The 230,686-nt window shown below is 49.1% G+C and carries 206 protein-coding genes, 15 tRNA genes and 3 pseudogenes (2 of these 224 only partly in view); 138 read left to right on the top strand and 86 right to left on the bottom strand.

All coding sequences use genetic code 11. From position 1 onward, the window contains the following. Positions 1-111, top strand: partial view of a DNA-directed RNA polymerase subunit omega gene (locus BMY16_RS04215; protein ID WP_091840311.1) — the 3' end only. The gene continues 222 nt to the left of window position 1, outside the view; the window shows 111 of its 333 coding nt (coding positions 223-333); its start codon lies beyond the left edge, outside the window; it ends in the stop codon at positions 109-111. 12 nt (positions 112-123) lie between these two features. Then, entirely contained in the window at positions 124-585 is a 462-nt protein-coding gene (locus tag BMY16_RS04210) for a DUF4293 domain-containing protein (RefSeq protein WP_091840309.1), read from the top strand. Positions 586-657: 72 nt separating this feature from the next. Here BMY16_RS04210 and BMY16_RS04205 read toward each other — a convergent pair whose 3' ends face one another. Then, positions 658-3,387: a valine--tRNA ligase gene (locus BMY16_RS04205; protein ID WP_091840308.1), complete on the bottom strand. Its 2,730-nt coding sequence runs from the start codon at positions 3,385-3,387 to the stop codon at positions 658-660. A gap of 110 nt (positions 3,388-3,497) precedes the next feature. On the opposite strand from BMY16_RS04205, the gene mazG reads away from it, so the two are divergent. The 7 genes from mazG (at position 3,498) to BMY16_RS04170 (ending at position 7,886) form a co-directional block, all read left to right on the top strand. Further along, a complete protein-coding gene (gene mazG / locus BMY16_RS04200; protein WP_091840307.1) occupies positions 3,498-4,373 on the top strand; it encodes a nucleoside triphosphate pyrophosphohydrolase in 876 nt (291 codons plus the stop codon). A gap of 26 nt (positions 4,374-4,399) precedes the next feature. Next, on the top strand, positions 4,400-5,092 hold the full coding sequence (locus BMY16_RS04195) for a lipocalin family protein (RefSeq protein WP_170835994.1): 693 nt from the start codon (positions 4,400-4,402) through the stop codon (positions 5,090-5,092). After that, positions 5,092-6,009, top strand: coding sequence for a ribonuclease Z (locus BMY16_RS04190; protein WP_091840303.1), 918 nt, complete (start codon positions 5,092-5,094; stop codon positions 6,007-6,009). The genes BMY16_RS04195 and BMY16_RS04190 overlap by 1 nt, the downstream gene beginning before the upstream one ends. 87 nt (positions 6,010-6,096) lie before the next feature. Continuing rightward, complete coding sequence (locus BMY16_RS04185) at positions 6,097-6,402, top strand: T9SS type A sorting domain-containing protein (protein WP_091840302.1); 306 nt, start codon at positions 6,097-6,099, stop codon at positions 6,400-6,402. Next, positions 6,402-6,896, top strand: coding sequence for an RNA polymerase sigma factor (locus tag BMY16_RS04180; RefSeq protein WP_091840300.1), 495 nt, complete (start codon positions 6,402-6,404; stop codon positions 6,894-6,896). Before BMY16_RS04185 ends, BMY16_RS04180 begins: the two co-directional genes overlap by 1 nt. Positions 6,897-6,927: 31 nt before the next feature. After that, complete coding sequence (locus tag BMY16_RS04175) at positions 6,928-7,281, top strand: hypothetical protein (protein WP_091840298.1); 354 nt, start codon at positions 6,928-6,930, stop codon at positions 7,279-7,281. A gap of 155 nt (positions 7,282-7,436) precedes the next feature. Then, on the top strand, positions 7,437-7,886 hold the full coding sequence (locus BMY16_RS04170) for a hypothetical protein (RefSeq protein WP_091840543.1): 450 nt from the start codon (positions 7,437-7,439) through the stop codon (positions 7,884-7,886). Between the two features lie 13 nt (positions 7,887-7,899). On the opposite strand, the gene nth is transcribed toward BMY16_RS04170, so the two are convergent. Beyond that, positions 7,900-8,550, bottom strand: coding sequence for an endonuclease III (gene nth, locus BMY16_RS04165; RefSeq protein WP_091840297.1), 651 nt, complete (start codon positions 8,548-8,550; stop codon positions 7,900-7,902). A gap of 104 nt (positions 8,551-8,654) precedes the next feature. Between nth and BMY16_RS04160 the strand changes: the two genes are divergently transcribed. From BMY16_RS04160 to BMY16_RS04135, 6 genes are all read left to right on the top strand, one after another. Next, positions 8,655-11,735: a glycoside hydrolase family 2 TIM barrel-domain containing protein gene (locus tag BMY16_RS04160; RefSeq protein WP_091840295.1), complete on the top strand. Its 3,081-nt coding sequence runs from the start codon at positions 8,655-8,657 to the stop codon at positions 11,733-11,735. Positions 11,736-11,905: 170 nt separating this feature from the next. Continuing rightward, complete coding sequence (locus BMY16_RS04155; RefSeq protein WP_139207119.1) at positions 11,906-12,373, top strand: hypothetical protein; 468 nt, start codon at positions 11,906-11,908, stop codon at positions 12,371-12,373. Between the two features lie 26 nt (positions 12,374-12,399). Beyond that, entirely contained in the window at positions 12,400-12,849 is a 450-nt protein-coding gene (locus tag BMY16_RS04150; RefSeq protein WP_091840292.1) for a GNAT family N-acetyltransferase, read from the top strand. Between the two features lie 33 nt (positions 12,850-12,882). After that, on the top strand, positions 12,883-14,109 hold the full coding sequence (locus BMY16_RS04145; RefSeq protein WP_170835993.1) for a U32 family peptidase: 1,227 nt from the start codon (positions 12,883-12,885) through the stop codon (positions 14,107-14,109). A gap of 21 nt (positions 14,110-14,130) precedes the next feature. Beyond that, complete coding sequence (locus tag BMY16_RS04140) at positions 14,131-15,924, top strand: MATE family efflux transporter (protein WP_091840289.1); 1,794 nt, start codon at positions 14,131-14,133, stop codon at positions 15,922-15,924. Positions 15,925-16,673: 749 nt separating this feature from the next. Beyond that, positions 16,674-17,477, top strand: a complete 804-nt coding sequence (locus BMY16_RS04135) for a hypothetical protein (protein ID WP_091840287.1) — start codon at positions 16,674-16,676, stop codon at positions 17,475-17,477. Positions 17,478-17,682: 205 nt separating this feature from the next. On the opposite strand, the gene BMY16_RS04130 is transcribed toward BMY16_RS04135, so the two are convergent. Beyond that, positions 17,683-18,021, bottom strand: a complete 339-nt coding sequence (locus BMY16_RS04130; protein WP_091840286.1) for a helix-turn-helix domain-containing protein — start codon at positions 18,019-18,021, stop codon at positions 17,683-17,685. Continuing rightward, positions 18,008-18,502 (bottom strand): hypothetical protein, encoded by a 495-nt coding sequence (locus BMY16_RS04125; protein ID WP_091840284.1) that lies wholly within the window; start codon positions 18,500-18,502, stop codon positions 18,008-18,010. Before BMY16_RS04125 ends, BMY16_RS04130 begins: the two co-directional genes overlap by 14 nt. A 222-nt stretch (positions 18,503-18,724) precedes the next feature. On the opposite strand from BMY16_RS04125, the gene ftsZ reads away from it, so the two are divergent. After that, the gene (gene ftsZ / locus BMY16_RS04120; RefSeq protein ID WP_244512874.1) at positions 18,725-19,990 is read left to right on the top strand and encodes a cell division protein FtsZ; all 1,266 of its coding nucleotides are present in this window, start codon (positions 18,725-18,727) and stop codon (positions 19,988-19,990) included. Beyond that, positions 19,987-20,571 carry a hypothetical protein gene (locus BMY16_RS04115; protein ID WP_091840281.1) on the top strand — a complete coding sequence of 195 codons (585 nt, stop codon included), beginning with the start codon at positions 19,987-19,989 and terminating at the stop codon, positions 20,569-20,571. The genes ftsZ and BMY16_RS04115 overlap by 4 nt, the downstream gene beginning before the upstream one ends. Here BMY16_RS04115 and BMY16_RS04110 read toward each other — a convergent pair. Then, positions 20,568-21,461: a glycosyltransferase family 2 protein gene (locus tag BMY16_RS04110; RefSeq protein WP_091840280.1), complete on the bottom strand. Its 894-nt coding sequence runs from the start codon at positions 21,459-21,461 to the stop codon at positions 20,568-20,570. The genes BMY16_RS04115 and BMY16_RS04110 overlap by 4 nt on opposite strands. 229 nt (positions 21,462-21,690) lie before the next feature. Between BMY16_RS04110 and BMY16_RS04105 the strand changes: the two genes are divergently transcribed. Next, entirely contained in the window at positions 21,691-22,242 is a 552-nt protein-coding gene (locus BMY16_RS04105; protein ID WP_091840278.1) for a 30S ribosomal protein S16, read from the top strand. Between the two features lie 80 nt (positions 22,243-22,322). Here BMY16_RS04105 and BMY16_RS04100 read toward each other — a convergent pair whose 3' ends face one another. Genes BMY16_RS04100 through BMY16_RS04090 form a run of 3 tightly spaced genes read right to left on the bottom strand, consistent with a single transcriptional unit; the run spans position 22,323 to position 25,260 of the window. Next, a complete protein-coding gene (locus BMY16_RS04100) occupies positions 22,323-23,417 on the bottom strand; it encodes a glycosyltransferase family protein (protein ID WP_091840277.1) in 1,095 nt (364 codons plus the stop codon). Beyond that, positions 23,414-24,373 (bottom strand): glycosyltransferase family 2 protein, encoded by a 960-nt coding sequence (locus BMY16_RS04095; RefSeq protein ID WP_091840275.1) that lies wholly within the window; start codon positions 24,371-24,373, stop codon positions 23,414-23,416. The genes BMY16_RS04100 and BMY16_RS04095 overlap by 4 nt, the downstream gene beginning before the upstream one ends. After that, positions 24,343-25,260 carry a glycosyltransferase family 2 protein gene (locus BMY16_RS04090; RefSeq protein WP_091840274.1) on the bottom strand — a complete coding sequence of 306 codons (918 nt, stop codon included), beginning with the start codon at positions 25,258-25,260 and terminating at the stop codon, positions 24,343-24,345. Before BMY16_RS04090 ends, BMY16_RS04095 begins: the two co-directional genes overlap by 31 nt. A gap of 71 nt (positions 25,261-25,331) precedes the next feature. Here BMY16_RS04090 and BMY16_RS04085 point away from each other — a divergent pair, with 71 nt between their 5' ends. After that, positions 25,332-26,768, top strand: coding sequence for an oligosaccharide flippase family protein (locus tag BMY16_RS04085; RefSeq protein WP_091840272.1), 1,437 nt, complete (start codon positions 25,332-25,334; stop codon positions 26,766-26,768). Here BMY16_RS04085 and BMY16_RS04080 read toward each other — a convergent pair. Both BMY16_RS04080 and rlmD read right to left on the bottom strand, forming a co-directional pair. Further along, positions 26,765-27,937, bottom strand: a complete 1,173-nt coding sequence (locus tag BMY16_RS04080; RefSeq protein WP_170835992.1) for a porin — start codon at positions 27,935-27,937, stop codon at positions 26,765-26,767. The two genes, BMY16_RS04085 and BMY16_RS04080, sit on opposite strands and share 4 nt — an antisense overlap. Before the next feature lie 93 nt (positions 27,938-28,030). Then, positions 28,031-29,464 (bottom strand): 23S rRNA (uracil(1939)-C(5))-methyltransferase RlmD, encoded by a 1,434-nt coding sequence (gene rlmD / locus BMY16_RS04075; RefSeq protein ID WP_091840271.1) that lies wholly within the window; start codon positions 29,462-29,464, stop codon positions 28,031-28,033. 199 nt (positions 29,465-29,663) lie between these two features. Here rlmD and ppdK point away from each other — a divergent pair, with 199 nt between their 5' ends. The 3 genes from ppdK (at position 29,664) to BMY16_RS04060 (ending at position 35,934) form a co-directional block, all read left to right on the top strand. Continuing rightward, on the top strand, positions 29,664-32,384 hold the full coding sequence (gene ppdK / locus BMY16_RS04070; RefSeq protein WP_091840269.1) for a pyruvate, phosphate dikinase: 2,721 nt from the start codon (positions 29,664-29,666) through the stop codon (positions 32,382-32,384). Positions 32,385-32,551: 167 nt separating this feature from the next. Further along, positions 32,552-34,267, top strand: a complete 1,716-nt coding sequence (locus BMY16_RS04065; protein WP_139207118.1) for a TonB-dependent receptor — start codon at positions 32,552-32,554, stop codon at positions 34,265-34,267. A gap of 35 nt (positions 34,268-34,302) precedes the next feature. Further along, entirely contained in the window at positions 34,303-35,934 is a 1,632-nt protein-coding gene (locus tag BMY16_RS04060) for a Na+/H+ antiporter NhaC family protein (RefSeq protein ID WP_091840266.1), read from the top strand. A gap of 20 nt (positions 35,935-35,954) precedes the next feature. Here BMY16_RS04060 and hisC read toward each other — a convergent pair whose 3' ends face one another. Genes hisC through hisG form a run of 3 tightly spaced genes read right to left on the bottom strand, consistent with a single transcriptional unit; the run spans position 35,955 to position 39,127 of the window. Then, on the bottom strand, positions 35,955-36,989 hold the full coding sequence (gene hisC / locus BMY16_RS04055; RefSeq protein ID WP_091840265.1) for a histidinol-phosphate transaminase: 1,035 nt from the start codon (positions 36,987-36,989) through the stop codon (positions 35,955-35,957). Between the two features lie 6 nt (positions 36,990-36,995). Next, a complete protein-coding gene (gene hisD / locus BMY16_RS04050) occupies positions 36,996-38,279 on the bottom strand; it encodes a histidinol dehydrogenase (RefSeq protein WP_091840263.1) in 1,284 nt (427 codons plus the stop codon). Further along, entirely contained in the window at positions 38,276-39,127 is an 852-nt protein-coding gene (gene hisG / locus BMY16_RS04045; RefSeq protein ID WP_091840261.1) for an ATP phosphoribosyltransferase, read from the bottom strand. The genes hisD and hisG overlap by 4 nt, the downstream gene beginning before the upstream one ends. A gap of 135 nt (positions 39,128-39,262) precedes the next feature. Between hisG and BMY16_RS15795 the strand changes: the two genes are divergently transcribed. Together BMY16_RS15795 and BMY16_RS04035 are read left to right on the top strand one after the other, a co-directional pair. Continuing rightward, positions 39,263-40,381, top strand: coding sequence for a transglycosylase SLT domain-containing protein (locus BMY16_RS15795; RefSeq protein WP_091840540.1), 1,119 nt, complete (start codon positions 39,263-39,265; stop codon positions 40,379-40,381). Positions 40,382-40,917: 536 nt separating this feature from the next. Further along, positions 40,918-41,430, top strand: a complete 513-nt coding sequence (locus BMY16_RS04035; RefSeq protein WP_139207117.1) for a hypothetical protein — start codon at positions 40,918-40,920, stop codon at positions 41,428-41,430. Positions 41,431-41,458: 28 nt separating this feature from the next. Here BMY16_RS04035 and rpiB read toward each other — a convergent pair whose 3' ends face one another. After that, positions 41,459-41,899, bottom strand: coding sequence for a ribose 5-phosphate isomerase B (rpiB, locus tag BMY16_RS04030; RefSeq protein WP_091840258.1), 441 nt, complete (start codon positions 41,897-41,899; stop codon positions 41,459-41,461). Continuing rightward, complete coding sequence (locus BMY16_RS04025; protein ID WP_091840256.1) at positions 41,899-43,911, bottom strand: transketolase family protein; 2,013 nt, start codon at positions 43,909-43,911, stop codon at positions 41,899-41,901. The genes rpiB and BMY16_RS04025 overlap by 1 nt, the downstream gene beginning before the upstream one ends. Before the next feature lie 155 nt (positions 43,912-44,066). On the opposite strand from BMY16_RS04025, the gene BMY16_RS04020 reads away from it, so the two are divergent. Continuing rightward, entirely contained in the window at positions 44,067-45,299 is a 1,233-nt protein-coding gene (locus BMY16_RS04020) for a histidine phosphatase family protein (RefSeq protein WP_091840254.1), read from the top strand. A gap of 56 nt (positions 45,300-45,355) precedes the next feature. On the opposite strand, the gene BMY16_RS04015 is transcribed toward BMY16_RS04020, so the two are convergent. The 16 genes from BMY16_RS04015 to BMY16_RS03940 form a co-directional block, all read right to left on the bottom strand. Continuing rightward, positions 45,356-46,948: an alpha-N-arabinofuranosidase gene (locus BMY16_RS04015; protein WP_091840253.1), complete on the bottom strand. Its 1,593-nt coding sequence runs from the start codon at positions 46,946-46,948 to the stop codon at positions 45,356-45,358. Between the two features lie 17 nt (positions 46,949-46,965). After that, positions 46,966-48,552, bottom strand: coding sequence for a xylulokinase (locus tag BMY16_RS04010; RefSeq protein ID WP_411267764.1), 1,587 nt, complete (start codon positions 48,550-48,552; stop codon positions 46,966-46,968). Between the two features lie 9 nt (positions 48,553-48,561). After that, entirely contained in the window at positions 48,562-50,103 is a 1,542-nt protein-coding gene (araA, locus tag BMY16_RS04005; RefSeq protein ID WP_091840251.1) for an L-arabinose isomerase, read from the bottom strand. A 31-nt stretch (positions 50,104-50,134) separates the two neighbouring features. Then, positions 50,135-50,845, bottom strand: a complete 711-nt coding sequence (locus BMY16_RS04000) for an L-ribulose-5-phosphate 4-epimerase (RefSeq protein ID WP_091840250.1) — start codon at positions 50,843-50,845, stop codon at positions 50,135-50,137. A gap of 5 nt (positions 50,846-50,850) precedes the next feature. Beyond that, a complete protein-coding gene (locus BMY16_RS03995; RefSeq protein ID WP_091840248.1) occupies positions 50,851-51,528 on the bottom strand; it encodes an NUDIX hydrolase in 678 nt (225 codons plus the stop codon). Between the two features lie 24 nt (positions 51,529-51,552). Then, the gene (locus BMY16_RS03990) at positions 51,553-53,298 is read right to left on the bottom strand and encodes a sodium:solute symporter (RefSeq protein ID WP_091840247.1); all 1,746 of its coding nucleotides are present in this window, start codon (positions 53,296-53,298) and stop codon (positions 51,553-51,555) included. Positions 53,299-53,320: 22 nt separating this feature from the next. After that, the gene (locus tag BMY16_RS03985; protein WP_091840245.1) at positions 53,321-54,502 is read right to left on the bottom strand and encodes an aldose epimerase family protein; all 1,182 of its coding nucleotides are present in this window, start codon (positions 54,500-54,502) and stop codon (positions 53,321-53,323) included. A gap of 186 nt (positions 54,503-54,688) precedes the next feature. Further along, positions 54,689-55,852 (bottom strand): galactokinase, encoded by a 1,164-nt coding sequence (gene galK / locus BMY16_RS03980; protein WP_091840536.1) that lies wholly within the window; start codon positions 55,850-55,852, stop codon positions 54,689-54,691. 35 nt (positions 55,853-55,887) lie between these two features. Next, positions 55,888-57,165: an MFS transporter gene (locus BMY16_RS03975; protein WP_091840243.1), complete on the bottom strand. Its 1,278-nt coding sequence runs from the start codon at positions 57,163-57,165 to the stop codon at positions 55,888-55,890. A 28-nt stretch (positions 57,166-57,193) separates the two neighbouring features. Next, entirely contained in the window at positions 57,194-58,285 is a 1,092-nt protein-coding gene (locus BMY16_RS03970; RefSeq protein ID WP_091840242.1) for an aldose epimerase family protein, read from the bottom strand. A 113-nt stretch (positions 58,286-58,398) separates the two neighbouring features. Then, positions 58,399-59,712 carry a bifunctional folylpolyglutamate synthase/dihydrofolate synthase gene (locus tag BMY16_RS03965; protein WP_091840240.1) on the bottom strand — a complete coding sequence of 438 codons (1,314 nt, stop codon included), beginning with the start codon at positions 59,710-59,712 and terminating at the stop codon, positions 58,399-58,401. Between the two features lie 16 nt (positions 59,713-59,728). After that, positions 59,729-60,889: a molecular chaperone DnaJ gene (dnaJ, locus tag BMY16_RS03960; protein WP_091840239.1), complete on the bottom strand. Its 1,161-nt coding sequence runs from the start codon at positions 60,887-60,889 to the stop codon at positions 59,729-59,731. A 36-nt stretch (positions 60,890-60,925) separates the two neighbouring features. Next, positions 60,926-61,489 (bottom strand): nucleotide exchange factor GrpE, encoded by a 564-nt coding sequence (locus BMY16_RS03955; protein WP_091840237.1) that lies wholly within the window; start codon positions 61,487-61,489, stop codon positions 60,926-60,928. Between the two features lie 60 nt (positions 61,490-61,549). Further along, a complete protein-coding gene (locus tag BMY16_RS03950; protein WP_091840235.1) occupies positions 61,550-63,163 on the bottom strand; it encodes an ABC-F family ATP-binding cassette domain-containing protein in 1,614 nt (537 codons plus the stop codon). A gap of 77 nt (positions 63,164-63,240) precedes the next feature. Next, complete coding sequence (gene hisB / locus BMY16_RS03945; RefSeq protein ID WP_091840233.1) at positions 63,241-64,317, bottom strand: bifunctional histidinol-phosphatase/imidazoleglycerol-phosphate dehydratase HisB; 1,077 nt, start codon at positions 64,315-64,317, stop codon at positions 63,241-63,243. Then, the gene (locus tag BMY16_RS03940) at positions 64,314-64,928 is read right to left on the bottom strand and encodes a hypothetical protein (RefSeq protein ID WP_091840231.1); all 615 of its coding nucleotides are present in this window, start codon (positions 64,926-64,928) and stop codon (positions 64,314-64,316) included. Before BMY16_RS03940 ends, hisB begins: the two co-directional genes overlap by 4 nt. Before the next feature lie 98 nt (positions 64,929-65,026). On the opposite strand from BMY16_RS03940, the gene BMY16_RS03935 reads away from it, so the two are divergent. Genes BMY16_RS03935 through BMY16_RS03920 form a run of 4 tightly spaced genes read left to right on the top strand, consistent with a single transcriptional unit; the run spans position 65,027 to position 68,379 of the window. Next, positions 65,027-66,019 carry a Gfo/Idh/MocA family protein gene (locus tag BMY16_RS03935; protein WP_091840230.1) on the top strand — a complete coding sequence of 331 codons (993 nt, stop codon included), beginning with the start codon at positions 65,027-65,029 and terminating at the stop codon, positions 66,017-66,019. 10 nt (positions 66,020-66,029) lie between these two features. Continuing rightward, on the top strand, positions 66,030-67,112 hold the full coding sequence (locus BMY16_RS03930; protein ID WP_244512885.1) for a DUF4421 domain-containing protein: 1,083 nt from the start codon (positions 66,030-66,032) through the stop codon (positions 67,110-67,112). Further along, positions 67,109-67,975: an N-acetylmuramoyl-L-alanine amidase-like domain-containing protein gene (locus tag BMY16_RS03925; RefSeq protein ID WP_244512870.1), complete on the top strand. Its 867-nt coding sequence runs from the start codon at positions 67,109-67,111 to the stop codon at positions 67,973-67,975. Before BMY16_RS03930 ends, BMY16_RS03925 begins: the two co-directional genes overlap by 4 nt. An 11-nt stretch (positions 67,976-67,986) precedes the next feature. Beyond that, on the top strand, positions 67,987-68,379 hold the full coding sequence (locus BMY16_RS03920; RefSeq protein ID WP_091840533.1) for a YkvA family protein: 393 nt from the start codon (positions 67,987-67,989) through the stop codon (positions 68,377-68,379). A 50-nt stretch (positions 68,380-68,429) separates the two neighbouring features. On the opposite strand, the gene BMY16_RS03915 is transcribed toward BMY16_RS03920, so the two are convergent. The 3 genes from BMY16_RS03915 to BMY16_RS03905 form a co-directional block, all read right to left on the bottom strand. Further along, a tRNA-Cys gene (locus BMY16_RS03915) sits at positions 68,430-68,501 on the bottom strand. Between the two features lie 57 nt (positions 68,502-68,558). Beyond that, the gene (locus BMY16_RS03910) at positions 68,559-68,738 is read right to left on the bottom strand and encodes a hypothetical protein (protein ID WP_091840226.1); all 180 of its coding nucleotides are present in this window, start codon (positions 68,736-68,738) and stop codon (positions 68,559-68,561) included. Between the two features lie 15 nt (positions 68,739-68,753). Further along, entirely contained in the window at positions 68,754-69,788 is a 1,035-nt protein-coding gene (locus tag BMY16_RS03905; RefSeq protein ID WP_091840532.1) for a diacylglycerol/lipid kinase family protein, read from the bottom strand. A gap of 161 nt (positions 69,789-69,949) precedes the next feature. Here BMY16_RS03905 and spt point away from each other — a divergent pair, with 161 nt between their 5' ends. Both spt and BMY16_RS03895 read left to right on the top strand, forming a co-directional pair. Continuing rightward, complete coding sequence (spt, locus tag BMY16_RS03900; protein WP_091840224.1) at positions 69,950-71,137, top strand: serine palmitoyltransferase; 1,188 nt, start codon at positions 69,950-69,952, stop codon at positions 71,135-71,137. Positions 71,138-71,251: 114 nt separating this feature from the next. Beyond that, positions 71,252-71,324, top strand: a tRNA-Pro gene (locus tag BMY16_RS03895). Positions 71,325-71,572: 248 nt separating this feature from the next. Here the strand turns inward: BMY16_RS03895 and BMY16_RS03890 are convergent. The 3 genes from BMY16_RS03890 to BMY16_RS03885 are packed head-to-tail and all read right to left on the bottom strand — an operon-like array spanning position 71,573 to position 73,704. Then, positions 71,573-73,084: a glycerophosphodiester phosphodiesterase family protein gene (locus BMY16_RS03890; protein ID WP_091840223.1), complete on the bottom strand. Its 1,512-nt coding sequence runs from the start codon at positions 73,082-73,084 to the stop codon at positions 71,573-71,575. Next, on the bottom strand, positions 73,062-73,190 hold the full coding sequence (locus BMY16_RS15915; RefSeq protein ID WP_262987319.1) for a hypothetical protein: 129 nt from the start codon (positions 73,188-73,190) through the stop codon (positions 73,062-73,064). Before BMY16_RS15915 ends, BMY16_RS03890 begins: the two co-directional genes overlap by 23 nt. A gap of 58 nt (positions 73,191-73,248) precedes the next feature. Beyond that, positions 73,249-73,704, bottom strand: a complete 456-nt coding sequence (locus BMY16_RS03885; RefSeq protein WP_091840221.1) for an STAS domain-containing protein — start codon at positions 73,702-73,704, stop codon at positions 73,249-73,251. Positions 73,705-73,941: 237 nt separating this feature from the next. Here BMY16_RS03885 and BMY16_RS03880 point away from each other — a divergent pair, with 237 nt between their 5' ends. The 3 genes from BMY16_RS03880 to preA are packed head-to-tail and all read left to right on the top strand — an operon-like array spanning position 73,942 to position 77,889. After that, the gene (locus tag BMY16_RS03880) at positions 73,942-76,044 is read left to right on the top strand and encodes a SpoIIE family protein phosphatase (RefSeq protein ID WP_170835991.1); all 2,103 of its coding nucleotides are present in this window, start codon (positions 73,942-73,944) and stop codon (positions 76,042-76,044) included. A 26-nt stretch (positions 76,045-76,070) separates the two neighbouring features. After that, entirely contained in the window at positions 76,071-76,373 is a 303-nt protein-coding gene (locus BMY16_RS03875; protein WP_091840218.1) for an STAS domain-containing protein, read from the top strand. 28 nt (positions 76,374-76,401) lie between these two features. Beyond that, on the top strand, positions 76,402-77,889 hold the full coding sequence (preA, locus tag BMY16_RS03870) for an NAD-dependent dihydropyrimidine dehydrogenase subunit PreA (protein WP_091840216.1): 1,488 nt from the start codon (positions 76,402-76,404) through the stop codon (positions 77,887-77,889). Between the two features lie 90 nt (positions 77,890-77,979). On the opposite strand, the gene BMY16_RS03865 is transcribed toward preA, so the two are convergent. After that, on the bottom strand, positions 77,980-79,236 hold the full coding sequence (locus BMY16_RS03865) for a hypothetical protein (protein WP_139207115.1): 1,257 nt from the start codon (positions 79,234-79,236) through the stop codon (positions 77,980-77,982). Positions 79,237-79,284: 48 nt separating this feature from the next. On the opposite strand from BMY16_RS03865, the gene BMY16_RS15285 reads away from it, so the two are divergent. The 6 genes from BMY16_RS15285 to BMY16_RS03840 all read left to right on the top strand — a co-directional run bounded on the left by BMY16_RS15285 (position 79,285) and on the right by BMY16_RS03840 (position 87,092). Then, positions 79,285-79,509 carry a hypothetical protein gene (locus BMY16_RS15285; protein ID WP_139207114.1) on the top strand — a complete coding sequence of 75 codons (225 nt, stop codon included), beginning with the start codon at positions 79,285-79,287 and terminating at the stop codon, positions 79,507-79,509. A 301-nt stretch (positions 79,510-79,810) separates the two neighbouring features. Continuing rightward, positions 79,811-81,343, top strand: a complete 1,533-nt coding sequence (locus BMY16_RS03860; protein ID WP_091840213.1) for a BACON domain-containing protein — start codon at positions 79,811-79,813, stop codon at positions 81,341-81,343. Between the two features lie 61 nt (positions 81,344-81,404). Continuing rightward, the gene (locus BMY16_RS03855; RefSeq protein WP_091840211.1) at positions 81,405-82,628 is read left to right on the top strand and encodes a BACON domain-containing protein; all 1,224 of its coding nucleotides are present in this window, start codon (positions 81,405-81,407) and stop codon (positions 82,626-82,628) included. 603 nt (positions 82,629-83,231) lie between these two features. Further along, the gene (locus tag BMY16_RS03850; protein WP_091840210.1) at positions 83,232-83,891 is read left to right on the top strand and encodes a hypothetical protein; all 660 of its coding nucleotides are present in this window, start codon (positions 83,232-83,234) and stop codon (positions 83,889-83,891) included. A gap of 30 nt (positions 83,892-83,921) precedes the next feature. Further along, positions 83,922-84,596 carry a hypothetical protein gene (locus BMY16_RS03845; protein ID WP_091840208.1) on the top strand — a complete coding sequence of 225 codons (675 nt, stop codon included), beginning with the start codon at positions 83,922-83,924 and terminating at the stop codon, positions 84,594-84,596. Between the two features lie 237 nt (positions 84,597-84,833). Next, positions 84,834-87,092 carry a BT4734/BF3469 family protein gene (locus BMY16_RS03840; protein WP_091840206.1) on the top strand — a complete coding sequence of 753 codons (2,259 nt, stop codon included), beginning with the start codon at positions 84,834-84,836 and terminating at the stop codon, positions 87,090-87,092. Positions 87,093-87,153: 61 nt separating this feature from the next. On the opposite strand, the gene BMY16_RS03835 is transcribed toward BMY16_RS03840, so the two are convergent. After that, a complete protein-coding gene (locus tag BMY16_RS03835) occupies positions 87,154-87,618 on the bottom strand; it encodes a GNAT family N-acetyltransferase (protein ID WP_091840205.1) in 465 nt (154 codons plus the stop codon). Positions 87,619-87,829: 211 nt separating this feature from the next. Here BMY16_RS03835 and BMY16_RS03830 point away from each other — a divergent pair, with 211 nt between their 5' ends. Further along, positions 87,830-88,444, top strand: coding sequence for a phosphatase PAP2 family protein (locus BMY16_RS03830; protein WP_170835990.1), 615 nt, complete (start codon positions 87,830-87,832; stop codon positions 88,442-88,444). Between the two features lie 11 nt (positions 88,445-88,455). Continuing rightward, the gene (eptA, locus tag BMY16_RS03825) at positions 88,456-90,021 is read left to right on the top strand and encodes a phosphoethanolamine--lipid A transferase EptA (RefSeq protein WP_211839322.1); all 1,566 of its coding nucleotides are present in this window, start codon (positions 88,456-88,458) and stop codon (positions 90,019-90,021) included. Here the strand turns inward: eptA and BMY16_RS03820 are convergent. The 3 genes from BMY16_RS03820 to BMY16_RS03810 are packed head-to-tail and all read right to left on the bottom strand — an operon-like array spanning position 90,003 to position 93,488. Beyond that, positions 90,003-90,926 (bottom strand): bile acid:sodium symporter family protein, encoded by a 924-nt coding sequence (locus BMY16_RS03820; RefSeq protein ID WP_211839321.1) that lies wholly within the window; start codon positions 90,924-90,926, stop codon positions 90,003-90,005. The genes eptA and BMY16_RS03820 overlap by 19 nt on opposite strands. A gap of 25 nt (positions 90,927-90,951) precedes the next feature. Continuing rightward, positions 90,952-91,725 carry an NAD(+) diphosphatase gene (nudC, locus tag BMY16_RS03815; protein WP_091840200.1) on the bottom strand — a complete coding sequence of 258 codons (774 nt, stop codon included), beginning with the start codon at positions 91,723-91,725 and terminating at the stop codon, positions 90,952-90,954. Then, positions 91,722-93,488 (bottom strand): bifunctional metallophosphatase/5'-nucleotidase, encoded by a 1,767-nt coding sequence (locus tag BMY16_RS03810; RefSeq protein ID WP_091840198.1) that lies wholly within the window; start codon positions 93,486-93,488, stop codon positions 91,722-91,724. The genes nudC and BMY16_RS03810 overlap by 4 nt, the downstream gene beginning before the upstream one ends. Before the next feature lie 126 nt (positions 93,489-93,614). On the opposite strand from BMY16_RS03810, the gene BMY16_RS03805 reads away from it, so the two are divergent. Then, entirely contained in the window at positions 93,615-94,316 is a 702-nt protein-coding gene (locus BMY16_RS03805) for a DnaJ domain-containing protein (protein WP_091840197.1), read from the top strand. Positions 94,317-94,331: 15 nt separating this feature from the next. Here the strand turns inward: BMY16_RS03805 and kdsB are convergent, their stop codons facing one another. Next, positions 94,332-95,072, bottom strand: coding sequence for a 3-deoxy-manno-octulosonate cytidylyltransferase (gene kdsB, locus BMY16_RS03800; RefSeq protein WP_091840195.1), 741 nt, complete (start codon positions 95,070-95,072; stop codon positions 94,332-94,334). Positions 95,073-95,199: 127 nt separating this feature from the next. On the opposite strand from kdsB, the gene BMY16_RS03795 reads away from it, so the two are divergent. Genes BMY16_RS03795 through BMY16_RS03780 form a run of 4 tightly spaced genes read left to right on the top strand, consistent with a single transcriptional unit; the run spans position 95,200 to position 100,117 of the window. Continuing rightward, on the top strand, positions 95,200-96,321 hold the full coding sequence (locus tag BMY16_RS03795) for an MORN repeat-containing protein (RefSeq protein WP_091840194.1): 1,122 nt from the start codon (positions 95,200-95,202) through the stop codon (positions 96,319-96,321). A gap of 30 nt (positions 96,322-96,351) precedes the next feature. Continuing rightward, positions 96,352-96,798 carry a NanQ anomerase/TabA/YiaL family protein gene (locus tag BMY16_RS03790; protein WP_091840192.1) on the top strand — a complete coding sequence of 149 codons (447 nt, stop codon included), beginning with the start codon at positions 96,352-96,354 and terminating at the stop codon, positions 96,796-96,798. A 6-nt stretch (positions 96,799-96,804) separates the two neighbouring features. Beyond that, positions 96,805-98,940 (top strand): alpha amylase C-terminal domain-containing protein, encoded by a 2,136-nt coding sequence (locus BMY16_RS03785; RefSeq protein ID WP_170835989.1) that lies wholly within the window; start codon positions 96,805-96,807, stop codon positions 98,938-98,940. Between the two features lie 22 nt (positions 98,941-98,962). Continuing rightward, entirely contained in the window at positions 98,963-100,117 is a 1,155-nt protein-coding gene (locus tag BMY16_RS03780; protein WP_091840190.1) for a DUF6057 family protein, read from the top strand. 27 nt (positions 100,118-100,144) lie between these two features. On the opposite strand, the gene BMY16_RS03775 is transcribed toward BMY16_RS03780, so the two are convergent. The 4 genes from BMY16_RS03775 to BMY16_RS03760 form a co-directional block, all read right to left on the bottom strand. Continuing rightward, positions 100,145-101,806: an AMP-binding protein gene (locus tag BMY16_RS03775; protein ID WP_091840189.1), complete on the bottom strand. Its 1,662-nt coding sequence runs from the start codon at positions 101,804-101,806 to the stop codon at positions 100,145-100,147. 6 nt (positions 101,807-101,812) lie between these two features. Beyond that, the gene (locus tag BMY16_RS03770) at positions 101,813-103,471 is read right to left on the bottom strand and encodes an AMP-binding protein (RefSeq protein WP_091840187.1); all 1,659 of its coding nucleotides are present in this window, start codon (positions 103,469-103,471) and stop codon (positions 101,813-101,815) included. 127 nt (positions 103,472-103,598) lie between these two features. Further along, the gene (locus tag BMY16_RS03765) at positions 103,599-104,846 is read right to left on the bottom strand and encodes an ABC transporter permease (RefSeq protein WP_091840527.1); all 1,248 of its coding nucleotides are present in this window, start codon (positions 104,844-104,846) and stop codon (positions 103,599-103,601) included. A gap of 17 nt (positions 104,847-104,863) precedes the next feature. Beyond that, the gene (locus BMY16_RS03760; protein WP_091840185.1) at positions 104,864-106,066 is read right to left on the bottom strand and encodes a pyridoxal phosphate-dependent aminotransferase; all 1,203 of its coding nucleotides are present in this window, start codon (positions 106,064-106,066) and stop codon (positions 104,864-104,866) included. 176 nt (positions 106,067-106,242) lie between these two features. On the opposite strand from BMY16_RS03760, the gene BMY16_RS03755 reads away from it, so the two are divergent. The 3 genes from BMY16_RS03755 to BMY16_RS03745 are packed head-to-tail and all read left to right on the top strand — an operon-like array spanning position 106,243 to position 108,692. Next, a complete protein-coding gene (locus BMY16_RS03755; RefSeq protein ID WP_091840183.1) occupies positions 106,243-107,562 on the top strand; it encodes a serine/threonine-protein kinase in 1,320 nt (439 codons plus the stop codon). Positions 107,563-107,565: 3 nt separating this feature from the next. Further along, positions 107,566-108,015 (top strand): DUF4494 domain-containing protein, encoded by a 450-nt coding sequence (locus tag BMY16_RS03750; RefSeq protein WP_091840181.1) that lies wholly within the window; start codon positions 107,566-107,568, stop codon positions 108,013-108,015. Positions 108,016-108,020: 5 nt separating this feature from the next. Next, entirely contained in the window at positions 108,021-108,692 is a 672-nt protein-coding gene (locus BMY16_RS03745) for a YggS family pyridoxal phosphate-dependent enzyme (protein ID WP_091840180.1), read from the top strand. Here BMY16_RS03745 and BMY16_RS03740 read toward each other — a convergent pair. Continuing rightward, positions 108,667-109,452: an EFR1 family ferrodoxin gene (locus BMY16_RS03740; RefSeq protein WP_091840178.1), complete on the bottom strand. Its 786-nt coding sequence runs from the start codon at positions 109,450-109,452 to the stop codon at positions 108,667-108,669. The genes BMY16_RS03745 and BMY16_RS03740 overlap by 26 nt on opposite strands. Positions 109,453-109,563: 111 nt before the next feature. Between BMY16_RS03740 and BMY16_RS03735 the strand changes: the two genes are divergently transcribed. Genes BMY16_RS03735 through BMY16_RS03725 form a run of 3 tightly spaced genes read left to right on the top strand, consistent with a single transcriptional unit; the run spans position 109,564 to position 111,556 of the window. Beyond that, the gene (locus tag BMY16_RS03735; protein WP_091840176.1) at positions 109,564-109,881 is read left to right on the top strand and encodes a DUF3467 domain-containing protein; all 318 of its coding nucleotides are present in this window, start codon (positions 109,564-109,566) and stop codon (positions 109,879-109,881) included. A gap of 26 nt (positions 109,882-109,907) precedes the next feature. Continuing rightward, positions 109,908-110,636, top strand: coding sequence for a tRNA pseudouridine(38-40) synthase TruA (gene truA / locus BMY16_RS03730; protein ID WP_091840175.1), 729 nt, complete (start codon positions 109,908-109,910; stop codon positions 110,634-110,636). Between the two features lie 2 nt (positions 110,637-110,638). After that, a complete protein-coding gene (locus BMY16_RS03725; protein WP_091840173.1) occupies positions 110,639-111,556 on the top strand; it encodes a DMT family transporter in 918 nt (305 codons plus the stop codon). 11 nt (positions 111,557-111,567) lie between these two features. Here the strand turns inward: BMY16_RS03725 and BMY16_RS03720 are convergent, their stop codons facing one another. Then, entirely contained in the window at positions 111,568-115,872 is a 4,305-nt protein-coding gene (locus BMY16_RS03720) for a translocation/assembly module TamB domain-containing protein (protein WP_091840172.1), read from the bottom strand. A 121-nt stretch (positions 115,873-115,993) separates the two neighbouring features. On the opposite strand from BMY16_RS03720, the gene BMY16_RS03715 reads away from it, so the two are divergent. The 7 genes from BMY16_RS03715 to BMY16_RS03685 all read left to right on the top strand — a co-directional run bounded on the left by BMY16_RS03715 (position 115,994) and on the right by BMY16_RS03685 (position 122,525). Beyond that, complete coding sequence (locus BMY16_RS03715; protein ID WP_091840170.1) at positions 115,994-117,337, top strand: Na(+)-translocating NADH-quinone reductase subunit A; 1,344 nt, start codon at positions 115,994-115,996, stop codon at positions 117,335-117,337. A 4-nt stretch (positions 117,338-117,341) separates the two neighbouring features. Beyond that, positions 117,342-118,499 carry an NADH:ubiquinone reductase (Na(+)-transporting) subunit B gene (locus BMY16_RS03710; RefSeq protein WP_091840525.1) on the top strand — a complete coding sequence of 386 codons (1,158 nt, stop codon included), beginning with the start codon at positions 117,342-117,344 and terminating at the stop codon, positions 118,497-118,499. A gap of 30 nt (positions 118,500-118,529) precedes the next feature. Then, on the top strand, positions 118,530-119,225 hold the full coding sequence (locus tag BMY16_RS03705; RefSeq protein ID WP_091840169.1) for an FMN-binding protein: 696 nt from the start codon (positions 118,530-118,532) through the stop codon (positions 119,223-119,225). A 3-nt stretch (positions 119,226-119,228) separates the two neighbouring features. Continuing rightward, positions 119,229-119,852, top strand: coding sequence for an NADH:ubiquinone reductase (Na(+)-transporting) subunit D (locus BMY16_RS03700; protein ID WP_091840167.1), 624 nt, complete (start codon positions 119,229-119,231; stop codon positions 119,850-119,852). Between the two features lie 3 nt (positions 119,853-119,855). Beyond that, on the top strand, positions 119,856-120,482 hold the full coding sequence (gene nqrE / locus BMY16_RS03695; protein WP_091840166.1) for an NADH:ubiquinone reductase (Na(+)-transporting) subunit E: 627 nt from the start codon (positions 119,856-119,858) through the stop codon (positions 120,480-120,482). 34 nt (positions 120,483-120,516) lie between these two features. After that, on the top strand, positions 120,517-121,785 hold the full coding sequence (gene nqrF, locus BMY16_RS03690; protein WP_091840164.1) for an NADH:ubiquinone reductase (Na(+)-transporting) subunit F: 1,269 nt from the start codon (positions 120,517-120,519) through the stop codon (positions 121,783-121,785). A gap of 194 nt (positions 121,786-121,979) precedes the next feature. Continuing rightward, the gene (locus BMY16_RS03685) at positions 121,980-122,525 is read left to right on the top strand and encodes a hypothetical protein (RefSeq protein ID WP_139207113.1); all 546 of its coding nucleotides are present in this window, start codon (positions 121,980-121,982) and stop codon (positions 122,523-122,525) included. A 30-nt stretch (positions 122,526-122,555) separates the two neighbouring features. Here BMY16_RS03685 and BMY16_RS15790 read toward each other — a convergent pair whose 3' ends face one another. The 3 genes from BMY16_RS15790 to BMY16_RS03675 all read right to left on the bottom strand — a co-directional run bounded on the left by BMY16_RS15790 (position 122,556) and on the right by BMY16_RS03675 (position 123,959). Next, a complete protein-coding gene (locus BMY16_RS15790; protein WP_244512869.1) occupies positions 122,556-122,804 on the bottom strand; it encodes a M15 family metallopeptidase in 249 nt (82 codons plus the stop codon). A 99-nt stretch (positions 122,805-122,903) separates the two neighbouring features. Further along, positions 122,904-123,029: a hypothetical protein gene (locus BMY16_RS15910; protein WP_262987318.1), complete on the bottom strand. Its 126-nt coding sequence runs from the start codon at positions 123,027-123,029 to the stop codon at positions 122,904-122,906. 36 nt (positions 123,030-123,065) lie between these two features. Then, a complete protein-coding gene (locus tag BMY16_RS03675; RefSeq protein WP_091840161.1) occupies positions 123,066-123,959 on the bottom strand; it encodes a hypothetical protein in 894 nt (297 codons plus the stop codon). 588 nt (positions 123,960-124,547) lie between these two features. Here BMY16_RS03675 and BMY16_RS16025 point away from each other — a divergent pair. From BMY16_RS16025 to BMY16_RS03660, 3 genes are read left to right on the top strand one after another with little or no spacing between them, the layout of a single operon-like run. Beyond that, complete coding sequence (locus BMY16_RS16025) at positions 124,548-125,255, top strand: DUF4417 domain-containing protein (protein WP_091840158.1); 708 nt, start codon at positions 124,548-124,550, stop codon at positions 125,253-125,255. Beyond that, the gene (locus BMY16_RS03665) at positions 125,245-125,715 is read left to right on the top strand and encodes a hypothetical protein (RefSeq protein ID WP_091840156.1); all 471 of its coding nucleotides are present in this window, start codon (positions 125,245-125,247) and stop codon (positions 125,713-125,715) included. Before BMY16_RS16025 ends, BMY16_RS03665 begins: the two co-directional genes overlap by 11 nt. Further along, positions 125,712-126,131: a hypothetical protein gene (locus BMY16_RS03660; protein WP_091840154.1), complete on the top strand. Its 420-nt coding sequence runs from the start codon at positions 125,712-125,714 to the stop codon at positions 126,129-126,131. Before BMY16_RS03665 ends, BMY16_RS03660 begins: the two co-directional genes overlap by 4 nt. 75 nt (positions 126,132-126,206) lie before the next feature. Here BMY16_RS03660 and BMY16_RS03655 read toward each other — a convergent pair whose 3' ends face one another. From BMY16_RS03655 to BMY16_RS03645, 3 genes are read right to left on the bottom strand one after another with little or no spacing between them, the layout of a single operon-like run. Further along, positions 126,207-126,770, bottom strand: coding sequence for a DUF4468 domain-containing protein (locus BMY16_RS03655; protein WP_091840152.1), 564 nt, complete (start codon positions 126,768-126,770; stop codon positions 126,207-126,209). Between the two features lie 18 nt (positions 126,771-126,788). Next, positions 126,789-127,961 carry an HNH endonuclease family protein gene (locus BMY16_RS03650; protein WP_091840150.1) on the bottom strand — a complete coding sequence of 391 codons (1,173 nt, stop codon included), beginning with the start codon at positions 127,959-127,961 and terminating at the stop codon, positions 126,789-126,791. Positions 127,962-127,965: 4 nt separating this feature from the next. Then, a complete protein-coding gene (locus BMY16_RS03645) occupies positions 127,966-129,096 on the bottom strand; it encodes an adenine-specific methyltransferase EcoRI family protein (protein ID WP_091840148.1) in 1,131 nt (376 codons plus the stop codon). Between the two features lie 752 nt (positions 129,097-129,848). On the opposite strand from BMY16_RS03645, the gene BMY16_RS03640 reads away from it, so the two are divergent. From BMY16_RS03640 to BMY16_RS03525, 25 genes are all read left to right on the top strand, one after another. Beyond that, positions 129,849-130,196, top strand: a complete 348-nt coding sequence (locus BMY16_RS03640; protein WP_139207112.1) for a hypothetical protein — start codon at positions 129,849-129,851, stop codon at positions 130,194-130,196. Positions 130,197-130,209: 13 nt separating this feature from the next. Then, positions 130,210-132,405 (top strand): VapE domain-containing protein, encoded by a 2,196-nt coding sequence (locus tag BMY16_RS03635; RefSeq protein WP_091840145.1) that lies wholly within the window; start codon positions 130,210-130,212, stop codon positions 132,403-132,405. Positions 132,406-132,652: 247 nt separating this feature from the next. After that, positions 132,653-132,832, top strand: coding sequence for a hypothetical protein (locus BMY16_RS15275; protein WP_139207111.1), 180 nt, complete (start codon positions 132,653-132,655; stop codon positions 132,830-132,832). Between the two features lie 221 nt (positions 132,833-133,053). Further along, positions 133,054-133,608, top strand: coding sequence for an HU family DNA-binding protein (locus BMY16_RS03630; protein ID WP_091840144.1), 555 nt, complete (start codon positions 133,054-133,056; stop codon positions 133,606-133,608). A 128-nt stretch (positions 133,609-133,736) separates the two neighbouring features. After that, positions 133,737-134,159, top strand: coding sequence for an N-acetylmuramoyl-L-alanine amidase (locus tag BMY16_RS03625; protein ID WP_091840142.1), 423 nt, complete (start codon positions 133,737-133,739; stop codon positions 134,157-134,159). A gap of 296 nt (positions 134,160-134,455) precedes the next feature. Then, positions 134,456-135,316 (top strand): type I methionyl aminopeptidase, encoded by an 861-nt coding sequence (gene map / locus BMY16_RS03620; RefSeq protein ID WP_170835988.1) that lies wholly within the window; start codon positions 134,456-134,458, stop codon positions 135,314-135,316. A gap of 29 nt (positions 135,317-135,345) precedes the next feature. Next, a complete protein-coding gene (gene tsaD / locus BMY16_RS03615) occupies positions 135,346-136,371 on the top strand; it encodes a tRNA (adenosine(37)-N6)-threonylcarbamoyltransferase complex transferase subunit TsaD (protein ID WP_091840141.1) in 1,026 nt (341 codons plus the stop codon). A gap of 41 nt (positions 136,372-136,412) precedes the next feature. Continuing rightward, the gene (locus BMY16_RS03610; RefSeq protein WP_091840139.1) at positions 136,413-136,928 is read left to right on the top strand and encodes a CinA family protein; all 516 of its coding nucleotides are present in this window, start codon (positions 136,413-136,415) and stop codon (positions 136,926-136,928) included. 118 nt (positions 136,929-137,046) lie between these two features. Then, a complete protein-coding gene (rpmB, locus tag BMY16_RS03605; protein WP_091840137.1) occupies positions 137,047-137,310 on the top strand; it encodes a 50S ribosomal protein L28 in 264 nt (87 codons plus the stop codon). Between the two features lie 3 nt (positions 137,311-137,313). Next, positions 137,314-137,505 carry a 50S ribosomal protein L33 gene (gene rpmG, locus BMY16_RS03600; protein WP_028903476.1) on the top strand — a complete coding sequence of 64 codons (192 nt, stop codon included), beginning with the start codon at positions 137,314-137,316 and terminating at the stop codon, positions 137,503-137,505. A 12-nt stretch (positions 137,506-137,517) separates the two neighbouring features. Next, positions 137,518-137,676, top strand: a complete 159-nt coding sequence (locus BMY16_RS03595) for a DUF4295 domain-containing protein (protein WP_091840136.1) — start codon at positions 137,518-137,520, stop codon at positions 137,674-137,676. Between the two features lie 102 nt (positions 137,677-137,778). After that, on the top strand, positions 137,779-138,738 hold the full coding sequence (ftsY, locus tag BMY16_RS03590) for a signal recognition particle-docking protein FtsY (RefSeq protein ID WP_091840134.1): 960 nt from the start codon (positions 137,779-137,781) through the stop codon (positions 138,736-138,738). An 18-nt stretch (positions 138,739-138,756) separates the two neighbouring features. Further along, the gene (gene rimO, locus BMY16_RS03585; RefSeq protein ID WP_091840133.1) at positions 138,757-140,064 is read left to right on the top strand and encodes a 30S ribosomal protein S12 methylthiotransferase RimO; all 1,308 of its coding nucleotides are present in this window, start codon (positions 138,757-138,759) and stop codon (positions 140,062-140,064) included. After that, positions 140,061-140,348 (top strand): HU family DNA-binding protein, encoded by a 288-nt coding sequence (locus BMY16_RS03580; protein WP_091840131.1) that lies wholly within the window; start codon positions 140,061-140,063, stop codon positions 140,346-140,348. The genes rimO and BMY16_RS03580 overlap by 4 nt, the downstream gene beginning before the upstream one ends. Next, a complete protein-coding gene (locus BMY16_RS03575; protein WP_091840129.1) occupies positions 140,348-141,568 on the top strand; it encodes an HU family DNA-binding protein in 1,221 nt (406 codons plus the stop codon). The genes BMY16_RS03580 and BMY16_RS03575 overlap by 1 nt, the downstream gene beginning before the upstream one ends. A 21-nt stretch (positions 141,569-141,589) precedes the next feature. Further along, a complete protein-coding gene (locus BMY16_RS03570; RefSeq protein WP_091840127.1) occupies positions 141,590-142,585 on the top strand; it encodes an AAA family ATPase in 996 nt (331 codons plus the stop codon). A gap of 41 nt (positions 142,586-142,626) precedes the next feature. Continuing rightward, positions 142,627-143,496: a DUF58 domain-containing protein gene (locus BMY16_RS03565; RefSeq protein WP_091840125.1), complete on the top strand. Its 870-nt coding sequence runs from the start codon at positions 142,627-142,629 to the stop codon at positions 143,494-143,496. Continuing rightward, positions 143,496-144,566 carry a BatD family protein gene (locus tag BMY16_RS03560; protein WP_091840123.1) on the top strand — a complete coding sequence of 357 codons (1,071 nt, stop codon included), beginning with the start codon at positions 143,496-143,498 and terminating at the stop codon, positions 144,564-144,566. Before BMY16_RS03565 ends, BMY16_RS03560 begins: the two co-directional genes overlap by 1 nt. 17 nt (positions 144,567-144,583) lie before the next feature. After that, on the top strand, positions 144,584-145,582 hold the full coding sequence (locus tag BMY16_RS03555; protein ID WP_091840121.1) for a vWA domain-containing protein: 999 nt from the start codon (positions 144,584-144,586) through the stop codon (positions 145,580-145,582). 1 nt (position 145,583) lies between these two features. Next, positions 145,584-147,293: a vWA domain-containing protein gene (locus BMY16_RS03550; protein WP_091840120.1), complete on the top strand. Its 1,710-nt coding sequence runs from the start codon at positions 145,584-145,586 to the stop codon at positions 147,291-147,293. Next, on the top strand, positions 147,293-149,890 hold the full coding sequence (locus tag BMY16_RS03545; protein ID WP_244512867.1) for a BatD family protein: 2,598 nt from the start codon (positions 147,293-147,295) through the stop codon (positions 149,888-149,890). Before BMY16_RS03550 ends, BMY16_RS03545 begins: the two co-directional genes overlap by 1 nt. A 3-nt stretch (positions 149,891-149,893) precedes the next feature. Beyond that, positions 149,894-150,619: a phosphatase PAP2 family protein gene (locus BMY16_RS03540; protein ID WP_244512865.1), complete on the top strand. Its 726-nt coding sequence runs from the start codon at positions 149,894-149,896 to the stop codon at positions 150,617-150,619. Next, complete coding sequence (locus BMY16_RS03535) at positions 150,616-151,833, top strand: S-adenosylmethionine:tRNA ribosyltransferase-isomerase (RefSeq protein ID WP_091840118.1); 1,218 nt, start codon at positions 150,616-150,618, stop codon at positions 151,831-151,833. The genes BMY16_RS03540 and BMY16_RS03535 overlap by 4 nt, the downstream gene beginning before the upstream one ends. 135 nt (positions 151,834-151,968) lie before the next feature. After that, positions 151,969-152,055, top strand: a tRNA-Ser gene (locus BMY16_RS03530). A gap of 29 nt (positions 152,056-152,084) precedes the next feature. Beyond that, positions 152,085-152,156: transfer RNA gene (locus BMY16_RS03525), tRNA-Glu, on the top strand. A 33-nt stretch (positions 152,157-152,189) separates the two neighbouring features. Here the strand turns inward: BMY16_RS03525 and BMY16_RS03520 are convergent. After that, complete coding sequence (locus BMY16_RS03520; protein ID WP_170835987.1) at positions 152,190-152,528, bottom strand: hypothetical protein; 339 nt, start codon at positions 152,526-152,528, stop codon at positions 152,190-152,192. A gap of 23 nt (positions 152,529-152,551) precedes the next feature. Beyond that, positions 152,552-154,012 carry an aminoacyl-histidine dipeptidase gene (locus BMY16_RS03515; protein WP_091840115.1) on the bottom strand — a complete coding sequence of 487 codons (1,461 nt, stop codon included), beginning with the start codon at positions 154,010-154,012 and terminating at the stop codon, positions 152,552-152,554. Between the two features lie 78 nt (positions 154,013-154,090). Between BMY16_RS03515 and BMY16_RS03510 the strand changes: the two genes are divergently transcribed. The 3 genes from BMY16_RS03510 (at position 154,091) to BMY16_RS03500 (ending at position 155,990) form a co-directional block, all read left to right on the top strand. Next, the gene (locus BMY16_RS03510; protein WP_091840113.1) at positions 154,091-154,294 is read left to right on the top strand and encodes a hypothetical protein; all 204 of its coding nucleotides are present in this window, start codon (positions 154,091-154,093) and stop codon (positions 154,292-154,294) included. A gap of 24 nt (positions 154,295-154,318) precedes the next feature. Further along, positions 154,319-154,930, top strand: a complete 612-nt coding sequence (locus tag BMY16_RS03505) for an OmpH/Skp family outer membrane protein (RefSeq protein ID WP_091840111.1) — start codon at positions 154,319-154,321, stop codon at positions 154,928-154,930. A gap of 166 nt (positions 154,931-155,096) precedes the next feature. After that, the gene (locus BMY16_RS03500) at positions 155,097-155,990 is read left to right on the top strand and encodes a PDC sensor domain-containing protein (RefSeq protein WP_170835986.1); all 894 of its coding nucleotides are present in this window, start codon (positions 155,097-155,099) and stop codon (positions 155,988-155,990) included. An 81-nt stretch (positions 155,991-156,071) separates the two neighbouring features. On the opposite strand, the gene BMY16_RS03495 is transcribed toward BMY16_RS03500, so the two are convergent. Then, a complete protein-coding gene (locus tag BMY16_RS03495) occupies positions 156,072-157,520 on the bottom strand; it encodes an anaerobic C4-dicarboxylate transporter (protein ID WP_091840108.1) in 1,449 nt (482 codons plus the stop codon). 186 nt (positions 157,521-157,706) lie between these two features. Between BMY16_RS03495 and ileS the strand changes: the two genes are divergently transcribed. From ileS to BMY16_RS03455, 8 genes are read left to right on the top strand one after another with little or no spacing between them, the layout of a single operon-like run. Beyond that, the gene (ileS, locus tag BMY16_RS03490; protein WP_091840106.1) at positions 157,707-161,267 is read left to right on the top strand and encodes an isoleucine--tRNA ligase; all 3,561 of its coding nucleotides are present in this window, start codon (positions 157,707-157,709) and stop codon (positions 161,265-161,267) included. A 25-nt stretch (positions 161,268-161,292) separates the two neighbouring features. After that, positions 161,293-161,673 carry a TraR/DksA family transcriptional regulator gene (locus tag BMY16_RS03485; RefSeq protein WP_091840104.1) on the top strand — a complete coding sequence of 127 codons (381 nt, stop codon included), beginning with the start codon at positions 161,293-161,295 and terminating at the stop codon, positions 161,671-161,673. Beyond that, positions 161,670-162,329, top strand: a complete 660-nt coding sequence (locus tag BMY16_RS03480) for a lipoprotein signal peptidase (RefSeq protein ID WP_170835985.1) — start codon at positions 161,670-161,672, stop codon at positions 162,327-162,329. Before BMY16_RS03485 ends, BMY16_RS03480 begins: the two co-directional genes overlap by 4 nt. Beyond that, positions 162,326-163,225, top strand: coding sequence for a DUF4296 domain-containing protein (locus BMY16_RS03475; protein WP_091840102.1), 900 nt, complete (start codon positions 162,326-162,328; stop codon positions 163,223-163,225). The genes BMY16_RS03480 and BMY16_RS03475 overlap by 4 nt, the downstream gene beginning before the upstream one ends. Before the next feature lie 26 nt (positions 163,226-163,251). Next, positions 163,252-164,568: an MFS transporter gene (locus BMY16_RS03470; RefSeq protein ID WP_091840100.1), complete on the top strand. Its 1,317-nt coding sequence runs from the start codon at positions 163,252-163,254 to the stop codon at positions 164,566-164,568. A gap of 8 nt (positions 164,569-164,576) precedes the next feature. Continuing rightward, positions 164,577-165,296, top strand: coding sequence for a 16S rRNA (uracil(1498)-N(3))-methyltransferase (locus BMY16_RS03465; RefSeq protein WP_091840098.1), 720 nt, complete (start codon positions 164,577-164,579; stop codon positions 165,294-165,296). Positions 165,297-165,343: 47 nt separating this feature from the next. Beyond that, positions 165,344-166,666 carry a phenylacetate--CoA ligase family protein gene (locus BMY16_RS03460; protein ID WP_091840518.1) on the top strand — a complete coding sequence of 441 codons (1,323 nt, stop codon included), beginning with the start codon at positions 165,344-165,346 and terminating at the stop codon, positions 166,664-166,666. After that, on the top strand, positions 166,663-167,160 hold the full coding sequence (locus BMY16_RS03455) for a DUF3256 family protein (RefSeq protein ID WP_091840097.1): 498 nt from the start codon (positions 166,663-166,665) through the stop codon (positions 167,158-167,160). Before BMY16_RS03460 ends, BMY16_RS03455 begins: the two co-directional genes overlap by 4 nt. 239 nt (positions 167,161-167,399) lie before the next feature. On the opposite strand, the gene proS is transcribed toward BMY16_RS03455, so the two are convergent. The 6 genes from proS to BMY16_RS03425 form a co-directional block, all read right to left on the bottom strand. Then, entirely contained in the window at positions 167,400-168,881 is a 1,482-nt protein-coding gene (gene proS / locus BMY16_RS03450; protein WP_091840095.1) for a proline--tRNA ligase, read from the bottom strand. A 96-nt stretch (positions 168,882-168,977) separates the two neighbouring features. Further along, positions 168,978-169,679 carry a monofunctional biosynthetic peptidoglycan transglycosylase gene (gene mtgA, locus BMY16_RS03445; protein ID WP_091840516.1) on the bottom strand — a complete coding sequence of 234 codons (702 nt, stop codon included), beginning with the start codon at positions 169,677-169,679 and terminating at the stop codon, positions 168,978-168,980. A 34-nt stretch (positions 169,680-169,713) separates the two neighbouring features. Next, a complete protein-coding gene (locus BMY16_RS03440; protein ID WP_091840514.1) occupies positions 169,714-170,415 on the bottom strand; it encodes a YiaD family glycine zipper/OmpA-like lipoprotein in 702 nt (233 codons plus the stop codon). A 98-nt stretch (positions 170,416-170,513) separates the two neighbouring features. Next, entirely contained in the window at positions 170,514-171,305 is a 792-nt protein-coding gene (locus BMY16_RS03435) for a TrmH family RNA methyltransferase (RefSeq protein ID WP_091840093.1), read from the bottom strand. After that, positions 171,302-172,537 (bottom strand): M64 family metallopeptidase, encoded by a 1,236-nt coding sequence (locus BMY16_RS03430; RefSeq protein WP_091840092.1) that lies wholly within the window; start codon positions 172,535-172,537, stop codon positions 171,302-171,304. Before BMY16_RS03430 ends, BMY16_RS03435 begins: the two co-directional genes overlap by 4 nt. Further along, positions 172,534-172,899, bottom strand: coding sequence for a 2-amino-4-hydroxy-6-hydroxymethyldihydropteridine diphosphokinase (locus tag BMY16_RS03425; protein WP_091840090.1), 366 nt, complete (start codon positions 172,897-172,899; stop codon positions 172,534-172,536). The genes BMY16_RS03430 and BMY16_RS03425 overlap by 4 nt, the downstream gene beginning before the upstream one ends. A gap of 244 nt (positions 172,900-173,143) precedes the next feature. Here BMY16_RS03425 and serC point away from each other — a divergent pair, with 244 nt between their 5' ends. Next, the gene (gene serC, locus BMY16_RS03420) at positions 173,144-174,211 is read left to right on the top strand and encodes a 3-phosphoserine/phosphohydroxythreonine transaminase (protein ID WP_091840089.1); all 1,068 of its coding nucleotides are present in this window, start codon (positions 173,144-173,146) and stop codon (positions 174,209-174,211) included. A 40-nt stretch (positions 174,212-174,251) separates the two neighbouring features. Continuing rightward, positions 174,252-175,169 carry an NAD(P)-dependent oxidoreductase gene (locus BMY16_RS03415; protein ID WP_091840087.1) on the top strand — a complete coding sequence of 306 codons (918 nt, stop codon included), beginning with the start codon at positions 174,252-174,254 and terminating at the stop codon, positions 175,167-175,169. Positions 175,170-175,223: 54 nt separating this feature from the next. Here the strand turns inward: BMY16_RS03415 and BMY16_RS03410 are convergent, their stop codons facing one another. Then, positions 175,224-176,888: a glycoside hydrolase family 5 protein gene (locus BMY16_RS03410; RefSeq protein WP_091840085.1), complete on the bottom strand. Its 1,665-nt coding sequence runs from the start codon at positions 176,886-176,888 to the stop codon at positions 175,224-175,226. Positions 176,889-177,063: 175 nt separating this feature from the next. Here BMY16_RS03410 and BMY16_RS03405 point away from each other — a divergent pair, with 175 nt between their 5' ends. Then, a complete protein-coding gene (locus BMY16_RS03405) occupies positions 177,064-178,311 on the top strand; it encodes a DUF1015 domain-containing protein (RefSeq protein ID WP_091840084.1) in 1,248 nt (415 codons plus the stop codon). 54 nt (positions 178,312-178,365) lie between these two features. Here the strand turns inward: BMY16_RS03405 and BMY16_RS03400 are convergent. From BMY16_RS03400 to BMY16_RS03385, 4 genes are all read right to left on the bottom strand, one after another. Continuing rightward, positions 178,366-178,453, bottom strand: a tRNA-Ser gene (locus BMY16_RS03400). Between the two features lie 99 nt (positions 178,454-178,552). Then, the gene (locus BMY16_RS03395; protein WP_091840082.1) at positions 178,553-179,137 is read right to left on the bottom strand and encodes an IMPACT family protein; all 585 of its coding nucleotides are present in this window, start codon (positions 179,135-179,137) and stop codon (positions 178,553-178,555) included. A 50-nt stretch (positions 179,138-179,187) separates the two neighbouring features. Then, entirely contained in the window at positions 179,188-182,448 is a 3,261-nt protein-coding gene (gene carB, locus BMY16_RS03390) for a carbamoyl-phosphate synthase (glutamine-hydrolyzing) large subunit (protein WP_091840081.1), read from the bottom strand. Between the two features lie 209 nt (positions 182,449-182,657). Beyond that, positions 182,658-183,167 (bottom strand): hypothetical protein, encoded by a 510-nt coding sequence (locus BMY16_RS03385; RefSeq protein ID WP_091840079.1) that lies wholly within the window; start codon positions 183,165-183,167, stop codon positions 182,658-182,660. Positions 183,168-183,338: 171 nt separating this feature from the next. Between BMY16_RS03385 and BMY16_RS03380 the strand changes: the two genes are divergently transcribed. Beyond that, positions 183,339-185,684 (top strand): ATP-dependent helicase, encoded by a 2,346-nt coding sequence (locus BMY16_RS03380; RefSeq protein ID WP_091840078.1) that lies wholly within the window; start codon positions 183,339-183,341, stop codon positions 185,682-185,684. A gap of 4 nt (positions 185,685-185,688) precedes the next feature. Here the strand turns inward: BMY16_RS03380 and BMY16_RS03375 are convergent, their stop codons facing one another. The 4 genes from BMY16_RS03375 to recQ form a co-directional block, all read right to left on the bottom strand. Further along, positions 185,689-185,817 (bottom strand): dehydrogenase, encoded by a 129-nt coding sequence (locus tag BMY16_RS03375; RefSeq protein WP_091840076.1) that lies wholly within the window; start codon positions 185,815-185,817, stop codon positions 185,689-185,691. A 2-nt stretch (positions 185,818-185,819) separates the two neighbouring features. Continuing rightward, entirely contained in the window at positions 185,820-187,235 is a 1,416-nt protein-coding gene (locus BMY16_RS03370; protein WP_170835984.1) for a DUF4270 domain-containing protein, read from the bottom strand. Positions 187,236-187,292: 57 nt separating this feature from the next. Next, the gene (locus BMY16_RS03365; protein ID WP_091840073.1) at positions 187,293-188,123 is read right to left on the bottom strand and encodes a glycogen/starch synthase; all 831 of its coding nucleotides are present in this window, start codon (positions 188,121-188,123) and stop codon (positions 187,293-187,295) included. A gap of 145 nt (positions 188,124-188,268) precedes the next feature. Beyond that, on the bottom strand, positions 188,269-190,092 hold the full coding sequence (recQ, locus tag BMY16_RS03360; RefSeq protein ID WP_091840070.1) for a DNA helicase RecQ: 1,824 nt from the start codon (positions 190,090-190,092) through the stop codon (positions 188,269-188,271). A 104-nt stretch (positions 190,093-190,196) separates the two neighbouring features. Here recQ and BMY16_RS03355 point away from each other — a divergent pair, with 104 nt between their 5' ends. Genes BMY16_RS03355 through hisS form a run of 6 tightly spaced genes read left to right on the top strand, consistent with a single transcriptional unit; the run spans position 190,197 to position 196,547 of the window. Then, positions 190,197-190,658, top strand: coding sequence for a helix-turn-helix domain-containing protein (locus tag BMY16_RS03355; protein ID WP_091840069.1), 462 nt, complete (start codon positions 190,197-190,199; stop codon positions 190,656-190,658). Positions 190,659-190,677: 19 nt separating this feature from the next. Beyond that, entirely contained in the window at positions 190,678-192,627 is a 1,950-nt protein-coding gene (locus tag BMY16_RS03350) for a dipeptidyl-peptidase 3 family protein (RefSeq protein ID WP_091840067.1), read from the top strand. 40 nt (positions 192,628-192,667) lie between these two features. Continuing rightward, the gene (locus tag BMY16_RS03345; RefSeq protein WP_091840066.1) at positions 192,668-193,294 is read left to right on the top strand and encodes a DNA alkylation repair protein; all 627 of its coding nucleotides are present in this window, start codon (positions 192,668-192,670) and stop codon (positions 193,292-193,294) included. Between the two features lie 59 nt (positions 193,295-193,353). Then, positions 193,354-193,863 (top strand): Fur family transcriptional regulator, encoded by a 510-nt coding sequence (locus tag BMY16_RS03340; RefSeq protein ID WP_091840064.1) that lies wholly within the window; start codon positions 193,354-193,356, stop codon positions 193,861-193,863. 13 nt (positions 193,864-193,876) lie between these two features. Further along, positions 193,877-195,148, top strand: a complete 1,272-nt coding sequence (locus BMY16_RS03335; RefSeq protein WP_091840513.1) for an adenylosuccinate synthase — start codon at positions 193,877-193,879, stop codon at positions 195,146-195,148. Positions 195,149-195,182: 34 nt separating this feature from the next. Further along, on the top strand, positions 195,183-196,547 hold the full coding sequence (gene hisS / locus BMY16_RS03330) for a histidine--tRNA ligase (protein WP_091840062.1): 1,365 nt from the start codon (positions 195,183-195,185) through the stop codon (positions 196,545-196,547). Positions 196,548-196,555: 8 nt separating this feature from the next. Here the strand turns inward: hisS and BMY16_RS03325 are convergent, their stop codons facing one another. After that, a complete protein-coding gene (locus BMY16_RS03325) occupies positions 196,556-198,472 on the bottom strand; it encodes an ATP-binding protein (RefSeq protein ID WP_091840060.1) in 1,917 nt (638 codons plus the stop codon). A 19-nt stretch (positions 198,473-198,491) separates the two neighbouring features. Beyond that, on the bottom strand, positions 198,492-199,850 hold the full coding sequence (locus BMY16_RS03320; protein WP_170835983.1) for a PDC sensor domain-containing protein: 1,359 nt from the start codon (positions 199,848-199,850) through the stop codon (positions 198,492-198,494). Between the two features lie 132 nt (positions 199,851-199,982). Between BMY16_RS03320 and BMY16_RS03315 the strand changes: the two genes are divergently transcribed. Together BMY16_RS03315 and BMY16_RS03310 are read left to right on the top strand one after the other, a co-directional pair. Next, complete coding sequence (locus BMY16_RS03315; RefSeq protein ID WP_091840056.1) at positions 199,983-200,540, top strand: NADH peroxidase; 558 nt, start codon at positions 199,983-199,985, stop codon at positions 200,538-200,540. 40 nt (positions 200,541-200,580) lie between these two features. Then, positions 200,581-201,906: a right-handed parallel beta-helix repeat-containing protein gene (locus BMY16_RS03310; RefSeq protein ID WP_091840055.1), complete on the top strand. Its 1,326-nt coding sequence runs from the start codon at positions 200,581-200,583 to the stop codon at positions 201,904-201,906. Here the strand turns inward: BMY16_RS03310 and BMY16_RS03305 are convergent. After that, entirely contained in the window at positions 201,903-202,376 is a 474-nt protein-coding gene (locus BMY16_RS03305; RefSeq protein ID WP_091840053.1) for a cytidine deaminase, read from the bottom strand. The genes BMY16_RS03310 and BMY16_RS03305 overlap by 4 nt on opposite strands. A gap of 74 nt (positions 202,377-202,450) precedes the next feature. Between BMY16_RS03305 and BMY16_RS03300 the strand changes: the two genes are divergently transcribed. Continuing rightward, complete coding sequence (locus BMY16_RS03300) at positions 202,451-203,362, top strand: glucosaminidase domain-containing protein (RefSeq protein WP_091840051.1); 912 nt, start codon at positions 202,451-202,453, stop codon at positions 203,360-203,362. 36 nt (positions 203,363-203,398) lie between these two features. Here BMY16_RS03300 and BMY16_RS03295 read toward each other — a convergent pair. From BMY16_RS03295 to BMY16_RS03265, 7 genes are all read right to left on the bottom strand, one after another. After that, positions 203,399-203,469, bottom strand: a tRNA-Gly gene (locus BMY16_RS03295). Between the two features lie 29 nt (positions 203,470-203,498). Then, positions 203,499-203,571: transfer RNA gene (locus BMY16_RS03290), tRNA-Thr, on the bottom strand. A 14-nt stretch (positions 203,572-203,585) separates the two neighbouring features. Then, a tRNA-Lys gene (locus tag BMY16_RS03285) sits at positions 203,586-203,658 on the bottom strand. Positions 203,659-203,704: 46 nt separating this feature from the next. After that, positions 203,705-203,777 (bottom strand) — tRNA-Lys (locus BMY16_RS03280). A gap of 79 nt (positions 203,778-203,856) precedes the next feature. Next, positions 203,857-205,335, bottom strand: a complete 1,479-nt coding sequence (locus BMY16_RS03275; RefSeq protein ID WP_091840050.1) for a DUF5687 family protein — start codon at positions 205,333-205,335, stop codon at positions 203,857-203,859. Beyond that, on the bottom strand, positions 205,332-205,928 hold the full coding sequence (locus BMY16_RS03270) for an outer membrane lipoprotein periplasmic chaperone LolA1 (RefSeq protein WP_091840048.1): 597 nt from the start codon (positions 205,926-205,928) through the stop codon (positions 205,332-205,334). The genes BMY16_RS03275 and BMY16_RS03270 overlap by 4 nt, the downstream gene beginning before the upstream one ends. Positions 205,929-206,047: 119 nt before the next feature. Next, positions 206,048-208,543 carry an FtsK/SpoIIIE family DNA translocase gene (locus tag BMY16_RS03265; protein WP_091840047.1) on the bottom strand — a complete coding sequence of 832 codons (2,496 nt, stop codon included), beginning with the start codon at positions 208,541-208,543 and terminating at the stop codon, positions 206,048-206,050. A gap of 95 nt (positions 208,544-208,638) precedes the next feature. Between BMY16_RS03265 and BMY16_RS03260 the strand changes: the two genes are divergently transcribed. The 8 genes from BMY16_RS03260 to BMY16_RS03225 all read left to right on the top strand — a co-directional run bounded on the left by BMY16_RS03260 (position 208,639) and on the right by BMY16_RS03225 (position 216,291). Next, positions 208,639-209,289, top strand: a complete 651-nt coding sequence (locus tag BMY16_RS03260) for a 3'-5' exonuclease (RefSeq protein WP_091840045.1) — start codon at positions 208,639-208,641, stop codon at positions 209,287-209,289. Then, the gene (locus tag BMY16_RS03255; RefSeq protein WP_091840044.1) at positions 209,261-210,433 is read left to right on the top strand and encodes a class I SAM-dependent rRNA methyltransferase; all 1,173 of its coding nucleotides are present in this window, start codon (positions 209,261-209,263) and stop codon (positions 210,431-210,433) included. Before BMY16_RS03260 ends, BMY16_RS03255 begins: the two co-directional genes overlap by 29 nt. After that, on the top strand, positions 210,423-211,748 hold the full coding sequence (tilS, locus tag BMY16_RS03250) for a tRNA lysidine(34) synthetase TilS (RefSeq protein WP_091840042.1): 1,326 nt from the start codon (positions 210,423-210,425) through the stop codon (positions 211,746-211,748). The genes BMY16_RS03255 and tilS overlap by 11 nt, the downstream gene beginning before the upstream one ends. Before the next feature lie 221 nt (positions 211,749-211,969). Beyond that, on the top strand, positions 211,970-212,110 hold the full coding sequence (locus BMY16_RS03245) for an ArsR family transcriptional regulator (protein WP_091840040.1): 141 nt from the start codon (positions 211,970-211,972) through the stop codon (positions 212,108-212,110). Between the two features lie 11 nt (positions 212,111-212,121). Next, entirely contained in the window at positions 212,122-212,439 is a 318-nt protein-coding gene (locus tag BMY16_RS03240) for a DUF5053 domain-containing protein (RefSeq protein WP_091840039.1), read from the top strand. A 93-nt stretch (positions 212,440-212,532) separates the two neighbouring features. Next, on the top strand, positions 212,533-212,826 hold the full coding sequence (locus BMY16_RS03235) for a nucleotidyltransferase family protein (RefSeq protein WP_091840037.1): 294 nt from the start codon (positions 212,533-212,535) through the stop codon (positions 212,824-212,826). 1,068 nt (positions 212,827-213,894) lie between these two features. Further along, positions 213,895-215,565 (top strand): BACON domain-containing protein, encoded by a 1,671-nt coding sequence (locus tag BMY16_RS03230; RefSeq protein ID WP_091840035.1) that lies wholly within the window; start codon positions 213,895-213,897, stop codon positions 215,563-215,565. Between the two features lie 351 nt (positions 215,566-215,916). Further along, complete coding sequence (locus tag BMY16_RS03225) at positions 215,917-216,291, top strand: A1S_2505 family phage non-structural protein (protein ID WP_091840033.1); 375 nt, start codon at positions 215,917-215,919, stop codon at positions 216,289-216,291. 54 nt (positions 216,292-216,345) lie between these two features. Here BMY16_RS03225 and rho read toward each other — a convergent pair whose 3' ends face one another. Further along, entirely contained in the window at positions 216,346-218,274 is a 1,929-nt protein-coding gene (rho, locus tag BMY16_RS03220; protein WP_091840031.1) for a transcription termination factor Rho, read from the bottom strand. Between the two features lie 165 nt (positions 218,275-218,439). Here rho and yihA point away from each other — a divergent pair, with 165 nt between their 5' ends. The 17 genes and pseudogenes from yihA (at position 218,440) to gldE (ending at position 227,797) form a co-directional block, all read left to right on the top strand. After that, complete coding sequence (gene yihA, locus BMY16_RS03215) at positions 218,440-219,042, top strand: ribosome biogenesis GTP-binding protein YihA/YsxC (RefSeq protein ID WP_091840029.1); 603 nt, start codon at positions 218,440-218,442, stop codon at positions 219,040-219,042. After that, complete coding sequence (gene abc-f, locus BMY16_RS03210) at positions 219,043-220,830, top strand: ribosomal protection-like ABC-F family protein (protein ID WP_091840028.1); 1,788 nt, start codon at positions 219,043-219,045, stop codon at positions 220,828-220,830. 24 nt (positions 220,831-220,854) lie between these two features. Then, positions 220,855-221,475, top strand: coding sequence for a recombination mediator RecR (gene recR, locus BMY16_RS03205; RefSeq protein ID WP_091840026.1), 621 nt, complete (start codon positions 220,855-220,857; stop codon positions 221,473-221,475). Positions 221,476-221,478: 3 nt separating this feature from the next. Next, positions 221,479-221,910: a hypothetical protein gene (locus BMY16_RS03200; protein WP_091840025.1), complete on the top strand. Its 432-nt coding sequence runs from the start codon at positions 221,479-221,481 to the stop codon at positions 221,908-221,910. Continuing rightward, positions 221,907-222,731 (top strand): annotated as a pseudogene (locus tag BMY16_RS03195) (glycosyltransferase family 2 protein); the annotation flags it as partial. The gene BMY16_RS03200 and the pseudogene BMY16_RS03195, both read left to right, overlap by 4 nt. An 8-nt stretch (positions 222,732-222,739) precedes the next feature. Beyond that, complete coding sequence (locus BMY16_RS03190) at positions 222,740-223,255, top strand: GNAT family N-acetyltransferase (RefSeq protein WP_091840020.1); 516 nt, start codon at positions 222,740-222,742, stop codon at positions 223,253-223,255. 99 nt (positions 223,256-223,354) lie between these two features. Further along, positions 223,355-223,428: transfer RNA gene (locus BMY16_RS03185), tRNA-Asp, on the top strand. Between the two features lie 30 nt (positions 223,429-223,458). After that, positions 223,459-223,532, top strand: a tRNA-Asp gene (locus BMY16_RS03180). Positions 223,533-223,682: 150 nt separating this feature from the next. After that, positions 223,683-224,111: pseudogene (locus BMY16_RS03175) on the top strand (class II glutamine amidotransferase); the annotation flags it as partial. A 2-nt stretch (positions 224,112-224,113) separates the two neighbouring features. Further along, positions 224,114-224,956 (top strand): annotated as a pseudogene (locus BMY16_RS03170) (carboxynorspermidine decarboxylase); the annotation flags it as partial. Positions 224,957-225,092: 136 nt separating this feature from the next. Further along, a tRNA-Gly gene (locus tag BMY16_RS03165) sits at positions 225,093-225,165 on the top strand. 49 nt (positions 225,166-225,214) lie between these two features. Further along, positions 225,215-225,296: transfer RNA gene (locus BMY16_RS03160), tRNA-Leu, on the top strand. A gap of 22 nt (positions 225,297-225,318) precedes the next feature. Beyond that, positions 225,319-225,402 (top strand) — tRNA-Leu (locus BMY16_RS03155). A 9-nt stretch (positions 225,403-225,411) separates the two neighbouring features. Further along, a tRNA-Gly gene (locus BMY16_RS03150) sits at positions 225,412-225,484 on the top strand. Positions 225,485-225,519: 35 nt separating this feature from the next. Continuing rightward, the gene (locus BMY16_RS03145) at positions 225,520-226,059 is read left to right on the top strand and encodes a hypothetical protein (RefSeq protein WP_091840018.1); all 540 of its coding nucleotides are present in this window, start codon (positions 225,520-225,522) and stop codon (positions 226,057-226,059) included. Between the two features lie 8 nt (positions 226,060-226,067). Continuing rightward, on the top strand, positions 226,068-226,481 hold the full coding sequence (locus tag BMY16_RS03140; RefSeq protein ID WP_091840016.1) for a single-stranded DNA-binding protein: 414 nt from the start codon (positions 226,068-226,070) through the stop codon (positions 226,479-226,481). Positions 226,482-226,483: 2 nt separating this feature from the next. Next, on the top strand, positions 226,484-227,797 hold the full coding sequence (gldE, locus tag BMY16_RS03135) for a gliding motility-associated protein GldE (RefSeq protein WP_091840014.1): 1,314 nt from the start codon (positions 226,484-226,486) through the stop codon (positions 227,795-227,797). Here the strand turns inward: gldE and BMY16_RS03130 are convergent, their stop codons facing one another. After that, entirely contained in the window at positions 227,798-229,063 is a 1,266-nt protein-coding gene (locus BMY16_RS03130; RefSeq protein ID WP_091840012.1) for a clostripain-related cysteine peptidase, read from the bottom strand. A 127-nt stretch (positions 229,064-229,190) separates the two neighbouring features. Between BMY16_RS03130 and BMY16_RS03125 the strand changes: the two genes are divergently transcribed. After that, positions 229,191-230,081 carry a glycoside hydrolase family 25 protein gene (locus BMY16_RS03125; protein ID WP_091840511.1) on the top strand — a complete coding sequence of 297 codons (891 nt, stop codon included), beginning with the start codon at positions 229,191-229,193 and terminating at the stop codon, positions 230,079-230,081. Here BMY16_RS03125 and BMY16_RS03120 read toward each other — a convergent pair. Beyond that, a protein-coding gene (locus BMY16_RS03120; RefSeq protein ID WP_091840011.1) for a hypothetical protein crosses the window boundary here: on the bottom strand, positions 230,029-230,686 show its 3' portion. 164 nt of this gene lie beyond the right edge of the window; the window shows 658 of its 822 coding nt (coding positions 165-822); its start codon lies beyond the right edge, outside the window; its stop codon occupies positions 230,029-230,031. The genes BMY16_RS03125 and BMY16_RS03120 overlap by 53 nt on opposite strands.

Here is a 230,686-nt window from a genome sequence, read left to right as displayed (position 1 = left end):
ATCTCTCGCTACTACGAGAAGCTGCCGAAGCCCACACTCCTCGCTACCCAGGAGTTTATAGAGAATAAGGTCTACTGGCGCGACCCTTCTCGCGAGAATCAGGAGAACTAATTCCCTGCGATTATGATTCAGCGTAAACAGACACTTTATCTTTTGGCGGCCATCGTGATGACCGTCATTTGTCTTTGTATGCAGATAGGTTCCTTCAAGGCTGCTGGTCTTGAGGTGGCTCGTGTCTTCAACCTGTGGTACACCGATCCCCTCGGCAAGCACCACTTCGACACTTGGCCCCTTATGGCTGTATTGCTGCCAACCGCAGTCATCGGCACCTATGCCATCTTCCTCTACCACAACCGTAAGGTGCAGGCACTCTTCTGTCTCTTCAACGCCTTGCTCATCGTGGGTTGGTACGTATGCTATTTCGTGGTGGGACAGACCGTTGGCGACAAGTCGTGGGGCACGGTATCCTTCCGTCCTACATGGCCAGCCGTTCTGCCGGCCATCGCCCTCATCCTCTACCTGATGGCCCGTCGCGCTATCAATGCCGACGAGAAACTCGTCCGGTCTATGGATAGAATAAGATAACATAAAGAAAGCCCCACCGATTGGTGAGGCTTTTTTCGTATCAGGAAGCATCCTGCCCGATGGGCAGGGTGCTTATTTATTCTTCAGTGCTGCGATGCTCTCCTTGAGGGCGGCGATCTTCTCTTCGGAATCGCTCTGCTTCTTACGCTCGAGGGCAACCACCTGTTCGGGGGCGTTGGCCACGAAACGCTCGTTGGAGAGCTTCTTCTTCACACCGGCGAGGAATCCTTCAAGGTGCTGCAGCTGAGCCTCCATCTTCTGAATCTCAGCCTCGACGTCGATCATGTTACCCAGGGGTACGGCATACTCATCGGTACCAACCATGAAGGCGGCAGCGGTGGGATCCTTCTCAACGACAATGTTGATGGCACTCAGGTTGGCCATCTTCTGGATGCTGGAGGCATAGGTCATGATGAACTGGTCATTGATAGAAGCCTTACCAACCACCTGCAGCTCTACCTGCTCCTTCGGGGCGATGTTCTTCGAAGAACGGACCATGCGGACACCAGAGACAATCTGCTTGACACTCTCTACCTGGGCAGCCACAAAGTTGTCGGCCTCGGTGGGAGCGGGGAGTGAGAGACTGTCGTTCATGATCGACTCACCATCCTTGCGGTCATAGAGGTGCTGCCAGAGCTCCTCAGTGATGAACGGCATGAAGGGATGGAGCATCTTCAGAAGGGTCTCGAAGAACTCAAGGGTCTTGTTGTAGGTCTCGCGGTCGATGGGCTGGGCCTCACCATTGATGTAGGCGGGCTTCACCATCTCCAGATACCAGCTTGAGAACTCATCCCAGAAGAGCTTGTAGACAGCCATCAAGGCCTCGGAGATACGGTATTTCTTGAAGAGGTCTTCCACCTCGGCATTGGTCTGGCGCAATTTTGCCTCAAACCATGTGGTGGCTACCTTTCCAGCCTCAGACTGCTCGATGTCGGCCACCTTCCAACCCTTCACAAGACGGAAGGCGTTCCAGATCTTATTGTTGAAGTTACGACCCTGTTCACAGAGTGCCTCGTCGAAGAGGATGTCGTTTCCTGCAGGGGCTGAGAGCATCATACCCATACGCACGCCGTCGGCACCGAACTTATCGATGAGCTCGATGGGGTCGGGGCTGTTGCCGAGACTCTTGGACATCTTACGACCGAGCTTGTCGCGGACGATACCGGTGAAGTAGACACTTCTGAACGGCATGTCGCCAATATACTCATAACCTGCCATAATCATGCGGGCCACCCAGAAGAAGATGATATCCGGACCTGTGACGAGGACAGATGTGGGATAGTAGTACTTGATCTCTTCGTTGCCGGGATTATTGATGGCGTCGAAGAGGCTGATGGGCCAGAGCCACGACGAGAACCAGGTGTCGAGGGCGTCCTCTTCCTGACGCAGGTCGGAGGCCTGGAGGTTGGCGTTGCCGCTCTTCTCGCGGGCCATCTCAAGGGCCTTCTCTGCCGTCTCGGCCACTACATAATCATCCTGATCGTTGTAGTAGTAGGCTGGAATACGGTGTCCCCACCACAGCTGACGGGAGATACACCAGTCCTGGATATTCTCCAACCAGTTCTTATAGGTGTTGACGTATTTCTGGGGATAGAACTTCAGTTCGCCGTTGAGTACGGGGGGCAGGGCGATGTCGGCAAAGTGCTTCATCTTGAGGAACCACTGCAGCGAGAGTCGTGGCTCGATGGCGGTGTCGGGGTTACGCTCCGAGTAGCCCACCTTATTAATATAGTCCTCAATCTTCTCCATCAGTCCGGCTTCCTGCAGGTCCTTGCTGATCTGCTTACGGCAGTCCATACGGTCCATGCCTACATAGAGCGGACTCTGCTCAGAGATGGTGCCGTCGGGATTGAAGATGTCGATGGTCTCGAGGTTGTGGGTCTTACCCAGCATGTAGTCGTTGGTGTCGTGGGCGGGGGTGACCTTCAGACAACCCGTACCGAACTCGATGTCTACATAACGGTCCTCGATGACGGGAATGACGCGGTTCACCAGCGGTACGATGACCTTGTGGCCCTTGAGCCACTGGTTCTTCGGGTCCTTGGGGTTGATACACATGGCGGTATCACCCATGATGGTCTCTGGACGGGTGGTAGCCACCACAGCGTAGTAGCCTTTCTCGTCCTTGTGGACTACATTGCCTTCGGCCTGAAGTTGTTCAATGTTCAATGTTCCATCTTCAATATCTGCCACGTAGTACTTCAGGTGGAACAGATGACTCTGCTCCTCTTTATAGATCACCTCCTCAGTAGAGAGGGCAGTGAGGGCTTTCGGATCCCAGTTCACCATGCGCAGTCCACGATAGATGAGGCCCTTGTTATAGAGGTCGACGAAGACCTTGATAACACTCTCTGAGCGCTTCTCGTCCATCGTGAAGGCGGTGCGGTCCCAGTCGCAGCTGGCACCCAGGCGGCGCAACTGCTTCAGGATGATGCCTCCGTGCTCGTGGGTCCAGTCCCAGGCATGCTCGAGGAACTGTTCACGGGTGAGGTCGCGCTTCTTGATGCCCTGTTCGGCAAGTTTCTTCACCACCTTGGCCTCGGTAGCGATCGAAGCGTGGTCGGTGCCGGGTACCCAGAGTGCATTCTTACCCTCCATACGGGCACGGCGCACCAGGATATCCTGGATGGTATTGTTCAGCATGTGACCCATGTGGAGCACACCGGTCACGTTGGGTGGCGGAATCACAATTGTGTAGGGTTGACGTTCGTCGGGTTTACTGGCGAAAAGTTTGTGGTCCGTCCAGTACTGATACCATTTCGATTCGACCTCTTTTGGGTCATATTTGCTTGCTAATTCCATATAATAATGTTGTTGTTCGCTAAAATTCGGTGCAAAATTATAAAAAATTCTCAATTCTCAATTCTCAATTCTCAATTATTTTGTATCTTTGCCCCAATAATTTACGTTTTATGCATACAAAAGAGGAAAAAATGCAGGCTTTCGGTCGTTTTCTTGACGTCTTGGATGCGTTAAGGGCGAATTGTCCGTGGGACAAGAAGCAGACGAACGAGAGCCTCCGTCCCAATACCATCGAAGAGACTTATGAGCTCTGCGATGCACTCATCAAGAATGATGTTCATGACATCTGCAAAGAGCTGGGCGATGTGCTGCTCCACATCTGCTTCTATGCGAAGATTGCGGAGGAGAAGGAGCAGTTTGACATGGCCGATGTGTGTGATGCTCTGACAAGGAAGATGATCACCCGCCATCCGCATGTGTATCATCCCTCGCAGATCGATGCCAAGGATCCCAAGCCGCTTCCCTATGTGCCTAGTGACCTGGACAAACCTCGGGATACCCTGGATAATCCTAGCAATCCTAAAGTGACCACCGTGTCTCAGGTCCTCGAGAACTGGGAGCAGATCAAACTGAAGGAGAAGGACGGCAACGAGAGTGTACTCTCCGGAGTGCCCGAGGCACTGCCGTCGATGATCAAGGCGTATCGTATTCAGGACAAGGCCCGCAACGTGGGTTTCGACTGGGAAGATCGTCGTGATGTATGGAAGAAAGTGCGCGAGGAAATCGATGAGCTGGAGGCCGAGTTGAACAAGGACGACAAGGAGCGTTCGACGGAGGAGTTGGGTGATTTCCTCTTTGCCGTGATCAATGCCGCCCGCCTCTATAAGCTGAATCCCGACAACGCGCTGGAGAAGACCAACCGTAAGTTTATCGACCGTTTCAACTATATCGAGGCGCATAGTATCAAGATTGGTAAGCCTCTGACATCCATGACGTTGGAAGAAATGGATAAACTATGGGAAGAGGCGAAGCGGAACGAAAAGTAATCATGTATCAACGTAAACTAAAGGATATGAAAAAGACTGTGTTATTTGGAATGATGGTTGCCGGCTTGATGATGCTGGGCAGCTGTGGTGGTAAACAACAACAGAGTGGCGGCGGGGAAAATAATACCTCTTCCCAGGGGGAATTCATGCCATTGGACCGTACGATTTATGGCTTGTGTGGTGAAGGTACGGCAATGAACACGCTGGAGCTGCTTACTGATAACGGCGACACGCTGGTGCTGTCAATGGTCAATGCCCAGGAAGCCGGACAGGTGTTTGGCGGACTGCAGACAGGCGACCGCCTGGCTGTGATGGCTAATGACAAGAAGACTGAGGCTACGGAGGTGATCAACCTGAACACCCTCTTGGGCGACTGGGTGATGCCTGACCCCATCGACGGCAGTTCGGAGATCGGTATCCGTATTAAAGAAGGTGGTGTGGCCGAGAGTATCGAGATGACCAACATCATCTATCGTACCTGGAAGATCGTGAACGGCAAATTGGAGATTATCTCCATCCGTGAGGGCGGTGGCGACCAGGAGGAGACCAACCTCTACGATATTCTGTCTCTGGGTGCCGACACTTTGTGCTATAAGACCATCGGCAAGCCCCGTGATGAGGAGGAGACCTTCGAATACAACCGTTTCAAGGAGAAACCAAAGGTCGACCTGCGCGGTCTGCAGCTGGAAGATACACAGGATGAGTTCAATAAGATTTAATGGCAGAACCGTTTAAAGTACATATCTTAGGGTGTGGAAGTGCGCTTCCCACCCTTCGTCATCATGCCTCCTCTCAAGTGGTGGAGTTGCGCGACCATGTGCTGATGCTCGACTGCTCGGAGGGTACGCAGATGCAGCTCCGGAGGAGTAGGGTGAGGTTCACGAAACTGAGTCATGTGTTTATCACCCACCTGCACGGTGACCACTGCTTCGGACTGATTGGTATGATTTCCACCTTCGGACTCTTGGGACGTACGGCAAAGCTGCATGTCCACGGACCAGAGGCTCTGGGACCGGAACTCGACAGGCAGATCAAGTTCTTCACCCACGACCTGGGCTTCGAGGTGGTCTACTACCCGGTAGACACCAAAGTGAGGCAGGTGGTCTATGAAGACCGCAGCATGACGGTGGAGAGCATTCCCTTAGAGCACCGTGTGCCCTGTTGCGGTTATCTGATCCGTGAGAAGGCGTCGCTGCCCCATATCCGTCGGGAGATGATGGACTGCTATGGTATTCCCAACAGTCAGGTGAACAACATCAAGAACGGAGCCGACTGGACCACTGCCGACGGGGAGGTGATTCCCAACGAACGGCTGGTGAAGGCTGCCGACCCTGTCAGGAGCTATGCCTACATCTCCGATACGAAATATCTGCCCGGGTTGCATGAGCAGCTGAAAGGGGTGACCACGCTCTATCATGAGAGCACCTATGGCGAGGACCGGATGAACAATGCAGAGAAATACTGTCATTCCACGGCGCGTCAGGCGGCGATGGTGGCCCGTGATGCCGGGGTGGGGAAGCTGCTGTTGGGGCATTACAGTTCAAGATATGAAGACGAACAGGTGCTGCTCGATGAGGCGAAAAGTGTGTTCGACAACTGCTTTCTGACGAACGAAATGGACGTTTTCGACGTCTGAAGGCCGTAAAAAGCGACTTTTTCCTCAAAAAATTTTGATTATTCAAAAGAATATCCTACCTTTGCACAGACGAATCAGGTATTGCGTATGAGGAAAATTATACTCACAATGACATTGACGCTCATGCTGTCTGCTCCGGTGCTGGCAGTTCCCGTGATGATGGAACTGATGGCTGTTGAGCAGATAGATAGTGAGGTGACGATGGTCGTGGAGGGCAATACCGTAACCGTCAACGGTGCTGAGGGCTTGGTTCTGGAGATTATTTCGCTCACAGGGCGCAAGGTGGCTCAGTACGAGATCAACAGTCCTTCGCAGCGCATCGAGTTGAACCTGACCAAGGGCTGTTATGTGTTCAAGATCGGTAAGGTTGTTCGAAAGGTAGCTATACGCTGATGGAGCGAAAAGCCTTTGAACAGATAGTACGCCAGTATAGTGAACCCCTCTACTGGCAGATTCGTCGTATCGTGCTGAATCATGAAGATGCGAACGATGTGCTGCAGAATACCTTCATCAAGGCATGGACAGCTATCGACACGTTCCAGGGTGATGCCAAGATAGGCACCTGGCTCTCGAGGATTGCCATCAACGAGAGCATTGACTTCCTGCGACGTAACGAACGTGTGGTGTCGAGTGCCGATGAAGACCTCTCAGTGGCCAACTCACTGATGGCCGACTCCTATTTCGACGGTACGGAGACCGAGGCGTTGCTGCAGGAGGCCATCGCCACGCTGCCCGATGTACAGCGCACCGTATTCCAGTTGCGCTATTTCGAAGACATGAAGTATAGTGAGATCAGTGAGATTCTCCACACCACTGAAGGGGCCCTGAAGGCATCCTATCATATCGCCGTGAAAAAAATCTATGAATTTTTTAAGGCTCATAATTAAACCATTTGAATAATAATACGTCAAATTTACGATGGAAGAAGAAAAGTACATAGAAGAAAAGGTGGGAAAGCGGAATCCGTTCCGTGTTCCAGAGGGTTATTTCGATAACCTGACGGCCCAGATTATGGAGAGCCTGCCAGAACAGAAGCCCAAGGCGAAGACGGTGTGGCTGCGTAAGCCCATGTATTATGCTGCGGCTTGTGTCTGTGCCCTGCTGATCTCGGCCACGGCCTGGCTGTTGATGTCGGAACCTACGTCCCAGACGACGGACCCCATGCAGGCGCATGCTGTACAGCAGGATGTGACTGATGAGGATTTCGACAAGGCTGCCGACTACATGATGCTCGACAATCACGAGATCTATGCGCTGCTTTCGGAGAATTGAAGATTGAAGATTGAAAATTGAAGATTGAAGGTCGCGATTAAGTGAGAACAGAGCCAAGCTTGCTTGAGCTATGTCGAACGTGAGCGAGCTCGATGTGAAACATCAAGATTGAAAATATAATGAGAGGCTGTTTATTTCAGAAGGTACAAAGGTTGGTGAAACGGGTTTTACCCTTTTGCCTGCTTACCTTTTTACCTTTAACTGCTTCCGCTACTGAGCCCCAGCAGTTCTCACCCGAGAAGTTCCAGGCCGACATGGAGCAGTTTATTACCAAAGAGGCCCAGCTCACCTCCGAGGAGGTCACCAAGTTCTTCCCCCTCTACAGGGAGATGCAACAGAAGCAGCGTGCCGTCTGGAATCAGATGAAGGACCTGGGCAGAAACAAACCGGCTGAAGAGGCCGCCATCAAGCAGGCCGTACAGAAGCGCGACGAACTGGAGTTGGAACAGCGACGTATCATTCAGACTTACCACAACAAGTTCTTTAAAGTGCTTCCCGCCTCGAAGGTGTACGACGTCATCATCGCAGAGACCAAGTTCCACCGGGCCGCCATCAGGAACTGGAGAGGACATCAAGCTAACAAAAAGCATCAGCCGCAGAAATAGGCTGATGCTTTTTTTATGTCAGTTTAGAGCCCTCGATGAGCTTAGGGCACAGATCCGATAATTCACATTTCTCGCAGTGGGGTTTCCGCGACGTACAGACATAGCGTCCATGGAGCAGCAGCCAGTGGTGGGCATCGGGGATATCTTCCGCAGGGATATGTTTGATAAGCGCCTGTTCCACCTTATAAGGGGTGTTGTCGCGTTTCGATACGAGTCCCAGTCGGTGGGCCACGCGATAGACATGGGTGTCGACGGCAAGGGCCGACTTCCCGAACGCCACACTCTGGATCACGTTGGCGGTCTTCCGTCCCACGCCTGGCAGGTCGAGTAGGGCGTTCATGTCCGAGGGCACCTCACCATCGTGGTTCTCAACGAGCGCCCGGGCCATCTTCACCAGATGTTCGGCCTTGGCGTTGGGGTAGGAGACGCTGCTGATGTAAGCCAGCACATCCTCGGGTTCGGCCTGCGCCATCGTCTTGGCGTCAGGGAAATGACGGAACAGCTCTGGGGTCACCTGGTTGATGCGCTTGTCGGTACACTGCGCACTCAGGATGACGGCCACCAACAACTGAAACACACTGCCAAACTCCAGTTCGGTGGTCACATGGGGCATCTGGTCACGGAAATGGGCCAGAATCTTCTCGAAACGTTCTTCTTTTCTCATCTTGTCTGCAAAAGTACAAAATATTCTTTAAATTTCAATTTCCAATGTTCAATTTTCAATAAAAATATGTAACTTTGCGGTCAAATTACTTAAAACCATATGATATGAAGAAAATTCTATTAGCAATTGCTTGCTTGACTTCTGTGGCAGCCTATGCCCAGAAGACACCACAATGGATGGACCCAACCGTGAACCAGCAGAACCGTGAGGCGCGCCGTGCCCACTTCTTTGCTTTCGAGAGTGTGGAGAAGGCGAAAGGCGACAAGGCCCAGTCTGCCCGTTTCCTCTCGATGGAGGGTATGTGGAAGTTTCATTTCGTGAAGAACCATCAGGATGCCCCGAAGGACTTCTTCTCGCTGAAGTACGACGATGCCCAGTGGGTGGACTTCCCCGTGCCCGGACTCTTTGAGTTGAATGGCTATGGCGACAAGACCTATAAGAACATAGGTTATGCCTGGTGTACCACCTTCGAGAGCAATCCCCCTTATATCGGCGAGACCAACAACTATACCGGTTCCTATCGCCGTACCTTCAACCTGCCTGCCGACTGGAAAGGTCAGGAGGTCTATTTCCACGTGGGTTCTGCCACGAGCAACCTCTCTGTATGGGTGAACGGCAAATACGTGGGCTACTCTGAGGATTCGAAGGTGGCTGCCGAGTTTAACATCACGAAATACTTGAAGCCGGGCAAAAACCTGATTGCCATGCAGATCATGCGCTGGTGCGACGGCTCCTATCTGGAGGATCAGGACTTCTGGCGCTTCACGGGTATTGCCCGTGAGGTGTATCTCTACGCCACTCCGAAGACGCATATCCAGGATATCACCATCGGTCAGGACTATGTCGGTGGCAAGGGCCTGCTCGCTGTCGATGTGAAGGTGGCTGGCAAGGCCGAGGTCGAGGCTACGCTCTACGATGCTGAGGGCAAGGAGGTGGCCAAGGACCTGAATGCGACGGTGGAGAATGCGAAGCCTTGGACGGCTGAGACACCTTATTTATATATACTGGAACTCCAGCTCCGTCAAGGTGGCAAAGTGTTGGAGGTTGTCCGCAAGAAGGTGGGCTTCCGCCATATCGAGATCAAGGGTGGTCAGCTGCTGGTCAACGGTCAGCCCATCCTCATCAAGGGTGCCGACCGTCACGAACTGGATCCCGATGGCGGCTACATCGTTCCTGTGGAGCGTATGATTCAGGATATCAAGATCATGAAGCAGCTCAATATCAATGCCGTACGTACTTGCCACTATCCCGACGATCCCCGTTGGTATGACCTCTGCGACGAGTATGGTATCTATCTGACGGCTGAGTCCAACCTCGAGAGTCATGGCATGGGCTATCGTGAGAAGACCCTTGCCAAGAACGAGGCGTTTGCCAAGGCACATATCGAGCGCCAGGAGGGTAACGTGATCACCTACAAGAACCATCCGAGCATCATCGTGTGGTCGTTGGGTAATGAGGCTGGCTACGGTCCTAACTTCGAGAAAGCCTACGACTGGGTGAAGGCCTACGACAAGACCCGCCCCTGTCAGTTTGAACAGGCCCGTCAGGATGGAAAGACCGATATCTACTGTCCGATGTATGCCGACTACAACCACAGTGAGAAATACTCCCAAGGCGACAACCCCCGTCCGCTGATCCAGTGCGAGTATGCCCACGCCATGGGTAACTCGATGGGTGGCTTCAAGGAGTACTGGGATCTCATCCGCAAATACCCCAAATATCAGGGTGGTTATATCTGGGACTTCGTAGACCAGGGCCTGCGCGACAAGAATCCTCTGACGGGTAAAGAAATCTTTACCTATGGTGGCGACTACGGCCGCTATCCTGCCAGCGACCATAACTTCAACTGCAACGGTATCATCGCCCCCGACCGCCGACTGAATCCCCATGCCCATGAGGTGGGTTACTACTATCAGAACATCTGGGTCACCGACAAGGGACTGAAGGACGGTACGTTTGAGGTATACAACGAGAACTTCTTCAAGTCGCTCGACGATGTGGAACTGGCATGGTTTGTTGGCGGCGCCAGCGGAGGAAAGCACCATGATGGTGAACGTCCTGAGGGTATGACCTTCGGTCATGGTGGTAAGATAGACCTCAGCGGTATTGCCCCCCAGCAGCGCAAGGTCATCACCGATGAGGCCATGAAAAAGACCATCGCCCGTGTGCTGGGTCATCATGCCGATCAGGAGATCTTTGTGACATTCCAGTTCAAGGCCAAGGACGCCCAGCCTCTCATCGAGAAAGGTCAGGTGTTGGCCCGTCAGCAGTTTGTACTCAATCCCTATAAGTTCCCTGAATTGTCAACTGTCAATTGTCAATTGTCAACTGAGGAAACCACGAGCTATGTCAAGCTCGAGGCCGCAGCCACCACGCTCACCATCGGTAAGCAGACAGGCTGGATCGACTACCTCGACGTCAAGGGCGAGCCCATGCTTCTCGACCGCCGCTCCATCCTGCCTGAATTCTGGCGTGCACCTACCGACAACGATTATGGTGCCCAGTTCCAGAACAGGTTCTCCGTCTGGAAGGCTCCGCAGATGAAGCTCCAGAGCTGTCAGGTGAATGGCAATACGGTGGTCTCTACCTTCGACATGCCTGAGGTAAAGGCCAGCCTGACCATGACCTACACACTGACCGCCGAAGGTGAGGTGATCGTCCGTGAACACTTCGTTCCTACGGCTACCGACATCGCCCCCATGTTCCGCTACGGTGTGCAGCTTCAGATGCCAAAGCAGTTTGATAAGGTGCAGTACTATGGTCGTGGCCCCGTCGAGAACTATATTGACCGCAACTCCTCAGAGTTCCTCGGCGTCTATGAGAATAGCGTCGCCGACGAGTACTTCCCCTATGTCCGTCCGCAGGAGTCTGGCAACCATACCGATGTGCGCTGGTTCCGTGTGCTCAACGGGCAGGGTAGGGGTCTTGAGTTCTACAGCAACGCCCCGATGGAAGCCAGTGCGCTGAACTATCTGGTAGAAGATCTCGACGATGGTGTGACGAAAGACAAGCTGATAGGCAGCCACAGTGGCGACCTGGTGGAGCGTCCGCTGACTCAGGTGCATATCCAGCAGCGTCAGATGGGTCTCGGATGTGTCAACTCCTGGGGTGCCTGGCCTCGTCAGGAATACATGGTTCCCTGCAAGGAATACGACTTCACTTTCGTGATTCGCCCCGTTGAATAAAAAGACCGGTAATTGTTCGGTTTTTGAGCAAAATGACACCCTTACGGCTTGACTTTGGTCAAAAAGGCAGCCGTAAGGGTCTTTTTTATGAATAATTTGCAAAAAAGAATTGGTACATAATTGATTATTTGCTAACTTTGCACCCGTAAAGAGATGAAAAGATGAAGATTATGAAGAAGCAGATTACAATTTTGATGTTTGCCCTCTTACTGGGCGCTCCCATGATGTACGCAGAGGAGAACAATGTCACCAACGAGTGTGACACCACTTATATCAAGCTCGACGAGAACCGCGAGCCCATTAACTATGTCAACTGGTCGAAGGAAGACCTGGAGGCCAAGGTGGGTGAGCTGGAGACCATCCTCGAGACCGATGCCTTCCAGCTCTATGCTGCTGGCGACTACACCTATAAGATTGAAAACGGCTACGTCACCTCTATGGCAATCCAGATTGAGGACGAGAAAAACGACAAGGTCATCTATAACCAGATCCTCAACGCCCTCGCCAAGAGCAACTCCATCAAGGACACCCACAACTCTGGTGGTAACTACTACCAGTATGAGACCTTCCAGGTGCAGTTCGACGACTTCGAAGGCTACGAGAAGCTCACCTTCTCCGTCCTCCCCCTCGACATGTAATCCCCGCCCGTCGGTCCTGTCATCTGATGATTAGAAAAGCTACAGAGGCCGATCTGGTGCGAATTGCAGAGATTGCCGTATTTGTGAAACGAGTGAATTATCGGCGCATTTTTTGCGACGATGACTTCTCGTTCAATAAACTGACTGTCGTTGATACCATCAAAGCCCAACGGGATTTTCTCGATGACATATGGGTTTACGAATCGGATCATATCGTCAAGGCTTACATCCATATATGCGATGGTGAAATCAAGGAACTTTATACCGACCATTTCTTCCAGGGCGAGGGCATTGGCGCAGAATTGATCCGTTATGCAGTATGTCAGGAATCAGCCGACCATCTATGGGTTCTTGAGAAGAACATCCGTGCCATCTCATTCTATGAGAAAAACGGGTTTAAGATGGCTGGTGAGCGTCTGCTATGGAACGATACCGGACAATATCTCGTCAAGATGGTGAGGGTTTGTCTTAAATGATGTTGAACTTAAATGGCAAATATAATAGAAGTTATGAACAATGTCAAAGATTCACAAGTCAAGGTTTGCGCACCTTATATCAACGATGATGGGTATATCGACTATCTGATAGAGTTGGAGCAAACGGTTGCAACAGCTGAGCGGAGAATATATGAGGTCTATGGATGTCTTCCTCTGGGCCCCGTGGGTAACCTGCGTCCGCCCGAAAGCATCCGTTCCGTCACCCCCGAGCAGTTGGGCGCACATATCAAGAAACTGAGCGATCACGGCATCCGTTTCAACTATGTGCTCAACTCCGAACTGCTGCCGATGCCTATCACTGAGGCGTACAGAGACGAAGTGCTGGAGTTCCTTCAGACCCTCCACGATATCGGCGTCAGAACAGCTACGGTGACCATCCCCTGGCTTATCACCCTGATTCACCTTCACTTCCCTGATATCCAGGTGCGTGTATCCATCGTCAACGAGATATCTACGGTCAGAGAGTCACTCGAATACGAGGAACTGGGCGCTACGGGCATCGTGCTCGATCGCGACGTGAACCGCGACATGGCCCTGCTCAAAGATATCCGCAAGCAGTTCAAGGGCGAAATCGAACTGCTGTGCAACTCAGCCTGCGTGTTCCACTGTATCAATGTCCACTATCATGGCATCTATACATCTGTGGTCACCAACTCGCTGATCAAGAAGAAGTACGACACGAAGAATGCATCGATGTCAACACCATATTGTAACTTCTACTGCCGTCGCCGCTTCTTCGAGAATCCCAACGAGCTCATCAAAATCCACTGGATACGTCCTGAAGACCTGAAACAGTATGCCGATATGGGTATCAACCTGTTCAAGATCGATGGCCGCGACAAGGAGCCCCGATACATCAAGACCGTGGTCAAGGCTTATCTCCTTGGCCATTACGACGGCAATCTCTTCCACCTCCTGCAGCCAGAGTTTTGTGAGGATGTCAAGCAGATTGGCCATGTGGTGTGCGACCCCGACCATGCTACCGAAGAGCAGCTCGAGGAGTGGACAGGTGAATTCCTGAGCGAATCTGCCGACTGGCACGTAGGCATCGACAATCGCGATCTCGACAGTTTCAGCGATGCCTTCTTCAGTGGCAAGATCAGCTGTAAAGGCAATTGCGCCAGCTGCCGCTACTGCGAGAAGTTCGCCAAGAAGGTGGTCATCGATCCTACCTGGCAGCGCAAGATTGTCAAAGTGATGAACTATAATCTTGAAAAGTATTACGGTAAGAATCTATAAGTTTTTCAAATACCAAAAGATATGAAAGTGAAGCATATCAGGACCCCGTATCTCACATACGCAGAGTTGAAAACCTTTATCATTGCCAGCGTTTGCAATTCGATCATTCTGCAGGCCAATGTCTTCATCGACGCGGTGATTGTAGGCAATTACGTCAGCACCGATGCGATGGCAGTCATCAACCTGTTTGCTCCGCTGCTCATCTTGGTAACGATGGTCCCCATGCTGCTGGCAGAGGGATCGATGGTGGCAGGTTCACGCGCTTTTGGAGAGCAAGACTACCCCCAGGTGAATCGCACGTTCATGGTTAACCTGGCAGGCGGTCTGATCTTCTCGCTGGCTGCAGCCCTGCCCATCTCGCTGTTTGCCCCGTCGCTGGTAGGGCTTTATACCGACAATGCGCGCCTCTATCCGCTGGCCCTCGATTATCTGCCCGTAGCAGCGTTTATCGGTGTGGCGTTCGCCATCCAGAACAGCTATACCGTGTTCCTGCAACTGGTAGGCAAGGCCAGTCTGGTGATCAGAGTCACCATCGTCCAGATGATGATTAATCTGGTGTTCGACATGCTGTTCATCGTCGTTTTCGGCTGGGGCATTCAGGGCGCCGTCTATGCCACTATCTGCAGTTATCTGCTGTCGTTGGTGATGGTCGTTCCCGAGGTGCGTCGCCAGTGGCGCGTGTTCGCCCTGACGTCAGTGCTCCGTTCCTGGTTCCCTTCGCTTACCTGGCATTGCGGCAAACTTGGACTTTCCGACGCCACAGGCTCGTTCGTCTCAGTCATCATCTTCTCGGGCGTCAATGCAGCCGCCCAGCGCCTCTATGGAGCCGACGGTCTCGTCGTGGTCAGCGTGTTCATGCAGATGCTGTCTGTCGGTTCACTGGTTACGATGGGTGTCATCTTCTCCATGCAGTCGCTCGGCATGACCTACCTGGGCGAGGACGACCTTCGTGGTTACCGCATGGTCATCAATCGCAGCCTGCTCATCGTTATTGTCTGCATGGCCATCATCAGTCTGGTTATGGGACTGTCGCCCGAGTTGCTGCTCAGCTGTTTCGGAGCCGATGCGCGCCTGATAGCCTTTGCCCGTCAGCCCATTATGATTCTCAGCACCGCGCTGCTGCCCTATTCCCTTCTGTTCTACTACTGCTCGGTCTATGTCACCCAGAATCGGGTTCGGCTGTCGATAAGTGTCATCCTCTCCGAGCCGCTGTTCATCCTGGCCACGCAGTGGGTGATGGAGCACTACTTCCCCGGGCTGTTCTGGTGGTTCTTCCCCGTGGGTGTCGTCATCGCCCTTGCCGCCTGCCTCGCAACAGCCTGGTTCATCTCTCGCCGCAATCCCATGATCGATCGTTTCACACTCGCTCCCCGGAACATCTCTGCGCCTTATCTCGACTACTCCCTGAACTACGATGAGGGTGATGTACGTTCTGCTTTACGCGACATCCTGATGTATATCGATATCTGCGAACTGTCGAAAAGGGAGTCTAATCATATTGCCGCCTGTGCCGAAGAGATGATGAACTGTATCGTAAGCATGGAAGGCAGCGAGCGTAAGTCCGACCATCATTTCTTCGATATCCGCATCATGGAGACGATGGTTGATGAGGAGTTGCAGGCACATGGCGTCCAGATCTTCATTAAGTGGCGCGGCAAGTCAGTCAATCCCATCTGCGATCCCGCTACCAATCCCGATGTGATGATGGCAGGCAACAACCTCAGTCTCCTCCTCGTCAACAAGTTATGCGATGATATCGACTACAACTACCGCAATGGTGTCAACTGCGTCACCATGAAGTTCTATAAATCGTAAGTCCCTCCGTTACGCAATAGTCATGGGGAGTCATGGGGCTTTCCTGAGGATCGAACAGGAATGATATACCAAACTCATAGGCTCCACTTGGAATAATCGCATCGTTTCCCTGAAGGCACCGCCGCGAAAAGTCACAAAAAATGGCTTAAGCCGTCACCACACGACCTTTCTTCCTGACTATCAATATATTAAGTGGTGACGGCTGCTCTTTTGAGCCGTCACCCTGCCATCACCACAAACCGTTTTTCACCCAAAACTACCTATTTCGTGCATCGTTTTAGACACTGCTTTCCCAGAGTTCCCACCTTGGGAATAGTTTGTTCCCACGTTGGGAACTAGTATATTCCCACCTTGGGAACAAGTTGTTTCCCCTATGGAAACAAACTGTTTCCCTTATCTTTGCTGTTAGGGAACTACTTGATAACCAATGTTTTAAGCCTTATTAAAGCCCATTTTTGTCCGTATCTCTTACCAAAAAGCCGCTTCGGTGACGGCTGGGTGACGGCTCAAAAGAGCAGCCGTCACCACTTAAACCTCTATATACCAACAAGTTAACTACCATGGTGACGGCTTTTGCCATTTTTAATGAAATCTGTCAGAAAGAATTTTTTTGATTAACACAACTTATCTCTCCGCAAGCCTTCTTTGCAAGCAAAGCGGCAAAGCCGAGCGGTAAGAAATATATTTTTCCTCTAAATCATTATTCTTTCCGAAAAAAGTTGTATATTTGCACCTAAAGAGCAAACGATATGGGCGTAACATTCGACGATGCGGAGAAAGAGTTCGTGTTTGATTTCGAGCACGATGGTGCAGAGGACATTGTCAGTCTGACTGGTGATGACTATCAAGTAGAGGCATTCGGTAAGTGCTTCTATTATGGTTATGAGTTCTCTGATCAGGTAGATGGCCCAGTAAGAAGTGCATTCATCAAATACGTTAATTTTACTCAGGATTTGCAGGAGACTCCAGACCTTACACATTTTATAAAGAAAGCTATTGATAATCTCGATAAGCAAATTAACTTGTACGATTATGACTTGGTCGTGATGCCAGAATCATCGAGTAAGGTCAATCAGTATATGCTTCGTTACATCTATAGGTTTGCTCAGCCTACTTTGAGGAAGATGGAACTTGTAAAATCGTTGCCAGCAAGTATCTCTTTTGATATGGATGCTTATGAGCAATCATATTTGAATGATGTTTTAGAGAATGGCCGTCCTCGCTATACTGAGGCACAAAAGGAGGAAGCTAAGAAGTCCATTAACGACATGCTCGACTTGATTCATCAGAAGGATTACTTCACCATAGCCAAGGATGTTAAGAAGAGTCGCTTCCGTCCTTATATGATGAACTTCCTCAGATATGCAACTAATGAAGATAAGGAGCTATGTTCAAAGATTCGCCAGCAGAATGTATTGGTGATAGATGATGTGACCACCAGCGGCTCTACGCTCAATGAGGTTCTCCGTACTCTCAGAATTCTGAACGAAGACAATGATATCCGTATCTTCAGCCTCATAGGTCGTAAAGATTTGATGGCTGATTCGTATTAATCCTTCGTCTGTATATCCCTTTATATCACCATTACTCCCTCCGAGTAGTGGTGATTTTCTCTCCACAAGCCTTCTTTGCAAGCAAAGCGGCAAAGCCGAGCGGTGAGAAAAATGCAAAACTTGCTTTAATTTATAGATGGACTGCGTGGTGAAGCAAAGAAGATTTCTCTGCCCCGTGAATTGGTGGTCTGGGAATAAATATGAGTTATGGCTCAGGGGGCAATAAGGGTTCGCTGGCCATCATGGACTCAAACTCATAGGCAGGAGCCTTTTCTTCCTGAGTTACCACCTGAAGGATAGGGGCGCCAAGTGCCTGCTCAATGGATACTATCGTATCTATCGTGAAATTGTGAGTACCACGCATCCACTTGCTGATTTCTGCCTCCTTTTTACCAAGTAGCAGAGCCAGATCTTTCTGTTTGAGTCCTTTTGCCACAAGGATGTCATGAATGCGATCCACTATCTGAAACGAAAGATCAACTCTCTGGCGGACTAATGGATTAACATGCTCACGCCTTGCTTCAATAATACTACTTCTCTTCATCTCGCGAAAAGTTTAAGTTACCAATGATTTCCTTGTCAATCAAAACCAACGAGCCGTCGTTTATACGTGAGGATACAAAACGGCTCGTATCAATCAGAAGCTTTACATAAGGAGCAAGTGACTCGCTTTCCTGCCATGAAGCAGAATCCTTGACTCCTCCGTTACCAAATACCAATATCTTGTCGGATAATCGAAGACAATATAGACGGACTTTGTTGCCAACATCTATAGGTATGACTCCAACACCATCACCATACCGACCTTCTGGACGAAAGTATCTTTCGAGAGCTCCAGTCTCGGCTATCCTATCCATCCACGCAATGATGACGTCTATATCTTCGTCATAATCGCAACCGATGGGGAATTTCTCAAAGAAAGCCTCGAGTTCTGTCAGTTCTTTGCCATCAAGGTGTATGCTGTAGAAATTGACGTTTTCGTACTCTTCTACAAGTTCAATAGAGTAATGCTGTTTCGTATTCATACAGATATCAGTTCTTAACTTATAAGTTATTTCGCTGCAAAGATAAGAACTATTCCTGAAACATCCAAATAATTAACTTAAAAATTAAGTATTGGTTATAAAAAAGTGGTTTATACTATGCCTCTTTGAAGGAAAATCCCTGTCGCAAGCCTTGCGGAGATTTTGAAATGTGAAAAATAGTTTGTAATTTTGCAGCAAATTCGTGAATGTATGGGAATGGATATGAATACGTTGTTGGAGTTTGACGACATTAAGGACCAGATGCAGGGCATCATCAAGGTGGTTGGCGTTGGAGGCGGAGGCTGCAATGCTGTGAGGAATATGTATAACGAGGGCGTGGAGGGCGTGACGTATGCTGTTTGTAATACGGATAGTCAGTCGCTCTCACGTTCGCCTGTGCCAGTGAAGATCCAGATAGGTGAGGGTCTAGGCGCTGGAGGCAATCCTGAAAAGGGGCGTGAGGAGGCAGAGAATAATCTCAATGATTTTGAGAGACTGTTTTCGGACGGTACGAAGATGGCGTTTGTGACAGCTGGCATGGGGGGCGGCACTGGTACTGGTGCAGCGCCTGTGGTTGCTGGCGTGGCTAAGAGGATGGGCATCCTGACGGTGGGCGTGGTGACCATTCCTTTCTATTTCGAGAAGAAACGTAAGATTATCAAGGCCCTGAAGGGTGTGGAGGAGTTGCGGAAGAATGTGGATGCCCTGCTGATTGTGAATAATGAGCGGTTGTGTGACGTATACGCTGATTCGGAGATATCTGTAAAGGAGGCTTTCGTGAAGGCGGATAATATCCTGATGGATGCTGTGAAGGGTATCTCGGAACTGATTACACTGCCCAGCGATGGGGGTATTAAGAGTGACTTCCGCGATGTGGAGACGACGATGAAGAATGGCGGTGGGGCCATCATGGCGATGGGACGCGCCAGTGGTGATCATCGTGTGGAGAAGGCAATCATGAACGCACTGGATTCTCCGCTGATCTATGGCAATGATATTGGCAAGGCGAAGCGTATCCTCTTTAATATCTATGCCAGCGACGCGCATCCTATCTTTGTGAGGGAGTTGCAGGAGATTGATGATTTCTTCGACGAGCTGGATCCAAACATCGACGTGATATGGGGTACGGCGACAGACGATACGCTGGGCGAGGATGCCAAGGTGACCATCCTGGCCACAGGTATGGAGGATCATCTGGAAGAGGAGGTGAAGATGGACGTTCACAGGAATGAGGATGATTATTTTGAGGATATCATCAAGAAACTGTATAAGCCTGTGGTGAAGCAAACGATGGGCGTGGTGATTACACAGCAGGAACTGCCTTTTGAGGTGGAGACGCCTCCAGAACCAGAGCCTGCCGTGGTGGCAGAGCCTGAGCCCGAACCAGAACCCGAACCAGAAAAGGAAGAGGTGGAGGAGAAGGTGCCTACGACTCTGGACAAGTGGAAGGGCTGGATGAACAAGATGATGAATGTGGTAACGGAATGAATGAGTTGCTGACACCTGAGGAGCGGGCACAAGAGCTGAGAAGGCTTGTGGCTCAACTGGAGGCAGAGGGTAGGAGAGACCTGCTGCTGAAGGCTATTGGCGTGCCCTTGTTGGAGGAGCTGCGCATAGAGGCTGCCAAGGGTAAACTGAGCAGGTTGGTGATCACGAAGGATTATCGATTCATTCTGGCTGATTATAATCATCAAGAGGTGGAGCTGCAGCCAGTGCATAAGGCCGTGTATCTGTTGTTCCTGGCTCACCCGGAGGGCATCGAGTTCAAACAGCTGGCGGATTATCGGGAAGAACTGACGCATTATTATATGGCGACAGCCAAGTTGATGGATAAGGAGAAGATTCTGGAGGGTGTGGACCATCTGGTGAACCCGCTGGATAATGCCATCAACGAGAAGTGCTCGAGAATCAAGAAGGTGTTTCTGGATATGATGGATGAGTATACTGCGAGCTACTACATCATCAGCAGCCATACACAAAAACATATCGTTGGCTCCAGTCGTATCTGGTATCAGCGACTGAAACTGATTACCCTGCCAAGGGAGTTGGTGGTGTCGGAGAGGGGTTAGGATGATAGCCTCAGGAAGTAGCCCAGGCGGTAGAGTTTGAAGACGAGTAGAGAGGGGTGCGAACTGCAGAGATTGCGCCTTTCTGCTTTTCCGAAGAGACGATGCCAGAGACGGATGAGGCTCAGGATGAGGGGGATGTGGATGCCTGAGACCAACGTGAGCAGGCGGGAGTAACCCCGGAGGTCGTTTCGGAACTGATGGAGCGTTTGAAGACCTTCTTCGGTTTTGAGCATGAATTGAGAGTTGCTTTCGAAGATGCTGAAACTGACGGGGTTATGGATGTGCATGATAGGTATGTGGTGCTGACGGAGCGTCTTGCCCAGGAGCACATCTTCGTAACCATAATGGCGGAAACGCTCATCGAAGGGGTGGGCGAGCATGAGAGAGCGATGGATGAAGAGATTGGCCGTGTGGAGGTGCTGATAGGGCGACTGCTGGCGACAGGCTGCGGTATGATGAGGCTCTTCGGCTTTCTCGTAGAGATAACGGAGACAACCTTTGAGTGCGTCAGGATCGCCATCGATGGATACGCCACCGTTGATGACTTCGGCATCGGTGACGGCAAGGTATCTGGAGATGAAGTCGGACGAGGTGATGGTCATGTCGCTGTCGATGAAGAGCAGATAGTCGTATTGAGCCTGCTGGGCAAGAAAGTTGCGGATGGCAGCCCGACCGCTGTTCTGGGTACGGACGATGTAACGGCAATGCTCCCACTGGTTGATACGACTGTTGTCTTCGACAATACTCAAGTCGGTGGATCCATCGTCAGCCACCAGGATCTCATAGGCGATGCCTGCTGTCTCAGACTGGCGCCTGAGTGCATCCACCAAGGAGACACATTGGTCGTTGTAAGTGGGGATGAGGATGGACAACGATTGAATGTTGGGCATTGAAGATTGAAAATTGAAGATTGAATATTGATATTTTTGGGGGCAAAGATACAAATTTTTGAGGATTATCATCAAGAAAACGCCCAAATTTAGTTAAAAATATGTATGTAGGGGCAATTTTTCAATTTTCAATGTTCAATTTTCAATAAAATATAGTACCTTTGCACCCGCTTTTACGAGTTAAGAGCTTGAAATTCAAATTTAACAATTAAAAAACAAACAAAAGATTATGGCAACAAAAATCAGATTGCAGCGCGGCGGCCGTAAGGGCTATGCCTTCTACAGCATCGTAATCGCTGACGCTCGTGCACCACGTGATGGTCGTTTTACTGAAAAGATTGGTACTTACAATCCTAACACCAATCCTGCCACAGTAGACTTGAATTTCGACCGTGCACTGTATTGGGTTGAGACTGGTGCCCAGCCCACAGACACCGTACGTAACATCCTGAGCCGTGAGGGCGTGTACCTGATGAAGCACCTGCGTGGTGGCGTGAAGAAGGGCGCTTTCGACGAGGCTGCTGCCCAGAAGAAGTTCGACGCCTGGAAGGCTGACAAGCAGAATGGCCTGAACAAGATCGCTGAGGCTGAGGCTAAGGCTAAGAAGGATGCTGCTGCCAATGCATTGAAGGCAGAGAAGGCCGTTAACGAGGCCATCGCCAAGAAGGTAGCTGACAAGAAGGCTGCTGAGGCTGCTGCTAAGGCTGAGGCCGAGGCCGCTAAGGCTGCTGAGGAAGCTGCTGCAGAGGCTCCCGCAGAGGAGGCTCCTGCTGAGGCTTAATTCAATTGAAGATTGAAGATTGAAAATTGAAAATTGAAGATTGAAAATTGAATGTTAAGGGCTGCGCTTAGGCGCGGCCCTTATTTTTTGTGCCAAGCGTCGAGATATTGACGGGCTACTTTCAGATAGTCGTGATGCTTTCTTACGTATTCCACACTTTGGCGTTTTAGGTCTGGGATGCGTTCGGGATGACATACCAGTTGTTCCAACTCGTGATAGACACTGTCGTAGGTAGGCTCGACGTTGATGATGGGGCGAAGCTCTGTTTCGTTGATGATCTCGTAGTTCTCAGGTTCGCCACCGCCAATACAGATGATGCCTTTCGACATGGCGAGCAGGGGGTTCATGGACGGGGTGTAGGCGTAGAGCTGGTCGAGAATGGCATCGCTGCCTTCCATCAGTTTCTGGTATTGGGCAAATGGAGCCGATTCTACCTTTACCAACTGCATCTTGTCGGGATGCTTAAGCAGAACATCTTGAGCTGCACGCAACATGATGTCGGTTCCCTTGTAGGCAGAGCGTTGGCGATTGATGCCGATAAAAATGACCACTTTTGATGGCTGAGCCCTGTCGGTATGATAGCTTTCTGGCATTTTGATGGGAAAGGGAATGAAGCGGGTTTTATCGGCAAACACGGGATGATAGCATGCCCAATATTCGTAGAGGCCGGCTATGATGCCGTCACAATCCTCTGCGATGAGTTTGTTCAGCCGTTCTTTGGCGGTCCCCAACCAGTCGCGCTGATAATTGACGGCTTCGGCATCAGTACGAAGGGTGTTGCCAATGTTGAAGTCGCTATAGCGCAGGGGCTTGTCGAAGGTGCATGTATGAACCCAGTACCAATCCATGCCGAAGGCCCCAAGGAACACCCGTTTGTTGTGCTTGCGTAGGTAGCGGTAGAACCAAAAGAGCCGTTCGGCCTTCAGTTCGAAGAACATGGGGTTGATGAGCTGTACGATATCGTAGCCTCGTAACTTGGGCAATAGGGTATATAGTCGTGCTATCAGCCGTATGCCGCCGAGTTTGCCAGGACGGCGCGTCACATCGATATCACGAGGGTAGTCCTTAAAGAAGTCGCCATTGGATATAACCGTGACCTGATGGCCCAGCTCTTTTAGTCCTAAAGCCAGAGTGGCGTGTACATTACTATATTCACCAACCAGTAGTATCTTCATCGTTCTTTATGGGTTAGGGGGATGATGCGCATCAGCAGGATACGGCCAACGGATGTTGCCGAAAGGTGGCGGAACCATGTGTATTTGGTGGTGTACGACTGGTTGGGTAGGGGGAACAGGCTCAGGAGGGTGAGGTCTTGGATCTCGTTTTCCAATTGCCGACGTGAGTGCGTCTGGAGGATCACCTGGTAGATGAAGTCCATCGTCAGTTGTGCCACACGTCGTTGCAGGGCTGTCTTGTCGTCGATGGGCATGCGGTCGGCAGTGATGTGGAGTCTATGAAGGATCATCTTAAGATCGTTGAGCCGTTTCTGCTGGTTGTTGGTGTTGCTGAGATTGGTGATGGAATCTGGGCGTTCCTGATAGCAATAGGCCTGTGCGCTGGTAACGATAATGTTCTCAGCCCTCAACAGCAGCATGGGGGTAAACTCTTCGTCCTCATGATATATGCCAGGTGTGAAGCGCATGTCGCCCAGCACAGAGCGCTTGAACAGATAACCGCATGCCATACCATGAATATTGTTGTGGCGCATGTAGTGGCTACCGCTTTGGGAGGGTTGGTCTTTATAGTCGAGGGCGGTTGTGGGTGTACTGCTGAAGTCGAATACCACCATCTCGGGGTTCTGTGTCTTTGCTATCTGCAAACAGTGTTCGTAGGCATCCTTGTTCAGCAGATCGTCACCGTCGACAAACTGAAGATACTGGCCTGCAGCCATCTGAATGCCTGTATTGCGAGCCTCGCTCAATCCCTGGTTACGCTGGCGGATATAGGTGATGTCATCGCCATATTTCATCAGACTGTTAACGGGACTGTCTTTCGAGCCGTCATCAACCACAATAATCTCACGCTCTTCAGGTGTGAGCGAGAGTGCCATCACGCTGTCGATACATTGGCAGAGCATATTGACTGGCAGGTTATAGTAGGTCAGAATGAAACTGATGAGTGGTTTCTCCATATCTTGTGAAGGATTTTATTTGTGATACACAAATTTTTGAGACCAAGTATATTTAATGCTATCCCCTTTAGCTTTTGTCTCCCTTTTAGCATGCCAACACTAACCCTGCGGTTTCTGAGCATGATAGGGCTCGCAGACAGTTCGTAGATATCCATCTGGATGTTTACAAGGTCCATATAGCAGACATCGTCGATAGGAAGTCCATGATTGAGGTGTGACGCAAGCAGCAGTTGCAGTTGACGGCCATCGGCATTCGCACTCAGACTTTTTGGATTGTCGCAGTAATAATAGAGTCCGCAGCTTGAGGTGGCAACCGTCTTGCACCGTTTGAGTACGCGGGGAAATGTGTTGGCATCGTCGAACACATGTCCGATGGGGAATTGAATACCATCAAACAGGTGGCGCTTGAATATCTTATTCCATACGTAACAGTGCCTATGTGAATGTAGGGACGTCCAGTAGTCGTTGATGTTGCTGAATACCTGATCCTTGAAAGTGAGCATGCTTTGATGTTTGCCACCGAAATGTACTGCAACAGGATATTCTACGAAGTCGTAGTCTGTGTTGCTATTTAACAATTGTATCAGTGGCAGGTAAGTGTCAGGTTGAATATAGTCGTCGCTATCTGCAAAGGTGATGTAGTCTCCTGTAGCTGCACTCACCCCTGCATTGCGTGCATCGCCTAATCCGCCATTGTTTTTGTGGACAACGTGGATGTGAGCATCTTTCTTTGCCCAGTCGTCGCACATCTGTGGACATTTGTCAGGCGATCCGTCGTCAACGAGTATCACCTCAAAATCTTCAAGATTCTGATTAAGCACACTCTCAACGCATCTGTCGAGCGTGGCTTCTACGCGATATACTGGAATGATGATACTCAGTTTCATGCTGCAAAAATACCAATTTTATTTGGATAAACGTAATTTTTTGTTTACTTTTGCGTTTGTTTTTATAGATAATGGCGAAAGAGAACGACGAACTATATAGCCACGTTCTGAAATTTACGGGGCTTTTTGGCGGGGTGCAGGGCTTGAATGTGGTGATAGGTCTTGTACGTAATAAGTTCGTGGCCTTGTTGTTGGGTCCTGGAGGTATGGGACTCGTGTCGCTCTTTAATACCACCGTTCAGCTTATATCGCAGGCCACCCATCTGGGAATCTCTTTCAGTGCGGTTCGACATATTTCGGAATATTACGATGCGGAGAATACCGAGAAGGTGGCTCACTATGTGAAGGTGGTGCGTGGTTGGTGTCTGCTGACGGCACTGGTGGGCATGCTTGTATGTGTTGTGCTGGGACCGTTTCTGAGTAGTGCGACCTTCTCATGGGGCGACCATACGCTGCACTTTGTTTTGCTGGCTCCTGCCATTGGTATGATCGCGATTACGGGTGGAGAAACAGCCATACTTAAAGGTCAGCGTAAACTGGGGGCTTTGGCATTGGTGCAGATAGTGGCAGCCTTGGCTTCGCTGGTGATATCGATCCCTATCTATTATTTCTTCTGGCAGGCAGGTATAGTGCCTGTCATCGTGCTGATGGCCTTTGTAACGATGTGTGCCACCTTGTGGTTCTCTTTACGTTTGTTCCCGTTACAGTTTGGTGGCACCTACGGTATACTGGGTGAGGGGATGGAGATGGTACGTCTGGGTGTTGCCTATACCTTGGCAGCCGTGATAGGAACAGCCTCGGAGATGCTTATCCGTTCGTATCTCAATGTGGTGGGCGACCTCGACGTGTTGGGACTTTATAATGCGGGTTATATGCTGACCATCACCTATGCCGGGATGGTGTTCTCGGCTATGGAGACCGACTACTATCCACGGCTCTCTGCCGTCCAGCATGACATCCGGGCCACCAATGAGACCGTCAACCGTCAGATGGAGGTGTCACTCCTCTTGGTGTCACCGATGCTGGCCGCCCTGATCATTGCATTGCCTGTCGTGGTGCCCTTGCTGTTCAGTCAGGAATTCCTGCCTGTTGTCGGTATGGCTCAGGTGGCTGCCCTGGCCATGTATATGAAAGTGCTCACGCTCCCTGTTGCCTATATCACTCTGGCGAGGGGTTATTCACTCTCTTACCTCTTCCTTGAGACCTCCTATTTTGTGGCCTTCGTCATTCTGATTTTCTTTGGCTATCGTTACTGGGGGCTCTTCGGTACGGGTGTCGCCATTACGTTGGCCCATGTCTTTGAGTTTCTTCTGGTGAATGCCTATGCGTATAAAAAATACGGTTACCGGAGTTCGGCAACCGTATATGGTTATGCGATCGTGCAAGGGGCACTGGGGCTGTTGGCCTATATCCTGACGCTTGTGGCTGATGGATATCCGTATTGGGCTGTTGGAACCTTGATAGTGACGCTCAGTGGCTTGCTATCGCTGAAAGCGCTACGACATTAGAAGCGGAAGGCCAGCTCGACATCAACCAGGTTGTAGTTGTGCTTGTCGTCTGCGAGGTTACGATCATTTACACGAGAGTACTCTGCATGCAGCTCGAGATTCTTGGTGAAGAAGTAGTTGAGACCAACCTCCACCTGATTGACTGATGAGCCCCATTCCTTCATGTTGCGATAGGTCTCGTAACGAGCCTTAGCGTGGAGCTTGCCCTTGATGAGGGGTACGATACCAAACACATACCAACCATCAGCCTTGTCGCCCTTGGAATAGTCAATCTCACGTACGTTGTTGCCAGGAGAGGCTGCACCCCAACCTTGGCTGTGGATATACTCTGCACGGAAGGTGTATTCGTTCAGGTCGTATTCGGCAGAAAGACAGTAACGGTTCTTCTCAATGCTGATCTTCTCGCCTGTAACAGGGTCTAACATGCCACCGCGGCTACCAGTCCATCCGAAGGCACCGATGCGTAAGCCCTTGATGGGCATCACCCAGACGCCACCGATGATATCCTTGCGGTTATCCATATCCTTCTGGTTCACACCTTCACCGTTGTAAACACCAACCTGATAGTGGAACAGCTTGCGTCCATTGGCATTGGGGAAGAGATCGCCCGAGATCTGAATACCGATATCACGACCACCTGAAGACTTCTCACCTGTACGGTCGCCAAAGGCAGAGAGCTTGTTGATGACATCGGCATAGCCGCGCCAACCTTGAGTGATGGGGTTGGTGGGGTTCTCAAAGGTGAAGGCACGTTTGAACTGACCAGCACGAATCTTGAACTCGGGGTATTTGCGCCACTCGGCATAGAGGTCGACGAGCTGTACGGTAGGCTGTCCAGGACCAGTGGCATTGGTGCCCTGAATCTGGGCACGCCAGTCGAAGTCGCCAATCTTACCATCGAGAATGAAACGGGCCAGACGCAGGTTGAACGAGTTGGAGTGGTTGCCCTCAGGATCCTGTCCCTGGTATTGCAGAATACCATATCCGCTGAACTTAATGTTTTTCACCCAGGCGGGAAGTTCAATGATGGCCTTCTTGTCCTGTTGGGTGCCCTGTACTTCCTGAACCTCCTGTATTTCGGTGGTCAGAACTTCTGGCTCTTCAGCCATGGCTGTACCGATGAATCCGAACATCAGCACTGCGAGTAATGATAATGATTTCTTCAACATAATATTTCTGTTTTAGTTTGTATGGGGACAAAGATATGAAAAAAAAACGATTTTTCCAAATTTTGTCCCCATTATTTTATGTTTATCTTTGTTTTAACGCCGTTCCAGTAATACCACATTCTCCACATGAGGTGTATGTGGGAACATGTCTACGGGCTGAACTGCCACCACTTTATACTGTGTGTCAAGGTCCTGAAGATCACGTGCCTGTGTGGCGGGATTACAGCTTACATACACGATGCGTTGGGGTGCAGCGTTCAGAATGGTTTTCACCACATCCGGATGCATGCCGGCTCTTGGCGGATCGGTGATGATGACGTCCGGACGACCATGCTCGGCAATAAAATCATCGGTGAGGATGTCCTTCATGTCACCAGCATAGAAAAGGGTGTTGCTGATGCCGTTGATTTCGGAATTTACCTTGGCGTCCTCAATGGCCTCAGGCACATATTCGATGCCAATCACCTGACGGGCCTGGCGCGCCACAAAATTGGCAATGGTGCCAGTACCGGTATAAAGGTCGTACACCATTTCGTTGCCCGTGAGTCCTGCAAACTCCCTTGCTACACTATAAAGATGATAGGCCTGTTCGGTATTCGTCTGATAGAAACTCTTCGGACCGACCTTGAATTTCAGGTCTTCCATTGTCTCGAAAATATGGTCTTTGCCTTTGAATACCAGTATCTCTTGGTCGCCAATCGTATCGTTACATTTCTGATTGTCGAGATACATTAATGAACTGATACTCTGAAATTTATCCGCAATATGTTGCATTAAAGAAAGAGCCTCCTTTTCGTCGCCAGTCTCATCGTAGTGGAACTGGAAAATAACAAGCCACTCGCCCGTAGCCGAGTTACGGATAATCACATCGCGCAATAGTCCTTTCTGGGCACGAAGGTCAAAGAACGACAGGCCGTGTTCCGTGGCATAATCGTATACTTCGTTACGAATCTGGTTGTGCAAGTCGTCCATCAGCCAACACTTCTTAATGGGAAGGATCTTATCAAAGGCGCCCGTAATATGGAAGCCGATGGCTGGCACATCCTTCAGACTCTGACTCTCATCGTTGGGCAGGGTCTGGATTTCCTCTTTTGTCAGATATCGCTTATTGGCACAACCGAAGTCCAGTTTGTTGCGATACTCCTGTGTCTTCACGCTTCCGAGGATGGGACGGAATTCCGGCAACTCAATCTTTCCGATACGCGTCAGCTGGTCGTGAACCTGTTTCTGTTTGAACTTCAATTGTTCCTCATAGGGCAGGTTCTGCCACTTGCAACCGCCACATACACCAAAGTGCTGACAGAAAGGGGTCGCGCGTACATTACTATATTTTATAAAGCGCACCACCTCTCCCTCGGCAAAGGAGTGTTTTTTACGTCGGATTTGTACGTCACACACATCGCCAGGCACGCAGAAAGGTACAAATACCACCAGCTCTTCCCAGTGGAACAGACACTTGCCCTCTGCAGCCACAGCCTCTATCGTTACGCCCTCAAGGAGCGGTAGGGGTTTCTTGTTTCTTGCCATATCTTTTCCTGTTTTCGCGACAAAGGTACGAATTTTCCGTGTAGTTTCCTTGTTCAAAAGCAAAGAAATGTGCCAAAAAAGTGAAAATGTAAGGTCTACATTGCAAATTTCCCTTCAATTTCTTGGTAATTTAAAGATTTCATAGTATCTTTGCAGAATTAAAATAAAAACAATTTATCATCAACAAATAATTTAAAGTATGAGTCAAAAAAGAGTTTACCTCTTCGGTAATGGTAAGGCCGAAGGTAATGCAAAGATGCGTGAGGAACTTGGCGGTAAGGGTGCAAACCTTGCTGAAATGAACCTGCTTGGTGTTCCCGTTCCTCCAGGTTTCACAATCACAACCGACTGCTGTAACGAGTACTATCAGGTTGGTCAGCAGAAGATTATGGAGCTGTTGAACGACGATGTGATGGCTGCTGTGAAGCACATCGAGGTACTGATGAACTCTAAGTTCGGCGACAAGGAGAATCCGCTGCTTGTCTCTGTTCGTTCTGGTGCCCGTGCTTCTATGCCTGGTATGATGGATACTATCCTGAACCTCGGTCTGAATGACGAGGTTGCTGAGGGTATGGTAAAGAAGACCCAGAATCCTCACTTCGTATATGACTCTTACCGTCGTTTCGTACAGATGTACGGTGACGTGGTGCTCGAGATGAAGCCCGTCAACAAGACTGACATCGATCCGTTCGAGGAGATCATTGAGAAGGTGAAGGCAGAGCGTGGCGTGAAGCTGGATAAGGACCTGAATGTTGACGAGCTGAAGAAGCTGGTTCAGCTGTTCAAGGCTGCCATCAAGGAGCGCACCGGTAAGGACTTCCCCAACGATCCTATCGAGCAGTTGTGGGGCGCTATCTGCGCTGTGTTCCGTTCTTGGATGAACGAGCGCGCTATCCTCTATCGTAAGATGGAAGGCATCCCCGACGAGTGGGGTACAGCCGTATCAGTGATGGCCATGGTATTCGGTAACATGGGTGACACCTCTGCTACTGGTGTATGCTTCAGCCGTGATGCCGCTAATGGTGAGAACCTCTTCAACGGTGAGTACCTCGTAAACGCACAGGGTGAGGACGTTGTGGCTGGTATCCGTACCCCGCAGCAGATCACAAAGATCGGTTCTCAGCGCTGGGCAGAGCGTGCCGGTATCTCTGAGGAGGAGCGTGTAGCCAAGTATCCTTCTATGGAGGAGGCCATGCCTGAGACCTATGCACAGCTGAATCAGATTCAGGAGAACCTGGAGAACCACTACCACGATATGCAGGATATGGAGTTCACCGTTCAGGAGGGCAAGCTCTGGTTCCTCCAGACACGTAACGGTAAGCGCACAGGTGCCGCCATGGTGAAGATCGCCATCGATCTGCTCCACGAGGGTATGATCGACGAGAAGACCGCCATCATGCGCTGCGAGCCTCAGAAGCTCGACGAGCTGCTGCACCCTGTATTCGATAAGAAGGCCCTTTCTCAGGCTAAGGTCATCGCTCAGGGTCTGCCCGCATCTCCTGGTGCTGCCTGTGGTCAGATTGTATTCCACGCTGACGACGCTGAGGCTTGGCACAAGGATGGTCACAAGGTGGTGCTCGTACGTATCGAGACCTCTCCTGAGGACCTCGCAGGTATGGCTTCTGCCGAGGGTATCCTGACCGCTCGTGGTGGTATGACCTCTCACGCTGCCGTTGTGGCTCGTGGTATGGGTAAGTGCTGCGTATCGGGTGTAGGTTCACTGAATGTTAGCTATAAGGACAAGACCGTTGAGATCGACGGCGTTGTATATAAGGAGGGTGACTACATCTCTCTGAATGGTACCACTGGTCAGGTTTACGCTGGCGAGGTGCCCACCAAGGCTGCTGAGCTCTCTGGTGACTTCAAGGAGCTGATGGACCTCTGCGACAAGTACACCAAGCTGCAGGTTCGTACCAATGCCGACACACCACGCGACGCTCAGCTGGCTCGTGAATTCGGTGCCAAGGGTATCGGTCTGACCCGTACTGAGCACATGTTCTTCGAGGATAAGAAGATCATCGCTATGCGTGAGATGATCCTCGCCGACAGCGTTGCCGGACGTGAGAAGGCGCTCGCTAAGCTGCTGCCTTATCAGAAGGCTGACTTCAAGGGTATCCTCGAGGCTATGGACGGTCTGCCCGTGAACATCCGTCTGCTCGATCCTCCTCTCCATGAGTTCGTTCCCCACGATCTGGCTGGTCAGGAGACCATGGCTAAGGAGATGGGCGTCAGCGTAGAGGACATCAAGCGTCGTGTTGACTCTCTCGCAGAGAACAACCCAATGCTGGGTCACCGTGGTTGCCGTCTGGGTATCACCTTCCCTGAGATCACCGCTATGCAGACCAAGGCTATCCTGGGTGCTGCCTGCGAGCTGAAGAAGGAAGGTAAGAACCCACGTCCTGAGATCATGGTTCCGCTGATTGGTACACTCTACGAGCTGAAGCAGCAGAAGGAAGTGATCCAGTACGCCGCTAAGGAGGTATTCCAGGAGTATGGCATCGAGGTAGAGTTCGAGATCGGTACAATGATCGAGATTCCTCGTGCTGCCCTGACCGCTGACCGCATCGCTACAGAGGCTCAGTACTTCTCATTCGGTACCAACGACCTGACTCAGATGACCTTCGGTTACAGCCGCGACGATATCGCATCGTTCCTGCCTGTATACCTCGACAAGAAGATCCTGAAGGTTGACCCGTTCCAGGTACTCGACCAGAAGGGTGTTGGCCGTCTCATCAAGTTTGCTGTGAAGGAAGGCCGTGAGGTACGTCCTGACCTCCGTTGCGGTATCTGTGGTGAGCATGGTGGTGAGCCCAGCTCTGTGAAGTTCTGCGCTAAGATTGGCATGAACTACGCATCTTGCTCTCCGTTCCGTGTGCCCATCGCACGCCTCGCCGCCGCCCAGGCAGCTGTTGAGGAGTAATCAGATTATTCATCTTATATATTTGGGTGTAACCTCCATCGGGAAGTTACACCCATTTTATATGGTTCATGGCTTACGGCATAATCGGTAGACAAAAAAAGTGCATAAATGTTGTATACATCCGAAACTTTTTGTATCTTTGCAGTTGTATGAAGTTTACTTGCATTATGATATGTGTGCTGTGCATGAGTGCCTTGATGGCTCATGCCGCAGCTGATGATGACATCATCGAGTTCCGGGGCGACCGCTATGTTATCCATGTAGATAAAATGGCGCCCGACAGCGAAATGACATTGTTGGATGTGCTGAACACTTGCCCGGAGTTCATTTCTCTCAACGGTAAAACGATAGATCTGAATTATTCGTTGCGTATTGATAATATTGATGTCGCTGTGGATAGAGAATCATTCTTGGCTAACGTGAAAGCTTGTGAAATAGAGAGTATCCAGATTTGTAGCAATACCTCTGTAGCAAAGGCTGTGAGTGGTACGAAAGGCGTTATAGATGTCCATTATCGTACCGATGTGAAGACTGATGCCAAGATAGCACTATCGGGTAGTACCTATGGCAATGGGATGCTTTATGGCGATGTGACCAATCGTTCAGAGAAACTTACCATGCAAACGTATGCCATGGCTCGTACTTCCTACGGTAAGGCTTATCCAACCGATGTCTATCGCATGACAGATCGGGCATTGGCTGAGAATGTGCATCTTAACTTGGACTGGAATATCAGCGATAAGGATAGGCTCATCACTAAGGTTTTCCAAAAGTTTGATAACCAAAAGCAGGAGTTGTTCAATCCCGATTTCTTAAGTGCTATTCCTAACTACGGTCGTTATCTTGGGCTTGTGCTCTCTTATTCGCATACCTATCATAATGATGCCATCCTCTTTGTTGAGGCGGGGTGCGACTATACCAGCTCTTCCAACAACCATAAAAAGGTGGGTGACAACTATTCCTATGGTTTTGTTGAATTCAATACCCCGGTTTTCACACCCGACCTTTGGTTGATGATCGGTTCTGAGATGGATTACGAGAATACCTGGAATATCAGTCAGAACCGTGAGCAATACTTGAAGACCGATTTTTATGCACAGGTGGACTATACCCATGGTCCTTGGCTGGTGACGCTTGGCGATCGCTTCCGCATCATGAATTTCTGGAACCGACAGTATGACTCTACAGATCGCAGTATGTGGACCCATGTGCGCCACAACCATTCCTATCTGGCCAGTGTGGGCTACAAAGCCGGGCGACATTTCTTACAAGCGTTGTTTACCAGACGTTATTTCATGCCCGAAATAAGCGACTTCCTAGTTGACGAGTTTGCTCCAACCACTTCACAACAGTACGTTGCCGGCGACTATAGCACTAACCTCGTTCATCAGGCCGTGTTGCATTATGCTTATCAGCAGAAGAACTTCTTTTTGCATACTAGCTTGGAAAACAGTTGGTACAGTAATCTTGCCACTCCCAACAAAATGCAACTGGGTTTCAGAAACTCCATCTTCTGGCGAACCGGTCCTTGGGATCTGACGGTGGGGGCCAACTTCTATCATCAGCACCAGAACGCAGGTGACAACACGCCTTCAGAAAACGATAACTTCGTAACACTCAAGTTGGCGCCGGTGCTCAATCTTTCTCACGGCTTCCGTATTTCTTCTACGCTCCTCTATAGTAGTCGACGTGCTATAGAAGATAAGTCGGCCCATCTCTTTGCTACTGTCAAGGCCAACAAACAATTGGGCAAGAAGTGCAATGTCTTTGCCGAATTCCATGACCTTGGTGGATACACTACAGGTGAGTGGCAGATGCTTACTGGTCTCTATCAGAACCGGGCACTGAGTATTGGGGCTACCATCTATCCTTTTCGCAAGTAATAACCAACACTAATGGTAACTAAAGTAGTAAAAAGATGACATCATTAGAAAGTATAAAACCAGGAACGCCTAAACGGTTGACAATTCTGTCGCAGATAGCTGTCGTATTGTTTTTAGTTTGGCTGGGGTATGCCGTGGGCATTAATCACATGCCTGTTAAGAATACGATATGGGCATTAACCCCTCCCATCATAGCCATCTCACTGGCACTGATTACGAAGGAGGTGTATAGTTCGCTGTTCCTGGGTATATTGACAGGAGCGATGCTCAATGCCGACTTCCATCCAGTGGAAGGACTCAACCAACTTTTTCCGAACGGTATCATGGCTGTGTTGGCCGACAAGTGGAACGTAGGCATACTCGTATTTCTTGTGATACTGGGTACGATGGTGCAACTGATGAACCGTGCAGGAGGGTCGGCAGCGTTCGGTGAGTGGGCTTCCGGCCGTATCAAGGGCCGTTCTGGTGCACAATTGTCGACCATGCTGTTGGGCTGTCTGATTTTTATTGATGATTACTTCAACTGTCTCACCGTTGGCTCCGTCATGCGTCCTGTCACCGACAAGCACAAGATAAGTAGGGCTAAACTGGCATACCTCATCGATTCTACTGCGGCCCCCATCTGCATTATTGCCCCCATATCGTCGTGGGCTGCAGCTGTATCGGGGTTCGTAAAAGGGGAGAATGGCATCAGCATCTTTGTGCAGTCTATACCATTCAACTTTTATGCGCTGCTCACCTTGCTGATGATGGTCTTCCTCATTTTCTTAAAAGTAGACTTCGGGCCAATGTTGCTGCACGAGAACAATGCTCGTCAGGGCGATCTCTTTACTACAGGCAAGAGTAAACAGACTATTAGTGAGGGGCAGGGACAGGATGTGAGGAGAGTAGGCCGGGTGTCAGATCTGGTAATCCCTGTTGTGTTTCTTATTGTTGGGTGTGTTGTAGGTATGATATACACAGGCGGTTTCTTTGCGGGTAAGAGTTTTGTCGATGCCTTTGCAGCCAGCGATGCCTCTGTGGGTTTGGTGATGGGCTCTTCCGTTGCGCTCGTCATGACGATTGCCTACTATCTGATGCGTCAATCGTTGTCGTTTAGCGAATGTATGGATTGTTTGCCTGAAGGTTTCAAGCAGATGGTTCCTGCCATGCTGATTCTGGCATTTGCCTGGACGCTGAAGAGCATGACCGACAGCCTGGGAGCAGCCACTTATGTGGGGAGTCTGATGGCTAACTCTGCCGACGGGCTCATGGCTTTCCTACCTGCCATCATCTTTGTCGTTGCCATTGGCCTGGCTTTTGCTTCAGGCACATCGTGGGGCACGTTTGGTATACTCATTCCCATTGTGGTGTCTTGTCTGCAATCGGTTGATCTGCAGCTCATGATTATCTCTATCTCAGCCTGTATGGCTGGTGCGGTGTGTGGTGACCATTGCTCGCCCATCTCCGATACTACCATCATGTCGTCGGCAGGCGCACAGTGCGAACACTTAAACCACGTCACCACTCAGTTGCCTTATGCGCTGACGGTTGCCTCTGTGTCGTTCTTGACATTCCTTGTCGCTGGCTTCACAAAGAGTGCATTGATATCACTTGTATTCGGTATTGTGGCGTTGTTCTTGCTTCTTATAGTTATTCGCCACAGAGTAAAGAATAAGAAGTCATAAAAAGACTGCAGCACTTAGACTTAAAACTGTCTAAGTGCTGCAATCAGTTCGCTATTCTCTGTCTTGGTGCCTATGGTGATGCGTAGGCAGTTCTGACAGAGTTGCACGCGATGGCGGTTACGGACGATGATTCCTTTATCCACCAAGTAGTTGTAGATCTTCGTTGCGTCCGTCATCTTAGCCAAGAAGAAGTTGGCGTCCGTGGGATACACCTTATGACAGATGGGCAACATCTCAAAGGCATCCATCATCCGGGTACGCTCCTGCAACAGAATCTTCACCCAATTGTCCACCTCAAACGGATCCTTCAGTGCCTCCAGCGCCTGCTGCTGTGTCAGCTGGTTCACGTTGTAGGGATACTTCACCTTGTTAAATATAGTGATGATTTCCTCTGAGGCAAAAGCCATACCCAAGCGGATGGCCGCACAGCCCCAGGCCTTTGACATCGTGTTCAGTACAATCAGATTCGGATACTTAGCCAGCTCCGTGCGAAGAGGCTTCTGCGTAGAGAAGTCGCTGTAGGCCTCATCGACGATGACCAGCCCCTCGAAGCCCTCAATCACCTTGATCACCTCGTCGCGGTTCAGACAGTTACCCGTGGGGTTGTTGGGTGTGCAGAGCCAGATGATCTTTGTATGCTCATCGGTAGCTGCCAGCAGCTTCTCGGCTGTGGTCTGGTACTGTTCGTCGAGTAATACCGTACGATATTCCGTGTCGTTGATGTCTGCACACACCTTATACATGCCGTAGGTTGGCTCTATGGCAACCACGTTGTCTACGCCGGGGTTACAGAAACAGCGGTAGGGTAGGTCGATGGCCTCGTCGCTGCCGTTACCTAAGAAGATGTTCTCTGCGGGAACGCCCTTCACCTTCGACAGCGCAGCCTTCAGTTCCAGCTGAAGTGGGTCAGGATAGCGGTTGAATGGCTGATTGTATGGATTCTCGTTTGCATCGAGAAACACCCGTGCCTCTCTGCCAGCATACTCATTCCTTGCAGATGAATATGGCGCCAGGTCCCATATGTTCTTGCGAGTCAGTTCTTGTAAAGTCTTCATAAACTATTATTTTACTTTAGCTATGCGGACACGCATGGCGTTGGCATGTGCCTCGAGTTGTTCGGCTTCTGCCATCAGCTCCACGGCGTGACCGATACTGCGGATACCGTCCTCCGAGAGATGCTGGAACGTCACCTTACGGCAGTAGCTGTCCAGATTCACACCGCTATATGCCGTGGCATAGCCGTGCGTTGGCAATGTGTGGTTCGTTCCACTCGCATAGTCGCCCGCACTTTCACAGGCAAACTCACCCAGGAACACGCTTCCTGCATTCACCACCTTCTGTGCCAGTTTCTCGTAGTCCGTAGTCTGGATGATCAGATGCTCTGGAGCATAGGCATTCGAGAGGTCGATGGCCTCTTTCTTATCCTTGACCAGCACCAGACGGCTGTTCTCCAGTGCCTTCTGGGCTATCTCTTTTCTTGGCAACAACTCCAACTGACGGTTCACCTCTGCCTGAACATCGAGGATCACCTGCTCCGAGGTGGTAATCAGGAACACTTGAGAGTCGACGCCGTGCTCAGCCTGAGACAGAAGGTCGGCTGCAATAAACTCTATGTTCGCCTTCTCGTCGGCAATCACACACACCTCCGAAGGACCAGCGGGCATATCGATGGCTACGTCGTGCAGACTTACCTGCTGCTTGGCAGCCATCACATACTGGTTGCCAGGACCGAATATCTTGTACACCTTGGGCACGCTCTCCGTACCGTAGGCCATAGCGCCGATAGCCTGTACGCCACCAGCCTTGAAGATCTTACTCACCCCTGCAATACGGGCAGCCACCAGAATGGCCGGGTTTACCTTACCCTTGCGGTCGGGGGGCGTACAGAGTACTATCTCATCGCAGCCCGCAATCTTTGCCGGAGTGGCCAGCATCAATACGGTAGAGAAGAGTGGGGCAGTGCCGCCCGGGATATAGAGGCCCACCTTCTGGATGGCCACACTCTTCTGCCAGCACACCACGCCCGGCTGTGTCTCCACTTTCTTGCCCTTAAACTTCTGAGCCTCGTGGAAAGCCTGGATATTGTAGTGGGCCACCTGAATGGCAGCCTTCAGCTCGGCAGTCACCAAACCCTCAGCCTCGTCCATCTCCTCGGCAGTCACCTCAAGCGTGTCCAGGTCTACATGGTCGAACTTCAGTTCGTAGCCTTTCACGGCAATGTCGCCACGCTTCTTAACATCGGCCAGAACCGAGGCAACCGTCTCGTTCAGCTCCGATGTGTCCAAGTGTGGTCGCTCCACGATCTTGGCCCACTCACTTCTCTCAGGATATCTGATTATATTCATAGGATCATTTTTTCAATTGGCGTCACCAGGATACCCTGTGCGCCCATTTCCTTCAGTTTGCCGATTATCTCCCAGAACTGCTTCTGGTCGAGCACCGTGTGAACAGAGCACCACTCCTTGTCGGCCAGTGGGATGATGGTAGGGCTTTTCAGACCCGGCAATACGTTGATGATCTCCTGCAGTCGGGCCTTCGGTGCGTTCATGCGTACATATTTCTTATCTTCGGCATCTTTCACGGCCTTGAAGCGGAACAGCATCTGCTCCAGGATCTCCCGCTTCTCTGCGCTCAGCTGCTTGTTGCCGATGAGCAGAGCCTCACTCTTCATCACCACCTCCACTTCACGGAGATTGTTGCTTACCAGCGTCGAACCACTGCTGACGATATCGAAGATACCGTCGGCCAGTCCGATGCCCGGGCTGATCTCTACCGAGCCCGTGATGACATGAATCTCTGCCTTGATACCTTTCTCATCGAGGAAATGCTTCAGAATGCCGGGGTAGCTGGTGGCAATCTTCTTGCCGTTAAACCACTCCACGCCCTGATAGTCTATCTCTTTGGGGATGGCCAGCGACAGGCGGCACTTCGAGAATCCGAGGCGCGAGATGATGTCGGCATCCTCACCGCGCTCCACAAACTCGTTTTCGCCCACCACGCCGATGTCGGCCACACCACTGGCTACACTCTGGGGGATATCATCATCGCGGAGGTAAAGTACCTCCAGCGGGAAGTTTGACGACTGTACCAACAGTGTACGCTTCGACGCGCTCACCTTGATGTCAGCCTCGCTGAGAAGGTTCATCGTGTCGTCGAAAAGTCGTCCTTTTGATTGTACTGCAATACGTAACATAACGTTAAAGTCTATATTTCACTGTAATTCGGCTGCAAAATTACAAATTATTTTTCAATTTTCAATTCTCAATATTCATTTTATTTGTATCTTTGCACCGAATTTTGATGTTACGACTCATAAATCGTGCAGATTCTGAATAAATACTTGTACTTCTTGGTGGCTATCCTGCTGCTTTCATCTTGTTCTCAGAAGAAACAGGAACCACTCGTAGTACCTTGGGGCGTCATCAACGATACGGTGCCAGAGCGTGCTGAAAACTTCGACCTCCGCGACATACAAACCAGTGGTGAACTCATTCTGGCTACCGTCAGCGGCCCCGATACCTACTACGACTACCACGGCAAGTCGCTCGGCACCCAGTATCTGATCTGTCAGCGCTTCGCCGACTCTCTGGGCTGTCACCTTCGTGTCGATGTCTGCCGCGATAGTCTTGAGCTCGTCCATCGCCTCGACTCCTGCGAGGCCGATCTCATCGCCTGGCCTACACCCGGCCATATAGAGGCTGATCGCCAGAAGCCCGACCTTGCCGCCACCCTCGAGTCCTGGTATCGTCCTCATCTCATCGCCGAAGTCAAGGCGGAAGAGACTGCCATGCTTACCACGAAGAAAGTGCGTCGCCGTATCTTCTCTCCTATGCTCGACGCCAAGGGCGGCATCATCTCCCATTACGACCAACTCTTTATGACCTATAGCCGTGAAATCCGTTGGGACTGGCGCCTGCTTGCTGCCCAGTGCTATCAGGAGTCCACTTTCGACCCCAAGGCTGTTTCCTTTGCCGGTGCCAAAGGCCTTATGCAGATCATGCCAGGTACGGCCGATCACCTCGGCCTCGCCCGCAGCAAGCTCTATGAGCCAGAGGCTAACATTGCTGCTGCCGTCAAGTACATCGCTGAACTCGAGCGTTCCTTCTCTGATATCCGTGAACACTTTGAGCGCACAAACTTCGTGCTTGCCAGCTATAACGGCGGTGCCCACCATATCCGTGACGCGATGGCTCTGGCCCGTCGTGACGGAAAGAATCCCCACCGCTGGGCCGACGTGTCGCCTTATGTGCTGAAGCTCGCCTCGCCCCAGTATTACAACGACCCCATTGTGAAGCACGGCTATATGCGTGGTTCCGAGACTGTCGACTATGTATCCCGTATCCGTCAGCGCCATGCCGGTTATCAAGGAGTCAAGTCCCCCCACATGGGCTTCCATTCCTCGAAGCCCCGTAAGGCTGACAAACGCAAGAATAAGTACGACATCTAAAATCGCGATTCTGACGGATTGTAAATAAAATATGCCAAAATTTAACACTTTCAGCTTGCTCCTTTTAGGGAAACGGGAAGTCTGTTTAGAGGTGATTGGGACTTACATTACGACTAACTAGTAGTTATATTACGATAAACTACCAGTTAGGATAGTCCTTTCGGGTGGTTAGGATAGTCTTTACGAGTCAAAGGAATATCTCCTATATAGTGAAAGATAACGTTTGGATGAGCGAAAGATGCCGTTTCGACGGGTGAAAGACCCTATTTGGACGACCCAAAGATGACCCCTCCTTGATGCATAATACGTAACAGTCACAGTATCAGATGTTTACCAAAACGGTTCAAAACTCGCGTCGTTTCGGCCTTGCGATGGCTTGGGCTCTAGGATGCGATTCTCATGAGTCGGTTTGTCAATAATAATCAAGATAAAGATAGATTATTAAAAATTTCTTAATAAATTTTGCGGTTCGCTTATTAATGATTAACTTTGCCCCCGCAATAGAGAGTAACTTAAACCAAACCAACTATCTGGAGATGAGATTTAAAGTGGGTTTTGTGGTCGGAATATGCCTGTGGCTGGCGGCTTGCGGTAGTAGCGAACAGCAGCCAAAAGGGTATGTGTCGGAGCTGACAAGCGACGACAGCCTGACTATCAGTCTGGGTCAGTGGGAGCTGACAAGGTTCCACAGCGACAAGCTGGGCATGGAGATCAACTATCCCTCGTTTCTCTACCATCAGGCATTGCCGGGGGAGACGTGTCAAGAGGTGTTTATACGCGACGACATCTCTATCTCGGTAATTGTGGACTCGCTGATGGGCATGAACTACAGCGCCGGACAGCAGATGATGGGCATGGGGGCCGACCTGGTGGAGGTGGGCGATGACTACAGCATCCTGACAGGTGCCGACGAGAACTGGGACTACTATGGGAAGGTGATCGACGATGACTCGACGAGGGTGGTGACCATCATGCTGAGGTATTCGCCCGATCACGATGAGGCAGTGGATCCCTTGAGGGAATGGGTGGATAACTTTAAGATAAAATAAATAATCCCCGCCGGATGGCGGGGATTATTTATTTGCAAGGAATTTTGTCAATACGTTTCTGATGGCGGCCACCTTCGAACTCAGTAGTGAAGTACTCGTCCATAATCTGGCGGGCGGTATCTTCAGAGATGAAGCGGCCGGGCATAACCAGCACGTTGGCATTGTTGTGCTGACGGATGAGGTGGGCAATCTCAGGAATCCAGCAGAGGCCGGCGCGGATCGACTGGTGCTTGTTGAGCGTCATGTTGATGCCCTCACCACTGCCGCAGATGGCGATGCCGGGGAATACCTCGCCCTTCTCGATACCCTCGGCCAGCGCATGACCGAAGTCGGAGTAGTCGCAAGAGTCCTCAGTATAGGTGCCGTAGTCCTTATACTCGTAGCCCTTCTCTTCCAGGTACTTCTTAACGAACTGTTTTAAGGCAAAGCCAGCGTGGTCGCTGGCTATGCCTACTGTCTTGACTTCCATTATGCAAGGAGTTTCTTAACCTGTTCGTAAACATTCTGACCGGTGAAGCCGAGCTTCTCGTCGAGCACCTTGTAAGGAGCAGAGAAACCGAAGCTCTCGAGACCCCATACGCAACCGTCGGCACCTACGAGACCCTCGAGGTTGACGGGCAGACCAGCGGTCAAACCGAACTTCTTCTTGCCTGCGGGCAGTACGCTCTGCTGGTACTCCTTCGGCTGTGAGCGGAAGAGACCCTCAGAAGGAACGCTGACCACGCGGGTCTTGATGCCGTCGGCAGCGAGCAGCTTGGCACCTGCCTCAAGGGTAGAAACCTCTGAACCGGAGGCGAGCAGGATGACATCGTAGTCCTCATCAGAGCCAGCTACAACGTAGGCACCCTTCGTGGCCTGAGTATAGTCGTTGCCCTCGGGCAGCATCTCGATGTTCTGACGAGAGAAGATGAGAGCCGTCGGGGTGTCGATGTTCTCCATAGCCATGCGCCAGCAGACGGTCGTCTCCTCGGCGTCGGCAGGACGAACCACGAGTACGGAGTTCTTGCCGTGATGGTTCTTCAGCTTCTCCATCAGACGGATCTGTGCCTCCTGCTCTACAGGCTCGTGGGTAGGACCATCCTCACCAACACGGAAGGCATCGTGCGTCCAGATGAACTTCACGGGGAGCTCCATCAGGGCAGCCATACGAACGGCGGGCTTCATATAGTCAGAGAATACGAAGAAGGTACCGCATGCGGGGATGACACCACCGTGCAGAGCCATACCGATACAGCAGCAAGCCATGGTGAGCTCAGCCACACCAGCCTCGAAGAAGGCACCAGAGAAGTCACCACGAACGAGGTCGTGAGTCTTCTTCAGGAACCCGTTGGTGTTATCAGAGTTAGACAGGTCGGCAGATGCGCAGATCATGTTGGGCACCTGCTCAGCCAGCTGACCCAGAACAGCTGCAGAGGCGCTACGGGTAGCGCTGCCAGCCTTCTGCTCAACCTTGCTCCAGTCGATCTTCGGAGCCTTGCCGCTGAACCACTCCTCGAGCTGGGCAGCCTTCTCAGGATTAGCCTTGGCCCACTCTGCTTTGGCTGCATAGCGCTCAGCGCAGATCTTCTTCAGCTCCTCGGCACGCTTAGCATAGAGAGCCTGTACCTCGGGGAAAATCTGGAACGGATTCTCGGGGTCGGCACCCAGATTCTTCATGGTGTTGATGTAAGCATCGCCACCGAGAGGAGCACCGTGGGTAGCGCAGTTGCTCTCGTAAGAGCTGTTGTCGGCCTTGCGGGCACCCTTACCCATCACACAGTGACCGATAATCAGGCTTGGACGATCCTTCTCGGCCTGAGCCTTCTTGATGGCCTCACGGATCTGGTCGACATCGTTACCGTCGATCTTCTGGACGAACCAGCCCCATGCCTCGTACTTCTTGGCGGTGTCCTCGCAAGTAACCACCTCTGTGCGGGTAGAGAGCTGAATATCGTTGGCGTCGTAGAACATAATCAGGTTGTCGAGACCAAGGTTACCGGCGATACGGCCTGCGCCCTGAGAGATCTCCTCCTGTACACCACCGTCAGAGATATAAGCGTAGATGGTCTGGTTCATCACGTCGCCCAGACGAGCCTTCAGGAACTTGGCGGCGATGGCGGCACCAACGGCGAAGCAATGACCCTGACCGAGAGGACCAGAGGTGTTCTCGATGCCGCGTGCAATCTCACGCTCGGGGTGACCGGGAGTCACTGAGCCCCACTGGCGCAGGTTCTTCAGATCCTCGAGGGTGTACTTGCCGATAAGGGCCAGCTGGCTGTAGAGCATCGGAGCCATGTGACCGGGATCGAGGAAGAAACGGTCGCGACCCTCCCATGCGGGATTCTCGGGGTCATACACCAGAAACTCGCTGTACAGCGTGTTGATGAAATCAGCACCACCCATAGCACCGCCGGGGTGACCCGACTTTGCCTTTTCAACCATTGAAGCAGCCAGGATACGGATATTATCCGCTGCCATGTTCATAACTTTGTTGTCGTTCATAATGAATAATTAATTTGGTAAAATGTTAATTTGCTTGCAAAGTTACAAAAAATATCGGAAACTATCATGAGTTTCATAAATATTTTGTATTTTTGCATCGTAAAAACCATTAAAATAACTAACTTATGAGGAAATTGCTATTATTGTTGTCTTTTATGGCTTTAGCCATAAATGTGAGTGCACAGAACGGAAACGCTCTTGACCAGCTGAAGGCTGATCCGAGAAAGGCGTATGGTAATGATTATCCTTATCCGCATTACATCGTTGACTTGACAAAGGCACCGGATGGATATAGGCCCTTCTATATCAGCCATTATGCGCGTCATGGCTCACGCTATTATTGGAACGCCTTCCTTTATCAGGAACTGGACAGCCTACTCTCGAAAGCACACAAGATGCAGGTGCTGACCCCTGAGGGTGAGGGATTCTATGAAAAGTTCATGGCTGCAAAGGATGAGTTGAAGACGGGTGTGAGTGAACTGACGCAGTTAGGCTGGGAACAGCATCAGAAGATAGCCCGTACGATGTATAATAACTTCCCCGAGGTGTTTGAGAAGGGCGGCAATGTATTGGCCATTTCGTCGCTGACGGGCCGTTGCGTGCTCAGCATGTCGGCCTTTTGTCAGGAGCTGGTGCAGTGTAACCCTGCCATCGAGGTACGTGAGCAGTCATCGCGCTTCACATTGGACGGTGTCGTGCCTACCGACCGTCAGAACCCGAAGCGTCGTGACTATCCGAAGTCGACTCCGAAGTGGGAGAGTCATCGCGACCAGTTCCACTATGAAGACCATCTGGGGGAGAAAGTATTGGCAAGAGTCTTTAAGACGACAGAGGGACTTCCCGGCAACATGCATCATGTGGCCAGCAACCTGATCAACCTCTACACTTCACTGCCCAGCATCGGCCACGACGGTATGATGGGTAACATTATTACTGATCAGGAGATTGCCGACCGTTGGGAGATGACCAACTTAGGCAGCTATAGCTGGGTGTTCGGTCCGAGGTATGACATGATTCCTATTCTGAGAGATATCCTTGCTAAGGCCGATGCTGTCATCAACGGCACAAGCGACCATATTGCCGACCTGCGCTTTGGTCACGATACCTGTATAGGACCGCTGACGGTGCTGATGGGTATCAACGGTGCCGATACCGATCCGGAGGATCCTAACGAGGTGAAGAACATCTACCAGAATTGGCAGACTTGTAAGGCCTCAAACATCCAATTGGTGTTCTATCGTGGTGAGAAGGGTGCCGACGACGTGTTGGTGAAGATGCTCTTCAATGGTCTGGAGGCCAAACTTCCAGTACCGACGGATTGCTATCCTTATTATAAATGGTCGGACTTCAAACAGTTCTATCAGAATCGTTGTGATGAGATCAAGTAATAATAAAACAAAAGTCCCGCCAATCGGCGGGACATTTTGTTTTGAGGAATGACTGATTATTTGAGAGTCAGTACGATGATTGACTTGGCGGGCACCTTGACGGTGAGCACGCCTTTCTTCAGCGTAGCGTCTTTGTATGCCTTAGGAGACACGACGTCGGGATGCTGGAAGTCATTGTAGTCGGCCACGTTCTTCGAGGTGAGGATGCGGCCTGACACCTGCTTGGCATTGAAACCGGCGAAGTTGAAGTCGATGGTCTGATCCTTGTCGAGAGCAACATTGGTGATAGCCAGGACGATGCTGCCATCCTGAGTCTTTGCTGCAGAGGCAGAGAGCATCGGGCAGGGACGATAGCCTTCGTCCTTGGCTTCCTTCTTCTCCTTGTAATAGCCCTTGCTAACGGCCATTACTTCGCTCTCGAGATCTACGGGCAGATAGGTTGCCTCCTGGAACGGAGTGTACATCTCGAACACATGATAGGTCGGGGTGAGCACCATGTGGCCCGTGCCTTCCTGATCGGTGAGGATCATGGACTGGAGCACGTTGACAATCTGTGCGATGTTGGCCATCTTCACACGGTCAGTGTATTTGTGGAACACGTTGAGGCTGAGTGAGGCTACGAAAGCATCGCGGAGCGCGTTCTGCTGATAGAGGTGTCCGGGAATGGTTCCGGGCTCTTCGTCCCACCAGGTTCCCCATTCATCAACGAGCAGACCAATCTTGTTCTGAGGATCTTTCTCGTCCATGATGGCCTTATGCTTCTTGATCACCTCCTCAATCTCCAGGCACTTGCCCAAAGCCCAGTAGTACTGGTCGTTGTCGAAGTTGATGGCAGAGCCCTTAGGCCCGTTCCAACCGGAGCAGGTGTAGTAGTGGAGGGAGATACCCTGCATCTGGCGTCCGATGTTCTCCATCAGCACCTTGGTCCAGTTGTAATCATAGTCAGAGGCACCAGAGGCAATACGATAGAGGCGGTTCTTGCCCTGATCACGAAGGTAGGTGTTGAACTTACGGTACTCGTTGGAGTAGTATTCGGGAGTCATGTTTCCACCACATCCCCATGCCTCATTGCCGATACCGAAGTACTTTACCTTCCATGCCTTGTCACGGCCATTGGCCCGACGCAGACGGGCCATAGGGGTATCGCCGTCGCTGGTCATATACTCCACCCACTGGGCCATCTCCTTCACCGTACCAGAACCAACGTTTCCACTGATGTAAGGCTCGCAGCCCAGCATCTCACAGAGATTCAGGAACTCGTGGGTACCGAAAGAGTTGTCCTCGATGGTGCCGCCCCAGTTATTGTTGCGCAGAGAGGGACGCTGATCCTTAGGACCGATACCGTCCATCCAGTGATAGTCGTCGGCGAAGCAGCCACCAGGCCAGCGGAGCACGGGTACCTTCAAGGCCTTGAGGGCCTCGAAGACATCCTTGCGGTAACCGTTGATATTAGGAATCTGGGAATTCTCGCCCACCCAAAGACCACCGTAGATACAGCTGCCGAGGTGCTCAGAGAACTGTCCGTAAATCTCTTTGTTGATCTTGGCTCCAGCCTGATCGGTATGAACCGTTGCCTTCACTACGTCAGCGGCTGATGCCGATGCGGCAAAGGCCAATGCGATAGTTGCGGAAAGAATTACTTTTTTCATGTCTTAGTCTGTTTGTGTTACTTATTGTCCACAGCAGCCTGCTCGACGGGGAGGCAGCGCTTGTAGTTCTCGATATACTTCTCGAAACCTGCCACGTCCTCAGCAGTAGGAGCGATGGAGATACCTGTGTTGCCAGCGAAGACCACATCCTCAAGATAGTCGGCCAAGTTCTTACCATTATTATTAATAAGGTATCCGGCCAGAAGGGCGATACCCCAAGCGCCACCTTCACCAGCGGTCTCCATGACAGAGATAGGTGAGTTAAGGGCAGCAGCCAGCATGCGCTGACCAACACCGGGGGTCTTGAAGTAACCACCGTGGCCGGTGATGCGGTCAACGCTGATCTTCTCCTCCTTGAACAGGATATCGTTACCAATCTTCAGCACGCCGATGGCACCATAGAGGTGGGCACGCATGAAGTTGGCGAGGTTGAACTTGTCGTTGGCAGAGCGAATGAACAACGGACGACCCTCGGCAAGACCGGTCACAGGCTCACCCGACACGTAATTGTAGGCCATCAGTCCACCGCAGTCAGTGTCGCCTTCGAGGGCTTTGTTGAAGAGCTTGCCATAGAGTTCGTTCATATCAACCTTGATACCCAACAACTGCTGATACTCCTTGAACAGACCTACCCAGGCGTTGATGTCGCTGGTGCAGTTGTTGCAGTGAACCATCGCTACCAGTGAGCCGTCGGGTGTGGTCACCATGTCAATCATCTCATAAGGCTTCGACAGCGGCTTCTCGAGCACAATCATTGAGAATGAAGATGTGCCGGCGCTGACGTTACCTGTGCGCTGCTTGACAGCGTTGGTTGCCACCATGCCGGTACCTGCGTCGCCCTCAGGAGGACATACGGGAATGCCTGCCTTCAGGTGACCGCTGACATCGAGCTTCTTGGCACCCTCAGGTGTCAGGAAACCTGCATTCTCACCTGCGTTCAGAGACTTAGGCAGAATGTCGAGCAACTTCCATGAGAATCCCTTCGGAGCGATGAGCTCGTCGAACTTCTTGACCATCGTTGCATCGTAGGTCTTGGTGGCGGGGTCAACAGGGATCATACCTGATGCATCGCCTACACCTAATACGAACTGACCAGTTACCTGCCAGTGAACATAGCCTGCCAGTGTGGTGAGATACTTGATATCGCTGACGTGCTCCTCGTTGTCGAGGATAGCCTCGTAGAGGTGAGAGATACTCCAGCGCAGGGGGATATTGTAGTTGAAGAGCTTAGAAAGCTCGGCTGCTGCCTTGCCTGTGTTGGTGTTACGCCAGGTGCGGAAAGGCACGAGGATCTCCTGCTTCTCGTTGAAGGCCATATAGCCATGCATCATAGCACTGAAGCCGATGGCAGCGAGGGCTTCGATCTCGCAGTCGTACTGCTTTTGTACATCCTTGCGCAGTTCGGCGTAGCAGTCCTGAAGTCCGTACCAGATAGCCTCGGTAGAGTAGGTCCATAGACCATCTACCAACTGATTTTCCCACTCGTGTGAGCCCTGTGCAATGGGCTTATTGTCCTCGTCGATGAGGACAGCCTTGATGCGGGTAGAGCCAAACTCGATACCGAGAATGGCCTTACCTGCTTCTATAGTTTGCTTAGCATTCATAATTATCAATTATTTAAGTGCTTTGTTCAACATGAAGTAAACCTCGTTGTTACGGAGGGTCTGCTTGAAGTCGGCGATGTTGGTCTGCTTGTTAATCTTCACATACTCGATACCCAGCATCTCAGCAAAGTCCTCCCAGTATTCCTCATTGATGTCGTAAGAGAAAGCGCTATGGTGAGTACCGCCAGCCAGGATCCAGGCTGCAGCGCCAATCTCGAAGGTTGGCTGTGGAATCCACAGGGCAGAAGCAACAGGAAGATTTGGCATGGGCTTCGGCTCGATGCACTCAACCTCCTGAGAAATCAGGCGGAAGCGATTGCCAAGGTCAACGACTGTAGCCTTGATACCACGACCAGTCTTAGAGGTGAATACCAGACGGGCCGTCTGCTGCTTGCGGATACCGATGCCGAGGAAGTGAACCTCGAGTTTGGGCTTGTCGACAGCAATGAGCGGACAAACCTCGAGCATGTGGCTCTGCAGGCAAGATGAGCGGTCGCCGGCGAAGTTCAGCGTGTAGTCCTCGAGGAATGAACAGCCAGTAGGCATACCTTGCTGGATAACCCACAGTGTGCGATACAGACAGGCTGTCTTCCAGTCGCCTTCGGCACCGAAGCCATATCCCTCTTCCATCAGGCGCTGTGAAGCGAGACCCGGAATCTGGTCGAAACCACAGAAGTCGGGAGCATCGATATCGGCATCGCCCAGGTCGTCGAAGTTGGTGGTAAAGGCTGTTGCACCCTCATCCTTCAGTACGCGACGGAGGGCAATCTCTGCCTTGGCAGCATTCTTCACCTTCTCCCAGTAAACCTCTTCGCCACTCTCATCGATCTTGATGGTGTAGAGTTTCTTGTATTCCTCTACGAGTTCGTCGGCCTCCTTATCGGTCACCTTCTTGAAGTATTCCATCAGGGAAGATACGGGGTAATAGTCAACATGATAGCCCAGACGCAGCTCGAACTCTACGCGGTCGCCATCAGTAACGGCTACGTTGTTCATGTTCATACCGAACATCAGACAGCGCACGTTGTGAGCATCAGCAACACCAGCAGCTACGCGGGCCCAAACGGCAATCTGCTTCTGGGCTGCCTCATCCTTCCAGTAGCCGCAAACCACCTTGCGGGCCACACGCATACGAGTGCAGATGTGTCCGAACTCGATGTCACCGTGAGCACTCTGATTCAGGTTCATGAAGTCCATGTCCATCGTTGCCCAGGGAATCTCTGCGTTATACTGTGTGTGGAAGTGAAGCATAGGCTTCTGCAACTGCTGCAGACCCTTGATCCACATCTTGGCAGGTGAGAAGGTGTGCATCCAAGTGATGATACCTACGCACTTCTCATCGTTGTTGGCTGCCAACATGATCTGCTCTACTTCCTTAGAACTGTTGGCTGTGCCCTTGTATACAATCTTCACGGGGATATTGCCGCTCTCGTTAAGTCCGGCTACCATCTCCTTTGAGTGTCCGTCAACTGCAACCACTGCATCTCCTCCATACAGGAGCTGTGCACCAGTTACCCACCAAATCTCGAAATTATCAAATGCTTTAATCATATTTGTAAGTTTATTAATGATATGTTTTTAATTAATGTTTCTGTCCTTTCTGTCCATAATAGGCGTTTGGCCCATGCTTGCGCATGTAGTGCTTTTCGACAAGCAGCGGATTCATGGTGAGGTTCGGATTCACCGAGAAAGCTACGAACGCCATCTTGGCACACTGCTCCATCACCTTGGCATTATAGACGGCATTGTCGGGAGAGGTTCCCCAAGAGAATGGACCGTGATTCTTGACCAACACGGCAGGCGTATGGTCAGGGTTGATCTTACGGATGTTCAGAATCTCGTCGACGATGACATTGCCAGTCTCCAACTCGTAGTTGCCCTTTACTTCTGCTTCTGTCATATCACGGGTACAAGGGATGTCCTTGTAGAAGTAGTCTGCATGAGTGGTTCCGATATTAGGGATGTCACGACCAGCTTGAGCGAATGCTGTGGCATAAGTAGAGTGGGTGTGTACCACCCCCTGAATATTGGGGAAGGCTTTATATAATACAAGGTGTGTGGGGGTGTCGGATGAAGGATTCAAGTCACCTTCGACAACTTTTCCGGTATTGAGGTCAACAACCACCATATCGGATGCTTTCATCACATCGTAGTCTACGCCGGAGGGTTTGATGACTACCAATCCGCGTTCACGGTCAATACCGCTGACATTACCCCATGTGAAGATGACCAGATTCTGCTTCACGAGATCGAGGTTTGCTTTGAATACTTTTTCTTTGAGTTCTTCTAACATTGCTTTTACAGTTTAAAGTTGGGGTCTTCGTTATATGCTCGTTTGTTAAAACGATAGAGATAGGCACCGCGCTTGGAACCGGTTTTATCAATAAGATCTGTCTTTTCGATGAAATCCATGTCCTTGATGCGCTTGCGGAAGTTACGCTTGTCGAGCTCTTCGCCGTTTACAGCCTCATAGAGTCGCTGGAGCTGAGTGAGGGTAAACAGACTGGGAAGCAGACGGAAACCTACAGGCTCCTGTGACAGCTTTTGCTTCATCATCTTGCGGGCCTTTCGGACCATCTCGTTGTGGTCGGAGTAGAGTTGTGGAATATCGTTGATGTCCATCCATTCAACACCGTGCTTGATGCGAAGGTCATCGTCGTAGTCCTTGACATTGATAAGGGCATAGTAGGCGATAGAGACTACGCGCTCACCAGGGTCACGGTCAACATTGCCAAATGCCCCTACCTGGCGCATAAATAGATTCCGAAGTCCGGTAAGCTCGTATAGGGTACGGGTAGCGGCGTCATCGACGCTTTCGTCGCTGGCGACGAAGCCTCCGTAGAGGCTCCATTCGCCACGACCAGGATCCATCTTACGTCTACCGATAAGGATCTTCAGCTTTCCTTCATCAAAACCGAAGATGATACAGTCTACCGACAACCAGACTTTGGAATGTTCACCATAAAATTTTGTCATCTTTGTATCTTAATTTGATGATTCTTACCAGAAATAAGCATAGAAGCAGCTGACAAGACCTACAACCACTAACGTGCCGATGATATCCCATACACCCCAGCTCTCACGAATGCTCTTCTTGAATTCTGGTGTAAAGGTGATAGCGTCAACTTGTTCTTTCGAAGGTGCGGGGGTAAAGCAGCTGACAACAACCATAAGGATGATGATGAATACAAGGAGCCAGCACTCGAAGATGAGCCAGTTGGTCTGCCAGAACCATGAGGTGGCATCCCAGAAGGCACCATCCATAGTAGCCTTACCTGAGTCAGTGATAACATTTGTAACGAGGCGAATCATACCGATGAGGAATCCACCGATGAGTCCCCATTCACCAGCCTTTGGTGTAATCTTCTTGGAGAAGATACCCAGCGTGAATACTGCCACCATAGCCGGAGCAATCAGCGACTGTATATCCTGCAGATAGCTGTAGAGGTTGCCCATGTTCATCATGATTGGCATCCAAGCCAGGCCGAGGAGTACAACGACAACTGTAGCCATACGGCCTACAAATACATAATGAGCCTCGCTCATGCCTTTCTTCATCGGCTTGTAGAAGTCTTCAGTGAAAAGAGTAGCGCAAGAGTTGAAGAATGCTGCCAGAGAAGCCACCAGAGCGCAAACGAAACCAATCGTCACGATACCTTTGATACCGGCAGGCAGGATGTTCTTCACCATCATAGCGAAAGCACCATCGGTAGACTCATGGTTATAGATGTCCATCTCGATACCGCTGCCGGTCTTCAGTGAGAGGGCATATGCAATCATACCGGGAATCAGGAACATGAAGCAGGGGAGTAGTTTGAAGAAACCTGCAGCAATGGTACCACGGCGTGCGCGAGCCATCACCACCTTATTGTCTTCACCAGGAACCTGTCCGAGTACACGCTGAACGATATGCTGGTCAGTACACCAGTACCAGAAACCAATGATCGAGGCTCCGAGGAACACTACGTAGCCAGGGAACTGAGGATACATCGGGTCGCCTGGATCTGTATGGAACATATGTGTGGTTCCAAATCCATCATGTGCGGCGTTACATGCTGCCATCATATTTGACCAACCTTGAGTGATGCTGCCGTCACCGAGGGCAGAGAGACCAAGAAATAGTACGAGGAACGAACCTATAATAAGAATAGGTGTCTGAATGGATGACAGTGTCATCACACCCTTCATGCCACCGAATACGGTGAAAACGGCTGTAATGGCAATCAGTCCAATAGCGCCATACCAGAATGGAATACCGAGGAGATACTTGAAGAAAATACCACCCGTAAAAGCTGTTACTGATACCTTAGTCAGTACATAGGCAACCAAAGTGATGATGGAGAGCCAGGAACCTGTACGCTGTGTGTAACGGAACTTTAGGAAATCGGGCATTGTGATAATCTTACCCATTTTGTTGATAAGCAACTGATAGAAAGGTACGAAGAGCCATCCAAGAATCAGAATCATCCATCCCTGCATCTCCCAGTGGGCCATACCCACACCATCCTTGGCGCCTGTACCGGCAAGACCTACGAGGTGCTCAGATCCGATGTTGGCAGCGAAGATAGCCATACCGATTACATACCAAGGCTCACCCTTACCAAAAAGATAAGCCGAAGAGTCTTCACCCTTCTGGGCTTTTTTGTCTTTCCAGATGGCATACCATACTGCAGCCACCACTCCTAACAGGCCAACGACAAGGACTACCCAGTCGAGCCAGATAAATTCATTTGAACTCCAATTCATTGATTTAGTCTTTAATTAGTAATTATTTGATTGAGAATTTATATGCTGCGTGGCTATAGTATTTCTCGCCTGGATTTAGCGTAGGCAGTATCCAGTCGGGATGGTTGGGAGAGTCTGGATACTTCTGGCTCTCAAGACATACGCTCACGTGTTTGGGATACGTAATGCCATGCTTACGGGCGATGTCCTTGTCAGCACCAACACCCTGGAAGTTTCCACTATATACCTGAACACCAGGTTCGTTGGTGAACATCTCCATGAAAATACCTGTCTTGGGAGAGTAGAGACTTGCGCAAACCTGTGTGTCGTCACCCTTCCCGTCCTTAAACGTATTCAGGCAGAAATTATGATCGTAGCCTGTAGCATTCTGAATCTGATCGAACTCAGACTGGATACTGTCGCCGATGGCGTGTGGTGTACGGAAGTCCATAGGGGTGCCCTCAACAGACTTGATTTCACCTGTCGGAATATAAAGCTTGTCACTGGGGGTGAAATTGTCTGCATTTACATAGAGAACCTGATCATAGCCTGGCTGTGTGAAGTCGCCGCTCAGGTTATAGTAGTTGTGATTGGTTTGATTGATGATGGTTGGTTTGTCAGTCTCTGCCTCCCAAGTCATATCGAGGATATTATCGGCAGTTACCTTATAGGTAGTGATGGCCATCACCTTTCCGGGGAAACCGTTCTCACCTTCTGCAGCCACGATGGTCAGCTTTAAGATGGAGTCACCAATTTGCTCTGCATCGTATACCTGATGCATCCAACCGGTGTTGCCACCGCCATGCAGACAGTTAGGACCGTCATTTTTCTTCAGCTGGATGGTGTCACCATTAAGAATAAACATACCATCCTTGATACGGTTGGCATAACGGCCTACGCTGGAACCATAGTCCGAGGGGGTGTTGATTGTGTCGGCATATTGGGCAATGTTGTCAAAGCCAAGTACAACATCTGTAGGGTTACCATCCTTGTCAGGCACGCAGAGCGATACGATGCGGCCGCCATAGTTCGTAATACACACTTCCATGCCGTTGGCATTCTTTAGTGTGTAGAGCTTTACGGGCTTTGCCTGAATGGTGGTGTCAAACTTGGCAGGGTCGAGACCCGATACCGTGAGTTGTGGAGCCTGCTGGCTACCAGCACAAGCAGAGAGCATCAGCGTAGCCACGCCAATACCCATCAATGTTGCTTTGAATGTTCTCATTTTAAATCGGTTTTAAGTTTGTATATAATTATGTTATCTTTTCTTTTTGGGTGTAAAATTACAATTATTTTTTGAACTGACAATGAAAAAGGATATAAAAATGTGCGGTAAAGTGTAATATTTACACCTTACCGCACAAATTTAACCTTTATAAACACAAAATAGTGTGTTTATAGCATTTCGGAGTTAGCAAATCCTACGTGAACCATCACCGATGACAACATCGTATACCTTTGGCTCGTGACCATATTTGGCTGCGAATTTAGTCTTGGCGTCTTCGATGAAATGCTTGTAGAGATCATTACGTACAAGGTTGATGGTGCAACCACCGAAACCACCGCCCATAATACGGCTGCCCGTTACACCATTCTCCTTGGCAAGATCATTCAGATAGTCAAGTTCTTCACAACTAACCTCATAATCTTTTGACAGTCCTTCGTGGGTCTTGTACATCATTTCACCAACTTTCTCGTAATCGCCTTCGTTTAGGGCATCACATACGGCCAATACGCGATCCTTTTCACCAAGCACGAACTTAGCACGCTTGTAATCTTCTTCACCCACTTCAGCGCGAACCTCGTCGAGTTGTTCCCATGTGCAGTCACGAAGGGTCTCAAACTTACCTTCCGGATGCTTGGCGGCAATGTGCTTAACAACATTCTCGCATGAATTGCGACGGTCGTTATAAGGTGAACCCGCCAGTTGGTGCTTAACCACGGAATCAAGCAGTACGAGACGATAACCGTCTGGCTTAAAGGGGAAATACTCGAACTCACGACTGCGGCAGTCAAGACGCATCAGGCAGCCAGCCTTTCCAAAGACAGAAGCGAACTGGTCCATGATGCCACAGTTAACACCACAATAATTGTGCTCGGTGGCTTGACCTGCCAGGACCATATCCCATTGAGATACTTTATTCTCACCGAAGATGTCGTTCAGGCCACAGGCGAAGCAGCTCTCCATAGCAGCAGAAGAAGACATGCCTGCACCAAGGGGAACATCACCAGCAAAGGCGATGTTAAAACCTTTAACAGGTATGCCCAACTTCTTCATCTCCAAAGAGATACCATAGATGTATCGTGCCCAAGAAGCACGAGGACCATTAGGGTCGGAGAGCTTGAAGTCTACGCGGTCTTTCAGGTCGATGGCATAGGCCATAACGGTATCTTCTGTACCATTGGCACGCATCTCAGCCATGATACCCTTGTCTACTGCGCCAGGGAATACAAAGCCTCCATTATAATCAGTGTGCTCACCGATGAGGTTGATACGTCCAGGAGAAGCATATACATTGCCGGTCTTGCCATCAAAGTGCTTGATGAAACGGCTTCTTACAAATTCGATATCCATCATATTAATAATCGTTTATGAAATTGATTAGTGATTTAGTCTACTTTGATGTCGGTGTTCACATTCTTACAGCCGATGAGGGCATAGAAGAGAATGTAGGCCAACATGGCGATAACAAGCCAATAGCTGAAGATGGGGCCAGCCGACTTGGCCATAGCCTCCTGAATAAGCGGCATGATGCCACCGCCAACCACCATTGTCATGAAGATGCCAGATGCTGCCTCTGTATATTTGCCGAGACCCTCAACAGAGAGGTTGAAGATTCCTCCCCACATGATAGAGGTGCAAAGTCCGCAAGCAGGAATCAGGAATGCCTTGGCAGGAACGTCATGGCCGCTGAAACTGATGGTGACACTCTCGGGCATGAAGATTGCAATAAGCAACAGGATGATAGCCACAGCACTAACCGTAGACAGCTGGAGCTTGGTTGATACCTTGCCTGAGATAGCGCTCGAACAAGCACGCCCAATCATCATCAGAAGCCAATAAGCAGCGGCAAGTGTACCGCCGACGGCTGCAGCACCCTCAAAGCCAAGATCGGTTACATAGAAATTCAACTCCATGGGAATGCCAATCTCGATACCTACATAGAAGAAGATGGCAACAACGCCAAGCAGACAGTGGCGGAAGGCCAGTGGACTGCGTTCATACTTCGGCTGAACCTTACCTAGTGTGGGCTCGGGAATGGTGACTCGGCTGATAATAACGAAAGAGATGGCGAATACGGCCATGCCGATGAACAGCAGGGGAGCAACGTCACTCATACTGGTGTCCTTAGTCACGGTGCCTACGAGAATACCTGCCAGCAGCGGGGTAAGTGTGCCAGTCAGAGAGTTCAGTGTACCACCCACCTGAATCAGCTGGTTACCCTTGTTGCCACCGCCTCCGAGGAGGTTCAGCATCGGGTTCACCACCGTGTTGAGCATGCAGACACAGAATCCGCAGATGAAGGCACCCAAAAGATAGATAATGAGGTTGAGGGCTACGGGGATACTATCATATGTGAACACATAAGTACCTGCACCTACCAGACTTGAGAGATACTGGAAAACCAAACCGACAATACCCACAATCAGAGCGATGAGGGCGGTCTTCTTGTATCCAAACTTGACGAGCATCTTACCTGCTGGGATTCCCATAAAGAGGTAGGCAGCGAAGTTCATCAGGTTACCCCAAGCCTTGGCAAAGGGATACTCGAAGCCCCAAATGTTTCCAAATGGGGCTCCCATATTCGTCACAAAGCTAATCATCGCGAAGATGAAACACATCGTGATGATGGCAATCAGTTTGCCATTGTTCTTTGTCTCAGTCATAAAAGAGTTTGCGTTATAAGTTTACGGTTTACTCAACAACACCGAAGCGGTAGATGGTCTTGTGCTTATAAGTCTGACCGGGACGCAGTACAACGCTGGGGAAGTACGGGCGATTCGGTGTGTCGGGGAAGTGCTGGGTCTCCAGACATACGGCAGAACGGAATGGGAATGTACAACCATTAGCACCCTTGTATCCGCTAGCGTAGTTAGCTGTATAGAGCTGCATTCCTGGCTCTGTGGTATAGCACTCCAGTGTACGTCCACTCTTAGGTTCGGTGATTCTGGCAGCAAAGCTCAGTTCACCTTCCTCGCGCTTGTTGAGTACGTAGTTATGATCGAAGCCTTTACCAAATTTAATCTGCTCATGGTCAGCATTGATGTCCTGTCCGAAGGTTTTCGGAGTACGGAAATCGAATGGAGTCCCCTCAACCTTTAGAATCTCACCAGTTGGGATGGCAGTAGCGTCGGTTGGCAGATAGAAGTCGGCATTGATTTCGCAGATTTGATCCTCGATGGTTGGGGTGGGATCAGCAGTACCAGCCAGTGAGAAGAAAGCGTGATGTGTCAGGTTGACAATCGTCTTCTTGTTGGTGGTGGCCAAATACTCAATCACTAGTTCATTGAGGTCGGTGAATGTGAATTCTACTGTAACGTCGAGCTCACCGGTATAACCTTCCTCACCATATGATGAAATACGATGCAAGGCCAGTGAGCGAGGTCCCATCTGACGAGCATCCCATACCTTGGCATTGAAGCCTACAGCACCGCCATGAAGGTGGTTGGGACCGTCGTTGAGAGCCAACTGGTATTCTTTGCCATTAAGCGTAAACTGTCCCTTGCAGATACGGTTGCCCCATCGGCCAATAAGGGTCGAGAGGTAGGGCTCGTTACCGCTGGTGAGCTGCTTAATGCTGTCATGTCCTTGAATGACGTTAGCTACTTTGCCATCCTTATCGGGGACCATAATTGCACAAATGGCACCTCCATAATTTGAGATTGCCACTTCATAACCCTTACGATTCCTGAGGATGTACAGGTCTGTTTTCTTACCATTGATGGTGGCCTGGAAGTTCTCCCGCTTCAGACCACACAGATTCGCTGTTTCTGTTGTGTTCGCCATATTGAAAATATGTTTTTAGTTACAATTACTAATATTTTCTGCAAAGTAACACAAAAAATCTCAAAATGACGAAGGATTCAACGAAAAAAATGTTTTTGTTGTATTAAAAAAGCCTAAATGCAGTTTTTGAGGAAGTCTGCAACCAAATAACTGCTACCTCCAATAAACACAAAGTCATTATTTGCCGTCTGTTTCTTGGCTGCCTCCCAGGCATTCATAACATCTGGATAGCTCTCGCCTTTAAGGCCTGCACCCTGAGCATAGAGTTTCAGAATATTCTCCGACAAGGCCCGCTTATTATCAGCTTTTGTGAAGTAGTATGTGGCATCTTTCGGCAGCAGGGAGATCACACCCTCCACGTCCTTATCCTCTACCATGCCGAAGATAATATGCTTGTGTTCACAAGGGACTTCGCTAATCTGTTTGCTCAGATATTCCCATCCGGCTACATTGTGTCCTGTATCACAGACAGTCAAGGGTGCCTCACTGATGACCTGCCAACGGCCTTTCAATCCTGTGAGTGAACAAACGTTCTTAAAACCTTCCCTGACTTCTCTGTTGGTGCAGACGGTATTTGCTGGACAATTGACTTTGTTCATATATCCAAGCTTTTCCAGTTGTTTTACAGCACAAAGAATGGTATTGGTATTTTTCTCCTGATAATTGCCTTTCAACTCACCAGCCAGAATACCAAAGCTCTTCGTGTTGTATTCAATCCGATTGTGTTTCTGGCTGACGGATATAATCTCCTGCTGTTCTTCTGCAAATGTGATGGGAGCTTTCAGTGATGAAGCCATTGCCTCAAAAACAGGACGTGTCTCTGGCGCGGTCTCTCCAACGACTACAGGGATGCCCTGCTTGATGATTCCAGATTTTTCTATGGCAATGAGTTCGAGTGAATTGCCAAGGAATTGCGTGTGGTCCATACTGATGTTGGTGATGACCGATAAGATTGGCATGATGATGTTCGTACAGTCTAGACGGCCGCCCATGCCAACCTCTATAACGGCAATATCCACTTGCTTGTCCGCAAAGTATTTGAAGGCCATGGCTGTAGTGACCTCAAAAAAAGATGGCTGCAGAGGAGCAAAGAATGGTTTCTCCTGTTCCACGAAGTTTACAACATATTCTTCTTCAATCGGTCGTCCGTTGATACGGATACGTTCGCTAAAGTCTACAAGATGGGGCGATGTATAAAGTCCCACTTTATATCCACAAGACTGAAGGATGGCGGAAAGCGTGTGAGCACATGATCCTTTGCCGTTAGTGCCGGCAACATGTATGGTGCGATATTTGCTGTGGGGGCGGCCGAAATGCTGATCGAGGGTGATGCTATTGCTTAGCCCTTCTTTATAACCGTCAGCCCCTTGACGCTCAAACATCGGCATCTGGTGGTAGAGATATTCACACGTTTCCTGATATGTCATACCTTATTTATATATATTAATTAAAGTAATTCTTGAATTTCTGGAAAATGGAATCGCGTGTCTGCTTGTCCCCCTTGAAGTTGTCGCTGTTGCGGAATTGCTCAATGGTCTGCTTTTCCTCACGGCTGAGGGTCTTGGGGATATAGACGCTGATGTTAACTACCAAATCGCCCTTGCCGCTGCCATATCCCTGTACGACGGGCAAGCCTTTACCTCTGAGACGAAGGGTCTTTCCTGGCTGGGTACCATTGTCAAGCTTTACCTTCAACTTGGTGCCCTCGATAGTAGGAATCTCAATATCACCTCCTAAAGCCGCTGTGGGGAAGTCAAGAAGCAGGTTGTAAATCAGATCATTGCCGTCGCGTACGAAGGTCTCGTGGGGCTCTTCATCAATAAATACCTGAATATCGCCATTCACGCCGTTGTTCTTGCCGGCATTACCTTTGCCAGGCACATTGACCACCATACCTGCAGCTACACCGGCGGGAATCGTAATTTCTACAACCTCTTCGCCTTTTTCGATGCCTGTGCCACCACAGTGGGTACACTTATTCTTGATCACCTCGCCCGATCCTCCGCAGACAGGACAAACGCTCTGTTGCTGCATCATACCGAAGATGCTCTGAGTGGTGTGGGTGATGACACCGCTACCATGACAAGTCTGGCAGGTCTCCTTACCACTGCCTTTCTCTGCACCAGAACCGCTGCAATGTGGACATGGAACATCTTTTCTTACCTTGAACTTCTTGGTGACTCCCGTATTGATTTCCTCCAATGTCAACTTTACCTTTAAGCGCAGGTCGGTACCACGGTGTTGCTGCTGACGGCGTGAACCGCCACCGAAGCCTCCAAAGCCGTGGCCTCCGAAGATGTCGCCGAACATCGAGAAGATGTCGTCCATGTTCATGGATGCCCCGCCAAAGCCGCTGAAATCGAAACCGCCACCCATGCCTGGTCCGTCGAAGCCAAACTGGTCATATTGCTGACGGGTTTTCGGGTCGTGGAGAACATTATAGGCTTCGGCAGCCTCTTTGAACTTCTCCTCTGCCTCTTTGTCACCAGGGTTGCGGTCGGGGTGATATTTGATGGCAATCTTACGATACGCCTTCTTGATCTCGTCTTCTGTTGCGCCTTTTGCGACGCCTAATACCTCATAGTAGTCTCTTTTCTGTGCCATTCGGATTATATGCGTTTTTTTGAAAATACGATTTGATTACTGCCCGACAGCAACCTTTGCATGGCGGATGACCTTGTCGTTTAGTTTGTAACCTTGCTGGAGACAATCGATGACCTTGCCTTTCTTGTCGTCGCCCATACCAGGAACCATGGCTACGGCCTCATGCAGATCGGTGTCAAAGTCGGCATTGTTGGCCTCAATCTTTGTCACACCTTGGCTCTCCAGTGTCTTCATAAACTTCTGGTGAATGAGTGTCATACCCTCACGGAGCACCTCGGGATCATCGGTTTTCTCACCGTTCTCGATGGCGCGCTCCATATCGTCAAGGATAGGCAGGATGGCAGTGATGACCTTCTCGCCGCCGTTTAGGATAAGTTCTGCACGCTCCTTCAAAGTGCGCTTGCGGTAGTTATCAAACTCGGCCGCTTTGTAGAGCAGTTGTGTCTTCAGCTCTTCAATCTCTGCCTGAGCTTTCTCCAGTGGGTCTTTTTCTTCAGCGGGCTCTTCTGCCTTTGCCTCTTCACTCTCTACTGCTGCTTCTTCTACCGGAGCCTCTTCCAAAGTCTCCTCGTCTTCAATGTTGATATCTTTTTCTGTCATAATAGCATGGTTTTAAATGTTTCTGCAAACGTCTATGCAAATTCCGTGCCGAAATCTTTTTTAATTATACATCTCTGCCTTTTTGGCTTTGATAGTCTCATCATAGATGTAATCGTCATAAGTCATCAGTTTGTCGATGGTACCTTTTGGCGTCAGTTCGATGATGCGGTCGGCCACAGTGTTGATAAACTCATGGTCGTGCGAGGCGAAGAGGATGTTACCTTTGAATTGGATGAGGTTGTTGTTGAATGCCTGGATTGACTCGAGGTCGAGGTGGTTCGTTGGGGTATCGAGGATGAGGCAGTTGGCATTCTTCAATTGCATGCGGGCAATCATACAGCGCATTTTCTCTCCACCAGAGAGCACGCACACCTTCTTCAAGATGTCTTCTTCCTTGAAAAGCATGCGGCCGAGGAACGACTTCATGGTCACCTCATTGCCGGGTCCCCACTGTGAAAGCCAGTCTACGAGGTTCATCTCACTCTGGAAGAATTCTGTATTGTCGAGTGGAAGATAGGCCGTTGTGATGGTCACACCCCACTTATAGGTACCGGCATCTGCCTCGCGATTACCATTGATAATCTCAAAGAGAGCTGTCATGGCTTTCGGATTGTGTGAAAGGAATACGGTCTTCTGTCCTTTCTCAATGGTGAACGACACGTTGTCGAAGAGTACTGTTCCATCCGGATCGGTAGCCTTGAGTCCTTCCACCTCCAGAATCTGTGTACCTGGCTCACGCTCCATCTGGAAGATGATACCAGGGTATTTGCGGGTAGAAGGTGTAATCTCCTCTACGTTCAATTTCTCAAGCATCTTCTTGCGCGAGGTGGTCTGCTTTGATTTGGCCACGTTGGCTGAGAATCTGCGGATAAACTCCTCCAGCTGTTTCTTCTTCTCCTCAGCCTTCATCTTCTGGTTCTGAGCTTGACGCAAAGCGAGCTGACTTGATTCGTACCAGAAGGAGTAGTTACCTGAGAAGAGCGTTACTTTTCCGAAGTCGATATCCACGGTTTGGGTAGACACGGCATCAAGGAAGTGACGGTCGTGGCTCACCACGAGCACACACTGTTCCAGATTCGACAGATATTCCTCCAACCATTGTACGGTGTCGAGGTCGAGATCGTTAGTCGGCTCGTCAAGCAACAGGTTGTCGGGGTGCCCAAAGAGGGCCTTGGCCAGCATAACGCGCACTTTCTCATTATTGGATATCTCGGCCATCTGCTTATAGTGCTGTCCTTCTGCCACACCGAGGTTCTGTAATAACTGGGCTGCCTCGCTCTCTGCCTCATAGCCGTTCATTTCGGCAAAAGCCATTTCAAGTTCTGCGGCGCGGTTGCCGTCTTCCTCACTCATCTCTGGCTTTGAATAAAGGGCCTCGCGCTCCTTCATATTGTCCCACATGGGCTTGTGCCCCATGAGTACAGTGTCCATCACGGAGAATTGGTCGTATTTGAAGTGATCCTGTTCGAGCACACTCATTCTTTCGCCGGGCAACATCTCTACCGAACCCTTGTTAGGCTCCAGCTCACCGCTGATGGCACGGAGTAGGGTGGACTTACCGGCACCGTTGGCACCGATGATGCCATAGATATTACCGCTCGTAAACTTCAGGTTCACGTCCTTATAGAGGACTTTCTTTCCAAACTGTATTTGCAGGTTTGTAACTGTTATCATCTCTTTCTATACCTTATTTATAATAATTGGGCTGCAAAGGTACGAAAATTAATTGAAACTTCCAAATTTTCGTCCGATTAAAGCATCCCCTTGGTCGAAGGTAGCTCATAATGGTAGATGTCGCGCTTGACTGCCATTTTCAAACTGCGGGCCAGTGCCTTGAAGATTCCTTCTATCTTGTGGTGCTCGTTCTGCCCCTCTGCCTTGATGTTCAGATTCATCTTTGCCGCATCGCTGAGGCTTTTGAAGAAATGTAAGAACATTTCGGTTGGCATCTCGCCGATTTTCTCACGTTTGAACTCGGCATCCCATACTAGCCATGGACGGCCTCCGAAGTCGAGGGCAACGCTGCACAGACAATCGTCCATGGGCAATGAATATCCATAGCGCTCGATTCCGCGTTTTGAGCCGAGAGCATTCAGTATACACTCTCCAAGAGCGATGGCCGTGTCCTCAATCGTGTGGTGTTCGTCAACCTCCAAATCGCCCTTCGTGTGGATTGTCAGGTCTATCATGCCGTGCTTGCCAATCTGCTCCAGCATGTGGTCAAAGAACCCCAGTCCGGTAGAAATGTCGCACTTGCCAGTACCATCGAGATTCACCTTGATATGGATGTCGGTCTCCTTGGTGGTACGCTTTACTTCTGCGATTCTCTCTCCTGCAAACAGGATCTCAGAGATCTTTTCCCAAGACATATTTTCGTCGCTCAGAATCAGAGATTTACAACCGATGTTTTGAGCAAAGGTTCGGTCTGTCTCGCGGTCGCCGATGACGAATGAATTTTCGATGTCATAGTGCTCGGTATCTTGGATATATTTCTCTACCAGTCCCGTGTTAGGCTTGCGTGTTGGGGCATTGTCTTCAGGAAAGTGAGGGTCGATCAGTATTTCATCGAAGGTGATGCCTTCGCCTGCGAGCGTCTGGAGAATGAAGTTGTGGACAGGCCAGAAAGTGTCCTCTGGAAAGGCATCGGTACCGAGGCCATCCTGATTGCTGACCATCACAAAATCAAAGTCAAGTTTCTCACGGATGAAAGCGAGGTTGCGGAACATGCCCTTGACAAACTTCAGCTTCTCAAAGCTGTCGATCTGCTCGTCTGCAGGCTCCTCAATCAGGGTGCCGTCGCGGTCGATGAATAGTATTCGTTTCTTCATATTTTTTCAATGTTTAGTTCTTTCCTTTCCTTCTCTCTGAGGGCGATGGTAATGTTGGCCATGTAGAGGGGTGCTATGATGGTCATCCAGACATAGGCCTGCAAGAAACCTGCTATGAGAAAGGCGCCGATAGAGAGCCATTTCACGTAATCGGGCATGCCTGCAGGGTCGCCCATCAGCACACCAATCTGCGACTCCCAGTTGGCTGCCATCATAATAACCATGGGCAACGATGTGATGAGCGTCAGCACGATGACGGCTATCAGACAGACGATCGTTACCAGCACGGTCAGTCCCAGATGGCGCATGCGGGCACTAAAGGGAATGGGGCCTGTTGGTTCGAGCAGATGTTTTCGGAGCCTTCTGGAAGTATAGGCTAGGAATAAGATGACTGCCACAATCCAAAGTCCGATGGCTGGCCATACAAAGGCAGGGGATACCAATACTGGCAGTGCTGAGGCTACTGCGCTGATGACTGCAAATACGAGTGCTGCGGGCCATGTAAGGCGGAAGATACGACGGAATCGGGCACTGAACCACTGGTAGCCGTCGCTGATGCAAGCGCGGCCGCTACGTATCTTCTGAAGGGTATTTTCGTTGTTTTTTTCCATTGTCTGACTTGATTTTCGGTGCAAAGTTACAAAATAAATCATAAATATTAATGCATAATGCATAATATTTCGTATCTTTGCAGCCAAAACATATCATAATGAAACGATTGAAGTGGGGATTCATCGGCTGCGGTGAAGTGACAGAGAAGAAAAGCGGACCTGCCTTTAGCGAGGTTGAGGGCTCCAGCGTGGTGGCTGTGATGAGCCGTACGGAACAGCATGCGCGCACCTATGCTGTGACCCACGGCATCCGTAAATGGTATACCGATGCCCAGGAGCTGATCGATGATCCTGACGTGAATGCTGTCTATGTAGCCACGCCGCCATCGAGCCACGCCACTTATGCCATCATGGCCATGAAGGCTGGTAAACCGGTCTATGTGGAGAAGCCTTTGGCAGCCAGCTATGAAGACTGTGCCCGCATCAATCGTATCTCCGAGCAGACGGGCATCCCTTGCTTTGTGGCCTACTACCGCCGCTATCTGCCTTATTTCCAAAAGGTGAAGGATATTGTGTCGAGTGGCCGCATCGGTAAGATTCTCAATGTACAGATACGCTATACCGAGCCGCTGCGCCAGACTGATGCCGATGCCATCAGCAACCATACACCGCTGCCTTGGCGTCTGCAACCCGAGATTGCGGGTGGCGGCTATTTCTACGATATGGCTCCCCATCAGCTCGACTTGCTTCAGGATATGTTTGGCGTGATCCTTGAAGCCCGTGGCATCTGCGCCAATCGTGGTGGCTTCTATGATGCTGAAGACTCGGTGAGCGCCTGCTTCCGGTTTGAGAATGGGCTGCCGGGAAGCGGCTCATGGTGCTATGTGGCTCACGAGAGTGCCCGTGAAGACTGTATTGAAATCATTGGAACAGAGGGGCAGGTGAGCTTCTCGGTGTTTGATTATAACCCTATCCGCCTGCAGACCAGCGAGGGCGATGAGAGCATCACGGTGCCCAACCCGCCTTATGTGCAGTATCCGCTCATTAAGAATGTGATAGAGCATCTGCAGGGGTTGGCGGTCTGTACATGTACCAGTATATCGGCAACGCCTGTGAACTGGGTGATGGATCGTATCTTGGGTAAATTCTGATGTCTGGGTGATGAAGTGGGTGGTGATAATACTGACGGCGATGCTGGGTTTTGCAACTGCGGTTGCTCAGGATTCGCTGCACACGGATAAATCCCACGACATGGGTGTCATCCGCCAGACCATCCGAGGCTTTGACCGCTTGGAAGACGAGTACATCGAACCGCAGCACTATGAGTTTACCGTGATGGGACAGGTGACCCGCACCTACGAGAGCTTTGAGTTGAGCAGCAACGGCCAGTCTATCCGGCTCGCACCCGATGGCCTTACCAAGGTAGGTCCCTATTTCGGCTGGCGATGGTTCTTCTTAGGCTACACCTTTGATATTAAGAACATCGGTTTTGGCCACAACGGCCTGAAGAATCAGCTCGATCTGAGCATCTATTCCTCGCAGGTAGGTATCGATATCTTTTATAGGCGTTCGGGCGATGATTATAAGATACGCGATGTGAAGTTGGGCTATGGCGTCGATGGCGAATTGTTTGAGGGAATGCCGTTCGGTGGCATCGATGTGGGGATAACGGGTGTCAGTGCCTACTATATCTTCAACCATGGTCGCTTCTCCTATCCGGCAGCCTTCAGCCAGTCCACCTGCCAGAAGATAAGCTGTGGCTCGTGGCTCGCAGGGGCGGGCTATACGCACAACACGCTCGATATGGACTACGATGAGCTCGAGCAGGCGCTGCAAAACCGTATGGGCACGCAGGAGCTGGAACTTGACAGCGGCATGATGTTCAAGGATATCCAGTACAACGATTTCATGATCTCTGGCGGCTATGCCTACAACTGGGTGTTTGCCAAGAACTGGCTTTTCTGTGCCAGCGCTCAGTTGGCATTGTCTTACAAGACGAGCTACGGTAAGGTGGCTGATGAGAAGCAGGGATTCGATTTCTCGAAGGTGAACCTTGATGGTATCTGGCGCTTCGGACTGGTCTATAATAACACCCGCTGGTATGTGGGTGCTAGTGCCATCCTCCGGTCAAACAACTACCGGACATCGCGCTTTAAGGCTAACAATATCTTCGGCTCGTTCAATGCATATATAGGTTACAATTTTGTGCTGAAGTCAAAATATAAGAAGAAAAAGAAAGTATGATGAGACGTTTATCGATATACCCGATATTGATCCTGCTGCTTTGGCCGATGGCTGTATCGGCAAGGAAACAGGTCAAGGAATTGACCACCGACAGTATCACGGTGTGCCAGCTGTTGCACGAAGCCAGCCAGTTGCCGGCATCCGCCAACCTGCCGCTCTTCTTTGCCAAGAAGTTTATCGGGCGTCCATACGTGGCAGCTACCCTCGAGGGCAACGACCCTGAATGCCTGGTGGTCAACACGCGTCAGCTCGACTGCACTACGTTGGTGGAGAATGTGATGGCCCTCACGCTCTGTGTCCAGCGGCATAATCTCAGCTACTATGCCTTCAAGCATGCCCTCGTGGATATGCGTTATCGTGGGGGGCTCATCCGGGGCTATACCAGCCGCATCCATTATTTCACCGAGTGGATCACCGAGAACACCAAGGCGGGCATCGTCCATGAGATACAGGCTCCGAATCCGCCCTTTACCGCCCTTCAGCAAGTCAGTGTCAACTATATGAGCCAGCACCCGAAGAGCTACGAGGCTTTGAAGAAGCATCCGGAGTTTGTTGGCGATATCCGCAAGATGGAACAAAAGGTGTCTGGCCAGCAGTTTCGCTATATTCCCAAATCGGCCGTTGGCAACAGCCAGCAGCTGCGCAAGGCCGTCAACGACGGCGACATCATCGCCATCACCTGCAAAAAGCCTGGGCTCGACATCGCGCACCTCGGCTTTGCGGTATGGAAAAACGATGGGCTTCACCTGTTGAATGCCTCGCAACTGCATAAGAAGGTGGTGCTCGAGCCCATGACGCTCTATCAGTATCTGCAGAAGCACCCCTCTCACACCGGTATCAGAATCATTAGAATCAACAAATAAACAGTAACATGATGGAATTACCCGATTTTATGAGTTATGCCAACAAATTCTCCCAGTCAGAATTTGCTGAGAAGATCTCCCGCATCGCCAAGCGAGCCGGAGCCAAGTTAGTGTATGCTGCCCTCATCCTCTATTACACGCTGCAGAGCGACAAGGTGAGCAAGAGCGACAAGGCCATTATCATCGGAGCGCTCGGCTACATGATCAGTCCGCTCGACGTGATTCCCGATGCTATTCCCATTGCCGGACTCACCGACGACCTCGCCGTGCTGCTCTTTGTGCTCAAGAAGGTATGGACGGGCATCGACCCCGAGATTGTGGAGCAGGCCCGTGCAAAGCTCTCGAAGTGGTTTGATGAAGAAGAGATCAGTGAAATCCAGAATCTCTTCGACTCTGAAGAATAAAAAACAAACAATCCCCGCCAGAATCATCTGACGGGGATTACTTTGCTTCGAGGTGCGTGGCGGATTCGAACCGCCGTGGACGGTTTTGCAGACCGTAGACTAAGCCACTCATCCAACGCACCGTTTGCAAATGCGGGTGCAAAGGTAGCCATTTTTATTGATACTGCCAAATTTTTCGGCTACTTTTTATGGCCGTAATGCCCTTTTTCGCAATTTTTCTTGTCTTTTATGTCTTTCAAGGCGCATCCGGTGCAGCCGTAACAAGGATCATTGGCCTTCTTGAAGCTGATATAGACGCGGCGTGCAGCATAGCCCACGGCCCCTGTCAATACGATTCCGACAACCACAATCTGCCACATCGCGCCCACTTACCACTATAGTTTCGTAAGCTTACGAAGCAACACCTTGTTCACGCGCTGGATCCGCTTGCCGCGCTTCTCGATGTCCTCACGTACATTATTTATATTATTAAAGAGGTCGCTGAAAGCGTTGAGCACGGGGTTGGGCTGCCCATTATCCTCTTCCACCTTCGGATTGGCCAGGATGCGTATGCCGCCCGGCTCCATGTGAACGTCGATGTCGGCATCGGTCATGATGGGGTCGCCGTCATAATGGATGGCACCCGGTTCGTTGCGGTGTATATGGAGGCTCTTGGTGCGGAAAGTCTTGATCTTTGAGTTGTTGCCGAGGGTCTTCATAAAGAGGTCGGCGGCTATCTGTGGTGCATCGAGGGCTGTAAAGGGCTCCATGATGATCACGTCCATCTCACCGTCCTTCATCGTGGCACCTGGTGCGATGTAGGCATTATTGCCGTATTGCGAGGCGTTGGCACAGGCAATGAGGAAAGCCTTATAGCGCTTGGCCCCTGTCTCGTCCTCCACCTCATAAGTCTCGGGCTTGTAGTTCAGTCCTTCCTTCAGCACATTCTCTGCGTAGGTGATGGGGCCGCGCTTGCCTGCCTCGGCAAACTTCAGCGAGATAAACGCATCGAAGCCCATACCACAGGTGCAGAAGAAAGGCATACCGTTGATCACGCCGTAGTCGAACGTCTCCACATTATAGCTGTTGATGATGCCGATGGCCTTCTTCACATCGAGGGGCAGGCAGAGGTGGCGCGCCAGTCCGTTGCCCGAGCCGCAGGGGATGATGGCCAGCGCCGTCTGGGTGTGTACGAGCGAGCGGGCCACCTCATTCACGGTGCCGTCGCCGCCCACGGCCACTACCACATCTTCCTCCAGCTCCACACACTCCTTGGCTATCTCTGCGGCATGTCCCGCATACTCCGTGAATCGGATGGTATAGTCATAGAGCTCCTGATCGAGCGTCTGTTCAATCAGATTCGGTATCTCCTCTTTTGAGTGGGTGCCGGAAATGGGGTTCAGTATAAATGTGATTTTCTTCTTTTCCATCATAATCTGAGTGCAAAAATACAAAAATTGCCTGAAAAATCAGTTATAAATGAAATAAAAATACCAAAAAGCGACATTTATTAATAAAAACTTGCACGATTTGCCAAAAAATGTGTAACTTTGCAGCCTGAAAATAAAAATAAAGAACATACCTATAAGGAATGGGACAGTTACAAGAGAAATATTCGCATTATCGTGAGCCGCAGAAATTCATGGAGGCTGACGTATATCCCTATTTCCGTGCTATTGAAGGAAAGCAGGGAACGGAAGTGGAAATGGGCGGTCACAAAGTGCTCATGTTCGGTTCTAACGCCTATACAGGCTTAACGGGCGACCAGCGCATCATCGATGCCGCAAAGGCTGCACTCGACAAGTATGGCTCCGGATGTGCCGGCAGCCGCTTCCTCAACGGAACGCTCGACCTGCACGTGCAGCTTGAAAAGGAGATCTCAGAGTTTATCGGCAAGGAAGACTGCCTCTGCTTCTCTACGGGATTCTCCGTCAACCAGGGCGTATTGGCCATGGTAGTAGGCAAGGACGACTATATCATCTGCGACGATCGCGACCACGCCAGTATTGTGGACGGTCGTCGTCTTTCGTTTGCCAAGCAGCTCCACTACAAGCACAACGATATGGAAGATCTTGAGCGCGTGCTCCAGAAGCTTCCTTACGAGGCCATCAAGCTTATCGTCGTCGATGGTGTCTTCTCCATGGAAGGCGATTTGGCCAAGCTTCCCGAGATCGTAGAGCTCAAGCACAAGTACAACTGCTCCATCATGGTCGACGAGGCCCATGGTATCGGTGTCTTCGGTAAGCAGGGTAGGGGCGTCTGCGATCACTTCGGACTCACCGACGAGATCGACCTCATCATGGGAACCTTCTCCAAGTCGCTGGCCTCCATCGGTGGTTTCATTGCCTCCGACTGGGATACCATCAACTTCCTGCGTCACACCTGCCGCACCTATATCTTCTCGGCATCCAACACGCCCGCTGCCACTGCGGCAGCCATGGAGGCTCTCCATATCATCCAGAAAGAGCCCGAGCGCATTGCTGCCCTTTGGGATGTCACCAACTATGCCCTGAAGCGTTTCCGTGAAGAAGGCTTCGAGATTGGCGACACCGAGAGTCCCATCATTCCGCTCTATGTGCGCGATGTGGACAAGACGTTCCTTGTGACCTCCCTCGCCTTCAAGGCCGGTGTGTTCATCAACCCCGTCATCCCGCCTGCATGTGCTCCTCAGGATACCCTCGTGCGTTACGCTCTCATGGCCACCCATACCCATGAGCAGGTAGACCGCTCGGTGGTTGCTCTGAAGAAGATTTTCGTAGAACAGGGTATCATTAAGTAATTGAATATTGAAGATTGAAGATTGAGATGTGTTAATAAATATAAAGAATTGCACTTTTTTCAATTTTCAATCTTCAATCTTCAATAATTATTAGTACCTTTGCACCCGCAAAAACGGGGCGTAGCGCAGTTGGTAGCGTTCCTGGTTTGGGACCAGGCTGTCGCAGGTTCGAGTCCTGTCGCCCCGACTTCAAAGAAAAAGACCGCTGATTCGTTAAGAGTCAGCGGTCTTTACGTAAAAACGTGTAACTATGGAAAAGGGATGTCATCTAAGGCTCGTCCAGACGTCTTGAACCACTCATTCAGACTATCTCTATACCCTATAAGGGATTATCTGAACACGAGTAAGAGACTATCTGGATGGCGCGTAGAGACTATCTGAACAACCCAAGTAAAGAATTTCCCCGGGACCGTTGGTGGTTTCGGGGATTTTCTTCTATCTCGTGTAGCCCAGTCGCTGTATGGTCTTGACGGCATCGGGGACGGTGCGGGGAGCCTGGGAGTTGTCGTAGGTGTTTCCGGGATGGAAGGGGTTGGGGATGTCGGAACGGCCACGTAACCCCTTGTCAATCATATACTTCAGCGTCAGATCGGAACGGTTGGTGAAACATCCGTCGGCAGCGATGCTCCCCTCGGCTGTGTCCACGTATTTCTCCATCTGCATCTGGGTATCGAAAGAGTAGGGGTGGTTGAGCATGCCACTACGGCGCGTCAGCTGTGCCTGCCACGGGGCGTTGAGCTCGTCGTAGTTGTTTGGCTCTCCGGCAATGGACGGTCCTATGATATGCGCCCCGTGGTCGAGCCCATATTTGATGGCCTGTGCAAACCCTTCAGGCGTGGTCAGCTCAAAGTCGCCGGGCAGTGGCGGAACGTTGATCCACAGCAGGTAGCACATCGGCACGCGTCCCTTGAAGATGGCATAGGCACGGTTCAGGGCCTCGTTCGAGAAGGTCTGAAGGATCACCTTGCCGTTCGTGCGCCCTACGTTCACCTTTCCATTGACATAGAAAGCCGTTTCCGTGGCGGGCTTGGTGATGATGTTCCACCCCTCAAGGTCCAGAATGTCGTAGACACGCTGCTCCATATTCTCAGGGTTCACTTCCGGTTCCTTAAACTCGATATAGATGCCCGGGCGGTGGCCGCTGTCCTGTGGGTCGTCCACATAAGCTTTGGTGAAGTCATAGTCCAGGAAATCCATGTAGACATCCTTATAGGTGCCTTTGGCAGCAATGGTCTGCCAAATCTCGTGCAGCGTCTTTCCCTGATATTCGGGTTTGATGCTGTAGGGCAGTTGCCGTTCGCCGTCATCCTTACGCTGCAGCATCCTGCCATTGGCATAGGCTATCTGGTCTCGCAGGGCCGACACATATTGTCCTGTGCAATAGTGCAGCCTGCCGTCGGCAAAATAGCCGTTGCGCGAGGCGGCAAAGGATTCGCCAAACCACTTTCCTGCATCCAGCATCAACAGCTCTGCATAGTAATACGATTGCATGTAGTAGGGACGGAAGGAGGCTTCGTCGCGCTGATATTGCTCCAGGGCGTCCTCGTGCGAAAACCCCAGGGATTCATAAAACTGCATGCGGGTGGCTGGAATGGCTGCCCCGAAGAGCTCCTCCACATTGGTGGTGCGCTTCAGGTTGTCATCATGGTTGGCAATGATCACACCGTCCTTGCTGCATTGGAGGTCGGACTCCAGATAGTCGGCACCCATCTCGCGTGCCCACCTCCAAGCACTCTCGGTCTCTTCAGGCGCCCAATAGGTGGAGCCACGATGGGCCATCACGGCATAGAGCGGCACATAGTCGCGTATGGCTGCCATCTCGTTGCTGATGGTCTGGACACCCACCTCCGCAGGCTGGTCAGAGTTGTCTGTGCAGGCAGATAAACCAAGAACGATTGCCACCAGCCACAGCCTCGTCAGTGCTTTACCTAAAACGACGTCCGACATACGACAGCTTCTCCAAATTGAACTTGCTGTTGTTTAACTCCTGCTCTTCCTGGAAACGGTATTCATAGCCATCTATCGTTAGTACATATTTATTATTTGTTGCCATAGGTTTTTGTTTTTGGTGTCTGTTTAACTTTTTTTGTGTAGCTTCGAAAAGTCAGGGTTTAGTCGTCGTCTTCCTGCCCCAATTTCATCTGGTACATCACCACATCATTGTTGGCTGCAAAATAGTCTATTTGCTGTTGGTGAAGTTGATTAAGCTTTCTCTGCAATTTGATATCCGTGACGCCCGACTGCTCCTTTCTGGCCTTGTCCTCCACGAAATTAATGAGGTTGGTAAAGCCGGTGATTTCAAAGATTTCGTGGATCTTTTTGTCGCAGTTCACGAACTCAATCTTAGGAGAATTGCCAAATTTCCGATACGTATAAGTGACAACACGGAGACCAAGACTGGAGATATACACGAGGTCGGTGGCATCGAACACCATTTTCGTGATATTCTGACTCCTATATTGTTGCAGAGCCTCTTGCAGCTCTGGGGCATTTTGAGACGTCAGTTCATAACCTAAATAGATATAGAGGGTAGTCCCTTCCAGTCTGATAGTAAAATCATTTTCCATTATTATTCTAATTAGTTATTGATGGACTTGTGTGCAAAGATACAAAAAAGTCGCTTCATAAGGGTTGCTAAATCGTTAATTAACATAAAATAATAGTTGTTTTGAATCTTTTTTTGTACTTTTGCTCCGTCAAGGTGTTGAATGCGCCTTGTGTTGCTTAAAACAATACAAAAGATTCTTGTGAAGAAAAAGTCTGTTTGGAATCGGATAAGTGAGGTCATAAGGCACAATATACCCTTGTCCCTTATTATTGGTGCAGCTCTTTTGTTGGAGCTGACATCGGCTGTCTTGTACTACTCAGCGCAGAATATTATCCACAATACGGTAGACAGATTGGTAGAGCGCGAGATGAATGCCCTCTTTCTCTGTATCCGTAACCAACTGGCTAAGGTGGAAGTGACTGTTGACAATATGTCGTGGGTGGTAAGCGATGGACTGGATGAGCCTGAGTGGATGTTCTCGATTACACACCGACTGGTGGAGAACAACCCTGCCGTTCTGGGCGCTACGGTCACCTTCATTCCTAACTACTTTCCGAAGATAGGCCGCTTGTATGAGCCCTATTCCGTCAGAAGGGCTGACGGGAGCATTGAGACCATGCAGTTGAGTTCGGAAGAGCATGACTATACGCAGATGGAATTCTTTACCGCCCCGATAGCCAAAAACGGCGGTCATTGGTGCGAGCCTTATTTTGACAATAAGGGCGCCAGGGAGATGGTGACCACCTATGGTGTGCCTGTCCGTGACAATAAAGGTAAGATTGTGGCTGTGGTGGATGCGGATATAGCGCTTGACTGGCTTGAGGAAGTGGTGGAAGAAGGGAAGCTCTATAAGGCCACTCAGCGTTTTGTCGTGACTGGCAAGGGGCATTTGTTGGCAGGCAAGGATAACGCTATGTTCCATAAAGCACTCCAACAGGTTAGGGCCGATGTGGACAGTACGGGTTATGTAGCCATCGAAGATGAGCAAGGTGAGAAGTATCACATGTTTTACCACCCTGTGGGTGGCCATACAAACTGGATTCTGATTAATATCCTGAACGACAACGAGGTGTTCAGTAAACTGAGCATCATACGCAGAACCCTCCTGCTGCCCGTTCTGGCTGGTCTGATACTGATGGGATTTATTGTGTGGCGTAGCTCACGTAACTTAGAACGTTTACGCAAGGCAAATGCCGAAAAGGAACGTATTGGCAGCGAGTTGCACGTGGCCAGCCAGATACAACAGAGCATGCTGCCACCCAGCCATCTGCAGCACGACGATGTGAATATCTATGGTTCGCTGGTGCCTGCCCGTGAGGTGGGTGGTGACCTGTATGATTTTTACATCCGAGATGAGAAGCTGTTCTTCTGCATTGGCGATGTCAGTGGCAAGGGAGCACCAGCGGCGATGGTGATGAGCGTGATCCATTCGTTGTTCCGTGCCTTCTCGGCTCATGAGAACAATCCCGCCCATATCATGCAATCCGTCAATGAGGTCTCCTGCGAGGGCAACGACGCCTGCATTTTCGTCACCTTCTTTATCGGTGTGCTCGACCTGCCAACAGGTCGTCTGCGCTATTGCGATGCTGGCCACGATGCGCCAATCATCCTGAAGGATGGGAAATTGTCGAATGTCGATGCCTTGCCCCACATCCCTGTCGGATTGTTCGACGACGTGAAGTATGGTGTTCAGGAAACGCAGCTGGAGCCTGACTCCACTTTGTTCCTTTATACTGACGGACTGACAGAGGCGAAGGACATCAAGCACAAGCTGTATGGTCTTGAGCGCATACAAAAGACGCTTGCGGCCAACAGCCAGCTTCAGCCCCAGCAATTGCTCGAAGCCGTAACCGCCAGCGTGCATGCGTTTGTTGGCGAAGCCCAGCAGAGCGATGACCTGACGATGCTGGTGATCCACTATACGCCGAAGCGCTACGAGAGTACGCTGACAGAGACGCTCGTGCTCAAGAACGATGTACACGAAGTGGCGAAGTTCAGCATATTCATCAAGTCGGTGCTGGAGAAAATGAATGTAGAGAAATCGCTAGCCCGTAGGCTCCGTCTGGCCATAGAGGAGGCTGTGGTGAATGTCATCGACTATGCCTATCCTGCAGGACAGACGGGTGAAGTCGAGGTGCGCGTCATGTCCGATGGTGAGACTATGAAGACGGTCATCACCGACTCTGGCGTGGCTTTCGACCCCACTGCGAAAGAGAAGGCCGATACATCGCTCTCTGCCGAAGACCGTCAGATAGGTGGACTGGGCATCCTGCTGGTTCGCGAGCTGATGGACACCATCAACTATGAGCGTATAGACGGGCAGAACGTATTGACGCTGATTAAGAAGTTAAAAGGATAAAAGTTAATTTACAAAATAGAAAGATTATGAATACGAAATTGGAAGAAATCGACGGCAAGTATGTCGCCACATTGGAAGGAGAAATGGATACGATGGCAGCTACGGAGGCTGAAGAGGTGCTGAAACCGCTTTATCACTCCGACGGCAAAGATGTCATTATCGACTGCACTGACCTGGAATATATCGCTTCCAGTGGCCTGCGCATCCTGCTGGTCATCCTGAAAGGCGCTAAGGCTACTGGCAGTAAGGTGATTATGCACGGCGTGAACGACGACATCAAGAACGTGTTCAAGCTGACGGGCTTTATCACCCTCTTCGAGTTTGATTAAAACAAGAGTTACCTACTAAACAACAATCATGAAACAACTAAACATCTACGAAGAAGCGAGCCGCTGTCTGCTTTGTCAGGATGCACCCTGCAGCAAGGCCTGTAAGACGGGTGATCCTGCACGTGCCATACGCGCCATCCGCTTTGATAACCGCAAGCCAGCCCTGCGCTGGGTGAAGGATTGCAGCGACGCAGATCTGGAGGCTGCCGAGAAGGCATGTATACACTATGGTATGCCTATTCGCATCAAGGATATGCTGCATGCCGTTCCTAACGACGAGGTGGATGCCAGCAACTATCCGTCGCTGGACATCGACTTCTGTGGCATTCACTGTGAGAACCCCTTCTTCCTGGCTTCTTCGGCCGTATGCACCAACTATGAGATGGTGGCTCGTGCCTTCGATGCGGGATGGGGTGGTGTGTTCTACAAGACCATCTGTCTGCAGGAAATCAAGGAGGTGTCGCCCCGATTCGATGCGCTCCACTACAATGGTACCCACGGCGACTTCTATGGCTTCCGCAACATGGAGCAGTTGAGCGAGAACCCTGTGGATATGGACTTCGACATCCTCAGGAGGCTGAAGCAGAACTATCCCAACAAGGTGGTCATAGCCTCCATCATGGGTCAGACCGAAGAGCAGTGGGTGGAACTGGCCAAGATGGCTGAGGCGGCTCATGTGGATGCCGTTGAGCTGAACTTCTCGTGTCCGCAGATGCGACTGGCTGGTATGGGCAGCGATGTGGGACAGAACCCGGAGCTGGTGCTCTTCTACACAGCCTACGTGAAGCGCAACGTCTCCATTCCCGTCATCCCGAAGATGACACCCAATATCACCCAGATCAGTCAACCCGCTATGGCGGCCTATTTCGGTAATGCCGATGCCATCTCGGCCATCAACACCATCAAGAGCGTGACGATGAGCAGCGACGGAGAGGTAAGCGGAAGGAAGACCATCTCGGGACTCTCTGGACGTGCCGTCAAGCCTATCGCCCTGCGTCATATCATGGAGATTGCTCAGAATCCTATCATGAGCGGCTTGCGCAAAGCAGGCAATAAGCGTGTGGAGCTGAGTGGTATCGGAGGTATTGAGACTTGGCGCGACGCTCTGGAGTTTATCCAGCTGGGTTGTAACAATGTACAGGTATGTACGGCCGTCATGCAGTATGGCTATCGTACCATCGACGATCTGATATTAGGTCTGCAGCGTTATATGGCCAAGCGTGGCGTCGCTCATCTGGCCGAGCTGGTGGGTGAGGAGTTGCCCAATTTCGTGACGCCTACCGACCTCGACCGCAGCACCATCATCTATCCGAAGATAGATCGTGAGGTTTGTATCGGCTGTGGCCGCTGTCATGTGTCGTGTATGGATGGTGGTCATCAGGCCATCGAGTTCGATGCCGCCACCCGTCAGCCTCGTATCGTTGGCACGAAGTGCGTGGGTTGTCACCTCTGCCGTCTGGTATGTCCCACAGGCGCCATCACCGCCACGAAGCGCATCCCCAAGAAAAATTCATAGCGTGAAAGCACTCCTATCGAAAACAAGGCTCACAACCGAAATTGTGAGCCTTGTCCTTTATTTATAATACTTCAATTATTATCAGCCTACTTAGTTCTCGTACCATTTAGGTGCATTCCATTCTCCTGTAGCGTCTTCAACGTAATCTTTGAAGTGGCTGTATTTACTCTTGATGTTCTGCTTCTCTGAAGGCCATACGAAACCGTTCAAAACGGCAATCTTCTCAGGAGCCTGACCCTTGGTAGCTTCCAGTGTCTTTGTTGATCCATCCTTATAGGTAACGACCACAGGAATGTTATTGATGAAATTGTTCGTCACACCAGCAGGGAAATCGTAAGTGAATACTGCTGGAGCTGCTGTCACACCAGCACCAGTGTTGATCATAGGATAGGAACCGTTCTCATAGGTCTTGCCATCCTTGAGCAATTCTTCGTGAATCTCATGATTACCAACGGTCAATTTCAGCGTACCACCGGCAGCTTTAAGGGTAATCTTTGCGTGATTGCCATCCTCATCCGAATAGATAGTAACATCGAAAACAGCATCATTATAGTCGAAGTCACCAATGCTACCCAGATCTTCGCAGATGATGGTACGGGAAACATCGGTCAGGATACCGTCAACGTGGATGACATTGTCATTACCTTGTTGCCACTTGGCAACGTACCAGATAACATCCTTAAAATTCTTGCAAACTTCCCGGATTTCCTCATATTCTTTTACACTAGCGGTACCGCCCTGACCAATCCAGGAAATAACCGTCTCGAAGGAAGGAACCTGACGGAGGACTTCATTATTCACGCCGAGGTCGTTAAAAATAAAATTCTTGCCGGTTAACTCATAAATCTTGGCCATATCTACCTTACCTTCATTACTGTCCGCATTATACTGAGGGGTCTTTGGCCAATACTCATTAGCAGGCATGCCAATCCAAGCACTTGGGTTACTATTGGCTTTATTTCTCTCTTTCTCAATGATTGTATTGTCGATACGAATGAAGTAGTATGCTGTAGCATCAGTCTTTTTCTGCAATTCATTCCAATCGGTATATTTTACAGGAACCTGACTACCTCTTGTCAAAGCTCTGGCAGCTGAGTTCTCATCTGTGAAAAGAGGGGAGGAAGTAGACATGTCGATAGTAGGATACTTAAGATCCTCACCGAAACCCCAATCCTGATTACCACTAATCTCTCCGAAAGTTTTTGTAAATGCTTCCTGGAAAGCAGTCTTCTTTGCTGCGATTTCATTCTCCTGAATAGCAGCTCGCTCATCGTCTAAGCTATTGTGGCATGCCGTAAATGTTACTCCTACAGCAGCAATAGCCATTAAAGAAAAAATCTTTTTCATTGTTGAATTTAATTTAGTTTAAAGATGTGATAATTCACGTGCAAAGGTATGAAAAAAGGAGCACATGGGCATTATTTTATACCATTTTATAGATATAACCCCCAAATAATTGATTCAAATCAAGCCCTTTACGTTGTCCGTAGTAAAGTCTGGTTTTATTTGCCTGACCGCCACGAAGCGCATCCCCAAGAAAGAATAGTGTGGGAGATTATGGGTGTAAATCATCGAGAGAAAAATACTTTTATTGCAAAACATTTGGAAGTTTCAGAATAAGTTTGTATATTTGCATTCTATTACAATAATGTATAACCCTCAAAACGGAATTGCCTATGGGCTGAGATAACTTTTAAAAAGGACATATAGGATGAACATCCACTTTTGATTCTTGTTCCTGAAAATCGCCAAAATTTCAAGGAAATGTACAAGAACTGAAGTAGATAGTTCGCGCCGCATGGCGTGGGCATTTACCAGTTTAAGTACATTAGGTGTTTGGCGATACCTCAGGAACGTAGACGAAGTAAATTGTCCACGTTTTCTTTTGGTATACTAAAAACTAAAACATCTATTAACAATTATGATAAGGAACATAAAAACAATAAACTATTCCCTATTATCACTATTCCTTGTGGTGATAAGTATAACATGTACCGTTTCTTGTGGAGAAGATTATTCCAGCCCATTAAAGGGTATTGTTATTGATAAACAAACATTTGAGACTGGTACGAATAATAAGACAGTCAGTATTGGTACTAAAGATATAAGTAAGTGTACCATAACTAGTAGCGCTGTATGGTGTAGTGCATCCATTCAAGGATCATCAGTTGTTATTAATGTACAACCAAATGAGACCTATGAAGAAAGACAGGCTACGATTACATTAACCGATCCTGAAGATGCAACAACTCTTTCATTTAGTGTGGTTCAAAAACAGAATGATGCGATTCTGATAGATAATAAGTCCTATACAATCCCAGAAGATGGAGGCGAAGTTAAAATTGACGTTCAGAGCAATGTTGCTTATGAAGTTGAGATACCATCTGATGCAGATTGGCTTAAAAAGGTAAGTACTAGATCCTTAACTAGTTCATCTGTAGTCCTAAGAGCGTCGAAGAATGAAAGTGGAGATGAGAGAGAAGCTAAAGTTACTTTTGTTTATAAAGATACAGGTGTTAAAACTCAAGTGACAATATCGCAAGGATTCACACCATATCTTGAGATAGATAAAGACGAAATTTTACTTGATGTGAATGGAGGTAAATTTAGTATTGCAGTTTCGACCAATACTGATATCGATATTGTTCGAGATGATTCCTGGGTATATATTCAAGACAGAACTGATGAAAAAGGATTCAGCTTTGTACAGAATTTCTATGTAGAACCAATTTCGAGCAGTAGATCTACAACCATCACATTTAGATGTAGCAATACGAAATGGGGCTTATCAAAGAAGGTCGTCTTGAAACAAACAGTACGTTTCTATATTGATGACAAAAATGTAACTTTAGGAGTAGGTGAGAAGAAAAATCTAAAATTAGTGAATGAAACAGGAAAGGATGTAACATGGATGTCATGGAACCCAACTGTAGCAACAGTTGATAGTAAAGGAAAACTAACTGGTATAAGCGAAGGAAGTGCAAGGATATCCGTTATGACAAAAGATGGTTCCCATAGTGATGAAATATCAGTAAAAGTAGAGCTAAGAAAAGAAGTTGATATGAATAATATCTCAAAAGAAATAACTTTATACGAAATAGGAACAGGTGTTGTATATGGAGATCGTTTTGCATCTTATATTGATTTTTCTATTACGAATAATTCTAAATGTAATATAGAAATAAAGAATATGAATGCATACTCGAGTTCTGGAAATAGTTTCCATAATAAAAGTGAAAGTATCAATTTACCTAGTGGAAGTTCTGTAGATTACGAAGTTGTAAAGATTCAAGATCATACAGATTATTTGGAGAATTATTTCTTGGATAACACTTTCTATCTTAAAATTATTTATATAAACAAATCAAATATGCAATACTATACAAAGAAAGTAAGGTTCTATAAAAGTAGCTGGGCAGAAACCAGATATACAATTCAAGATATAAGCGACTGAATAAATAACGTTTATCATTTTATTATAGTAAGCCCTACGCATCACGGTTAAGCGATAAGATATGAAAGATATAAGAATAATATTATTATTTGTACTTTTGGCTTTAATGTCGGCTTGCAGTAAAGATGAGTATGAAAGCCGCTTGCCACAGTTGGTAATAAATGATCTTGAATTCTCTTCAGATAATGCTGAACAGTCAATGTCATTCCCTGGAGAGGATTTCAAGAACTATAGTGTTTCTGCAAATGAGTCTTGGTGCGATGCAAGAATTGATTTTGATGCGTCAAAGATATTAATTAAAGTGTATGCAAATGACACCTATGATGATCGCTCTTGTATTGTAACAATTAGTGATATTAAAGATGAATTAGCTACACGTTCGTTCAAGGTCGTTCAGAAGCAAAAAGATGCAATTATAATAAAAGGTAACTCCTTCACAGTCCCAGAAGAAGGGGGCGAAGTAAGTGTTGAAGTGCAAAGCAACGTTAGTTATAAAGTTGAAATACCCGAGAGTGCTTCATGGATCACTCAATCAGTATCAACGACAAGAGGCTTGACAAGTTCTACAATAGTATTAAAAGCGGAAAAGAATAATAGTGGTGATGAAAGAAATGCCGAAGTCCTCATAATTAATAATAAGACTGGTGACTCATCAAAAATTACAATACGACAAAGTTTGACTCCTTGGTGTACTTTAGACAAGAACTATGTGGAGCTATATGAAGATGGGGGGATAATTGCAGTGAAGGTTAATTCGAATGTAAGACTTTATACCGATTACGATGACTATTGGGTGGAAAGTGAAGGTCGAGAAGATACTCAAGATTGGTCTTTCGTTCAGAAAATCAAAGTGGCACCTTTTACCGAAAAGGGTGAAGCTAGAACAACAACTGTTACTTTTTGGAATTTGAAATGGAATATCTATGAGAAAGTAACGATTGTCCAGACAAATAGAGAAGAACCTGATATTGAATCGTTAATAAGTGCAGATACTAACAGCGGTTATGCAACTGTTATAGGTCCAAGTGGAGCCTTCTCTGGTTATTTTGTAAGTAGTACTCTTAAAAATGGCAGTAAACGAAGTGTTACAGTAAACAAATGTACTATATATGAAGGTGGTTCTTTATTAGGGACTGAGACTGGTTTTGGAACAATGGAAGCAGGGGGGACGAAGTCCGTATCTGTAAGAAATTCGTATATTGATATTACTTCCAGATCCTATACATTTGTTTGGGAATATTCATATAACGGAAGGACTTATACTTATACTTCAAATTATAGATAATTCAGAGTTATACCAATTACTATAGGGGGAGTAGGCACAAAAATGTGTCTACTCCTTGCTTGAAACAACATAGAAATAAATGGAAATGAAAAACTATAGTTGAATAATAAGACAGACTTGTTGCGTGCTGTAAAAATATTTCCAAAAAGTCAATGACTATTTGGATTTCTTCAAATCCGCTAAAATCACCCATTTGTTTTTGCCCGTCATAAAGTTTGACTTTATAATAAGTAAAGTCTGGGTTTACTCGGAGTAAGGGATTGGTTTACTGGGAGGGGATTTTTGAGCGTGTTTTGAGGGGTATTGATTGTAAAATATTATCCGATTAGGGCGGAGGAGGGTGAATCACAAATCACAATATCACAGTTTCTCTGGCGATGGTTGAGGGTGCTTGAATCCTTGATATTTAATTTATATATACATATATTTATATTTATTAACACTTATAAAAGCTTTAAGAGGGGGTAGGGTGGCAGAAAAAAAACTGTGATACTGTGAACTGTGATAATGTGATGGAAAACGAGGGGCGAGAAAACACGGATTTAATTTGGTCGTCTACTAATTATTGTGTACCTTTGCACTCGAAAAGAAAATCAGGTGACAATGATACAAACACATCTCTTAAAAATTGAACCACCTTATAATGTGCTCAATATTGAAGGTGACCTGGTAAGGCACATAGCCACGCTGATAGAAGTGCGTGAGGTGTTTGATTCCAGATCACGTGAGGAGCGCATCAAGACCATAAGTCACCCCGTAGTGGATTATGGTAATAACAACTATGCAGGCGTTGTGATGGAAGACGTGACGTTGGAGGATTGCGAGATTCTGAGTAATCCACTAAGCCCTGTAGCCTTCTATATGCTATCCAGCGATGTCAAGCGCAAGTACGACTTTAGTTCCTTTGCCAGCGATCCCGAAAGGTTGGTTAAACGTTTGAAGGCACTAGGCATTACCATCGAATGGCCCATGAAGAAGGATGCCGAAGGCTTTGACACTAACGAACCCGAAGACTGGTTCAAGATACCCATATCCATATTCCATTCCGAGAATGGTAGCTGGGGGGTGGAGAGCGGCGATAACTTCTTCTGTTTCGACCATAAAGGCTGTGTCTCAGAACAGGCTTTACTGAATAAAATCCGCGAGACTCGCAGTAGCTACTACAAGGCGTTTTCTGAACATCAGTTCGACATCGTGTTCCACAGCAACATGCCCGAGGCCCAGCATATCATCGCAGAATTGAATGCTAACCCGCATCTCTAATATTATAAATAAGGTACGCACGCGTAAGGAATGACTCCAAAGATTGAGTTGTCATATCTGGTGGAACACTGCTTGCAGTTACCCACTTACAAGGACGCGCTGCCCCTCATTACCCTTATTCAGGAGTGGGGAGCGGTTCATGGCGCTGTAGCTCAGGCTATGGAGGCCATCAACCAGATACGCGACCATTTCCGCCAGCTGATGCCCAAGGCTCCCGAAAGCGAGCCCAAGAGCCTGCCCATGATAGACACACCCGAGTTGCCCGAGCTGAAGTTCTTCTATCAGGTAAGCCCTCAACAGCTCTTGGATTTTAAGGAGGCATTGCGCAATTGTCTCTCAAAGATTGACATGTATGGCAAGAAGGAGTGGTTTTGTATTTACGCTGCTTGGCGATTTGTTTGCAAGGAGCGCGAAAGGGCAGGTGGCTACGTGGATTTCTTCGTGGATATCAATACGCTCTTCCCCGGACTGCTGAAGGACCTCAAGCGCGACGAGCCTGGCAATCGTATCTACAAGCCCTATACCGATATGCTGTCGTATGAATACAAGAAGTGGGCTGTCGACGGCGACCACTTGCCCTCCATGCAGATCTGGGCTCATAGCGACATGCTGGAGAGGTATGGCAACAATAGGCAAACCGTGAAAAACATGCAGCAGCTGGTGAGGGATTTCTACAAGGTTTTTGCCCCTTTTATCACCAGATAGCCCCTCAGTCTATTCGGCTCCATTCGGCTCGTTCGGCCGAATATTATCCATTCGTTCGGCTGACTCCCAACAGCCCCCGATTATATCAAAAAAAGCTTGCATTCCCTTGGAAAATTTAGTAATTTTGTAGTGGTTTTCGAGGCCAAAGGAGCTTCGAGGCACCAGCTGATGTCGCCAAGCGGCCGTAGGTTACAGAAGCCGGTTAACATTAAGTTTAATTACTAAATTCAAAAAACAATGACAGGTTATTCAACCAACAACTTCAGCAAGGTTCAGACTTGCACTTCCACTCTGCTGAACGAAGCACTCGATTCAGCTACAACCAAGAATGTGTGCGACCGTATTGCCCAGGCACTCCAGAAGGTGAAGCAGGGCGAGATGACACGCACCGAGTTTGAAGACTACAAGAAGGCTCAGAAGAAGTTACTTCCGGTACTTACTCCTCACGCCATCTTTAAGAATGGTGAACGCAAGAATGCAGAAGCCATTCCCTCTGGGCTCTCGATGTATGACATCGACCACATCGAGAATCCTCGCGGCTACTATCATTCGATGATAGAAGACCGAATCAGTGAACTGGGCATCGTCATGGCCCACGAGACACCTTCTACCGAGGGCCTGCGACTCATTTTCGAGATGCCTGCCGGCATGACTCTGGCAGAGGCTCAGAAATGGATGTCGGAGCAGCTGGGCGATGAGAACTATGATGGTTCTGTGAAGGACTATGCACGCTGTTCTTACCTCGTGCCTCGCGCGTACCTTCTTTATCTTGATGAAGAGGAGCTGCTGAAGGATCGTGAGGTGAAGGTAGTGGAGCCAAAGAAGGAAGCCGTTCAGGCATCGGAAAAGACCCCGCTGGCAACCATCACTCCCGAGCAGCATGCCCGCAATCTGCGCATCTTCGACCTCTGCCTGAAAGAGGCAGGCCTGAAGCCAGAGAGTATCGATGTGGTGGGTGTCTACAACTGGCACAACTCGCTGGTGGCTGTGCTCTCCGTTGGCATCTGCCGACTGATGACCCAGTCCGAACTGATGCAGGTTTTGAAAGACCGTATGCCCAACTACTCACAGGAATCGGATTGCCAGCGACTGGTGGCCGATTTCTACGAGCAGTACACCAAGACCAATGCACCTATGACTCAGGCTCTGCGCCGTATCTATGCAGAGAGTATGGCTGAGGTAAAGCCCAAGACTCCTGTGAAGGATGTGATGGGGTCTCTGCCTCCTCAGTTGCCTGAGAAGCTGCCCAAGCTCATCAGACTGCTGGTGAGCAAGGAGCCCGAGAATCTCTGGCCTTCAATTGCCTTGGGCGTGTTTCCCCCATTGGGGGCACATCTCTATGATGTGCATTTCCTCTATGCCGACAACACTTATCGTGAGGCCACCTTCATGCACCACACGATGGCCAAGACATCAACGGGTAAGGCTTGTATTCCTCGTGTCTGTGAATGCATCATGAAGGATATTGCAGAGCGTGATGCCGTGAACCGTCAGCGTGAGCAGGAGTATAAGGATGAGATTGCCAAGAAGGGAGCCAACAAGCAGTCGCCTGACCGTCCTGACGACCTGATTGTGCAGGAACTGATGTCTGACATCACCACTGCTGCCCTTGCACAGAAAGGGAAGGATGCCAATGGGCACTTCATCTACTCACTGCTCAACGAGGTGGAGCTTTTCAATCAGCTCGACCCCTCACGGGATAAGATGCGATTGCGTAACATCATCCAGACAGCTTTCGACTGCGACTGGTTTGGTCAGGAGCGAGTAGGAGAGAAGTCGGTCACTGCCCGATTCCGATTGCACTGGAACTGGAATGCCTCAAGCACCATCAATCGTGCTCAGAAATTCTATGAACCGATGCTTGTCGATGGCTCGTTCAATCGCCTCTCGTTCTCTACCATCATCCCCACGAACGATGGAAAGATACCCAAGCATGGGTTCTACGATGAGAAGTTCATGGCGAAGCTGAAGCCTTACATCGACCGTCTGAATGCCGCCAAGGGCAACTATGACCTGAAGAAGGCACAGCAGCTGATAGAACGCTTGAACGATGAGGCTGTAGATACAGCCCGTTTGTGTGACGATGAGGCCTACGAGGATACCAGCCATCGCGCCGTAGTTGTCGCTTGGTTGCGCGCTATGGTGCTCTATGTGGCTGAAGGCCGTTGGAGTAAGGAGATTGAGGACTTTGCCCTCTGGGCTTTCCGCTACGACATGTGGTGCAAGATGGAGTTTTTCGGCGAGGAGATGCGCAAGCAGTTGGCTGGCGAGGTAGTAGGTTCAAGCCGAGGCCCCAGAAACATGCTCGACATGCTGCCCACGGAGTTTTCCAATGTTGATGCAGAGTCGGTGCGCCTGAAGCAGGGCAAGAAGGACCACGATCCCTATAAGATGCTCTGGACATGGGAGAGCCGAGGCTATATCCAGCAGGACCCGCTAACAGGAGTCTACCGCAAGACGGAGTTGTATCTGGCTAAACATGCAAAGACGGCTTAGCAGAAGAGAGAGGGGGAGGCGCATGCGTCTCCCTCTCATCCCTTTATCACAGTTCACAATATCACAGTTTTATTTCCATGGTGGTTTTCTGAACTTTCATGCCCATGTTTTTGTAAAAAGATATGGCACTGTTGTTCCCCTCCCAGACGTTAAGGGTGATGTTGTTGCAGCCTATCGACTTGGCATAATCGCGCACATGTTCGTATAATGCTTTTCCCACGTGGTGGCCACGCGCTTTTTCATCCACGCAGATGTCATCAATGTAGAGCGTCTTGATGTCCTGAAGCAGTTTGTCATCCCTGACCTCTGTTATCAAACAAAATGCATGACCCAGCACTTCTCCGTCTTCGAAGACGAATACAGGCTTGGAGTCGTCGCCTAAGAGGGCTTCCAGCTCTTGCTCATTATACTTGGTGGTGTTGGGCTTGAAAAGGTCTGGGCGGATGACGTGATGAACCATGTCTACCTGATGCAGTAATTCTATGATACGCCTAATGTCGTTTTTGTTTGCTCTTCTTATTGCCATATACTTGTTATGCTATAGTTAATTGTCTGAATGGTTTGCAAAGTTAATGAAAAGAGAGCGATTATGGCTAACTTTGTGGCCAATATTAACATTATTTCTCATGATTATGGGCTACAAATTTGGTTATTCGCCCAATAAGCACTATCTTTGCAGCATGAAACAGATGTTGAAAGGACTTTCAGTTTATATCATAGCATATCTCGTACTGCTTATGATTGTATTAGGATTGCTGTTTGCATATCCCAAGGTGGAACTCCACCTGATGCTAAATTCTTGTCATACAGAGTTTTGTGATACGTTCTTGAAATATTATTCCATGTTGGCGGAGTGGCCATTCTATCTGTTGGCGCTGCTTCCTTTGATTTGGAAGAGGAAAGAATTCACGCTCTTCTATCTTGTGTGCGAGTTGTCTGGCGCTGTAATCATACAGATATTAAAACACCTTTTCCATGCCCCACGACCCATCATCGTGTTTGAGAATTATCCTGATCTGGTATTGCCTTTGGTTGACGGCGTCAGTTTGCATCATAGCAATTCTTTCCCATCCGGACATACCTCTACATTCTTCATGTTTTTTACCTGTTGCGTTGTTCTGGGTTACTGGTATTATCAAAGGGCTAAGCAGGATAATTGTCGTTCATGGATGGTGTTTCAGTTGGCGACATTGTTGCTGCTGGCACTTGCTGCATTGGGCGGCTACTCGCGTATCTACCTTTCCCAGCATTTCTTGTCGGATGTCTGTGTGGGCAGCATGATAGGCTTTATCATCCCGTTCGTGGTTTTCTATTTTGGTAGGAACAGAATCCTGAAACTCAAAAATGAATGAGATTACATAATATGATGAAACTATTACGCAAGCCCATTTCGCTTTTTGCTTTTTCATGTATTGTCAGCATAGCAACATTGTTGTTATACAACATACCATTCTTTGATTATGTCATCAACAATACGAATGAAAATTTAGGTGGCAAGATATTCCTGATGGCATCGCTGGTTGTTATCATGTTAGTGGTCAACTTCATGATGACTTATCTTGTGATGTTCTTGTTGAGGAAGGGTGGGCGTATCCTCCTTGCCATCCTTTCTGTCATCAATGCGACGGCTGTTTATTTCATCCTGACCTATAGTGTCATCATAGATGAGGTGACCATTAAGAACGTATTCAATACCAGATACTCGGAAGCTTCAGGATTCTTTAGTTGGTCGTTGTGGCTTTTCATCATTGCCTTGTGCGTGCTTCCTGCCTTGTATTGCCTATTGCAGCCTGTGGTTTTCGGTAAGGCGAAGAAAATGGCAGTCTATTGTGGAAGCTCTCTGGCTATTATCTTGGCCGTATTATTGGCCAATATCAACCAGGTGCTGTGGATAGGTCAGCATGATACCGAATTGGGCGGATTATTGCAGCCTTGGTCATATCTGGTGAATACGATTCGTGTGACGAGCATGAACCTTGCCAAACAGGCAGAGGAAATCAAGTTGCCCGATGGCAGGATTACAGACAACGAGAAAACCGTGGTTGTACTCGTCATCGGAGAGTCGGCACGAAAAGCTAATTTCCAGCTCTACGGCTATCAGCGTGACACCAATCCGCTATTGTCGAAACAACCAGAGCTGAAGGTGTATCAGGCTGTCTCGTGCGGAACTTACACCACAGCAGGTGTCAAAGCCATTCTTGAACCCCAGGAAAGTGGCGACTTGTATGAGTTGTTGCCTAACTATGCTTTCAGAACCGGGGTTGACGTGTCGTGGCGCACCTATAACTGGGGAGAACCACCTATACATATTGATGAATACCTCAATGAGAAAGACCTTGCCAAGAAATATCCAGACGTGGACAAAGCCTATGATGGCCTTCTATTTGCAGGACTCCGTGAGCGTATAGAATCAAGTCAAAAGAACAAGGTGCTGATTGTATTACATACCAGAACAAGTCATGGGCCTAATTATGCCGAAAAATATCCTAAGGAGTTTGAGGTGTATAAGCCTGTGGCAGAAAACGTAGAGGAAGGTGAAAAGAACGTTGAGCGCTTGGTTAATGCCTACGACAACACCATACGTTACACCGACTTCCTGCTGAATGGGCTTATCAATACCCTGCGCTCTATGACGGATTGGAAGAGTGCTATGATATTTATTTCCGACCATGGTGAGTCTCTCGGCGAGAACAAGGTGTTTATGCATGGACTTCCGATGAAATTGGCACCCAAGGTACAATATGAAATACCTTTCCTCGTATGGACCTCAGAAGGATTCAGAAACTACAAACCCACATCTGGCAAACAGGATGCCCAGGAAGGTGAACTGCCCGCAGTTCTTGAGCAGCATTACATCTTCCATTCCGTGCTAAACCTGCTGTCCATACAGTCGCCGGCTTACAACAAAGACTACGATATCTTCTTATAGAGATAAGCCACAGCCGCTCCAGAGAGATTGTGCCATACGCTGAAGATGGCTCCAGGGATGGTGGCCAAAGGATAAACCGCAAAATGGATGGTTGCCAAACTGCTGGCCAACCCTGAGTTCTGCATGCCGACCTCGATGGATATGGCTCTCTTCTTGGGCTCAGACAATCTAAGCGTCCGTCCGATAAGATAACCAAGACTCAGGCCAAAGATGTTGTGTAGAATGACTACCAAAACGATGATGAATCCACCTGCTATTAATTTGTCGGCATTGGCTCCGATGATGATGGCAACAATCAGTGCAATGGCTATTGAAGAAAAGGCTGGCAGATAATCGGTTGCTTTTTCAGTAAACTTAGGCCAAAGCCCCTTTACGATGAGCCCCATGATGATAGGTAGGATCACCACCCAGAGAATACTCAGGAACATGCTGGCAACATCCACATTGATGCTTTTTCCTGCCAAAGCCCATGTCAGCAGAGGCGTCAGGAACGGGGCGAGTAGGGTAGAAACACCAGTCATTCCAACAGATAGGGCTAAATCGCCTTTTGCCAGATAGGTTATTACATTGGAAGCTGTGCCACCAGGGCAACAGCCTACCAGCACTACACCTAGAGCCAGTGCCTCATCGAGTGAGAAGATTCGGGCTAGTGACCAAGCCAATAAAGGCATAATGGTGAATTGTGCCAGACAGCCAATAAGAATATCCTTAGGACGACTGAACACAATCTTGAAATCTTGGAGGTTAAGGGTTAAACCCATACCAAACATGACCACTCCCAGCAAGTAATTGATTACCGTTGGACGAATCTCTTTCAGTACATCGGGAAATGCCAGAGCTAGTAAAGCAGCCACCAACACCAGTATGCCCATGTACTCAGATATGTAATGACAGAGCCTCTTCAATGTTACTTAATTTTATCGATAAGTATTATTCTTCTTCAAGCCAAGCATCGAGGAGCATGCGGGCAATGGAGAGCTTCTCGGGGATGTTGGGGAGGTTGTCCTTGCGAAACCAGCCTCCCTTGGCAATCTCGCTCTTTTGGAGATGAATCTCGCCAGAAACATAGTCGGCATTGAAGCCCACCATAAGGCCACAGGGGTAGGGCCAGGGCTGAGAGGCGAAATAGCGGATATTGGTGATGGTGACACCCGTTTCTTCGAGCGCCTCACGGGCTACGGCTTCCTCAAGTGTCTCACCAGTTTCCACAAAACCTGCCACAAGGCCGAAGAAGTCGCGTTTGAAGTTCTTGGCGCGTACCAGCAGCACCTCGTCACCCTTATGGATGAGTACGATGACAGCGGTGGCAAGTTGGGGCCATATCTCTTTGCCACACTGGGTGCATTTCTTGGAGATGTCTGTATCCATGCGCATGGGGGCGCCGCAGATGCCACAGAACTTGGTGTTGTGGTCCCAATAGAGCAATTCTTGGCACTTGCCAGCCTTGAGGTAGAGGGCGCGTGAGAGTTTGTAATAGCTTTGACGCAGTCCGCACATCTCAAAGCGCTCATGTCCGACGACAGGGGCATCAATGCTGTAGGTGATGACGGGGATGCCATCATGCATCGGGGTGATGTTCATCTGGTGAGTCCAAGGCTTAACTTCCGTGGGAGGCTCTTCCTGAAGGGGTATGGTGTAGATGCCGTCAGCGGTACGCTCTAATAGCAGGTCTTCTTTGCAGAATACGAAATAATAAGTCTTCATTTTCCAAATAATTGCTTGCGGTCTCGGGCAAGGGCAGGCTTGGCCCATTCCTCAGGAATGAAGCGCCAGTTGTGGTTGGGTTGTGGATCGATGCTTCCCATCTTATGAATCTCTTCCGTAAGATAGTGGCGCTGATCCATCTCTGTATGGAAGATTACACGACTCTCAAGGGAGTCCTGAGGAATGCCCGCACCACGGGTAAGCAACTCTCCGCCACCATTGGCACGATAACTGTTCATGACCACCTTATACCATTTCTTCTCATCGAAAGGCTGTCCGTTGGACATCTTCAGGATGTGCACCTTCTGACCATTAGGTTTGGTAAGATCTACTTCATAGTCGATACCTGCTGCAGAATCGAAATTGAAGGTATAGTTCATGAATCCTGTACGCTGCTGATCGTCTTTCGATTCGTCGTTGAGTAATAAGGCGTGATCTTCAGGTGAAGTCATGGTGTTGGTCCACATGTCGTAGGAAAATTCGAGATGCTTGCGGATCTCTTCACCTGTCATACGTAGAACAAACATGAGGTTTTCGAAACGGTAGAGTTTGAACATATCGGCCTGTGTGACTTCTCCAGCCTTAATGACATTATTGAACGCCAGTGGGGCGTTGAACGAAATGTCAGCACCAGAAATCTGGAGTTGCAGGTTGTGGATGAGGTCGGTGAAGGCTGAGTTCCCGAAGAACCCATCGCTGGAGTAAACGGAATGCTCAAAGCGGCCAATCTTACGACTGACATAAGCTTTCACTTCATCAATTTTGGGCTGGAAATGATTGAGCATCTGTTCGTCGATGGGCTCATTGTCAACATTGACAATGGTCCCCTTGATATCCTTGCCGACAAGCTTGCCTTTTTTGTATCTGAGGGTAATCTCTGCCTCGGCAATGTTGCGGACATAGCAACTGGGATCGATGCAGAGAACCTGTCCACCAGCATTGTTGGTGACCCACTGATTGTGGATCATGTGGTCATGACCAAAGAAAATGATGTCGAAGCCTGGAACCTCCTTCGCAACGGACTCGGTAGCATCCTCCTCATAGTCTGCAGTCTTAATTCCACCATTTAATCCTGAGTGGAAAAGACCGAAGAGCAGATCAGGCTTTTCGTTTTCCTGAATGTACTTCACCCATTTCTTAGCGCAGCTGACCATCTCTTCGAACTCGATACCTTTCCATATGGACCTATTAAGCCAGTTAGGAATGGCGGGCGTGATCATGCCGAGGACAACAATCTTCGCACCTTCTATATAATGGACGGAGTAAGGGTGCAAACCGCTATAAACGTTTTTGGGATTAGCTTCACCGTTCTTATATTCTTCTTTGACGATATTGGCGCCTAACAGCGGACAACGTACCTCACGAATCCATTTGTCGTAGACCTTATGGCCAGGCTCAATGTCGTGGTTCCCCACCGTTTCAGCGTCATACTTCATATAGTTGATGACCTGTGCAGCTAGGTTCTCATCCTCTGGCATCACGTAATTCGACCAATAGACACAGGGCTGACCTTGCAAAATGTCTCCATTGTCGATGAGTAGCAGATGATCATTGCCATAAGCCTCGCGTTGGCGGGTGATATAGCTGTTTGCTCGAACAAGGGTTCCTTTGATGGGACGACCTTCCATAAAATCCCAAGGGAAGAAATGCCCATGAACGTCGCTTGTCTCAATCACTTTCAGGCGTATGGTTTTGTTACCCTTGCCTGAAGCTGGAAGAGCGGTTATTATCATGGTGATAAATATGATAAAAAGATGTCTCATTGTCTGTTTGCATTGATTTTTGACTGCAAAGGTACAAAAAAAAATGTTTTATCCAAAAATTCGGCATACTTTTTGCAGTAGGATTCGTGGAAAAAATGTATTCATAAGAAAAGGAGGATAAAAGATATGGCATTCATTGACTATTACAAGATTTTAGGCGTTGAAAAGACAATACCGCAGAAGGATGTTAAAAAAGCATACCTGAAGCGGGCAAAGCAGTTTCATCCTGACTTGCATCCCGATGATCCTAAGGCTCAGGCAAAATTCCAAGCTTTGCAGGAGGCCTATGACGTGATTGGCGACCCTGAGAAACGTAAGAAGTACGACCAATATGGTGAACAGTGGAAACAGGCTGATGCTTTTGGCGGCTTTGGTGGCGGCCAGGCTGGTGGTAATCCCTTTGGCGGTTTTGACTTCTCTGGTTTTGGTGGCGGTAATGGCGGCTTTAGCGACTTCTTCGAGAGCTTGTTTGGCCGTAAAGGTCGCCAAGGGGGCGGATTCGGAGGCTTCCAAGGCTTTTCTTCGGGTGGCTCAGGCTTCGGTCGTCAAGCGCGTACCAGTACGGGTGAGATGAACGCCAACGTCAGCATTGACCTTTATACTGCAATGCTGGGCGGTGAAGTTATGATAACGCTCTCAAATGGCCAGAAGGTGAAGATGAAAATCAAGCCTGAAACACAGCCAGGTACCAAGGTCCGCCTGAGGGGTAAGGGCTATGATAGAGGCGATGGTACTTTTGGCGACCTGATTATTACCTATCAGGTGAAGTTGCCAACCAATCTGACAGAACGTCAGAAGGAGCTGTTAAGACAAATGAAGGGAGCGTAAGTGCTCCCTTCATTATTATATGGATTTCAGAAATTGCTCTGCCCGTTTGAGATCCTCTGGGGTGTCGATGCCGACGGTCTCCACATCAGTAAGGCCTACGCGGATGCGATAACCATTTTCTAGCCAGCGAAGCTGCTCAAGACTCTCGGCTTTCTCGAGTCGGCCCTGAGGCAGTTGGGTCACCTCACGGAGTACTTCACGACGATAGGCATAGATGCCGAGGTGTTTAAGGAAGGGATAGGAGGCGAGCCATTCGTTGCGCTCCTTGCCTCTGACATAGGGGATTGGACTGCGACTGAAATAGAGCGCGAAACCACGATTGTCAGTAACTATCTTGGGCGAATTAGGGTTCTCGATGGCATCGATGGATTCAAATGGTTTCCCGAGTGTACCAATCTGAGTTTCAGGTACATCAAACAACTGCATTAATGTCCTGATTTGAGATGGTTGGATGAAAGGCTCGTCTCCCTGGACGTTGATAATGACATCGGCCTCGGCCCCGATTTTCTCTGCAGCCTCCTCGATACGATCGGTGCCGCTCTTGTGGTCGCTGCGCGTCATAATCGCACGCCCTCCAAATGCCACAACAGCCTGGAAGATATGCTCATCGTCGGTGGCTACATATACTTCGTCGAGCAGGCTCGATACCTGTTCGTACACTCTTTGGATGACAGTCTTTCCGCCGAGAACTGCCAGCGGCTTGCCTGGGAAACGCGTCGATGCGTATCGGGCAGGGATAATGGCCATAAACTTCATAACGGCTGCAAAGGTAGTCAAAAAAATCGATTAAACGTGAAAACTATTAAAATTGTTGCGTATTATTTTGCTTACCTCGGAAAAAAGCACTACATTTGCAGTTGTAATTACTAAAATACAGACTATCATGCAATTTAAAAGAAATACGATTATAATCCTCATGTCACTCATGGTTCCGCTGGCGGCGGGAGCCCAGAAGATGACTTTGGGCTCGACTACAACGAAGGACGGTGGACAATATCAGGGTGAGATGATGCAGGGGAAACCCCACGGCAAAGGAAAGGTAACCTATAAGAATGGTAACGTCTATGAGGGCGAGTACCAGAAGGGTAAGCGTCAGGGCTATGGCATCTATACATTCTTTGACGGCGAGAAATATGAAGGTGAGTGGTTCCAAGATCAGCAGCATGGTAAGGGTACCTATTATTTCTCTAACAACAATCGCTATGAGGGCCTTTGGTTCCGTGACTTTCAGCAGGGGCACGGCATCATGTATTATTTCAACGGTGATAAGTACGACGGTGAGTGGAAGCAGGATAAACGCTCGGGCAAAGGTATATACACTTTCTCTAGCGGTGCTTTCTATCGTGGTGACTGGCTGAATGACAAGAAGAACGGTAAGGGCTTTTTCGATTGGGGAGACGGCTCTACATACGATGGTGATTGGAAAGACAATATGTGCTCAGGCAAAGGCACATTCAAATATGCCAACGGTGATGTGTATACTGGTCAGTGGCTCGATGACGAGATGAATGGGCGTGGAATTTATAAGTTCCAAAATGGCGATGTCTATGAAGGCGATTATGTGCGTGGTGCTCGTACGGGCTCTGGTATCTTCCGCTATGCCAATGGTGACAAATATACTGGGCAATTCCAGAATGGCGATAAGCATGGTCAGGGTACTTTTGTATGGAAAAGCGGCGACAGCTATATAGGACAGTGGAAACAGGACAAACAGGACGGTCGTGGTAAGCTTACCAAAAAAAGTGGAGACACCGTAGAAGGTATGTTCAAGAACGGCCATCCTCATGGCGAATGTGTCGTACGTTTTGCTGATGGCTCAAAGTTCAAAGGTGAGTATAAGAACGGCAAGCGAAATGGCCCGGCTATCGAAGAAGATAAGGATGGTAATCGCTTTGAAGGCACCTATGTTGACGATGTGCGTGACGGCCGTTTTGTGGAGAAGGATCGCAATGGTAATATCAAGGCCCAGGGAAACTACACCCGTGGACATAGACAAACAAGATAAAAAGAACAACAACTTAAAAATTATATCATTATGATTATTGACACTATCGACAACTTTGGCAAATACGTGACACTGAACCCGTTGTTTGCTGATGTATTAGAGTTTTTGAAGACTAACGACCTCCAGACGATGGAGGCTGGTAAGTATCCCATCAAGGACAAGGATCTGTTCCTGAATCTTCAGGTGGCCAAACAGCGCACCAAGGACACTGCTTTCTTGGAGACTCACATTGAGATGATCGACATCCAGATTCCAGTCAGTTGCGCAGAGACCTTCGGCTATACGCCTCTTTGCGACCTGCCTGCATTTGATTACAACGCCGAGAAAGATATTACAAAGTATGGTGACACAAAGGCTCAGACTTATGTCACTGTAAATCCTGGACAATTTGCTATATTCTTCCCGCAGGATGGACATGCGCCATGTATTATCGATGAGCCCGAGATTAAGAAAGCAATTTTTAAAGTTAAGAAATAAAAGCTTATGGCAACGAAAAAAGAAACGACAAAGAAGCCTGCATCCAAGAAGCCTGCAGCCCCAAAGAAAACGAGTGCGAAAAAGACTGCTGCCAAAAAGGTGGCTGCTCAGAAGATTGTTGAACAGCAAGTTCCTGAGCATATTGGACTTGTGAGAAATGACTCATGGCTGGAGCCTTTTGAAGGTGCCATCCGTGGACGTCATGACCATGCTGTGTGGAAGATTAACCAGTTGACACAGAATGGTAAAAAGACACTCTCAGATTTTGCAACGGGACATCTGTACTTCGGACTTCACAAGCTTGCCAAGGGTTGGGTGTTCCGCGAGTGGGCACCGAACGCTACAGACATCTATCTGATTGGTGATTTCAATAACTGGCAGGAAGATGAGAAGTATCGCTGCAATCGCATTGAGGGCACAGGTAACTGGGAGCTAAAACTCAGTGACAAGGCCTTAAAACACGGCCAGCTCTACAAGATGAAGGTGAAGTGGAACGGTGGTGAGGGTGAGCGTATTCCCGCCTGGTGCCAGCGTGTGGTTCAGGATGACAACACGAAGATATTCTCAGCTCAGGTGTGGAATCCCGAGAAACCTTATGTCTGGAAGAAGAAAAGCTTCAAGCCCAAGAAGAACCCGCTGCTCATCTATGAGTGTCATGTAGGTATGGGCCAGGATGCAGAAAAAGTAGGCACATACACTGAATTTAAGGATAACGTACTGCCACGTATCGTTAAGGACGGCTACAACTGTATTCAGGTAATGGCCATTCAGGAGCATCCCTATTATGGATCATTCGGTTACCACGTATCATCTTTCTTTGCCCCCAGCTCGCGCTTCGGTACCCCTGAGGAACTGAAGGCTCTCATCGACGAGGCTCACAAAAACGGTGTGGCTGTGATTATGGATATCGTACACTCTCACGCTGTGAAGAATGAAGTGGAAGGTCTGGGTAACCTCGCTGGTGATCCTAACCAGTTCTTCTATCCTGGTGATCGCCATGAGCACCCCGCATGGGATTCGCTCTGCTTCGACTATGGTAAGGATGATGTGCTCCACTTCCTGCTCTCAAACTGCAAGTACTGGCTTGAGGAGTTCAAGTTCGATGGCTTCCGCTTTGACGGTGTAACTTCGATGTTATATTATTCTCACGGTCTGGGTGAAGCCTTTGGTGGTTATGGAGACTACTTCAACGGTCATGAGGACGATAACGCCATCTGCTATCTCACGCTGGCCAACAAACTCATCCACGAGGTGAATCCGGAAGCTATTACCATTGCCGAAGAGGTGTCAGGTATGCCTGGACTCGCAGCAAAATTTGAAGATGGTGGCTACGGCTTCGACTACCGTATGGCAATGAACATCCCTGACTATTGGATCAAGACCATTAAGGAGGTTCGCGATGAGGATATAAATGTGTGCTCAATCTTCTGGGAGGTCAAGAATCGTCGTCCAGACGAGAAGACCATCTCATATTGTGAGAGTCACGACCAAGCATTGGTGGGCGATAAGACCATCATCTTCCGCCTGATTGATGCTGATATGTACTGGCACTTCGCCAAGAAGGATGTGAACGATATCGCTCAGCGCGGCATCGCCTTGCACAAGATGATCCGTCTGGTGACTGCTGCAGCTATCAACGGTGGTTACCTGAACTTCATGGGAAATGAGTTCGGTCATCCGGAGTGGATTGATTTCCCACGTGAGGGTAACGGCTGGAGCTATAAGTACGCTCGTCGTCAGTGGAATCTCGTCGACAATAAGGACCTGTGCTATCACTGGTTGGGCGATTTCGACCGTGAGATGCTGAAAACCATCAAGAGTGTACGCAACTTCCAGGATAAGCCTGTGGTGGAGATATGGCATGACGATGGCGATCAGGTGCTGTGCTTTATGCGTGGTGATCTCGTCTTCGTGTTCAACTTCTCGCCGACACGTAGCTATACCGATTACGGCTTCCTTGTACCAACGGGTAGCTATAAGGTGATGCTCAATACTGATTCGAAAGATTTTGGTGGTAATGGTTTTGCTGATGATACGATGACGCACCTCACGAACTACGATCCACTTTATGTACAGGATCATAAAGAATGGCTGAAGCTTTACATCCCTGCACGCTCAGCCGTTGTCTTAAAGAAAATATAATTGATAAACTGTTCAAGTTTTAATGAATTATAATCGTTCGAATAAAAACAATAGCACCACAGGCATTCGTCTGATGTGTGCTATTGTTTTTGTCGTCTTCTCTTTTTGCTGGCTCTTCTTTTTCCAGCCCGATCTGCTCATAATGGCACAGCATGTGCTCAGTGGCGGTCTGACTCACTATAACCGTTGGGTGGGAGCCATCCTCATCACTTTTGCGCTCATGTTGCTCCAGATGGCCATTTACCGTTTGACAAAACTGAATCGTCGTGCCTATTCGTTGACATTTGGTCCTTCGTTATTGCTATTGGGCCTGCTTACGGATGTCACGCAGGATGGCGGAGGCGATATCTCTTGTGCCTCTTCTTGGTGGCTGGCTCTGATTTTGCTGATAATATGGCTGTTTTATGTGTTTATAGCCCGTCTTTTGCAGCAGGTGGAGGATGCCGATGATGCGCATATCTTCTCGAGTACGATGTGGCACAATATGCTTACTCTGGCTTTGCTGATGATATGTACCGCATGGATAGGTAATACGAATGCTGTGTTCCATTATCGTTTGAAAGTCGAGCAGTGTCTGATGGATGGAGATCTGGAAGGAGCACTAAAGACTGGCCGCAAATCACTCGAGAGCGATGAACATCTTCTGATGCTGCGCATGTATGCCCTTGCGCGACAGGGAGCTCTCGGTGAGCGTCTTTTTGAATATCCGATCACGGGCAACAGTAGTCAGATGCTTCCCACCGACAGCCTCTCATACCTAACAATCTATCCAGCTGACAGCCTCTATAAGTTCATTGGTGCGCGTCCGGTAGGTCGAATGGCGCCCATGCGATATCTACAACTTGTAGAACGAAAGGATTCTGTGTATCATCAGGTCGTTAGCGACTATCAACTTTGTGGTTATCTTATTGATCGTCAGATTGATACTTTTGCAAAGGAGATATGTCGTTACTATACCATCAACGACAGCCTACCTAAGCACTATCGGGAGGCACTCACCCTCTATACCCATCTGCGTTCACACCCTGTGATTGTCTATCATAACAGCGTGATGGATGAGGACTACGAGAACTTGTCCCAGCTAGAGCGTCAGTATCCTCACAAAACCGAGCGTAAGGTGAAAGTAGAGGAACACTACCGAGGCACCTATTGGTATTATTACAGATATGACAAATAAAAAAGCCTCCCACGGGAGGCTCTATTTTTATTGATAGAGATAACGCTTGATTGACTTCTTTGGGGTCTTCTCGAACTCATCTTTATGAATCACAATCTCGCTTATTTTCTCGTAGGCAGGTAGCATCTCGTTTAGACCGTTGCGGTTTTGCTCCATGATGTTGGTCAGATCATCCTCCGAGAATCCCAAGTTCTTTGCTTCGTCCATATCGGGATGCACGAGTGCTACGAGCTTCGTATCTCTTTGAACCACGATACTCTCCATTACCATCGTCATCGAGTTTAGCTTGTCTTCAATCTCCTCTGGATAGATGTTCTGACCGTTAGGACCTAACAGCATGTTCTTTGAGCGGCCGTTGATGTAGACGTTACCGTCAACGTCCATAGTTCCAAGGTCGCCCGTATGATACCAGCCGTTGCGGTCGATGGTCTCTGCTGTAGCCTCCGGATTCTTATAGTAACCAAGCATCACATTCGGACCCTTTGTCAGAATCTCACCAGGGATACGTCTGGGATCGGGCGAATCAATCTCTACCTCCTGATGCAAGGCAGCACGTCCGCAGGAACCTGGAGCGAAAGTCTGCCAGTCGCGGTAACAGATGATAGGTGCACACTCAGTGGCGCCATAACCGACTGTATAGGGGAAGTCGATGCGCTTGAGGAACTGCTCCACTTCCTGGTTCAGGGCAGCACCGCCTATAATCACCTCGTACATCCTGCCACCAAAGGCATTGAGCACTTCCTGACAGATCATCTCTCTTACTTTCTTCGAGATGACAGGCATCTGTAACAACAGGCGCATGCGGTTGTTCTGAATCTTGGGGAACACCTTCTTGCGAATGATCTTCTCGATGATCAGGGGTACTGCAATCACGATGACTGGGCGGACCTCCTGTAAAGCTGCTGCGATGATGGCAGGAGAGGGGATGCGGCTCAGGTAGTAAACGTGACAACCATGCAGGAACTCAAAGATGAACTCGAAGGCCATTCCATACATGTGAGCCATCGGTAGCATCGAGATAACAGGATCGCCAGCCTTGATTCGCTGCCCCAATACGTCGCACGCAAAATCGTAGTTCGACCATAGCGCACGGTATGGCAACATCACACCCTTTGAGAATCCCGTTGTACCACTGGTATAGTTGATAACTGCCAGTTCGTCAGGATTCTGCTCGATATAGTAGTTTACGTGCTCCTTGCGGAAATACTTCGGAAACTTCTTGCCGTAGAGCTCGTTCAGGTGCTCGCGGGCATAGGTCAGTTTATCAGTACGTGACACCATCAGTGAGTAGTCGGGGTTGTTGATGATACCCTCGAGTGTTGGCATAGCCTGAGGGTCGATGATGGTAGCCACATGATCCCCAACAAAGAGCAGTCGTGCCTCAGAGTGGTTTACGATATTGTGTATTTGTTCCGTATTAAACTCATGGAGTATAGGCACAGCAATGGCCCCATAGGTAAGAGTAGCGAGAAAGGCTACAGCCCACTGAGAGGAGTTGCGGCCACAGAGGGCAATTTTGTCACCTTTCTGGATACCACTATTCTCAAAGAGAATGTGTAGTTTCTCTATCTTTCTAGCTACATCATGGAACTGCAGGGTCTGGCCCTTGAAATCGGTCAGCGCATCGCGGTCCCAATTGTCAATAATGCTTTTTTGGATAAGCGTATTAAAACTTCCTATTTGTCCCATAATCGATTAGATATTCTGATATAAGTAGCGTTTGATACTTTTTTTAGGCGTCTTGGCAAACTCCTCTTTGTGGAGGATAATCGCCGAGATGCGACTGTAGACAGGCAATTGCTCGTTCAGTTCTTTGCGGTTCTGTTCCATGATGTTCTCCAACTCTTGTTGACTGAAGCTTACAACCTCGTCCTTGTCGGGATAAACGAGTGCCACGAGCTTGTCGTCCTTCTGTACCACGATGCTTTCCGATACCATTGCCATCGTGTTAAGCTTGTCCTCAATTTCCTCTGGATACACGTTCTGACCGTTGGCTCCCAATAACATATTCTTCAGGCGTCCACGGATGAAGATATGTCCATCCTCCGACATCGTGCCAAGGTCGCCGGTGTGATACCAGCCTTCCTCGTCAATAGCCTCGCGGGTAGCCTCCTCGTTCAGGTAATACCCCGTCATCATATTTGTCCCCTTGGTTACAATCTCACCAGCAATGTTCTGAGGGTCGCGACTCAGAATCTTCACTTCCATACGGTCGACGGGTTGGCCACAAGAACCACTGACGAAATCGTGATAGTCGCAGAAAGAGATGAGCGGTGCACACTCGGTGGTACCATAACCCACGGTAATGGGAAAGTTGATGGAGAGCAGGAACTCTTCTACTTCTTTCGACAAGGCTGCACCACCCACAATAACCTCGTACATCTTGCCACCGAAAGCATTGATGACCTCCTGACAGATGCGTTCCTTGACCTTCTTGTTCACAATAGGCATCTGCAAGAGCAGGCGCATACGGTTGTTCTGAATCTTGGGGAATACTTTCTTACGGATAATCTTTTCGATAATCAGTGGTACAGTGATGATTACAGCGGGTTTCACTTCGGCAAAGGCTTTCGCGATAATCGCAGGACTCGGCAGTCGCGTCAGGAAGAATAGGTGACAGCCATTGCAGAAGCCAAAGAGGAACTCAACGGCCATTCCATACATATGGGCCATCGGCAGAATGCTCAACATATTATCCCCAGCCTTAACCTGACGGCCCAGGATGCGGATGATAAACTCCACATTACTCCACAACGTACGGTAGGGTAGCATCACACCCTTTGAGTGGCCAGTTGTACCGCTAGTATAGTTGATAAGTGCTAACTCCTCGGGGTCGTCGATATGATAGCTGACGTGTTCTGCACGGAAAGCTTTCGGGTACTTGCTGCCAAACATCATATTAAGATGTTCGCGTGCGTACGTAACCTTATCTGAACGTGAGAGCATCAGCGAAAAATCGGGAATGTTGATAATGGCCTCGAGATCAGGCATAGCCTCTGGATCGATGGTCTTCACAGCAAAGTCACCAATAAAGAGCAATTTTGAACCAGAGTGGTTCACAATGTTCTGGATTTGCTCGCCGTTGAACTCATGCAGGATGGGTACAGCCACCGCACCATAGGTCAGCGTAGCCAGAAAGGCAACGGCCCAGTGGGCAGAGTTACGACCGCAGATGGCAATCTTGTCACCCTTCAATACACCGCTGTTCTCGAATAATATATGTACTTTCTCGATTTTGCGTGCTACATCATGGAACTGAAGTGTGATGCCCTGATAGTCGGTAAGCGCATCTTCATTCCAGTTCTCCACGATGGCATTCTGGATTAAAGCATTAAAACTGCTAATAGTTTCCATCTAAAATTGCACAAATTTTTAAATTTTGTGCAAAGGTATATCATTTTCTGCACATTTCAAAAAAAAATGTGCAATTTTTTATCTTTATTAGCGAAAAATATAAGAATAGTGGATAAATAGAACAAATTTATTCGTATCTCATCGATTTTGCTGGGTGGATATGTGAAATGAGATAACTCGGTGCGATAAGCACGAAGACACAGATCAGTAGTGTTGTCACATTAATGAGTGCAATGAGTGTTAGGTTTAACTCCATTGGAGCCTCACTTACATAGTAAGTGCGAGGGTCAAGATGGATGATGCCTGTATACTGCTGGATAAGTACTATGCCGATACCCACAATGTTACCCCAAAGTAGTCCTTGGCTGATGATAAATACAGAAAACCAGAGAAATGTCTTGCGGATAGTTTTGTTCCGTGCACCCAGTGCTTTTAATGTGCCAATCATTTGTGTGCGCTCGAGGATGATGATGAGCAGACCGCTGATCATCGTAAACCCCGCCACACAGACCATTAGCACAAGGATTATCCATACGTTGATATCAAGCAACTCCAACCAGGAGAATACTTGCGGATAGAGCTCGTAGATGGTTTCAGTCGTCATGATGTTGCCCTCGCTGTCGGAGGTGCGGTTAATGCGGATGATAAACCTTTCCTCAATATCCGCCAGGTGCTCGAAGTCCTTGACGTTAACCTCCACGCCTGTTGCCTGTTTCTTTTGCCAGCCATTCAGCTTGTTAGCTGTATAAAGGTCGGTTATGCAGAGATTCTCATCAAAGCGTGTCATGTTTGTTTGGTAAATGCCGCAAATAGTATATCGGCGCGTCCTGACATCACCCTCGTCAATGAAATAGGCATATACTTTGTCTCCGGCCTTCAATCTTAATTTGTCGGCAATCATTTGTGAAATAAGCAGCTGGTAATGGCTTGTCGAATCACTGAACTGGGGTATTTCACCCTCTATAAGGTGCGTTTTAAGAAAGCTTGTATTGTATTCCGGACCTATGCCTTTGAACATCACACCAAGGAAATCGTCATCAGTCTTGAGAATGCCCTGTGTCATCGTGAATCGTTGTGCATTAGCCACTCCCTCGATGCCGTTGATGGCCTTCGTCAGACTGTCATCCACGCAGATGGGATGCTGTGTGCCACCACTATAGGTCATCACGTTATGTATCTGGATATGACTGCCGAAGCCCACCACCTTGTCACGGATGCTGTGCTTGAAACCTAGTACCACGCTTACGGTGACAATCATCACCGCTAATCCAATGGCAACACCAACGGTGGCTATACGTATGGCAGGGCGACTCACCTTTCGCTTGTCGCCTTGATCACTATAGATTTTTCTTGCTATGAAAAGAGGTAGATTCAATTTCCAATATTGATAAATCAATCATCCACTCTACCCGGATAAGCTTCTAATGCCTTACGCAGAACCACGAGTGCCCTCTCAAGGTCCTCTTTCTTCAAGACGTAAGCGATACGCACCTGATTAATGCCTGCACCCGGCGTGGTGTAGAATCCTGCAGCTGGTGCCATCATTACTGTTTCGCCCTCATACTCGAACTCGGAGAGACACCAGCGGCAGAACTCCTCCGCATTGTCTACGGGTAACTTGGCAACGGTATAGAAGGCACCCATCGGAATTGGCGAATACACACCAGGGATGCGGTTCAGTCCATCGATCAGACACTTTCGACGCTCCACATATTCATCGTACACATCACGATAATATTCCTCTGGGGCATCCAGTGAAGCCTCGGCCACAATTTGTCCGATGAGTGGAGGGGAAAGGCGGGCTTGGCAAAACTTCATCACAGCCTTTCTCACCTCGGTGTTCTTCGTAATCAGCGCACCAATACGGATTCCGCATTCCGAGTAGCGCTTCGACACCGAGTCAATCAAAATCACGTTCTGCTCGATACCTTCCAAATGGCATGCTGAGATATATGGCGACCCTGTGTAGATGTACTCACGATATACCTCGTCGGAGAAGAGATACAAATCGTACTTTTTTACCAAGTCGCGTATCTGGTTCATCTCGCGGCGAGTGTAGAGGTAGCCTGTCGGGTTGTTGGGGTTGCATATCATGATGGCCCTTGTGCGCTCGTTGATGAGTTCTTCAAACTTCTCTACTTTTGGCAGCGAGAACCCCTCCTCGATAGTGGTAGCGATGGTACGTATCTTAGCACCTGCCGAGATGGCAAAGGCCATATAATTGGCATAGGCAGGCTCGGGCACGATAATTTCGTCGCCAGGATTCAGACAGCTCAGGAATGCAAACAATACTGCCTCCGAACCGCCACTGGTAATGATGATATCCTCAGCCGTCACATTGATGTTATACTTAGCATAATAGTCCACCAATTTCTCGCGGTAGCTAAGATAACCTTGTGAGGGTGAATACTCCAGGATTTCACGGTCAATCTGCTTTAGAGCGTCAAGTCCTACTTGAGGTGTTGGAAGGTCGGGTTGGCCGATGTTCAGATGATACACCTTTGTGCCCCGTTTCTTGGCGGCTGCAGCCAATGGGGCCAGCTTTCGTATAGGTGATTCGGGCATCTCAAGGCCGCGGACAGATATTTCTGGCATCGTTTTGATTTACAATTTGACGATTTACAATTTACTATTTCCTAATTTGCGTGCAAAAGTACACATAAAATCTGAAAAAACGTACGAATTAAAAAAAAATGTGTACCTTTGCATCGATTTTGTTCCCTCAAAGGGGAAAATCATAAATGGTAAATAAGTAAATCGTAGTTTATAAGGTGAATTTCGAGGAATTATTGGAAACCCGTGACAAACGGCAGACCACGAAGATGCGCATGCCTTACGGCTTTTTCTATAAAAGGCTTATTGATGGCAAGTATTCTAACTTTGTCGAGTTCCACGATGAGGTTGCCGATCATATCTCCTTCGGCAAATTCGTCAGAAGTGAGGCAGAAGCGATGGAGAACATCCGCGACCGCCACCAACTGCATTTCAAACCTAACGAGGGTGATGATGGCGTCTATGCTATTGCTGTTGAAGTGGGACACTTTATCTCATTCGCACAACTCATCAATGAGAATCCTGCTGTTGTGGCAAAGAAGAATTTTATCGATGATACTATCCGGGATCTCTGTACGCTTACTGAGGAACTTAATAGCCACGACATCTTCCATGTCTGCTTTGCCCCTGACAATGTGTTGGCGCGCAAGGTCGACAATACTGTGCGACTGCTTTGTCACGGATCTTATTACCAGAAACTCGAGCAAGATGTGCTATGGGAAGGCGACGAAAAGTTTGTTGCCCCCGAAGTGCTCAATGGCGGTAAGATCGACGCCCGTTGCGATGTCTACTCTTTAGGTCGCTTTCTGGCCTGGCTTTATGAGTCGGCAGGTTTGCCTCTTGAACTGAAAAGCGTTGTTGCCAAAGCCACCGACGAAGATCCTTCCAAACGCTATCCCTCGGTGACAGACTTCTACAAGGCCATTGTCACCCGTCAAGTACTGCGTCGTTCGGTCATCACGGGCATCGCTGCAGTCATCATCGCTCTCTCCATCGTGGGCGCCTATTTCTACATGTTACCCAGCCCCGACGATGTAGAGTTCGTAAAACCTGTAGAGGAACCCATCCCCGACGACCTTATGGACGATGATCCTACACTCTTTGGTCTTGGTGCCGATCTTGACTCAGCTGCCATCGACTCCATTGTCCGTATGCGTACCCAGCAGAACGACTCTGTAAGGGTTGATGATCGCAAGATGCGTGAATATCAGGCTAAGGCAGAACAGATTTTCCGTAAACAGTTCCAACGCGAGGCTGATGCTATCCTTTCAAAGATTTACAATAAGGATAAAATGAACCTTTCTGAGAAGGATTTCATGGTGCGTAGTAAGTCGGTGACCGAAGAACTCGCCAAGAAAGAGGCCGAACTGGCCAAAGCTGCTAACCTCGGTAACGAGAAGTCACAACGTATTGCTTCGGAGATTATCGACCAACTTACCACCAAGAAGATGAAGGAACTTGATAAGGACTATCTTGGCATTCGCAAGAAGCAGGCTGAAGAAGATAAGAAGACAACAAATACAACAGAAAAGAAATAAACAATGAGAAGCAAAACAGCAATTTGGTTTGAGTGCAAAATCCGTTATGAAAAAGTTATGGAAGACGGTTTGCAGAAGAAAGTAACAGAAGCATATGTCGTCGATGCCCTCAGCTTCAGCGAGGCCGAGGAGCGCATCATAGAGGAAATGTCATCCTATATCAGTGGCGAATTCGATGTAACCGACATCAAGAAGGCCGCCTACAAGGAGATCTTCTTTTCCGATGACGAAATGGCTGATCGTTGGTTTAAGGCCAAACTTCAGTTCATTACCATCGACGAGAAAACTGAGAAAGAGAAACGTTCCGCTGTTACATACCTCGTGCAAGCAGGCACTTTTAATGGCGCAGTCAAGAACATAGAAGAAGTGATGGGCGGCACTATGATTGACTATGTCATCGCCTCCGTTGCTGAGACGACCATTATGGATGTCTATGAACATGAAAAGAAATGATAATTATGTACGACGTTAAAGGGCATTTGCACCAAATACTCGACACATTGCCACAGGGTACACGCCTTGTGGCAATTTCCAAGTATCACCCCAACGAGTATATTATGGCCGCCTATGAGGAAGGTCAGCGTGTCTTTGGTGAGAGCCACGAACAGGAACTCCGTCAGAAACATAATTCACTACCTTCGGATATTGAGTGGCATTTTATTGGCCACCTGCAGACTAACAAGGTGAAGTATATCGTTCCATATGTGTCTATGATAGAGGCTGTTGACTCTCTAAAGCTCCTAAAAGAGATTAATCGCCAGGCTGAACGTTGTGGTCGGGTTGTCAAGGTGCTTCTTGAGCTCCATATCGCTGAAGAAGCCACCAAATATGGTCTTACCCTTGATGCATGTCGTGAGCTTCTCGCAGACGGTGAATGGAAAGAGATGCAACACGTACAGATTTGTGGTCTTATGATGATGGCCTCGCTCACTGATAACCGCGACCAGATCCGTCGCGAGATGCAGACTGCTGCCGATTTCTTCGTAGAAATTAAGGAGAAATATTTTAACGATGATGATGCTTTCTGTGAACGCTCGTGGGGTATGAGCGACGACTATCTCATCGCCATCGATACCCACTCCACAATGGTGCGCATTGGCACCTCTATCTTTGGTCCACGCGTTTATTGAAATAGTACTGTCCTCGTTTCCTTGTGATTTTTCCGTAATTAATCGCATGGGTTGGACAATAGTGATAGCACGCCAGACAACAGGTACACCTCCCGTTATGAATCCATTTCGGCGGTGTACCTTTTATGTTGTCCACAGGGCATATTTTCGCGCACTTGCCGCACTGGATACATACATCCGGATCTACCATGAATTTCTTGTCTGTAACCATTCGTGCATTGAAGTAAGCACCAATAACGTATGAGTAGAGTCGGGGAGTGGCCCCTTTCTCCAGCTCCTCGATGCCTCTCTTGCAGTCCTTGATGATACTGATGATGTGGTACAACTGCCGTTCCGCATTCTCAATCTTCCAACGCTCGCGGTCCTCAGGATCCGTCTTCATAAACGGCAGACATACGTAACTCTCAGGCATCACCACAGAGAAAACCGTTTCCGCCTGTAGTCCTATTGCTTGTAATTCTTTATTCAGAATAGTCATTGTCTCACCTGTATTGTCTCCACAGGTGGTAAGTCCCCAGCAGAATGTCGTACTTGTTTTATTCTTCAGTGACAGCTGGCGGATAAAGTTCCTACATATCCTTGGCACTTGCCACCCATGCGTGGGAAAACAAAAACCGATTCTTTCCCCTTCGCGCAACTCAAATTCATTGCGTCCTTCCCTGATCATGTCGGGGATGGATAGCAACGCCTCGCCGATGCCCTTGGCTATCTGCTCAGCTACCCAGCGCGTATTGCCTGTACCTGAAAAATAGAATATCATATTGCAAAGGTAGTGCAATTCTGTCGAAATACAAAATTATACACGTTTTATTTTGGATAATAAAAACTTTTCCCTAATTTTGCACCCAAATTATGAATAAATAGAGTAGGTATGAAAGAACAAAACGACCAGCAGCAAGGGCTGCAACTGGAACTTCCACAGGATGTGGCGCAGGGAGAATATGCCAACTTCGCCATTATTACCCATTCAAGTAGTGACTTCATCATCGACTTTGCCCGCGTCCTCCCAGGCGTCGCCAAGGCCCAGGTTAAGAGTCGGGTCATCCTTGCTCCTGAGCACGCTAAACGTCTTCTTGGTGCTCTTCAAGAGAATATCATGCGCTATGAAAATGCATTTGGTCCCATCCGCATTCCTGAACAACAACCCCAAGGCATCGCGCCTTTCGAACTCCCTAAAGGTGAAGCATAGAAAGGGGAGATTCTTTGTAGCTGGAAATGAGATATTTTGTTACTTTTAGCTATGATGGGACACGCTACCATGGGTGGCAGATACAGCCCAACGGCGATTCGGTGCAGGCGAGACTGCAAGGGGCGTTGTCGACATTGTTGCGCCAAGAGATAGGTGTGACAGGTGCAGGTCGTACGGACGCTGGGGTACATGCGCGTATGATGGTGGCGCACTTCGACTATGACGGAGCCTTGGATTGCACACAGCTGACATATAAGCTGAACCGATTGCTGCCTTATGACATTGCGGTAGAGAAAGTGGAACCTGTCAGCGAGGAGATGCATGCGAGATTCTCGGCCACCTCGCGCACGTATCACTATTATATTCATACGACGAAAGATCCGTTTTGTAGGGCATACTCGTGTGAGCTACATTATCCACTCGACTTCCAGAAGATGAACGAGGCAGGGCTGCTGCTGACGGGTTATGACGACTTCGGGGCTTTTTGCAAGGCGGGAGCTGATGTGAAGACCACGCTCTGCCACGTTACAGAAGCGCGCTGGGTTCAGACATCCCCAACAACATGGTATTTCCGTATTACAGCAAACCGTTTTCTGAGGAATATGGTACGGGCCGTAGTGGGTACGATGATCGATGTGGGTCGTGGACGACTCTCACTCGTAGATTTTTGTAAAGTGATAGAAGGTAAGCGGCGCACGGAGGCTGGCGAGAGCATGCCCGGTAATGCGCTGTTCCTTGAAAAAATAGAATATTAGTGATGTGGCTGATACTAGCTTTTATGTCTGCAGCTCTGTTGGGCTGCTATGATTCTCTGAAGAAACAAGCGTTGAAGGGCAATGCGGTGATTCCTGTTTTGTTTTTGAATACGCTATTCTCGAGTCTGATTTTTCTGCCGTTTATCGTTCTGAGCGGTACGACGACTGTGCTCGACGGCACCATTTTGTATACAGCGAGTGGTGGCTGGGAAATGCACAAATATATCTTGCTGAAAGCGTTCATCGTGCTGTCGAGTTGGATTTTGGGTTACTTTGGCATGAAGCATCTGCCTCTGACGATTGTGGGGCCTATCAACGCTACGCGGCCTGTGATGGTGTTGGTGGGTGCTCTCTTGTTTTTTGGTGAGCGACTGAACGTGTGGCAATGGATTGGTGTGTTGATGGCTGTGATGTCGTTTCTGATGCTGAGCCGTAGTGGCAAGAAGGAGGGTATCGACTTCAAGCACGACCACTGGATCTATATGATTGTGGGAGCGGCGCTGCTGGGAGCCGTGAGTGGGCTCTATGACAAGTATCTGATGGCGCCCGTGGAGAACGGGGGTGTTGGACTGGATCGTATGATGGTGCAGTCGTGGTATAACATCTACCAGTGCGCGATGATGGGCGTTATGCTGTGGCTGCTGTGGTGGCCGAAGCATGAGCAGACGACACCGTACCACTGGTCGTGGTCGATCTTAGGGGTGAGTGTTTTCCTCTCTATGGCTGATTTTATGTATTTCTATTCCCTGAGTCTGCCCGAGGCGATGATCTCGATTGTGTCGATGATTCGACGAGGTAGCGTGATTGTGAGCTTCCTCTTCGGGGCATGGTTCTTCCATGAGCGTAACCTGAAGGCGAAGGTCGTCGATTTGGCGCTGGTGTTGTTGGGAATGGTGTTCCTCTATATAGGAAGCAGTTGAGGAGAGAAGGACTATTTCTTCTCTCTTTTTTTCTTCTTTTTCTTTGAAGAGAATAAATCACCGAAACCATCGAAGTCTTTCTTCATGATGAGACCGATGCCCTGTGTGTTGAGGCTCGACTTCGTGAAGTAACGGTCGTTGGTCTGGTTGTAGACTTTCAGTGCAAGATTACCGTTGGGCAACAGCAGGTACTGTACATCGAAGTCGCCAATAAATGAAGGATTGGCCTGGGTGGCATTGTCACGATAGCCGAACTGTCCGTTGAAGAGTAGCCGGTTATGAAGCATACGACCATTGATGATGCCTTCATACTCGGCATTGTGCCAGCCTTCATTGCCTGTGGAGATGTTGGCGCCAAAGCTCCAGTTGTCGTTCTTGATAAACTGGCTCAGCAGGGTGTTGATCTGCGTGGAGAGCGTGCCAGAGAGGAAGCTCTGCATGGCCAGTGATGTCTGATCTGGGCGCTCACTATTGCTGTTGTTGTTACCTTGATTATAGAATCGTCCGATGCCGAGAAGGTAGAGCACCTGCTGGTTCATCTCTTGCTGACCGTTGATGACAGAACGCACCATCTGCTGCTCGTCGGCATTGACGGTGGGCATTTCCAGGTCAAAATCTACTTGTGGGGCATTTGGCTGGCCGCCAATATTCATCAGACAGTTCACGCGAATAGTATTGTTGGTGAACGAGTTGCCGATATTGAGGTCGGAAAGGCTTACACCGTTGACGGTATAGACGGCCTGCAGGTTGAGGGCCGCGTCGTAAGGATCGCCACCAAAGATGATTGTACCGCCTGGGTTAAAGGTGAAATTCTTCTTGATGATGTTCTGGATGGTGATACCATAGGTTCCATGGTCAATGGTATAGGTGCCAAACATGTTGAATGCACCCTTGTTGTGGAATGAAGCGCGGATGGTGCCATCGCCGTAAAGGGTGATGTAATCGTTGGTGGCTGCATCCATCAGCAGGCGCACGGTGGCCTCTGGCGTGGCGTTGATGAGGAAGTTAATGTAGATATCGGTATCCGAGGCACGGGCGGGAGCTGTCTTCGTAATAGTGCCTGAGGCAGTGGTGCTCGATTCCCACTCGATGAACTCCTGCTTGGAGATGGCGTCAGGACTCGCAGCATTGTAGACGAAGACAGAGCCGGGTTGGGGTGTGACGTTGCAGTTGATGGTGACATCGTTGTCACGTCCGTGGATATCGACATTGCCCGAGGCATAGACTGTGCCATAGAACGAGCTGTCACCGAAGTCACCGAAATCATAGCCCAGCAAGTTCTCGGCTTCAACTTCGAGGTCGAAAGTGAGGCTTGTAAGATGTTCGTGATGGATGCCGCCAGAGAGGAATGCCTCGTGACCATCGCGGTCGTAGAGGGCCATATGGCGCAGTTGGATATCATCAGGAATCATCACGACAGTATCGTTTTTCAGCGTGTAGGTGGTGTTGAGTGGCGTCACGGTAGCTTCGCCATCGGTAACGATGATCTGGCCTGTGAGGTTGATGTTGTCAAGCGGACCCGCTACACGGGCATTGCCAATGGCGTGGCCATCGATGCTGGTGAGGAAGCTGCTGGTGAAGTTGTGCATGAAGGCGATGGCAGTGCCTTGAGCCTCAATGGCGAGGTCAATGTTCTCATGGATGGGTGACACATGGCCGTTGATGAGGGTCTTGGCGTCTGGACCGTCATCAGCAACGGCGTTGATGTCTATCTGCTCGAGCTCCTGGTTCCAATTGGCTTTCGCATGTAGCACACCCATGTGGCCGCGCTCGAACTTGAAGTCGTCGACGCGGAGGTCGGCATTGGCAGCAAACTTACCCAGTAGCGACGAGGCATGGGCGCGCCCTGTGGCCTTCCCGCTGAACTCAACGCTATGGAAGTTGACAAGGTCGAGGATATAGCCTACTTCCACCTCGTTGAGGTCGACGGTGAGTGAGTCGTTCTCATGTTTCGAGGCGATGCCGTCAATGATGATATGCTGCTGGTTGTGGTGCAGTGAGAAATGGTCGACGAGTAGGTAGCTGTCGTGGTAGATGATGTCGGAGGGCTCTACGTTCCAGGTGCTGTTATTAAGGATGATGTGTGAGGGTTGTACGCGCACATGAGCCTCGGGCTTGTCAGCGAGGTTACGGTAGAGCTGCATGATGGCGTTGAACTCACCGCTCATCTGCTTTTCCGGGAAGTGGTTGTCCCAGCGCAGGGTGGTGGTGAGATTGTTCTGACTGGCGTTTGCGAGCAGTTTAAGACCAAGGTTATGACCATTGTCCGTGAAAGTGGTGATGCTGGCCTCGCACTTCATGGTGTCGACGGGTGAGGTGATACGGATGATACCATCGGCATAGCGTGTGCCGTTGTAGGTGAAGGCGGGCATGTGGCCGTCGAGGTAGAGTTCGTGGGTCTTGTCGTTCACGCGTGCTTCGAGCAAGACGGGCTTAGGCAAGTCGAGATCGATGTTGAGGAAGCGATGCAGCCAGTCGGTCTTAGTGACGAGAAGGTGTAGGGCGAAGTTGTTGTTGCTCTGTCGGCTGTATTTCGGTAGTCCTGGCAGGGTGGGAAGCTTCGAGCCTAAAGCACTGACGATGCTCTGCAGCAACGTGGCATAGTCGAACTGTCCGCTCACCTCGGCTTCGGCAAAGTCACTATTCAGCTTGAGGAAGTGGATGCCTTCATCAAAATTGGAGGAGAGGTCGAGGTGGTCGAGGTAATAGGCGGGTTTCTTTTCGGTGGCACTAAGGCTGAAGTTGCTGATGTGCACCTCGCCTTGGAGGTCGTTGAGGTTGTGGCCAGTGAAATCGGCCAAGAGATAGCCTCCCATCGTAACGCCGTCCCATTGGTCGGAGAGCTTGATATTTGCTGCTTCAGCAGCGATATGGCCTGTGAGGGCTCCTTGGGCATACTGACCGCCAAGTGCGATGTCATTGAAGGCGTAGCCGTCGTAGTCGAGATGGTGGATGGTGCCGTCGATGGCAACATCGGGCTTCTGCTTGTCGTGAAGTTGTCCGCTGACGGTCAGTTTCGTGGCTAAGTTGCCTAACTTGGAATTGTCGAGCAATTGGCGCAGGTTGATACCCTCTGTCTCTACCTGTCCGCTGAAAGCCTGACTGTCATTCATATCCAACTGTATGTCGACATTGCCAATACCTGAGCGGATGGATGTCTTCAAGGTTCCAGAGCCTTGAGGCGAACGGTCACAGATACCGCTCATCTGGAGGCTGCCGATGCGGGTAAGTTCTTTCGGTAACTGGGGGATAGCCTTCGTGAGGAAGTCGAGACTGGTGTCGGCAAAGGTTAGGTTGTCGAGCTGCAGATGCCAAGAGGCTTGTGGACTGAAGTTCTGAATCCATCCGTTGGCACGGATGTCGATATCACGCTGTTCTGTGCTGACGATGAGCTGTTTAAGACTGAGCCCTGAGTCTGTACCGCTGAAGTCGGCAGTAAGGACGATAGGTCTCTGCGAATTCTTTAGCGATGGCTCAAAACATCTTAGGTCTGAGGGAGTTACGCTTGTGTTGTTAATAATCCCATGATAGGTAAGTGAACCTTTCTTCAGGCCATTCTTGTCGAGCAAGTAGGTAGCCTGCAGGGTGTCGATGTGAAGCTGGCTGCTGGGCATCTCGAGGTCGAATTGTGAGAGTCGTGCCTGCTGACGGCCTGCCTCGAGATGAAAGCCGAGGCGCGAGAGGGTGAAGCCTGATTGCTCGATGAAACCGAGACGTTTGACGCTGACGTTGAGTGAATCGTCTGTTAAGGTGCGTAGGCTGATGTTGGCACTGAGGTCGCTGATGCCTAAATGGGCAGGATTGAACTTACCGTCTGTACGAGCCACGTCTAACTGGTCATATTTGACATTGGTATGTCGCATGATCAGGGTGTTTATGCGTAGGTCGAGTGGGGTATGGCTCGTAGTATCCTTCGAGGCGAGAGAGTCGAGTACAAACTGAAAGTTGGGCTTCGCCTGGGCGTTTCGGCGATAAAGTGAGAGGTGGGCACCAAAGAGTTGTGCCGATGAAATGGAGATTTTTCCGTCAGTTACCAATGGCCCGATGTCGATCTTTGCGGAAAGACGGGCCACGCGAACCATCTCTTTCTCATTCTGATCCCAGATGGTGAGGTCTTCGATAATGATACGGTTGAGGAAGCCTGGGTCAACGCGCCCCACTTTGACGCGTGTACCCAATTCACGTTCTACCATACTGGCCACAAAGGAGCCTATATGGCGTTGCGCTGCGGGGATGTGGGAGATTCCCATGAGCATCAGATTAAGACCGATGATGCCCCAAATCGTCCAGCTGACGAACCGTTTGAATAGCTTCACGAGGCAAAAATACTACAAATTATTGGTATTTCGGCATTTTTTTCCGAAATTTTGGTTTTGTCTACTAATTTTTTATTAATTTTGCCATCGATTTGCGCAACTATTCTTAATATCTCAATAAATGGCAAATGTAATTAAGTTACACAAAGGTTTAGACATTAACCTTCAGGGCAAAGCCGAGGAGAAGAAGATCCAGTTGAAGTCAAATGGCAAGTATGCACTGGTGCCGGATGACTTCGAGGGTGTTACTCCGAAGGTCGTTGTCAAAGAAGGCGATGCTGTCAAGGCCGGGGATGCGCTGTTTGTCAACAAACAGTATCCCGAAGTGAAGTTTGCCTCGCCTGTCAGCGGTACAGTAAGTGCCGTGGTGCGTGGTGAACGTAGGAAAGTACTCTGTGTGAAGGTTGATGCCGATGCCCAGCAGAGTTATGTGGATTTCGGCAAAAAGGATGTTTCCAAACTCGACGGTAAGGCTGTCATTGACGCGCTTCTCGAGGCTGGCATCTTCGGCTACATCAACCAGCTGCCCTATGCTGTGTCGACGAATCCGACGGTGATGCCTAAGGCCATCTTTGTTTCCGCCCTGAGAGACAAACCGCTGGCTTGTGACTTCGAGTACGAGGTGACGGGTCAGGAGCAGGACTTCCAGACGGGTCTGACGGCACTCTCTAAGATTGCAAAGACCTATCTGGGTGTAGGCGTTGGTTCCAAACTCGAAGGCGCGAAGGATGTTGAGGTGACCGTTTTCGAAGGCAAGTGCCCTGCTGGCAATGTGGGTGTGCAGGTGAACCATCTTGATCCGGTCAACAAGGGTGAGGTGGTATGGACTGTCGGCGACCCAACGGTGGTGCTTTTCATCGGACGCCTCTTTAATACCGGTAAGGTTGACCTGAAGCGTACGGTAGCCCTTTGTGGTAGTGAGATCAAGAGCCCTGCCCATGTTGATATGCTTGTTGGCGAAGAGCTCTCTACATTGCTCTCCAACAGCTACGACGCGCAGAAGAGTGTCCGCATTATCAATGGTAATGTGCTGACAGGCAAGCCCACCACCAAGGAAGGCTTCCTGGGAGCCCACACCTCTGAGATTACCGTGATCCCTGAGGGTGACGATGCCGACGAGACGCTGGGCTGGATTCTGCCTCGTTTCAAGCAGTTCTCTGTCAGTCGCAGCTACTTCTCTTGGCTCTGTGGCAAGAAATCGTATGCCCTCGATGCCCGTGTAAAGGGTGGTGAGCGCCACATGATCATGAGCGGTGAGTACGACAAGGTGCTGCCGATGGATATCTACGGTGAATACCTCATCAAGGCGATCATCTCTGGCGATATCGACCGTCAGGAGGCGCTGGGCATTTATGAGGTGAGTCCTGAGGACTTTGCGTTGGCCGAGTTTGTGGATAGCTCTAAATTAGAGTTGCAGCGCATTGTGCGTGAAGGACTGAACATTTTACGTAAAGAAAATGCATAAAGACATGAGTGCTATAAGAAACTTATTTAACAAGATGAGGCCAAGCTTCGAAGAGGGCGGCAAACTGCATGCTTTCCGCAGTGTCTTCGACGGTTTTGAGACGTTTGCGCTTGTGCCTAACGATACTTCCAAGTCGGGTGTCAATATTCACGACGCCATCGACTCGAAGCGCATTATGAGTATGGTGGTCATCGCCCTGATGCCTGCCATGCTGTTCGGTATGTACAATATCGGATATCAGAACTATCTCGCTGCAGGAACGCTGGCTTCTGCCTCATTCTGCGAGATCTTCTGCTATGGTTTCCTCGCTGTACTGCCAAAGATTCTGGTGAGCTACATTGTAGGTCTGGGTATTGAGTTTGCCTGGGCCCAGTGGAAGGGTGAGGAGATCCAGGAGGGTTACCTCGTTTCAGGTATCATTATCCCGTTGATTATTCCTATCGGCTGTCCGCTGTGGATGCTGGCTCTGGCTTGCGCCTTCAGCGTCATCTTCTGTAAGGAGATCTTCGGTGGCACGGGTATGAACATCTTCAATCCTGCCATTGCCGCACGTATGTTCCTCTTCTTCGCCTATCCGTCGAAGATGACGGGTGATACCGTTTGGGTGGCCCAGAGCTCTATCTTCGGACTGGGTAACGACCTGCCCGACGGATTCACCGCAGCCACACCGCTCGGACAGATGGCTCAGGGTGTCAACCCCGACGCTTCTATATGCGACATGATTTGTGGTTTTATCCCTGGCTCTATCGGTGAGACCTCCGTCATAGCCATCGCCATCGGTGCCGTTCTCCTGCTGTGGATGGGCATTGCCTCTTGGCGCACCATGCTCAGCGTATTCGTGGGTGGTACCTTGATGGCTATCATCTTTGAGCAGACGGGCCAGTCGATGACCTGGTGGCATCACTTTGTGCTGGGTGGTTTTGCCTTCGGTGCCGTGTTCATGGCTACCGACCCTGTCACCTCATGCCGCACAACCACCGGACAGTTTATCTATGGATTCCTGATTGGTGCGATGGCCATCATCATCCGTGTGATGAATGCCGGCTATCCTGAGGGTATGATGCTCGCCATCTTCTTTGGTAACATGTTCGCGCCTACGATCGACCACTTCATCGTTGAGCGCAATATCTCGAAACGTTTAAAGAGAAGAGGCAACTCTTAATTGAAAATTGATAATTGAAAATTGAAAATTATGAGCAAGCTAAATACAAATTCTAACGCGTACATTATTATATATAGCGCGATACTCGTGGTCATTGTGGCCTTCCTGTTAGCATTCGTCTATCAGGCCTTAAAGCCTATGCAGGATGCTAATGTGGCCCTCGATGTGAAGAAACAGATACTCTACTCGCTGAACATCCGCGACCTCGATGGTGCTGAGGCAGAAGCCAAATACGCTGAGGTAGTGAAGGAAGAAGGCGAGAAGGACGGACAGAAATACTACCTGTGCGAGATCGACGGTGAGGATATCCTCGTGGTTGCTCTGAAGGGTATGGGACTCTGGGGCGGCATCAGTGGTTACATGTCTATCCATGGCGATGAGACACCTACCGTCTATGGTGCTTACTTCAACCATGAAAGTGAGACTGCCGGTTTGGGAGCCGAGATCAAGGACTCTCAGGAATGGCAGGAGAAATTCATCGGCAAGAAGGTCTTCGTCGATGGCACTCAGGATGTGGCTATCTCTATTGTGAAGAAAGTGGAGGATCCTACGACTCAGGTTGATGTCGTGACGGGTGCCACGCTGACTTCTAATGGTGTGAATGATATGATCAAGGCTGGTCTGAAGGACGCAGGAAAGAATGCCGTCGAACTCTTTGTGAAGATGATGTGCACCAAAGAGCCTGCCGATTCTACAGTCGTTGAACCAAAAGCAGAGGAGGAGTAAACTATGGCATTATTCAGTAAACAAAATAAGGAGGTTTTTACCAATCCGTTGAACCTCGACCATCCCATCCTGGGCCAGGTACTGGGTATCTGCTCGGCATTGGCTGTGACTTCGCAGTTGAAGCCTGCCATCGTGATGGGTCTCGCTGTGACGGTCATCACCGCCTTTGCGAATGTGATTATCTCTATCATCCGCAACACCATTCCTAACCGCATCCGTATCGTGGTGCAGCTGGTGGTTGTGGCTGCTCTCGTAACCATCGTGTCTCAGATTCTGAAAGCTTTCGCCTACGACGTGAGCGTTCAGCTCTCTGTGTATGTAGGTCTGATCATTACCAACTGTATCCTGATGGGCCGCCTCGAGGCGTTTGCCATGCAGAACAAGCCCTGGCCCTCGTTCCTCGACGGTGTGGGCAATGGTCTTGGCTATGCTATGATCCTGGTTATCGTAGGTGCTGTTCGTGAACTGCTGGGCCGCGGCTCACTGCTGGGCTTCCAGATCATTCCTGATGCCTGCTATGACTTCGGCTATGTGAACAACGGTATGATGACGATGCCAGCCATGGCGCTGATTCTCGTGGGTTGTGTGATTTGGGTACATCGTGCATATTTTTATAAGGAGAAGTAAGTTATGGAACACGCAATATCATTACTGTTTAGGTCGATTTTTGTCGACAATATGATTTTCGCCTTCTTCCTCGGCATGTGTTCCTACCTTGCTGTGTCGAAGACGGTGAAGACCTCATTGGGCCTCGGACTTGCTGTGACCTTCGTGCTCACGGTGACCGTTCCCGTTAACTATCTGTTGCAGACCAAGGTGCTGGGTCCTGATTGCCTTGTAGAGGGTGTCGACCTCAGCTACCTGTCGTTTATCCTCTTTATCGCTGTGATTGCCGGTATGGTGCAGCTGGTGGAGATGACGGTCGAGAAGTACTCGCCCTCGCTCTATGCCGCCCTCGGTATCTTCCTGCCGCTGATTGCCGTTAACTGCGCCATCATGGGTGCTTCGCTCTTCATGCAGCAGCGCATCCTCATGGATCCCAGCAACTCGCAGGCCATCACCTCTATCTTCGATGCCGTCGTCTATGGCTTCGGCTCTGGTATCGGTTGGGCACTGGCCATCGTGGCTATGGGTGCCATCCGCGAGAAGATGCAGTATTCGGATGTACCCAAGCCCCTGCAGGGCCTCGGTATCGTGTTTATCACTGTAGGCCTCATGGCTATGGCGATGATGTGTTTCTCTGGACTGAACATATAAAGGTAAAAAAGTAAAAAGGTAAAAAAGTAAAAATATGGCTCAGTTTATAGCATATAGCATAGGAGTTTTCCTCCTGGTAATCATCTTGCTGGTGATTATCCTGTTGGTGGCAAAGAAATACCTGTCGCCCTCAGGAAACGTGAATATTACAGTTAATGGTGACAGGGTGCTCAACGTGCCTCAGGGTAACAACCTGATGGCTACGCTCAACCAGAATGGCATTTTCCTGCCTTCTGCCTGTGGTGGTAAGGCCAGCTGCGGACAGTGTAAGGTACAGGTACTTGAGGGTGGGGGCGAGATCCTCGACTCTGAGAAGCCTCACTTCACCCGTAAGCAGATCAAAGACCACTGGCGTCTGGGTTGTCAGTGCAAGGTGAAGGGCGACCTCAAGATCCATGTCGACGAGTCAATCCTCGGCGTGAAGGAGTACGAGTGTACCGTCATCTCCAACAAGAACGTGGCAACCTTCATCAAGGAGTTCAAGGTGCAGCTGCCTGCTGGCGAGCACATGGACTTCCTGCCCGGATCGTATGCACAGATCAAGATTCCTGCCTTCGACTGCATCGACTACGACAAGGACTTCGACAAGTCGCTCATTGGTGACGAGTATCTGCCTTCATGGGAGAAGTTCGGACTCTTCCCGTTGAAGTGTAAGAACCCCGAACCCACCATTCGTGCTTACTCGATGGCCAACTATCCTGCCGAGGGTGATGTGTTCATGCTCACCGTTCGTATCGCCACCCCGCCGTTCAAGGCCGACAAGAGTGGCTTCATGGAGGTCAACCCCGGTATCGCCTCGTCTTACATCTTCTCGCTGAAACCTGGCGACAAGGTGATCATGAGTGGTCCTTTCGGCGACTTCCACCCACACTTCGACTCGAAGAAGGAGATGATCTGGGTTGGTGGTGGTGCCGGTATGGCTCCGCTCCGCGCACAGATCATGCACATGACCAAGACGCTGCACACCAAGGATCGCGAGATGCACTACTTCTATGGTGCCCGCGCGCTCAACGAGGTGTTCTATCTCGACGACTTCCTGGGCTTGGAGAAGGAGTATCCCAACTTCCACTTCCACCTGGCCCTCGACCGTCCAGACCCCGCAGCCGATGCTGCTGGCGTGAAGTACACTCCGGGCTTCGTCCATCAGGTGATGCTCAACACCTATCTGAAGGACCACGATGCTCCCGAGGATATCGAATACTACATGTGTGGTCCTGGCCCCATGTCGAAGGCCGTCGTCTCCATGCTCGACTCTCTCGGCGTCGATCCGGAGAGCATCATGTACGACAACTTCGGAGGATAAAAGCGTTTCGAACTTATCCAAGAAGAGGGTATGCCCAACCATAGGCATATCCTCTTCTTGTATGATAGAGGTTTAGGGAAAACCCCACCCATGTTTAGGGTTTTTCACTTGTGCGTATGGGAAAATCTTCTTACCTTTGCACCAGAAATAATAAATGAATGTCGAACCAATTAAATGATAGAAAGGGTAAAGTTATGAAGAAGCTGTACACAATGATGATGATGGCCGTGATGGGACTGATGACCATATCTCTCACTTCTTGCGAGGACGAGAGAATCGCAAACACCCTCGAAGGCACCTGGAAGGGTAATATGTATATCGCCTGCAAGTGGGACGGCCGTGAATACGATGCCACCTATACCGAGATCACATTCCTCAAGGATCCCAGCCGTTACTCAAGCGGTAGCGGATACTGGGTGGACTACTACAGCGATGCCCCTTGGGACTATGTAGCCAATCACATCAACTGGAGAGTGGACTATGGTACCATCTATGTCAACTTTGTTGAGGAAGGCTCATCGCTGGCCATCCGCGACTACCATCTCACCAGCAGCCGTTTCTGGGGCTATATCAGCGATGGCGGTAATGATGTGGAGTTTGAGCTTTACTGCGTAGACCGTCCAAACTACTACAATTACCGTTGGGGCTTCGACTATAATGGATATCGCAGCTACACCCGTGGCAACGGTGCTGACAGCACCAAGACCGTCGAAATGCCCAAGCGCTTCGTCCGGCCATGACCTTCTGTCATCCCGGCAAAAGCCTGTCGCTTATTCTATGAGCTCAAAGTGCTGGTAGTCCTTACGTGTAGTCCAGTCACCGCCCCACTCGAAGCCTGCCTCAGTAAAGAGACGGAAACAGAGGTCTTCGTGATCAATCTTATAGGGGAAATCCCAGGAGCGGTCGCAATATGCCTTGGCGGTGGCTGGCTGGATGAGGAGCGTGCCGTCACATGCCAGGAACAAAAGTCCGCAGCAAACCAAGGTGGCGGCCATTCCCCATTTTCCCAGTATTCTCATAATAATCATATTTATTAGCCTATTGGATAGTCCTCAGACTGTTTAACACTGCAAAGATAAGAACTTAATTTGTAACTTGCAAGTTATTGGCCAACTATTTTATTTCGTGAGTTGCTGGTAGAGCTTGAAGAGTTCGGCCACGCACTGGCTCTCGGTCATGGTCTTGATGGGGAAGCCGTAGGCTGCCATTACAGAGCATGGTTTGTCATCTCGACAGAACCTCATCCTGTCATCTCGAGCGCAGTCGAGAGATCTCTTCCCTCAGTTAGCTAATGGAGAATCATCATCTTCTTCCTCGTTATCTAATTCATCCAACTTCTTAACAACGTCTTCTGGCAACAGAGCACCAGAGTGACCTTTCGACCAATCAAATCCAGGAATCTCCTTTTTAAGTTTTTCAAGCGAGATGCGCGGTATTTCTCTTGGGTCAGTCGGATCCATACAGATTATATCCACATACATCCTTCGTTTGGTTGATCCAGCCCAGTCTTCAGAAGGGTAGGGGTCAGAGATAAACTGTCCGCTAAACACAATGCCAGCCTTATAGTCACCAGTGCGCAACATATAGAAGTAGTCACCCCTTCGAGCCTCTTCCCACTCGTAGATGCTCCAGTTCATGCGGAACATGCCATGTTCCAGATTTGCTACGCATTCCTTATAATCCTTCTCTTTGAAGGAACTGATAGAAGGATTCCACCGCATCAGATAATGTCGAGGTTCTGTAGGCATAGGCAACACTTCAAAACTCACTTCCCATATACAGCTGTCGCCGTTGGAATCTTCCACGATGGGTTTGCCATTCCCTTGAAAATTGAAACGGGTACCAGGTTCTGTGTCAACGCTGATAATGCGTGTTAGGCAATCGTCTTCACCGCCATCAAGGACTAAGAAACTTAATGAGCTCTTTATAGCGTATGGAAACACACCATTATTATATAGATAGCAGCCGTGAAATGTTGTTGGCATATCATCAACAACCAACACCAGATGACCATCAATATTCTCAAGGATCATGTTCTGATTATTTTCGTTAATCTGTAATGCAATGTGTGTAACCTCACCACTGCGAACCTTGTCAATCACATCACCAGCCACCTCTAAAGTGATAGCCACCTCGTTAATATCAATCTCTTTGTTCTTATCTTCCGATTTCATAGGCGTATTGTTATTGGAAATTCCTGTTTGCGAGGGCAAAGATACAAATAATAACTCAAATATGTATATAATATTATTAGACATTGTAGTTTTTTTCTTTTTAACATGGCGAAATTACTAAAAATAGTTTGAAGACTAATACTTTTGTTGTTTTGATTTGGTTACAAACCCAAAAAATGTTATCTTTGCAGATGATATAAGGTCACCTATTCTGAAATATGAAAGTGGCATGTTATTAACAATAAACAATGAGGCGCTTATGAAGCGAAAAAAAATATAACCGAGTAAGGTAACGAAAAAGGTCTCATGCTATGGCAGTAGCACGAGACCCATAGGTTCTCTCTTCTGGTAGGGAGATCTGAGTTACCCCAAATCTCTACTTATAGTTCCCGTGCAAAGATAAGAAGAATTTCCGATATTTGCACAGTATGAGTTCTCATACCAGAGTTTTTTAGTATTAATTAGCAATTGAAGGAAATAGCCGAATGAATGTCATCTTTATCGATGTAACATATGCTTGTAGATGATAACGACATCAACACTATTACTTCATGAGCTATAGTAAAAATCATTAAAACGATATTGAGTATGACATACCCGTATCAAAAGATACTCCCTCTGGAGTTCGAGAACCCAGACAGTACCCCATTACTGACAGAGAGCTATAAGACCTTAGGAGCCTTGCATTCTGTCATATGTAAGGGAATTGAATTCACTTCCAAGAATCAATTCCCGATAGTAGAACCATATTCTGGTAAGATACCAGAAATATTGTGTTCAGTTCACCGACTTCGTAAGAAGCCAGAATCTCTTCTGCGTAACCTCTGTGGTCACTTCTTTACGTCCGATTCTAACATTGAGCCTTATTGGAATAATCCTTTTAGATACCTTCTGTGGCTCAGGCAATTTGGTTATGTGATTTCTACAGATTTCTCTATATATACTAATATGGTGTTGATACAGAAGTTGTGGAACTCTTTCAGAAATAAACTAATGTCTGCCTTTTATCAGCGAAATGACATCAATCTTATCCCTGCCCCCTCATGGGGTGATCTGGAAAATATTGAATTATATATGGAAGGCTGGCCGAAGAATAGTCTGATTGCCATCAACAGCACCGGTGTCGGTAGTGACAAACGCTGTCGATACATCTGGCTTGAAGGGTACAATGCCATGCTCAATATCTTGAGACCTACACATATAATAAGGTATGGCGCTTACATAGAAGGAGAGCGTAAAGATATAAGTACTTTTTTTCCTAATAACAATAAACCAGGTTACAGATATGGGAGCTAACGGATCATACGACAAAAACTTAGGTGGAGTGCCTAAAGACAAACGCACCCATACAGAAACTGGCTATACAATAGAGGGACACAAAGTGTTGCTTCAAACAGGGAAAGAAAGCCAAACAAAGAACATTATGAATTCAAATACAGACAATTCTATTTATCTTATGGCTAAGCAGAATGAAGATGGAACACTGACCATTCTAAATATCAATGCAAATAAAGGCCATAAAATAGGTACTGAGATTAATTTGGTATTTGATTCTCATGGTAATCTCGTTCCTTTCAATGGGAAGAAAAGTGGCTCTCATTCTCACCTATGGGAAGAACAATCTGATGGAAATATGGGAAGGAAGCCTGTTCCGAAAGGTGGGAATAGCCATTTACCAATTCCTGATGAATATAAACCGCTCATTGATAAAATAGTCCATTTTAATAAACAGAAAAATAAGATAAAGAAGAAATGACAAACCAGATTCAAAGAAAGATTGCCATTAAAGACTTTTATGGCAAGGGTAAGCACATCTACGAGGATCAAATGGGATTTGACGAGCAGCATAAATCCGAAGCTCGTTCATTAGTGGCACGTGAGGTCTTTCGCTATCATGTAGAGAAATTAGGTCTTAACTTAGGGTTCTATTATCCCCCCACCGACACATTCTATGCAATCTATAATGATGCCCGACCTGTAGAGGTCTATACAATGCCTCGTGACAGACGTCGTTCTGATTTCATTGGTTGGCAGTGTGAATGCGATCCTCACGATCAAGACCAGCTCATTGCCACTTTCGATGACATTACTGAGGTTTGGGATGGTTTGAAGATTGATGGTAAAGACTTCGAGGAAGTTATCAACCATTCATACATCGTCGCTCTGAACTAAAACAACGATGCAGGACTTTCATCGTTCCTGCATCGTTTGATTAATAATGCGTGTCTATGTACCCAACTGAAAACATTAGAAGTCGTCATCAGGTTGTAGTTTTAACTTATCTGCAAGTGATGTGACGATTTTGTCGAACATAGATGGTGTAAGAGGGGCGAACTCTTTTGCGGCCTTTTTGATTTTTAAACTTGACTTATAGTTGTATTCTGGATAAATGGCTGAGATGGGAACCGTTTCTGTTGCTGGATACTGTTTAGCACTCCAGTCGAATGTCAAACTTGGAACATTTGCAGATACTTGGGCGCGTCCATCTTTACATTTAATTTTGATAGTGAAGTCGGCATACACTTCCCAGCCTGCCATGAAGTTTACTTTATGAAATCCCATATTAAGACGTCCTTTGTAAACCACAAGTCCTTCATCCTTGTCTTGCACGTCTATTCCTATTTTCGACTTACCTTGTGATCCTGCCCAATCACTTAATGCTTCCAAAGCACGTACATAAAGTTTATCTGAGGAAACTCCCTCCACCATTACAACATGTTTCTTTTCCAACATTCCGTTGACCAGTTCTTCTTGTGCGCTAATTGTTGCTGTCATTAACAGCATGATTGCGATTGATAATAATTTCTTCATAATTTTTTTTGTTTAAAGTTATCTATTTCCTTTTGCTCTGTTATGTGTCTTGCAGAGCATTTGGCAGTTTTCAATCGTAGTTTCGCCACCTTTGCTCCAGGCCGTTACGTGGTCGGCATCCATTTCTTCCAGCTTCCAGATACGATGCGCGTTCTGATCGTGACTGATTGCGCAGTAAGGACAGTTGCTGATACCCTCAGCCTTGGCCTTATCCGTCTGCTGCTGATACACCTTTCGCATGGTGGGCTTATCGAACAGACGGACGTTCAGCAGGCGTGTATCCTTACAACCGCCCAGCACAAATTCAAAGATGCCCTTATGGTCTGACACGTAGTCATCAGCATACAGCTCCGCTACCTTTGCCGATATCTCATTGTGGTTATAGGCATTTGAATGGAACCGCTCATAAAGGTCGCCCCAGTTCAATCCCTGCATCTCAGGATAGATGTCGTTGAAGAGATTGTCAGCCCAGTCGATGACGGTATTGAAATAGGTCTTTATCTCTTTGATGTTATCGTCCTTGCGATGGGCACTCATATACACATCTACATTTCCCTTGCTCACCCATTTCAGGGCTGTAGCTAAGAATTGCTGACGGTTAGCTGGTCCCTTCACAAAACTCTCCCAGCGTTGTATGTTGGCGTTCTGTGAATTGCTGAATTCCTCCTTGCAGGCTGTCACGAACTTACCGCTGTAGATGGCATTCAGCTCCTCCTGCTCGTTCAGTGGAATACCCGCTATGTTGATGGTCTTAAACCACTCCTTGATCTCCTCCTCTGCATGTTGACCTTCGCCTTCACAGATATACACCAGCAACTCTGTCTTCAGAATCTTCTGTTGCAGACCTTCGTTCAGGCTATCAAAGATCTGTTCCAGACCATTCACCTTCACGGCAAACTTATTCTTCACGAAACGACCTAATGAGGTGATGCGCTGCTGACCATCGAGCACTTCATATTTCCCTGTCTCTACATTATTATTAAAATATATAAGGCCGAGAGGATAGCCTTTCAATACCGATTCTATCACAGCCACATCTTTCTTGCCGTCGGCATAGATATAGTTACGCTGATACTCTGGCTGAATCACCAGTTGACCAGCCATACCATATACGCCCTTGCCTTCGAATTCGTTGTAGTCAAAGCCGTCGCATATCTGTTCTACGGTATAGATCTTTAGTTCTGTCTTCATAAGCTTATTGTTTTTTGCGGATTAGTATTCTTCTATATGGTAGTTCTGGGATTCCGTCTTTGATATAGTAGAGATCTCCATCTCGAAGTCCTTTATTTAGTTTCTTTAGTTCACGAGGATAGGGCTTTAATCCCAATTCCAAACCATAGTCACCATGTGGGTGTCCAATAATCTCAAATTGCTCTGGGCAATATTTGTCTAAGAACGTAATAGGCACTCCCATTGTTCCTTCATAATCTGATGGGATCGCATCTGTAAATGGAATGTCTATTGCATCGTAATTTGCATAATGAATATATTCCTTCTGCCCGCGGATTTCCTTATGTTTACTATGCTTGAAGTTCTCAACCATTGTCATTAACTGCAGAGGTTCATGGCGACGACCATGATCAATGTTAGTAAACCAACGTACCCCTTTTACACGAATATATCTGTTCCCATTTTCATCAACTCGCCATCCGGAAGCCTCAAGTGGGTAAGTGCTTGGAACACCAAACTCTCTATCGCCACTACTGATACTTATGCCCATCCACATTTTGTTATCCTTGATTAAAGGAAAAACCTCTTTATAAGAGATTGCATTAACGTTCCCGATTATCACAAATAGTTTCCCCGAATTCATCAGCCACGCTACGAACTCACGGAACAGCGAGAACGGCGGGTTTGTGATGATGATATCTGCTTCGTCTCTAAGCTTTGTTACTTCTTTACTGCGGAAGTCACCATCGCCCTCCAGGTACTGCCATTCCAAATCGTTGATGTCGATACGATTGTCGCCTGTGATGTCTCGCTCCAACACGAAAATTTTGCCGTTCGTTTTAGTCTTGTCTGCATTGAAATGGGGCTGAGAGGTTTCGAATAGGGTAGGCTGATACGGCATTTTATATTTCTTACTCTCAGGAGCGTAACTTGTAGAAATCAGCTTCTTCAATCCGAACAACTGAAAGTTCTGGGCGAAGAACTTGGTAAAGTTGCTCCACTCAGGATCATCGCAAGGCAGTAGCACCGTCTTGTCGCGAAACACGTCTGGGTTGTAATCCAGATAAGCGTTGATCTCTTTCTGTATGTCAGCATACTGCGTATAGAACTCATCGTTCTTCGCAGTCTTTGCATTTGCAAGGTTTGTATTTGCCATACGCTATGCATTAAGGCGTATTGCTTATCTTCGGAGGTAGGCTGAGATAGAGCACAAAAAACATGGACGGTATTCCAATCCATGCTCTAAAGGCTCTACCAAAACCTACCAAAACCGGATAAGTCACGTCCATGCATATCGCACAGACGTTTGCGACTTATTCATTCGGTTTCGGTTTCTTTTTGAATTTGGTAGATTCTTAGAGCAATTCCGAATAACAGCAAACGCTTGTTATATTTTACCCACAAAAGTCACACCGGCGTTCACACTTGAACATCGTGCCGGTGATCGTTTGCAAAGGTACGAATAAGTGAGCACAATACAAAACAAAAATCGATTTTTTTTCTTTTATTGTCGAACGGGAGTACCTAAGAGCGGAAGCTCAGAGGTACGAATAAGTGAGGAGAATACCAAACAAAAACGGAATAAATCATGAAAATAGCCTTGAAAATAGGGTAAAAAACGTAGGGTGGTACATAAATCTTGCATTTTAGACGTTATTTTGGGTCAAAAATTCGATGAATTTTTGCATATATGCGTTATTATAGTTATCTTTGTAGCCAAGAAAAAGTTTATGTCAACATTTTATGAGAACTAACAATCACCTTAACTCCATCTGTTGGGCAGCATTTCTTGAAATGGGTGCCCGTCTCGAAAACTCACCGAACCTGGCTATCTGACTTGTGAGATAGTTATGGTATGTCCCTATGAGCATACCGAATATTAACCCTCAAATAAAAAGGAAAAGAAATATGAGGCAAAATATTAAAAGGGAGAAATCCCTTTTAGGGTTGTTCTATCCTGCTTATCGTCGTAACATTAAGGAGATGATAAAAGAATGTCCCTATATGAAAGATTATCTGAAGGTTATGTGTCCCGAAGAGATTGTTGAGGTTGAGTTCGACTTGGCAAGAGGTGACAAGTTAAGAGTATACCGTGAGATTTCGTATATGATCAAGAACGGATGGCTGATGATTAGTGTGAAAGGACTATCCAGATACCTGGCGGAACATAGCAATCTGGCAGACAACGAAAACTATGATACACGAACGGAGACAATTCGTGGTTACATCAGACGATGCATAGTAATGTTTAAATAATTCGCGTACTCTTATGACAGATATTTTGAAATTAAGTGTGTTCAACACTTTACAGTCTTATGAGAGTAAGCCCCTGACGTTGGAGAGCATCCTCTGGTGGATCAGTCACGACAAGAGTGTGGCCCAGAAAACCGAGCTCTATCGGAATATGGCCCTCGCCATCAGCCCCGAAGAGGCCAAAAAGAAGGTGAAGGAGGCCATGATGCCGGCCTTCTCGGTGGCTGTCGTCTTCCAGGATCGTGGCCGGCAGACACAGCACGTGGCCAGCGTAACGGGGCTCTCACTCTGCGACATCGACCACATAGACCAAGTGGATGAAGTCTTCCAGAAGATTGCAGCCGATCCGCATACACTCCTGCTTTACCGTACTATCAGCGGCAAGGGCCTCAGGTGTATCTACCGTTATGTCGACGAGAACGGCAAGCCGCCACAAAACGCATTGCTTTACCGGGCGGCCTACCGCAAAGGTAACACCTATTTCGCCGGTCTGGCAGGGATGGATTACGATGGCAAGTGTGGCGACCTGACACGACTCTCTGGCATGGCCCACGATGCAGAGGCCTACTATAACCCCGATGCAGAACCCTTTGCCGTCAGCGATGCCGAGGCGGCAGAGGCCAACCTCGACCCGAGTACGGAGTCGGGCAAGCCGCGCAAGAATGAAGCTCCCGGTACGTATCACACCGCTGCCAACGAGACATGGAGCGTGGTGGAGAAGATGCTCGCCAAGCGCGATGTGGTTTATGGACCTGGCACCCACCATGCCTTCGTGATGCATGCCGTCCACCTCTTCAACCGTTTTGGCACCTCGGAGGAGAGCCTGACAGAGTGGGCAGAACAGGCCTGGGCCGACTACGGACAGAAGGACCGCAACGCCATCATCAGGTGGGTCTATGCCCACCGTCAGTCACAGCACGGCATCTGGCGTCTTAACAAGTCGGGGCGCAACAAGAAAGGCGAAAATCTCAGCCTGCACGACCAGATACAGTGGCTCAGCGACCAGGGCATAGAGATCATCTATAATCAGATCACCGACCAGTCGTACTTCCGCCGCGGGCCCGACAGGGTGTGGGAACAGCTCGACGAACGGGCTGTGTGTTCCCTGCGCAAGGACATGAACATAGAGACCCGTCGCTGGGTGGCCAAGGGCGATGTGAATGATATTGTGAAAAGCGATGTGGCCAAGCTCATACACCCTGTACGCGACTACATACAGAGACTGCCTAAGTGGGACGGCACCGACCGTGTGGCTGAGCTGGCCGACCACGTGGTGGTTGATCCCGTGCAGACAGGGCAGAGCCTGCGTCAGGCCCATCAGCTCTTCCGCTGGGCACTCCACAAGTGGCTCGTAGCCTCGATGGCCACCTGGCTCAGCGATGACAATGCCAACCAGACCATCCTCACCCTCATCGGCGACCAGGGCATCTATAAGACCACCTTCTTCCGGTATCTGCTTCCTGTGGAGCTGCAGCCCTATTACCATGAGAACTCCACCAACTCGTTCAGTAATAAAGACGAGCAGATAGCCCTCACCGAGAACTGTCTGGTGGAGATAGAAGAGGTGGACGCTTTCCGCGACCAGCACAATGCCGACCTGAAGTCGCTGTCCACGAAGGTGAGGCTGAAGATACGCCGGCCTTACGACAGGTTCATGGTAAACAAGCACCGACTGGCATCGCTCTGCGCCACGGGCAATCAGGAGCGGTTCCTCGTCGACGAGACCGGTAACCGCCGCTGGCTCTGTTTCCGGGTGGCCAGCATCGACGATCCCAGACAATGGGCACTCGACTACACCCAGCTCTATGCCCAGCTTCGCGATGAGTATCTGGACGGATTTCCCTATTTCTTTAATAAGAAGGAAGAGGAGCAGATGAAGCAGCAGAACGAGTACTTCCGTATCGTGAGCGACGAGGAGCAGCTGATCATGGAGCGCTTCCGCAAGCCCCTGCCCACCGATATCGACATCAAGACCTATAGTGCCGCCACCATCGCCCAGCGCATCTCCTACGGGCGCATGCCCATCTCGTCGCGCAAGGTTAGTCTGGCGATGAAGAATCTGGGCTATACACCACTGCACAGCAGAAGTGGCAACATCTACCGCATATATGAATTGAAGCCAGATGAACAACAGTCAAACATGCTGGCGATGCAGGATGCGTATATGATTGATAATCAGCACGGTGCTATGGAACAGGGACTCCCGTTCTGACCCTAGTGTGAAGCGAGTGAAGCAACTTTTCATAACTTCCTCTATAGAAATACATTCATCTCGAGATGAATCAATTTCCTTATATAAAGTTTGTATTTCTTCCTTCACTCGCTTCACACTTAATAGTTAACTTATTAATTATCAATAGATTATGTTATAATCAAACTTATTGTCACTCAGTTATAGTTACATTACGACTAACTGGTAGTTATATTACGACTAAGTATCATTTATATTACGAGTAAATATGAAAGCAATGTCAAAACAGCAGCTGGCCGATGCGGCTGGCGTGAGCGTTACTACGCTGATGAACTGGTGTAAGGCCTATCGGAACGAACTGGATGCCCTGGGCATGAGACTGAACATGCGGGTGCTGCCACCGCATATCGTGAAGTTCATCGCCGAGAAGTTCTGCATCGAACTGTAGGAAACAGTAGGGTAGGGGGAGCGCCTGGAGTCCTCCTTATCTCCACGAGCTCCCTTTATCTCCGCGAGCCCCGCCTAACCCCAAAATCGCTCTTTGAAATGTTGTACCTTTGTCGTTGCAATGAAGATGCAACGGACGGCTTTGCGCGCAGCCTCCTAAATCTCTAAATTTATTTTCAATATTCAATTTTAAATTTTCAATTTTCAATTAAAAAAAAGACTATGGCAGTAAAGAACCCCCAGTTCGGAATCAATCTCCGAAAGAACGACAACCAGTACAATGCCGGTTACGGCCAGTACTACCCTAAGGCGCAGGAGCGCGAGACCATCTCACTCGACGGTCTGACGAAACACATGGCCGACCACAACTCCATCTACGGCGACGACGTGATCGGCGGCGTGCTCAAGAAGATGTCGAGCTGTATCATCGAGCTCCTCTCGCAGGGCAACCCCGTGAAGATCGACGGCCTCGGCACGTTCATGCCCACCGTGGAGGCCACGAAGAACGGCATCTCGAAGGACGAGCTCATCGCAGGCAAGTGGAACGCCAGCACCTACATCCGAGGCATCCACATCCGATTCCTGCCCGAAGGCGCAGGCGACAAGGACATCACCTCGCGTGTGTTCAAGGGCAAGTGCGCCCTGGCCACCTACGGTGTAGAGGAGAAGATCGTGATCAGCGGCACCGGCACCACGCAGGATCCCTATATCTACGGTAAGCGCGTGACACCGCTGTCTGACTGGATTGCCCAGCAGAACACCACCACTAATCCCTAACCCCTAAAGGCAGAACAAGATGTTTAAGTTGAAGAGAACCCAGATTGGGAAGATCCTGAAGTTCGTGGGATCGTTGATCACCTTGGTAATCACCACTTTCTTCGTGCAGAGCTGCATGAGATAGGCGTATGAGAACGATCACACTGTTAGTCATCCATTGTTCGGCAGTGAGGCCCGACCAGAACAGCTCGGCTGCTCAGATCGATACCTGGCATCGCCAGCGGGGCTTCCACCTCGGCATCGGCTACCATTACGTGGTCCGTCGTAACGGACAGATAGAGCCCGGCCGTCCGGAGTTCATGATCGGTGCCCACTGCCTGAACCACAATGCCCACTCGATAGGCATCTGCTACGAGGGCGGGCTCGACATCCGCGGTCAACCCGCCGACACCCGCACACCCGAGCAGAAGGCTGCCCTCCGGGCACTCCTCAAGGATCTGCACCGCCGCTACCCGCAGGCCCTCATCGTAGGCCATCACGACCTAAATCCGCAGAAGGCCTGCCCCTGCATCGAGAACGTCGCCCGTGAGTACGCCGACCTGCAGCCATGAACAGCCTAAGTAAAGAAAATCCCCGAAACCGTTGGTGGTTTCGGGGATTTTCTTTTATTTCTTGACGAAGAAGTCTTTCGGGCCGGTGGTGTAGAGGTTGCCGAAGTAGGTGTAGTTTTATTTGAATATAGCAAGAAATTCCCCCAGAAAAGTGTGTTTTTCTGTCTTGAGATGACAAAAGGAAGAAGGGGCTCATAAGTGAATAATGATGCAAATTTTTGGTAATTTGCATCATTATTTGTACCTTTGCAGCCGGATTCGTAAGAGTCTGGCTGCTATTATATATAATAAGGTACATGAACAATAAGAAGAGAAGATGGCATTGTCTGTCGGGGCAGGAGCCTACGGAGATGGACAAAACCATTATGTATTGGGAGAATAAGGGAAAGTTAGTGCCCACGCGCGAACTGATCAAGACACCTGAGCAGATAGAAGGTATCCGTAAGGCGGGTGTTGTTAATACTGGTGTGCTCGACGAGGTGGCCAAGCAGATTCATGCTGGTATGAATACGCTGGAGATAGACCAGATATGCCGCAAGTATTGCGAGGACCACGGGGCCATTCCCGCCTGTCTGAACTATGAGGGTTTCCCCATGTCGGTATGCACGAGTATCAACGAGGTGGTCTGCCACGGCATCCCCAAGGAAGAGGATGTGCTCGAGGAGGGCGATATCATCAACGTGGACTTCACGACCATCCTCGACGGCTATTATGCGGACGCCAGCCGTATGTTTATCATCGGTAAGACTTCGCCTGAGAAGGAACAGCTGGTTCGTGTGGCGAAGGAATGTCTGGAGATAGGCATGGAGGCTGCGAAGCCTTACAGTTTTGTGGGTGACATCGGGCATGCCATCGAGAAGCATTGTAAGAAGTACGGCTATGGTATCGTGCGCGATCTGGCTGGTCATGGGGTAGGGCTGCAGTTCCATGAGGAGCCCGACGTGAACCATTACGGCCATCGCGGCACAGGTATGCTGCTGGTGCCAGGTATGGTGTTTACCATCGAGCCGATGATTAATATGGGCACCTGGCGGGTATTTATCGATGCCGACGATCCGTATGGGTGGGAGGTGATCACTGAGGATGAGAAACCGAGTGCCCAGTGGGAGCATACGCTCGTGATGACGGAGCATGGCGTGGAAGTGCTGACGTATTGAAGATTGAAAATTGAAGATTGAAGATTGAAATGGGTGATATATATATATTAGGTATAGAGAGTTCGTGTGACGATACGTCGGCGGCGGTGCTCAGGAATGGGGAGCTGTTGTCGAACGTGACTGCGTCGCAGGCTGTCCATGAGGCTTATGGCGGTGTGGTGCCTGAACTGGCTTCGCGCGCCCATCAGCAGAATGTGGTGCCCGTGGTGGATCAGGCCATCAAACGGGCCGGTATTACGAAGGAACAGTTGTCGGCCATCGCGTTTACACGCGGGCCTGGACTGATGGGGTCGCTGTTGGTGGGTGTCAGCTTTGCCAAGGGATTTGCACGCAGTCTGGGCATCCCCCTGATAGATGTCAACCATCTGCAGGGGCATGTGATGGCACACTTTATCAAGGAGCCGGATCAGCCTTCTAAGTTGCCGCCCCTGCCTTTCCTCTGTCTGCTGGTCTCTGGCGGTAATTCGCAGATTGTGAAGGTGAATGCCTACAACGATATGGAGGTGTTGGGACAGACCATCGACGATGCGGCTGGCGAGGCCATCGACAAGTGCTCGAAGGTGATGGGATTGGGTTATCCCGGAGGTCCGATTATCGACAGGTTGGCGCGTCAGGGCAATCCGAAGGCGTATCAGTTTGCCGAGCCCAATATCCCCAATCTCGACTATAGCTTCTCGGGATTGAAGACCTCGTTCCTCTATTCGATGCAGAAGTGGGTGAAGGAAGATCCCGATTTCATCGAGCATCATAAGGAGGATATCGCGGCTTCGTTGGAATGGACGATTGTGGATATTCTGATGAAGAAGTTGAAGAAGGCCGTGAAGCAGACGGGCATCAAACATGTGGCTGTGGCTGGTGGCGTGAGTGCCAACAACGGCTTGCGTAATGCGTTCTATGACGCAGAGAAGCGCTATGGCTGGACGATTTATATCCCGAAGTTCAGTTATACCACTGATAATGCGGCGATGATCGGTGTGGTGGGGTATTTTAAGTATCTTGATAAGGAGTTTTGTCCCATCGATGCACCGGCATTTAGCAAAGTGACGTTTGAGTAAAGGTAAAAGGGTAAAAAGGTAAAAAAGTAAAAAGGTAAGATATGGATTTTGAGAGTAAGATAACGAGTAGGGAGGTGAGTGAGATTCTCTGGGAGACGGAGAAGACGGTAGGTACGGCTGAGAGTTGTACGGGTGGACGTATTGCCGAGGCCATCATCGCAGTGCCTGGTGCCTCGAAGTATTTCAAGGGTGGTATCATCTCGTATGTCAACGAAATCAAGGAGCGCCTGCTGGGTGTGGACCCTCAGGTGCTGGAAGAGAAAACGGCTGTGTGTGAGGAAGTTGCCATTGCCATGGTGAAAGGAGCGTGCAAGGCGCTGAATACCGATTATGCCATCTCGGCAACAGGCTTTGCGGGACCTACCGGCGGTACGAAGGATATCCCTGTTGGAACCATCTGGCTGGCCTGCGGAAGTCTGGATCATGTGGTAACGTTGAAGGTGGAGGAAGATCATGGTCGTGACATCAATCTGGCCATCGCTACGAACAAGGCTATGGAGCTGTTTTTGAACTTCTTGAAGGAGGAAAACGACCCTCGACCCGTGCGTGAAGGTTAAAAAACATTAATTCTTCGTTTTTCCGAACCAGCAATGGATTGAATATCAATAAAAATGTGTACCTTTGCACCCTGTTTGGAATAAGTAAGTGTAAATCACAAGTAAAAAGTAGATAGAAATGTCTAAGATTTGTCAAATTACAGGAAAGAAGGCACAGATAGGTTGCAATGTGTCTCACTCAAAGCACCGTACTAAGAGAAGCTTTGACGTCAACCTCTTCAGCAAGAAATTCTACTATGTAGAGGAGGGTTGCTGGATTCAGTTGAAGATCAGTGCTGCTGGCCTTCGTATGATTAACAAAGTAGGTCTGGACGCTGCATTGAAGCAGGCTGTTGCCAAGGGATATGTAGAGTGGAAGGACATTAAAGTGATAGGAGATTAAGAGATGGCAAGCAAGAAAGCAAAGGGTAATCGCGTTCAGGTGATCCTGGAGTGCACTGAGCACAAGAACAGTGGCATGCCCGGCACAAGCCGCTACGTGACTACAAAGAATCGTAAGAATACGCCTGAGCGTATGGAACTGATGAAGTATAACCCCATCCTGAAGAAGATGACTCTTCACAAGGAAATTAAATAATACGACTGAAGTATGGCAAAGAAAACCGTTGCTACCCTCCACGAAGGCTCAAAGGATGGTCGCGCTTACACAAAGGTTATCAAGATGGTGAAGAGCCCCAAGACTGGTGCTTACATCTTCGATGAGCAGATGGTTCCCAATGAGGACGTTAAGGACTTCTTCAAGAATTAATTTTAATTTTACATAAAAAGAGAGGTTGCAAGTTAAATTGCAACCTCTTTTTTTTGCGGTTTCATCGAAATTATGTAATTTTGCAGTGCAAAATAGGTTTTTATGGGAATATTTGGATTTTTCAACAAGAATAAGAAGGAGACGCTTGACAAGGGTCTGGAGAAAACCAAGACGAGCGTGTTTGATAAGCTGGCGCGTGCCGTAGCCGGAAAGTCAAAGGTTGACGACGATGTGCTTGACAATCTGGAAGAGGTGCTGATAACGAGTGATGTCGGTGTGGACACCACCCTGAAAATCATCGAGCGCATCGAGGAGCGTGTGGCTAGAGACAAGTATGTGAGCACCTCGGAGCTGAACGGCATCCTCCGCGATGAGATCGCCAATTTGCTGGCTGAGAATAATACGGAAGATAATGACAACTGGGATCTGCCCAGCGACCATAAGCCCTACGTGATTTTGGTGGTAGGTGTGAATGGCGTGGGCAAGACAACGACCATAGGAAAGCTTGCCTGGCAGTTTAAGCAGGCTGGCAAGAAGGTTTATCTGGGTGCTGCCGATACGTTCCGTGCCGCTGCCGTAGAGCAGCTTTGTATCTGGGGCGAGCGCGTGGGCGTGCCCGTCGTGAAGCAGCAGATGGGCAGCGACCCGGCCAGTGTGGCATTCGATACGCTCTCGAGTGCAAAGGCTAATGGTGCCGACGTGGTGCTGATTGATACAGCTGGTCGTCTGCATAATAAGGTTGGCTTGATGAACGAGCTGAAGAAGATCAAGGAGGTGATGAAGAAGGTGCTGCCTGAGGCTCCTGATGAGGTGATGCTCGTGCTGGATGGCTCTACAGGACAGAATGCCTTCGAGCAGGCGAAGCAGTTTGCCGCTGTGACCCAGATCACTTCGCTGGCCATTACCAAACTTGATGGAACCGCCAAGGGTGGTGTGGTGATAGGTATCTCCGACCAGCTGAAGGTGCCTGTGAAGTATATCGGACTTGGTGAGGGCATGGAAGATTTGCAGCTTTTCAACAAACGACAGTTCGTTGACTCGCTGTTTGACGTTAAAGATTGAAGATTGAAAGATTGAAAATTGAAGAAGACGATCGATATCATATCACTTGGGTGCTCTAAGAACCTCGTCGACAGCGAGGTGCTGATGGGCTTGATGGAGGCCAACGGCTATCTGTGTACGCACGATAGCGAAGACCCTCAGGGTGACATTGTTGTGGTGAATACCTGCGGCTTCATCAACGACGCCAAAGAGGAGAGCATCAATACCATTCTCGAATTTGCACAGGCAAAGACGGAAGGCAGAATTGAGAAACTCTTCGTGATGGGCTGTCTCTCAGAGCGCTATCTGGCTGATTTAGAGAAAGAAATACCCGAAGTCGATGGCTGGTACGGCAAGTTCAACTATAAGCAGCTGTTGAAGGATCTGGAGGGTGCAGAGACGCAAGTCTGTGAGGGGAAAAGACATGTTACCACCCCTCGCCATTATGCCTATCTGAAGATTAGCGAGGGCTGCGACCGCCATTGTGCCTATTGTGCCATTCCCTTGATTACAGGCCGCCACCAGAGTCGTCCGATGGATGAGATCCTCGATGAGGTACGTCAGTTGGTGGCCGATGGTACGAAAGAGTTTAATGTGATTGCCCAGGAGTTGACTTACTATGGTGTTGACATCGACGGCAAACAGCATATTGCAGAGCTCATCGAGAAGATGGCGGATATCCCAGGTGTAGAGTGGATCCGCCTGCACTATGCCTATCCAGCCCATTTCCCTTGGGATCTGCTGAGGGTGATGCGTGAGAAGCAGAATGTATGCAAGTATCTGGATATTGCCCTCCAGCATATTTCTGACAATATGCTCTCCCGCATGCAGCGTCATGTGACAAAGGAGGAGACCTACGAACTGATCCGCAAGATGCGTGAAGAGGTGCCTGGAATCCATATCCGTACTACCCTGATGGTGGGATTCCCTGGCGAGACGGAGGAGGATTTTGAGGAGCTGAAGGCTTTTGTGAAGTGGGCTCGCTTTGAACGTATGGGTGCTTTTGCCTACTCAGAGGAAGAGGGCACCTATTCGGAACAGCACTATGACGACGATGTGGCTGAGGAGGTGAAGCAGGCAAGGCTCGATAAGATCATGAGGATCCAGCAGAATATCAGTGCTGAACTCGAAGCAGAAAAGGTGGGCCATACCTTGAAGGTCATCATCGACCGTCAGGAGGGTGACTATTATGTAGGGCGCACGGAGTTTTGTTCTCCAGAGGTGGATCCTGAGGTGCTGATACCCGCTGAGGAGAAGAAACTGAAGATAGGTGAGTTCTATGATGTCCGCATCACCGACTCAGAAGAATTTGATTTGTATGGAACAACAATTATCAACATGATATGAACAATAAAGACTTTATCGCAGAACTAGCACAACGGACGGGTTACTCGGCAGAGGACACCCAGCGGTTTGTCAACAGCATTGTGGAGGCTATGGGTGACCATTTCCAGGAAAGTGACAATGTGGTGATTCCTTCGTTTGGATCCTTCGAGGTAAAGAAGAAGCTGGAACGTGTGATGGTGAACCCGTCAACGGGACAGCGGATGCTCGTACCACCGAAGTTGGTACTGAACTTCAAGCCGCATGTCAGTTGGAAAGAACGCTTAAAGAGTGGAGGAGAGGAATAATGGGAAAGATTTCTTTGATAGAGCTGGCCGCTGTGCTCTCTAAACGTTATGGCGTGAACAAGAAAGACGCAACGGGTTTCGTCACTCAGATGTTCGATATCATCCAGCAGTCGCTGGAGCAGGATAAACTTGTCAAGATCAAGGGATTGGGCACGTTTAAGATCATTGATGTCGACGACCGTGAGAGCGTGAATGTGAATACGGGTGAGCGTGTGCTGATAGAAGGTCATCCGAAGATTACCTTCGCCCCAGATGCCCTGATGAAAGAGTTGGTGAATAAGCCTTTCTCACAGTTTGAGACCGTGGTGTTGAATGACGGTGTGGACTTTGAGGATGCTGCCAGCGAACCATCAGTCGCTGAACCCGAGATTGTGGAAACGGAGCCTGTGGCTTTGGAGTCAGAATCCGAACCAGCAGCCATGCCTTTGGTGGATTTTGAGCCGGAACCCGAGCCAGAACTTATTCCTGTATCTGAGTCCGAGCCTGCTCCCAAGTCCGAGGCTGCTCCCAAGTCCGAGGCCGCTCCCGAGTCCGAGCCAGTTCAAGAGCCGGCTATGGAGGCTGAACCAGAGGCTGAACCCGAGCAGGAAGCTGATCCAGAGACTGAGACCGAGGAGGAATCTGAGAGTCAGGAGGAAGAGTATGAAGAAGAGGCTTCAGATGGTAAGAAATGGTGGCTGGCATTGTTGGCTTTGCTGATTGGTCTGGCAGGAGGATATATCCTCGGCAACTATTTCCCGTTCTCAACCACCCAGACACCCCAGCAGGAAGTGGTAAAGCCTGTTGTTCCTGACAGTGCGTTGATAGCTACAAAGGCTGCAGTGGATTCCATCGACTCAGTGACTGTAGCAGAGCCCGAGGTTGAGGAAGTTAAGGCGGAAGCGCCTAAGGTTGCTGAGCCAAAGGTGGAGGCTCCTAAGGCAGAGGCTCCTAAGGCAGAGGCCCCCAAGGCCGCTGAGCCGGATAAGAAAGCTGTAGATCAGTTGGATCAGTATCAGAAGAAAGATTCGAGAGTGCGTACAGGTGCTTGGCGCATTGTAGGAACGGCACAGGTGGTGAAGGTGAAGGAGGGCGAGACCCTCTCCAGGATCTCTCGCCGTTATCTGGGACCGGATATGGAATGCTATATTGAGGTTTATAATAACATCACAGCCTCCACGCCTTTGAAAGCAGGGCAGGAGATCAAGATTCCACAACTGAAACATAAGAAATCAAAATAAGTAAAATAATAATAGAATATTATGGCAGAAGCTATTGATATCCGTGAGTTGAATATCCGGATAGAACAACAAAGTGCATTTGTGACGAACCTTGTGTCCGGAATGGACCGCGTCATTGTAGGACAGAAACATTTGGTAGACTCGCTCCTGATCGGATTGCTGAGTGATGGTCATATTCTGTTGGAAGGTGTGCCTGGATTGGCTAAGACACTGGCTATCAAGACCCTCTCGCAGTTGATTGATTCTGATTATAGCCGTATTCAGTTCACCCCCGACCTTCTCCCTGCAGATGTCATCGGAACCATGATCTATTCGCAGAAAGACGAGAAGTTCCAAGTGAAGAAAGGTCCTGTATTCGCCAACTTCGTATTGGCAGATGAAATCAACCGAGCTCCAGCCAAGGTGCAGAGTGCCTTGCTCGAAGCCATGCAGGAGAAGCAGGTGACCATTGGCAGCCAGACATTCCAGTTGCCGAATCCTTTCCTCGTGATGGCTACCCAGAACCCCATCGAGCAGGAGGGTACCTATCCACTGCCCGAGGCACAGGTAGACCGTTTTATGTTGAAGGTTATCATTGACTATCCCTCGCTCGAGGAAGAGAAGAAGATTATCCGTGAGAATATTGCAGGCGAGATGCCAGTAGTGACACCTGTGACGACGGCTGATGAGATTCTGAAGGCCCGCAGTGTGGTTCGTGAGGTGTATATCGACGAGAAGATTGAGCAGTATATTGCTGACATCGTGTTTGCTACACGCTATCCTGACCGTTATGGTCTGAAGGACCTGAAGGATATGATCTCCTTCGGTGGAAGTCCGCGTGCCAGCATCAACCTCGCCAAGGCAGCCCGTGCTTATGCTTTCATCAAGCGTCGCGGTTATGTGGTGCCTGAGGATGTGCGTGCTGTTGCCCATGACGTACTCCGTCATCGTATCGGTCTGACCTACGAGGCTGAGGCCAGCAATATCAACAGCGAGGAAATTGTATCGAAGATTATCAATAAGGTTGAAGTACCCTGAAAAGTAAAAAAGTAAAAAGGTAAAGAGGTAAAAAATTGAAGATGGAAACTTCTGAGATCATCAAGAAAGTAAGAAAGATAGAGATCAAGACCCGTGGATTGAGCTCTAACATCTTTGCAGGTCAGTACCATTCTGCTTTCAAGGGTAGGGGTATGGCCTTCAGCGAGGTGCGCGAGTATCAGTTCGGTGATGATGTGCGCGATATCGACTGGAATGTGACGGCTCGTTTCCATCGTCCTTATGTGAAGGTGTTCGAAGAAGAGCGTGAACTGACGGTGATGTTGCTCATCGACGTCAGCGGATCGCTCGATTTCGGTACGCAGAAGCAGATGAAACGCGACATGGTGACTGAGATTGCCGCCACCATAGCCTTCTCTGCTATCCAGAATAATGATAAGATCGGTGTCGTCTTCTTCTCCGACAAGATCGAGAAGTATATCCCGCCCAAGAAAGGTCGTAAGCACATCCTATATATCATCCGTGAGATGCTGGACTTCCAACCCGAGTCGAAGCGTACGGATGTGAAGCAGGCTGTTGAGTTCCTTTCGAGTGTGCAGAAGCGCCGTACCACAGCCTTCATCCTCAGCGACTTCTATGTGCGCAATGATTTCCAACAATCGTTGCAGATTGCAAGTAGGAAGCATGACGTGGTGGCAATTCAGGTGTACGACCAGCGCGCCAAGGAGTTGCCTGACGTAGGACTGATGAAGGTGGTAGATGCCGAGACAGGCTTTGAACAGTATGTGGATACCAGCTCTAAGCGGTTGCGCGATGCCTATCGTAAGTATTGGATGAATCGCCAGGCACAGTTGCTGGAGACGTTCAACAAGAGCCAAGTTGATAATGTCAGCATCGCCACAAACGAAGACTTCGTCAAGGCGTTGATGCTGTTGTTTAAACAAAGAAGCTGATGAAAAGGACTATTTTTCTTATAGCATTAGTTACGAGCGTGTTACGGTCTACTGCGCAAGTATCTGTGGAGGCAGTGATTGACTCCATTCAGATATTCGTTGGTCAGCAGGCCCATGTTACATTGACAGCCAATGCCAAGGAAAATGCGAAGGTGGAATTCCCGCAGTTCAAGCCTACGGAATATATCACCCCTGGTGTCGAAGTGTTGGCGAGCCAGGAACTGGAGAAGAAAGAAGAGGATAATGGCTTTGTCGCCAGATCGGTAGTCTATACGCTGACTTCGTTTGATGACACCTTATATTATCTGCCGCCTATGACGGTGAAAATCGACGGAAAACCCTATAAGAGTAAGAGTCTTGCTCTGAAGGTGCTCACCATCGAGGTAGATACCACGAATGTGGAACAGTTCTTTGGCCCGAAGGATGTGCAGGACAACCCGTTCCAATGGAGCGATTGGAGCCTGTCGTTCTGGTTGAGTGTGTTGATGCTCGTCCTGTTGGCTCTCTGCTACTACCTCTACCTCCGTCTGCGTGATAACAAACCTATCATCACCCATATTCGCATTGTGAAGCGTCTGCTGCCTCATCAGAAAGCCATGCAGGAGATCGAGCAGATCAAGGCCGACAAGATGGTGTCGTCGGAGAATTCGAAGGAGTACTATACCAAGCTGACGGACACCCTGCGTAAGTATATTGAGGAGCGCTATGGTTTCAATGCCATGGAGATGACGAGCAGTGAGATCATAGAGAAGCTGACGGCTACCCAGGACGAGAGTGCGCTGAGTGAACTGCGCCACCTGTTCCTTACGGCCGACCTCGTGAAGTTCGCCAAATACTCGACCCTCATCAATGAGAACGATATGAATCTTGTGAACGCCATCGACTTCATCAATCAAACGAAACTGGAGAATGAGCCTGTGGAGGAGACCGTGAAGCCGGAACTCTCGGAGGAAGACCTGCGTTCACAGAAGGCCCGCCGCGTGCTGAAGACCATTATCATAGGTATCTCTGTGGTGTGTCTGATGCTGTTCACGTATGTGGTGTATACCCTGTATCAGTTATTGAACTAACGGTAAAATAGAAAAAGATGGAATTTGCCAATAAAGAATATCTGCTGTTGCTCCTGCTGCTCATACCCTATATATTGTGGTATGTGATGTACAGGAAGAAGACAGAGCCTACCATGCGGATGAGCGACACCTTCGCTTTCCGCTATGCCCCCAGAAGCTGGAAGGTGATGCTGATGCCGTTGTCGCTGTTGCTGCGCCTGTTGGTTTTCGTGATGGTGGTGCTGGTGCTGGCCCGTCCGCAGACGCAGAATTCATGGAAGAGTGAGACTGTAGAAGGTATTGACATCATGATGGCGATGGACGTCTCGACGAGTATGCTGGCTGAAGACCTGCGCCCGAATCGTATTGAGGCAGCCAAGCAGGTAGCGTCAGAGTTTATCATCGGCCGTCCGAACGATAACATCGGCCTTTGTATCTTTGCAGGAGAGTCGTTTACCCAGTGTCCGATGACCACCGATCATACCTCGCTGCTGAATCTGCTTCAGAATGTTCGTACTGATATCGCTGCCCGAGGATTGATAGAGGATGGCACGGCCATCGGTATGGGACTGGCCAATGCCGTTTCGCGCCTTAGGGACTCGAAGGCCAAGAGTAAGGTTGTGATTCTGCTTACAGACGGTAGTAACAACCGTGGTGACATCTCGCCCATGACTGCCGCCGAAATTGCCAAGAGCCTGGGCATTCGTGTCTATACCATTGGCGTGGGTACCAATAAGGTGGCACCTTACCCTATGCCTGTAGCAGGAGGTGTACAGTATGTAAACATCCCTGTAGAGATTGATACGAAGACCCTGAGCGAGATTGCCAGTGTGACGGAAGGTGACTTCTATCGCGCCACCAATACCAAGGAACTTCGTCAGATTTATAATGAAATCGACAAGTTGGAGAAGAGTAAACTCAACGTCAAGAAGTTTAGTAAGCGCTATGAGGCCTACCAACCTTTTGCGATTATTGCCATTTTGGCATTGTTGCTCGAGCTTCTGCTGCGCATAACCATATTTAGGAGGATACCGTAAGATGTTTAGATTTGAAGATCCCATATATCTCTATTTACTAGTGCTGATACCCATATTGGCACTCATTAGGTTCATATCCTATAGAAACCAGAAAAAGCGTCTACGTAAGTTCGGCGAGCCTTCGTTGCTGAAGGCCTTGATGCCCGATGTGTCGCGCTTTCGCCCCTTGGTGAAGTTCTGGATTCTTCAGGCCGCTCTGGCGTTGCTCATCGTGATGCTTGCCCGTCCGCAGATGGGCACGAAAATCAGTCAGGAGAAGCGCGTAGGCATCGAGACTATCATCGCCATGGACATCAGTAATTCTATGCGCGCAGAAGATATTGTGCCGAGTAGACTTGATCGTAGCAAGATGATGATAGAAAATCTTGTCGACCATTTCTCAAATGATAAGATCGGACTTATTGTCTTTGCAGGTGATGCTTTCGTGCAGCTGCCCATCACCAGTGACTATGTCTCGGCCAAGATGTTCCTCTCGAGCATCGATCCAGAGATGATAGCCACACAGGGTACCGATATCGCCAAGGCCATTGAGATGGCTACCCACAGTTTTACGCAGGAAGAGGGTATTGGCAAGGCTATCATCGTGATTACCGATGGTGAGGACCACGAGGGTGGGGCCCTGCAGGCTGCCGAGGCCGCGAAGGACGCTGGCATGCGTGTCTATGTCTTGGGTGTAGGCTCTGCCAAGGGCGCACCTATTCCTATTCCTGGCACCAATGACTTTATGAAGGATAATGCAGGTAACACTGTGATGTCGGCCCTTAACGAGGAGATGTGTAAGCAGGTGGCTCAGGCTGGCGGCGGTGCATATATCCACGTAGAGAACAACAGTGCGGCACAGGAGCAGCTTGATAACGAACTCGACAAATTGTCGAAGAAAGAGACCTCTGCAACCGTGTTTAGCGAGTTTGACGAACAGTTCCAGGCTTTTGGCCTTTTGGCTTTGTTCCTCCTCGTACTCGAGATATGCATCCTCGATCGTCGCAATCCGCTGTTGAAGAATATCTCGCTCTTTAAGCGAAAGAAACAAGTTGCCATGATTGCCCTCCTGATGATGACTCTCACTGCGGCGGCGCAAACAACGGATCGCCAGTATATCCGTCAGGGAAATAAACAATTCCATGCCGGTAATTATGCCAATGCCGAAGTGTCCTACCGTAAGGCTGTAGAGAAGAATGGCAAGAATCCTCAGGCCGCCTTCAACTTGGGAAATGCCCTGATGGCGCAGAAGAAAGACTCTGCCGCTGTGGAGCAGTTCCAGAATGCTGCTCGTCTTGAAAGTAATCCCTTGAGAAAGTCGCAGGCTTTCCATAACATCGGTGTCATCTGTCAGACCCATAAACAGTATGGTGAGGCTATCGAGGCCTATAAGAATGCGCTCCGTCTGAATCCCAATGATGATGAGACCCGTTATAACCTCGTTCTCTGCAAACACCAAAAACAAAAACAGGACAAGAACCAGCAGAACCAGGGTGGCGGTGACAACAAGAACGATGACAATAAAGACAAGAATAAAGACCAGCAGAAGCCTGATCAGAATAAGGATAAACAAGACGACAAAAAGCAGCAGGAGCAACAGAAGCCCCAGATGAGCAAAGAAAATGCCGAGCAGCTGCTGAATGCCGCTATCCAGAATGAGAAGCAAACGCAGGATAAAATGAAGAAGGCGCAGCAACAGCCTCAACGCCGTAATATTCAGAAGAATTGGTAATGAAGAGACTATTAACGATAGGATGTATGATGCTGGCTGTGGTAGCAGCCATTGCTCAGACCCTTACGGGATCTGCACCCTCCCATGTTGCCGTGGGTGAGCAGTTTCGCTTGAGCTATACTGTAAACACACAGGACGTCAGCGATTTCCGTGCAGGCAACATCCCCGATGAACTCGAAGTGCTCATAGGGCCTAATCGTTCCATGCAGTCGAGTTATCAGATGATAAACGGACACACCAGTTCTACATCATCTATTACCTATACTTATATTGTCGCTGCCACGAAAAATGGTAACTATACCATCTCGCCCGCACATGTGGTGGTTGGCGGGAAGACAATTGCCTCCAATGCCATTAAGATCCAGGTGTCAGGCTCTCCACAGAGTAACAGCGGCTCAGCCCGTCAGCGCCAGAACGATGATGACGGGGGAGAGATGCGCGATGCCGGTAGTCATATCTCGGGCTCCGATCTCTTTATTAAAGTTACCGCTAACAAAAAGCGCGTCCACGAACAGGAGCCCGTATTGTTGACTTATAAGGTCTATACCCTTGTGTCGCTCACTCAGTTGCGTGGTGATATGCCCGATCTGAAGAGCTTCTATACTCAGGAGGTGGATCTTCCACAGCAGAAGAGCTTTACGATTGAGCATGTCAACGGTCGTCCGTATCGTACCTGTACCTGGAGCCAGTATGTGATGTTCCCTCAGATGACGGGTAAGTTACAGATACCGAGTATCACCTTTGAAGGCATCGTGGTTCAACAGAATCGTAACGTTGATCCTTTCGAGGCTTTCTTCAATGGAGGTTCCGGCTATATCGAGGTGAAGAAGAAGATTGTGGCCCCAGGCATCGATATCCAGGTTGATCCGTTGCCTGCACGACCTGCCAACTTCTCGGGTGGCGTGGGACAGTTTAATATCTCTGCCCAGCTTAATAAAACTGAGACCAAGGCCAACGACCCAATCTCGATGCGTATAATCGTCAGTGGTACAGGAAACCTGAAGCTCATCAAACAGCCTGTTGTTACCATCCCTAAGGACTTCGACAAGTATGAGCCAAAGATCACTGATCAGACCAAACTTACATCCAATGGTCTTGAAGGATCAAAGATCTATGATATACTTATCGTGCCCCGCCATCAGGGCAAATACGAGATACCTCCTGTGGAGTTTACCTATTTCGATACTGCTACCAACAGTTATAAGACTGCCAAGAGTGAGGGCTTTACGCTCGATGTGGCAAAGGGCTCAGGCGCAGGTAAGGTCAGCGACTTCTCTGGTCAGGAAGACCTCAGAGAACTCAACAAGGACATCCGGTATATCAAGACTGGTGATGCTAGCGTTCAAGGCTTCGACAATTTCTTCTTCGGTTCTATGGCCTATTGGATCTCGTTGGTTGTCCTTGCCCTCATCTTCATCTCGCTGTTTGTCATCTTCCGTCAGCGTGCCATCGACAATGCCAATGTCACAAAGATGCGTGGAAAGAAAGCCAACAAGGTGGCCACCAAACGTTTGAAGAAAGCTTCGAGACTGATGGCAGACAACAAACCTGGCGAGTTCTATGATGAAGTACTCCGTGCCCTTTGGGGGTATGTGGGTGATAAACTCAGTATGCCAGTTGAACAACTCTCCCACGACAATATCAGTCAACGGCTTGCTGAGCGTCAGGTGGATGAAACCACCATCGCCCAGTTCATGGAGGCTCTCGACGAGTGTGAGTTCGAACGATATGCTCCAGGTGATCCTAAGGGTAATATGAATAAGGTATACGAAAAAGCAATGACAGCCATAGAGAAGATTGAAGAAACGATGAAGAAAGGAAATAAGGTGAGAAGTAGCAAGGGGATGAAGAGTCTCTTATTGCTGATAGCTATGCTCCTTTTTCCACAATTCTTTACTTCTGCAAATGCTGTCACAAAGGCCGAGGCTGATAGCGCCTATGCCCGTGGAGAATACCAGCAATCCATCAACGACTACGAAGAACTGTTGAAGGGTGGAGCTTCTGCCGACCTCTATTACAATCTCGGCAATGCCTACTATCGTACGGAGAATATCACGCGGGCTGTACTCAACTATGAGCGTGCCCTGCTGTTCTCGCCTGGCGATCGTGACATCCGCTTTAACCTCCGATTGGCCCAAAGTAAGACCATCGATAAGATTGTACCTGAATCCGAGATGTTCTTCGTTACCTGGTATCATTCGCTCGTTAATATGATGAGTGTCGACGGATGGGCGCGCATGGCTATCCTTTCGTTGGCATTAGTCATCGTTCTTTCACTGCTCTACCTTTTCTCAGAACGTATATGGCTCAGGAAGGTGGGTTTCTTCGGCGGTTTCTTGATGCTTGCAGTCTTTGTGTTAAGTAATGTATTGGCTTGGCAGCAGAAGCAGAACCTCCTGTTCCGTAAAGGCGCCATCGTCACAGCTCCTTCAGTAGCAGTCAAAAGTACCCCCGCTAAGAATGGCACGGATCTCTTCATCCTCCATGAGGGTACGAAGGTCGTCATCACTGATGGCTCAATGAAGGGTTGGAAGGAGATCCGTCTGGCTGATGGTAAGGAAGGCTGGATAGAAAGTCAAAAGATAGAAACGATTTAAGTGATGATGTGGGTTGACATATTATTGGTTGCTCAAAGCTTCGGCCAGATGGTCGAGTCCTTCGATAAGCAGTTGCTGCTGAGCGTCAACGGAAGCGACTCGCTGTTTCTCGACCGTGTGGTGCGTACACTGACCCATGGGGCCACGTGGATTCCCCTGTATCTGTCACTTTTCTATCTCGTACTTAACAACAATAGTACCGTCCGTAAGGTGCTATACGTCGTTGGTGCTGCTGCTCTGTGTTATCTGCTTGCAGGAGCTGTCGATGACGGTATTGTGAAACCCACCGTTGCCCGTTGGCGTCCTACCCATGACCCTGAGATCGGTCTGCTTGTGGATATCGTCGATGGCTATCGTGGTGGTAAGTATGGCTTCTTCTCTGCTCATGCTGCCAACACATTCAGTATCGCCATCCTCTTTAGTTGGATTGTACGCAGCCGTCTGCTCTCAGCCACCCTGGTCATCTGGTCATTGGTTAATTGTTGGACACGATTGTATCTCGGTGTTCATTACCCTGGCGATATCCTTGTGGGCCTTACCTGGGGATTCCTCGTGGCCTGTGGCGTTTATTATCTCTATTATCGTCTGACGCGCGACATGGATTTCGGCCGTAAACTGTCTTCTACACAAAGTACTGTGACAGGCTATCATCGTATAGATTGCAACATCCCCGTGAGCGTCTTTACTTTCACCCTTTTATTCGCACTTTTAAAAGCTTGTCTCATATGATTTCTGATCCACGCCATATCCACATCAGTGATTATAACTACCCGCTCCCCGACGAGCGTATTGCTAAGTTCCCCATTGCCCAGCGCGACCACTCCAAATTGCTTATTTATCGCAAGGGTGAGGTAGGGGAGGATGTGTTCTATCATCTGCCCGACTATTTGCCGAAGGGAGCGCTAATGGTGTTTAATAATACCAAGGTGATCCAGGCCCGCATGCACTTTCGCAAAGAGACGGGTGCTTTGATCGAGGTGTTCCTGCTGGAGCCCGCTGAACCTTCTGATTATGAACTGATGTTCCAGACCTCAGGTCGCTGCGCCTGGTATTGTCTGGTGGGAAACCTTAAAAAGTGGAAAGAAGGCACATTGCGTCGTGAGATTGAAATTAACGGTCAGACCGTTGTCGTCACTGCTACCCGTGGTCCTATTCATGGAACTTCTCACCGCATCGATTTCGAGTGGACGGGTGAAGCCAGCTTCGCTGAGATCATTGACGTTATGGGTGAATTGCCCATCCCGCCTTATCTTAACCGTGAGACTCAGGAGAGTGACAAGACAACCTATCAGACCGTTTATTCGAAGATCAAGGGCTCGGTGGCAGCTCCCACGGCAGGTCTCCACTTCACGCCAGAGGTCTTAGCCGATCTTGATGCCCACGGTATCCAGCGCGAGGAACTTACCCTTCATGTTGGTGCTGGCACTTTCAAACCCGTGAAGAGCGAGGAGATCGAGGGGCATGAGATGCACACCGAATATGTCAGTGTGCGTCGTGATACCATCCAGAAGCTCATCGATCACGAAGGTAGCGCCATCGCTGTCGGCACCACCAGTGTGCGTACCTTGGAGAGTCTCTATTACATGGGACTGAAGGTGATGCGTAACCCTTCGCTCAATGAAGAACAGCTGCATGTCGCCCAATGGGAACCGTATGAACAAGAAACGAAGGTGGGGACCAAGGAAGCTTTGCAGGCTCTCGCTGCGTGGATGGATGCCCATTCACTCACCGTGCTCCATAGCAGCACGCAGATCATCATCGCCCCAGGATACGATTATCACATCGTAAAGATGCTCGTTACCAACTTCCATCAGCCCCAGTCTACGCTGCTTCTGCTGGTGAGTGCCTTTGTGAAAGGTGATTGGCATCGGATTTACGACTATGCGTTGAGTCACGACTTCCGCTTCCTCAGCTATGGTGATTCCTCATTGTTAATCCCATGAAATGGGGGATTTTGGGGTTTTTCCAAGTTTTTTTGAAAAAAGTTGCTCAAAAATTTGCAGGAACCAAAAAATAGTCGTACCTTTGCACCCGCATTTGAGGAGATAACCCCTCGGTTTTAAGCGCAAGCAGTCCTTGGAAGGATGGGTGAGTGGCTGAAACCAGCAGTTTGCTAAACTGCCGTACGGGTTCCCGTACCGGGGGTTCGAATCCCCCTCCTTCCGCAGGGGTGATACTCCAGAAGATGCAGCGCGGTCGATTCATCTAATGGTTAGGATACAAGATTCTCAATCTTGGCATAGGGGTTCGATTCCCCTATCGACTACAAAAAATCCTCGCAATTGCGAGGATTTTTTTGTTATTTGAACGCTATGATTTCCTGTGCTTCTTGGTCCATATAGAATGTGTTCTGCAGCGTATCGCCCTTGAATACATACTTCATCCGCAGATAGAGCAGGTCGCCCGTTGGAATCTGTCCGTAACTGATGTCCTTTTTGAATCCCGGTGCACCTCGACGACGCATCATCTCGATCAGCGAGTCACTGATATGGCGCGTTGTTCCAATATCGGCAAAATCGCGCCCGCTAATTTCGTCTGCCACTTCCATGTTCTCCTCCACGAAGGCTTTTACCTTTTGCTCTGCCTTATACTGCTGTCCGCACGAGGCGAACAGCAGTCCGGAGGTGAGTATACACATAATAATAGGTATGCGCGAGAGTCTCATTTCTGTGGTATGTTTTGGAGTACATCGAGCAGATGGTCCCACACCATCTGAACTGTGGGAATATGCAGCCGCTCGTCGGGTGTGTGTACGAATCTGAGGGTAGGACCGAAGCTCACCATGTCGAGCTGTGGGTAGCGCTCAGAGAAGAGACCGCACTCCAATCCGGCGTGAATGCCGCGCACGATGGGCTTCTTGCCAAAGAGCTTCACATAAGAATTTACCACAATCTCCTGTAGCTTCGAATCGGCCTTCATCTTCCAAGCAGGATAGCCGTCGCTGCTCTTCGCCTCAGCACCAGCGAGTTCAAATACAGCCTGGATGGTGGCACACATATTGTCGAGGTTAGACATGACGTTAGAACGCTGACTGCTTAGGATGTCGATCGTGGTCTCAGAGGTGTGGATGCTGGCAATGTTACTCGAAGTCTCCACCATACCGCCTAAAGCCTCGTCCTGGCAAATGGCATAGATGCCATTGTCCACGGCCTGAATGGCCCACACAAATTTCTTTGCTACTTCGGGGGCGATGACCAGTTCTGCATCTGTACTCTCCATTGAGAACACCATCTGCGTATCCGTCACATGGAATTCGTCCTCAACTTCTGCAGCAAACACGTTCCAATCAGCTCGTACATTTTCTTTCAGTTCGTTGGGGACGGCGATGACAAACTGTCCGTCTCGGGGAATGGCATTGTGTAGTTTTCCGCTATGGAACTGTGCCAGCTGTGTTCCCTCATAGCGCTTCATGGTCTGGAAAAGGAAACGGGCAAGGATCTTAATGGCATTGGCGCGCTTCTTGTTGATATCGTCGCCAGAATGTCCTCCAACGAGTCCTTTCAGGGAACCTTTTAGGAAGAAACTGCCTGCAGGCGCCTCTGTGCGGGTGAAAGTAAACTTGGCCTGGGTGTTTCGACCTCCTGCGCAGGAAACAAAAATCTCACCCTCGTCCTCAGAGTCGAGGTTGATGAGATAATCGCCAGTCATAAAACCTGCTTTCATGCCCTCCGCACCTGTAAGACCAGTCTCCTCGTCTCGGGTGAAGACGCACTCAATAGGCCCATGCTTCACATCTTCGGAAGCCAAGATGGCGAGTTCGATGGCACAGCCAATACCATCGTCGGCACCAAGTGTGGTTCCCTCTGCGGTAAGCCATTCTCCGTCGACGTAGGTCTTGATGGCATCCTTGTCAAAGTCGAACTCTACATCCACGAGTTTGTCGCACACCATATCCATATGGCTCTGTAGAATCACCGTCTTGCAGTTCTCCATGCCTTTGGTGGCCGGCTTACGGATAATTACATTGCCAGTCTCGTCGACATTTGTGTCGAGTCCGCGGCTCACGCCCCAGTTCTTCAAGTAGTCAATCATCTTCTCTTCGTGTTTCGAAGGACGGGGAATTTTGTTAATCTTCGCAAATTCTTCGAAGACAATAGCCGGTTTTAAATCGTTTTTATTCATTATTAATTTATTTTTTAATGTTTAATTATACATGTTTAATCTTTTATTTGTAACTTTGCACCCGCAAAAGTACAAAAAATGATTGAAACTCTGCTCATCAGCACGTTAATAATTGCTATCGCGATGTTATTTTTCCTCGTGAGGGTGCTTTTTGTAAAGCAGGGCGAGTTCAAGTCGCAGCATATCCACGATTCAGAGGCCATGCGCGAAAGAGGCATCCATTGTGTGATGGATCAGGATCGTGAGATGAGAGAACAGAAGAGATTAAACATTAATGAATAAACAATAAACATTAAATAATTCAAGATGAAAAAGTACATTTTCTCAGCACTTGCCATCGCTGCCATGATGGTATCGTGCAACAATGCCACTCCAAAGATGGACGAACAGCCCGCAGCCGCTTCTGGTGATGGTCTGAAGGTTGCCTTCGTAGAGGTTGACTCATTGATGACCCAGTATGATTTTGCTAAGGACTACAGCGTCACTCTGCAAAAAAAATCGAACAATGCCCGCAATACGCTTACCCAGAAGGGTAATGCCCTTCAGGCAGCTGTCAACAACTTCCAACAGAAACTGAATAACAACGGTTTCCAAAGCCGTGAGCAGGCCGCCAGCGTACAGAATGCCATCCAGCGCCAGCAGAACGATCTTCAGGAGCTTCAGGCACGTCTGGAGAATGAACTTGCTACAGAGACCGCTAAGTTCAACGAGGCCCTGCGTGACTCTTTGCAGAATTTCCTTAAGGACTATAATGCTGATAAGCACTTCGACCTGATTCTTTCCAAGGCTGGTGACAACATTCTGCTCGGTAGCAGTAAACTTGACATTACGCAGGACGTTATCAACGGCCTGAACAAACGATACAAACCCGCTGCCAAGAATGCAGCTGAGACCAAGAAGACTGAGGATAAAAAGTAAGTTTTTGGGTTAACACACGCGTGAGAGGCACCGTTGTTGGTGCCTCTCCATCTTTGAAAATTTATCCCTAATTTCTATGAAACGTCAAAACTGGCAACTATTCCTTACCATAACCCTTGCAATCCTCCTTGTTATTAGTTTGTCCTATTGGGCATTCTGGACGGCTATGCGCGCAGAGACAAACTTACGCTATACAGGCCTGCAGACTGCAATTGCCACCCATCTTGAGAATACGATTAAAGGCATGGAGATGAGTGCTGTTAATGTATTCAACGCTGTAGAAAAAAATCTCGATTCACCCGACGCCGTCATCGCTGCCCTTCAGAGCGAGGCTCCGTTGAATCCTAATGTGTTAGGCTATTTCGCTGCTTTCGAACCTTACTATTTTAAGTCGGAAGGCCATTGGTTTGAACCTTATGTCCACCATATAGGTAATGACCCTTATCAAACCTCTCTCGTAGGTAGCGATACCCATGACTACATCAATTCACCCTGGTATGTCAGCGCCAAGAAGACGAAACAGACTTTCTGGTCAGACCCCTATTATTACTACGATGGCACCGATATCAGCGGTCATTATATTACGTTTGTTAAGCCTATCTACGACAAGAAAGGTCAACTTGTCTGTGTTTGTGGTGCTGATGTCACCTTCGACTGGCTCGATAAAGAACTGGAGCGTATCAACGAATCCTGTCGTCAGGCTCCCCAGGTCAACAAATATATGATGGGTCGCAATCTCGATTTCTATTCTGTTGTTATGAACAAAGAAGGCGTTTGCATCCTTCATCCCAGTGAGAAGTATGTACCCCTCGATGATGTCCATGTGCTTGATGATGTAAAAAATGGTCAGACAGGTATGACTCAGATGAAGATTGAAGGTGAACCGTGTACACTCTATTATGGCCCCATCGAAAGTCTTGAGTGGTCCGTATTCCTCGCCATACCTACCTTTGATGTTCAGAAACCCTTCCTCTATGTGGGGGCCGCCTTAGCCCTGTTGGCGGCTATCGCGATTCTGATGGCTTACGTCATCTGCCGTCGCCTTAGGCTTCAGGCATAAATTATTGTACAATATACCTACCGAAATAATGAGGCCTTCCCGTTGCAGGGAAGGCCTCTCGGTTGTTTGTGGTTATCGCAGTCAGTAGATAATCATTGAAAGGATGTAGGCCACGATGGTGGATGTAATCACACAGATCAAGCCTGGCATCATGAACGAGTGATTGAGAAGATATTTTCCAATCACCGTAGTACCTGAGCGGTCGAAGTTCACCGTCGCAATATCGGAAGGATAATTCGGGATGAAGAAGTAACCGTAGACAGAGGGCAACACGCCGAGGAGCACGGGGCCTGCAATACCCAGCGAATATGCTAATGGCAGCATCGCTACCACAACGGCACCTTGGGAATTGATCAGTACGGACACCAGGAAGAACACCAAGGCGATGCTCCAAGGATACTGCGCTACAACACCGGCCAACATAGTCTTCATCTCGCCCATGTAGTTAGAGAAATAAGTATCGGCAAGCCATGCAATACCGTAAATTGCAACAACGGCTACCATACCAGACTGCCATACCGGACCTGCGACGGCCTTTTTCGGAGCAGCCTTACATAAAATAATCATCAAAGCAGCAGCGGAGATCATAACAATCTGGATGACGATGTTCATAGGCAGCGTCTTGTTATACCATTCGGTAGTACCTTTAAGGTAAACGTTTGCCTTCACCAACTGATCGCCCGTAACGGCCATATCTTTGCTAATATAGAGCGCATTGGCATCATGAACAGCACGCAACGTTTTGTAGGAAGGCAGTGCTTCCTGGAAAATGGCGAAGAAAACGATGACGGCGAGGGCACCCAAGAAGATGAATACGGCACGCTTGGCTTCCTTCGGGATCTCCATATCAAGTGTGGTAGCATTCGAACCATAGATATATTTGTACTGCTCAGGGTCTTTAATCTTCTTTTGGAACACAGGGTCCTTGTCGAGGTCCAGACCACGACGGTATGATGCGGCAGCGGCTGCCATCAGTCCACAGATACAGGCTGGAATGGAAATCATGAGTACCTGTGGGATCGTAATGTCAAACCCGTTGGTATTGGATATACTAACGAAAGCTACTACAGCAGCGGCGATGGGCGAACAAGTGATACCTACCTGTGAGGCTATAGAGGCCACACCGCATGGGCGCTCAGGACGGATACCTTTCTTCAGGGCAATATCGCAGATAATGGGCATCAAAGTATAAACCACGTGACCAGTACCTACCAAGACGGTAAGGAAGAAAGTGCACAACGGGGCAAGGAATGTGATACGGTCAGGATGCTTACGCAGCAGCTTCTCTGCTATTTGTATCAGCCAGTCCATACCTCCTGATGCCTGCATGATACCTGCACATGTGACTGCTGCAATGATGATGTAGATAACATCGGTAGGAGGTGTGCCCGGCTTGAGTCCAAATCCGAATACAAGGATGGCGAGACCAATACCAGAAATTGCTCCCAAGGCGAGGCTTCCGTAACGAGAACCTACCCATAAAGCTCCGAGTACAATACAGAGCTGAAGAATCATTGTAAATGTAACCATAAATAAAGCTTAAGTTTTTAAATTATTGATTTTACTGCTGCAAAAATAAACAAAAAAATTGAAATAACGTACTTTTTTAGCAGAAATATTAAAAATAATTATTTCATTTGGTTAGATGAGAGAAAATTAGTACCTTTGCACCCCAAATATAAAAAGTAAAAAAGGTAAAAAAGAAAATAGAATAATATGGCTAAGAAATTTGCCGAGCACAATGGTTTGAACCTGACACAGGTGAACAGTGACATCCTTGAGATGTGGAGAGAGAAAAATGTGTTCTGGCGCTCTGTCGAAGAGCGTGAGGGCTGTCCCCAGTTTGTATTCTTCGAGGGTCCTCCCTCTGCCAATGGACATCCTGGTATTCACCACGTGTTGGCTCGTACCATTAAGGATACTTTCAATCGTTATAAGACGATGAAGGGCTATCAGGTGAAGCGTAAGGCCGGATGGGATACCCACGGACTGCCCGTAGAGCTGGGCGTGGAGAAGGAACTCGGTATCACGAAGGCTGATATCGACAACAAAGCTTCGGAGAAATACATCTCGACGGAAGACTACAACAAGAAATGTCGCGAGAATGTGATGATGTTCACCCAGGAGTGGCGCGACCTCACAGAGAAGATGGGCTACTTCGTGGACCTCGACAATCCCTATATCACTTACGATAACAAGTATATCGAGACGCTGTGGTGGCTGCTGAAGCAGTTCTACGAGAGAGGTCTGCTCTACAAGGGCTACACCATCCAGCCGTATTCACCCGCTGCAGGAACGGGCCTGAGCTCTCACGAGCTGAACCAGCCCGGCTGCTATCGTGATGTGAAGGATACGACGGTGACGGCGCTCTTCAAGGCCCTCAATCCGAAGGAAGAGTGGACAAAATGGGGCGAGCCTTATTTCGTGGCTTGGACCACTACGCCTTGGACTCTGCCTTCGAACACAGCCCTCTGCGTAGGTCCGAAGATCGACTATGTGGCTGTGGAGACCTATAATGCCTATAACGGCGAGAAGATCACCATCATCCTGGCAGAGAGCCGTCTGAATGCCTATCTGGCTCCAGAGGGCAACATCACCGACGGTGAGGAGATGCCTGAATATAATAAAGGTGAGAAGTTCGTACCTTACCGTATCGTTGGCCACTATACTGGCGAGGAGTTGGTTGGTATGAAATACCAGCAGTTGATGCCTTGGGTAAAGCCTTCGGCAAAGCTTGATCAGAATGCTGCCGACTATGTAAAGGCTTATGCAGAGGCCCATCCTGAGAAAGTCTTTGCCAGCGAGAACGGCAAGGATCAGTTCGTCGAGATGGAGAGCGAGGCCTTCCGCGTGATTCCTGGCGATTATGTAACAACAGAGGATGGTGCCGGTATCGTGCATATTGCTCCTACCTTCGGTGCCGACGATGCCAAGGTGGCTAAGGACGCTCATATCCCAAGCCTCTTCCTTATTAATAAGAAAGGTGAGACTCGCCCGATGGTCGACCTTCAGGGTAAGTACTACGTGATGGACGAGCTCGATAATAACTTCGTCGAGAAGTGCGTCAACGTAGAGGGCTATAGCCGTCATGCCGGCGACTATGTGAAGAACGCCTATGCGCCTGAGTTCAACAAGGACGGTAAGTACGACGAGCAGGCTGCCTCGAAGGCTGAAGACCTGAACATCGTCATCTGTATGGAGATGAAGCAGGAGGGAACAGCGCTCAAGATCGAGAAACACGTTCACAACTATCCTCACTGCTGGCGTACTGACAAGCCCGTGCTCTACTATCCGCTCGACTCTTGGTTTATCCGCTCTACAGCGAAGAAAGACCGTATGTTCGAACTGAACAAGACCATCAACTGGCAGCCCGAATCAACAGGTACAGGCCGTTTCGGCAACTGGCTTGAGAATCTGAACGACTGGAACCTCTCTCGTTCACGTTTCTGGGGAACACCGCTTCCCATCTGGCGTGACGAGGATGGCAAGGAGATCTGCATCGGCTCAGTAGAGGAACTCTATAACGAGATAGAGAAGGCCGTCAAGGCTGGTTTTATGACCTCTAACCCGTTGAAGGACAATGGTTTCGTGCCTTGTGACTGGAGTAAGGAGAATTATGATAAGATTGACCTTCATCGTCCATATGTTGATAATATCGTGCTTGTTTCAGAGAGCGGTAAGCCTATGAAGCGCGAGACCGATCTTATTGATGTTTGGTTCGATTCCGGTTCTATGCCATACGCTCAGATCCACTATCCGTTCGAGAATAAGGATCTGATTGATAAGGGTATAGCCTTCCCATGTGACTTCATCAATGAGGGTGTAGACCAGACGCGTGGCTGGTTCTTCACCCTGCACGCTATTGCTACTATGATCTTCGACTCAGTAGCCTTCAAGAATGTCATTTCTTCAGGCTTGGTGCTCGATGCCAAGGGCAATAAGATGTCGAAGCACGTAGGTAATGTGGTGAACCCATTCGATATGATTGGTAAGTACGGAAGTGATGCTGTGCGTCTGTATATGATGACCAACTCGGAGCCTTGGGACAATCTGAAGTTCGACCCAGAGGGTGTTGACGAGGTGCGCCGTAAGTTCTTCGGCACATTGTATAACACCTATAGCTTCTTCGCCCTCTACGCCAATGTGGATGGCTTCGACCCTGCTGCAGCTCAGGTGGCATTCGACAAGCGTCCTGAGATTGACCGTTGGATTCTCTCTTGCCTGAATACCCTCATCAAGGGTGTGGAGACAGAGCTTGACGGATATGATCCAACACGTGCAGGCCGACTGATTGACACTTTCGTTAACGATGACCTCTCCAACTGGTTCGTGCGCCTGAACCGCAAACGTTTCTGGGGTAAGGAGATGAGCGAGGACAAGCTCTCGGCTTATCAGACACTCTATACCTGCTTGATGACGGTAGCCAAACTGCTGGCTCCATTTGCGCCGTTCTATGCCGATCAGCTGTATAAGGATCTGGGCGGTGAGTTCGATTCTGTACACCTCGATAAGTTCCCTGTTGCTGATGAATCCCAGATTGATAAGGATCTCGAGGCCCGCATGCAGATGGCACAGAAGATCACGTCTATGGTTCTGGCTCTTCGTCGTAAAGTGAATATCAAGGTGCGCCAGCCGCTGCAGGCCATCATGATTCCTGCCGTCGACGCTGATCAGAAGAAGCACATCGAAGCTGTGAAGGACCTGATTATGAACGAGGTGAACGTGAAGGAACTCCGTTTCGTTGAGGGTGCCGGCGTGCTGGTTAAGAAGGTGAAGTGTAACTTCCGCACGATGGGTAAGAAGTTCGGCAAGCTCATGAAGAGTGTGGCTGCCGCTATGGACGCCCTCTCGCAGGAGCAGATTGCTGAACTCGAGCAGCAGGGCACCATTGCCATCAATGTCGAGGGGCAGGATCTCACCGTCGAGGCTGCCGATGTGGATATCATCAGCGAGGATATCCCGGGCTGGCTGGTGGCTAACGAGGGTAACCTGACGGTGGCTCTAGAGGTGGAACTTACCGAGGAGCTGAAGAACGAGGGTATGGCCCGCGAGCTGATCAACCGCATCCAGAACATCCGTAAAGAGAGTGGTCTGGAGATTACTGATCGTATCAACGTAACACTGGCTCCCAATGATGATGTGAAGAAAGCTGTAGACAACTTCGGCGACTATATCAAGACTCAGGTATTGGCTGATGCTCTGATGGTGGAAGTCAATGATGGCCAGGAAGTTGACTTTGATGACTTCAAGCTGAACATTAAGGTGGAAAAGAAATAAATTATTATAAATCAATAACTGAATTATGGCAGAGAAAACGCGTTACACTGATGAAGAGCTCGAGGAGTTCCGTCAGATTATCAACGAGAAGATGGCTTTGGCTAAGCGTGACTACGACCAGATGATGCGAGTACTGACGAATCAGGACTCAAACGACGTGGATGATACATCACCCACCTACAAAGCTTTGGAGGAGGGTAGTGCTACTCAGTCGAAAGAGGAACTGATCTCGATGGCTGCCCGTCAGCAGAAGTTCATTCAGGGACTGAAGGCTGCATTGGTTCGCATCGAAAATAAGACTTACGGTATCGACCGTATCACGGGCAAGCTCATTCCTAAGGAGCGTCTCCGTGCCGTACCTCATGCTACGCTGAGTGTGGAGTCAAAGATGAATCAGAAGAAGTGACCCGCAACCGTCCTCTTATCACTAAAGGCAGACTGGCGATTTTGATTGTGGTCGCCATTCTGCTTATTGACCAGGCCATCAAAATCTGGGTTAAGACATCGATGTCGCTCCATGAGAGCATCCATGTGTTTGACTGGTTCTACATCGCGTTTATTGAGAACAACGGTATGGCTTTCGGCATGCAGTTGGGTAGCAAGATTGTCTTGTCGCTTTTCCGTGTGGTGGCTATTGGTGCACTCGGCTATTATATCTGGAAACAGGTCAATAAGGGCGCTCGTACTGGCTATATCGTTTGTCTGTCGATGGTATTGGCAGGTGCTGTGGGTAATTTGATAGACTGTATGTTTTATGGGCTCATGTTCAATGAGTCATCGCCTTACTACGTGTCATATTTCGTGCCCTTCGGTACTGGTTATGCGCCTTTCCTGATGGGTAAGGTGGTAGACATGTTCTACTTTCCCTTGATAGAGACTGAATGGCCGATGTGGGTGCCTTTGGTGGGAGGCGATCACTTCGTATTCTTCAGTCCTGTATTTAACTTCGCCGATGCGAGCATCAGCGTAAGTGTGGTGTTGTTGATACTCTTCTATCGTGAGGAAATCAGCAAGATCTCGATGCAGGAGGATAAACAAAAAACTGAGGAACAGGCATCATGAAGCAGGGTAGGATACATCTAGTGTGGCTGGCATTGGGGCTGTGGTTGTTTGCAGCCTGTAAACCCAGTGTGCCCGAAGATGTGATCCAACCTGACGATATGGAGGACATTCTTTACGACTATCATGTGTCACAGGGCATTGCCTCAAGGGAAGGCGAGAGCACTGACTACACTCGTAACTACTTCTTCGAGGCGTTGCTGAAGAAACACAACGTGACGAGGGCAGAGTTTGACTCCTCATTAGTCTATTATTATACGCGTGCGGACCGCTTTATAGAGATTTATAAGAATGTGCAGGAACGGTTGGGCGAAGAGGCACTCGTCAGAGGTGCTTCCGCTGGTGAGGTGGAGCGTTACAGTATGTTGTCGCTCTCGGGTGATACGGCCGATGTGTGGGAGGGTCCACGAAGGCTGATCCTGATGCCACGGCGTCCTTATCACCTGATGCAGTTCTACCAGAAGTGCGACACCTCGTATCATGCTGGTGACCATTTCCTGATGACCTTCAACAATGAGTTACTGACGCAAGCGGGTTATTCTCAGGCATTGGCCTATCTGGCCATGACTTATGAGAACGATAGTACGGTATCCCAGAATACCATCGTCTCTGGCAAAGGCTCGACGTCATTGAGAATCGCGATGTGCAGGGAACGCGTGAAAGAAATCAAGGGTTACATCCTGATGGGACAGCGCATGGAGGAAAAACCATCAAATGATATGTGCCTCATGTTCATTGACGGCATCCGGCTTATTCGCTTCCACAATAAATTGCCCGAGGAGACGGAAGCTTCGAAGACCGACACTGTAAAGGCAGAGAAAGCCGACTCGCTGAAACCACATGTACGCCGCTTAGGTGAACGCCCCGTGCTGAGGACCGTTGAGAAAGAGAGAAACTAAGTTAAAACCAATAACTCGATAAGATTATGAATTTGAAATTCCGTTTGTCATTGATGAACTTCCTGGAGTTTGCCGTCTGGGGGGCTTATCTTACATGTATGGGAAACTACCTTGGAATAGCAGGATTAGGCGACAAGATCTCTTGGTTCTATGCCATCCAGGGTATCGTGAGTATCTTTATGCCTACACTGATGGGTATTGTAGCTGATAAGTACATGCAACCTCAGCGTGCGTTAGGTCTCTGCCATCTGTTGGCAGGAGGCTTCATGCTGGGCTGCTGGTGGCTCGGCATTCAGGCAGGCTTTGGTAACGAACTGGAAAACAAGGCATTGTTCATTGCGCTCTATACGCTCAGCGTCGCATTCTACATGCCTACCATTGCTCTGACCAATACCACGGCATTCACCATTCTGAAGAAAAACGGTCTTGACACAGTGAAGGATTTCCCGCCCATCCGAGTACTTGGCACCGTAGGATTTATCGTTATGATGTGGTTTGTCAATTGCGCAGTATGGGAAGACGGCGGTTTCTCAATGACACTTTCAGACAATGCCCATAAATTCCAGTATACTTATATGCAGTTCTTTGTCTCAGGTGTTCTGAGCATTGTGCTGTTCCTCTATTGTTTCACGCTGCCCGAGTGCAAACTGGAGAAGAAGGAAACCAACGTGTCTCTGGCAGAGAGTCTGGGGCTCAATGCCTTCAAACTCTTCAAGAGTCAGAAGATGGCCCTGTTCTTTATCTTCTCAGCATTACTGGGTATGTGTCTGCAAGTTACCAACGGCTATGCCGGACCCTTTATCACGAGTTTCAAGGGAAGTGCGGATGCAGCCATAGCAACATCCTTTGCCGCCAATAATGCAACACTGCTCACTTCTATCTCACAGATCAGTGAGGCGCTCTGTATCCTGATGATACCTTTCTTCCTGAAGCGTTTTGGTATCAAGGTAGTGATGCTGATGTCCATGTTCGCATGGGTGTTCCGTTTCGGATTCTTCGGTGTGGGCAACCCAGCGATGCCGGGCGTGATTATGTTCATCCTCTCATGTATCGTCTACGGTGTCGCCTTCGACTTCTTTAACGTCTCAGGTGGTATCTTCGTAGACCAGGAGTGCGAACCAAGTGTCAAGGCCTCGGCCCAGGGACTCTTCATGATGATGACCAATGGTGTCGGAGCCACGTTTGGCACATTGGTGGCAGGAGAGATCGTAAACCATTATTGTCATTGGGAGAACGGATTTTTGCAGGGTGATTGGACCACCTGTTGGTTCATCTTCGCCACCTTTGCCCTCGTTGTGGGTATATCGTTCGCTCTGGTGTTCCATCCAGAAAAGACCAAGTAAAGAAAACAATGAAAGAAGCTAGATATTTCTATGTACCCGATGCTGCCCAGCAGACTGAGTTGCCTGCCGAGGAGGCGATGCATGCCCTCAGGGTGCTCAGGCTGAAGAGTGGTGACGAGATGTTTCTGATGGACGGTGCGGGTAACTATTTCAAGGCACAGGTTACGATAGCTGCCACTCACCATTGCTACTATGAGATTCTGGAGTCCATGCCTCAAGAGCCACAGTGGCAGGGTAGGGTTCAGCTCGCCATCGCACCCACGAAGATGATGGATCGTATCGAGTGGATGATGGAGAAAGTCACAGAAGTGGGACTCGACGAGGTGTCGTTCCTCAATTGTCAGTTCTCTGAGCGCCGCCTGGTGAAGACCACCCGTCTGGACAAGATCGTGGTTTCGGCCATGAAGCAGAGTCACAAAGCCTGGAAGCCCGTCATCAACGAGATTGTCTCCTTCAAGTCGTTCGTACAACAGCCTCGCGAGGGTAGAAAGTATATTGCCCATTGCTATGAGGAGATACCGCGCAGCTATCTTTTTGAAGAACTGCAGAAACCCTCTGACAGTGAGGATGCAACGGTGATGATCGGTCCCGAGGGGGATTTCTCCATCGACGAGGTGAAGCTGGCTATGGAGGCTGGCTGGCAGTCGGTGCATCTGGGTAAAAGTCGTTTGCGCACAGAAACGGCAGGCTTGAGTGCCGTGATGATGATGCAACTGGCGAAAAAGTAAGAAAATAAAGAAGTAAAAACGAAAATATTATGACTGACGAGAAAATCATGGCTACTATTAAGCCTGACGGAGAGTGTTGGCAGCCGGAAATCGAAAAGATGCCAAGAGAGCAGCTCCAGCAGCTGCAGGTGAAAAAACTGAAGGATACAATCAACGTATGCCTGAAATCCCCTTTCTATAAGCAGCGTTTAGGTGAGCTGGGTATCACGGCTGATTCTATCAATAGCCTGGACGATCTGCGTAAGATTCCTTTTACCACAAAGCAGGATCTTCGTGATAACTATCCTTATGGTTTGGTAGGAGGCCATCTGGATGATGCTGTTCGTATCCACTCTACCAGTGGAACTACAGGTAACCCCTGTGTAGTTGTTTATTCCGAGCATGACATTTGTTCGTGGGCCAATATGATTGCCCGTAACCTCTATATGGTTGGCTGTCGTAAGAGCGATGTGTTCCAGAATTCTTCTGGTTATGGCATGTTTACAGGTGGTCTGGGTTTCCAGTATGGTGCAGAGTGGCTGGGTGCCATGACGGTTCCTGCTGCAGCTGGTAACTCCAAGCGTCAGATCAAATTTATCAAGGACTTTGGCACGACCTGCCTGCATGCCATTCCCTCTTATGCTATCCGTCTGGCTGAGGTGTTCAAGGAGGAAGGTGTCGATCCCGCATCAACTAAGCTCCGTACCCTTTGTATTGGTGCCGAGCCTCATACTGAGGAACAGCGTCGCCGTATTGAGCGTATGCTGGGTGTGAAGGCCTTTAACTCTTTCGGTATGACCGAGATGAATGGTCCTGGTGTAGCTTTCGAGTGTAAGTATCAGGAAGGTATGCACCTTTGGGAGGATAACTATATCGTTGAGATCGTTGATCCTGACACCCTGGAGCCAGTGCCCGATGGTGAGATGGGTGAGATGGTGCTGACCACGCTCGACCGTACGATGATGCCTATCCTTAGATATCGTACTCGCGATCTTACCCGCATCATTCCTGGTGAGTGTAAGTGTGGTCGTACCCATCGTCGTATCGACCGTATCAAGGGTCGTACCGATGATATGTTCATCATCAAGGGTGTAAACGTATTCCCGATGCAGGTGGAGAAGATTCTCGTGCAGTATCCTGGTCTGGGTTCTAACTATCTGATCACGCTGGAGACTATCGATGACAACGATGTGATGACAGTTGAAGTAGAGCTCGATAGTCTGGAGACCGAGATCTATCCCGAGATGCAGAAGATGATGAAGGACATCCAGCGCGCGCTGAAGGACGAGATACTGCTGACGCCTCAGGTCAAGCTCGTGAAGAAAGGCTCGCTGCCTCAGAGCGAGGGTAAGGCTGTCCGCGTGAAGGACTTAAGACCCAGCAGAGGATGAGGAAATGGATTGTGGCGGCATTGTTCGCCTCTATAACAGGTCAGGTGTCTGCCCAGGATGTCACTATACGCGACATCTTCAAGCAGATGCCCGACTCCTTGATGCCCTATCTTTCTCAGAACAATCGTCTTGACTTCATCGATTTTCTCGACTCCCACATGAAGGCGGAGGTGAGGAATACGCTTGGAGGAACCAGTGAGATGACGGCTTTGGCTGACGATAGTCTCACCATCCGGATGAGTGAGTCGTTGAAGACCGACCTGTTACTGTTGCCTTTGGCGCAGCCCATAGACAGTGTTTCGCAGGTTGTGGCAATGGTGGAAACCTTCCTTGTTGACTCCATATATGGTGAGTCCCGTGTCAGTTATTTTACACCAGATTGGCAGCGTTTTCCTTCAGAACCAGTGCTGAGTGCCGCAGAGAAGAAGAGGATCAAGGGACATATATTGCAAAATATCCTAAAAAAAGACGAAGAGGTATTAAACAAACGTTAAATATTAACCAATTTTGTTCTTTTTTTAACGATGGTATTAAGAAATAATTGTATCTTTGCCATGTGTTTTTCATGGTATTAGATTATTAAGGTTAATTAAGAACTCTATTTATCGTGATGGTAAGTGGCGGTTCGCCCTCCATTAAAACAATATAAGACATTTTCTATATTGTTTTATGGTTAAAAAAAAGGGAACATGAGAATGTTCCCTTTTTCCTTTGTGTATATCCTTGAGCCCTATTAATAGCTGCGGGCAATGATCACGCGGGCCTTGGCAGGCTTGCCTGTCACCATATCCACACCAGGTGTCTGCTCTACGCCGAAGGGCACGCAGCGGATGGTGGCCTGAGTCTCTTCCTTGATGCGGGCCTCGGTCTCGGCAGTGCCGTCCCAGTGGCAGAGGAAGAAACCGCCGTCCTTTACCTTCTCCTTGAACTCCTCGTAGTTCTCACACTCATAGATGTGGGCGTCACGGAAGGCCTTGGCCTTCTCGAAGATGTTCTTCTGGATATCCTCCAGCAGCTGCTCTACGTATTCCACGATACCGTCGATAGGACGTGTCTCCTTCTCGAGTGTATCACGACGCATTACCTCGATAGTACCATTCTCCAAGTCGCGGGCACCCAGAACCAGACGTACGGGAACACCCTTCAGCTCGTAATCAGCAAACTTAAAGCCAGGACGCTTGTTGTCGGCATCATCAAACTTCACGGTGATTCCTTTCTGGCGCAGGGCCTCGATGATAGGCGTCACCTCCTTGTTCACCTGCTCCATCTGCTCGGGCTTCGTGGCAATAGGGATAATCACCACCTGGATAGGAGCAAGACGCGGAGGCAGCACGAGTCCGTTGTCATCAGAGTGCGTCATAATCAGGGCACCAATCAGACGGGTGGAAACACCCCATGAGGTAGCCCACACATACTCGGGCTTGTTCTCCTTATTCAGATACTGCACCTCGAAGGCCTTGGCGAAGTTCTGTCCGAGGAAGTGGGAGGTACCACTCTGCAGGGCCTTACCATCCTGCATCATCGCCTCGATGGTATAGGTGTCGAGGGCTCCAGCGAATCGCTCGGTCTCGCTCTTCACGCCCTGAACCACGGGCACTGCCATCCACTCTTCAGCAAACTTGGCATACACCTTCAGCATCTTCTGTGCTTCCTCTTCAGCCTCCTCACGGGTGGCGTGGGCCGTATGACCCTCCTGCCAGAGGAACTCTGAAGTACGGAGGAACGGACGGGTGCGCATCTCCCAGCGCATCACGTTACACCACTGGTTGCACATCAGGGGCAGGTCGCGCCAGGAGTGGATCCAGTTCTTATAGGTGTTCCAGATGATGGTCTCTGAGGTAGGGCGCACAATCAGCTCCTCTTCGAGCTTGGCTGCAGGATCCACCTCCACGCCACTCTTATCGTCCTTGGCGCGCAGACGGTAGTGTGTCACCACGGCACACTCCTTGGCGAATCCCTCTACGTGCTCGGCCTCACGACTCAGAAACGACTTAGGAATCAGCAAGGGGAAATAAGCGTTCTGGGCACCTGTCTCCTTGAACATCTTATCCAACTGCTGCTGCATCTTCTCCCAGATGGCGTAGCCATAAGGCTTGATGACCATACAACCACGCACGGCACTCTGTTCAGCGAGGTCGGCCTTTACCACGAGGTCATTGAACCACTGACTGTAATTATCAGCCCTTTTCGTTAATTCTTTTAATTCTTTTGCCATTGTAATTTTCTCTATTATTCTAATTTGCCTGCAAAATTACACAAAAAATACGAAACTCGCGTACATTATTTAAATAAAATGCGTGTTTCATCATGATTATTTGTCTTCACCCTCTTTGGGCAATTCCTTGACAAATTTCATTTCGCGTAGGATGCGAGCCTGGCGTTTCAGCATATAGGCTGAGGGATGGAGGCTGGAGAATTTCCGGGGATTAGGTAGTGTGGCTGCTATCAGGGCACACTGAGCCTTTGTGAGATGGAGGGCATCGGTACGGAAGTGCTCTTTTGCTACGGCATCGGCACCATAGATACCATCACCCGTCTCTATGGAGTTCAGATAGACTTCCATAATGCGCTGTTTCGACCACATCAGCTCTATCAAGGTGGTGAAATATACTTCGAACCCTTTACGTATCCAAGAACGACCAGGCCAAAGAAACACATTCTTTGCTGTCTGCTGAGAGATGGTCGATGCACCGAGTTTGCGTTTTTCAGGATGTTCCCGATTCCGTTTGGCTGCATGTTCGATGGCCTCATAGTCGAAACCATGATGACTCAGGTAGTTGGCGTCCTCACTGGCCATCACAGCCAAAGGCAGTGATGGGGAAATCTTTTCAAGCGGCACCCAGTGATGCGACAGCTTCAGGTCCTTGCCTTCAGAAACCTGTTCATAGCAGCGTATGAACATCAGCGGCGTGAAATAAACGGGCAGGAACCGTAGTGCCACAACTGAAAGAATAGTGGAAGCAAAGAATGCCACCACTATCCATTTCAGAGTCTTCTTAATGAATTTAAGAATAATCAATTCTTGTTTTTTTTGATAAACGTATATTTTACTGAGCCTGCTGCTGAGCGTCCTGAATCATCTTCTGTGAAGCATACATGTAAACCTCCACACGACGATTCTGAGCCTGACCGTCCTTCGTGGCATTAGAAGCTACAGGGTTGGCCTCGCCAAAGCCTTCAACGCTCTTAATCTGAGTAGCGGGGACGCTCAGGGCCTGCAGATAAGAAGAGACACTTGTGGCACGATCCAGACTCAGGGCCTGATTCTTCTGGGCACTCTGCTCAGCTGTAGAACCCTTCCAACCCTGATTGTCGGTATAACCCTGAATGGCCACATCGCAATCTGCATTATTCTTCAGAACGGTAGCCAACTGCTGGAGAGAGGTCTTCGATGCAGCTGTCAGATCGCTCTTACCTGTCTGGAAGAGAATACCGGAGTCGAAGGTCATCTTTACAGCCTCCAGACCATTGTTATCTGTCACTTCCTCTACCTGGGCATTCTGAATAGCCTCAGCCTCTTTCTTGGCCTTATCCATCTTCTTACCGATGATAGCACCAGCACCAGCACCTACCGCACCACCGATGGCTGTACCAATACCCACATTACCTGCCAGGGCACCAATCACTGCACCCAGGGCAGCACCACCACCAGCACCAATAGCTGCACCTTTAGTGGTGTTGTTCATGTTACATCCCATGAGCACCACAGCGGCGCACAAAGCTACTACAATTGATTTTAAACTTTTCATTTCTGTTCGTTTTTGATTGTTAAACATCTAATTTTCGGGTGCAAAGTTAGCAATTAATTTATAATAATGTACGTGAGTTTCGTTTTTTTTATCTATTTTCACTTTCTGAGTTCCCAGAATGCTACGGCTGCGGCCGCTGCCACATTCAGCGAATCCACCTGATGGAACATGGGGATGCGAACGGTGAAATCGGCTTGGTCGATGGTTGCCTGCGGTAGTCCTTCACCTTCTGTTCCCATGATCACAGCCAGACGGTCTTGCGCTTTCAGTACAGGATCATCCAATGATATCGATTTGTCGGACAGAGCCATCGCTGCCGTCTTGAATCCCAGATCGTGAAGGGTGGGGTAAGCGTCGAGCCATGTCCAGGGAACCAGGAATATGGTTCCCATCGATACGCGAATAGCCCTTCGGTTCAGTGGGTCGCAACTGCTACGCGTCAGTAGTACAGCGTCAATCCCCAAGGCTGCGGCACTACGGAAGATGGCTCCGATATTGGTGGTGTCGCATACGGAGTCGATGACACAGACACGATGCGCATCCTTCAGAATCTCATCCAGCGCAGGCTCTGTCTTGCGACGCATGGCACAAAGTACACCTCGAGTCAACGTGTAACCTGTCAACTCGGAGAGCAATTCCCTGTTTCCTGTATAGACGGGCATCTCAGGATGACTCTGTATGATATCCGCTGCATCTCCGTCAATATGCTTCCTTTCACAGAGCAGAGCCAGAGGTTCATAACCAGCCTGTAATGCCACACGTATCACCTTCGGACTCTCTGCAATGAAGATGCCTTGTTCTGCGTTCAGACGATTTCTCAGCTGGGCTTCCGTCATCACACTGAACATCGCGATGCGCTCATCCTGCAAGGAAGTAATCTCGAAGATCATTCGGTATAGAATTTGATAAGTTGTACAAGCGCCTGCTGACAGACAGGGCAGAATTCGGGTTCTTCGTTGGTACGCATACGACAGTTCTCGCAACCTCTCCATACACCCTTCTCCAGATAACCTCCGCCTTCATAGAGTCCGGCCTTGCCTTCCTTTATCAGGTTATCCCACTTGATGAAGGCTGTGGCCTGGGTGGTGAGATTTGGCTCCCAAGGTTCGGTGTCAGGAAAGTACATCGGGTCGTCGTTGCCATAAGTGTACTCATCGCCCAGGCCTCCGAAGGAATGGCCAAACTCATGCACTACCACGGGCAGGAAGTACTTACCTCCTGTATAGCTGAGATTATAGGAATTATAGATGCCGCCTCCACCGTAATGCTCAGTATTCACAAGGATGATGATATGTTCGTAAGGTGTGCCAGCCAACACATCGTGGAGACGCTTCAGGTGGAGTGTGGTGAGATAGCGGTCGCTGTAGAATGTGTCGAAGTGCGAGCCCAGAGCCGTATGTTTCCAGATTCCCTTGGAAGGTTCACTGGTGCCTGACTCCTCAGAAGTTGGTTTGACGGCAATGATGTTAAAGCGGTCCTGCATGGACTTGAAGGGTTCATGACGGAAGAGCGAACCAATGGCAGCTTTACAGTCTGCAAGGTAATGGTCCATCTCATCGTTAGTATATCCCTCTGCCACAAAAGCGATATGGATGCAGCGGGAGGTATCGCGAGCCTGATGCAGTACTTCAAACGGTGTGATGTTTCGCTCACCTGCCTTGCGAATCAGAATATCCTTGGGATCAACGGTATGGGTCAACGAGTTGGTTACTTCATTGTGGTAGTCGAACAGCTCCACCTTTATTTCCACAGGGGCTTTCGGGTAAGGCACAAGAAACACATTCTCAAACGACTTCTGCGTGTGCTTGGCCTCATCGGTGGCGAGCCATTCCTGAAAGAGGGTAGAGAAGGAGTGGCGATAGATGACCACATCGTCAGCTTTTGAACGCATTGTAATCTGTCCGTTACCTCTCAGTGGCAGTTCTTCCAATCGCTCCCTGCGACCATACCAATGGGGCAAGCTGACGAGCTCGTCGACATATATCTGTTGGAGGATGTCGTCGCCAGCAAAGGTGTAGTCGAGTCTCAGGGTGCGATCCTCGAAGTAATCCTCAAACTTCTGGGCATTGGCCGAGAGGGTTGTACTTAACGTTAATCCAATGATTATCAAATACTTTTTCATAATTCATTTAATAAGTTCTTTACATAATCGCGGCTCCAGTCGCGAAGGTGATGTCGCTGGTCATCATACTGCAGCAGGTCGAGGTCGATGGCCACGATGCCATCTTCATTGCGTGTTCTGCCTAAACGTTTTTCCGTCTCTTTCAAAACCTCACACAACAGTCCTTCACCAAAGGTGGTCGTACCCTTGCAGAGCTGGTTCAGATAGGGTTCCTTACGGCTTGTGTTCACAGGTTCCGTCCAGATGGCGGAAGTGAAATGTACCTCCACCATCAATTGGGTTAATTGCTCCCTGGCTTTAGCCATGTTTGCTTCTTGGTTCTCGTTCGACGCGAGAGAGATAATCACTTCGTGCACCTTCATATCTTCACGTTTTGGGTGCAAAGATAATAAATAATCCCGAAAAAGGCTTGCGTATGTCGGGGAATCTTTGTAAATTTGCAACGAAGTGGACAGAAAAGTGTCAAGCCGAGTTGACAAAATGAAAGAAAAACGGGAAATATTGTGAATTTCTGCTTAAATATTTGGTGGAATGAAATAAAAAGTGTAATTTCGCAGCGTTTTTCGGAAACATAGAGTTTAAACCATTTTAATAAATAATAATCAAATGAAGAAGTACAACTTTAATGCAGGTCCCTCAATGCTTCCCCGCGAAGTGATTGAGAAGACTGCTCAGCAGTGTCTTGATTTCAACGGTTCGGGTCTCTCTCTGATGGAGATCAGCCATCGTGCAAAGGACTTTCAGCCTGTAGTAGACGAGGCTGTGGCTCTCGTGAAGGAATTGCTTGATATTCCCGAGGGTTACTCAGTGATTTTCCTTGGTGGTGGTGCCAGTTTGGAGTTCTGTATGATTCCTTATAACTTCCTGATTAAGAAGGCTGCCTACCTGAACACCGGTGTTTGGGCTAAGAAGGCTATGAAGGAAGCAAAGCTTTTCGGTGAGGTAGTAGAGGTGGCTTCTTCTGCAGATGCCAACTATACCTTCATCCCCAAGGATTGGACAGTACCTGCTGATGCAGACTATCTGCACATTACAACCAATAACACCATCTATGGTACAGAGATCCGTAAGGACCTGGATGTTCCCGTTCGTCTGATTGCCGATATGTCATCAGATATCTTCAGCCGTCCTATCGATGTTGCTAAGTATGATGCCATCTACGCTGGTGCTCAGAAGAATCTGGCTATGGCTGGTGTGACCATCGTGATTGTGAAGGACGATGCTCTGGGTAAGGCTCCTCGTGAGATTCCTACCATGCTCGACTATCGCACACACGTAGACAAGGGTTCTATGTTTAATACGCCTCCTGTAGTACCTATCTACTCAGCTCTTGAGAACCTCCGCTGGATCAAGAAGCAGGGTGGTGTACAGGCTATGGATAAGCTGGCTCAGCAGCGTGCAGAGATTGTCTATGGTGAGATCGACCGCAACAAGTGCTTCGTAGGTACTGCTAAGGAAGAGGATCGTTCACTCATGAACCTCTGCTTCGTGATGGCTCCTGAATATAAGGAGTTGGAGAAGGACTTCCTTGACTTCGCTGTTTCTAAGGGTATGGTTGGTGTGAAGGGTCACCGTTCTGTTGGTGGTTTCCGTGCTTCTTGCTACAACGCCCAGACCATCGAGGGTTGCAATGCACTCGTGGCTTGCATGAAGGAATTTGAGAGTAATCATTGAAAATTGAAGATTGAAGATTGACAATTGATAATTGAAGATTATGAAGGTTCTTGTAGCTACAGAAAAGCCATTCGCAGCAGCTGCTGTGAATGGTATTAAAGCAGAAGTTGAAGCAGCAGGCAATGAGCTGGTGCTGCTGGAGAAATATACAGAGAAAGCCCAGTTGCTGGATGCAGTGAAGGATGCCGACGCCATGATCATCCGTTCGGATAAGGTGGATGCCGAGGTGCTCGATGCTGCCAAGCAGTTGAAGATTGTGGTTCGTGCAGGTGCTGGTTACGATAACATCGACCTCGCTGCAGCCACAGCCCACAACGTGGTTGCTGAGAATACACCAGGTCAGAATGCCAATGCCGTAGCAGAGCTCGTATTCGGTCTGCTCGTGATGGCTGTACGTGGTTTCTATAATGGCAAGAGCGGCTCCGAGCTGCTGGGTAAGAAGTTGGGTATCCTGGCTTTCGGTAATGTAGGTCGCAATGTGGCCCGTATTGCCAAGGGCTTTGGTATGGACGTTTATGCTTACGATGCTTTCTGCCCTGCAGAGGTCATCGAGAAGGCTGGCGTTCACGCTGTCGCTAATCAGGATGCTCTCTTCGAGACTTGCGACGTGGTTTCACTCCACATCCCTGCTACCCCTGAGACCAAGCAGAGCATCAACTATGCACTTGTTGGTAAGCTGAAGAAGGGTGGTATCCTCGTGAACACTGCTCGTAAGGAGGTCATCGACGAGGCTGGTCTGATCAAGCTGATGGCTGAGCGTGAAGACTTGAAGTTCGTTACCGACATCATGCCCGATGCCAACGACGAGTTCGTTAAGTTTGAGGGTCGTTACTTCTCAACTCCTAAAAAGATGGGTGCCCAGACTGCTGAGGCTAACATCAACGCAGGTATCGCTGCTGCCAAGCAGATCAACGCTTTCTTCAAGGATGGCGACACGAAGTTCCAGGTGAACAAGTAAACAATACTCTATAAAAGAAGAATCCCTCGCCAATTGGCGAGGGATTCTTCTTTTTTATTTGGCAATAAACTTTTTGCCGTTCTGAATATAGATACCTTTATGAGGCTTGGCAATGCGCTGGCCCTGAAGGTTATAGATGGCATCATCAGCATCAGACTCATTGATTTGGATGCTTTGGATGGCTGTGGTCTTGGGTGTTGACTCGGAAGTAACGGTACATCCCCAACCCACAGAGATGGCCCCTGAAACCTCAGTCCCATCACTCTTAATCAGCTTTGCTTCGTTCACCTTGGCAGTCAGTGCTGTTCCTTCAAGCACCTGGAGTGTGATACGCATGACTGATGATCCCAGTACGGAGGCGTCAAAGTCGAGCGTCGATGTGTTAGAACCAGCAGTCAGGGGGATATATTGTTCCTTGAATTTATCACTGCCGTCGGTATTCTTTCCGTCTTTGTCACCATAGACCTTGATCTGTAACTTTCCGGAATAATCATTGTCCAGGTCTACACGAACACCTTTATACTCAGTTAATTTGAGTGCGGTTGTGTTATTCCAGTCGCCATAGAGAAACAACTCTCCCCACTGACTATTGTAGTTCACCGTATATACCGTCTGAAAGTCGTCGGGAGTGGGAAACTTATACCCATCGATACTACCATAGTAGGCCTTGATAAGTGTCTGGGCTAGGTCAGCCTGGTGGAAGGCGGGTAACGTACGGTTCACACCATCCGAGAGTCCCATCCAGTAGAAAGTGCCGATACCATTCTCCTTCGTCTTCTTAATGAAATAGTCCATGGCGTAGAGGGCTACCTTACGATCTGTAGTGTAATAATCGAGGTCGGCAGGCCATGTGGTAAAGGTGGCATATTCTCCAACGATCACAGGCGCCCTGTTCAGCAGGTTCGATTTGATATTATTGATCAGGTTGTCTATTTCACTCTTGGCGTTACTCTCACTCTTCCAGTTAGGATAGCTGTGCAGCTGGAAGATGATGTGCCCTGTCTCTTCGGGCAGATCCAGATTCTTCATGGCGTTGGGAGTGCTGCTGGCAGAGTAGGTGTTAACCACCAGATTACGATCCTTATTATTGCCTCCTGTATTACGAACGGTGGTTACAAAACTCTTGGCATAGCTGTTGATGGCCTTATATCCGTCGTCGCTAGCAGGCTCGTTCCATTTGTTATTGTCATCGAGCATCTCGTTGTAAGCCTCAAAGAGCAGTTTCTGACCGTAGTCCTTGAACTTCTCAGCTATCTGTTTCCACAAGTATTCGTATTTTGCCTTGTTCGTATCGTAGTTGGTGGTGCTGGCATGCAGCCACTGTTTGCCATCACCTGTATCGTGATGCACGTTAATGATACAATACATACCATTGTCTATCACGTAGTCCACCACTTCTTTCACACGATTCATCCACGCATCGTTCACCTTGCCGTCCTTGTCCATCTCCTGATACCAGGTCACTGGTACTCGAATGGCGCCAAAACCAGCATCCTTCATCATCTTCATGAGCTCTGGCTTCGTAACAGGCTGTCCCCAGCAAGTCTCATGCTGTGCTGTGGTGGTCCATGTCTTGCTGGCATCAGCAGCATCGAGGGTGTTTCCCAGGTTCCAGCCCACGCCCATGTTCTTAACTGCATCTTTTGCTGTCTCAAAATCAGCTGCCTGCATACTGAACGACATCAGCATACCACAGAATAAAAGTAGAGTTTTCTTCATAAATTCTTAGTTCTATTTTGATTTTTAAGTTTATTCCTGTGCAAAATTACAATTTATTTATGAAGTAGGCAAATATATTTTGGAAAGATTTTGAGAATCGGAAGATTTTGCGTACTTTTGCACCACTAAAATCAAGATTGAGTAACAGATACAAATTCATCAAATAATAATCATCATGGCTATTATCAAACCATTCAAAGGAATCCGCCCTCCCAAGGAGCTGGTGGAGAAAGTAGAGAGCCGTCCTTACGACGTGCTCGACAGTGAAGAGGCTAGGGCAGAGGCTGGCGACAACGAGATGAGCCTTTACCACATCATCAAACCGGAAATCGATTTCCCCGTTGGTACTTCAGAGTACGATCCACGTGTCTATGAGAAGGCTGCCGAGAATTTCCAGAAGTTCCAGGATAAGGGCTGGCTGGTTCAGGACTCGCGCGAACATTATTATATTTATGCTCAGACGATGAACGGGAAGACGCAGTATGGCCTGGTGGTATGTGCCCATACCGACGACTATATGGCAGGCCGTATCAAGAAGCATGAGCTCACCCGTCGCGATAAGGAAGAAGACCGCATGAAGCATGTTCGCGTGAACAATGCCAACATCGAGCCCGTATTCTTTGCCTATCCCGACAATGCTGTGCTCAACACTCTGATTATGCGCTATGCTGCCACCGAACCTGAGTACGACTTCGTTGCCCCCATCGATGGCTTCCGCCACCAGTTCTGGGTGATCAACGACGATAAGGATATGCAGACCATTACGGAAGAGTTTGCCAAAATGCCTTCGCTCTATATTGCCGATGGTCATCACCGTAGTGCTGCCGCCGCCTTGGTAGGTGCAGAGAAACAGAAGCAGAATCCCAACCACAATGGTACTGAGGAGTACAACTTCTTCATGGCTGTCTGCTTCCAGGCTTCACAGCTCACCATTCTCGACTACAACCGCGTGGTGAAGGATCTCAACGGTATGTCTTCGGAGGAGTTCCTGGCTGCGCTGCAGGTGAACTTCATCGTCGAGGACAAGGGCACTGAGCTCTATAAGCCCCAGCAGCTCCACGAGTTCTCGCTCTATCTTGATGGCCGTTGGTACAGCCTGAAGGCCAAAGAGGGAACTTACGACAACAATGATCCTATCGGTGTGCTCGATGTGGATATCTCCAGTCGTCTGATTCTCGACGAGATCCTGAATATCGGTGATCTCCGTTCTTCTCAGCGTATCGACTTTGTGGGAGGCCTTCGTGGACTTGGTGAGTTGAAGCGCCGTGTTGACTCTGGTGAGATGCGTGCCGCTCTAGCCCTCTATCCAGTATCTATGCAGCAGATTATGGACATTGCCGACAGCGGTAAGATCATGCCGCCAAAGGCCACGTGGTTTGAACCAAAGCTTCGCTCTGGTCTCGTCATCCATAAACTCAGTTAGATTTGTGAAGACAAATAAATAAAGGCCCGTCATTATGACGAGCCTTTTTCTTTGCGGAAGGTGAGGGATTCAAACCCCCGATACCCGAAAGGGGTATACCGGATTTCGAGTCCAGCGCGATCGATCACTCTGCCAACCTTCCAATGTGTCAAATGCTTATCGGACCCTCGTTTGGGTTAAGCGGTTGCAAAGGTAGTGCAAAAATCTGAAACTACCAAAAGATTTGCAAGGAAACTTCACGTCAGTCGAAAGAAAGTTTGGCCAGACGGCTCTTTAACTGCTCTGCCTCGCTCTTGCGGATGCTGAGTTTAATCTCGCATGTGTTATCGTAGGTCTGCGAAACAATGCGCGGATTCATCTCCTTGACAATACGCATCACGTCGTTCATCATGGGGTAGGCGAAAGAGTAGGTGACGACCTCCTCCACCTGACGCGTCTCTATCTCACAATGGGCGATGGCATCTGCAGCTGCCTCGCGATAAGCCACGATCAGTCCACTGGTGCCAAGATTCACACCGCCATAGTAGCGCACCACCACAATCAGGATGTCCGTCAGCTCGTTGCTGTTGATCTGTCCGAGAATAGGCTTGCCAGCTGTAGACGAAGGCTCCCCGTCGTCGTTGGCTCTGAATTCCGTACGTTCCGGCCCCAGCATATAGGCATAGCACACATGACGGGCATCATAGTATTTCTTACGGTAGCCAGCCACGAGGTCCTTGATCTCGTCTACCGATGATACATGATGAGCGAAGGCGAGAAACTTACTACGTTTCTCGGTGTAGTAGCCCTCGCCTCCGCTTTTTATTGTACGAAATTCGTCAGTCATTCTAAGTTATTCTAGGTTCCCCTAGGATTTCCTAGGCTATCCAAGGTTTCCTAGGAATTATACTCCTGCCAGCTCTTGATCTTCACATCCTCGAGGTTCATGGCGGTGAAGGCCTCGATGAAAGCCTTAGCCAGACGCACGTTCGTCATCAGAGGAATGTTGTGATCGATGGCACCACGACGGATCTTGTAACCGTTGGTCAGCTCACGTGAAGAGTGGTTCTTTGGCACGTTGATCACCAAGCCCACCTTATGCTGCGAGATGAGATCCATCACGTTGTTGTCGCCATCTTCATCAGGCCATGCAACGGTTACGGCCTTCACACCGTTGTCGTTGAAGAACTTGGCTGTTCCTGCTGTTGCATAGATGGTGTAACCCTTCTTGGCCAGCTGCTGTGCGGGCTCAAGCAGACTTACCTTACCCTTGGCACCACCTGAAGAGATCAGCACGGCATCCTTTGGAATCGAATAGCCTGTGGCGATCAGCGCGTTCAGCATAGCCTCGTTGAGGTCATCGCCCAGACAGCCAACCTCACCCGTAGAGCTCATGTCTACACCCAGCACAGGGTCGGCATTCTGCAGACGGGCAAAAGAGAACTGCGAAGCCTTCACACCGATGCGGTCGATGTCAAACTCACTGCGCTCGGGCTTCTGGTAAGGTGCATCGAGCATGATCTTCGTAGCTGTCTCGATGAAGTTACGCTTCAGGATCTTCGAAACGAAGGGGAACGAACGCGAGGCGCGGAGGTTACACTCAATCACCTTCACCTCACGGTTCTTTGCCAGGAACTGGATATTGAACGGACCGCTGATGTTCAGCTCGGCAGCGATCTTACGGGCAATCTTCTTAATCTGACGGATGGTAGAGAAATAGATGTGCTGGGCGGGGAACACCATCGTGGCGTCACCAGAGTGCACACCAGCGTACTCCACGTGCTCAGAGATGGCATACTCAATCACCTCACCCTTATCTGCTACGGCGTCGAACTCAATCTCCTTAGTCTCCGTCATGAACTTCGATACCACTACGGGGAATTCCTTTGATACCTCGGTAGCCATGTTCAGGAAGCGATGCAGCTCCTCCTCATCGTAGCACACGTTCATCGCAGCACCTGAGAGCACATACGACGGGCGCACCAGAACGGGATAGCCTACCTTGGCCACGAACTCCTTCACATCGTCGAACGAGGTCAGTGCCTGCCAAGCGGGCTGGTCGATGCAGAGCTTATCGAGCATAGCCGAGAACTTGTCGCGGTTCTCTGCACGGTCGATATTCACAGGCGAAGTACCCAGCACAGGCACACCCTGACGATACAACTTCATGGCGAGGTTGTTAGGAATCTGACCACCCACAGAGACGATCACACCGCGAGGCGACTCCAGGTCGATCACGTCGAGCACGCGCTCCAGAGAGAGCTCGTCGAAGTAGAGACGGTCGCACATATCGTAGTCGGTAGATACGGTCTCGGGGTTGTAGTTGATCATGATACTCTTATAACCCAGCTTGCGGGCTGTGTTGATGGCATTCACCGAACACCAGTCGAACTCTACTGAAGAACCGATGCGGTAGGCACCAGAACCGAGCACCACCACGCTCTTCTCATGGCTATAGTAGTTCACGTCGTGGGCAGCCTCATACTTCTCTCCCTCAGGATTGCCGAAGGCGGGCGTGTGGGTATAGGTGAAGTAGAGGTAGTTGGTCAGCTCGGGATTCTCCGAAGCCACCGTGGGGATACGCTTCACTGAAGGCAGGATACCCTTCTGCTTACGATACTTGCGCACCTCCAGGTTCTCCTTCTCCATGTTCGAACCCTTCGACTTCAGCACGAAGCGTGCAATCTGGAAGTCGCTGAATCCGCAGCGCTTCACCTCGAGCAGCAGCTCGTCGGGCAGCTCCTCAAGGGTGTTGTACTTCAGCAGTTCGTGCTTCAGGTCAACGATGTGCTTCAGGCGCTCCAGGAACCATACGTCGATCTTGGTCAGCTGCTCGATGCGCTCGATGGTATAACCCTCCTCGAGAGCCTGGGCGATGGCGAAGATACGAAGGTCGGTGGGGTTAGCCAGCTCCTCGTCGAGGTTGTCGAACTTCGTGTGGTCGTTGCCCACGAAGCCGTGCATGCCCTGACCAATCATGCGCAGGCCCTTCTGGATCATCTCCTCAAACGAACGTCCGATACTCATGATCTCACCCACCGACTTCATCGAAGAACCGATCTGACGGCTTACGCCAGCAAACTTCGTGAGGTCCCAACGAGGAATCTTACAGATCATATAGTCGAGGCTTGGAGCCACATATGCACTTGAGGTGGTACCCATCTCACCAATCTGGTCGAGCGTGTAACCGAGAGCGATCTTGGCGGCTACGAAGGCGAGGGGATAACCTGTGGCCTTGGAAGCCAGCGCTGAAGAGCGGCTCAGACGGGCGTTGATCTCGATGATACGATAGTCGTTGGTCTCTGCGTTGAAAGCGAACTGAATGTTGCACTCGCCCACGATGCCCAGGTGCTTCACACACTTGATGGTAATCTCCTGCAGCATCTTAACCTGCTCCTCTTTCAGCGAGCAAGTTGGAGCAACAACGATCGACTCACCGGTGTGAATACCCAGGGGATCAAAGTTCTCCATCGAGGCCACGGTGAAGCAGCGATCGTTAGCATCGCGGATGCACTCGAACTCAATTTCCTTCCATCCCTTCAGGCTCTCTTCTACGAGAATCTGAGGTGCGAAGGTGAATGCTGACTCTGCCAGCTCGATGAACTTCTTCTCATCGGGGCAGATACCTGAGCCAAGACCTCCGAGGGCATAAGCCGAACGGATCATGATGGGGAAACCAATCTCGTGAGCAGCCTTCAGTGCATCTTCCATCGACTCAACAGCGTGAGATACAGGCACCTTCAGCTGAACCTCGGCCAGCTTTTTAACAAAAAGGTCGCGGTCCTCAGTATTCATGATGGCCTCGACACTTGTTCCTAAAACTTCAACTCCGTATTCTTTCAATGTACCGTTCAGATAAAGCTCCGTACCGCAATTCAATGCGGTCTGACCTCCGAACGCCAGAAGAATACCATCGGGCCGTTCTTTCTTGATGATTTCCGTTACGAAATGTGTATTAACCGGCTGGAAATACACCTTGTCTGCAATACCTTCACTTGTCTGGATGGTTGCGATGTTAGGGTTAACGAGTACGCTCTTAATGCCTTCTTCGCGGAGCGCCTTTAAAGCTTGTGAACCAGAGTAGTCAAACTCTCCTGCTTGTCCGATTTTCAAGGCACCCGATCCGAGTACCAACACCTTTTTCAGTTCTTTTTTCATTTTGGGTTGATTTTGATATCCTTGTTCTTAAATCGCGTGCAAAGGTACAAAGATTTTGCGAAACCACCAAAAAGTTTTTGTGCTGATTATGTTAAAATCCACATACTTTTTTTCGTAACCTCATAAACTGCGTAAGAAACGGTATGTTTATGCAAGAACGCGAAAAAAGAAATCCCTGCTGTCTTAGCAGGGATTTCAATTTTATTTGTTTATTCGTAATAGGTGAATGAGCGGGTAACTGTTACTTCCTGACCCATCATCGAGGTCTTGCGGCTGATCCAGTTGCCGTGGTCATCGAACTTATAATCGGTGTATGGGGTTTCCATTGCCTGACCGCCAAAGTCGATGGAAGAGGAGGTGATGATGCCTTTGTCGTCATAGTTAAAGGTGCTCTTGACTTCCTGTCCCATCATCTCGAAGTTCTGGCCCTTCAGACGTCCATTCTCCCAAACGTACTTAAAGAGAATGCTCTGACCCTGCATGCTTCTTTTTACAGACTGCAGGTAGCCGTTGCTGTCGTACACAGCGTCTGAGATTTCAGAGGAAGACATCTTACCGTCTTCGCTAAAGTTAATGGTAGTCGACATGCCCATAACATCCTGGGTAATGGATTTGACAGCACCTTTGGCCTCGTTGGCCTCCACATCGTGGAACTTTGACTGTGCCTGCATGGCCACTGTCATAGCCAGTGCGGCAATCATCATCATAATCTTTTTCATATCAAATAATTAATTAGTGGTTGATAATAACGGGGCAAAGATACGAAGTTTATCTGAAACAACCAAGAATATGTCGACGATATTCTGTTAAAAATAATAATTACTGGCTGTACGTCGTCAGAATTTCGTTTTTTATTCGTATCTTTGCATCTGCATTTTTGAAAAGTAGAGATGAACAACGAGTTTTTAAAGCAACTGAATGAGAGTCAGCAGGAGGCTGTGCTGTATAACGACGGGGCGTCGCTGGTGATTGCGGGAGCAGGATCGGGGAAGACCCGCGTGCTGACGTATAAGATAGCCTGGCTGCTGGAGCAGGGGATGAGGCCCTGGCAGATTCTCGCGCTGACGTTTACCAACAAGGCTGCCCGTGAGATGAAGGAGCGCATAGGCCGGCTGGTGGGCGAGGAGCAGGCGAGGTATCTGCAGATGGGTACCTTCCACAGCGTGTTCGCCCGTATCCTGAGGGCCGAGGCCGAGCATATAGGCTATAACTCGAATTTCACCATCTACGACCAGACGGATGCCCGTTCGCTGGTGAAGGCCATCATCAAGGAGATGGGGCTCGACGATAAGGTGTATAAGCCCTCGTCGGTGGCCGACCGTATCTCGATGGCGAAGAACCATCTGATACTTCCGCAGGCTTATGCGCAGAGTGCCTGGGCCAGTGACGACGCTCAGCAGAAGCGCCCTCAGGTGTCGCATATATATATAAGGTACGCGGAGAGGTGCCGTCAGGCGAATGCGATGGATTTCGATGATCTGCTGGTTCAGACGTGGGTGTTGTTTCAGAACCATGAGGATATCCGACGGAAGTATGTGGATAAGTTCCACTTCGTGCTCGTGGATGAGTATCAGGACACGAATTTCGCGCAACAGTCGATTGTGTATCAGTTGACGAAGGAGCGCCAGATGGTATGCGTGGTGGGCGACGATGCACAGAGCATCTATTCCTTCCGTGGCGCTAATATCGATAATATCCTTAATTTCCGCAGTCAGTATGAGGGGGCGAGGCTCTTCAAACTGGAACAGAACTACCGCAGTACGCAGCTGATTGTGCAGGCGGCAAACTCACTGATACGCAGGAATGAGCGGCAGATACCGAAGAATGTGTATTCGAAGAACGAGCACGGCGAGAAGCTGCAGCTGAAGCCTGCCTATTCGGATAAGGAGGAGGCGATGATCGTGGCGCAGGATATCAAGAGGCTGAAGCGGCAGGATCATTGCAACTGGAGCGACTTTGCCATCCTGTATCGCACGAACTCGCAGAGCCGAAGCTTTGAGGAGCAGTTGCGTAAGGATAATATTCCGTATCGCATCTATGGCGGGTTGAGCTTCTATCAGCGTAAGGAGATCAAGGACGTGATTGCCTATTTCCGACTGATTGCCAACCCTTACGATGAGGAGGCTTTCAAGCGTATCATCAATTATCCTGCGCGTGGCATCGGTGATACAACCGTGGGAAAGATCGTCCAGACGGCACAGGCTTATGGTGTGAGTCTGTGGCAGGTGATCACGGAGCCCATATTGTTCCCCATGGACGTGAGCAAGGCGACGATGACGAAGATACAGGCTTTCCGAGGACTGATAGAGAGTTGGGTGAGCCGCCTCAATACCGAGGATGTGTATACCCTCGGCCATGATATCATCATGACCTCCGGCATCAGCAAGGATATCTATTCCGGGCGCAACCCAGAGGATATCTCGCGGCAGGAGAACCTGGAGGAGTTCCTGAGCGGACTGCAGGATTTCGTGGAGAGCCGACGTGAGGAGGATATGGGCGATCAGGTGTATCTGCCCGACTTCCTGCAGGAGGTGGCGTTGCTGACGGATCTTGACAGCGATAATGGCGACGAGAATGACAAGGTGACGCTGATGACCATCCACTCGGCCAAGGGACTGGAGTTCCCGACGGTGTTCGTGGTGGGACTCGAAGAAAACATCTTCCCCAGTCCGATGTGTACGAACTCGATGCGCGAGCTGGAGGAGGAGCGCCGACTGCTCTATGTGGCCATCACGCGGGCAGAGAAGCATTGTGTCCTGACCTGTGCGCAGAACCGCTTCCGCTATGGGCGGATGGAGTATGACACGCCTTCAAGGTTTATCCGCGATATCGACCCGGAATTGCTGGATGTGCATTCTGAGGCGGGTGGGGGAACGAGCATCTTCGGAGGCAGCCGTTCTGCTTCATGGATGCAGAATCCCAGGCCTGTGGCTACGCAGTTTAAGGCCGATCCGAAGCCAAGGGCCGTGGCTCCGCGACAGCCCGAGAAGCCTGTCGATCCCTTCGGACCTCAGTTCAAGCGTGTGTATAATGCCGTGGCCCCAAGGCCGATGGCCTCAGACCCGAGTGCTGGCGACTTACGGGAGGGCAGTACCATCGAGCATCAGCGCTTTGGCGTAGGAACAGTGATCAAGATTGAGGGCACGGGTGAGAATACGAAGGCCACCGTGCAGTTCCGCAATGTGGGTACGAAGCAGTTGTTGCTGAAGTTCGCGAAGTTTAAGATTATAGGATAAAGAATTAGAGCGACTCTTTATCTGGTCGCTCTATCTTTTTTGCCACTTTTGGCAGATGTTTTTTCTTACGGAGCCAAGCAGCCTTCCGGGCTTCATAGTCCTCATAGTGTTTCTCTAAGAATCCGTCGGCCATCGTCAGTCCTCCTTGAATTTCGCAAAGATCACATTCACATCTATGGGATGATGTTCGCCGCCTACCAGTCGGGTACTTGAGAGTCCCATCTGGTTGACAACGGATGTGACAGTCTGGTTGCCATAGCTGTCGCTGGAGTAGGTCGGCGCAATGGGTACCAGCACGACCTTGTCCCAGTTCGGGTGGTTTTCACGCCAGTAGGGATCGGTCTTTAAGCCTTCGGTCTTCTTACTGATGATCAGCGACACCAGATTGCCGATATTGGAGAACGTGTAGGCATTGGAGGCCAAGGTGGCCATGAACGTGCTCCTGTAGTTGTACATCGTCTGCGTCTCGAAGAAGTTGTTCAAACTGTCCTTGTGTACCATCAGTACCGCCGAGGGGGCGTTGATGGGATATTGCAGATCGTATCGGCCACTGTTCTGTCTTTGGAAACTCATGCTGACGGAGAGCAGCGAGTCGTTCTGGTTGAATTCGTCGATGTCGTCTATAGGCAGGGTGACCTCCGTGAAGATGCCTGCGGGCGCCTTCAGATAGGTGCAGCTGTTGTCGTTGATGAGTACCTGCAAGGCTCCTTTGTCGTTGTAGACGCGCTGTGTCTGCAGCACTTCAGGTGTGGATGACAGGAAGAAGGAGTTGTGCTGTACTTCGTCGCCATTCTTGGAACGGAAATACACATTGATGTCGATTTCCGCTATCTTTGCCATCACGCCAAGGCCGTCGATTACTTCGAAATAGAAGCCTGGGCAGAGGTTGTTGACAAACGTATAGCAGTTCTTGAAGTACTCAGGATGATCGTAGAAGTTACGGAGGATGTAGGTACCGTAGTTGTTATACGTCTTTCCGTTCTTGTCGGTATAGGGGTCGCTCAGGGAGATATTGACATAGTTGAGGTAGTTTGCCTGGTTACGCAGACTGTCTCTGTCTGTCAGGTTGGCCAGCGCGAAGGAGGTGCTCTTCCTCAGTCCGTCCTCCCTGATATATCCCTCGGAGATGGGGTCGAAGTTGCTGTAGTAAGTGGCGTTATCGCTCATGGGCCTGGCGAGCTCAAGGACATTGATCTTGACGGGGGTGAGGGAGTCGCCATAACTCTTCGTACGGTCGATCTGCAACCATATCTCACAGGAGTCGGCAGCAATGTCGCCGTCGTCCATGCCGAGGATGTCCTCGCGGGCGGGCTGTTTCATGTTCTCCAGGATATTGAACTGAGCCATAAACTCATTGATCACGTAGGCACCTGTCTCGGGGTCCTTGACCATACCGAGATGGCAGTCGAAATTACGTGAAAAGACGGAGTCAACCTCTATTGATCTGGTGAAAGCGGTGAAGGAGCCTGTGGTGATCTCGAGCATGTCGTTCTCATCGGTGAGTGAGGCTCCGATGCCTTCTGTGTCTTCACTACAAGATGTTATTGCCATTGCTGTGATTGCAATCGCCGTAATCCATTTGAATTTCATGTTAGGGTTTCTTTATGTTTAATCTTCTTCTTCAGGAGCTTGTTCCTCAGGGAACAACTGCTTGTAGAACGTTTCATACGCATCAGCAAAATCCTCCTGATAACCGAGGAAGGGGATGTTCTTGTCGGCCGTATACTTCAGCAGTTCCGGCTCGACACCTGCCTCAGCCTGAATGATGCCGTCGCTATAGTCGATGGCCAACTTGCCCAACTCATTGAAGTCGAATTTATCCTGATAGCCTTCGAGCAGCTCAGCCTTGGCATCGCGGAATTCAAGACATTTCTTGAAGTCTTCGCCAAAGTCCTTATTGATGCTCTTGTTGAACAGGGCTGTCACTACCTTCGTCTCAGCAAATGAGGGCTCGTCGTGGTAGGCGGTCTTGACATAGAAAGGCACGACACCGCTCATCCATCCCTGACAGTGGATGATGTCAGGAACCCAACGGAGCTTCTTGACGGTCTCCAGTACGCCACGGGCAAAGAAGATGGCACGCTCACCATTGTCAGCATAGTCCTCACCATTCTCGTCCTTCTCCATCAGGCGCTTGCCGAAGTAGTCATCGTTGTCGATGAAATAGACCTGTACCCTGGCAGACTGGATGGAGGCTACCTTGATGATCAGCGGGTGGTCCGTATCATTGATGATTAGGTTCATACCTGAGAGTCGGATGACCTCATGCAACTGTCCGCGACGCTCATTGATGGTACCCCATTTGGGCATGAATGTACGGATTTCGTGGTTTAGCTCTTGCATAGCTTGGGGAACACTCTTTCCCATGACAGACAAGGTGTTGTCGGGAACGTAAGGAGTGATCTCCTGATTGATGAATAATATTTTCTTCTTTGCCATCTTTGGAAGTTTTGCCTTGCAAAGATACAAAATAAACTTCACAAAATCAGCATTCCGGGTGTTTTTTTTGCAAAAAGTGACACTTTTGGGGCGATTTTTTTGGTTTTTTTCCCCTTTTATTATCTAATAAGGTGTAAAATCGCCCCTAAACGTACTTTTTGATCACTTCCACAAAACGGTTGCCATATTTCTGCTTTTTGTGTTCTCCGATGCCCGAGATGTTGCCAAATTGTTCCAGAGAGGTGGGTTTGATGGTGGCCAGAGCATGGAGCACTTTATCGGTGAAAACGATGTATGGCGGGAAGCCTTCTTCGTTGGCACAGGTGGAACGGAGGTTTCGGAGGGCCTCGAAGAGTCTCGGGTCTTCGATACCAGTGGTGGGAGGAAGTCCGGGGATGGTGATGGAGGGTATCTCCAACCGTAGTTTCGGCTTGCGCCTGGGCTCTTCCTGCGTGCTGTGGTCGATGACGCAGAGCATGGCTTCTTTCCTGCCGTAGAGCACATCGTTGCCGATGTCGGTAATCCGCACCTTGTTACCTTCGTTATAGGCAATCTCGATGAATCCCATCTGGAGCATCTGCAATAGGTAGTCCTGCCAGTCGCTGGAGCTGATGTCCTTGCCCACGCCGAAGGTCTTCAGTTGGTCGTACTGATGGCGCACCACCGTTGGTGAGCGCATGCCCTTGAGGATTTCGACGATGGTGCTAATACGAATCTGTTCGTCGGTACGCTTGACGGCACTCAGGGCCATCTGTACATGACGGGTGCCTTCGAACCGTTGTGGAGGATTTTCACAGATGTCACAGTTGCCACAGTCGTGATCCGTCTGTTCACTGAAGTAGTTCAGTAGGATCCGCCTGCGACAGACATTCGACTCGGCATATTCCCTCATACGCTTCAGCTTGTCCATGTTGATATCCTGCTGCCCACTCTGACGGGCAAATTCCGATAGTTGCACGATATCGGCCAGGGAGTAGAAGAGGATCGTGTCGGCAGGGGCTCCGTCTCTGCCTGCACGTCCTATCTCCTGATAGAAGCTCTCGATGCTCTTAGGCATGTTGTAATGGATCACCCAGCGCACATTACTCTTGTCGATGCCCATGCCAAAGGCGATGGTGGCACAGACCACGAGCAGCTGGTCGTTCTTGAACATCTCCTGTGTCTGACTGCGCTCGAGGTTGGAGAGTCCGGCATGATAAGGGGCAGCGTGGATACCTTTCTTACGCAGGTCCTCGGCCACCTTCTCTGTGGTTTTCCTACTCAGACAATAGATAATGCCTGCTTCCAGCGGACGGGCTTTGATGAAGTTAAGGATGAAGTGCATCTTCTCGGCAGCCTTATAACCGCGTTTTACGGAGAGACTGAGGTTCGGACGGTCGAAGCTGGAGATGAACTCACGGGCATCATGCAGGTTGAGCTGTTCGATGATATCATGTCTGGTTATTTTATCCGCAGTAGCCGTCAGTGCCATGATAGGCGTCTTGGGGAATTTCTCGCGGAGGATGCCCAGTTGGGTGTATTCAGGACGGAAGTCATGTCCCCATTGACTGATACAGTGGGCTTCGTCGATGGCAAAGAGCGAGATGTGGATATGGCTCAGCAGATAGTCAATCTCCGACAAAAGTTTTTCTGGGGAGATGTAAAGTAGTTTGATGCTTCCTTGCAGGCACCGGCGGCGGATGACAAGGTCGGCGGAAGGATCATTGCCGCTGTTGAGAGCCTCGGCCTCAATGCCATTGGCCTGGAGGGTCTCCACCTGGTCTTTCATCAGACTGATGAGTGGGGATACTACGATGGCCGTGCCTGGCATCGTGAGAGCTGGAATCTGATAACAGATGCTCTTTCCACCACCTGTAGGCATCAGGACCAGTGCGTCGTGACCTTGTGTGATATGTCGTATGATTTCTTCCTGGTTGTTGCGGAAGGAATTGTAACCAAAATAGTGCCTTAAAGCCTCAAAAATATCCATAATATTTAAATTTTGCACAAAGATAGTTATTTTTTTTTGATTTTCCTTTGAAGTTATGAAAAATTTTAGTATATTTGCGCATTAATCAACAATACACGTCGTATATGGCTAAGTACAACATTACCGAAAAGAAAGAAAAAGAGGCGGCTTACAGGAGTCTTGTAAGCCCTCGCATGATGGATGAGATGCAGGAAAAGATTATGAATATCATCGTCATGCAGAAGAAGTATCGTGACAAGGATTACTCTGCCAAGAAACTTGCAGAAGATCTCGGCACCAACACGAGATACATCTCGGCTGTAGTCAATGTCCGTTTCCACATGAACTACACATCATTTGTCAATAAGTATCGTATTGACGAGGCGATGAGTCTGTTGGTGGACAAGCGTTATCAAGACCTCCGTATGGAGGAGGTAAGCGATATGGTAGGTTTCTCTAACCGCCAGTCGTTCTATGCTTCCTTCTATCGACTCGTGGGCATGACCCCTCGTGACTACCGTCTGCAGCATCTCATGCAGCATCCGTCTATGAAGGCTCCCAAGCGCTCACGTAAGGATAAGGGATAAAGTTTAGGAGGCTTGTTTCGTGGGTTTTAATTATCAGGACGAGCGGTTTGCTGACTTACAACTACTCAGATACCGCTTGAATGGCTTTGAAAGACTTTCTGTTCAGCAGAAAGTCTTAGTTTATTATTTGTCCAAGGCTACCTTATTTGGAAGAGACATCACCTTCGACCAATTTGGTAAGTATAATCTCCGTATCCGTAAGATGCTGGAGGTGGTCTATTGTGACCTGACCATCCCGCATGATACCGATGAATTCAGGGCTTTGGAGGTCTATCTGAAACGCGTCTGGTTCTCCAGCGGCATCTATCATCATTATGGTTGTGAGAAGTTCGCTCCGGGCTTTTCACCAGCCTACCTGCGTGAGGCACTTCGTCAGGTGGATGCCCGCAAGCTGCCTTTGAGCGAAGGGGAGAGCATTGATGAGATGTGCGAGGAACTCTTTCCCGTCATCTTTGATGAAACCGTACTCCCCAAACGGGTGAACAAAGCTGACGGTGAAGACCTGCTCCTGACGTCGGCCTGTCATTTCTATGAAGGTGTCACCCAGCAGGAGGCTGAGGATTTCTATGCCCGTATGAAATCGGAGCATGCCGAGTCGAAGACGCCCTCATCGTATGGTCTGAATTCGACGCTGGTCAAGGATCACGATGAAATCAGGGAAATTGTGTGGTCGGCAGAGGGGCGTTATGCCAATGCCATCCGCCATATCGTCTACTGGCTCGGGAAAGCCCTTCAGGTGGCAGAGAACGAGCATCAGAAAAGTGTTATTTCTTTGCTTATAAGTTATTATAACTCAGGTGATTTGCAGATATTCAATGAATATTGTATTGAATGGTTGCAGGAGCACGATTCTGCCATTGATTTTATCAACGGTTTCATCGAAGTCTATGGCGATCCCTTAGGACTGAAGGGCTCTTGGGAAGGTCTGGTGGAGTATGTGGATGAAGAAGCCACCCGTCGGACTAGAACCATCAGTGAGAATGCCCAGTGGTTTGAGGACCATTCGCCTGTAGATGTACGATTTAAGAAACCTGTGGTCAAGGGCGTGTCTGCCAGCGTCATCTGTGCAGCCATGCTGGGTGGAGATGAGTATCCTTCGACGGCCATAGGCATCAACCTGCCTAATGCCGACTGGATCCGTGCCCAATATGGCAGTAAGAGCATCACCATCAGTAATATCACCGATGCCTACAATAAAGCCGCCCATGGTAATGGTTTTAAGGAAGAGTTCGTGATTGATGCGGAGACACTCCGGATGATCGAGAAATACGGGGATGTCTGTGACGACCTGCATACCGACCTCCACGAGTGTCTGGGACATGGCAGCGGACAGCTCTTGCCAGGCGTAGATCCTGATGCCCTCAAGGCTTACGGAAATACGATAGAGGAGGCGAGGGCCGACCTCTTCGGACTGTACTATATCGCAGACAGGAAACTGGTGGAACTGGGGTTGACTCCTGATGAGGAAGCCTATAAGTCGCAGTATTATACCTATATGATGAATGGTTTGATGACCCAGCTCATCCGTATCACCCCAGGTCGTCAGATTGAGGAAGCCCACATGCGCAATCGCGCCCTCATCGCCCATTGGTGTTATGAGCAGGGCGACGTAATCCGTCTGGTGAAGCGAGAGGGTAAAACCTTCGTTGAAATCACGGATTATCAACAGCTCCGTCAGCTGATTGCCCGTTTGTTGGCTGAGATCCAGCGTATTAAGAGCGAAGGCGATTTCGAGGCTGCGCGCCAGCTGGTGGAGCAGTATGCCGTCAAGGTGGATCCTACGTTGCATCAGGAAGTGCTCGAACGCTATCGTCAACTGAACCTGGCACCGTATAAGGGCTTTATCAATCCCCAGATGCTGCCAGTCTACGATGAAAACGGTGATATTTGTGATATCCAACTGAACTATGGCGAGAGCTATGCTCATCAGATGCTGCGCTACAGTTCGGAGTACGGAACGCTTGTTTAAGGAGACAAGGAGACAGGGAGACAGGGAGCCAAGGAGAGATATGGAGTTTAAGGGAGATATCAACCAGACGGTGAAGGAGATCAAGCAATCTTTCCGTCAGATGATGGATGGGGCTGTGGCTAAATCCATGCGTGATAAAGGTGTGGATTATAAACTTAACTGGGGCGCCACACTGCCGCGACTCCGTGAAATGGCTGATGAAATCGGAAAGAATTACGATCTGGCCATCGCTTTATGGAAGGAAAATGTGCGCGAGTGTAAGATCCTGGCAACGATGATAATGCCTGCCGACGTGATGTTACCAGAGGTGACGGACATCTGGATGGAACAGATCACTACCCAGGAACTGGCCGAGCAGGCAGCCTTCAACCTCTTTCAGTATCTGCCTTTTGCTCCGGAAAAGGCTTATAAGTGGATGGCCTCTGATAAAGAACTGTATCAGCTTTGTGGCTTTCATGTCCTCTCTCGAATCTTCATGGACAAACGGGAACCCAACGAACGGGGCATCAATGAATTCGTTGATCAGGCCCTGACAGCCCTGCAGGGCAACAGCCTTCCTGTAAGGAAAGCCGCCATGGCGGCTGTACAGAGATTCGCTGAACTTGGTCTCGTCTACGAAAGAATAGCCAAAAGCGCAATAAAACAGATTAATTTAGATTTTTTATAAATAAACTCTCTTTTGTCTCCTCTAAAATGTGTACCTTTGTCCGGTTTTCAAGGAAATCCATGGCAATTAGAGGAAATAAGGAGAGTGTCGTTACCGCTGTAGAGCGTATTCTTGACAACTATCTTGAGATGAATCATCATCGCAAGACCCCTGAACGTTACACGATTCTGAGGGCTATCTATGGGCTCAACGGCCATTTCACCATTGAGGAACTGAATGACCATCTGGCCCAGAGTTTGAACTTCCCCGTCAGTCGTGCCACGTTGTATAATACCTTGAACTTATTCCTTGAGCTGCGCCTGGTGACTAGACACCGTTTTCAGGGAACCACCATGTATGAGGCCTGCTACGATAACAACAGTCATTGCCATCAGGTATGTACGATGTGCGGACGTGTGATTGAGGTCAAGTCGCAGGAGATTGCGCATGCCGTCGAGAATATGCATCTCCGTCGGTTCCGTAAGGATGGCTTCACCCTCTATGTCTATGGGGTTTGCAGTTCCTGTCAGACGAAGATGAAGAAACGGGCGAAGGCGGAAAAGGCAGAAAAGCAAGAACAGTCAAAATAGATTAAATAGTATGATGAACAAAGGAAAAGTAGATGTCCTGCTCGGATTGCAGTGGGGCGACGAAGGAAAAGGTAAGGTGGTCGATGTGCTGACCCCGAAGTACGATGTAATTGCCCGTTTTCAGGGTGGTCCCAATGCCGGTCATACGCTGGAGTTTGAAGGCCAGAAGTATGTGCTGCGCTCTATTCCCTCCGGAATCTTCCAGGGTGGCAAGGTAAACATTATCGGTAATGGCGTTGTGCTGGCTCCCGACCTCTTCATGGAAGAGGCTAAGGCGCTGGAGGCCAGTGGTCATGACCTCCATTCCCGTCTGCATATCTCTAAGAAGGCCCATCTGATCATGCCAACCCATCGTGTGCTCGATGCAGCCTATGAGGCTCAGAAAGGTAAGGATAAGGTAGGTACCACCGGAAAGGGTATTGGACCGACTTATACCGATAAAATCAGCCGAAATGGTCTGCGCGTGGGTGATATCCTTGAGAACTTCCCTGAGAAGTATGCCAAGGCCAAGGCCCGTCATGAGGCTATCCTGAAGTCGCTCAACTTTGAGTACGACATCACAGAGGTCGAGAAGAAATGGCTGGAGGGTGTCGAGTATCTCCGTCAGTTCCCCATCGTGGATTCTGAACATGAGATCAACAATATCCTGAAGAGCGGTAAGAGCGTGCTTTGTGAGGGTGCTCAGGGTACGATGCTCGACGTCGATTTCGGTAGCTATCCCTTCGTAACCTCTTCAAATACCATCTGCGCAGGTGCCTGCACAGGTCTGGGTATCGGTCCGAATAAGATTGGCGATGTCTATGGCATCATGAAGGCTTACTGCACACGTGTGGGTGCAGGTCCTTTCCCCACAGAACTGTTCGATGAAACGGGTAAGACAATCCGTGACCTGGGTCATGAGTATGGTGCTGTCACAGGTCGTGAGCGCCGTTGTGGTTGGATTGACCTCGTGGCACTGAAGTACTCTATCATGGTGAACGGCGTGACTCAGCTCATTATGATGAAGAGCGATGTGCTCGATGGCTTCGATACCATCAAGGCTTGTGTGGCCTATAAGCAAAATGGCGTTGAAATCGACTATTTCCCCTACAACATCGAGGAGGGTATTGAACCCGTCTATCAGGAGTTGCCTGGTTGGAAGACTGATATGACCAAGTTTACCAGCGAGGATCAGTTCCCGAAAGAGTTCAGCGACTATATCTCATTCTTGGAGAAGCAGTTAGAGACTCCTATCAAAATTATTTCTATAGGTCCTGATCGTGACCAAACAATCGTGAGAAAGTAAAAAAGTAAGAAAGTAAAAAGGTAAAATAAACGATATGGCACAAAAGCCAAGTATTCCTAAAGGAACGCGCGACTTCTCTCCATTGGAGATGGCGAAGCGCAACTATATCTTCGATATCATCAAGCAGGTGTATCAGCTCTATGGCTTCCAGCAGATAGAGACACCTGCCATGGAAACACTCGGTACGCTGATGGGTAAGTACGGTGAGGAGGGTGACAAACTGCTCTTCAAAGTGCTCAACAGTGGTGATTTCCTTAATAAAGTCAGCGATGAGGAGCTGCAGGAGCGTAATGCCTTGCATCTGGCTGCTAAACTCTGTGAAAAAGGTCTCCGCTACGACCTCACTGTGCCTTTCGCCCGTTATGTGGTGATGCATCGTGAGGAACTCCAGCTGCCCTTCAAGCGTTATCAGATGCAGCCCGTATGGCGTGCCGACCGTCCGCAGAAGGGGCGCTATCGTGAGTTCTGGCAGTTTGATGGTGATATTGTAGGCTCCGACTCCTTGCTCAATGAGGTAGAGCTGATGCAGATCGTGGATACTGTCTTCAGTCGTTTCGGCGTTCGTGTACAGATAAAGATTAACAACCGTAAGATTCTCACAGGAATTGCCGAAGTCATCGGTGCTGCGGAGAAGATTGTGGATATCACCGTGGCCATCGATAAACTCGATAAAATCGGTCTTGACAATGTGAATGCAGAACTCCGTGAGGATGGTCTGAGTGAGGCCCAGATTGAGAAGCTTCAGCCAATCATCTCTCTCGAAGGCACCAACGACGATAAGTTGAATACCATTGCAGAGGTGTTGGCAGCGAGTGAGACGGGTCTGAAAGGTGTCGAAGAGACGCGTTTCATCCTCGACACGCTGAAGACGCTGGGACTGAAGAATGAGCTTCAGCTCGACCTGACGCTGGCCCGTGGACTGAACTATTACACAGGTGCCATCTTCGAGGTGAAGGCCCTGGATGTCCAGATTGGCTCTATCACTGGTGGCGGTCGCTATGACAACCTGACGGGTATCTTCGGTATGCCGGGTATCTCGGGCGTAGGCATCTCCTTCGGTGTAGACCGTATCTTCGATGTGCTCAATGCCCTCGACTGTTATCCGAAAGATGCTACCAATGGCACTCAACTGCTCTTCATCAACTTCGGTGAGAAAGAGACAGCCTATTGTCTGCCTATTGCCATCAAGGCTCGTGAGGCAGGTATCCGCACGGAGATATACCCCGATTCATCGAAGATGAAGAAGCAGATGTCGTATGCCAATGCCAAGGAGATCCCTTATGTGGCTTTGGCTGGTGAGAACGAGATTGCACAAGGCAAACTGACTCTGAAGAATATGTTGTCAGGAGATCAGCAATTGCTGACTCCTGAAGAACTGATAAACATCGTGAAATCGTGACTTTTACGCTATGACTTAACCTTGGGAAGTTGAATGATGAATCGGCAACCGGCTTTATAACTGGTGTCGAGGATGAGTTCACCTCCAAGGTTAGTGACATGGCGTTTTGTGAGAGGAAGTCCCAGTCCGAGGCCTTCCGATAAATCGTTGGCTTTTGTAAATGACTCCAGGAGGCGGGAACTCTCTTCTTTCGAGATGCCAGGCCCCGTATCCTCGACGATGAACCTGACCATCGAGCCTATCTCCGACACCCGCAGTGCCACATATTTCCCGTCGGAATACTTAGAGGCATTATACAGGAGCTCGCGAATACATAGCTTCAGGTATTTCAGACTGGTGTGGATGCAGAAGTCATCAGGCAGGTCCGTACCAAAATACAAGGGTAGGTCGGGGTAGTGCTTCAGCGTATATTTGAGGCATTGACTGGCTACCTCATTACACGACACCTCCTCGTCTCTGTCTGCGTAGACCTCTTCCATGTTACCTCTGGCAGAACTGTCGAAGAGCATCATTGCCATACGGTCGAGTGTCATCGCATTGTGCGTCATCATGTTGATGATGCTCTTGACCTCCTCTTCCGGTAGGTACTTCTTACTCTCCCGTAACACATGTGCAAAACCCATGATGATGTTCAGGGGCGTACGCACCTGATGCGACACGTTCTGTATGAAGAGCGTTTTCTGCCTGTCAGCTTCCTTTGCCAGTTCTGTGGTATGTACCAGCTCTTCATTGCGTCGGGCTGTTTCCACGTTCATCTGTTGGATATCATGGATATGATGACTTAGCGATTCCTGCATCTTGGCAAAGCTGTTTTGCAGGTGTCCTACGGCATCATGCCGATGACTCTTGGGAATCTGTTCGTCGAAATGACCTGCCGCAATCAGTTGTATCTGACTCGCCAGTTTGTTGAGCGGCAGGATGGCATGGGCCACACTGATACTGCTGAATAGAAGGATGAGCACCAAGCCCACAAGTGTTAATGGGCCGATGATATATCCCAGACGGTAGTAGCTCTGGAGGACACTCTGTTCCGGACAGACAAGGGCCAGGCTCCAGTTTGTACCTGGCACAGGACGGTAGTTGACAAGACATGGCTTTCCGTTAATCTTGACCCTCATATTTCCTTGTTTACCCGTTGTCATCTCATGACCTAAGGCAAAGATGTCTGCCTGTTCCTGGGGGTTGGCGTCACTGAAGATGGTGTAGGTGAATAGCTGTGTCGTATCAGGGTGGATATAGTAGCGCCCTTCTTCGCCTGTCATGATGAAATAGGAGTCGGGATAGGGCTTCTCTTTTGAGATGATCTTGGAGAGATGGATGAGTGAGAGGTCGGTGGAGATGACGCCCACAAACTGTTTGCTATGGTCGTACAGTGGTTTACAATATGAGGCGATCATACCGTCAAGGGTGAGCTCCAAGGAATCGGTTTCATCGTAAAAGACCACCCAACACGACTCTCCCAGCTGACGGGGTGTCTTATACCATACCTTCTCAAAGTATTCATACTTCTTTTCAATGACGGTTCTGATGGTATCGGGTTCCCTGACGGTATAGGTAGAGAAGTACCGCCCGTATTTGGGGAAGATATTGGGTTCGGTACTGATGGAGCAGCCGTCGATGTTGCCATTGAGTGAGACGACAAAACGGGAGTAGTTCAACAAGGAGTCAGGGTCTAGGTTCTCCACAATCTCCCAGTCGTTGATGTCGGTAGCCGTCTCTAAGGTATTCATGAATCGGCTGACGCGTTGCATCGTGGTATTGAGCACGCTGCTGGCATGCTCCGTGGCTTCTTTTTTCAACTGGTTTCTTGATTGCACGAACAGGACACCCAATGCCAGCATAAAGATGGGCATTGCCATCAGTATGATACCGAGGCTAAGCTTCCAGGAAAGCGACTGACGTATGAACTGGGTGATAGTGCGCATCTCTATGTCGTTTGGTTGGTTATTTCATTTGCTTTTCAGAATCCGAGATCAACTGGTTGAGCAACTCCGTGATTTTCTCACCTCTATAATGTATCTCGTCCACCAGCTGATTGGTCGTCTCGTCTGTCAGCTCCTTGTAGTTCTTGCTGATAGTCATGACGTTCGTATAGATGCCCCTGGCAGGTGCCATCATCTGGTTCGACATGTTATACAGGAAACTGGTCTTCATCTGCTCAGCTACCTGAGCCTGTTCATACGTGGTCTGTAGTGCATCTCCGCGTTCCTGTAGGGTGTCGGTCAACTGTTTCATCTCTCCCACACGGGTAGCCAGTGACTGCTGCATCTGTTGGAAGTGTTTCTGCAGGCGTCCCACCTCATCTTGTTGTTTGCTCGATGGAATGGGCTCGTCATAATAGCCCTTCGCTATGCGGTGGGCCGACTTCGCCAACAGCCTTAACGGTAACAGCTGACGGTGGATAAAGGTCTGACATAACAACAGCAGTAGCGCAAGTCCGACCACGGCTATGATCAGCACGATATACAATAATTCGTTATATTCGCCGAAGATGTCGTCCTCTGGATACACGACGGCTGCGCTCCATCCTAATCTCTCCGTATATCTTCCAGGTACGTCAGCGCGCTCGAAAGGTTTATAGAACACATAACAGTCTTTGCCATCCAACTTGATGTGCCTATAGCCTTTGTCTCCTTCCATCATGGCTTGTACAATCTCTTTCATGGCAGGATCTTCTGCCTTATTCGCCAACGTGAACATGTTCTGGTTCAGAACACTACTGTCGGGGTGAACGATGAGGGTGCCGTTGTTACCTATTAAAGTACAATAGGAGTTGGGAGAGGGCTTGGCCTCTAAGACTATCTTCGACAACAAGGTCAGCGACACATCCGACACCAGCATGCCCGCCTTCTTTTCCCCGAGATAGATGGGCAGACAGAAAGAGGTGCTGGCCTTATCCATCAGACTGTCGTTCACCTTCACGTCAGTCCAACAGGGTACGGTAGTGTTAATGGCATTGAATGTGGAATCTAAGATGACAGAACAGCCGATGATATACGGATTAAACTCAATCAGCTTCTTCCGGTAGAGCTCTATTTTCTCTGGCTTCCCCTGATGAGCCATCATCTTCCAGTAAATGTTACCCGACGACTGCTCCACACTCAACATGACATTATCGATGCTCTGGATAATCGTCTCCAGGGTTTGGTCTGCTTTTTGTAATGCCTCTTCCTTCACGGCTTTTCGCGAATAACAAAACATGATGAAAAGTGCAGCCATGAGCAAAGATGCCAGAGCTACAAGAACCATCAGACTAAGTCTTAATGAAATGGTTCTGGCGAGAAATCTAGTTATTCGTGTCATCTTGGTGCAAAGATACAAAAAAAAATGTAAAAAGCAAAATAAAACCATGATAAATTTGGCGAATTGGATAATTCTTTGTATATTTGCCAACGAGTTTATATTTTTTAATTATTAACTAAACCAATACAAATTATGAAGAAAAAGTTTATTTGCGCCGTTTGTGGATATATCTATGAAGGCGATGCTGCTCCCGAGAAGTGCCCCATCTGTAAGGCTCCTGCCTCAAAGTTCTCTGAACTGAAAGATGATGCTGATATGACCTATGCTACTGTTCACAAAATTGGTGACGGCAAGCCCGAAGGTGTGTCTCAGGAGATGATTGACGACCTGCGCAACCATTTTAATGGTGAGTGCGGTGAGGTAGGTATGTATCTGGCTATGTCGCGTCAGGCTGATCGTGAGGGCTATCCCGAGATCGCCGAGGCTTTCAAGCGCTACGCCTTCGAGGAGGCTGAGCACGCTTCGAAGTTTGCTGAGCTGCTGGGTGAGTGTGTATGGGATACCAAGACCAACCTGGAGAAGCGCGCTGCTGCCGAGGCTGGTGCCTGTGAGGATAAGTTCCGCATTGCCAAGAATGCCAAGGCTGCCGGTTTCGATGCTATCCACGACACCGTTCATGAGATGGCTAAGGACGAGGCTCGTCATGGTGCTGGCTTCGCAGGACTGCTGAAGCGCTATTTCGGCAAGTAATCACACAATAAAATGATTATAAATCCGTTTTATCCATACGATGAAACGGATTTTTTATTTCCTGACGCTCCTGATTTGTGTGGCTTGTGCCGATGATGACTCCTTCTCCACAAGCACAGGACTGAAGCTTGACTTCTCGGTGGATACGCTGAGACTCGATACGGTCTTCAGTCGCACACCCTCGTCCACCTATTCTTTCTGGGTACATAACCGCAACAACGATGGCCTGCGCCTGCAGAGTGTCCGTCTGAAGCGCGGTAACCAGACGGGCTATCGCGTCAATGTTGATGGCATCTATCTCGATAATGCCAATGGCTCACAAACCCAGAATCTGGAGATACGGAAAAAAGATAGCATCCTGGTCTTCGTGGAACTCACGGCTTCCGAGACCTTCCGTGAAGAACCGATGGTCGTTGAGGATGACCTGCTCTTTACCTTGGAGAGTGGTGTCGAACAGAAGGTGCTGTTGCAGGCCTGGGCATGGGATGCCGTCAAACTCTATTCACCGGTGATTGCGACGGATTCTGTCATCGACACTCGTATTCCTTATATTATATATGGTGGTCTTCAGGTGAAGGAAGGGGCAACGCTCACGCTCCGGAATACCACACTTTTCTTTCACGAAGGTGCTGGTTTGGAGGTCTATGGCAACCTGAACATGGAGAATTGCCTGCTGCGAGGCGACCGTCTTGACCGAATGTTCTCATATCTGCCTTACGATCACGTCAGCGGTCAGTGGGAAGGCATACGTTTCTATTCAAGTTCGTTGCATAATGAATTGGTAGCCACAGAGATACATAGTTCTATGAAAGGAATCATTTGTGACTCTGCAGCCCTTGATATGACCCAATATCGGCTGTTGATGCAACGTTGTGTGGTACATAATTGTCAGGGTGATGGCCTTCGTGTCTCCAATGCCAATATCCGTTTGGAAGACTGTCAGCTGACGAATACAGAGGGTGATTGTCTGAATATCAACGGTGGAATGGCCGAAATCTGTTATTGTACGCTAGCCCAGTTCTATCCCTTCTCTGCCGCTCGTGGGGCTGCCCTCCGTTTCTCGAATGCCGCACCACTCTTACAGCTCGATGCCGAAGGACTCATCCTCACGGGCTATGCCGACGATGTGCTGATGGGTGAACAGGTGCATGCCTCCCATGAGTTCAACTATTCCTTCCGTCATTGTCTGTTGAGAACCCCTGCCATCACCGATGATACCGCCCATTTCAACGATATCATCTGGGAAAAGCCTGATGATGAGATTCAAGGTAAGGACCACTTCGTCAGAATCGATGAAGACCACCTTGACTATGACTTCCACTTAGATGCGAAGTCGCCTGCCCAGGGGTTGGGCTGTTACCGTTAGAATTCCGAGAATGTCAGTGGCATCAGCTGTCGGATGCCATCAATCACGTAGATATGTTTCCGTCCGTAGAGCAGGATACGGATAGGCCCGCCGGCTCTGGTCTCCGACTCAATGATCACCTGCCTACAACTGCCACAGGGCCCTACGGGTTCCTCCATCAGTTCTCCATCAGTACCGCGGGCTGCGATGGAGAGCAGTCTCACTGGCACGTCAGGATATTGGGCTCCTGCGGCGAAGAGTGCTGTCCGCTCTGCACAAAGGCCAGAGGGATAGGCGGCATTCTCCTGGTTACAGCCGATGATCTCCACGCCATTGTCCAACCTCACGGCAGCACCCACATGAAATTTGGAGTAGGGTGCATAGCTGCGCCCCGTAGCCTCAATGGCCAGTTCTATCAAATGCTGTTCCTCGGCTGTCAATTCCTCCATCTGACAGACCTTAATGACGGATTTTAGTTCAAGTTCTCTCATAAATTGCGCAATTTTTCGGCAAATATACAAATAATTCAAGAGAAATCATTACTTTTGCAAAGAAATATACGGTTATGAGGAAGATTTTTTTGACAACAGCCCTTTTCCTGGCCTTGAGCAGTGCTGCTCAGGTGCGATGGAATCAGGCTTATCAGCAATATATCGATCAATACAAGGACATCGCCATCGAGCAGATGCAACGCTACAAGATCCCTGCCTCCATCACCTTGGCACAGGGACTCCTGGAGAGTGGTGCCGGGCGTAGTGAACTCACACGTAAGGCCAATAACCACTTTGGCATCAAGTGTCATAACGGTTGGACTGGGCCTACCAGCTATCACGATGACGATGCGCGCAGCGAGTGCTTCCGTGCCTATCGCTCTGCCTATGAGTCGTATGAGGATCATTCCCGTTTCCTTTCTACCAGTCGGCGTTATAGTTCTTTGTTTAGTCTCAAGACCACCGACTATAAAGGCTGGGCCAAGGGATTGAAGGCGGCAGGCTATGCCACCAATCCGCAGTATGCCAACAAACTGATAGAGATTATCCAACTCTATAAGCTTAATCAGTACGACAATGCCAAGGGCTACGACCGTTTCATGACCCAGCGCACGAAGGATCATCAGGTCAACGGTGCCTCGCTCCACGTCATCCGCATCTTCAACAAGAACTATTACCTGGTAGCCCGTCGTGGTGATACCTTCAAGTCGATTGGTGAGGAGGTGGGCATCAGCTACCGTAAGATTGCCAAATACAACGAGCGCAACAAGCGCGACCAGTTGGAAGAAGGAGAAATCATCTGGCTGAAAAAGAAACAGAAGAAAGCGCCGAAGGAGTATAAGGGTCGTCTGCACTATGTGCAGCCCGGTGAGTCGATGTACTCCATCGCCCAGAAATACGGCATCCGCCTGAAGAACCTCTATAAGATGAACCGTCTGTCGCCCGACCATCAGATCAGGGTAGGCGAAGGTCTTCGTCTGAGATAAAACAAATCATGCAGGCCCCTGCATGTTTTATTTCTGAGCGGAATACGGGAATCGAACCCGCCTCCCAGGCTTGGGAAGCCCGTGCACTACCGATGTGCTAATTCCGCTTAATAAATAAAATCTGTGATTACTTGTGAGCCGATACCCGGACTCGAACCGGGGACCTACGCATTACGAATGCGTTGCTCTACCAACTGAGCCATATCGGCAACCTTTCGAGATGTACACCCGCAGGGGCTCGAACCCTGGACACCCTGATTAAGAGTCAGGTGCTCTACCAACTGAGCTACGGGTGCATGCTATTTTTCAAAAAGAAAGGAGGACCGCTTGCCTCCTTTTTTGTACACCCGCAGGGGCTCGAACCCTGGACACCCTGATTAAGAGTCAGGTGCTCTACCAACTGAGCTACGGGTGCATCCTTTTGTTTAGCGGGTGCAAAGGTACATACTTTTTTTGATTCCACCAAACTTTTTGGCGATTTTCTTCATAAAAAGTTATTCACGGGTACTGTGAAAGCCTTCTAAGTTCTCATAACGGCGCTGCATCATGCGATTATAGATGTTCCTGATCCATAATGGATGCGCCAGAATGAACGCCAGTCCTACCACGCACATGAAGATATAAGTATAGGTCAGACCCACGAGCAGGTAGCCCAGACCTGTAATGAGGATGGGGCCTATCAGCGCAGTCATCTCAATCACGATCTGCATGCCGTTCTCGAAGTTTCCCTTCGCCGTCATCTTCAACTGCAGGGGGATCGTCTGCTTGTTGTACACCGCCAACTGGAAGATGATAAAATGCAGGAACCCTGCTGTCAGCAGCATATAGGCAAAGAGCATCAGCAAAGAGAACTTCCCTGCAAACACGGCAGGCAGCATGATGACAAATGGGATAATGAGCACCAGGCTGTAGAACCAGAACTTCGCCTTCAGTAGTGCGATGATGTTCTCGCGGTGCATCATGAGCAGGTCGATATAGTTGCCTTCCTGTCCCATAATCTTGATGAGGGCAGTCATGCCGTAGATGGCAAAACAGTAGATACACCAGAAGTTCAGCATCAGTTCACTGTCGTAGATGTTCGTATAGGCTATCAGTGCCGAGAACATCACGATCAGTGCCAAGCTCATGATACAGCGGCTGCGCATGGTCTTGTTTCTCATGTTCGACTTCATCTCGATCTTCATATATTCGCCCACAAGACCAAAATGCTCGAGGAACTTAAACTCCGACACATGCTTGAGCGCCTGCTCCTTCTTCTTCGAAATCTCCTCGTAGACAAACTTGAACTGGAACCAGCGGTTCACGAAAAACAATCCCACGATGACCAAGATAAGAGCTGGCAGGAAATACCAAGAGACGCCAACCACCTTATAGGTGTCGAGCATCCATTCGAACGAGCTGCTTTTAAACTTCAGGAACAGCGGGATAAAGGGTAGGGCATAGAACACCAGCGACACAGGGAACCACAGCACCTTGCGGTTGATGAGCGTACGGAAGAAGAGGTAGATCTGACTGTTCAGTATGATCAGCAGCTCTGCCGTTATCAGTTCTACGAATGTCATCCATCCAGCCCCGGCAATCATGATGATGATCGAGTAGGGGATGAACATCGCCAGCCACAACAGGTTATAGCCGCTCACGTGTTCGCCCAAAAGGAAACACTCGATGGCGGTATAGCGCGAGATGGGTTGCAGGATATAAGGCTTCACCATCATACCCGGCGTAGACTGGAAGATAAACCTCAACAGATAGTCGATGACCAGGAATACCGGTGCAAAGGCAATCATCATACCAGCCTCGCCATCAGCCATAGAGCCGATGATGGCACCATACATAATCAAGTAGATGGCGAACATCACACCACCGAAATAGATCATGGCCTTCGCCCACTTGTTCTGCTCAAATGCCGGACTGCGCTTATAGCTCAGGTTCGTGTTCTTCCTAAGAAGCCTATATAACTGTAACTTGTTCATCGTAAATCTATGACCTCAGCAGTCGGGAAATCTTTGGAGTTAAAACGGAACTGACTGTCAGCAATGGCCTGTTTCTTCAGATCGGTAATGTCGAAGATGGTCCACTTCTTTCCCTGCAACAGCTTCACCTGCGTGGGATGATGGTTGGTCTTGTCAATGGTGACAAACAACTCCTTGATCTTCGTTTGGGGATTCGAGGCCGTCAGATGTACTACGTAATCCTTGCCGCTCTTATTCAGCGTGCAGTCATACCCCTTCTTGTAGAGATTGATGAAGTTGTAGGGATTAATGGCCTGAAGCTGTGACTCGGTGGGATTGCTCACGTTCACCTCGTCGTTATTCTTCATATAAGTCCACTGCGTCTTGCCATCAAACCAAATGGTAGCTTGTGGTGTGGTAGCATAGAACTTGCGACCTTTCACGGCAATGGTACCATGGGTGCTGCCGTGTGCGCCTGTCATCCTGAAACTGGCTCTTACGCCTTCCTTGGCCGACACCATAGCGGCAGCCTTGTCGAGCACGCTCTTCGCCGTCTGCCCGTAAGTTGCGACGCTCAGCAGCATCGCCGTTATCAGAAAACAAATCTTTTTCATATTTTAATCTTGATGTTTTACATCGAGCTCGCTCACGTTCGACATAGCTTAAGCAAGCTTAGCTCTGTTCTCACTTAATCGCGACCTTCAATCTTCAATTTTCAATCTTCAATCTTCAATCATCTCAGACTACTGAGGAGATTATTCAGACTATTCTCATCCTGCAACATCACCTCACGCGGCTTCGAACCCATGGCGGCACCTACCACACCAGCCTTCTCCAACTGGTCCATCAGTCGTCCGGCACGGTTATAGCCGATGGCAAACTTTCGTTGGATGAGTGAGGTAGAACCACTCTGTTCACGGACAATCAGTCGGGCTGCATCCTCAAACAGCGGGTCAAGGTGCTGCATGTCCACATCCCTGCCGCCACCATCGCCAGCATCAGCCTCAGGCATATCGGGCTCAGGCAGCTCAAATGGCATGCCGTAGCTCTGTTGGTTGGCGATGAACTCATTGATGCGCTCCACCTCAGGTGTGTCGACAAAGGCACACTGCACACGGATAGGCTCCGCACCTCCTAAGTAGAGCATGTCACCCTTACCAATCAGCTGCTGGGCGCCTGTACGGTCCAGAATGGTCTTCGAGTCGATACCCGCACTCACCTTAAAGGCAATACGGGCGGGGAAGTTGGCCTTGATGTTACCCGTGATAATCGTGGTGGTGGGTCGCTGGGTGGCAATCACCATGTGGATACCCACGGCACGCGCCAGCTGGGCGATACGGGCAATAGGCAACTCAATCTCCTTACCGGCCGTCATGATCAGATCGCCAAACTCATCGATAATCACCACGATATAGGGCATATAGCCATGACCCATACACGAAGGATCAGTGTTTTGTGGCACGATCTTGCGGTCCAGGAACTTCTTATTATACTCTTTGATGTTACGAGCGCCCACCTCTTTCAGCAGGTCATATCGCTTATCCATCAGCTTACAGAGCGAGTTCAGCGTCCTTACCACCTTTGTAACGTCGGTGATGATGGGATCGGCATCCTCGTCGGGCACCTTCGCCAGGAAGTGGTTGATCAGCGGATTATAGATTGAGAACTCAACCTTCTTCGGGTCCACGAGCACAATCTTCAACTCTGCCGGATGCTTCTTATATAATAAAGAGGTGACGATGGCGTTCAGGCCTACCGACTTACCTTGACCCGTAGCACCGGCCACGAGCAGGTGGGGCGCCTTGGCGAGATCGAACATAAACACCTCGTTGGTAATTGTCTTACCCACAGCACAGGGCAGTTCCATTTGCGACTCCTGGAACTTCTTCGAGTTCAGGATCGATTCCATCGACACTATCGAGGGCTTGGCATTCGGGACCTCGATACCTACCGTTCCCTTACCGGGCATCGGGGCGATGATACGGATGCCGAGGGCCGAGAGGCTCAGGGCGATGTCATCCTCCAGCGAACGTACCTTTGTGATACGCACACCGGGAGCCAGCGTGATCTCATAAAGGGTGATGGTCGGACCCACCGTGGCCTTGATGCTCGAGATCTCTACACCAAAGGTGCGCAGCACTGATACGATCCTGTCCTTATTGGCATTCTGCTCAGCCATATCGATATACGGCTTACCGTCGTTATCGTATTTCTTCAACAGCTCCAGCGTCGGATAGCGGTAGTTCTCCAGATCGCGCTTGGGGTCGTAGGGCTCCATGTTGCTGGGGTCAACGAGCGACTTGCCATTGGCTGCCTCATTGTCTCCCTCGGCCACTTCCACCTTCATATCCACCTTGTCGCCGTCCGTGGACTTGGGCTTCACGGTCTTTGGACGGTGTACGGGCTCGCCGTTGTCCTCGTTCTGATACCCCTCGTCGATCACGATGGCGTCACCGTTGGACTTGAACTCCACCGTCTGCGTGGCGGGGTCGTCAAACACCTTGAGCTCCTCCTCGTCCCCCATCTGATCCTCATAAGAGTCCACAGGCTCATTGGGGTCATTGTTGGTCACGGCAAACTTCACCTTATCTATAATCTTCGATGGATTCAGGATTTTCCGGATCACGAAGATGGTCTCAGCACTCACGTAGGTCAGGAAAGCGATGGCTATCAGTGCCAGCACCGCCGTCAGTCCGGGTGTGCCGATCAGATTCTCAATGAATTGTGAGATATACTGTCCGTGGTCGCCACCGGGGTTGAAGCTGGCGTCAGTAAACAGTGGTGAGAGGAATTTTGCAAACGTCACCGATGCCCATACCATCAGGATGCCCAGAGCAAAGAACCACTTCAGCAGGTTCACCTTATAGGCCTTGATCAGATGGATGCTCAGCATGAACACAAACACCGGAATCAGAAAAGCCGACAGTCCGAAACAGCGCTTGATGAAATACCATGAGAGGTAGGCGCCCATACTGCCGCAAGTGTTGGCAAACTCATGGTTTTGGTTCAGCACCTCTCCCTCGCGTGGATCCTCTATCAGGCTCTGATCGGCAGCGCCCGTCGAGAAATACGAGATAAAGGCGAACATCATATAGATTGCCAGTCCGAAGAGCACCAATCCGAAGATAAACTTCAGTCGCTCGTTCAGGAAAATATCTTTGAAGCCTAATACGCCACTCAGGCTGTTGGCGCTGCTTTTTTCGCTCTTTACTTTCTTTTTCTTAGCCATTTTATCGTTCTTTTCGTAAATTTGTTGCAAAAGTAGTCGAAAAAAATAAGATTTCATCATAAATCGCGATTTTTTTAGTAATTTTGCACACAGAAATGAAAAAGTTAATATATAACAAGCTTACAAAGAGCCGGATTAACGATCTTGAGTTGGTAAAATTCCCTGGAAAGATTGTGGTCGTCGTATCGGGCAGTGAAGCCTCCCGCTGTGTGGATTATCTGCTGTCGCAGCCCGTCCTCGGATTCGATACAGAGACACGTCCCGCCTTTCAGCGGGGTGTCCACTATAAGTGCAGTCTGCTACAGGTGTCCACCGACGATTGCTGCTTTCTGTTCCGTCTTAACCATACGGGGCTCGCTCCTGCCATCGTCCGTCTGCTCGAGGATACGACGGTGACGAAAGTCGGATTGGCGTGGAACAACGACCTGCTCTCTCTCCGTCAGTTGGGCGAGTTCACTCCCGGCACATTTGTCGATCTGCAGGATATGGTCCGTGAGATTGGCATCGAAGACCAGAGCCTCGTCAAACTCTATGCCAACCTTCTGGGTGGACATATCAGCAAGCGCGAACGGCTCTCCAACTGGGAGCGCGATATCCTCACTGATAGTCAGAAGAGCTATGCAGCCATCGATGCCTGGGCCTGTGTGAAGATGTATCGTGAGCTATGCCGTCTGAAAGAGACTGGCGATTACGAACTGGTTGTAACAGATCAAGAAAATGAAGAAGATAACTCTAAAGAAAGGTAAGGAAGAGAGTCTGCTCCGCTTCCATCCCTGGGTATTCTCAGGTGCCATCCAGCGTGCCGACGAAGGTGTCAGCGAGGGCGAAATCGTGCGTGTGGTCACCAATCATGGCGATTTCATCGCTATCGGCCATTACCAACAGGGTTCTATCGCAGTGCGTGTATTGACGTTCAGCGATGTAGCCATCGATGCTGAGTTTTGGGCTTCTCGTCTGGCTTCTGCCCTGAAGATGCGCCAATCCATCGGCATTGCCGATAACCCCGATAATAACACCTATCGTCTGGTTCATGGTGAGGGTGATAATTTGCCAGGACTCATTATCGATGTCTATGGTAAAACCGCCGTCATGCAGGCCCATAGCATCGGCATGCACCTCTGTCGTAAGGAGATTGCTGAGCAATTGGTCAGGGTGATGGACTCCCGCTTGGAACATGTCTATTACAAGAGCGAAACCACGCTGCCGTTCATGGAAGAGATGCAGAATGGCTTCCTTTATGGCGGTTCCACCGATAATGTGGCCCTCGAAAACGGCTTGAAGTTCTATGTCGACTGGCTCCGAGGTCAGAAGACGGGTTTCTTTGTCGACCAGCGTGAGAATCGTGCCCTCCTTGAGCGTTTTGCCCGAGGCAAGAGTGTGCTCAATATGTTTTGTTATACAGGTGGCTTCTCATTCTATGCCATGCGGGGTGGAGCAAAGCTCGTCCATTCTGTCGACAGCAGTGCCAAAGCCATCGAACTCACCAACCGCAATGTGGAGCTGAATTTCCCTGGCGATCAGCGTCATCAGGCTTTCTGCGAAGATGCTTTCAAGTATCTGGAACAGGCTGGCGACCAATACGACCTGATCATCCTCGATCCGCCAGCCTTCGCCAAGCACCGTGGGGCGCTCCATAATGCCCTTAAAGGCTATACCCGTCTGAACAATAAGGCCTTCCAGAAGATTCAGAAGGGTGGCATTCTCTTTACGTTCAGCTGTTCACAGGTGGTCACCAAGGATCATTTCCGTAATGCCGTCTTTACGGCTGCCGCCCAGGCTGGCCGTAAGGTGCGCATCCTCCATCAGTTGCATCAGCCCGCCGATCATCCTATCAACATCTATCACCCCGAAGGCGAGTACCTGAAGGGGCTTGTGCTCTATGTTGAGTAAGGTTGCCGATTTCATCGCGAAGCATCAGCTTCTTTCGTCCTCTGGTCTCCATCTCGTCGCGCTGAGTGGTGGAGCCGATAGTGTTGCTCTTTTACGGATTTTGCGCGATTTAGACTATCGGATAGAGGCTGCCCATTGTAATTTTCATTTACGAGGGGCTGAAAGCGACCGAGATGAGCAGTTCGTTAAGGATTTATGCAATTCCTTGAATATACCCCTTCACTTAATCCATTTTGATACAGTAGAATACGCATCCTTACATCAAGTAAGCATTGAAATGGCTGCCCGTGAACTTCGTTATGGGTATTTTCGCCAACTTTGTCAGGATATTGGAGCGGAGACGGTATGTGTGGCCCATCATCGCGACGATGCTGTTGAGACCTTCCTGATGAATCTCCTTCGAGGCTCTGGCATCCATGGATTGACGGGCATCCGTCCTAAAAACGGTCTCATAGTCCGCCCGTTGCTGGGAGTGAGCCGTCAGGAGATTGTAGATTATCTCCATTCCATCGGTCAGGATTACGTTACCGACTCCACCAACCTCCATGATGATGTGCTCCGCAACAAACTGCGCCTCAATGTGTTACCTCTGCTCAAGGATATCAACCCCAGTGCAGCGGAAAACATCGATAAAACCGCCCGTTTCTTGCAAGAAACGGAGAAAATCTTTGATTCATTCATGCAGACTGCACTACAGCGACTCGTCCGTACAGAAGGTCAGACGCAGTCTGTCAGCATCTCAGCGCTTCTGCAGCAACCTGCTCCTGCAACTTTTCTCCATGAATGGTTGTCGCCTTATGGCTTCAATACTGCCCAGACTCAACAGATGATCGATGGTCTTAACAGCCATCCGGGAAAGACGATTTCATCGGTATCCCACACCTTGCTCATCGACCGCGAAATGCTTATCTTAGAGCCCGTCAGCGATCCTTCCAAGCCCATCCGTATTCCAGAGCCCGGACGTTATCGTTTTTCATCTGAAATGCTTTTTGATGTAAAATTGTCCAATGATATAACAATTTCAAAGTTAGACGATTGTGCTACGATCGATGCAGCAAACATTCAATTCCCCTTAACAGTGCGTTTAGTGCAGTCTGGCGATGCATTTTGCCCCCTTGGAATGGAAGGACATAAGCTTGTGAGTGACTTTCTTACCGACCGCAAGTTGACGCTTCTAGAAAAGCACCGTCAATTGGTGGTAACCGCTGCTAATGGCAACATCCTCTGGCTTGTTGGCCAGCGCCCCGACAACCGCTACCGCATCACCCCCCAAACCACCCAAGTCCTTATTATAAAGATTGAAAATGTTGGATAGTATCCACGATTTTGATTGAAAATCGTGTGTAAGGATAATGATTTATTACTCTATTTGAGGGTGTAGAGAGATAAAATTATTTTAAAATTATCCCAACTCGCGCAAAAATATTTGCACGAGTATGAGTATAATCCTTCAACCTGCTACAAAATGATAATTTTCTTTAAATAATTTGCTTAGTACGAAAATTCGTAGTATATTTGCAGTACATATTAAACAGTATGAAAGTTGAATTATCAAAAGACGAAGAAGAATTGATTGCTGCAATTAGGAATTATAGGCTATCATTCCCTAATGGGCATCCACAACTTTTGTGGTATGCAGTTCAATGCTTCGATAAATTGGTTGATTTACCTGAATAGGAGGACGAATTATGGAAACATTATTAAATGAAAAAGTTGATACGCATGTAAAGGAGAAACTTCAAGATATTCTTCTTACTGTATCTTGGCGTGAGATTGCAAGAGGCTATTTCGGGAAGTCATCATCATGGCTGTATCATAAGCTGGATGGTATTGATGGTAATGGTGGCGTTGGTGGCTTTAGCGATGAAGAGAAGCTTCAGCTTCAAGGTGCTCTATATGATTTAGCGAGGCGAATCAGAACTTCTGCAGATTCGTTATCAGAACTCAATGAGGTCGAATTTGAGTTCCCATCGATGATTGCATCAGAACCATCGCCTGAACGATGATCATGTTGCTTATGATTCCCAGTTGCCTCGGTGAAGGGTCAGTGTTACCTGTCATCGGAATGATCTTTGCAGCGTAGAAAATGTTTTAGGTGTATGTTGGTACTTCAAGACTGTGTAAATAAATTGGCCGAATTCAAAAGTTCTTCTGGGGCTAAATACGGCATTATAAAACTCGGTATTTTCGGTTCTGTCGCAAGAAAAGAGAATACTGATACGAGCGATATTGACATCGTTGTTGAAGTAAAACAACCAACGCTCTCTATGATGTATGACTTGAAAGAGGCATTGAAAGCCCTTTTCGGATGTGATGTAAACTTAGTTCGGTTTCGTGATTCTTTGAGACCCCTGTTTAAGTCTAACATTCAAAAAGACGTTATCTATGTTTGATATTCTCACAGTTTTTTGATGAAAATTACAATATAGCCTACATGCCTACATGATTTGTGCGTATCATTCTAGGTGTTAAGTATTTAGCAAATTGTTAGCCTACATAAAGCCTACATGCAGCCTACATAGTACCTACATGTTTTTATCGTTTTCGCAGGCATAAACTGCATGTTTAGATACTTTAAACCTCCCATTTGTGTTGCTTAAACATCCAGTATGCTCCTTGATGACTTTGAAATTCTCTAGAGAATTCACGAGTTTAGTCGTCACTCTCTAGAACTTTACCCGGACTAAAGTCTGCAATTCTCTAGAGAATTGGTGAACCATCCATATCCTTCCTTGATCTTTAGACTATCCTTCGCAGCACTTTAGATAGTCTTTCGCATGACAAAAGATAGTCTTTCGCATGACAAAAGATAGTCTTTCGCATGACAAAAGATAGTCTTTCGCATGACAAAAGATAGTCTTTCGTGTTCTAAAAGAACATTTTTGAATACAAAAAGACGCTATTTTGCTCATAAAACCCCTTTTTTGTGTAGGCTGTATGTAGGCTACATGTAGGCTTTATGTAGGCTCCTTTTTGGCTATCCTATTATATTTCAAGTGATTATAGCCTATTTATGTAGGCATGTAGGCTATTCTTTTAATTCTCAACTTGTAGATGCACTTGAATCCTGATCATATGACATACTTCAAGTACAACCTCAATTCCAGTCACAAAATGAAGATTTTAGGCGAATAATTTGGTGTTATCAAATAATCTTCCTATATTTGCAAACGTATTATAAAGTTGAACCCATTAATAAAACTGCGTATGGTAACATAACGAAGATTTAAAAACAGACATATTGTGAAGCGTCGACTTAGATTCTTGTTCTCGAAAATCTGCAAATTTGAAAGAACCTACAAGAGTAAAGGAGATCGTTCGCGCCTGATGGCGTGAGCTTTTACTCGTTTAAGTAGGTTAGGTGTTTGCAGATACCTCGAGAACGTAAGCGAAGTAATTTGCTCACGTTTTTTATTATCCAATGACTAAAACAATTTATTAACAATAAAATACCAATAATTATGAAAACAATTAAGTATTCGCTCTCTGCTTTATTGGCAGTACTTCTTAGCGTTTGTGTTATGTCTTGTGGTGAAGATTATTCCAGTCCATTGAAAGGTCAAATTGTTAGCGATCAAACCTTTGAAACTGGAACTAACAGCAAAACTGTAACAATTGGTACAAAAGATCTAAGCAAATGTACTGTATCAAGCAGTGCCAATTGGTGTAGTGCTACTATACAAACCTCCATGGTTGTTATTAATGTTCAACCGAATGATACTTATGAGGAACGTCAGGCTGTAATCACACTTACAGATCCAGAAGATGGTACAATCCTATCATTCAAAGTAGTCCAAAAACAGAATGATGCCATTTTGATAGACAAGGACAACTATGATGTTCCTGAAGAAGGAGGAGATATAACTATTAATGTTAAAAGCAATGTAGATTATATTGTCGAAATACCTTCAAATTCGAGTTGGTTAAGTCAAAAAAAATTAGCCACAAGGGGCCTCAAAGATTCTAAAATTGTATTGAGTGCGGAAAAGAATAATAGCGGAGACGAAAGACAAGCTACAGTTCTCATAACCGACAAGAACTCAAGAGCTTCGTCTTCAATAACAATAACTCAATCACTAACCCCGTTTATTGATATTGAAAAGGAGAATTATTCGGTATTAGAAGATGCTTCAACTATTGAGATATCAGTAAAGACGAATATAAAGTTAGAAATGATTATTGATAAGGACTGGATAATAGATGCTGGAAGAATCAATAATAACGATCTTAGTTTTACTCAGAAACTAAATATATCACCCTTGTCTAGCAACTCAGGTAGAACTGCTACAGTTGTTTTAAAATCACAAAACACCAAATGGGATTTATCTAAGGAAGTACATATCTCACAAACAAGGGGGCTATATATTACGAGTCGTGATATAAGCATATATGTTGGTGAATCTTACGCAATCAAATATGAAAATAATACAGATCAAAACTTAAAATGGGATTCTTCTGATACCTCTATTGCAACTGTAAATAGTGATGGTGTTGTCAAAGGAAAAAAGAAAGGTGTGGCTGTTATTTCTGTATCAACGTTAGATGGGAAGAAGTCTGATAAGGTTAGTGTAGATGTCCAGAAAAAAATTGTTTATAAAGCAGAAGCAGTTGATTTAGGTTTGTCTGTATTATGGTCTGCATATAATCTTGGAGCTGAGAATCCTGAGAATGTGGGAGCTAGCTTTGCATGGGGAGAAACTGCTGAGAAAAGTAGCTATAACCAGAATAATTACTTATATTATGATAATAATATGGAACAATATATTTTCATAGGGAAAGATATAAGTGGTACTCAATACGATGCTGCAACTGTAAATTTAGGAGGTAAATGGAGAATGCCTACAAGAGATGAAATGACGGAGTTATTAAAAAATTGCTCTTGGGAATGGATGCAAATTAATGGTATGAATGGTTATAAAGTAACAAGTAATAATGGTAATTCGATATTCATGCCTGCAGCTGGCGGCGCAGATTTTAATCAGGATGGCAAGTATTTGAGGTATTATACTTCCACTCAATATTCATTAGGATATGTCTTGACACTTGTATTAGATTCTTCATTTTTTGGGAGTGCCGATTTTGGTTTTAATCAATACTATGGATTTGCAATAAGGCCTGTAAAATCAAAATAAAGAAATGACAACAGCTGTTTATGACACTATGTGGAGTCGGTAATATGATCATTGACATAATTCACGATGTCCCAAACTGATTGGGGATTGACATAGATTAACACAAGAAAAAGCTCTCTAATGAATGATATTAGAGGGCTTTTTTGTATATTTGCACCCGAAAAAGGTTTATGGGAGAGGAGATTTTTCTAGATTCAATCTATCAGAGCATGCAGGACTCTGCATGGGATGTGCGCCTCTCATTGGGGCGTCCATCATCGCATGCTACGCGAGAGCAAGCCTTGCAGCAAGTTGCAATGTTGAAAACTGCCAAGGAGGCTTGGCTTTTTAATGATATTAAGTAGAATAAATATGGAACAGCAGAGAGTGACACCTGAGCGGATAACGCATTTGGAGAAGAATGAGGTTTTTGTGTTTGGCAGTAATCTGGCTGGGGCACATGGTGGCGGAGCGGCTTATATCGCTTACAAGAAGTTTGGTGCCATCTGGGGTCAGGGCGTTGGATTGCAAGGTCAGAGCTACGGCATTCCTACAATGCAGGGTGGAGTAGAGACCATCAAACCCTACGTGGATGAGTTTATAGCGTTTGCACGCCAGCACCCTGAACTGACTTTCCTCGTGACTCGTATAGGTTGTGGTATCGCTGGCTTTACCAACGAGGAGATTTCTCCGCTGTTTGAGAAAGCCCATGAGGTGGAAAACATCGTGCTGCCCTTAGGGTGGTAAAAAGAGACAGGAAATAAAGAAGCCCTTCCGATGTGGAAGGGCTTTCTTGTTTCTTTATCCGTTCATGGAGAGGAGGAATTCCTCGTTGGAACGGGTGGTTACCAAACGGTCGCGGATGGTGTTCATGGCTTCGATGGGGTTCATCTCGGCAATGAACTTACGGATAATCCACATGCGGTTGAGGGTAGTGTCATCATGCAGCAGATCGTCGCGGCGTGTAGACGACTGAACGAGGTCGATGGCCGGGAAGATACGCTTGTTGGAGAGCGAGCGGTTGAGCTGGATTTCAGAGTTACCAGTACCCTTGAACTCTTCGAAGATCACCTCATCCATCTTACTGCCGGTGTCTACCAGTGCCGTCGCGATGATGGTGAGCGATCCGCCACCCTCGATGTTACGGGCAGCACCGAAGAAACGCTTGGGCTTCTGCAGGGCGTTGGCATCGACACCACCGGTGAGCACCTTGCCTGAGGCGGGCGCTACCGTGTTGTAGGCGCGGGCCAGACGGGTGATGGAGTCGAGGAAGATGACGACATCGTGGCCGCACTCCACCATGCGCTTGGCTTTCTCGAGCACGATGCCTGCAATCTTGACATGACGGTCGGCGGGCTCGTCGAAGGTAGAGGCAATCACCTCGGCATCGACGGTGCGGGCCATATCGGTCACCTCCTCAGGACGCTCGTCGATCAGCAGCATCATGATATAGGCCTCTGGATGGTTGGCAGCGATGGCATTGGCGATGTCCTTCATCAGTATGGTCTTACCAGTCTTGGGCTGGGCCACGATGAGGGCGCGCTGACCTTTACCGATAGGAGAGAAGAGGTCGACAATGCGCACGCTGGGGTTGGTGGTTGCCTTGTCGCCGCAGAGGGTGAACTTCTCTTCGGGGAAGAGGGGCGTCAGGTGTTCGAAGGCCACACGGTCGCGCACTTCCGAGGGATGGCGGCCATTGATGGAGTTGACATTGGAGAGGGCGAAGTATTTCTCGTTCTCATGGGGAGGACGGACGGTGCACTCTACGACGTCACCCGTCTTCAGACCGTATTTCTTAATCTGCTGGGGCGATACATAGATATCGTCGGGCGAGGAGAGGTAGTTGTAGTCGGAACTACGGAGGAAACCATAGCCGTCGGTGAGACACTCGAGGACACCGTTGCCGGTGATGATGTCACCGAAATCGTACTTAGGTGCTTCCTGCGGACGGGTGAACTCTTTCTCTGTGGTCTGTGCCTGCTGGGCCACAGGACGGTCGAATATGTCGAGCGTGGGCAGGGCTTCCTGGTCTTCGATGGGGATATCGATCATCGTGATGAAGTCGGTACCATCGCCCGGGTCGCCGAGCCATACACCGTCCTCATCAACCTCGTCGGTATCGACAGGGTATGCCTGCTGTTCCTTGCGGTTGGAGAGCTGCTCGCGGAGCTGCTCGATAGCGTTAGTGGCATCCTCATCGGCATTATTGTCGGCGAAGTTGCCTGCCTCGGGCACCACGAAATCAGCCTCGGGCGCTTCGGCCTCAGGTACTTCTGCCTCAGGCACTCTCTCTGCCTCCATAGCGGCCTGTTCGGCAGCCTCGGCGGCTGCTGCCTCAGCAGCGAGCTCGGCCTTGGACTTGCGACCACGACGCTTGGGAGCGGGTGCTGCGGGCGCTTCTTCCTCTTCGGGCTGTGGCGCTGCAGCAGGCAGGTCGCTGAAGAGCGAAGGTGACTCCACCTTCTTTTTCTTGCGATTGCTCTTGGAGTCGAGGTTTTCGCCCTCGTCGCCATTGACGGTATATACTTTACTCGTATCTTTCTTGGCGATACGTGTACGCTTGCGTTTGGGGGAATCATCGGCGACAGCACTGTTTTCTGCAGCCTTGTCGAGGATGGCATAGACAACATCTGTCATCTCGTCCTCGGGTTTTACCTTGATGCCCAACTGGTCTGCTATACCCACTAGCTGGGGTATATCCATAGCTTCTAATTCTTCTTTTGTATACATAAAATAGAACGAATAATTTCTGAATTTAACCTCAAAAACTTGATTGGAAATGCTTCGCGAACGGAAGCATTGTTTTGAAAAACGATGCAAAGGTAGTGATTATTTGTCATTTCTCCAAATATTTTCAAAAAAAATATTACCTTTGCAGCAAAATTTAAGGATTATATGGAAATTAAGAAAGCAGAATTCACGCTCAGTGCGCCCAGAGAGTCGATGTGTCCGCAGGATAATAAGCCGGAATATGCCTTTATAGGCAGGTCGAATGTAGGCAAGTCGAGCCTCATCAACATGCTGACCAACAACAAGAAGCTGGCCAAGACATCGGCCACACCGGGAAAGACGCTGCTCATCAACCACTTTATTATTAATAATGAGTGGTATCTGGTGGACCTGCCCGGCTACGGCTTTGCGAAGCGCTCGAAGAAGGAGGTGCAGAAGCTGGAGCAGATGATCAACGGTTATATCCTGCAGCGCCAGCAGCTGGTGAACTTGTTCGTGTTGGTGGATGTCAGACTGGAGGCTCAGAAGATAGACCTGGAGTTTATCGAGTGGCTGGGACAGAGCAGCGTGCCCTTTGCCATCGTGTTTACGAAGGCCGACAAACTGAGCGCAGCGAAGGTGGCTCAGAATGTGGAGGCCTATAAGAAGGTGCTGAGTGAGACGTGGGAGGAACTGCCCCCGATATTTGTCACGTCGTCGGAAAAGAAGCAGGGCAGAGACGAGATACTTGATTACATTGAGACCATCAATGCAGGACTGAAAGACTAAATGGCGAAAGATACTCCATATTTAGATGTGCAGCAGCTGACGAAGTCATTTGGCTCGCTGGTGTTGTTTGAGAATATCAGTTTCTCGATTGCCGAAGGGCAGAAGGTGGGGCTGATAGCGAAGAACGGTACGGGCAAGTCGACACTGTTGTCGGTGCTCTCGGGTAAGGAGGGCTATGACTCGGGCGACATCATCTTCCGCAGGGACCTGAAGGTGGGGATGCTGGAACAGGCACCGGTGTTCGACCCTATGGAGAGCGTGCTCGATGCGTGTTTTAATCATCAGGGCGACCCGGAGAAGGTGCTCAAGGCCAAGCAGATCCTGACGCAGTTGAAGATACGAGACCTCGACCAGCCCATGGGACAGCTGAGCGGCGGACAACAGAAACGCGTGGCGCTGGCTAATGTGCTGATTACCGACCCCGACCTGCTGATTCTCGATGAGCCCACGAACCACCTGGACCTGGAGATGATAGAGTGGCTGGAGGGATTCCTGAACAGGGGCAACAAGACGCTGCTGATGGTGACCCACGATCGATTCTTCCTCGACAGGGTGTGCTCCGTGATCCTGGAACTCGACGACCAGACCATCTATACCTATCGCGGTAACTATAGTTACTATTTGGAGAAACGTCAGGAGCGTATCGACAACCGCAAGGCGGAGATAGCCCGGGCGAATAACCTCTATCGTACGGAACTGGAGTGGATGCGCCGTATGCCTCAGGCCCGAGGTCATAAGGCCCGCTACCGTGAGGACGCTTTCTACGAACTGGAGAAGGTGGCGAAGCAGCGCATTGAGGAACGACAGATACGTCTGAAGTCGAGAAACGTCTACATCGGTTCGAAGATCTTTGAGTGTCAGTATGTGTCGAAGGCCTTTGGCGACCAGGTGATCCTGAAAGACTTCTACTACAACTTCTCGCGATTTGAGAAGATGGGCATCGTGGGAAATAATGGTACGGGCAAGTCGACCTTTATCAAGATGCTTTTGGGAATGGTGCCTCTGGACAGTGGGCGCTTTGACATCGGTGATACCGTGAGGTTCGGTTATTTCTCACAGGAAGGTCTGCAGTTCGACGAGCAGATGAAGGTCATCGACGTGGTGAAGGACATCGCGGAATATATCGACATGGGGGGCGGCAAGCATTTCTCGGCATCGCAATTCCTGCAGTATTTCCTCTTTACCCCAGAACAGCAGCACAACTATGTGTATAAACTCAGTGGCGGAGAACGACGGAAACTGTATCTCTGTACGGTGCTGATGAAGAACCCCAACTTCCTGGTGCTCGATGAGCCGACAAACGACCTGGACATCGTGACGCTACAGATACTGGAGGAATACCTGCAGGACTTCCCGGGTTGTGTGATTGTGGTGAGCCACGACCGTTATTTTATGGATAAGGTGGTGGACCATCTGCTGGTGTTCAAGGGCGAAGGTGAAATCAAGGACTTCCCCGGTAACTATACGCAATACCGTCAGTGGCAGTCGCTACAACCGAAGGAAACTGCTGAGGCCAATAAGCCCGCCAAAGAATCGAAGGAGACGAAAGAACGTCCACAGAACCAGACGAAACGGAAGTTTACGTATAAGGAGAAAATGGAGTTTGAGCGGCTGGAGAAAGAGATTGCCGCCTTGGAGGAGGAACAGCAGCTGATAGAGGAGGCCCTGTGCAGCGGGACGCTGTCTGTCGATGAGCTGACGGAGAAGAGTAAACGGTTGCCACTGCTGAAGGATGAACTCGACGAGAAGTCCATGCGGTGGTTGGAGCTTAGTGAGATTGAAAATTGAAGATTGAAGATTGAAGATTGAGGCATGATACAACAACAATATCCATCACAACTGTTAGAGAAGGCGGTGGCAGAGTTTGCTAAACTGCCAGGTGTCGGGCGTAAGACAGCCTTGAGGCTGGTGCTTTGGCTGCTGCGTCAGGAGGATGAGGAGACGGAACAGTTTGCGGAGGCTGTGAGAAGACTGAAGCAGGAAGTGAAATACTGCAAGACCTGTCATAACATCAGCGATACGGACCAGTGTCCTATCTGTGCCGACCCCAAGCGCGACGGCAGTCTGGTCTGTGTGGTGGAGAATATCCAGGACGTGATGGCCATCGAGAACACACAGCAGTATCATGGACTCTACCATGTGCTGGGTGGAGTCATCTCGCCTATGGACGGTTTAGGTCCGTCGGATATTGAGATTGACTCGCTGGTGAGCCGTGTGGCCGAAGGGCAGGTGAAGGAGGTGATTCTGGCGTTGAGTCCTACCATGGAGGGCGATACCACCAATTTCTACATCTTCCGCAAGCTCGCGGGCTATGAGGTGAAGGTGAGTGTGATAGCCCGGGGCGTGTCGGTGGGTAATGAACTGGAGTATACGGACGAGGTGACGCTGGGACGCTCGATTATGAACAGGACACCGTTTAATAGTAATGAATAGGATATGAAGAAGATCAGCAAACAATTGATGTTGGTGTTTACGTTGCTGTTGGTAGCAATGGTAGGCGTTATCGTGCTATATGAGAGCGGGGTGCTGGAGTCGGGGGTGCTGACGAACAGCAAACAGACCGAGTTTCTGGCTATGACGGGCATGGAGCTGACCTCGCTGGCTGGGGCTTTCCTAGGTCTGAGACTGTTTAAGTTTCAGAAGATCCACGACGAACTGGTGACCAAGAAGGAGCCCGCCCTGCTGAGGTGGGGAATACTGAGGCTGCTGATACTGGAGGTGCCGATGGTGTCGAACACCTATTTATATTATATGTATATGAACGCGACGTTCGGCTATCTGGCCATCATCCTGCTGCTTTGTCTGCCGTTTGTGTTCCCCACTCAGTCACGTTGTATCGCGGAAACCACAGAAGAGGATAAGGCATGAAGCTGAGCGTGGTGATTGTCAGCTATAATGTATGCAGCTATCTGGAGCAGTGTCTGCAGAGCGTACAGAGAGCCCTCGAGGGTATCGAGGGTGAGGTGTTTGTGGTGGACAATCACTCGTCGGACGACAGCGTGGAGGTGGTGAAGTGCGATTACGCCTGGGTGAAACTGATGGAGAATCAGGAGAACCAGGGTTTTGCACGGGCTAATAATCTTGCCATCCGCCAGGCACAGGGCGAATACGTGCTGCTGCTGAATCCCGACACCATCGTGGAGGAGGGTACGCTCAGAAACGTGCTGGCCTTCATGGAAGCGCATCCGAAAGCGGGTGGGGCAGGCGTGATGATGCGCAATGAAGACGGATCGCTGGCCCCGGAGTCCAGAAGGGCTTTGCCCACACCGTGGGTGTCGTGCCTGAAGATGATAGGTTTCGACAAACGGTATTATATGAGTCATCTGCCATGGGAGGAGCCCGGCAGGATAGAGGTCATCAGTGGCGCTTTCTGTTTTTTAAGAAGGAAGGCCTTGGATGAAGTGGGACTGTTGGACGAGGACTTTTTTATGTATGGCGAGGATATCGACCTCTCGTACAGACTACTGAAGGGGGGCTGGGAGAACTGGTATCTGCCGTATGCCATCACACACTATAAAGGGCGGTCGACACAGAAGACGGATTATCGGTATGTGCATATCTTCTATCAGGCCATGCTGATCTTCCTGCGTAAGCACTATGGTCATCTGAGCGTGTTTTATACCATCCCCATCAAGCTGGCCATCTATTTCCGGGCCGCCATCGCACTGACGGACATTTTACGCAAAAAACTGCACTTATGAACAAAAAAGAACCACCAGTGAGACTGAGAGCCATAGAACCGGAGGATCTGGATCTGCTCTATCGGATTGAGAACGATGTGAAGTTGTGGAACGTAGGTACTTCAAATGTGCCGTACTCACGCTATACGCTGCATGACTATGTGGCCAATGCATCGAACGACATCTATGCCGACGGGCAGGTCAGGATGATGGTGGAGAATGAGGCCGGAGAGACGGTCGGTATTGTAGACCTTGTGAATTTCGACCCCAGCAACTGCAGGGCAGAGGTGGGACTGATCATTCTGGATGCTTTCCGCAGAAGAGGATTGGGCAGCAGCACACTGAACAAAATTGCCGATTATGCGCTGAAAGTGCTACACCTGCATCAGCTGTTTGCCTTCGTCGACTGTAAGAACGAGGCATCGGTCAACCTGTTTCTTCACTCAGGTTATAATGAGTCGGCACGTATCAAAGATTGGCTTTATGATGGTAGGGAGTACCGTGATGCAGTGATGATGCAACTGGTGTTTTGAAGGAAAATGAGGGTTTCTTTCAAAAAAATCTTCAAAATGTTTTGTGGTTTCGGAAATTATTACTACCTTTGCACCCGCTAATAAGAAAGAGAGCTTTCTGGTGCGTTAGTTCAGTAGGTTAGAATGCCTGCCTGTCACGCAGGAGGTCACGAGTTCGAATCTCGTACGCACCGCTTTATTTTTTCATTCGTTCCATAGGTTTTGGTGCGTTAGTTCAGTAGGTTAGAATGCCTGCCTGTCACGCAGGAGGTCACGAGTTCGAATCTCGTACGCACCGCGGAAGGCTTATCAGAAGTGATTCTGGTGAGCCTTTTCTTTTTTGTCACTTTTTTCTTGATTTTTTTAGCAAAACGTTTGTAGAATGCAAGATTTTTTGTAATTTTGCAGACGAAAACTAATATTAAACGACAAAAAGTAGAAACAGACTATGTGCGGAATCGTAGGATATATTGGAAATAAGGAAGCTTTTCCTATTTTGATTAAGGGACTTCGCAGACTTGAGTATCGTGGTTATGACAGTGCCGGAGTGGCCTTGATTAACAAGGATGCCGAACTGAATGTGTTTAAGACCAAGGGTAAGGTTGACAATCTGGTGGAGTTTTGCAGTGACAAGAATGTGAGTGGCACCATCGGCATTGCCCATACCCGTTGGGCAACTCATGGTGAACCGTCGTCGGTGAATGCCCATCCCCATTATTCCCAGTCGCACAATCTGGCCATTATCCACAATGGTATCATTGAGAATTATGCCGAGTTGAAGGCGAAGCTCAAGGCCAAGGGCGTGAAGTTTGTTTCTGATACGGATACGGAGGTGTTGGTACAGTTGATCGAATATGTCAAAGAGCATAAGCACCTGGCTCGTCGCACCTGACCTTTAACTCACTGTCGCAGTATGAGCGTTTCCATGAAAGGGCCAAGGGCTGTAGTCTTGGCTTGCGTGTGAATCCGGAATATTCGGAGGTGGAGACTTTGTTGTATAATCCTTGTGCTCCTGGTACGCGTTTCGGTATCTCAGCCGATCACTTGCCGGAACAGTTGCCTGCAGACATAGAGGGGTTTCATTGTCATTGTCATTGTGAGAGTGGGGCAGATGTCTTCCAACGTACACTCGTACATATCGAAGAGAAATTCTCGCGTTGGTTCCCACAGTTGAAGTGGATCAATTTCGGTGGTGGTCACCTGATGACACGTAAGGACTATGATGTGGATCTGCTGATCAGTATGATGCAGCAATTCCATCAGCGCTATCCCTGGCTGAAGGTCATCCTGGAACCTGGTAGTGCATTTGCCTGGCAGACGGGTCCGCTGGTATCGCATGTGGTGGATGTGGTCGAGGATCAAGGTATCCGTACAGCCATCCTTGATGTCAGCTTCACCTGTCACATGCCCGATTGCCTGGAAATGCCGTATTATCCCGATGTACGCCATGCCGAACATGTGGAGGAACAGAATGGCCAATATCTTTACCGTCTTGGCGGTAACAGCTGTTTGAGTGGTGACTTTATGAGCAGTTGGCAGTTTGATCATGAGCTGCAGGTGGGCGAGGAAGTGATATTTGAGGATATGATCCATTATACAACGGTCAAGACGAACACTTTTAACGGTATTTCGCATCCCGCCATTGGCATGTTGCATGAGGATGGGAAGTTGGAGATCTTGAAGCGTTTTGGCTATGAAGACTATCGTAATCGGATGGATTAACCCCCAGAAAAGGCTGTAATTCGATAAAATGGCACTTTTTTGAAAAAAAATCCCGTAAAAAGTTTGTCAGTTCAGAAAAAAGCATTACCTTTGCACCCGCAATCGAGGGAGATGCCTTCTAATATAGAAGATATATGCGGAAATAGCTCAGTTGGTAGAGCACAACCTTGCCAAGGTTGGGGTCGCGGGTCCGAGTCCCGTTTTCCGCTCACTTGTTGAACAAAAAAGAGACATTAAGGATTGGCCTTAATGACAAATGCCCAGGTGGCGGAATTGGTAGACGCGCACGTTTCAGGTGCGTGTGCCGCGAGGCGTGCAGGTTCGAGTCCTGTTCTGGGCACTCTTTTTTATTCAGCTACGTTGGAGAGGTGGCGGAATTGGTAGACGCGCTACTTTGAGGGGGTAGTGTCAATTGCGACGTGGGAGTTCGAGTCTCCTCCTCTTCACTTTTATTTGCGGAAATAGCTCAGTTGGTAGAGCACAACCTTGCCAAGGTTGGGGTCGCGGGTCCGAGTCCCGTTTTCCGCTCTTTTTTTAAGGAAAACAACAACAATCTTTTTCAGATGAATTTATATTTAAGATATTTTGACCGTGAAACGCTTGTTTCTACAGTTGATGAAGCTATTGAATTCTTGAGCTCTATAGATGAGATAGAGATGAACCCGCTTCTTGAGGCAGACATCCGTGAGTATGTCGCCAGCGACATCTTCTACCCCAAACGCTACAAGATACATCCCAGAGTCTATTTTATCATCATCAAAACCGATGCCTCCAATATGCAGGACTTTAAGGAGAAGAAAGCGATTCACTCCGTTGAGGAAAACCGCGTGAAGCCTGTCGCTCCAGTCTTAGTGAGGCTGAACGAGGAGTGTGAAGGCTGGTATGAGGGTATCCTTGAGTTCAAGCGAGTGCTTCTGGTGCCGGGAACGGGTAAGTTCCAGTACCGTGATACGCAGTTTGCTGCCCGTGTGAAGGCTATGTCAGGTATGGACTGCTACCAGCGTATTGTAGAGCATCTGCGTGAGCGTGTCGATGAGCGTAGCCAGTTCCCTTCTGCCAAGGGAAAGAATTTCAAGTTCCGTTACTTAGGTAGAGCTAAATAATTGTATTTATGAATAAGGTGATGCTTATTGGCAATGTTGGCCAGGATCCGGAAGTGCGCTATGTCGATCAGGGCGTGGCTGTGGCCCGTATCCGTCTGGCTACCACCGAAAGGGGATACACATTGCAGAATGGTACTCAGGTGCCTGATCATACCGACTGGCATAATGTGATTCTTTGGCGCCGTCTGGCTGAGATAGTGGAGAAATACGTCCACAAAGGCGACAAACTCTATATTGAGGGCCGTATCCGCTATACCTCTTATGATGACAAACAGGGTCAGCGTCGCTATGCCACAGAGATCTGGGCCGATAACATGGAACTGCTTTCACCGAAGGCTGCTTCCACGAATACCACTATGGTCTCAGAACCTACGGCTGCACCAGAGCCTGACACGAAGACTGACGAGAGTCTTCCGTTCTAATCATGGAATATTTACAACAGATTCTCAGTGATGTCCATCTGCTGGAGCCTACTACGGGCGCAGTAGTGGCGGGCATCCTTGCCTGCTTGTTGCTTGTATTCTCCGGCTATGCATCAGGATCGGAGATTGCTTTCTTTTCATTGTCACCCAATGATCTCAATGAACTGGATGAGGAGAAGAATGAGGCTGACCAGAAGATTCAAGCACTTCGTGAAGACTCGGAGCGAACGTTGGCCACCATCCTGATCACCAATAATCTGGTAAACGTCACCATCATCATGCTCTGCAACTATTTCTTTGCCCATGTCATCGACTTTGGTATGGCCTACTGGTTGCAGTTTATTGTCATTACCGTCTTACTGACATTTCTGTTGTTGCTTTTCGGAGAGATTATGCCGAAGGTCTATGCAGGACAGCATGCCCTGGCGTTTTGTCGTATGTCGGCAGGTGGCATCGTCGTATTGCGGAAGTTGTTTTACCCCCTTAGCTCTGTTTTGATTCGTTCCGGTATTCTGGCAGAGAAGGTGGTACAGAAGGAGAATCATGTGCTCAGCGTAGACGATCTGGAACAGGCCCTCGAGCTGACCGACGAAGACGAGCTGAAGGAAGAGAAGAATATGTTGGAAGGCATTGTGCGTTTCGGTGATGAGACAGCCAAGGAGGTGATGACCTCTCGACAGGATGTCGTAGACCTTGACTTCCGCCTGCCGTTCCCTGAGGTGCTGAAATGTATCGTGGAAAACAATTACTCCCGTATTCCTGTCTATCAGGACACCATCGACAATATTCGTGGTATACTATATATCAAGGACTTGTTGCCACATCTTTCCAAACCAGCCAATTTCCGTTGGCAGTCGCTTATCCGTCCGCCTTACTTTGTGCCTGAGACCAAGAAGATTGATGACCTGTTGCGTGACTTCCAGGAGAACAAGGTGCATATTGCCATCGTAGTGGATGAGTTTGGCGGTACCAGTGGTATCATCACCTTGGAGGATATCCTGGAAGAGATTGTCGGTGAGATCAATGACGAGTACGACGAAGAAGAGAAGAGCTATACGCGTATCAATGCCAATACCTATATTTTTGAAGGCAAGACGCTGCTCTCTGACTTCTATAAGATCCTTGACCTTGACGATGAGACTTTTGAGGAGGTGGAAGGTGATGCCGACTCACTGGCTGGTCTTCTGTTGGAGATCAAGGGTGATTTCCCTGAGTTGCACGAGCGTATCAACTATCAGAACTACACGTTTGAAGTGACGGAACTTGACGGTCACCGTATCTCGAAAATCAAGGTCGTGATTCACGAGAAACAGTAATCACCAGCCGTATTGGGCCCATTGGATGATGCTATCCCACTGATAGGTCTGTATGGCCTTGTTCCAGTTGGGGCGTGTATGATCATAGGTGTTGCTGGGGAAGAACATACTCACGCAACTGCAATCCTCTTCCTGCACATTGAAATCATCCATCTCGCTAATCAACAGGGAGACGGCGCTCATCCATTTGGAAGAGTATTTCCTGTGTGGCACCGCTTTGTCAAAGTTTTTTTTCCAGTTGTCAAAATCTTCCGATGCTACATTCAGCTTAAGGACATTGCCCACATCATACGAATAGCGATAACTTCCATACATGGCATAGTACATGGCGTTTTCAAGATTGAGATTACCAGAGGTGCTGACTTTATCTGCAATGGTGTTGAGCAGACGTGCCGTAGCCGTTGCCAGATTGTCTAATTCGCTGGTCTTGATAGCTGCCAAAGGCAGACTGTACCCTGCCAGATCACCTGGGGTGTGATTATAATACATGTTCTTCTTGTTTTGGAACACGTCAAAATAATAATCATAATAGTGGTCGATAAGCCTGCTGTAGTCATCATTCTCAACAAACATATCCGGCACAGTCAGCTCGAAAGGTGCTCCCATGTCGGGTACTTCTGCGGGAGATCCTAACACGTAGTCGGTGACATTTCTCAGCTCATAGGCCACCTCTAAACAGGCGAAACTACAACAGTCGCCAAAGATGAACTTCAGTTTGTCGTTGCCCATGGCTGTTTCGATGGCTTCTGTCATCTCGGGGATGTTCATCCAATATTTGCCAGAGCCATACGAGGTATTGTCGCCCGTGGAACCTCCGTAGGCCCTGCTGCTGGCGCGTGAGATAGAGTCGCTTTCGGAAATGAGCCATCCGGAGCCATGCCCCCATAGTATCAGACCGTAACTCTTGGCAGGATACAGTTCCTTTGCCTTCGCCAGGGCATGTCTCAATACGGTGGGATCAGCGGCAAGCCCTTCTGGCATGAAGAGCGTATCGATGAGCTCTCCCTTGTATATGCGGGCTAAGAATGGTGGGGTGCTTGATTGGGCGCGGTCGATATAAATCACCAGGTTCTGATCTTGGGCAAGAGACTTTGAACCTTCTTTCATTTCATCGAGGTCATCATCAGCAAATGATGCCAGATTATTCTCTGCAGCCATGTAAATAAAGACCGTCCTGCGAGCAATGGTATCATCCGATTCATCATCATTGTGATGACAGGAGCAGAGGGTACCTAATAGGAATATGGTAATCAGAATCTTCTTCATATATCAATATTTTCGGCAAAGGTACAAAATAAATAAGAAATCATGGCTTGGAATTCACAATTTTTATTATCTTTGCAGCTAAATAAGAAAAACGATAATGAAAAAGATATATATTTTGCTGGCCGTCATGCTTTTAGCCATTTTTGTTGGCGATGCTTATGCCCAGCGCTCACGTCATAAAGCCCGTAGTCGTCAAAAGACCGTCCGTACTGTGAAAAGGGCAAAGCATAAATCGCATAAGCGCACGGCCCGCTACCGTTCTAAGACCAGGAAGCGTACACCAGTGGACCCCACTTTGCGTGATCCTTTCTACGTACCTTCCGAACTGCAATGTGAGGATACCTGTAGTCATGTTCATGGCATCGATCTGAGCCATTATCAGGGTCAGGTGTTCTGGGAGCATGTTGGTCAGAATACGAAGATGTCGTATGTCTATCTGAAGGCTACTGAGGGCGGTGACCGTATTGACGACCGTTATGAACGTAACATCCAGTTGGCCCATCGTCACGGTATCAAGGTGGGGTCTTACCATTTCTTCCGTCCGAAGACCTCTGCCATTGAGCAGTTGAGGAATTTCAAGATGCAATGCAGACCCTCGGAACAAGACCTGATCCCCATGATAGATATTGAGACGACAGGTGGACTACCTTCTGCTGAGTTCTGTGACTCGCTGATCAAATTTCTGGGTATGGTGGAAAAAGAATACCATCAGCCCCCCTTGCTCTATACGTTCCGGAATTTCTACAACTGGCATCTGCAGGGTAAGGTCAATGACTATAAGCTGATGATAGCTATGTATCAGCCCGAGGAACCCGTACTCGAAGACGGGCGTGATATCACCATGTGGCAATATACCAGTAAGGGACGATTAAAGGGTATCAGCGGCTATGTGGATAAAAGCCGGTTTATGGGAAATCACGGACTCAAGGAAATACGGTTCCGGCACTTCCACCTCGTAGAGACGGCTACTCCTCAATATGAGAGAGCGAGTGGACAAACGAAGCAAAGAAGTTTGTGACGCTCTCAGAAGGATAGTAGCGGAAATAGCGGGCAGAACGGCGCACATGACTGAACATCGCTGAAGTATTGCTGTTGTGGACAAAGATGCTGTCATTGTCCTGAGAGAAATACCAGTCCTGTGAGCGGGTGTTCGTAAAATCAATCAGTTCTTGTGCTATCTTTTCTATGTTCTTATTGGTCTTATCTCCAAGGAAGAACAGTTCTTCTTTCTTAAAACCGAAGAGCAGTATGAGGAATTCGCCTTCCAACTGGCACATCGGAGAGAGGTGGAGATTGCCTACCCATTTCATGAATGTCGGCTGATCCACCTTTTTCCCCTCTTGGCGGAGGAATTTTCCTAGCTCTATCAATTGTCGGACAGGCATCCCCTCGTTCATGATATGTCGCACGATGCGGAGGATGATGAGCAGCAACTGGCGCGAAATGATGTCGGACTGTTCATCGTCAAGGATATTCTGCAGTTTATGGTTAAGTAGGGGATTCGTCAGGTGGTCGGCTCTCAAGAACTCATCTTCCTCCGACTCTTGCTGACATCTGGCGGTGTTTGTCGCATCTTGCCATTGTTGCCATTGAGCGTCAGAAAGTTTCACCGTAAACTGATAC

It is taken from the genome of Prevotella sp. ne3005, from assembly GCF_900110085.1.
Lineage (GTDB): Bacteria > Bacteroidota > Bacteroidia > Bacteroidales > Bacteroidaceae > Prevotella.
Note: the sequence above shows the minus strand (reverse complement) of the source record. Positions and strands in the feature narration are given on the sequence as shown.

Coding starts and splice junctions, on each gene's coding strand:
- BMY16_RS03395 (WP_091840082.1), bottom strand. CDS start 179,137: ATGACTGACGAATTTCGTACAATAAAAAGCGGAGGCGAGGGCTACTAC.
- BMY16_RS03465 (WP_091840098.1), top strand. CDS start 164,577: ATGAAAGAAGCTAGATATTTCTATGTACCCGATGCTGCCCAGCAGACT.
- BMY16_RS03995 (WP_091840248.1), bottom strand. CDS start 51,528: ATGACAAAATTTTATGGTGAACATTCCAAAGTCTGGTTGTCGGTAGAC.
- recQ (WP_091840070.1), bottom strand. CDS start 190,092: ATGGATATTTTTGAGGCTTTAAGGCACTATTTTGGTTACAATTCCTTC.
- nudC (WP_091840200.1), bottom strand. CDS start 91,725: ATGAAGACTTATTATTTCGTATTCTGCAAAGAAGACCTGCTATTAGAG.
- recR (WP_091840026.1), top strand. CDS start 220,855: ATGATACAACAACAATATCCATCACAACTGTTAGAGAAGGCGGTGGCA.
- BMY16_RS03770 (WP_091840187.1), bottom strand. CDS start 103,471: ATGGAAACTATTAGCAGTTTTAATGCTTTAATCCAGAATGCCATCGTG.
- serC (WP_091840089.1), top strand. CDS start 173,144: ATGAAGAAGTACAACTTTAATGCAGGTCCCTCAATGCTTCCCCGCGAA.
- hisS (WP_091840062.1), top strand. CDS start 195,183: ATGGCACAAAAGCCAAGTATTCCTAAAGGAACGCGCGACTTCTCTCCA.
- BMY16_RS03990 (WP_091840247.1), bottom strand. CDS start 53,298: ATGAATTGGAGTTCAAATGAATTTATCTGGCTCGACTGGGTAGTCCTT.
- BMY16_RS03425 (WP_091840090.1), bottom strand. CDS start 172,899: ATGAAGGTGCACGAAGTGATTATCTCTCTCGCGTCGAACGAGAACCAA.
- BMY16_RS03380 (WP_091840078.1), top strand. CDS start 183,339: ATGAACAACGAGTTTTTAAAGCAACTGAATGAGAGTCAGCAGGAGGCT.
- BMY16_RS03930 (WP_244512885.1), top strand. CDS start 66,030: ATGAAGTGGGTGGTGATAATACTGACGGCGATGCTGGGTTTTGCAACT.
- rpmB (WP_091840137.1), top strand. CDS start 137,047: ATGTCTAAGATTTGTCAAATTACAGGAAAGAAGGCACAGATAGGTTGC.
- BMY16_RS04025 (WP_091840256.1), bottom strand. CDS start 43,911: ATGAACGACAACAAAGTTATGAACATGGCAGCGGATAATATCCGTATC.
- BMY16_RS03460 (WP_091840518.1), top strand. CDS start 165,344: ATGGCTACTATTAAGCCTGACGGAGAGTGTTGGCAGCCGGAAATCGAA.
- BMY16_RS03540 (WP_244512865.1), top strand. CDS start 149,894: ATGATGTGGGTTGACATATTATTGGTTGCTCAAAGCTTCGGCCAGATG.
- BMY16_RS03740 (WP_091840178.1), bottom strand. CDS start 109,452: ATGATATTCTATTTTTCAGGTACAGGCAATACGCGCTGGGTAGCTGAG.
- BMY16_RS15915 (WP_262987319.1), bottom strand. CDS start 73,190: ATGGCAACAAATAATAAATATGTACTAACGATAGATGGCTATGAATAC.
- ftsY (WP_091840134.1), top strand. CDS start 137,779: ATGGGAATATTTGGATTTTTCAACAAGAATAAGAAGGAGACGCTTGAC.
- BMY16_RS03830 (WP_170835990.1), top strand. CDS start 87,830: ATGATTGTATTAGGATTGCTGTTTGCATATCCCAAGGTGGAACTCCAC.
- BMY16_RS03475 (WP_091840102.1), top strand. CDS start 162,326: ATGAAGCAGGGTAGGATACATCTAGTGTGGCTGGCATTGGGGCTGTGG.
- rpiB (WP_091840258.1), bottom strand. CDS start 41,899: ATGGAAGTCAAGACAGTAGGCATAGCCAGCGACCACGCTGGCTTTGCC.
- BMY16_RS03950 (WP_091840235.1), bottom strand. CDS start 63,163: ATGATAACAGTTACAAACCTGCAAATACAGTTTGGAAAGAAAGTCCTC.
- BMY16_RS15790 (WP_244512869.1), bottom strand. CDS start 122,804: ATGAGAATACTGGGAAAATGGGGAATGGCCGCCACCTTGGTTTGCTGC.
- BMY16_RS04105 (WP_091840278.1), top strand. CDS start 21,691: ATGGCAACAAAAATCAGATTGCAGCGCGGCGGCCGTAAGGGCTATGCC.
- nth (WP_091840297.1), bottom strand. CDS start 8,550: ATGAGAAAAGAAGAACGTTTCGAGAAGATTCTGGCCCATTTCCGTGAC.
- araA (WP_091840251.1), bottom strand. CDS start 50,103: ATGATTAAAGCATTTGATAATTTCGAGATTTGGTGGGTAACTGGTGCA.
- BMY16_RS03430 (WP_091840092.1), bottom strand. CDS start 172,537: ATGAAAAAGTATTTGATAATCATTGGATTAACGTTAAGTACAACCCTC.
- BMY16_RS03515 (WP_091840115.1), bottom strand. CDS start 154,012: ATGAATAAAAACGATTTAAAACCGGCTATTGTCTTCGAAGAATTTGCG.
- BMY16_RS04110 (WP_091840280.1), bottom strand. CDS start 21,461: ATGCCCAACATTCAATCGTTGTCCATCCTCATCCCCACTTACAACGAC.
- BMY16_RS04190 (WP_091840303.1), top strand. CDS start 5,092: ATGGCAGAACCGTTTAAAGTACATATCTTAGGGTGTGGAAGTGCGCTT.
- ftsZ (WP_244512874.1), top strand. CDS start 18,725: ATGAATACGTTGTTGGAGTTTGACGACATTAAGGACCAGATGCAGGGC.
- BMY16_RS03375 (WP_091840076.1), bottom strand. CDS start 185,817: ATGGCCGACGGATTCTTAGAGAAACACTATGAGGACTATGAAGCCCGG.
- BMY16_RS03565 (WP_091840125.1), top strand. CDS start 142,627: ATGGAAACTTCTGAGATCATCAAGAAAGTAAGAAAGATAGAGATCAAG.
- BMY16_RS04090 (WP_091840274.1), bottom strand. CDS start 25,260: ATGAAACTGAGTATCATCATTCCAGTATATCGCGTAGAAGCCACGCTC.
- map (WP_170835988.1), top strand. CDS start 134,456: ATGAACAATAAGAAGAGAAGATGGCATTGTCTGTCGGGGCAGGAGCCT.
- BMY16_RS03535 (WP_091840118.1), top strand. CDS start 150,616: ATGATTTCTGATCCACGCCATATCCACATCAGTGATTATAACTACCCG.
- BMY16_RS03865 (WP_139207115.1), bottom strand. CDS start 79,236: ATGAAAAAGATTTTTTCTTTAATGGCTATTGCTGCTGTAGGAGTAACA.
- BMY16_RS03575 (WP_091840129.1), top strand. CDS start 140,348: ATGGGAAAGATTTCTTTGATAGAGCTGGCCGCTGTGCTCTCTAAACGT.
- BMY16_RS03795 (WP_091840194.1), top strand. CDS start 95,200: ATGCAATTTAAAAGAAATACGATTATAATCCTCATGTCACTCATGGTT.
- rlmD (WP_091840271.1), bottom strand. CDS start 29,464: ATGGCAAGAAACAAGAAACCCCTACCGCTCCTTGAGGGCGTAACGATA.
- BMY16_RS03435 (WP_091840093.1), bottom strand. CDS start 171,305: ATGATCTTCGAGATTACTTCCTTGCAGGATGAGCGCATCGCGATGTTC.
- BMY16_RS04125 (WP_091840284.1), bottom strand. CDS start 18,502: ATGAATACGAAACAGCATTACTCTATTGAACTTGTAGAAGAGTACGAA.
- BMY16_RS03635 (WP_091840145.1), top strand. CDS start 130,210: ATGACAGATATTTTGAAATTAAGTGTGTTCAACACTTTACAGTCTTAT.
- BMY16_RS03845 (WP_091840208.1), top strand. CDS start 83,922: ATGACTCCAAAGATTGAGTTGTCATATCTGGTGGAACACTGCTTGCAG.
- BMY16_RS03785 (WP_170835989.1), top strand. CDS start 96,805: ATGGCAACGAAAAAAGAAACGACAAAGAAGCCTGCATCCAAGAAGCCT.
- BMY16_RS03790 (WP_091840192.1), top strand. CDS start 96,352: ATGATTATTGACACTATCGACAACTTTGGCAAATACGTGACACTGAAC.
- BMY16_RS04155 (WP_139207119.1), top strand. CDS start 11,906: ATGAAGAAGCAGATTACAATTTTGATGTTTGCCCTCTTACTGGGCGCT.
- BMY16_RS03715 (WP_091840170.1), top strand. CDS start 115,994: ATGGCAAATGTAATTAAGTTACACAAAGGTTTAGACATTAACCTTCAG.
- rpmG (WP_028903476.1), top strand. CDS start 137,314: ATGGCAAGCAAGAAAGCAAAGGGTAATCGCGTTCAGGTGATCCTGGAG.
- BMY16_RS03905 (WP_091840532.1), bottom strand. CDS start 69,788: ATGGAAAAGAAGAAAATCACATTTATACTGAACCCCATTTCCGGCACC.
- carB (WP_091840081.1), bottom strand. CDS start 182,448: ATGAAAAAAGAACTGAAAAAGGTGTTGGTACTCGGATCGGGTGCCTTG.
- BMY16_RS03310 (WP_091840055.1), top strand. CDS start 200,581: ATGAAACGGATTTTTTATTTCCTGACGCTCCTGATTTGTGTGGCTTGT.
- BMY16_RS04160 (WP_091840295.1), top strand. CDS start 8,655: ATGAAGAAAATTCTATTAGCAATTGCTTGCTTGACTTCTGTGGCAGCC.
- BMY16_RS03965 (WP_091840240.1), bottom strand. CDS start 59,712: ATGACATATCAGGAAACGTGTGAATATCTCTACCACCAGATGCCGATG.
- BMY16_RS04015 (WP_091840253.1), bottom strand. CDS start 46,948: ATGAAAAAAGTAATTCTTTCCGCAACTATCGCATTGGCCTTTGCCGCA.
- BMY16_RS03320 (WP_170835983.1), bottom strand. CDS start 199,850: ATGACACGAATAACTAGATTTCTCGCCAGAACCATTTCATTAAGACTT.
- BMY16_RS04020 (WP_091840254.1), top strand. CDS start 44,067: ATGGCTTTAGCCATAAATGTGAGTGCACAGAACGGAAACGCTCTTGAC.
- BMY16_RS03810 (WP_091840198.1), bottom strand. CDS start 93,488: ATGAGACATCTTTTTATCATATTTATCACCATGATAATAACCGCTCTT.
- BMY16_RS04095 (WP_091840275.1), bottom strand. CDS start 24,373: ATGGAGAAACCACTCATCAGTTTCATTCTGACCTACTATAACCTGCCA.
- yihA (WP_091840029.1), top strand. CDS start 218,440: ATGGAAATTAAGAAAGCAGAATTCACGCTCAGTGCGCCCAGAGAGTCG.
- BMY16_RS03315 (WP_091840056.1), top strand. CDS start 199,983: ATGAAGAAAAAGTTTATTTGCGCCGTTTGTGGATATATCTATGAAGGC.
- BMY16_RS04180 (WP_091840300.1), top strand. CDS start 6,402: ATGGAGCGAAAAGCCTTTGAACAGATAGTACGCCAGTATAGTGAACCC.
- BMY16_RS03655 (WP_091840152.1), bottom strand. CDS start 126,770: ATGAAGAAATTATTATCAATCGCAATCATGCTGTTAATGACAGCAACA.
- BMY16_RS03505 (WP_091840111.1), top strand. CDS start 154,319: ATGAAAAAGTACATTTTCTCAGCACTTGCCATCGCTGCCATGATGGTA.
- BMY16_RS03545 (WP_244512867.1), top strand. CDS start 147,293: ATGAAGAGACTATTAACGATAGGATGTATGATGCTGGCTGTGGTAGCA.
- BMY16_RS03225 (WP_091840033.1), top strand. CDS start 215,917: ATGGAACAGCAGAGAGTGACACCTGAGCGGATAACGCATTTGGAGAAG.
- BMY16_RS03235 (WP_091840037.1), top strand. CDS start 212,533: ATGTTGGTACTTCAAGACTGTGTAAATAAATTGGCCGAATTCAAAAGT.
- tilS (WP_091840042.1), top strand. CDS start 210,423: ATGTTGAGTAAGGTTGCCGATTTCATCGCGAAGCATCAGCTTCTTTCG.
- BMY16_RS03925 (WP_244512870.1), top strand. CDS start 67,109: ATGATGAGACGTTTATCGATATACCCGATATTGATCCTGCTGCTTTGG.
- BMY16_RS04130 (WP_091840286.1), bottom strand. CDS start 18,021: ATGAAGAGAAGTAGTATTATTGAAGCAAGGCGTGAGCATGTTAATCCA.
- BMY16_RS03500 (WP_170835986.1), top strand. CDS start 155,097: ATGCGCGCAGAGACAAACTTACGCTATACAGGCCTGCAGACTGCAATT.
- BMY16_RS04065 (WP_139207118.1), top strand. CDS start 32,552: ATGATATGTGTGCTGTGCATGAGTGCCTTGATGGCTCATGCCGCAGCT.
- BMY16_RS03145 (WP_091840018.1), top strand. CDS start 225,520: ATGAATTTATATTTAAGATATTTTGACCGTGAAACGCTTGTTTCTACA.
- BMY16_RS03580 (WP_091840131.1), top strand. CDS start 140,061: ATGAACAATAAAGACTTTATCGCAGAACTAGCACAACGGACGGGTTAC.
- BMY16_RS03245 (WP_091840040.1), top strand. CDS start 211,970: ATGAAAGTTGAATTATCAAAAGACGAAGAAGAATTGATTGCTGCAATT.
- BMY16_RS03775 (WP_091840189.1), bottom strand. CDS start 101,806: ATGGGACAAATAGGAAGTTTTAATACGCTTATCCAAAAAAGCATTATT.
- BMY16_RS03410 (WP_091840085.1), bottom strand. CDS start 176,888: ATGAAGAAAACTCTACTTTTATTCTGTGGTATGCTGATGTCGTTCAGT.
- BMY16_RS03510 (WP_091840113.1), top strand. CDS start 154,091: ATGATTGAAACTCTGCTCATCAGCACGTTAATAATTGCTATCGCGATG.
- BMY16_RS04185 (WP_091840302.1), top strand. CDS start 6,097: ATGAGGAAAATTATACTCACAATGACATTGACGCTCATGCTGTCTGCT.
- truA (WP_091840175.1), top strand. CDS start 109,908: ATGAGATATTTTGTTACTTTTAGCTATGATGGGACACGCTACCATGGG.
- BMY16_RS03745 (WP_091840180.1), top strand. CDS start 108,021: ATGTACGACGTTAAAGGGCATTTGCACCAAATACTCGACACATTGCCA.
- abc-f (WP_091840028.1), top strand. CDS start 219,043: ATGGCGAAAGATACTCCATATTTAGATGTGCAGCAGCTGACGAAGTCA.
- BMY16_RS03935 (WP_091840230.1), top strand. CDS start 65,027: ATGAAACGATTGAAGTGGGGATTCATCGGCTGCGGTGAAGTGACAGAG.
- nqrF (WP_091840164.1), top strand. CDS start 120,517: ATGGCTCAGTTTATAGCATATAGCATAGGAGTTTTCCTCCTGGTAATC.
- hisG (WP_091840261.1), bottom strand. CDS start 39,127: ATGTTACGTATTGCAGTACAATCAAAAGGACGACTTTTCGACGACACG.
- hisD (WP_091840263.1), bottom strand. CDS start 38,279: ATGAATATAATCAGATATCCTGAGAGAAGTGAGTGGGCCAAGATCGTG.
- BMY16_RS03710 (WP_091840525.1), top strand. CDS start 117,342: ATGAGTGCTATAAGAAACTTATTTAACAAGATGAGGCCAAGCTTCGAA.
- BMY16_RS03340 (WP_091840064.1), top strand. CDS start 193,354: ATGGCAATTAGAGGAAATAAGGAGAGTGTCGTTACCGCTGTAGAGCGT.
- rho (WP_091840031.1), bottom strand. CDS start 218,274: ATGTATACAAAAGAAGAATTAGAAGCTATGGATATACCCCAGCTAGTG.
- BMY16_RS03125 (WP_091840511.1), top strand. CDS start 229,191: ATGCTTTTAGCCATTTTTGTTGGCGATGCTTATGCCCAGCGCTCACGT.
- ileS (WP_091840106.1), top strand. CDS start 157,707: ATGGCTAAGAAATTTGCCGAGCACAATGGTTTGAACCTGACACAGGTG.
- BMY16_RS03665 (WP_091840156.1), top strand. CDS start 125,245: ATGGGAGCTAACGGATCATACGACAAAAACTTAGGTGGAGTGCCTAAA.
- BMY16_RS03625 (WP_091840142.1), top strand. CDS start 133,737: ATGAGAACGATCACACTGTTAGTCATCCATTGTTCGGCAGTGAGGCCC.
- BMY16_RS03750 (WP_091840181.1), top strand. CDS start 107,566: ATGAGAAGCAAAACAGCAATTTGGTTTGAGTGCAAAATCCGTTATGAA.
- BMY16_RS03240 (WP_091840039.1), top strand. CDS start 212,122: ATGGAAACATTATTAAATGAAAAAGTTGATACGCATGTAAAGGAGAAA.
- BMY16_RS03560 (WP_091840123.1), top strand. CDS start 143,496: ATGAAAAGGACTATTTTTCTTATAGCATTAGTTACGAGCGTGTTACGG.
- BMY16_RS03700 (WP_091840167.1), top strand. CDS start 119,229: ATGGCATTATTCAGTAAACAAAATAAGGAGGTTTTTACCAATCCGTTG.
- BMY16_RS04145 (WP_170835993.1), top strand. CDS start 12,883: ATGAACAATGTCAAAGATTCACAAGTCAAGGTTTGCGCACCTTATATC.
- BMY16_RS03725 (WP_091840173.1), top strand. CDS start 110,639: ATGTGGCTGATACTAGCTTTTATGTCTGCAGCTCTGTTGGGCTGCTAT.
- BMY16_RS04195 (WP_170835994.1), top strand. CDS start 4,400: ATGAAAAAGACTGTGTTATTTGGAATGATGGTTGCCGGCTTGATGATG.
- BMY16_RS03885 (WP_091840221.1), bottom strand. CDS start 73,704: ATGGAAAATGATTTTACTATCAGACTGGAAGGGACTACCCTCTATATC.
- BMY16_RS03255 (WP_091840044.1), top strand. CDS start 209,261: ATGAAGAAGATAACTCTAAAGAAAGGTAAGGAAGAGAGTCTGCTCCGC.
- BMY16_RS04060 (WP_091840266.1), top strand. CDS start 34,303: ATGACATCATTAGAAAGTATAAAACCAGGAACGCCTAAACGGTTGACA.
- nqrE (WP_091840166.1), top strand. CDS start 119,856: ATGGAACACGCAATATCATTACTGTTTAGGTCGATTTTTGTCGACAAT.
- BMY16_RS03405 (WP_091840084.1), top strand. CDS start 177,064: ATGGCTATTATCAAACCATTCAAAGGAATCCGCCCTCCCAAGGAGCTG.
- dnaJ (WP_091840239.1), bottom strand. CDS start 60,889: ATGGCACAGAAAAGAGACTACTATGAGGTATTAGGCGTCGCAAAAGGC.
- BMY16_RS03455 (WP_091840097.1), top strand. CDS start 166,663: ATGAGGAAATGGATTGTGGCGGCATTGTTCGCCTCTATAACAGGTCAG.
- BMY16_RS03495 (WP_091840108.1), bottom strand. CDS start 157,520: ATGGTTACATTTACAATGATTCTTCAGCTCTGTATTGTACTCGGAGCT.
- ppdK (WP_091840269.1), top strand. CDS start 29,664: ATGAGTCAAAAAAGAGTTTACCTCTTCGGTAATGGTAAGGCCGAAGGT.
- BMY16_RS03415 (WP_091840087.1), top strand. CDS start 174,252: ATGAAGGTTCTTGTAGCTACAGAAAAGCCATTCGCAGCAGCTGCTGTG.
- BMY16_RS03890 (WP_091840223.1), bottom strand. CDS start 73,084: ATGTCGGACGTCGTTTTAGGTAAAGCACTGACGAGGCTGTGGCTGGTG.
- BMY16_RS03140 (WP_091840016.1), top strand. CDS start 226,068: ATGAATAAGGTGATGCTTATTGGCAATGTTGGCCAGGATCCGGAAGTG.
- BMY16_RS03780 (WP_091840190.1), top strand. CDS start 98,963: ATGAATTATAATCGTTCGAATAAAAACAATAGCACCACAGGCATTCGT.
- BMY16_RS03300 (WP_091840051.1), top strand. CDS start 202,451: ATGAGGAAGATTTTTTTGACAACAGCCCTTTTCCTGGCCTTGAGCAGT.
- galK (WP_091840536.1), bottom strand. CDS start 55,852: ATGGATATCGAATTTGTAAGAAGCCGTTTCATCAAGCACTTTGATGGC.
- BMY16_RS03970 (WP_091840242.1), bottom strand. CDS start 58,285: ATGGCGAACACAACAGAAACAGCGAATCTGTGTGGTCTGAAGCGGGAG.
- hisB (WP_091840233.1), bottom strand. CDS start 64,317: ATGAAGAAACGAATACTATTCATCGACCGCGACGGCACCCTGATTGAG.
- BMY16_RS04000 (WP_091840250.1), bottom strand. CDS start 50,845: ATGTTAGAAGAACTCAAAGAAAAAGTATTCAAAGCAAACCTCGATCTC.
- BMY16_RS03805 (WP_091840197.1), top strand. CDS start 93,615: ATGGCATTCATTGACTATTACAAGATTTTAGGCGTTGAAAAGACAATA.
- BMY16_RS03760 (WP_091840185.1), bottom strand. CDS start 106,066: ATGCCAGAAATATCTGTCCGCGGCCTTGAGATGCCCGAATCACCTATA.
- BMY16_RS04080 (WP_170835992.1), bottom strand. CDS start 27,937: ATGTTGAAGAAATCATTATCATTACTCGCAGTGCTGATGTTCGGATTC.
- BMY16_RS15285 (WP_139207114.1), top strand. CDS start 79,285: ATGAAAAAAGGAGCACATGGGCATTATTTTATACCATTTTATAGATAT.
- spt (WP_091840224.1), top strand. CDS start 69,950: ATGGGACAGTTACAAGAGAAATATTCGCATTATCGTGAGCCGCAGAAA.
- BMY16_RS03270 (WP_091840048.1), bottom strand. CDS start 205,928: ATGAAAAAGATTTGTTTTCTGATAACGGCGATGCTGCTGAGCGTCGCA.
- gldE (WP_091840014.1), top strand. CDS start 226,484: ATGGAATATTTACAACAGATTCTCAGTGATGTCCATCTGCTGGAGCCT.
- BMY16_RS03325 (WP_091840060.1), bottom strand. CDS start 198,472: ATGCGCACTATCACCCAGTTCATACGTCAGTCGCTTTCCTGGAAGCTT.
- BMY16_RS04175 (WP_091840298.1), top strand. CDS start 6,928: ATGGAAGAAGAAAAGTACATAGAAGAAAAGGTGGGAAAGCGGAATCCG.
- eptA (WP_211839322.1), top strand. CDS start 88,456: ATGATGAAACTATTACGCAAGCCCATTTCGCTTTTTGCTTTTTCATGT.
- BMY16_RS03345 (WP_091840066.1), top strand. CDS start 192,668: ATGGAGTTTAAGGGAGATATCAACCAGACGGTGAAGGAGATCAAGCAA.
- preA (WP_091840216.1), top strand. CDS start 76,402: ATGAAACAACTAAACATCTACGAAGAAGCGAGCCGCTGTCTGCTTTGT.
- BMY16_RS04205 (WP_091840308.1), bottom strand. CDS start 3,387: ATGGAATTAGCAAGCAAATATGACCCAAAAGAGGTCGAATCGAAATGG.
- BMY16_RS03855 (WP_091840211.1), top strand. CDS start 81,405: ATGAAAGATATAAGAATAATATTATTATTTGTACTTTTGGCTTTAATG.
- BMY16_RS04115 (WP_091840281.1), top strand. CDS start 19,987: ATGAATGAGTTGCTGACACCTGAGGAGCGGGCACAAGAGCTGAGAAGG.
- BMY16_RS03650 (WP_091840150.1), bottom strand. CDS start 127,961: ATGAAGACAGAACTAAAGATCTATACCGTAGAACAGATATGCGACGGC.
- BMY16_RS03985 (WP_091840245.1), bottom strand. CDS start 54,502: ATGAGAACATTCAAAGCAACATTGATGGGTATTGGCGTGGCTACGCTG.
- BMY16_RS03550 (WP_091840120.1), top strand. CDS start 145,584: ATGTTTAGATTTGAAGATCCCATATATCTCTATTTACTAGTGCTGATA.
- BMY16_RS03640 (WP_139207112.1), top strand. CDS start 129,849: ATGAGGCAAAATATTAAAAGGGAGAAATCCCTTTTAGGGTTGTTCTAT.
- BMY16_RS03840 (WP_091840206.1), top strand. CDS start 84,834: ATGACAGGTTATTCAACCAACAACTTCAGCAAGGTTCAGACTTGCACT.
- BMY16_RS03850 (WP_091840210.1), top strand. CDS start 83,232: ATGATACAAACACATCTCTTAAAAATTGAACCACCTTATAATGTGCTC.
- BMY16_RS03860 (WP_091840213.1), top strand. CDS start 79,811: ATGATAAGGAACATAAAAACAATAAACTATTCCCTATTATCACTATTC.
- BMY16_RS03440 (WP_091840514.1), bottom strand. CDS start 170,415: ATGAAAAGTTTAAAATCAATTGTAGTAGCTTTGTGCGCCGCTGTGGTG.
- BMY16_RS03920 (WP_091840533.1), top strand. CDS start 67,987: ATGGAATTACCCGATTTTATGAGTTATGCCAACAAATTCTCCCAGTCA.
- BMY16_RS03645 (WP_091840148.1), bottom strand. CDS start 129,096: ATGGCAAATACAAACCTTGCAAATGCAAAGACTGCGAAGAACGATGAG.
- BMY16_RS03735 (WP_091840176.1), top strand. CDS start 109,564: ATGAAAGAACAAAACGACCAGCAGCAAGGGCTGCAACTGGAACTTCCA.
- BMY16_RS04140 (WP_091840289.1), top strand. CDS start 14,131: ATGAAAGTGAAGCATATCAGGACCCCGTATCTCACATACGCAGAGTTG.
- BMY16_RS03335 (WP_091840513.1), top strand. CDS start 193,877: ATGAACAAAGGAAAAGTAGATGTCCTGCTCGGATTGCAGTGGGGCGAC.
- mazG (WP_091840307.1), top strand. CDS start 3,498: ATGCATACAAAAGAGGAAAAAATGCAGGCTTTCGGTCGTTTTCTTGAC.
- BMY16_RS03385 (WP_091840079.1), bottom strand. CDS start 183,167: ATGAAAAAGATTATGATGATGATTGCCGCACTGGCTATGACAGTGGCC.
- proS (WP_091840095.1), bottom strand. CDS start 168,881: ATGGCAAAAGAATTAAAAGAATTAACGAAAAGGGCTGATAATTACAGT.
- BMY16_RS03705 (WP_091840169.1), top strand. CDS start 118,530: ATGAGCAAGCTAAATACAAATTCTAACGCGTACATTATTATATATAGC.
- BMY16_RS03470 (WP_091840100.1), top strand. CDS start 163,252: ATGAATTTGAAATTCCGTTTGTCATTGATGAACTTCCTGGAGTTTGCC.
- BMY16_RS03520 (WP_170835987.1), bottom strand. CDS start 152,528: ATGTGTATACTCACCTCCGGACTGCTGTTCGCCTCGTGCGGACAGCAG.
- BMY16_RS03955 (WP_091840237.1), bottom strand. CDS start 61,489: ATGACAGAAAAAGATATCAACATTGAAGACGAGGAGACTTTGGAAGAG.
- BMY16_RS03260 (WP_091840045.1), top strand. CDS start 208,639: ATGAAAAAGTTAATATATAACAAGCTTACAAAGAGCCGGATTAACGAT.
- BMY16_RS03910 (WP_091840226.1), bottom strand. CDS start 68,738: ATGTGGCAGATTGTGGTTGTCGGAATCGTATTGACAGGGGCCGTGGGC.
- BMY16_RS03835 (WP_091840205.1), bottom strand. CDS start 87,618: ATGGCAATAAGAAGAGCAAACAAAAACGACATTAGGCGTATCATAGAA.
- BMY16_RS03570 (WP_091840127.1), top strand. CDS start 141,590: ATGGCAGAAGCTATTGATATCCGTGAGTTGAATATCCGGATAGAACAA.
- kdsB (WP_091840195.1), bottom strand. CDS start 95,072: ATGAAGTTTATGGCCATTATCCCTGCCCGATACGCATCGACGCGTTTC.
- BMY16_RS03660 (WP_091840154.1), top strand. CDS start 125,712: ATGACAAACCAGATTCAAAGAAAGATTGCCATTAAAGACTTTTATGGC.
- BMY16_RS03610 (WP_091840139.1), top strand. CDS start 136,413: ATGGATTTTGAGAGTAAGATAACGAGTAGGGAGGTGAGTGAGATTCTC.
- BMY16_RS04210 (WP_091840309.1), top strand. CDS start 124: ATGATTCAGCGTAAACAGACACTTTATCTTTTGGCGGCCATCGTGATG.
- BMY16_RS03355 (WP_091840069.1), top strand. CDS start 190,197: ATGGCTAAGTACAACATTACCGAAAAGAAAGAAAAAGAGGCGGCTTAC.
- BMY16_RS04135 (WP_091840287.1), top strand. CDS start 16,674: ATGGGCGTAACATTCGACGATGCGGAGAAAGAGTTCGTGTTTGATTTC.
- BMY16_RS16025 (WP_091840158.1), top strand. CDS start 124,548: ATGACATACCCGTATCAAAAGATACTCCCTCTGGAGTTCGAGAACCCA.
- BMY16_RS04150 (WP_091840292.1), top strand. CDS start 12,400: ATGATTAGAAAAGCTACAGAGGCCGATCTGGTGCGAATTGCAGAGATT.
- BMY16_RS03975 (WP_091840243.1), bottom strand. CDS start 57,165: ATGACTGAGACAAAGAACAATGGCAAACTGATTGCCATCATCACGATG.
- BMY16_RS15910 (WP_262987318.1), bottom strand. CDS start 123,029: ATGAGGTTCTGTCGAGATGACAAACCATGCTCTGTAATGGCAGCCTAC.
- BMY16_RS03675 (WP_091840161.1), bottom strand. CDS start 123,959: ATGAAATCGGAAGATAAGAACAAAGAGATTGATATTAACGAGGTGGCT.
- BMY16_RS03685 (WP_139207113.1), top strand. CDS start 121,980: ATGAAGAAGCTGTACACAATGATGATGATGGCCGTGATGGGACTGATG.
- BMY16_RS03485 (WP_091840104.1), top strand. CDS start 161,293: ATGGCAGAGAAAACGCGTTACACTGATGAAGAGCTCGAGGAGTTCCGT.
- BMY16_RS03265 (WP_091840047.1), bottom strand. CDS start 208,543: ATGGCTAAGAAAAAGAAAGTAAAGAGCGAAAAAAGCAGCGCCAACAGC.
- BMY16_RS04035 (WP_139207117.1), top strand. CDS start 40,918: ATGAGATTTAAAGTGGGTTTTGTGGTCGGAATATGCCTGTGGCTGGCG.
- BMY16_RS03365 (WP_091840073.1), bottom strand. CDS start 188,123: ATGGCAAAGAAGAAAATATTATTCATCAATCAGGAGATCACTCCTTAC.
- BMY16_RS03130 (WP_091840012.1), bottom strand. CDS start 229,063: ATGAAGAAGATTCTGATTACCATATTCCTATTAGGTACCCTCTGCTCC.
- BMY16_RS03595 (WP_091840136.1), top strand. CDS start 137,518: ATGGCAAAGAAAACCGTTGCTACCCTCCACGAAGGCTCAAAGGATGGT.
- BMY16_RS04100 (WP_091840277.1), bottom strand. CDS start 23,417: ATGAAGATACTACTGGTTGGTGAATATAGTAATGTACACGCCACTCTG.
- BMY16_RS03940 (WP_091840231.1), bottom strand. CDS start 64,928: ATGGAAAAAAACAACGAAAATACCCTTCAGAAGATACGTAGCGGCCGC.
- BMY16_RS04085 (WP_091840272.1), top strand. CDS start 25,332: ATGGCGAAAGAGAACGACGAACTATATAGCCACGTTCTGAAATTTACG.
- tsaD (WP_091840141.1), top strand. CDS start 135,346: ATGGGTGATATATATATATTAGGTATAGAGAGTTCGTGTGACGATACG.
- BMY16_RS03630 (WP_091840144.1), top strand. CDS start 133,054: ATGGCAGTAAAGAACCCCCAGTTCGGAATCAATCTCCGAAAGAACGAC.
- BMY16_RS03230 (WP_091840035.1), top strand. CDS start 213,895: ATGAAAACAATTAAGTATTCGCTCTCTGCTTTATTGGCAGTACTTCTT.
- BMY16_RS03555 (WP_091840121.1), top strand. CDS start 144,584: ATGGAATTTGCCAATAAAGAATATCTGCTGTTGCTCCTGCTGCTCATA.
- BMY16_RS03370 (WP_170835984.1), bottom strand. CDS start 187,235: ATGGCAATAACATCTTGTAGTGAAGACACAGAAGGCATCGGAGCCTCA.
- BMY16_RS03275 (WP_091840050.1), bottom strand. CDS start 205,335: ATGAACAAGTTACAGTTATATAGGCTTCTTAGGAAGAACACGAACCTG.
- BMY16_RS03875 (WP_091840218.1), top strand. CDS start 76,071: ATGAATACGAAATTGGAAGAAATCGACGGCAAGTATGTCGCCACATTG.
- hisC (WP_091840265.1), bottom strand. CDS start 36,989: ATGAAGACTTTACAAGAACTGACTCGCAAGAACATATGGGACCTGGCG.
- BMY16_RS03305 (WP_091840053.1), bottom strand. CDS start 202,376: ATGAGAGAACTTGAACTAAAATCCGTCATTAAGGTCTGTCAGATGGAG.
- BMY16_RS15275 (WP_139207111.1), top strand. CDS start 132,653: ATGAAAGCAATGTCAAAACAGCAGCTGGCCGATGCGGCTGGCGTGAGC.
- BMY16_RS04010 (WP_411267764.1), bottom strand. CDS start 48,552: ATGAATGCTAAGCAAACTATAGAAGCAGGTAAGGCCATTCTCGGTATC.
- BMY16_RS03200 (WP_091840025.1), top strand. CDS start 221,479: ATGAAGAAGATCAGCAAACAATTGATGTTGGTGTTTACGTTGCTGTTG.
- BMY16_RS03190 (WP_091840020.1), top strand. CDS start 222,740: ATGAACAAAAAAGAACCACCAGTGAGACTGAGAGCCATAGAACCGGAG.